Source organism: Paenibacillus sp. cl6col (assembly GCF_900102125.1).
Lineage (GTDB): Bacteria > Bacillota > Bacilli > Paenibacillales > Paenibacillaceae > Paenibacillus_B > Paenibacillus_B suaedae.
In genome coordinates this window covers 579,800-810,485 of record NZ_FNAZ01000003.1, presented here as the reverse complement: position 1 = coordinate 810,485, position 230,686 = coordinate 579,800, and the positions used below count along the sequence as shown (strand labels likewise).

The 230,686-nt window shown below is 48.6% G+C and carries 201 protein-coding genes, 1 pseudogene and 1 other annotated feature (2 of these 203 cut by a window edge); of the genes and pseudogenes, 172 read left to right on the top strand and 30 right to left on the bottom strand.

The window, feature by feature from the left end; translation table 11 throughout:
- Both recJ and BLS15_RS11665 read left to right on the top strand, forming a co-directional pair.
- Window positions 1–773 carry the final stretch of a single-stranded-DNA-specific exonuclease RecJ gene (gene recJ / locus BLS15_RS11670; protein ID WP_021257023.1) on the top strand. The gene continues 1,657 nt to the left of window position 1, outside the view, so only the last 773 of its 2,430 coding nucleotides appear in the window; its start codon lies off the left edge, out of view; its stop codon occupies window positions 771–773.
- A 39-nt stretch (window positions 774–812) separates the two neighbouring features.
- The gene (locus BLS15_RS11665) at window positions 813–1,328 is read left to right on the top strand and encodes an adenine phosphoribosyltransferase (RefSeq protein WP_021257022.1); all 516 of its coding nucleotides are present in this window, start codon (window positions 813–815) and stop codon (window positions 1,326–1,328) included.
- A 100-nt stretch (window positions 1,329–1,428) separates the two neighbouring features.
- On the opposite strand, the gene uraA is transcribed toward BLS15_RS11665, so the two are convergent.
- The gene (uraA, locus tag BLS15_RS11660; protein WP_028531401.1) at window positions 1,429–2,691 is read right to left on the bottom strand and encodes a uracil permease; all 1,263 of its coding nucleotides are present in this window, start codon (window positions 2,689–2,691) and stop codon (window positions 1,429–1,431) included.
- A gap of 342 nt (window positions 2,692–3,033) precedes the next feature.
- On the opposite strand from uraA, the gene BLS15_RS11655 reads away from it, so the two are divergent.
- From BLS15_RS11655 to BLS15_RS11610, 10 genes are all read left to right on the top strand, one after another.
- A complete protein-coding gene (locus tag BLS15_RS11655; protein ID WP_028531400.1) occupies window positions 3,034–5,214 on the top strand; it encodes a RelA/SpoT family protein in 2,181 nt (726 codons plus the stop codon).
- A gap of 131 nt (window positions 5,215–5,345) precedes the next feature.
- Window positions 5,346–5,792, top strand: coding sequence for a D-aminoacyl-tRNA deacylase (gene dtd / locus BLS15_RS11650; protein ID WP_021257020.1), 447 nt, complete (start codon window positions 5,346–5,348; stop codon window positions 5,790–5,792).
- 65 nt (window positions 5,793–5,857) lie between these two features.
- On the top strand, window positions 5,858–6,001 hold the full coding sequence (locus BLS15_RS28960; RefSeq protein ID WP_162833953.1) for a hypothetical protein: 144 nt from the start codon (window positions 5,858–5,860) through the stop codon (window positions 5,999–6,001).
- 682 nt (window positions 6,002–6,683) lie between these two features.
- Window positions 6,684–7,934, top strand: coding sequence for a histidine--tRNA ligase (gene hisS, locus BLS15_RS11640; RefSeq protein WP_021257018.1), 1,251 nt, complete (start codon window positions 6,684–6,686; stop codon window positions 7,932–7,934).
- Between the two features lie 59 nt (window positions 7,935–7,993).
- The gene (aspS, locus tag BLS15_RS11635; RefSeq protein WP_021257017.1) at window positions 7,994–9,802 is read left to right on the top strand and encodes an aspartate--tRNA ligase; all 1,809 of its coding nucleotides are present in this window, start codon (window positions 7,994–7,996) and stop codon (window positions 9,800–9,802) included.
- A 284-nt stretch (window positions 9,803–10,086) separates the two neighbouring features.
- Window positions 10,087–10,830, top strand: a complete 744-nt coding sequence (locus BLS15_RS11630; protein ID WP_021257016.1) for a tRNA threonylcarbamoyladenosine dehydratase — start codon at window positions 10,087–10,089, stop codon at window positions 10,828–10,830.
- A gap of 15 nt (window positions 10,831–10,845) precedes the next feature.
- Window positions 10,846–12,174 (top strand): replication-associated recombination protein A, encoded by a 1,329-nt coding sequence (locus BLS15_RS11625; protein WP_036666517.1) that lies wholly within the window; start codon window positions 10,846–10,848, stop codon window positions 12,172–12,174.
- Window positions 12,175–12,236: 62 nt separating this feature from the next.
- Entirely contained in the window at window positions 12,237–12,800 is a 564-nt protein-coding gene (locus BLS15_RS11620) for a PCYCGC motif-containing (lipo)protein (RefSeq protein ID WP_081819797.1), read from the top strand.
- A 178-nt stretch (window positions 12,801–12,978) separates the two neighbouring features.
- Window positions 12,979–13,287, top strand: a complete 309-nt coding sequence (locus BLS15_RS11615) for an ArsR/SmtB family transcription factor (protein ID WP_021257013.1) — start codon at window positions 12,979–12,981, stop codon at window positions 13,285–13,287.
- 238 nt (window positions 13,288–13,525) lie between these two features.
- Window positions 13,526–14,878, top strand: a complete 1,353-nt coding sequence (locus BLS15_RS11610) for a hemolysin family protein (RefSeq protein WP_090511497.1) — start codon at window positions 13,526–13,528, stop codon at window positions 14,876–14,878.
- A gap of 90 nt (window positions 14,879–14,968) precedes the next feature.
- Here the strand turns inward: BLS15_RS11610 and mnmA are convergent, their stop codons facing one another.
- On the bottom strand, window positions 14,969–16,075 hold the full coding sequence (gene mnmA / locus BLS15_RS11605; protein ID WP_090511493.1) for a tRNA 2-thiouridine(34) synthase MnmA: 1,107 nt from the start codon (window positions 16,073–16,075) through the stop codon (window positions 14,969–14,971).
- A 320-nt stretch (window positions 16,076–16,395) separates the two neighbouring features.
- On the opposite strand from mnmA, the gene BLS15_RS11600 reads away from it, so the two are divergent.
- The 17 genes from BLS15_RS11600 (at window position 16,396) to BLS15_RS11515 (ending at window position 36,669) form a co-directional block, all read left to right on the top strand.
- Window positions 16,396–16,815: a cysteine metabolism transcriptional regulator CymR gene (locus BLS15_RS11600; protein WP_021260656.1), complete on the top strand. Its 420-nt coding sequence runs from the start codon at window positions 16,396–16,398 to the stop codon at window positions 16,813–16,815.
- Window positions 16,816–16,918: 103 nt separating this feature from the next.
- A complete protein-coding gene (locus tag BLS15_RS11595) occupies window positions 16,919–18,121 on the top strand; it encodes a cysteine desulfurase family protein (protein WP_090511642.1) in 1,203 nt (400 codons plus the stop codon).
- Between the two features lie 149 nt (window positions 18,122–18,270).
- Window positions 18,271–18,753 carry a PRC-barrel domain-containing protein gene (locus tag BLS15_RS11590; protein WP_065292198.1) on the top strand — a complete coding sequence of 161 codons (483 nt, stop codon included), beginning with the start codon at window positions 18,271–18,273 and terminating at the stop codon, window positions 18,751–18,753.
- Between the two features lie 50 nt (window positions 18,754–18,803).
- Window positions 18,804–19,016, top strand: coding sequence for a hypothetical protein (locus BLS15_RS11585; protein ID WP_028531394.1), 213 nt, complete (start codon window positions 18,804–18,806; stop codon window positions 19,014–19,016).
- A 238-nt stretch (window positions 19,017–19,254) separates the two neighbouring features.
- Window positions 19,255–21,150 (top strand): anaerobic ribonucleoside triphosphate reductase, encoded by a 1,896-nt coding sequence (locus tag BLS15_RS11580; protein WP_081819796.1) that lies wholly within the window; start codon window positions 19,255–19,257, stop codon window positions 21,148–21,150.
- Window positions 21,151–21,152: 2 nt separating this feature from the next.
- Entirely contained in the window at window positions 21,153–21,632 is a 480-nt protein-coding gene (nrdG, locus tag BLS15_RS11575) for an anaerobic ribonucleoside-triphosphate reductase activating protein (protein ID WP_028531392.1), read from the top strand.
- A gap of 69 nt (window positions 21,633–21,701) precedes the next feature.
- Complete coding sequence (locus BLS15_RS11570) at window positions 21,702–22,766, top strand: AI-2E family transporter (RefSeq protein WP_021257004.1); 1,065 nt, start codon at window positions 21,702–21,704, stop codon at window positions 22,764–22,766.
- Window positions 22,767–22,987: 221 nt separating this feature from the next.
- A complete protein-coding gene (locus BLS15_RS11565; protein ID WP_090511489.1) occupies window positions 22,988–26,332 on the top strand; it encodes a SwmB domain-containing protein in 3,345 nt (1,114 codons plus the stop codon).
- Window positions 26,333–27,030: 698 nt separating this feature from the next.
- Entirely contained in the window at window positions 27,031–29,667 is a 2,637-nt protein-coding gene (gene alaS / locus BLS15_RS11555; protein WP_028531389.1) for an alanine--tRNA ligase, read from the top strand.
- A 156-nt stretch (window positions 29,668–29,823) separates the two neighbouring features.
- Window positions 29,824–30,084, top strand: coding sequence for an IreB family regulatory phosphoprotein (locus tag BLS15_RS11550; RefSeq protein WP_005547503.1), 261 nt, complete (start codon window positions 29,824–29,826; stop codon window positions 30,082–30,084).
- A 67-nt stretch (window positions 30,085–30,151) separates the two neighbouring features.
- Window positions 30,152–30,568 carry a Holliday junction resolvase RuvX gene (ruvX, locus tag BLS15_RS11545; RefSeq protein ID WP_021257001.1) on the top strand — a complete coding sequence of 139 codons (417 nt, stop codon included), beginning with the start codon at window positions 30,152–30,154 and terminating at the stop codon, window positions 30,566–30,568.
- 9 nt (window positions 30,569–30,577) lie between these two features.
- Window positions 30,578–30,877, top strand: a complete 300-nt coding sequence (locus BLS15_RS11540; protein WP_021257000.1) for a DUF1292 domain-containing protein — start codon at window positions 30,578–30,580, stop codon at window positions 30,875–30,877.
- The gene (locus tag BLS15_RS11535; RefSeq protein WP_028531388.1) at window positions 30,874–31,173 is read left to right on the top strand and encodes a DUF1292 domain-containing protein; all 300 of its coding nucleotides are present in this window, start codon (window positions 30,874–30,876) and stop codon (window positions 31,171–31,173) included. Before BLS15_RS11540 ends, BLS15_RS11535 begins: the two co-directional genes overlap by 4 nt.
- A 97-nt stretch (window positions 31,174–31,270) precedes the next feature.
- Window positions 31,271–32,332 (top strand): endolytic transglycosylase MltG, encoded by a 1,062-nt coding sequence (gene mltG, locus BLS15_RS11530; protein WP_028531387.1) that lies wholly within the window; start codon window positions 31,271–31,273, stop codon window positions 32,330–32,332.
- A 17-nt stretch (window positions 32,333–32,349) separates the two neighbouring features.
- Window positions 32,350–33,285: a peptidase U32 family protein gene (locus BLS15_RS11525; RefSeq protein ID WP_028531386.1), complete on the top strand. Its 936-nt coding sequence runs from the start codon at window positions 32,350–32,352 to the stop codon at window positions 33,283–33,285.
- A gap of 17 nt (window positions 33,286–33,302) precedes the next feature.
- Window positions 33,303–34,643 (top strand): peptidase U32 family protein, encoded by a 1,341-nt coding sequence (locus BLS15_RS11520; RefSeq protein WP_028531385.1) that lies wholly within the window; start codon window positions 33,303–33,305, stop codon window positions 34,641–34,643.
- 202 nt (window positions 34,644–34,845) lie between these two features.
- Entirely contained in the window at window positions 34,846–36,669 is a 1,824-nt protein-coding gene (locus BLS15_RS11515) for a peptidoglycan D,D-transpeptidase FtsI family protein (RefSeq protein ID WP_051613972.1), read from the top strand.
- Window positions 36,670–36,730: 61 nt separating this feature from the next.
- On the opposite strand, the gene ytvI is transcribed toward BLS15_RS11515, so the two are convergent.
- On the bottom strand, window positions 36,731–37,891 hold the full coding sequence (ytvI, locus tag BLS15_RS11510; protein WP_028531383.1) for a sporulation integral membrane protein YtvI: 1,161 nt from the start codon (window positions 37,889–37,891) through the stop codon (window positions 36,731–36,733).
- Window positions 37,892–38,082: 191 nt separating this feature from the next.
- Here ytvI and BLS15_RS11505 point away from each other — a divergent pair, with 191 nt between their 5' ends.
- The 7 genes from BLS15_RS11505 to BLS15_RS11475 all read left to right on the top strand — a co-directional run bounded on the left by BLS15_RS11505 (window position 38,083) and on the right by BLS15_RS11475 (window position 46,352).
- Entirely contained in the window at window positions 38,083–39,459 is a 1,377-nt protein-coding gene (locus BLS15_RS11505; RefSeq protein ID WP_028531382.1) for a polysaccharide deacetylase family protein, read from the top strand.
- Window positions 39,460–39,980: 521 nt separating this feature from the next.
- Complete coding sequence (locus tag BLS15_RS11500) at window positions 39,981–41,711, top strand: ABC transporter substrate-binding protein (RefSeq protein ID WP_028531381.1); 1,731 nt, start codon at window positions 39,981–39,983, stop codon at window positions 41,709–41,711.
- Between the two features lie 84 nt (window positions 41,712–41,795).
- Entirely contained in the window at window positions 41,796–42,752 is a 957-nt protein-coding gene (locus BLS15_RS11495) for an ABC transporter permease (protein WP_021256991.1), read from the top strand.
- Window positions 42,753–42,768: 16 nt separating this feature from the next.
- Entirely contained in the window at window positions 42,769–43,689 is a 921-nt protein-coding gene (gene opp4C, locus BLS15_RS11490; RefSeq protein WP_021256990.1) for an oligopeptide ABC transporter permease, read from the top strand.
- A 9-nt stretch (window positions 43,690–43,698) separates the two neighbouring features.
- Window positions 43,699–44,682 (top strand): ABC transporter ATP-binding protein, encoded by a 984-nt coding sequence (locus BLS15_RS11485; protein WP_090511484.1) that lies wholly within the window; start codon window positions 43,699–43,701, stop codon window positions 44,680–44,682.
- Complete coding sequence (locus BLS15_RS11480; protein WP_021256988.1) at window positions 44,679–45,647, top strand: ABC transporter ATP-binding protein; 969 nt, start codon at window positions 44,679–44,681, stop codon at window positions 45,645–45,647. Before BLS15_RS11485 ends, BLS15_RS11480 begins: the two co-directional genes overlap by 4 nt.
- Before the next feature lie 159 nt (window positions 45,648–45,806).
- Complete coding sequence (locus BLS15_RS11475; protein ID WP_021256987.1) at window positions 45,807–46,352, top strand: dihydrofolate reductase family protein; 546 nt, start codon at window positions 45,807–45,809, stop codon at window positions 46,350–46,352.
- A gap of 150 nt (window positions 46,353–46,502) precedes the next feature.
- Here BLS15_RS11475 and ilvD read toward each other — a convergent pair whose 3' ends face one another.
- Window positions 46,503–48,188 carry a dihydroxy-acid dehydratase gene (ilvD, locus tag BLS15_RS11470; RefSeq protein WP_028531379.1) on the bottom strand — a complete coding sequence of 562 codons (1,686 nt, stop codon included), beginning with the start codon at window positions 48,186–48,188 and terminating at the stop codon, window positions 46,503–46,505.
- A 289-nt stretch (window positions 48,189–48,477) separates the two neighbouring features.
- Window positions 48,478–49,569: an acyltransferase family protein gene (locus tag BLS15_RS11465; RefSeq protein WP_021256985.1), complete on the bottom strand. Its 1,092-nt coding sequence runs from the start codon at window positions 49,567–49,569 to the stop codon at window positions 48,478–48,480.
- 1,115 nt (window positions 49,570–50,684) lie between these two features.
- Here BLS15_RS11465 and BLS15_RS11460 point away from each other — a divergent pair.
- The 4 genes from BLS15_RS11460 (at window position 50,685) to BLS15_RS11445 (ending at window position 56,509) form a co-directional block, all read left to right on the top strand.
- Window positions 50,685–51,695, top strand: a complete 1,011-nt coding sequence (locus BLS15_RS11460) for a 2-oxoacid:acceptor oxidoreductase family protein (RefSeq protein WP_028531378.1) — start codon at window positions 50,685–50,687, stop codon at window positions 51,693–51,695.
- 29 nt (window positions 51,696–51,724) lie between these two features.
- A complete protein-coding gene (locus tag BLS15_RS11455) occupies window positions 51,725–54,031 on the top strand; it encodes a thiamine pyrophosphate-dependent enzyme (RefSeq protein ID WP_090511479.1) in 2,307 nt (768 codons plus the stop codon).
- A 209-nt stretch (window positions 54,032–54,240) separates the two neighbouring features.
- Complete coding sequence (locus BLS15_RS11450; protein ID WP_254777326.1) at window positions 54,241–55,020, top strand: NAD-dependent protein deacylase; 780 nt, start codon at window positions 54,241–54,243, stop codon at window positions 55,018–55,020.
- 4 nt (window positions 55,021–55,024) lie between these two features.
- On the top strand, window positions 55,025–56,509 hold the full coding sequence (locus BLS15_RS11445) for an FGGY-family carbohydrate kinase (RefSeq protein ID WP_028531376.1): 1,485 nt from the start codon (window positions 55,025–55,027) through the stop codon (window positions 56,507–56,509).
- A gap of 202 nt (window positions 56,510–56,711) precedes the next feature.
- Here BLS15_RS11445 and BLS15_RS11440 read toward each other — a convergent pair whose 3' ends face one another.
- Both BLS15_RS11440 and BLS15_RS11435 read right to left on the bottom strand, forming a co-directional pair.
- Window positions 56,712–56,924: a hypothetical protein gene (locus tag BLS15_RS11440; protein ID WP_028531375.1), complete on the bottom strand. Its 213-nt coding sequence runs from the start codon at window positions 56,922–56,924 to the stop codon at window positions 56,712–56,714.
- A gap of 35 nt (window positions 56,925–56,959) precedes the next feature.
- Window positions 56,960–57,913, bottom strand: a complete 954-nt coding sequence (locus BLS15_RS11435; RefSeq protein ID WP_021256979.1) for an AraC family transcriptional regulator — start codon at window positions 57,911–57,913, stop codon at window positions 56,960–56,962.
- A gap of 168 nt (window positions 57,914–58,081) precedes the next feature.
- Between BLS15_RS11435 and BLS15_RS11430 the strand changes: the two genes are divergently transcribed.
- The 5 genes from BLS15_RS11430 (at window position 58,082) to BLS15_RS11410 (ending at window position 65,034) form a co-directional block, all read left to right on the top strand.
- The gene (locus BLS15_RS11430; RefSeq protein WP_021256978.1) at window positions 58,082–59,287 is read left to right on the top strand and encodes a galactokinase; all 1,206 of its coding nucleotides are present in this window, start codon (window positions 58,082–58,084) and stop codon (window positions 59,285–59,287) included.
- A gap of 4 nt (window positions 59,288–59,291) precedes the next feature.
- Complete coding sequence (gene galE / locus BLS15_RS11425) at window positions 59,292–60,278, top strand: UDP-glucose 4-epimerase GalE (RefSeq protein ID WP_021256977.1); 987 nt, start codon at window positions 59,292–59,294, stop codon at window positions 60,276–60,278.
- Window positions 60,279–60,291: 13 nt separating this feature from the next.
- Window positions 60,292–61,902, top strand: a complete 1,611-nt coding sequence (locus BLS15_RS11420) for a UDP-glucose--hexose-1-phosphate uridylyltransferase (protein WP_090511475.1) — start codon at window positions 60,292–60,294, stop codon at window positions 61,900–61,902.
- Window positions 61,903–62,216: 314 nt separating this feature from the next.
- Entirely contained in the window at window positions 62,217–63,089 is an 873-nt protein-coding gene (locus BLS15_RS11415) for a hypothetical protein (RefSeq protein WP_028531373.1), read from the top strand.
- A gap of 412 nt (window positions 63,090–63,501) precedes the next feature.
- Window positions 63,502–65,034 (top strand): copper amine oxidase N-terminal domain-containing protein, encoded by a 1,533-nt coding sequence (locus tag BLS15_RS11410; protein ID WP_021256974.1) that lies wholly within the window; start codon window positions 63,502–63,504, stop codon window positions 65,032–65,034.
- 136 nt (window positions 65,035–65,170) lie between these two features.
- Here BLS15_RS11410 and BLS15_RS11405 read toward each other — a convergent pair whose 3' ends face one another.
- Complete coding sequence (locus tag BLS15_RS11405; protein ID WP_021256973.1) at window positions 65,171–65,923, bottom strand: IclR family transcriptional regulator; 753 nt, start codon at window positions 65,921–65,923, stop codon at window positions 65,171–65,173.
- 237 nt (window positions 65,924–66,160) lie between these two features.
- Here BLS15_RS11405 and BLS15_RS11400 point away from each other — a divergent pair, with 237 nt between their 5' ends.
- The 12 genes from BLS15_RS11400 to BLS15_RS11350 all read left to right on the top strand — a co-directional run bounded on the left by BLS15_RS11400 (window position 66,161) and on the right by BLS15_RS11350 (window position 77,012).
- Complete coding sequence (locus tag BLS15_RS11400) at window positions 66,161–67,258, top strand: ABC transporter substrate-binding protein (protein ID WP_021256972.1); 1,098 nt, start codon at window positions 66,161–66,163, stop codon at window positions 67,256–67,258.
- A gap of 30 nt (window positions 67,259–67,288) precedes the next feature.
- Window positions 67,289–68,398: an ABC transporter ATP-binding protein gene (locus tag BLS15_RS11395; protein WP_021256971.1), complete on the top strand. Its 1,110-nt coding sequence runs from the start codon at window positions 67,289–67,291 to the stop codon at window positions 68,396–68,398.
- A gap of 3 nt (window positions 68,399–68,401) precedes the next feature.
- Window positions 68,402–69,265 carry an ABC transporter permease gene (locus BLS15_RS11390; protein ID WP_021256970.1) on the top strand — a complete coding sequence of 288 codons (864 nt, stop codon included), beginning with the start codon at window positions 68,402–68,404 and terminating at the stop codon, window positions 69,263–69,265.
- Window positions 69,262–70,080 carry an ABC transporter permease gene (locus tag BLS15_RS11385; RefSeq protein WP_021256969.1) on the top strand — a complete coding sequence of 273 codons (819 nt, stop codon included), beginning with the start codon at window positions 69,262–69,264 and terminating at the stop codon, window positions 70,078–70,080. The genes BLS15_RS11390 and BLS15_RS11385 overlap by 4 nt, the downstream gene beginning before the upstream one ends.
- 16 nt (window positions 70,081–70,096) lie before the next feature.
- Window positions 70,097–71,233, top strand: coding sequence for a M20 family metallopeptidase (locus BLS15_RS11380; RefSeq protein ID WP_021256968.1), 1,137 nt, complete (start codon window positions 70,097–70,099; stop codon window positions 71,231–71,233).
- Window positions 71,234–71,271: 38 nt separating this feature from the next.
- A complete protein-coding gene (locus BLS15_RS11375; RefSeq protein WP_021256967.1) occupies window positions 71,272–72,705 on the top strand; it encodes an NAD-dependent malic enzyme in 1,434 nt (477 codons plus the stop codon).
- A 10-nt stretch (window positions 72,706–72,715) separates the two neighbouring features.
- Window positions 72,716–72,856, top strand: coding sequence for a sporulation histidine kinase inhibitor Sda (gene sda / locus BLS15_RS29805; RefSeq protein WP_081677094.1), 141 nt, complete (start codon window positions 72,716–72,718; stop codon window positions 72,854–72,856).
- Between the two features lie 394 nt (window positions 72,857–73,250).
- Window positions 73,251–74,300: an ABC transporter substrate-binding protein gene (locus BLS15_RS11365; RefSeq protein WP_321163099.1), complete on the top strand. Its 1,050-nt coding sequence runs from the start codon at window positions 73,251–73,253 to the stop codon at window positions 74,298–74,300.
- A gap of 231 nt (window positions 74,301–74,531) precedes the next feature.
- The gene (locus tag BLS15_RS11360) at window positions 74,532–75,443 is read left to right on the top strand and encodes an ABC transporter permease (RefSeq protein ID WP_090511471.1); all 912 of its coding nucleotides are present in this window, start codon (window positions 74,532–74,534) and stop codon (window positions 75,441–75,443) included.
- A gap of 2 nt (window positions 75,444–75,445) precedes the next feature.
- On the top strand, window positions 75,446–76,243 hold the full coding sequence (locus tag BLS15_RS11355; protein WP_028531370.1) for an ABC transporter ATP-binding protein: 798 nt from the start codon (window positions 75,446–75,448) through the stop codon (window positions 76,241–76,243).
- 108 nt (window positions 76,244–76,351) lie between these two features.
- Complete coding sequence (locus BLS15_RS28955; RefSeq protein WP_162833952.1) at window positions 76,352–76,489, top strand: hypothetical protein; 138 nt, start codon at window positions 76,352–76,354, stop codon at window positions 76,487–76,489.
- A gap of 334 nt (window positions 76,490–76,823) precedes the next feature.
- Window positions 76,824–77,012, top strand: coding sequence for a hypothetical protein (locus BLS15_RS11350; protein WP_021256963.1), 189 nt, complete (start codon window positions 76,824–76,826; stop codon window positions 77,010–77,012).
- A gap of 81 nt (window positions 77,013–77,093) precedes the next feature.
- Here the strand turns inward: BLS15_RS11350 and BLS15_RS11345 are convergent, their stop codons facing one another.
- The 3 genes from BLS15_RS11345 to BLS15_RS11335 form a co-directional block, all read right to left on the bottom strand.
- Entirely contained in the window at window positions 77,094–79,208 is a 2,115-nt protein-coding gene (locus BLS15_RS11345) for an ABC transporter ATP-binding protein (protein WP_090511632.1), read from the bottom strand.
- Between the two features lie 24 nt (window positions 79,209–79,232).
- Window positions 79,233–80,969 (bottom strand): ABC transporter ATP-binding protein, encoded by a 1,737-nt coding sequence (locus BLS15_RS11340; protein ID WP_028531369.1) that lies wholly within the window; start codon window positions 80,967–80,969, stop codon window positions 79,233–79,235.
- A gap of 607 nt (window positions 80,970–81,576) precedes the next feature.
- Window positions 81,577–82,029 carry a DUF441 domain-containing protein gene (locus tag BLS15_RS11335; protein WP_021260612.1) on the bottom strand — a complete coding sequence of 151 codons (453 nt, stop codon included), beginning with the start codon at window positions 82,027–82,029 and terminating at the stop codon, window positions 81,577–81,579.
- Window positions 82,030–82,113: 84 nt separating this feature from the next.
- On the opposite strand from BLS15_RS11335, the gene pcp reads away from it, so the two are divergent.
- Window positions 82,114–82,773, top strand: coding sequence for a pyroglutamyl-peptidase I (gene pcp, locus BLS15_RS11330; RefSeq protein ID WP_028531368.1), 660 nt, complete (start codon window positions 82,114–82,116; stop codon window positions 82,771–82,773).
- Between the two features lie 78 nt (window positions 82,774–82,851).
- Window positions 82,852–85,149 carry an RNA polymerase recycling motor HelD gene (gene helD / locus BLS15_RS11325; RefSeq protein WP_090511467.1) on the top strand — a complete coding sequence of 766 codons (2,298 nt, stop codon included), beginning with the start codon at window positions 82,852–82,854 and terminating at the stop codon, window positions 85,147–85,149.
- A 208-nt stretch (window positions 85,150–85,357) separates the two neighbouring features.
- On the opposite strand, the gene BLS15_RS11320 is transcribed toward helD, so the two are convergent.
- Genes BLS15_RS11320 through BLS15_RS11310 form a run of 3 tightly spaced genes read right to left on the bottom strand, consistent with a single transcriptional unit; the run spans window position 85,358 to window position 88,429 of the window.
- A complete protein-coding gene (locus tag BLS15_RS11320; RefSeq protein ID WP_028531366.1) occupies window positions 85,358–86,284 on the bottom strand; it encodes a glycine betaine ABC transporter substrate-binding protein in 927 nt (308 codons plus the stop codon).
- 5 nt (window positions 86,285–86,289) lie between these two features.
- Window positions 86,290–87,129, bottom strand: coding sequence for an ABC transporter permease (locus BLS15_RS11315; RefSeq protein ID WP_028531365.1), 840 nt, complete (start codon window positions 87,127–87,129; stop codon window positions 86,290–86,292).
- A complete protein-coding gene (locus tag BLS15_RS11310) occupies window positions 87,110–88,429 on the bottom strand; it encodes a quaternary amine ABC transporter ATP-binding protein (protein ID WP_081819795.1) in 1,320 nt (439 codons plus the stop codon). The genes BLS15_RS11315 and BLS15_RS11310 overlap by 20 nt, the downstream gene beginning before the upstream one ends.
- Before the next feature lie 323 nt (window positions 88,430–88,752).
- Between BLS15_RS11310 and BLS15_RS11305 the strand changes: the two genes are divergently transcribed.
- Together BLS15_RS11305 and BLS15_RS11300 are read left to right on the top strand one after the other, a co-directional pair.
- A complete protein-coding gene (locus BLS15_RS11305; protein ID WP_021256954.1) occupies window positions 88,753–89,310 on the top strand; it encodes a GbsR/MarR family transcriptional regulator in 558 nt (185 codons plus the stop codon).
- A gap of 143 nt (window positions 89,311–89,453) precedes the next feature.
- Complete coding sequence (locus tag BLS15_RS11300; RefSeq protein WP_028531363.1) at window positions 89,454–90,647, top strand: GntR family transcriptional regulator; 1,194 nt, start codon at window positions 89,454–89,456, stop codon at window positions 90,645–90,647.
- Between the two features lie 129 nt (window positions 90,648–90,776).
- Here BLS15_RS11300 and BLS15_RS11295 read toward each other — a convergent pair whose 3' ends face one another.
- Window positions 90,777–91,424, bottom strand: a complete 648-nt coding sequence (locus BLS15_RS11295; RefSeq protein WP_021256952.1) for a PAQR family membrane homeostasis protein TrhA — start codon at window positions 91,422–91,424, stop codon at window positions 90,777–90,779.
- 153 nt (window positions 91,425–91,577) lie between these two features.
- Window positions 91,578–91,754 carry a hypothetical protein gene (locus BLS15_RS28950; RefSeq protein WP_021256951.1) on the bottom strand — a complete coding sequence of 59 codons (177 nt, stop codon included), beginning with the start codon at window positions 91,752–91,754 and terminating at the stop codon, window positions 91,578–91,580.
- A 141-nt stretch (window positions 91,755–91,895) separates the two neighbouring features.
- Between BLS15_RS28950 and BLS15_RS11290 the strand changes: the two genes are divergently transcribed.
- The 28 genes from BLS15_RS11290 (at window position 91,896) to BLS15_RS11155 (ending at window position 117,966) form a co-directional block, all read left to right on the top strand.
- Window positions 91,896–92,657: a DUF3891 family protein gene (locus BLS15_RS11290; RefSeq protein WP_028531362.1), complete on the top strand. Its 762-nt coding sequence runs from the start codon at window positions 91,896–91,898 to the stop codon at window positions 92,655–92,657.
- A 113-nt stretch (window positions 92,658–92,770) separates the two neighbouring features.
- Window positions 92,771–93,295: a hypothetical protein gene (locus tag BLS15_RS11285; protein WP_065291960.1), complete on the top strand. Its 525-nt coding sequence runs from the start codon at window positions 92,771–92,773 to the stop codon at window positions 93,293–93,295.
- 684 nt (window positions 93,296–93,979) lie between these two features.
- Window positions 93,980–94,981 (top strand): ABC transporter substrate-binding protein, encoded by a 1,002-nt coding sequence (locus BLS15_RS11280; RefSeq protein WP_090511464.1) that lies wholly within the window; start codon window positions 93,980–93,982, stop codon window positions 94,979–94,981.
- A 27-nt stretch (window positions 94,982–95,008) separates the two neighbouring features.
- On the top strand, window positions 95,009–95,959 hold the full coding sequence (locus tag BLS15_RS11275) for an ABC transporter permease (RefSeq protein WP_021256947.1): 951 nt from the start codon (window positions 95,009–95,011) through the stop codon (window positions 95,957–95,959).
- Entirely contained in the window at window positions 95,946–96,734 is a 789-nt protein-coding gene (locus tag BLS15_RS11270) for an ABC transporter ATP-binding protein (protein WP_021256946.1), read from the top strand. The genes BLS15_RS11275 and BLS15_RS11270 overlap by 14 nt, the downstream gene beginning before the upstream one ends.
- Window positions 96,735–96,835: 101 nt before the next feature.
- A complete protein-coding gene (gene pdhA / locus BLS15_RS11265; protein WP_051613980.1) occupies window positions 96,836–97,927 on the top strand; it encodes a pyruvate dehydrogenase (acetyl-transferring) E1 component subunit alpha in 1,092 nt (363 codons plus the stop codon).
- The gene (locus BLS15_RS11260) at window positions 97,924–98,907 is read left to right on the top strand and encodes an alpha-ketoacid dehydrogenase subunit beta (protein ID WP_021256944.1); all 984 of its coding nucleotides are present in this window, start codon (window positions 97,924–97,926) and stop codon (window positions 98,905–98,907) included. The genes pdhA and BLS15_RS11260 overlap by 4 nt, the downstream gene beginning before the upstream one ends.
- A 22-nt stretch (window positions 98,908–98,929) precedes the next feature.
- Window positions 98,930–100,279: a dihydrolipoamide acetyltransferase family protein gene (locus tag BLS15_RS11255; RefSeq protein ID WP_021256943.1), complete on the top strand. Its 1,350-nt coding sequence runs from the start codon at window positions 98,930–98,932 to the stop codon at window positions 100,277–100,279.
- Window positions 100,280–101,722 (top strand): dihydrolipoyl dehydrogenase, encoded by a 1,443-nt coding sequence (gene lpdA / locus BLS15_RS11250; protein ID WP_021256942.1) that lies wholly within the window; start codon window positions 100,280–100,282, stop codon window positions 101,720–101,722.
- Window positions 101,715–102,707 (top strand): 1,2-phenylacetyl-CoA epoxidase subunit PaaA, encoded by a 993-nt coding sequence (paaA, locus tag BLS15_RS11245; protein ID WP_021256941.1) that lies wholly within the window; start codon window positions 101,715–101,717, stop codon window positions 102,705–102,707. Before lpdA ends, paaA begins: the two co-directional genes overlap by 8 nt.
- On the top strand, window positions 102,704–103,048 hold the full coding sequence (paaB, locus tag BLS15_RS11240) for a 1,2-phenylacetyl-CoA epoxidase subunit PaaB (RefSeq protein WP_021256940.1): 345 nt from the start codon (window positions 102,704–102,706) through the stop codon (window positions 103,046–103,048). Before paaA ends, paaB begins: the two co-directional genes overlap by 4 nt.
- A 1-nt stretch (window position 103,049) precedes the next feature.
- Window positions 103,050–103,883 carry a 1,2-phenylacetyl-CoA epoxidase subunit PaaC gene (gene paaC, locus BLS15_RS11235; RefSeq protein ID WP_090511461.1) on the top strand — a complete coding sequence of 278 codons (834 nt, stop codon included), beginning with the start codon at window positions 103,050–103,052 and terminating at the stop codon, window positions 103,881–103,883.
- A 36-nt stretch (window positions 103,884–103,919) separates the two neighbouring features.
- Window positions 103,920–104,399: a 1,2-phenylacetyl-CoA epoxidase subunit PaaD gene (gene paaD, locus BLS15_RS11230; protein WP_090511623.1), complete on the top strand. Its 480-nt coding sequence runs from the start codon at window positions 103,920–103,922 to the stop codon at window positions 104,397–104,399.
- Between the two features lie 352 nt (window positions 104,400–104,751).
- Window positions 104,752–106,212 (top strand): NAD-dependent succinate-semialdehyde dehydrogenase, encoded by a 1,461-nt coding sequence (locus tag BLS15_RS11225; RefSeq protein WP_021256937.1) that lies wholly within the window; start codon window positions 104,752–104,754, stop codon window positions 106,210–106,212.
- 56 nt (window positions 106,213–106,268) lie between these two features.
- On the top strand, window positions 106,269–106,571 hold the full coding sequence (locus BLS15_RS11220) for an EthD family reductase (protein WP_021256936.1): 303 nt from the start codon (window positions 106,269–106,271) through the stop codon (window positions 106,569–106,571).
- On the top strand, window positions 106,568–106,999 hold the full coding sequence (locus BLS15_RS11215; RefSeq protein ID WP_021256935.1) for a PaaI family thioesterase: 432 nt from the start codon (window positions 106,568–106,570) through the stop codon (window positions 106,997–106,999). The genes BLS15_RS11220 and BLS15_RS11215 overlap by 4 nt, the downstream gene beginning before the upstream one ends.
- A gap of 73 nt (window positions 107,000–107,072) precedes the next feature.
- Entirely contained in the window at window positions 107,073–108,035 is a 963-nt protein-coding gene (locus BLS15_RS11210; protein ID WP_021256934.1) for an enoyl-CoA hydratase-related protein, read from the top strand.
- Window positions 108,036–108,046: 11 nt separating this feature from the next.
- Complete coding sequence (locus BLS15_RS11205) at window positions 108,047–109,402, top strand: phenylacetate--CoA ligase family protein (protein WP_090511457.1); 1,356 nt, start codon at window positions 108,047–108,049, stop codon at window positions 109,400–109,402.
- Window positions 109,399–110,181, top strand: a complete 783-nt coding sequence (locus BLS15_RS11200; protein WP_021256932.1) for an enoyl-CoA hydratase-related protein — start codon at window positions 109,399–109,401, stop codon at window positions 110,179–110,181. Before BLS15_RS11205 ends, BLS15_RS11200 begins: the two co-directional genes overlap by 4 nt.
- Before the next feature lie 14 nt (window positions 110,182–110,195).
- Complete coding sequence (locus BLS15_RS11195) at window positions 110,196–110,996, top strand: enoyl-CoA hydratase-related protein (protein WP_036592569.1); 801 nt, start codon at window positions 110,196–110,198, stop codon at window positions 110,994–110,996.
- A 3-nt stretch (window positions 110,997–110,999) separates the two neighbouring features.
- Entirely contained in the window at window positions 111,000–111,878 is an 879-nt protein-coding gene (locus tag BLS15_RS11190; protein WP_021256930.1) for a 3-hydroxyacyl-CoA dehydrogenase family protein, read from the top strand.
- On the top strand, window positions 111,868–112,641 hold the full coding sequence (locus BLS15_RS11185) for a 3-hydroxyacyl-CoA dehydrogenase family protein (protein WP_175460754.1): 774 nt from the start codon (window positions 111,868–111,870) through the stop codon (window positions 112,639–112,641). Before BLS15_RS11190 ends, BLS15_RS11185 begins: the two co-directional genes overlap by 11 nt.
- The gene (locus BLS15_RS11180; RefSeq protein ID WP_090511448.1) at window positions 112,619–113,818 is read left to right on the top strand and encodes a thiolase family protein; all 1,200 of its coding nucleotides are present in this window, start codon (window positions 112,619–112,621) and stop codon (window positions 113,816–113,818) included. The genes BLS15_RS11185 and BLS15_RS11180 overlap by 23 nt, the downstream gene beginning before the upstream one ends.
- Before the next feature lie 55 nt (window positions 113,819–113,873).
- The gene (locus BLS15_RS11175; protein WP_090511444.1) at window positions 113,874–114,296 is read left to right on the top strand and encodes a thioesterase family protein; all 423 of its coding nucleotides are present in this window, start codon (window positions 113,874–113,876) and stop codon (window positions 114,294–114,296) included.
- Window positions 114,297–114,422: 126 nt separating this feature from the next.
- On the top strand, window positions 114,423–115,277 hold the full coding sequence (gene paaX / locus BLS15_RS11170) for a phenylacetic acid degradation operon negative regulatory protein PaaX (RefSeq protein ID WP_090511440.1): 855 nt from the start codon (window positions 114,423–114,425) through the stop codon (window positions 115,275–115,277).
- A gap of 572 nt (window positions 115,278–115,849) precedes the next feature.
- A complete protein-coding gene (locus BLS15_RS11165; RefSeq protein ID WP_021256925.1) occupies window positions 115,850–116,287 on the top strand; it encodes an Rrf2 family transcriptional regulator in 438 nt (145 codons plus the stop codon).
- 181 nt (window positions 116,288–116,468) lie between these two features.
- Window positions 116,469–117,104: an NAD(P)-dependent oxidoreductase gene (locus tag BLS15_RS11160; RefSeq protein WP_028531348.1), complete on the top strand. Its 636-nt coding sequence runs from the start codon at window positions 116,469–116,471 to the stop codon at window positions 117,102–117,104.
- 94 nt (window positions 117,105–117,198) lie between these two features.
- Window positions 117,199–117,966: a DODA-type extradiol aromatic ring-opening family dioxygenase gene (locus BLS15_RS11155; protein WP_021256923.1), complete on the top strand. Its 768-nt coding sequence runs from the start codon at window positions 117,199–117,201 to the stop codon at window positions 117,964–117,966.
- Window positions 117,967–118,156: 190 nt separating this feature from the next.
- On the opposite strand, the gene BLS15_RS11150 is transcribed toward BLS15_RS11155, so the two are convergent.
- Together BLS15_RS11150 and BLS15_RS11145 are read right to left on the bottom strand one after the other, a co-directional pair.
- Complete coding sequence (locus BLS15_RS11150) at window positions 118,157–119,389, bottom strand: hypothetical protein (protein WP_090511436.1); 1,233 nt, start codon at window positions 119,387–119,389, stop codon at window positions 118,157–118,159.
- Between the two features lie 201 nt (window positions 119,390–119,590).
- Complete coding sequence (locus BLS15_RS11145; protein ID WP_090511433.1) at window positions 119,591–120,175, bottom strand: TetR/AcrR family transcriptional regulator; 585 nt, start codon at window positions 120,173–120,175, stop codon at window positions 119,591–119,593.
- A gap of 177 nt (window positions 120,176–120,352) precedes the next feature.
- Here BLS15_RS11145 and BLS15_RS11140 point away from each other — a divergent pair, with 177 nt between their 5' ends.
- From BLS15_RS11140 to BLS15_RS11045, 20 genes are all read left to right on the top strand, one after another.
- Window positions 120,353–120,703 (top strand): YrdB family protein, encoded by a 351-nt coding sequence (locus tag BLS15_RS11140; RefSeq protein ID WP_021256920.1) that lies wholly within the window; start codon window positions 120,353–120,355, stop codon window positions 120,701–120,703.
- Between the two features lie 173 nt (window positions 120,704–120,876).
- Window positions 120,877–121,599 carry a 4'-phosphopantetheinyl transferase family protein gene (locus BLS15_RS11135; RefSeq protein ID WP_021256919.1) on the top strand — a complete coding sequence of 241 codons (723 nt, stop codon included), beginning with the start codon at window positions 120,877–120,879 and terminating at the stop codon, window positions 121,597–121,599.
- A gap of 181 nt (window positions 121,600–121,780) precedes the next feature.
- Window positions 121,781–122,626 (top strand): DUF4097 family beta strand repeat-containing protein, encoded by an 846-nt coding sequence (locus tag BLS15_RS11130; protein ID WP_021256918.1) that lies wholly within the window; start codon window positions 121,781–121,783, stop codon window positions 122,624–122,626.
- A 347-nt stretch (window positions 122,627–122,973) separates the two neighbouring features.
- Window positions 122,974–123,564, top strand: coding sequence for an RNA polymerase sigma factor (locus tag BLS15_RS11125; protein ID WP_021256917.1), 591 nt, complete (start codon window positions 122,974–122,976; stop codon window positions 123,562–123,564).
- On the top strand, window positions 123,524–124,477 hold the full coding sequence (locus BLS15_RS11120) for a DUF4367 domain-containing protein (protein ID WP_090511430.1): 954 nt from the start codon (window positions 123,524–123,526) through the stop codon (window positions 124,475–124,477). The genes BLS15_RS11125 and BLS15_RS11120 overlap by 41 nt, the downstream gene beginning before the upstream one ends.
- Before the next feature lie 504 nt (window positions 124,478–124,981).
- On the top strand, window positions 124,982–125,824 hold the full coding sequence (locus BLS15_RS11115) for a DUF4367 domain-containing protein (RefSeq protein WP_021256915.1): 843 nt from the start codon (window positions 124,982–124,984) through the stop codon (window positions 125,822–125,824).
- 272 nt (window positions 125,825–126,096) lie between these two features.
- The gene (locus BLS15_RS11110; protein WP_090511427.1) at window positions 126,097–127,632 is read left to right on the top strand and encodes an MDR family MFS transporter; all 1,536 of its coding nucleotides are present in this window, start codon (window positions 126,097–126,099) and stop codon (window positions 127,630–127,632) included.
- 92 nt (window positions 127,633–127,724) lie between these two features.
- Entirely contained in the window at window positions 127,725–128,324 is a 600-nt protein-coding gene (locus tag BLS15_RS11105) for a TetR/AcrR family transcriptional regulator (protein ID WP_021256913.1), read from the top strand.
- 256 nt (window positions 128,325–128,580) lie between these two features.
- Complete coding sequence (locus tag BLS15_RS11100; RefSeq protein ID WP_021256912.1) at window positions 128,581–129,516, top strand: sugar-binding transcriptional regulator; 936 nt, start codon at window positions 128,581–128,583, stop codon at window positions 129,514–129,516.
- A 248-nt stretch (window positions 129,517–129,764) separates the two neighbouring features.
- The gene (gene deoC, locus BLS15_RS11095) at window positions 129,765–130,430 is read left to right on the top strand and encodes a deoxyribose-phosphate aldolase (RefSeq protein WP_021256911.1); all 666 of its coding nucleotides are present in this window, start codon (window positions 129,765–129,767) and stop codon (window positions 130,428–130,430) included.
- 57 nt (window positions 130,431–130,487) lie between these two features.
- On the top strand, window positions 130,488–130,913 hold the full coding sequence (locus tag BLS15_RS11090; protein ID WP_260612227.1) for a cytidine deaminase: 426 nt from the start codon (window positions 130,488–130,490) through the stop codon (window positions 130,911–130,913).
- Window positions 130,914–131,012: 99 nt separating this feature from the next.
- Entirely contained in the window at window positions 131,013–132,191 is a 1,179-nt protein-coding gene (locus BLS15_RS11085) for a NupC/NupG family nucleoside CNT transporter (protein ID WP_021256909.1), read from the top strand.
- A 77-nt stretch (window positions 132,192–132,268) separates the two neighbouring features.
- Window positions 132,269–133,450, top strand: a complete 1,182-nt coding sequence (deoB, locus tag BLS15_RS11080) for a phosphopentomutase (protein ID WP_072730430.1) — start codon at window positions 132,269–132,271, stop codon at window positions 133,448–133,450.
- A gap of 41 nt (window positions 133,451–133,491) precedes the next feature.
- A complete protein-coding gene (deoD, locus tag BLS15_RS11075) occupies window positions 133,492–134,199 on the top strand; it encodes a purine-nucleoside phosphorylase (RefSeq protein ID WP_028531338.1) in 708 nt (235 codons plus the stop codon).
- Between the two features lie 130 nt (window positions 134,200–134,329).
- Entirely contained in the window at window positions 134,330–135,631 is a 1,302-nt protein-coding gene (locus tag BLS15_RS11070; RefSeq protein ID WP_028531337.1) for a pyrimidine-nucleoside phosphorylase, read from the top strand.
- Window positions 135,632–135,851: 220 nt separating this feature from the next.
- Window positions 135,852–136,547 carry a 5-oxoprolinase subunit PxpB gene (gene pxpB / locus BLS15_RS11065; protein WP_028531336.1) on the top strand — a complete coding sequence of 232 codons (696 nt, stop codon included), beginning with the start codon at window positions 135,852–135,854 and terminating at the stop codon, window positions 136,545–136,547.
- Window positions 136,532–137,509: a 5-oxoprolinase subunit C family protein gene (locus BLS15_RS11060; RefSeq protein ID WP_090511424.1), complete on the top strand. Its 978-nt coding sequence runs from the start codon at window positions 136,532–136,534 to the stop codon at window positions 137,507–137,509. Before pxpB ends, BLS15_RS11060 begins: the two co-directional genes overlap by 16 nt.
- A 13-nt stretch (window positions 137,510–137,522) precedes the next feature.
- Window positions 137,523–138,287: a LamB/YcsF family protein gene (gene pxpA, locus BLS15_RS11055; RefSeq protein WP_028531334.1), complete on the top strand. Its 765-nt coding sequence runs from the start codon at window positions 137,523–137,525 to the stop codon at window positions 138,285–138,287.
- Window positions 138,288–138,616: 329 nt separating this feature from the next.
- The gene (pckA, locus tag BLS15_RS11050) at window positions 138,617–140,200 is read left to right on the top strand and encodes a phosphoenolpyruvate carboxykinase (ATP) (protein ID WP_028531333.1); all 1,584 of its coding nucleotides are present in this window, start codon (window positions 138,617–138,619) and stop codon (window positions 140,198–140,200) included.
- Window positions 140,201–140,363: 163 nt separating this feature from the next.
- Window positions 140,364–140,906, top strand: coding sequence for a hypothetical protein (locus BLS15_RS11045; protein ID WP_021256901.1), 543 nt, complete (start codon window positions 140,364–140,366; stop codon window positions 140,904–140,906).
- Window positions 140,907–141,210: 304 nt separating this feature from the next.
- Here the strand turns inward: BLS15_RS11045 and BLS15_RS11040 are convergent, their stop codons facing one another.
- Entirely contained in the window at window positions 141,211–141,507 is a 297-nt protein-coding gene (locus tag BLS15_RS11040; RefSeq protein WP_021256900.1) for a YerC/YecD family TrpR-related protein, read from the bottom strand.
- Between the two features lie 322 nt (window positions 141,508–141,829).
- On the opposite strand from BLS15_RS11040, the gene hppD reads away from it, so the two are divergent.
- From hppD to BLS15_RS10990, 10 genes are all read left to right on the top strand, one after another.
- Window positions 141,830–142,942: a 4-hydroxyphenylpyruvate dioxygenase gene (gene hppD / locus BLS15_RS11035; protein ID WP_021256899.1), complete on the top strand. Its 1,113-nt coding sequence runs from the start codon at window positions 141,830–141,832 to the stop codon at window positions 142,940–142,942.
- A 30-nt stretch (window positions 142,943–142,972) separates the two neighbouring features.
- Entirely contained in the window at window positions 142,973–143,584 is a 612-nt protein-coding gene (locus BLS15_RS11030; protein WP_021256898.1) for a flavin reductase family protein, read from the top strand.
- Window positions 143,585–143,609: 25 nt separating this feature from the next.
- Entirely contained in the window at window positions 143,610–144,545 is a 936-nt protein-coding gene (locus tag BLS15_RS11025; RefSeq protein WP_021256897.1) for a fumarylacetoacetate hydrolase family protein, read from the top strand.
- 51 nt (window positions 144,546–144,596) lie between these two features.
- On the top strand, window positions 144,597–145,784 hold the full coding sequence (locus tag BLS15_RS11020) for a homogentisate 1,2-dioxygenase (protein ID WP_090511422.1): 1,188 nt from the start codon (window positions 144,597–144,599) through the stop codon (window positions 145,782–145,784).
- Between the two features lie 46 nt (window positions 145,785–145,830).
- Window positions 145,831–146,559, top strand: coding sequence for a CoA transferase subunit A (locus BLS15_RS11015; RefSeq protein WP_028531330.1), 729 nt, complete (start codon window positions 145,831–145,833; stop codon window positions 146,557–146,559).
- Complete coding sequence (locus BLS15_RS11010) at window positions 146,556–147,230, top strand: 3-oxoacid CoA-transferase subunit B (protein WP_021256894.1); 675 nt, start codon at window positions 146,556–146,558, stop codon at window positions 147,228–147,230. The genes BLS15_RS11015 and BLS15_RS11010 overlap by 4 nt, the downstream gene beginning before the upstream one ends.
- Before the next feature lie 20 nt (window positions 147,231–147,250).
- Window positions 147,251–148,369 (top strand): histidinol-phosphate transaminase, encoded by a 1,119-nt coding sequence (hisC, locus tag BLS15_RS11005; RefSeq protein WP_021256893.1) that lies wholly within the window; start codon window positions 147,251–147,253, stop codon window positions 148,367–148,369.
- 213 nt (window positions 148,370–148,582) lie between these two features.
- Window positions 148,583–149,761 carry an acetyl-CoA C-acetyltransferase gene (locus tag BLS15_RS11000; RefSeq protein WP_028531328.1) on the top strand — a complete coding sequence of 393 codons (1,179 nt, stop codon included), beginning with the start codon at window positions 148,583–148,585 and terminating at the stop codon, window positions 149,759–149,761.
- A gap of 241 nt (window positions 149,762–150,002) precedes the next feature.
- Entirely contained in the window at window positions 150,003–151,115 is a 1,113-nt protein-coding gene (locus tag BLS15_RS10995) for an NADH:flavin oxidoreductase (RefSeq protein WP_090511419.1), read from the top strand.
- Between the two features lie 35 nt (window positions 151,116–151,150).
- Window positions 151,151–151,282 carry a TetR family transcriptional regulator gene (locus BLS15_RS10990; RefSeq protein ID WP_254777325.1) on the top strand — a complete coding sequence of 44 codons (132 nt, stop codon included), beginning with the start codon at window positions 151,151–151,153 and terminating at the stop codon, window positions 151,280–151,282.
- Between the two features lie 221 nt (window positions 151,283–151,503).
- On the opposite strand, the gene BLS15_RS10985 is transcribed toward BLS15_RS10990, so the two are convergent.
- On the bottom strand, window positions 151,504–152,133 hold the full coding sequence (locus BLS15_RS10985; protein WP_028531326.1) for a pyridoxamine 5'-phosphate oxidase family protein: 630 nt from the start codon (window positions 152,131–152,133) through the stop codon (window positions 151,504–151,506).
- 131 nt (window positions 152,134–152,264) lie between these two features.
- Here BLS15_RS10985 and BLS15_RS10980 point away from each other — a divergent pair, with 131 nt between their 5' ends.
- The 3 genes from BLS15_RS10980 to BLS15_RS10970 all read left to right on the top strand — a co-directional run bounded on the left by BLS15_RS10980 (window position 152,265) and on the right by BLS15_RS10970 (window position 154,782).
- Window positions 152,265–153,749, top strand: a complete 1,485-nt coding sequence (locus tag BLS15_RS10980) for a MocR-like pyridoxine biosynthesis transcription factor PdxR (RefSeq protein ID WP_028531325.1) — start codon at window positions 152,265–152,267, stop codon at window positions 153,747–153,749.
- A gap of 161 nt (window positions 153,750–153,910) precedes the next feature.
- Entirely contained in the window at window positions 153,911–154,264 is a 354-nt protein-coding gene (locus BLS15_RS10975; RefSeq protein ID WP_021256887.1) for a hypothetical protein, read from the top strand.
- 287 nt (window positions 154,265–154,551) lie between these two features.
- Complete coding sequence (locus tag BLS15_RS10970; RefSeq protein ID WP_021256886.1) at window positions 154,552–154,782, top strand: aspartyl-phosphate phosphatase Spo0E family protein; 231 nt, start codon at window positions 154,552–154,554, stop codon at window positions 154,780–154,782.
- A gap of 86 nt (window positions 154,783–154,868) precedes the next feature.
- Here the strand turns inward: BLS15_RS10970 and BLS15_RS10965 are convergent, their stop codons facing one another.
- Both BLS15_RS10965 and BLS15_RS10960 read right to left on the bottom strand, forming a co-directional pair.
- On the bottom strand, window positions 154,869–155,696 hold the full coding sequence (locus tag BLS15_RS10965) for a hypothetical protein (RefSeq protein WP_028531324.1): 828 nt from the start codon (window positions 155,694–155,696) through the stop codon (window positions 154,869–154,871).
- 112 nt (window positions 155,697–155,808) lie between these two features.
- Entirely contained in the window at window positions 155,809–157,062 is a 1,254-nt protein-coding gene (locus BLS15_RS10960; RefSeq protein WP_028531323.1) for a M48 family metallopeptidase, read from the bottom strand.
- 361 nt (window positions 157,063–157,423) lie between these two features.
- Here BLS15_RS10960 and BLS15_RS10955 point away from each other — a divergent pair, with 361 nt between their 5' ends.
- Window positions 157,424–158,479: an LLM class flavin-dependent oxidoreductase gene (locus BLS15_RS10955; RefSeq protein ID WP_021256883.1), complete on the top strand. Its 1,056-nt coding sequence runs from the start codon at window positions 157,424–157,426 to the stop codon at window positions 158,477–158,479.
- Between the two features lie 152 nt (window positions 158,480–158,631).
- Here the strand turns inward: BLS15_RS10955 and BLS15_RS10950 are convergent, their stop codons facing one another.
- From BLS15_RS10950 to BLS15_RS10940, 3 genes are all read right to left on the bottom strand, one after another.
- Entirely contained in the window at window positions 158,632–160,095 is a 1,464-nt protein-coding gene (locus BLS15_RS10950) for a stalk domain-containing protein (RefSeq protein WP_090511413.1), read from the bottom strand.
- Window positions 160,096–160,246: 151 nt separating this feature from the next.
- The gene (locus tag BLS15_RS10945; RefSeq protein ID WP_028531321.1) at window positions 160,247–161,755 is read right to left on the bottom strand and encodes a response regulator; all 1,509 of its coding nucleotides are present in this window, start codon (window positions 161,753–161,755) and stop codon (window positions 160,247–160,249) included.
- Complete coding sequence (locus tag BLS15_RS10940) at window positions 161,752–163,488, bottom strand: cache domain-containing sensor histidine kinase (RefSeq protein WP_021256880.1); 1,737 nt, start codon at window positions 163,486–163,488, stop codon at window positions 161,752–161,754. Before BLS15_RS10940 ends, BLS15_RS10945 begins: the two co-directional genes overlap by 4 nt.
- A 187-nt stretch (window positions 163,489–163,675) precedes the next feature.
- Here BLS15_RS10940 and BLS15_RS10935 point away from each other — a divergent pair, with 187 nt between their 5' ends.
- The 4 genes from BLS15_RS10935 (at window position 163,676) to BLS15_RS10920 (ending at window position 170,903) form a co-directional block, all read left to right on the top strand.
- Complete coding sequence (locus BLS15_RS10935; RefSeq protein WP_028531319.1) at window positions 163,676–164,995, top strand: ABC transporter substrate-binding protein; 1,320 nt, start codon at window positions 163,676–163,678, stop codon at window positions 164,993–164,995.
- A gap of 140 nt (window positions 164,996–165,135) precedes the next feature.
- Window positions 165,136–166,014, top strand: coding sequence for a carbohydrate ABC transporter permease (locus BLS15_RS10930; protein ID WP_081677106.1), 879 nt, complete (start codon window positions 165,136–165,138; stop codon window positions 166,012–166,014).
- Window positions 166,011–166,817 carry a carbohydrate ABC transporter permease gene (locus BLS15_RS10925; RefSeq protein ID WP_021256877.1) on the top strand — a complete coding sequence of 269 codons (807 nt, stop codon included), beginning with the start codon at window positions 166,011–166,013 and terminating at the stop codon, window positions 166,815–166,817. The genes BLS15_RS10930 and BLS15_RS10925 overlap by 4 nt, the downstream gene beginning before the upstream one ends.
- Before the next feature lie 111 nt (window positions 166,818–166,928).
- The gene (locus BLS15_RS10920; RefSeq protein ID WP_175460753.1) at window positions 166,929–170,903 is read left to right on the top strand and encodes an S-layer homology domain-containing protein; all 3,975 of its coding nucleotides are present in this window, start codon (window positions 166,929–166,931) and stop codon (window positions 170,901–170,903) included.
- 229 nt (window positions 170,904–171,132) lie between these two features.
- Here the strand turns inward: BLS15_RS10920 and BLS15_RS10915 are convergent, their stop codons facing one another.
- The gene (locus tag BLS15_RS10915) at window positions 171,133–172,368 is read right to left on the bottom strand and encodes a chitinase (protein WP_090511408.1); all 1,236 of its coding nucleotides are present in this window, start codon (window positions 172,366–172,368) and stop codon (window positions 171,133–171,135) included.
- A 249-nt stretch (window positions 172,369–172,617) separates the two neighbouring features.
- On the opposite strand from BLS15_RS10915, the gene BLS15_RS10910 reads away from it, so the two are divergent.
- The 27 genes and pseudogenes from BLS15_RS10910 (at window position 172,618) to leuS (ending at window position 203,966) form a co-directional block, all read left to right on the top strand.
- On the top strand, window positions 172,618–173,685 hold the full coding sequence (locus BLS15_RS10910) for a methionine ABC transporter ATP-binding protein (RefSeq protein ID WP_028531314.1): 1,068 nt from the start codon (window positions 172,618–172,620) through the stop codon (window positions 173,683–173,685).
- Window positions 173,682–174,362 (top strand): methionine ABC transporter permease, encoded by a 681-nt coding sequence (locus BLS15_RS10905; RefSeq protein WP_021256873.1) that lies wholly within the window; start codon window positions 173,682–173,684, stop codon window positions 174,360–174,362. Before BLS15_RS10910 ends, BLS15_RS10905 begins: the two co-directional genes overlap by 4 nt.
- Window positions 174,363–174,455: 93 nt before the next feature.
- Window positions 174,456–174,917, top strand: a complete 462-nt coding sequence (locus BLS15_RS10900; RefSeq protein ID WP_021256872.1) for an S-ribosylhomocysteine lyase — start codon at window positions 174,456–174,458, stop codon at window positions 174,915–174,917.
- 5 nt (window positions 174,918–174,922) lie between these two features.
- Window positions 174,923–175,693, top strand: coding sequence for an SDR family NAD(P)-dependent oxidoreductase (locus BLS15_RS10895; RefSeq protein WP_021256871.1), 771 nt, complete (start codon window positions 174,923–174,925; stop codon window positions 175,691–175,693).
- A gap of 48 nt (window positions 175,694–175,741) precedes the next feature.
- Window positions 175,742–176,590 (top strand): MetQ/NlpA family ABC transporter substrate-binding protein, encoded by an 849-nt coding sequence (locus tag BLS15_RS10890; protein WP_021256870.1) that lies wholly within the window; start codon window positions 175,742–175,744, stop codon window positions 176,588–176,590.
- Window positions 176,591–176,603: 13 nt separating this feature from the next.
- Window positions 176,604–177,326 carry a 5'-methylthioadenosine/S-adenosylhomocysteine nucleosidase gene (gene mtnN, locus BLS15_RS10885; protein WP_090511405.1) on the top strand — a complete coding sequence of 241 codons (723 nt, stop codon included), beginning with the start codon at window positions 176,604–176,606 and terminating at the stop codon, window positions 177,324–177,326.
- Between the two features lie 1,564 nt (window positions 177,327–178,890).
- Window positions 178,891–181,944, top strand: a complete 3,054-nt coding sequence (locus BLS15_RS10880; protein WP_175460752.1) for an NPCBM/NEW2 domain-containing protein — start codon at window positions 178,891–178,893, stop codon at window positions 181,942–181,944.
- 622 nt (window positions 181,945–182,566) lie between these two features.
- Complete coding sequence (locus BLS15_RS10870) at window positions 182,567–184,588, top strand: DUF4855 domain-containing protein (protein WP_254777324.1); 2,022 nt, start codon at window positions 182,567–182,569, stop codon at window positions 184,586–184,588.
- Window positions 184,548–185,468: a discoidin domain-containing protein gene (locus BLS15_RS10865; RefSeq protein ID WP_175460751.1), complete on the top strand. Its 921-nt coding sequence runs from the start codon at window positions 184,548–184,550 to the stop codon at window positions 185,466–185,468. The genes BLS15_RS10870 and BLS15_RS10865 overlap by 41 nt, the downstream gene beginning before the upstream one ends.
- A 183-nt stretch (window positions 185,469–185,651) precedes the next feature.
- The gene (gene sigK, locus BLS15_RS10860; RefSeq protein ID WP_021256864.1) at window positions 185,652–186,356 is read left to right on the top strand and encodes an RNA polymerase sporulation sigma factor SigK; all 705 of its coding nucleotides are present in this window, start codon (window positions 185,652–185,654) and stop codon (window positions 186,354–186,356) included.
- A 232-nt stretch (window positions 186,357–186,588) separates the two neighbouring features.
- Window positions 186,589–187,248: a carbohydrate-binding family 9-like protein gene (locus tag BLS15_RS10855; protein ID WP_021256863.1), complete on the top strand. Its 660-nt coding sequence runs from the start codon at window positions 186,589–186,591 to the stop codon at window positions 187,246–187,248.
- Between the two features lie 447 nt (window positions 187,249–187,695).
- Entirely contained in the window at window positions 187,696–188,193 is a 498-nt protein-coding gene (spoVAC, locus tag BLS15_RS10850) for a stage V sporulation protein AC (RefSeq protein WP_021256862.1), read from the top strand.
- Between the two features lie 45 nt (window positions 188,194–188,238).
- The gene (gene spoVAD, locus BLS15_RS10845) at window positions 188,239–189,261 is read left to right on the top strand and encodes a stage V sporulation protein AD (protein ID WP_021256861.1); all 1,023 of its coding nucleotides are present in this window, start codon (window positions 188,239–188,241) and stop codon (window positions 189,259–189,261) included.
- 6 nt (window positions 189,262–189,267) lie between these two features.
- Entirely contained in the window at window positions 189,268–189,618 is a 351-nt protein-coding gene (spoVAE, locus tag BLS15_RS10840) for a stage V sporulation protein AE (RefSeq protein WP_021256860.1), read from the top strand.
- A gap of 275 nt (window positions 189,619–189,893) precedes the next feature.
- A pseudogene (locus BLS15_RS10835) lies at window positions 189,894–190,840 on the top strand (AAA family ATPase).
- A 3-nt stretch (window positions 190,841–190,843) separates the two neighbouring features.
- Complete coding sequence (locus BLS15_RS10830; RefSeq protein ID WP_028531310.1) at window positions 190,844–192,118, top strand: DUF58 domain-containing protein; 1,275 nt, start codon at window positions 190,844–190,846, stop codon at window positions 192,116–192,118.
- Window positions 192,115–194,382, top strand: a complete 2,268-nt coding sequence (locus BLS15_RS10825) for a transglutaminase TgpA family protein (RefSeq protein ID WP_090511392.1) — start codon at window positions 192,115–192,117, stop codon at window positions 194,380–194,382. Before BLS15_RS10830 ends, BLS15_RS10825 begins: the two co-directional genes overlap by 4 nt.
- 176 nt (window positions 194,383–194,558) lie before the next feature.
- Window positions 194,559–195,083: a YqeG family HAD IIIA-type phosphatase gene (locus tag BLS15_RS10820; RefSeq protein ID WP_175460750.1), complete on the top strand. Its 525-nt coding sequence runs from the start codon at window positions 194,559–194,561 to the stop codon at window positions 195,081–195,083.
- An 11-nt stretch (window positions 195,084–195,094) separates the two neighbouring features.
- Window positions 195,095–196,198, top strand: coding sequence for a ribosome biogenesis GTPase YqeH (yqeH, locus tag BLS15_RS10815; protein WP_090511614.1), 1,104 nt, complete (start codon window positions 195,095–195,097; stop codon window positions 196,196–196,198).
- A 46-nt stretch (window positions 196,199–196,244) separates the two neighbouring features.
- Window positions 196,245–197,135, top strand: a complete 891-nt coding sequence (aroE, locus tag BLS15_RS10810) for a shikimate dehydrogenase (RefSeq protein WP_021256854.1) — start codon at window positions 196,245–196,247, stop codon at window positions 197,133–197,135.
- Window positions 197,136–197,254: 119 nt separating this feature from the next.
- On the top strand, window positions 197,255–197,545 hold the full coding sequence (yhbY, locus tag BLS15_RS10805) for a ribosome assembly RNA-binding protein YhbY (protein WP_021256853.1): 291 nt from the start codon (window positions 197,255–197,257) through the stop codon (window positions 197,543–197,545).
- 21 nt (window positions 197,546–197,566) lie between these two features.
- Window positions 197,567–198,175, top strand: a complete 609-nt coding sequence (gene nadD, locus BLS15_RS10800) for a nicotinate-nucleotide adenylyltransferase (RefSeq protein WP_021256852.1) — start codon at window positions 197,567–197,569, stop codon at window positions 198,173–198,175.
- Entirely contained in the window at window positions 198,147–198,740 is a 594-nt protein-coding gene (gene yqeK / locus BLS15_RS10795) for a bis(5'-nucleosyl)-tetraphosphatase (symmetrical) YqeK (RefSeq protein WP_090511389.1), read from the top strand. The genes nadD and yqeK overlap by 29 nt, the downstream gene beginning before the upstream one ends.
- Window positions 198,741–198,803: 63 nt before the next feature.
- Window positions 198,804–199,151: a ribosome silencing factor gene (rsfS, locus tag BLS15_RS10790; RefSeq protein WP_021256850.1), complete on the top strand. Its 348-nt coding sequence runs from the start codon at window positions 198,804–198,806 to the stop codon at window positions 199,149–199,151.
- Window positions 199,148–200,131 (top strand): CvfB family protein, encoded by a 984-nt coding sequence (locus tag BLS15_RS10785; RefSeq protein ID WP_021256849.1) that lies wholly within the window; start codon window positions 199,148–199,150, stop codon window positions 200,129–200,131. The genes rsfS and BLS15_RS10785 overlap by 4 nt, the downstream gene beginning before the upstream one ends.
- Before the next feature lie 70 nt (window positions 200,132–200,201).
- A complete protein-coding gene (locus BLS15_RS10780) occupies window positions 200,202–200,963 on the top strand; it encodes a class I SAM-dependent DNA methyltransferase (protein WP_021256848.1) in 762 nt (253 codons plus the stop codon).
- Window positions 200,964–201,181: 218 nt separating this feature from the next.
- Window positions 201,182–201,411, top strand: a binding site (T-box leader).
- 104 nt (window positions 201,412–201,515) lie between these two features.
- Window positions 201,516–203,966, top strand: a complete 2,451-nt coding sequence (gene leuS / locus BLS15_RS10775) for a leucine--tRNA ligase (RefSeq protein ID WP_021256847.1) — start codon at window positions 201,516–201,518, stop codon at window positions 203,964–203,966.
- On the opposite strand, the gene comER is transcribed toward leuS, so the two are convergent.
- Window positions 203,947–204,792: a late competence protein ComER gene (comER, locus tag BLS15_RS10770; protein ID WP_021256846.1), complete on the bottom strand. Its 846-nt coding sequence runs from the start codon at window positions 204,790–204,792 to the stop codon at window positions 203,947–203,949. The genes leuS and comER overlap by 20 nt on opposite strands.
- A 201-nt stretch (window positions 204,793–204,993) precedes the next feature.
- Here comER and BLS15_RS10765 point away from each other — a divergent pair, with 201 nt between their 5' ends.
- The 6 genes from BLS15_RS10765 (at window position 204,994) to holA (ending at window position 212,374) form a co-directional block, all read left to right on the top strand.
- Window positions 204,994–205,572: a ComEA family DNA-binding protein gene (locus BLS15_RS10765; RefSeq protein WP_231515030.1), complete on the top strand. Its 579-nt coding sequence runs from the start codon at window positions 204,994–204,996 to the stop codon at window positions 205,570–205,572.
- Between the two features lie 115 nt (window positions 205,573–205,687).
- Complete coding sequence (locus BLS15_RS10760) at window positions 205,688–206,209, top strand: deoxycytidylate deaminase (protein WP_021256844.1); 522 nt, start codon at window positions 205,688–205,690, stop codon at window positions 206,207–206,209.
- Window positions 206,210–206,344: 135 nt separating this feature from the next.
- On the top strand, window positions 206,345–208,969 hold the full coding sequence (locus tag BLS15_RS10755; RefSeq protein ID WP_090511385.1) for a ComEC/Rec2 family competence protein: 2,625 nt from the start codon (window positions 206,345–206,347) through the stop codon (window positions 208,967–208,969).
- A gap of 228 nt (window positions 208,970–209,197) precedes the next feature.
- Window positions 209,198–209,746 carry an RNA polymerase sigma factor gene (locus BLS15_RS10750; protein ID WP_021256842.1) on the top strand — a complete coding sequence of 183 codons (549 nt, stop codon included), beginning with the start codon at window positions 209,198–209,200 and terminating at the stop codon, window positions 209,744–209,746.
- Window positions 209,743–211,065, top strand: coding sequence for an anti-sigma factor family protein (locus tag BLS15_RS10745; protein WP_021256841.1), 1,323 nt, complete (start codon window positions 209,743–209,745; stop codon window positions 211,063–211,065). The genes BLS15_RS10750 and BLS15_RS10745 overlap by 4 nt, the downstream gene beginning before the upstream one ends.
- A 256-nt stretch (window positions 211,066–211,321) precedes the next feature.
- Window positions 211,322–212,374: a DNA polymerase III subunit delta gene (holA, locus tag BLS15_RS10740; protein ID WP_021256840.1), complete on the top strand. Its 1,053-nt coding sequence runs from the start codon at window positions 211,322–211,324 to the stop codon at window positions 212,372–212,374.
- A gap of 60 nt (window positions 212,375–212,434) precedes the next feature.
- On the opposite strand, the gene rpsT is transcribed toward holA, so the two are convergent.
- Window positions 212,435–212,707 carry a 30S ribosomal protein S20 gene (gene rpsT, locus BLS15_RS10735; protein WP_021256839.1) on the bottom strand — a complete coding sequence of 91 codons (273 nt, stop codon included), beginning with the start codon at window positions 212,705–212,707 and terminating at the stop codon, window positions 212,435–212,437.
- 272 nt (window positions 212,708–212,979) lie between these two features.
- Here rpsT and gpr point away from each other — a divergent pair, with 272 nt between their 5' ends.
- Window positions 212,980–213,981 carry a GPR endopeptidase gene (gpr, locus tag BLS15_RS10730; protein ID WP_021256838.1) on the top strand — a complete coding sequence of 334 codons (1,002 nt, stop codon included), beginning with the start codon at window positions 212,980–212,982 and terminating at the stop codon, window positions 213,979–213,981.
- A gap of 211 nt (window positions 213,982–214,192) precedes the next feature.
- On the opposite strand, the gene BLS15_RS10725 is transcribed toward gpr, so the two are convergent.
- Window positions 214,193–215,224 carry a M23 family metallopeptidase gene (locus BLS15_RS10725; protein WP_090511382.1) on the bottom strand — a complete coding sequence of 344 codons (1,032 nt, stop codon included), beginning with the start codon at window positions 215,222–215,224 and terminating at the stop codon, window positions 214,193–214,195.
- 237 nt (window positions 215,225–215,461) lie between these two features.
- On the opposite strand from BLS15_RS10725, the gene BLS15_RS10720 reads away from it, so the two are divergent.
- The 7 genes from BLS15_RS10720 to BLS15_RS10690 all read left to right on the top strand — a co-directional run bounded on the left by BLS15_RS10720 (window position 215,462) and on the right by BLS15_RS10690 (window position 224,147).
- Window positions 215,462–216,247, top strand: a complete 786-nt coding sequence (locus tag BLS15_RS10720; protein WP_021256836.1) for a response regulator transcription factor — start codon at window positions 215,462–215,464, stop codon at window positions 216,245–216,247.
- Window positions 216,244–218,004 (top strand): sensor histidine kinase, encoded by a 1,761-nt coding sequence (locus tag BLS15_RS10715; protein ID WP_021256835.1) that lies wholly within the window; start codon window positions 216,244–216,246, stop codon window positions 218,002–218,004. Before BLS15_RS10720 ends, BLS15_RS10715 begins: the two co-directional genes overlap by 4 nt.
- 151 nt (window positions 218,005–218,155) lie before the next feature.
- Window positions 218,156–219,505: a stage II sporulation protein P gene (locus tag BLS15_RS10710; RefSeq protein ID WP_021256834.1), complete on the top strand. Its 1,350-nt coding sequence runs from the start codon at window positions 218,156–218,158 to the stop codon at window positions 219,503–219,505.
- Window positions 219,506–219,523: 18 nt separating this feature from the next.
- On the top strand, window positions 219,524–219,997 hold the full coding sequence (locus BLS15_RS10705; protein ID WP_021256833.1) for a DUF3679 domain-containing protein: 474 nt from the start codon (window positions 219,524–219,526) through the stop codon (window positions 219,995–219,997).
- A gap of 126 nt (window positions 219,998–220,123) precedes the next feature.
- Complete coding sequence (lepA, locus tag BLS15_RS10700; RefSeq protein WP_021256832.1) at window positions 220,124–221,941, top strand: translation elongation factor 4; 1,818 nt, start codon at window positions 220,124–220,126, stop codon at window positions 221,939–221,941.
- 91 nt (window positions 221,942–222,032) lie between these two features.
- Window positions 222,033–223,235, top strand: coding sequence for a radical SAM family heme chaperone HemW (gene hemW / locus BLS15_RS10695; RefSeq protein WP_021256831.1), 1,203 nt, complete (start codon window positions 222,033–222,035; stop codon window positions 223,233–223,235).
- Window positions 223,236–223,685: 450 nt separating this feature from the next.
- On the top strand, window positions 223,686–224,147 hold the full coding sequence (locus BLS15_RS10690; RefSeq protein ID WP_021256830.1) for an N-acetyltransferase: 462 nt from the start codon (window positions 223,686–223,688) through the stop codon (window positions 224,145–224,147).
- A 354-nt stretch (window positions 224,148–224,501) separates the two neighbouring features.
- On the opposite strand, the gene BLS15_RS10685 is transcribed toward BLS15_RS10690, so the two are convergent.
- Complete coding sequence (locus BLS15_RS10685) at window positions 224,502–225,761, bottom strand: helix-turn-helix domain-containing protein (protein ID WP_021256829.1); 1,260 nt, start codon at window positions 225,759–225,761, stop codon at window positions 224,502–224,504.
- A 312-nt stretch (window positions 225,762–226,073) separates the two neighbouring features.
- On the opposite strand from BLS15_RS10685, the gene hrcA reads away from it, so the two are divergent.
- The 4 genes from hrcA to dnaK form a co-directional block, all read left to right on the top strand.
- The gene (gene hrcA, locus BLS15_RS10680) at window positions 226,074–227,102 is read left to right on the top strand and encodes a heat-inducible transcriptional repressor HrcA (protein WP_021256828.1); all 1,029 of its coding nucleotides are present in this window, start codon (window positions 226,074–226,076) and stop codon (window positions 227,100–227,102) included.
- Between the two features lie 26 nt (window positions 227,103–227,128).
- A complete protein-coding gene (locus BLS15_RS10675; RefSeq protein WP_021256827.1) occupies window positions 227,129–228,724 on the top strand; it encodes a TCP-1/cpn60 chaperonin family protein in 1,596 nt (531 codons plus the stop codon).
- A 90-nt stretch (window positions 228,725–228,814) separates the two neighbouring features.
- On the top strand, window positions 228,815–229,420 hold the full coding sequence (gene grpE / locus BLS15_RS10670; RefSeq protein ID WP_021256826.1) for a nucleotide exchange factor GrpE: 606 nt from the start codon (window positions 228,815–228,817) through the stop codon (window positions 229,418–229,420).
- A 101-nt stretch (window positions 229,421–229,521) separates the two neighbouring features.
- A protein-coding gene (gene dnaK / locus BLS15_RS10665; protein WP_021256825.1) for a molecular chaperone DnaK crosses the window boundary here: on the top strand, window positions 229,522–230,686 show its 5' portion. 674 nt of this gene lie beyond the right edge of the window; 1,165 of the gene's 1,839 nt are visible here — the first part of the coding sequence; the start codon lies at window positions 229,522–229,524; the stop codon falls past the right edge of the window.

Sequence of the window (230,686 nt, the reverse complement as noted above, 5' to 3'; positions counted from 1 at the left end):
GACAGCGCAAGCCGCAGTTGATGATGCAGGATATCCAGATTACAGAACGACAGCTATTCGATCGTCGCGCAACTGCTCGTCCACTCGAATCAGCTATTGAGTTGGCAAGAACACTCGAGCAGGATGAACCGCTGACGAGCGCTCTACTTATGACACGAGAGCAAGCAGGAGTGTACGCCGCTGAACCGTTCGTCTGGTTGTATAGCGATGAGCTTGAAGGGCCTACCGTCATACCGAGCTCCTGGGCATGGGCAGCGGATGAGTCCATGCTTGGGAACGTGTCGAAGCATATCCATGAGCTCGTGCTGTGCAGTATCCCTCCATCGGAATGGGAGCTGAAGCGGTTGGCAGATCAGCTTCCGAATGTAGGAAGAATACATGCCATACTCCCGCGCCAGCCGGAAGGCGGGCGGCTGTTTACTCCTAGTCGTGATCGAATGGCCCATGCATATAGCGAACTAAAGCGAGTCGGCACTTGGGATATGGAAGTGTCAACGATGTCTTCGCTTGCGAAGAGATTGCGTATGAATGAACGAGAACTGCTGATGCTGATGGAAGTATTTAAGGAATTGGACTTTATTACTTGTACATCTTCTTCGAACAACAGCGTATACAGCATTGTACAGCAACCGAACAAAACATCACTTGAACAATCACAGCGCTATCAGGATTGGATGACCGCAGCAGCCTGGGAATCTCGCTGGTACGAACCAGTGACTGAGGAATTAGCGGCATGGATATGGTCATATTGGGATGAAGCGCGTTGCAAGTAAGCTATATTATATTTGGATAATTCCAAGGGAGGATTTTTGATGGATTTAAAACAGCATATTCGGGTGATTCCTGATTTCCCACAACCAGGCATCAGCTTCAAGGACATAACAACATTGTTGAAGGATGGCCAAGCCTACAAGGCGACCATTGAAGCGATGCATGAACTCGTAAAGGATAAGCAGATTGATCTCGTAGCAGGACCAGAAGCGCGCGGATTCGTAGTAGGTGCTCCATTGGCATTGTCTATCGGAGCTGGCTTCATTCCTGTCCGCAAGAGTGGTAAACTTCCAGGAGAGACGATTGAGGTCGGTTATGACTTGGAGTATGGCAAGGATAAGCTTGCTATGCACAAGGATGCCATTCAGCCTGGCCAAAAAGTGCTTATCGCAGATGACCTGCTCGCTACGGGCGGTACAATCAAGTCTACGATTGATCTCGTTCGTCAGTTGGGCGGCGAAGTCGTTGGTGCGGTATTCCTGATTGAGCTTAGTGAATTGAACGGCCGTGACAAATTGGGCGAAGGCATCGACGTTATTTCGCTCGTTCAATATTAATTCGTTCTCTTGTGAAGCAACGATAATAAAAATCCCCTGCCGCCTCTTCTTCCGTGATAGATGAAGATGCGTGCAAGGGATTTTTTTGTATGATTCAATATTATTCGTTAGACAAATGAAGCTTGTCCAAAATAATGAAGAACAGGTTCAGTACAATCGCAAGCACAGTTGCGAGCGCCATCCCTTTCAATTCAACAGCACCGAATTGGAGCTTGGCACCGCTGATCCCGATGACGATGACGAGGGTTGTCAGCAGCAGATTCTTCGGCTTGCTGAAGTCAACCTTGGAGTCCACAAGAACACGGAGACCAGATGCAGCAATGACCCCGAACAAGAGCAGGGATACGCCGCCCATAACGGGAACAGGAATGTTCGCAATCAATGCGGACACGTTGCCGAAGAACGACAGGATAACTGCGATTACAGCAGCGCCACCGACAACCCATACGGAGTATACGCGTGTCAGCGCCATAACGCCGATATTTTCACCATATGTTGTATTCGGTGTGGAACCCATGAAACCAGAAATGACAGTAGAAATACCATTACCAAGCAAGGAACGATGCAAGCCAGGTTCTTTGGATAAGTCTTTTCCTACAATGTTGCTCGTTACCATCAAGTGCCCGATATGCTCCACGACAACGACGAGCGCTGCGGGAATGATGGTAAGTATGGCAGTCATATTCCATTCTGGAGTTGTAACCGTAGGCAGTGAGATGAACGATGCCTCAACGACCTTATCCATATTCACATAGCCCATAAGGTAAGCCGACACATAACCAGTAATAATACCGATCAATATCGGGATAATCTTAAAGAATCCTCGGAACATAACATTACCGATTACGGTCACACCCAATGTGATCAATGCGAGCGTTACTGCTTTCCCATCCAATGGGGCATCTGGGCCAGCAGGAATGAAGCCAGACATGTTGGCAGCAACCGGTACAAGCTCCAAACCGATAACCGCAACAATGGCGCCCATTGCTGCAGGAGGGAATAATACGTCAAGCCAGCGAGTGCCTGCCATTTGGACAATGAGAGCCACTACGATAAATATAATACCTGATACGATAAAACCGCCAAGTGCTTGTGCATAATTCTCCGCATGACCAGAGAGAACGACCATAACCGGAGAAATGAAGGCGAAGCTCGATCCCAAATAAGCAGGAATCATACCGCGGCACAGAATGAGATAGAATAGTGTACCTAGTCCGTTCATCAGCAGTACAATCCCTGGATCGACTCCAAATAGGTTAGGTACAAGCACGGTAGAACCGAACATGGCGAACAAATGTTGAATGCTGAGCAGCAGCCCTGGAGCGAAGCCAGGTTTTTCATGCACTTGAATTTCGCGTTGCAAGCGAATGCACTCCTTTTTCAAATATGTAGTTGTATTCGGGCGTGTAGACAATCAATGTTCAAAAAGTTTGAGCTTCTTGAACTACCGCTAAGGCCCAACTATATAATTTACAGGTTAAGCCCCCTTCATTTCAACAACATTTTACTCGATTTGCATAAAAAAACGTCAAATGCCCATAAGAAACGAGATTATTCTGCAAATTTCGACATATATAAACACCACTCACGGATGATAAGGATCGGAAACCATTGACGAGTGACACCGAATAAAGGCATAATTATAGGATACTCTGTAATCTAGGGGAGGTGTCCCCGGATGAAGAAAGGAACCGAGTCGACTCCAATGGGTATCGAGCAATTAATTGAGAAAGCTGCGACCTATATGAAAGAACCGGATCTCGATCGCATCCGCGATGCATACGAATTTGCGGACAAAGCGCATACCGGACAAGTCCGGAAATCCGGTGAACCTTATATATTGCATCCGTTGGCCGTTGCAGACATCGTTGTTGGCATGCAGATGGATCCTACCTCTGTCGTTGCGGCCTTGCTGCACGACGTCGTAGAAGATACATCCGTATCCCTGGAGGAAGTGCGAGCTAAGTTCGGGGAGACTTGCGCGATGCTCGTTGACGGACTGACGAAGCTGGAACGCATCCAATTCCGCTCTAAAGAAGAGCAGCAAAATGAAAACTATCGCAAAATGTTCGTAGCTATGGCAAATGATATCCGAGTCATCGTCATTAAGCTGGCGGACAGACTGCATAATATGAGAACGCTCAAATTTCAGTCGGAGGAAAGCCAGCGCCGTATCGCGTATGAAACGCTGGAAATTTTCTGTCCGATTGCGCATCGTCTGGGTATTTCCGCGATCAAATGGGAGATGGAGGACATTGCGCTTCGGTATTTGAATCCGCAGCAGTATTATCGCATTGCGAATTTGATGCATAAGAAGCGGGCAGAACGTGAGCAGTACATTTCGGATGTCATTTCCCGGATCAAAGAAAAACTCGATGAGATGGGAATTACAGCTGATCTGTCAGGACGCCCAAAACATATTTATAGTGTGTACAAAAAAATGACGGCGAAGAGCAAGCAGTTCAACGAGATCTATGATTTGCTTGCCATTCGAATTATTGTCGACAATATTAAAGACTGTTACGCGACCTTAGGGATTATCCACACACTGTGGAAGCCGATGCCAGGTAGATTCAAAGACTATATTGCGATGCCGAAGACGAACATGTATCAGTCCTTGCATACAACGGTCATCGGGCCTACGGGCGAGCCTACGGAAGTTCAGATTCGCACTTGGGACATGCACCGTACGGCCGAGTACGGTATCGCGGCTCATTGGGCCTACAAAGAGGGGAATGGCACGATTGGCGGCAGCTTCGAAGAGAAGATGCACTTCTTGCGTGAAATCTTGGATTTGCAGCAGGAAACCAAGGATGCCCAGGAATTTGTTGAGTCGCTCAAAATGGATTTCTTCTCTGATCTCGTATTTGTATTTACGCCGAAGGGAGAAGTTATTGAGCTTCCATCCGGTTCAGTACCGCTCGACTTCGCCTTCCGCATCCATACGGAAGTTGGAAATCGGACGATCGGTGCGAAGGTGAATGGACGGATCGTACCGCTTGATCATCAGCTGAAGACCGGGGATATCGTTGAGATCTTAACTTCAAAGCATTCCTATGGTCCTAGCCCGGACTGGATTAAGATCGCACAATCTTCGCATGCGCGCTCCAAGATTAAGCAATGGTTCAAGAAGGAGAAGCGAGAAGAGAATGTGCAGAAGGGCCGGGAATCCATTGAACGTGAACTGAAGCGTCTTGGGCTCGAGACATCCGTATGGATGGCTGATGAGAAGCTGATGGAAGCAGCCAAGAAATTCAACTTCAACGATATAGAAGATATGATGTCTGCCGTAGGCTTCAGCGGGATCACTGCAGCGCAGGTATGCACTCGCATGACGGAGAAGATGCGCAAGGAAGCCGAGGAAGCAAGTCAGATTGAATTGACGCATGAAGTGAAGGAAGTCAAGAAGGAGCCTGTTCGCAAGCATCGTCCGACTCACGGCATTACCGTTAAGGGAATCGACAATCTCCTCGTTCGCTTTGCCCGGTGCTGCAATCCAGTGCCGGGGGACGATATTGTCGGGTATGTAACCCGCGGAAGAGGCGTATCTGTCCATCGGGCAGATTGCGTGAATGTCGTATCGACAACGGATGGCGAAGACGCTGCACGGATGATTGATGTGGAGTGGGGAGAGTCTGCTGAGGCGAATTATAGTGTCGATATCGAGATTACGGGGATGGATCGCCGTGGCTTCTTGAACGAAGTGCTGCAGGCTGTATCCGAGAGCAAGACCAATATAGCAGCAGTGTCTGGACGTTCTGACCGTAATAAGCTGGCCATGATTCATATGACGATTCTTATTCGAAATACGGATCATCTTCAGTCTGTAGTAGAGAAGATCAAACGAGTAAAAGACGTATACACAGTGCAGCGAATTATGCAATAATTCGCTGCCTTTTTACATGCAAGGACGTTGGTAATAGAAGGATAAAATGGCGGATGACAGGAACGCTTATCTAGCATGCCAGCCCCTCAAGGGTGTTGTAACCGCAATATGGGACTAAGGAGGATGACGACATGAAGGTAGTTGTACAGCGCTGCAAGGAGGCGCATGTGGACGTTGATGGAGTAATAGTTGGCGGGATTGGACAGGGTTTAATGCTTCTTGTGGGCATTACACACGAAGATACAGAGCGAGATATTGAATGGATGGCGGATAAACTTGCAGGTCTTCGTATTTTTGAAGATGAATCTGGTAAAATGAACAGCTCGGTGCAGGATGTAGGCGGCAGCATTTTATCGGTATCTCAGTTTACCTTATACGGGGATTGCCGGAAGGGAAGACGCCCGAACTTCATGGCAGCGGCTCGTCCTGAGCAGGCGGAACCATTATATGATTTATTCAATGAACGTCTTCGTACACTAGGTTTGGAAGTTGCGACTGGGAAGTTCGGAGCCATGATGGATGTGCATCTTATTAATGACGGACCGGTTACGCTAGTCGTCGATAGCCGTACCGAATAACAGCTTCCTGACTGGCTATACTAGAACTGGCACTTCTGTGACGCACAAGGCAAAGGAGCGATTCGATGCGCCAGTCCCTGCATCAGTTAGCAATCCAGTACAGCTGCTTGTCAGGAATGCAGTCGCTGCGTGAATCCGCTGCGGCATTGCAGCAAGAGGAAGAGCATAGGCAAGCGACACGTCGAAATGGCGAAGGCATGAAGCGGTAAACTAATCGAAGTCTGCATCATACCAGTGGATGCGCCCTTTTGGGGCGTATTTTTTTGCTTTGATGTTGGAGAGGAAGAGCCAGAAATAAAGCGCTTTATTTTTTGTAATCTTATTGTAATCTTTGTTTCATGTTTCCTTAACATTGGATACCTATAATAACAGACATGACCCCCTTTTAAAAATATATCTTATTGATAAACCTACAGTGATGTAGGTTTTTTTCTTGACTTTAGCGTGCTACATCCTTACAATGTTCTTTATATTCCGACTTTACATGTAAATGAAAATGATGATTTGATGACAGGAACAAGTAATTCGTACCCACATATGCAGAGAGAGGTTCCACGGCTGGAAGAACCTTGATGATGGACGGATGAATGACATCCTCGAGAACCTGCGGCGAAGCGAGAAGCATCGATCTTGGATAAAGCATTGAGCTCTCAAGGTAGGACACCTAATGTCCAAGTAGCCGTATGGCGTATGACGTACGTTACACGTGAATGAAGCGTAATCGGAGATTTCGATGTGCAGCCGATATAGGGCACAGTGCTTGCGATTGCGGAATGTGGGTGGCACCACGGGTGAATGGAACATACCATCTCTCGTCCCTTTGCAAATGAATCATTTGCGGGGCGGGAGATTTTTTATTTTATAGACAAAACGATTAGGAGGTTAGCGCTCATGGCATATCAAAAACCTACGGGTACGCAGGATTTGCTGCCTGGCACGGTTGAAATTTGGCAAACGGTTGAGCAAAAAGCTCGGGATATCTGCCGTCGTTTCAACTTTAAGGAAATCCGGACTCCAATCTTCGAACAGACTGAACTGTTCGAGCGCGGTGTTGGTGAAACAACGGATATCGTTGAGAAGGAAATGTATACGTTCCGGGATAAGGGCGACCGCAGCATGACACTGCGTCCAGAGAATACTGCAGGCGTAGTTCGCTCGTATGTAGAGAACAAGCTGTATGGTGAACCGGACTTGACGAAGCTGTATTACATGGGGCCGATGTTCCGGTATGAACGCCCGCAGGCGGGTCGCTATCGCCAGTTCCACCAATTCGGCGTGGAAGCCTTCGGGTCTGTTGATCCTAGCTTAGACGCTGAAATTGTTGCTCTTGGCTATCAGTTCATGAAGGATATTGGCTTGAGCGGTGTTCGTGTCGAGATTAACTCTGTCGGCAACGCACCGAGCCGTGCGGCTTACCGCGAGACTTTGCTTGGCTTCCTGATGCCGATGAAGGAGACACTGTGCAAGGATTGTCAATCCCGGATGGAGCGTAATCCGCTGCGTGTGCTCGACTGTAAGGTCGATCAGGACAAGTTCACGAATGCACCATCGATTCTGGACAGCTTGGATGAAGAATGTGCAACACACTTCGAGAAGGTGAAGCAGCACTTAACGGCGATGGGCGTCGAGTATGAAGTGAACCACCGTCTTGTGCGCGGCTTGGATTACTATACGCATACGGCATTCGAATATAAGGCCCAAGGGATTGGAGCCATTGATACCGTAGGGGGCGGAGGCCGCTACAATGGTCTAGTCGCTGATATCGGCGGTCCTGAGCAGACAGGTATTGGCTTCGGTATCGGGATGGAGCGAATTGTGCTTCTGCTTGATAAGCAAGGCATTGCCTGCAATGAGCAGCCGCCGCTTGATATTTATCTCGTAGGACTTGGTGAACAAGCAGAGAATGAGGTGACGAAGCTGTTGTACGCATTGCGTACAGCTGGCATCGCTGCCGAGAAGGACTACCAAGGACGCAAGATGAAGGCGCAAATGAAATCAGCCGATCGCATGAAGGCTCGGTATGCAGGGATTCTCGGCGATGACGAATTGGCACGTGGGGAGATCGCGTTGAAGCATCTGGAAACAGGAGAGCAGCAGTTCGTGAAGCTGGAGCAATTGGCTGAAGCAATCGAAAGAGCTTAACTAGGCTCAATTCCATTCGTAAATGGATGAACTATATTAATGTGAGGAGCGTGCATCCTATGATGTACAAAACGCATCAGTGCGGAAAAATTACAAAAGAACGAATTGGCGAAACGGTTACCCTGAATGGATGGGTACAGCGTCGTCGTGACTTGGGCGGGGTATTATTTATTGATTTGCGCGACAGAAGCGGTCTTGTACAGGTCGTATTCAACCCTGATTTCTCTCAAGAGGCTCACGACATTGCAGATCGTGCGCGTAACGAGTATGTGCTTGCTGTTCGCGGTACAGTCGTTGAACGCGATGCAGAAACGGTGAACCCGAATCTGCCAACAGGAGAGGTAGAAGTACGCGTAACGGAAATTGAAATCTTAAATGCAGCGAAGAACCCGCCATTCTTCATCGAAGACGGCATTGAAATTGATGAGTCCCTTCGTTTGAAATATCGTTACCTCGATCTTCGTCGTCCGGAAATGCAAAAGACACTGATGCTTCGTTCCAAAGCAACGAAAGTATTCCGTGATTTCTTGGAAGAGAATGAATTCATCGATGTAGAAACACCAATCTTGACAATGATTACGCCAGAAGGCGCACGTGACTACCTAGTACCAAGCCGTGTGCATCCAGGTGAATTCTATGCATTGCCGCAATCGCCGCAAATCTTCAAGCAGCTGCTTATGGTATCCGGCGTTGAGCGTTACTATCAGATTGCGCGCTGTTTCCGCGATGAAGACTTGCGTGCAGACCGTCAACCAGAATTCACTCAGGTGGACATCGAAACGTCCTTCATGTCTACAGAGCAATTGCATGAAATGATGGAGCAATTGATGGTTCGTTTGTTCAAGACAACATTAGGAGTAGATATTCCTACGCCATTCCAACGCATTACGTACCAAGATGCAATGGAGAAATACGGTTCCGATAAGCCGGATCTTCGCTTTGGCCTTGAGCTTGTGGATGTGTGCGATATCGTACAAAACAGCGGCGTGAAGGTGTTTGGGTCAGTAATCGAAAAGGGCGGCGTTGTTAAAGTCCTGAATGCAAAAGGCTGCGGAACATGGAGCCGTAAGGACATCGATGATTTGGCACCGTATGCAGCACGCTATGGTGCGAAAGGCTTGGCTTGGATTCAAGTGAAGGACGGCGAATTCCGCGGTCCAATCGTGAAGTTCATGAGCGAGGAAGAAATCGCATCCCTTCGTGAGCGTACAGGCGCAGAAGAGGGAGACTTGCTGCTCTTCTCTGCGGACAAGCGTAAAGTGGTATACGATGTGCTCGGCAACCTTCGTCTCTTGATCGGCCGCCGCTTGAACCTGATCGATGACAATGCGTTCAAGTTCGCATGGGTTGTTGACTTCCCATTGCTTGGCTACGACGAAGAAGCGAAGCGTTATGTAGCGGAACACCATCCGTTCACACGTCCGAAGGACGAAGACTTGGCATTGTTCGATACTGATCCTGGCCAAATCCGCGCTCAAGCTTATGACCTTGTCTTGAATGGTTATGAAATCGGCGGCGGTTCGATGCGTATTTACAACCGCGATGTACAAGAGAAGATGTTCGCGGCGCTTGGCTTCACACCAGAAGAAGCACAACAAAAATTCGGCTTCTTGATGAATGCCTTCGAATATGGTACGCCTCCACACGGCGGTATTGCATTCGGCTTGGATCGCCTCGTAATGCTGCTTGCAGGACGTACGAACTTGCGCGAGACGATCGCATTCCCGAAAACGGCAAGCGCAACAGACTTGATGACAGATGCGCCTAACGTAGTTGATAAGTCTCAGTTGGATGTTTTGCATATTAAGTCGACGTACAAGAAGAAAGAAAAAGAAGAAAAGACTCAAGAGAATAACGAAGAGCAATAAGCCGGACGGCTGAAAAGAAGCTGTTAGCATATAACGCCCCTCTCCCGAAATTCCTATCTAGCGGATGCTTGGGCAAGGGGCGTTCCGCTATGTTCTTGAGCCCGTCTATGGTACGATAGAAGGTAGTAGATTAAGCATCTAAGATGCGAACTTGATGCATGATGGCTTTTTGTGCAGAAGTGTTGCCATTTGTGCAGGCGTGTGCCAATTGACGTGCAAATATTGCACATCACACGATGCATAAACCATGCATGGATAATGAGACGCAGGAGGAAAAGGACGTTATGCTGCATCAATTTTCACGTACGGAACTCGCAATTGGACCTGAAGGATTAGAGAAGCTGAAAAACAGCACAGTTGCAGTTCTAGGAATCGGCGGTGTCGGCTCAATGGCTGCAGAAGCATTGGCACGCACCGGTGTAGGCCGAATTATTCTCATTGATAAAGATACAGTCGATATTACGAACATTAACCGGCAAATTCATGCCTTGACGACAACAGTAGGTCAGAAGAAGGCGGAGTTGATGCGTGAGCGGATTAAGCTAATTAATCCTGACTGCGACGCGATCGCGCTTAACATGTTCTATACAGAAGAAACCTATGAGGAACTGTTCAAGTATGAACTAGATTATGTTGTCGATGCATCAGATACGATTGTTTATAAAATTCACTTGATTAAAGAATGCTTGAAACGTAAAATACCTATCATTTCCAGCATGGGTGCGGCGAACAAGATGGATCCTTCGCGCTTCCAAGTGGCTGACATTTCGCAGACGTCTTACGACCCGATTGCCCGCGTCATTCGGCAAAAGCTGCGCAAGGATGGCATTCGCAAAGGGGTCAAGGTTGTGTTCTCTACAGAGGAGCCGATCAAGCCGCGTGAGGATGTTACGGAGCGCATCGTACCGGATACTGCCCCTGATATTCGCAAGGCGAAGCAGCCGCCATCCAGTAACGCATTCGTACCGCCGGTAGCCGGGCTTATTATGGTCAGTGTCGTGATTCGCGATATGCTGGCAGACTTGTAATTCGTGGTGACAGATATGGATCTATTCTCTTATGGGGAAGAACAGCAGCATCCGACGATGCGATTGCTGGCTGATCGAATCCGGCCAAGAACATTGGAAGAATATATCGGCCAAGAACATATTGTAGGGCCGGGGAGACTGCTGCGGAGAGCGATTGAAGCGGATCGGGTCTCCTCGATATTACTGTATGGCCCCCCAGGCTGCGGCAAGACAACGCTCGCGAATATCATCTCGGAGCAGACAAAGGGTGAATTTGTTCGTTTAAATGCTGTCGATGCATCAGTTAAGGATGTTCGAGCCGTAATTGAACAGGCGGATACGAACAAGAAGATGTACAACACCAAGACCATTCTGTTCTTGGATGAGGTTCATCGCTTCAATCGATCGCAGCAGGATGCCTTGCTGCCTGCCGTTGAGAAGGGGACGATTATATTCATCGGCGCAACAACGGAAAATCCATTCCATCATGTAAATGGAGCGTTGATCAGTCGTTCGACCTTGTTCCAATTAAAGCCGCTCACGAAGGAGCACTCGCTGATGGCGATGAAGCGTGCTTTGGTGGATAAGGAGCGTGGGCTTGGCTTCATGCCGATTCAGGCAGACCCGGATGCGCTTGAGCATATCGCTTCCATGGCGAATGGTGACATACGCCGTGCATTGAACGCGCTGGAGATGGCGGTAATGACGACGACACCGGAGGAAGACGGGACAGTCCACATTACGCTGGAAGTGGCGGAAGAATCCGTTCGGCGGCCGACTGTGCAGGCAGATGAATCTGTACAGTATGACGTCTTGTCCGCCTTCCACAAGAGTATTCGCGGCTCCAGTGATGCGGCATTGTACTGGTTCCTGTATGCGGTCGAGAAGCTGGGCATGGATCCAATGACGTTCATTCGCAGATTAACCGTTGCATGCAGCGAGGATATCGGATTGGCGAACCCGCAAGCAATGGTGCAGGCTGTGAGCGCATTGGAGGCCTATCATCGAATTGGCTGGCCGGAGTCGAAGTACATCGTGGCACAAGCTATCTTATTCGCGGTAGAAAGTCCGAAGTCCAACTCGATACCGCTTGCCATTGCTCGTGTCATGCAGGCGTTTGAAGATATTAAGACCGCTGAAGTGCCATTGCATTTGCGAGATACCCACTATAAAGGCGCGGACAAGCTCGGACACAAGGGCTATCAGTATCCACACGACTACCCAGGACACTATGTAGAGCAGCAATACCTGCCTGACCTGATCAAGAAGCGGGTATTCTTTATGGCGAATGATCAGGGGACAGAAGCGAAGATGCGCATCAACCAAGAGCGGAGAAGAGGCTCGCATGGGCGAGGCGACGTTTAGTATGTTTAATGTAGACAGACCTGTACTGAATTTGAAATGAATACTTTGATGGAGGTATTTTCATGTTCATTCGTAGGCACAGAGCTAACAGAAACAAAGGACATCGTCTGAATCGACTCGCACCATTCTCATTGGTTATTGGTCTTATCGCATTAACAATTGTCGCAGGCTGTGGCAGCTCTCCTGCGGGTAAAGAAGGCGCAGAACATGCCGGACAAGCATCAGGAGATCATGAACGTCTGATGAAGAATGGCGATCTGCGTCAAACGACGGCATCGGTTGCCAAACTTCCGCCTTTCTTGAATGACAAACAAAAGGAAATGCGACAAATTTATCAACTGGCTGCTACGAACAGTGAATTACTTCAATATATTCCTTGTTATTGCGGATGCGGAGAAGTAGCTGGCCACCAGAGCAATTTGAATTGCTTCGTCGCCTCGAAGAAAGAGGCGAAGATCGAATGGGATGATCACGGCACTCGCTGTGGTGTGTGCCTTGATATTGCCGTAGAGGCCTCTCTCATGCTGCGGGACGGGAAGTCGGTCAAAGACATCCGCCAAGCTATTGATACCAAATACAAAGAGGGATATGCAGAACCTACTCCTACACCACTTCCTGCTGTGTAGGAGCAGGCTTCATGCATGCTCTGAATCAATTGGCATGGATTCCTTCGGAATCCATGTTTATTTTTCTTCGCTTTGTCATAACCTACAGGCAACAGGGCCATACATATGTAGGTATGTTCATCTCGTTCCCACGCATTACAGCCAGATATAGATGAACAACACAAAGGAGAAGAAGAAGATGAATTATTTCCTGGGAAAAGATTTGGATGCAGATGTACTGGAGCGGGTATCGCAAACGTTCAAAGCGTTGGGTGATCCGACACGTATTCGAATTTTGTCACTTCTTGCGCGTGAGGAATGCGCCGTAAATCAAGTCGCTGACGCTCTGCAATTGTCACAATCGGCAGTATCTCATCAGTTGAAAACACTTCGTGCATATCGCTTCGTCAGATATCGCAGAGAAGGTCAAAATATTTTATATATTTGCGATGATGCTTATATACTTGAGCTGTTAAATGAAGCAGTTCGATACGCGATTGAGCAATAATTTCGCGAAAGCGCAGACTGATTGTTCCGATTCATATTCAACAAAAATGGTGATAGGACGATATAAAAAAAGAATATACATAAAGACAACAAATCCCGCTAATTCTCATATGTTCAACGATGAGGCGTATGGGAGTAGGATTCTTATGTATTTTCTTATATAATATATATATGTCTTTATTTTATTGTATGGGGAGGTGTTCCTGTCCGTTTCGAAGTGGGAGTGGGCAGGAGATCGGGTGAGTAGTGATCCGTTACCGATATTTTGGGGATTGTTGTTTGTACTGCTATTAGTATTTTTGAATGGCTTTTTCGTTGCGGCAGAGTTCGCGATGGTGAAGGTGCGCGGAAGTCGACTGGATACGCTCGTGCAGGAGGGAAATGCAAAAGCGAAGCTGACTCGGCATGTGACAGAGCATTTGGATGCTTACTTGTCTGCTTGCCAATTGGGAATTACGCTTGCTTCTCTTGGTCTCGGATGGATCGGGGAGAAGACTGTCGCACAGCTGCTGTATGAACCGTTGACGGCACTTGGTGCAAGTAATGCGGTGATTACATCGATATCTACTGCTATCGCCTTCATTATCATTACCGTGCTGCATATCGTTCTCGGCGAGCTTGCGCCTAAGACGCTTGCGATACGCAAATCGGAACGTGTAGCATTGTGGACTGCAGGACCATTAAGCTTATTCTACAAAGTGATGTATCCGTTCATCTGGCTATTAAATGGTACGGCTAATATGGTGCTGAAGGTATTCGGCATCGAGCCGGCTTCTGAGCATGAATCAGCTCATACGGAAGAAGAGATTCGTATCCTAGTGAAGGAAAGCCATAAGAGCGGTCTCATTGATAATACTGAATTGGCACTTGTAGACAACATTTTCGACTTTACGGAAACGCATGCACGGGAAATTATGATTCCAAGAACCGATATGGTCTGTTTGTATGCAGAGGATTCATTTGAAGTAAACAAGACCAAAGTGCTGACGGAAATGCATACTCGTTATCCGGTATGCGATAACGATAAGGATAATATTATCGGCTTTATCCATATTCGCGACATTGTGAAGGCTCCTGATGATTTGGAGAGCATTCATTCGATTGTTCGGCCAATGTTAAGTGTCCCAGAATCGATGTCAATTAGTGCCTTGTTGAAACTGATGCAGAAAAATAAGGTGCAAATCGCGCTGCTTATTGATGAATTCGGTGGGACAGCCGGTTTGGTCACATTAGAAGATATTATGGAAGAGATCGTTGGCGAGATTCAGGATGAATTTGATGAAGAGCGTCCGCAAATTGAGAAGAAAAATGAAACCAATTATTCGATTGATGGACGTTTGCTGATTGAAGAAGTGAATGCGTACTTCGGGACGAATATTTCTTCCGAGGATTATGATACAATTGGCGGCTGGATGTATGCCATGGTGGAGGTGCCTCCGAGAGTGGGGCTGCGAACTCGGGTGGAAGGCGCCTTTGAGTATGAAATCATCATTGAGGAAACGGATCATTTCCGGATTGCCCGACTTCATGTGAAGAAGCTGGGGGCGGCAACCAGCCATGATGCGATGCTGAATCCAGCATCAAGCATTTAGACCCAATGACGAAGGGGGTTATCCTGCACCGTGTGAAAATTCCACAGTGCGGGATAACCCCCTGTATTCGTTCAGCATTCCTGCTGAGTATTACGCCTTCAATTTACGGACGACATCAATCGTGCCACCGCCTAGGCAAATGTTGCCATCATAGAAGACGACTGCTTGCCCAGGTGTTACAGCGCGTTGGTTGACGTCGAATGTTACCTCAACTGTTCCGTCCGCATTCTTCTGGAGAGTAACTCCTTGGTCAGGCTGACGGTAACGGAATTTGGCTGTGCAGCGGATCGGTTCAGTTGGCATGTCGCCTTCGATCCAGTTGACCTGAGATGCAACGAGCCCTGTGGAATAGAGGCTTGGGTGATCATCGCCCTGTACCACATACAGAACATTGTTGGCCAAGTCCTTCTCAGCAACGAACCATGGCTCTCCGTTGCCTGAGCCGCCTATGCCCAAGCCTTGGCGTTGACCTAGCGTGTAATACATAAGCCCGTCATGGCGGCCCTTCACCTCGCCTGTACGGATGTCAATCATCTGTCCAGGCTGTGCAGGCAAGTACTGGCTCAGGAACTGCTTGAAGTTGCGTTCACCGATGAAGCATACGCCGGTGCTGTCCTTCTTCTTGGCAGTGGCTAGTCCTGCTTCTTCTGCAATGCGGCGAACCTCCGGCTTCGGCAGATGGCCGATCGGGAACATAGCCTTCGCTAGTTGTTCTTGATTCAGCGCATTAAGGAAATAAGTCTGATCCTTATTCCCGTCCACACCGCGCAGCAGCGTATGCTTGCCGTCTTCATGAAGGACACGCGCGTAATGGCCTGTCGCCAGATAGTCTGCACCCAGATCGAGTGCTTTCTGCAGGAATTCACCGAATTTGATCTCACGGTTGCACATTACATCTGGATTAGGCGTACGACCGTGACGATATTCGTCTAAGAAATAGGTGAAGACCTTATCGAAATATTCCTTTTCGAAGTTCACCGTATAATAAGGGATGCCGATTTGTTCGCATACACGGCGAACATCTTCCGCGTCGGTTTCGGCTGTACACTGTCCGAACTCGTCAGTGTCGTCCCAGTTTTTCATAAATATGCCGATGACATCGTAGCCTTGTTGCTTAAGCAGCAGTGCTGTCACCGAGGAATCTACGCCGCCTGACATGCCGACGACGACGCGAGTGTTCGCATTAGAGTTTGTCATGGTATCACCGTCTTTGCTGCGAGCTGTAAGAATGGCCTTGCGATAATGGCTATCGGCTCGCGATTTTATCATAATAGCTTGAAACTAATACAGGCTTGATACAAAAGTGAGTTTTATTCACTTCTTTTAGTATTGTACCATAAGGGCTTGTATACCGGAAATAAGAGATGATGTCAAGGAATTTTCAAGCAAATGGAAATAATTCGGGGATAGCACATCAGTTTATTGTCCATAAAGAGAAGAGTTATGTTACGATATACAGGGAACCTTAATCGGAATACATTGGATTTATACGATAATCAAACTATGAGGTGTATAATATGAAAATTTCAACGAAAGGCCGTTATGGCCTGACGATTATGATGGAGCTGGCAAAGAGCTGTGGAGAAGGTCCAACGTCGCTAAAGAGTATTGCAGAGAAGAACCAACTGTCCGAGCATTATTTGGAGCAGCTGATTGCGCCGCTGCGCAATGCTGGATTGGTTAAGAGTATTCGCGGCGCATACGGCGGCTATATACTGGCAGGCGTTCCTGAACATATTACAGCAGGTGAAATTATTCGCGTGCTGGAAGGGCCAATCTCCCCAGTCGACTTCACGGAAGAGGATGATCCGGCTAAGCGTGACTTGTGGCTGCGTATCCGGGACAGCATTGCGCAGGTGCTTGATTCCACGACTCTTGCCGATCTGGTTAACTTTAAGGACGTGGGAAGCCAGGACAGCTACATGTTCTATATTTAGACGATGGATGGACAGCAAGCTATAGGTTGACGACCACTTATCTTGAGAGAGAAGTTTGATATTGTTATTTGGACATACGGAATTGCAGAAACGAGGGAATACAATGGAACGCATCTATTTTGACCATGCAGCGACAACTCCGCTTCATCCGGACGTACTTCAAGCCATGACCGACAGTATGCATCAAGTGTTCGGAAACGCTTCCAGCGTTCATGCGTTCGGACGTGAAGCGAAGCTCGCCTTGAATCAAGCCCGCGATCGTATTGCCGCCCAGCTGGGCTGCCAGCCGCAGGAGCTTGTCTTTACGAGCGGAGGAACGGAAGGGGATAATGCTGCCATCTTCGGTGCAGCATGGTCTGCCTGGCTGAAGCAATCGTCAGAAACTGCTGCTCAGCAAGGAAGCAGTGGCGATGCATCCGCACGCAAGCCGCATATCGTGACGACTCAATTGGAGCATCATGCAGTGCTGCATGCGTGCGAGCGCTTGGAGCAGTTGGGCTTCGAGGTTACTTATGTTGCGCCGGATCAGATGGGTCGAGTATCGGTTGAGGCAATTGAAGCTGCACTGCGCCCGCATACTTGTCTTATTAGTGTCATGTATGGCAACAACGAGGTGGGCACACTTCAGCCGATAGAAGAAATTGGCCGCTTGGCACGTGAGCATGGCATTCTGATGCATACGGATGCCGTTCAGGTGCTCGGCCATTTGAAGCTCGAACTGTGCGCTTTGCCGGTTGACTTCGCCAGTTTCTCTGCCCATAAGATTAATGGCCCCAAGGGAATAGGCGTTCTCTATGCTCGCGCAGGTGTTCACTGGGATCCTCTGCTGTATGGTGGAAGCCAAGAACGCAAGCGCAGAGCAGGGACGGAGAATGCAGCAGGGATTGCCGGAATGGCGAAGGCAATGGAGATAGCGAATGGCTCACTTCCAGCGAAGCTGGAGGAACTAGCGCAGGTGCGCAGCACGCTGTGGACAGAGTTGTCAGCAGTTCTCGGCGATCGAGTGGTCATGAATGGCCATCCTACTGAGCATTTGCCTCATATATTGAATGTCAGTTTCTTGGATGTGCCTACGGAGACAATGCTGATGAATTTGGACTTGGCGGGAATTATGGCTTCGAGCGGATCTGCCTGCACATCAGGCTCGCTTGAATTGTCGCATGTGCTAGAGGCTATGGATTTACCAGATGAGCGCAAGAGAACGGCTGTACGATTCAGCTTCGGTTTGGGCAATACTAGGGAAGAGGCTGCTTGCGCTGCGCAACAAATTGCAACCATCGTATCACGTGTTCGTACTAGACAGTAAGGGAATTGTCACAGCGTGAAAGGAGGGGCGTTTGAAGATAACGCGGCATGTTGGCCGGGGACGTACGTGAAATGAGAATCTCCCTGATTCTGATGAGGAACGTCCTGCATTTGGAAGTGAATGCCGTTAGCTGAAGAGGGGGCCCCAATATGAAGCTGTTGGAACTAATCGGCCTTCCCGTATACGGAATCGAGACGGGGAAGCGGTTGACCAAGGTAAAGGATATCCGCATTTCGAATGATTGGACTATCACACATATAGAGCTTGAAGGTCGTTCCCGCAAGGGATCACCACCTCCTTCTGTGAGCTGGGAAGAGGTAACGGCTTGTGGTGAGGATGCAATAATGATCGCGAATGATACAGCCATCCGGCATACGGAGGCTATCCATATAGAGAGGGCTTTCTTGACAGGGAATGGAGCGTTGAAGGATTTGCCTGTCATGACAAGTGAAGGATCGCAATTAGGATGGGTCGCCGATGTTTATTTTCAGCCAAATATGGGTAACCAAGTAACAGGTCTGGAAATTTCAGACGGTTTGCTGTCTGACTTGTTGGAAGGCAGACGGCGGATAGATGGGACAAGCCGCTTGAAATGGGGATCAGATGTTATCATCTTCGAAGATGGCGGATAACCTGAACGGTACGAACAAATTAGTCAATGGACGGAATGGTGAATACGATGTTGCGATGCCCGAATTGCAATTCCAAAGATATCGGGAAAATTGGTTCCCACCAATTTTATTGCTGGGGATGTTATATAGAGCTGACGGTGAACGGTGACAAGATGTCAGTTTACCAGGTCGAAGAGGATGGCACATTAAGCTCTCTGGATGACTTATTTTTTGGTGATGAATTTGCTGCACCTTCGTTCCCAGAGGCGCAGGCTTCATCGTAAGGGTCAGGCAGAAATATCCACCATATGGAACATAAGCGCTCGTAATCGCCTTGTAGAGGCGATTACGAGCGCTTTTTGCATGGTCGGCCGTTTGTCCGTGATGAATCTCATATTGTGAGAAAAAGAGTTCGTTCATAATGCATATTGTGCTCATTTTCAAATAACAACACTAGATATAGTTAACATAGACAAATTTCACTGAAAATGATGGTACATAAAGAGAAAGGAATGAGTTGATATGACGATGGTATCCATGAAACGGACGAACGCAGTATGGGATCGGAGCAAACGGACCAGCACAGAGCGGCTGACGGCATCGCTGCATGAGATTGTTGACGGTGGCAATCAGGATCTGATGCAGGAAAATGCGAATGTAGATGGAAGATCGCCAATGGGTATGATGGGGAAGATCGCTAGCGAAAGCGCACGCTGGTATGCGGTTCAACATCTGCTGTCTGCAGACGTAAGAGATGCAGTGGAGCAGAACCTGATGTATCCACATGATCTTGATTTCTATGCCTCCGGTACGACAACGTGCTGCCAGATTCCTCTGGGCAAGATGTTGAAGCAGGGGTTCAACACAGGTCATGGATATATGCGCGAGCCGCAGGATATTAAGAGCGCGCTTGCGCTGGCATCGATTATATTACAGGCGAACCAGAACCAGCAGCATGGCGGACAGGCGTATCCGATGTTCGATTATGATGTGGCCCCTTATGTGCGCAAGACATTCAATCGCCATATTCGCTATATGGAATCACTGCCGCTGCAAGCAGACTTCAATCTAGAGACAGAGGCGTGGAGACTAACGGAGCGTGACGTATATCAGGCTTGCGAGGCATTCATTCATAATGCGAACTCGATGCATTCTAGAGGCGGCGGGCAGGTACCGTTCATTTCATTGAACTATGGAACGGACACCTCTGTGGAGGGGAGAATGCTGATTAAACAGTTTCTTCTCGCAACGCAGGCTGGTCTTGGCAGAGGAGAAACACCTATCTTCCCGATTCAAATATTCAAAGTGAAGAAAGGCGTCAACTTCGATCCTGCTGATCCGAATTATGATCTGTACCAGCTTGCCTTGCAAACGACAGCGCAGCGGCTGTTCCCTAACTTTGCCTTTCTCGATGCTCCGTTCAATGCGCAGTATGATAACGGCACACCCGAGAGCGAGGCATGCTACATGGGCTGCAGAACGCGCGTCATGGGCAATGTGAACGGGGACGAAACGGCGATCGGCAGAGGGAACTTGTCATTTACCTCTTTGAATCTTGTTCGCCTTGCTATGATGTCGTCCAGTGTGGATGATTTCTTTGGCCGATTGGACTCCCTTCTGTCCTTGACAGTGAAGCAGTTGAGGGAGCGATTCGACTATCAATCGAAGAAGCAGGTGCGTGACTTTGCTTTTCTTATGAAGCAAGGGGTATGGCGCGGAAGTGAGGACTTGCAACCCGAGGATGAGCTGGGAGGTATCCTGAAGCAGGGGACACTTAGTGTTGGCTTTATCGGACTTGCTGAGGCGCTTGTAGCGCTTGTTGGTTCCCATCATGGCCAGTCTGAGGATGCACGCAAGCTAGGCATGCGCATCGTGTCTCATATGCGTATGCGAATGGATGAGGCGATTGAAGCGACAGGTCTTAATTTCTCCTTAATCGCGACGCCGGCTGAAGGTCTATCGGGTAAATTTACGAGCCGGGATCGAGATGATTTTGGAGTGAGACAAGGAATTACGGATCGGAAATATTACACCAACTCGTTTCATGTACCCGTCTATTACTCGTTGAAAGCAATCGACAAGATTCAAATCGAAGGGCCGTTCCATGAGCTGTGCAATGCCGGGCATATCACGTATGTTGAGCTGGATGGAAGCGCGAAAGCCAACCCACAGGCACTTGACCGTATCGTGCGTGCAATGGCGATGAGCGGGATTGGGTATGGTTCTCTTAATCATCCTGTTGATCGCTGTCGTACATGCGGCCATCAAGATACGATTGAAGATAGCTGTCCGATGTGTGGAAGCTCAGGTTCGCAGATTGAGCGCATTCGCCGCATTACCGGTTATTTGGTAGGGGATATGGACAAGTGGAACTCTGCGAAGCGGAAGGAAGAGACGGAGCGGGTGAAGCATCGATGAGTATGCGTGTTCTATCTATTTTGCATGACAGTGTCGTTGACGGCGAAGGGCTGCGTACAGTTGTGTTCTTCAGCGGCTGCCCCCATCAGTGCGAGGGGTGTCATAACCCGCAATCGTGGAACATGATGAACGGCACGGAAATGAGTGTAGCGGAGGTGGCAGCCGAGTTGCTGTCCAATCCGCTTACGGATGTCACACTGTCCGGTGGAGAACCGTTCATGCAAGCAAAGGAAGTGAAGGAATTGACCCGGCTGCTGCGTCAGTCGGGTCGACATATATGGGTATATACGGGATATACGGTGGAGCAGCTGCTTGAAAGAGGAACAGCTGACCAGCAAGAGCTGCTTCGCTGTGTGGATGTATTGGTTGATGGTCCGTTCGTAGCGGAGCGCCGTTGTCCAGGACTTCCCTTCCGCGGCAGTGACAATCAGCGCATATGGCGGATGGAGGAAGGGATACCAGTTGGATTAATTTCTCTCTAGGCTACACATACTTTACTGTATTGCAAGCATTCTACATCACAAGCGTACATGAATGGAGTGTGTAATACAGTGGAGCGTTTTTGGAAGAACCGTCTTTTTGTAATGGCTATCTATTGTCTGCTTGGTCTTATCATCCTCTATTTTCTATTTATGATGAAACCTCTTATCGGGCATGTATACGGCTTCCTCAAGGCCGTGCTTGCCCCCTTCTTCGTGGCCATGATCATTGCCTATGTGTTAAATCCGATCGTAATCCTGCTCAATGAGCGGAAAGTGCCGCGAACGATGGCAGTGCTGCTTATTTATGCAGTGTTTATTGCGGTAGTTACCGTGATTTTAGTTAATATCATCCCCATGCTGGTGAAGCAGCTTGCTGAGCTTAACAATCAGATGCCCCACCTAAATGCGAAGGCGGAACAGATGATGGACGGGGTTAGCAAGACGATGCCGTCATCTGTACGTTCCGGATTAAATGACTCCATTTATGCTCTAGAGGAGCGGATAGGCAAAGCGATATCGGACTTTATGGAGAATATTGGGGCCGCCATTAATTTGCTCTTCATTGCGCTTATCGTACCATTCCTCATTTTCTACATATTGAAAGATTTTGACGTATTCGAGAGGGCGGTAATAGCTTATGTGCCGCGTTCGCATCGCAAGCATACGGTGATGCTATTTAGAGAAATTGATGCTGCACTAGGAAGCTACGTCCGGGGTCAATTTCTCGTATGCCTTATTATCGGTGTGCTTGCATATATCGGCTATTGGATAATCGGCATGCCCTATGCGCTTCTGCTTGCGTTATGTGTAGCCGTGTTCAATATTATTCCTTATCTCGGTCCATACTTCGGTGCTGCTCCCGCACTTATCTTCGCAGCGACGGTATCGCTCAAAATGATTATTTTGGTCATCGTTGTAAATACTATCTGCCAAATTGTAGAAGGGAATATTATTTCTCCACAGATCGTGGGCAAGACGCTTCATATGCATCCGCTGACGATCATTTTCGCCCTGCTTGTGGGCGGGGAGATTGCTGGAGTTGTGGGGCTAATCCTTGCGGTTCCTTTCTTTGCAGTCGTAAAAGTAATCTGTCAGCATATAGTAGCCTATCAAATCCGAAGAAAGACAGTGTGAGCATTTATCGGTAGTGGAGGAAAATCAAAGTAACGAAACATCCTACTTAAGACCTATTTTTCAGAAAGTTTCGCAATTATGAACAACAAATATGTTGTTCGGCGCGTTTAAAGAATTGGATACGGCGGTAATGAAGGATGGACGCCGTATATTTTATTCGTGAAACTATGCGAAGTTGCGTCCTGGGGAACGAACGGGAAATTAAGGGAGGAGAGTTCTACGTGAAACGAACACTTGCGATATTGCTCACCATTGCTTTAGCGATGGAACTTTCTGCGAATGCCGCCATGGCTTTGCCGCAGACAGACTCAAGCACAGCACTTAAAGACTCAGTGAAAGATAAAATAGAGGGCTTAAAAACAATTAAGGTGGCATCCATGTCTCCAGCTGCTGGAGCGACGGGTGTCAATGTCGGAACTGAACTTATTCTTACGTTTACAAGTGAAGTGGAAAAAGGAAGCGGGAACATCACCGTAAGAAAGAAAAATGGCGATAAGGTAGAGGATGTTGCAGTAGACGGCAGCCAAGTTCGGCTCGATGATACGAAGAAAAAAGCAACGATTACGCTATCCAAGCCGTTGGATTCTGGAACTTCCTATCGGGTTCAAGCAGATTTCGGTACGTTCAAGTCTGGCAGCTCTGAGTTCCTGGGTATTTATGACCCTACAGAATGGACGTTCACGACAGCAGCTGATACTGGAGCGCCTCAGCTGGATACGGTATCGCCAGCGATCGGGCAACGGGACGTCCGTGTGGATTCCAAGCTTGTGTTGACTTTCAAGGAGAAGGTATGGAAGCAATCTGGCGGGAGCGTCATTATGAAGCAGGCAAAAGACGGCAAAGTGCTTGAAGCGCTGCCGATGTCCTCTAACCGGGTTACGGGAGACGGAACAAATACAATTACGATTGACCCCGTTCAACAATTGAAGCCTAATATGGATTACACGATTGAGATTGCGGCAGATTCTCTGCGCAATGCAAGTGGGAAGTCTTATGCTGGATTGAATACATGGAAATTCACAACAGGCAATCCAGATACAGTGGCTCCATCGTTGAAGTCCGCTGTGCTGAGCAAGGTGGACACGATTCGCTTAACGTTCGACAAGGAATTGAAGAAGACCTCGGTTCCACCAGCTGCAAGCTTCGAAGTATGGGTAAATGGTGACACACGCCGTGTAACGGGAACGGCTATGGGCAGCGATTATGTGGATGTAAGCCTGGAGAACGGAGTCCCTGTGGGTCAGAGCATTTCCATTTCCTATCGTCCTGGCGCTGACCGCAAGTCTATTCAGGATACGGCAGGCAATGCGGCTGCTGCATTTGAGAAAGTATCGGTAAGCAATGAGGTTGACCGTACGCCTCCTGTTATGAAGCAAGCGAATGCGGAAGGCATGAAGGTAGTGTTGGATATGTCGGAGCCGCTGGATACAGTGTCGGCGCGTGCTTATGAGCAATTCAAAGTGACCGTGGATGGAAGCGAGAAGACAGTCAGCCGCATATCTGTTGACGGCTCGAAGGTAACGCTGTCGCTTATTTATGTAATCCGCGATAATCAAACGGTGCGAGTAAGTTACAAGCCAGATCGATATCCGTTGACGGATCGGAGCGGCAACAAGCTTGAAGCATTTACAGATGTGCTGGCGCGCAATGATGCGGATACGAAGGCGCCAGTGCTTCAACGGGCAGAAGTAAGCGGGAGCCTGCTGACGTTGACTTATAATGAGCAATTAGACACGGGCAAAGTACCTCCGCGCAGTCATTTCTCGGTGTATGTCAATCGCTCATCCCGAAGTGTCGATTCTGTTCAAGTGCGTGATAATGTGGTTAATCTGATCATGAGCTCCAGTGTTAGCGATGGTGATGATGTCACGGTATCCTATATGCCAGGTACGGGTGAGCCTCGTATTTCGGATCTGGCGGGGAACAAGGCTGCTGTATTTACCTTGAAGAAGGTAGACAATGGTTCTGACCGAACGGCTCCAACCTTGCGTTCAGCTTCTGTGAAGGGCAGCACGATGACACTTGTCTTCTCCGAGCGCTTGAAGGAATTGCCTTCGCCGGATGAATCTCAATTCGTGGTGCACTCGGACAATCGGGTGATTAAGGTAAAGCGTGCTTCGACACGCAATGAAGAAGTTACCTTGACGCTGGACGAAGCGGTCAATGCATACAGCGCGGTAACAGTTGCTTATTTGCAAGGGAAAAATCCGATTAAGGACTTGGCAGGGAATTCGCTGCAGTCGTTTGCTTCTACGACCGTTACGAATAAAACTGATGGTTCCACGACACGTCCCGGAGATTTGCAACCGGCTACGTTCCGCTGGTTCTTGGATGATGGATGGTATTTGCTCTCGAGTTCGGCAGCGGACACAAGCTCTGATCGTTCCTTGAGCGGAAGCACTGCGAAGCGTTATACAATACCGGCAACAAAGTTGAAATCATCTTTTGAATATGTACTCAAGAATGGCACACGTAATCATCTGGCATTTGATGTGCCGACATCCGAGCGCGGAGCAGTGGTTGCTGTTCCATTGCAAACGTTGAATGAAGTATACAATAAGGCGAATGACGCGATTTTCTCCATTCGTTATGGCGATATATTGATGTCGGTACCGCTTCGTGAGCTGGACTTCCGTGCGCTTGAACGCGAGTGGGGAAACAATCAGGCATACCTGCTGCTTCAAGCAGAATCGCAGTCGGGATCAGATTCCAATGCATTGCTGCGCAGCCTGAACGATACAGGTGCACGCGTGCGTGTCAACCCGATTGAATTCCGCTTGTCGGCATTTGCTGGCTCCGCCACGCCGCGTACAATTGAGGCTAACTTGAAATATAAAGTGCGCAACGCACAATTGATACAGCGTAGTAATGCATCAGCCGTTCGTTATGATTCCGTGCTGAACAAGGCGGGATATGTGCCTACAGTGACGAAGCAGGAGCTAGGCGTTGCGGTATACGCCTTCCAGTTCAAGGGCAATCGTTCCGTTGCCATGATGGATCGCTCGAAGGACTTCTCGGACATTAAAGACCACTGGGGACGAGACGCCATCCGCGAATTGGCATCAAAGTATATCATTGAGGGCGTCAGCAATAATGCATTTGCACCAAACGCCAACATTACGCGCGGGCAATTCGCGATTTTGCTGGCACGCTCGCTGGGGCTTCAAGCTGATGCATCCGGTGCTTCCGCTTATCGTGATGTGAATCAGACCAGCATGATGGCTCCCTATATTGGGGCTGCGACCAAGGCAGGAATTATTGGCGGTTATGAAAATGGCACATTCCGTCCGAACGAGTCGATCAACCGTGAACAAATGGCAATTATGCTCGTTCGAGCTATGGAATATACAGGACGCAATGTGGCTTCGAACCCAAGCGCACTCAACAAGTTCAATGATCGCGGACAAGTGAGCAGCTACGCTCGCGACGGCGTAGGCAAGGCAGTATCCGCAGGGATCGTGCAAGGGATGACCGCGAATACATTCCAGCCTAAGGCTACCGCGACACGTGCGCAGGCAGCAGTTATGCTGAAACGCATGCTCGAGCAAATTGAATATTTAGGATAGTCGCATTTCAGCGAAAATCCGTTGAGCAGGCAGATGGGATCAAACGAAAGAAGTTTGACAACCGTCTGCCTGCTGCTTATACTAAATTATTGGATAGGTATATGGAACAAAACGAAGACGAAAACGAGTAAGCTGAAGCCCTAGGAACAGAGAGAAGATTCCGGATCGGCATATGCCGGCTGGCTGCAAGAATCTTCACCTTGAAGAACAGCTGAACGCTAATTTCTGAGTGTGAATGGAACTTCACCGGGACGTACCCGTTATCAACGTCGAGGCGATCGCAGACGCTTTTCTTGCCCTTGCTTGCATGATAAGCAGGCTTGATAAAATGGGGTGTGATGTATGCGATAACCAGGGTGGTACCGCGATATATGAATCGTCCCTGATTTTCAGGGGCGATTTTTTTATTTTTTAATAGTTCAAGTTCAATTAGATGGCTTTTCAGCACCGAGAAGGTTGCATGAAGCTGAAGCATATGCTTCCTTGCAAGTTTTGCTCTGCAAAACTTGCAAGGAGTAGCGGAGTGTAGGCGAGACTACATGAGCAACTAAAAATGTTTCCGAAGGAAACATACTTCGAAAGCATATGCTGTTCAAGGGTGAATGCAAGATTCGATGCCGAATAACCTCATGGGATACATCGTGATCAAAAGTGAGCTAATTGAACTACCTTAAATAAACTGTTGGGGGCGTTTACTCATGAAAGCTAGTGAAATTCGCGAAAAATGGTTGAAATTCTTTGAAAGCAAAGGGCATCACATTGAGCCAAGCGCATCGCTTGTACCACACAATGACCCATCCTTGCTCTGGATTAATGCGGGTATGGCACCGCTCAAGCCTTATTTTGACGGACGCGTGAAGCCTGAGAACCCGCGTATCGCAAACTCGCAAAAATGTATTCGTACGAACGATATCGAGAATGTCGGCAAGACTCGCCGTCACCATACGTTCTTCGAAATGCTGGGGAACTTCTCCATCGGCGATTATTTCAAAGAGGAAGCTATTACATGGGCTTGGGAGTTCTTGACAAGCAAAGAATGGATTGGCTTCGATCCGAATCGTCTCTATGTTACTGTCCATAACGATGATGAAGAAGCGTACAAGCTGTGGAATGAGAAGATCGGCCTTCCTGCTGACCACATTGTGAAGACAGGCGACGACAACTTCTGGGATATCGGGGAAGGCCCTTGCGGTCCTTGTACAGAGATCTTCTACGATCGCGGAGAGAAGTACGGAACATTGGAAGAGGATCCAGAATGCTATCCAAGCGGAGAGAACGAGCGCTACTTGGAAGTATGGAACAATGTATTCTCACAATACAACCATAACAAGGACGGCAGCTACACGCCGCTTCCGAACAAAAATATTGATACAGGCGCCGGCTTGGAGCGCTTCGCTTCAATCTTGCAGGATGTCGACTCCAACTTCGATACAGACTTGTTCCAGCCGATCATTCAAGCAACATGCCGCATTGCAGGCGTGAAGTATAATGAGCGTCCAGAGTTCGACGTTGCCTTGAAAGTAATCGCAGACCATGTTCGTACCGTAACATTCGCTGTAGGCGATGGCGTTCTGCCATCGAATGAAGGCCGTGGTTATGTAATCCGCCGCTTGCTGCGTCGTGCAGTCCGTTACGGCAAGATCCTCGGTATCGACCGTCCATTCATGGTAGAGCTGGTACAGACGGTATGTGAAGTAATGGGCTCACATTACAACGAAATCGTTGAAAAACGCGAGTTCATTGAGAAGGTAATCAAAAACGAGGAAGAGCGATTCCATGAGACGCTTGTAGAAGGCTTGGCGATTCTGGAAAGCTTGGCATCTGCTGCGAAGCAGGAAGGACGCACGCAAATTGGCGGACAAGAAGCGTTCAAATTGTATGACACGTATGGATTCCCATTCGATTTGACAGAAGATTATGCTTCTGAACATGGATTGACGGTTGATCGTGAAGGTTTCGATCAGGCGATGCAAGAACAGCGTGATCGTGCCCGTGCAGCTCGTCAAGATACGGGAAGCATGAAGGTACAAGGCGGGCCACTTGCTGATTACACGACTAAAAGCGAGTTCGTTGGATATAATGAGTTGGTAACTGAATCCAGTGTACTGGCACTGATCGTGGATAACGAAATGGCAGAAGAAGCACAAGTAGGATCGACTTGCCAATTAGTGCTTGATCGCACGCCATTCTATGCGGAGAGCGGCGGTCAAGTAAGCGACAGCGGTGTCCTTACAGCAGCTGGATTCAAAGGAGCAGTTGAAGATGTATGGAAAGCTCCTCATGGTCAGCATATCGCAGTAGTGCGCGTGGAAGAAGGAACACTGCGTGTCGGCATGCAAGTACAAGCTGCAGTAGCTCGCGCGATTCGTGAGGATATTATTAAGAATCATACTGCGACACACTTGCTTCATAAGGCGCTCAAGCTTGTATTGGGTGAGCATGCGAACCAAGCAGGATCTCTCGTGCAGCCTGACCGTCTTCGCTTCGACTTCACACATTTGGGCAGCATTAGCGAAGAGGAGCTTGTGGACATTGAGCATCGTGTCAACGAGCAAATCTGGAAAGGCACACAGCTTGTTATCGAATCGAAATCGATCGATGAGGCCAAAGAAATGGGCGCAATGGCGTTGTTCGGCGAAAAGTACGGCGATGTTGTACGTGTCGTACAAGTTGGCGATTACAGCATTGAGCTATGCGGTGGCTGCCATGTTAGCAGCACCTCGGAAATCGGTCTCTTCAAGATCGTGAGCGAGAGCGGAATCGGCTCTGGTGTACGCCGTATTGAGGCTGTAACGGGTCGTCATGCGTATCAGTATATGGAGGCGCAATTGGAGCTGTTGAAGCAAGCAGGTTCCTTGCTTAAATCGAATGTAGCGGATGTACCGAAGCGTATTGAAGCTATGTTCTCACGTGAGAAGGAGCTGTCACGCGAGAATGAATCGCTTAAGAGCAAGCTGAGCAGCATTGAAGCAGGACAATTGACAGACCAAGTTAGAACCGTTGCTGGTGTTCAAGTGCTGGCTGCACAAGTCGATGCAGGCGGTATGGATGCACTTCGTACGACGGCAGACGAACTGAAGGCGAAGCTTCCAGAAGCGATTATCGCACTCGGTGCAGTAAATGAAGATAAAGTGAACTTCGTTGTTGCTGTTGCTCCAGAGCTTGTAAAGAAGGGGCTTCATGCCGGCAAGTTGATTAAAGAGCTCGCTTCTGTGTGCGGCGGTGGCGGTGGCGGCCGTCCTGACATGGCGCAAGCTGGAGGCAAAGACGCTTCCAAGCTGCCAGAGGCATTGGCTCTCGTGGATGAGCTTGTTGGGAAGCAGCTTGGCGTATAATATAAGAGAGGGGAGCCCTGCAGTAGGGGCTCCCTGATCCGATTCCATAGGGAGGTTATTGTCGTCAAATTTGTGAACAATGCCAAGCTTTGGATCGGAATATTTTCTAGTTTGTTCGGGTATGTGTTATGATAAGAGTAAAGCGAGGTGTTAGCGATGAATTCCATGGATAAGACGATGAAGTTCAATGTAAAAGCGGAGGAACAGCAAGCTTCCAACGAAGATATCCTGTTGTCTGTCTATGATGCGCTTCTCGAGAAGGAATACAATCCTATTAACCAAATCGTTGGTTATCTTCTATCCGGGGATCCCGCTTATATCCCGCGGCATAACAATGCTCGAAGTATCGTGAGGAAGAAAGAGCGGGACGAACTGATTGAAGAATTAGTTCGCTTCTACTTGAATCATCACCGATAAGTCGCGAGGATGAATGCAGCACGGATAGAGAAGTAAGCATCACTGGATGAATACTGGGAGAGACTGAATGAAGATTCTTGGCTTGGATTACGGAGATCGACGGATCGGTGTCGCGATAAGCGATGCTTTTGGTTGGACGGCACAAGGACTTGAAGTCATTGAGCGTCGCAAACCAGAGAATGATCTGAAGCGACTTGGTGACATTGTGAAGGAGCACGGCGTGGAAGCCTTCGTCCTTGGACTGCCGAAGAACATGAATGGCACAGTCGGACCTCGGGGCGAGCTAAGCATGTCATTTGCAGAACAGTTGAAGCAGTCGTTCGGATTGCCCGTTCACCTGTGGGATGAACGCTTGAGTACGGTGTCGGCAGAACGCGCATTGCTGGAAGCTGACGTCAGTCGCAAGAAGCGTCGACAAGTCATCGATAAGATGGCGGCAACCATTATATTACAAACATATCTTGACTATCAATCAAGAAGGTGAGGGGTTACTATGACACGAGATGAACATTTGCAAGAAGAACCGGAGATCATTTATATTCCGGACGACGAGGGCAACGAGGAAGAATTCGAAGTCATTATGAAGTTCGATGTAGATGGCACGGACAAAAAATATATGATGGTCGTACCTGTCGATTCTGATGATGAAGATGCGGATGAAGTGTATGCGTTCCGTTATGAAGAAGAGGACGACGATTTGAAGCTGTTTACCATTACGGACGAAGAAGAATGGAATATTGTCGAGGAAACGTTCAATACGTTATTTACAGCGGATGAGGAGAATGAAGGGTGACCGAACGACTTGAACTTCAATTGACAGAACAGCTAAAGAATGCCTTCGGTCAATTCGTTGAGATGACGGATGAGGCCGGTCACAGTCGTGTCCTATCGTTAATCGCTGAATTCCGGCTTGATGATCGAGCGTATGCAGTACTTCTTCCAGAAGGTGCTCAAGAACCGGAGCAGGAACTGTATCGCATTATCGGGAACGAAGCAGAAGGCTGGGAGCTCGAAACGATCGAAGATGATGACGAGTGGGAAGAAGTAGCTGAGCTGTATGATGAATTAACGTACCGAGACGAATTTTAATTTGTCGTTTGTAGAGTCGATGGATGGCATCGGCTAACTGATATTTTACGGAAAAAGGGCGGATTTCCGCTCTTTTTCCATGTAGGAGAGTGTGTGGATGAAGAAAGGCTCGAAGGTGCTGCTCACGATCAGCCTTGTGCTTCTACTCGTAGCTGGCGCTGGTGTTGGTTATATATGGAGCGGAATGCGTCCGCTCGCGCAAGAAGAACGGGAGATTCCCGTTTCGATCCAACAGGGCTCTGGAACAGCAGCAATCGCATCACAGCTGGAGGAGCAGGGAATTATTCGCAATGCACTCATTTTTAAAGTGTATTTGAAATGGAACGGGGAGGGAAGCCGCTTCCAAGCGGGGAAATACACGTTCCGTCCCGGTGTTACCTATGACGACATTATCGCGAAGCTCAACAGCGGGGAAGTCGTTCCGGAAGAAATGGTTCGCTTCACAATTCCAGAAGGTTATACCGTAGAACAAATTGCGGACAAACTAAGCAATGATGGCGTTGTGGATAAGAATCGCTTCTTGAAGCTGGCAAATGATACGGCTTGGCTTAAGGGACAGGCCCCGATCGCTGTGCATATTCCGACTGACGCCAAGTTGAAGCATCGTCTTGAAGGATACTTGTTCCCTGAGACCTATGAGTTGAAGAAGGGGAGTTCTGAGGAAGAGATCATTGCACGGATGGTGCAAGAGACAGAGAAGCGATTGTCGGAGGCTTCCGCAACTTGGGAATCCGATTTGAAGACACGTGGTCTGACGCTGCACGATATGCTGACCTTGGCTTCGCTTGTTGAGCGAGAAGCGGTTGTGGATGAAGAGCGTCCATTGATTGCGGGCGTCATCGATAATCGAATTGCAAAGGGGATGCGCCTGCAAATTGATGCCACCGTTCAATATGCACTGGACAAGCCGAAGGAACGTTTGTATTATAAGGACTTGGAAATCGACAGTCCTTACAATACGTATAAAATAGATAAATTGCCGCCAGGGCCTATTTCCAGTCCAAGTACGGCCTCCATTCAAGCAGTATTGAAGCCGGAGGCTTCAGAATATTTGTATTATGTGACGAAAAAAGACGGCACCCACACGCATCTGTTCGCCAAGACATTCCCAGAGCATCAGCGTAATATTGAACAGAGCAAGAAAACGGCAGCACAATAGAAAGCGGTGAAATGAACATGACTTATCAACCTGAATTGCTTGTTACCGCAGGCAGTGTTGAGGAATTGGAACGCTTGCTTCAAGCAGGCGCGAATGCAGTCCTCGTCGGGGAAGAAAAATATAGCATGCGCATGCCAGGCGAAATGACCATTGCAGATATCGAGGCAAGCCTGCCGATCGTCCGCAGCCATAACGCCAAGCTGTATGTTGCAGTAAATAATATTATGCATAATGAGCATCTGACAGATCTGTCGTCTTACTTGAAGCGACTTGAGGAACTGGGCGTTGATGCGATTGCCTATGGCGATCCAGCTGTAATTATGGTTGCACGAACAGCAGCGCCAACCCTTCGTCTGCAGTGGAATGCGGAGATGACATCGACGAACTATCGGACAGCTCAGTACTGGCAGAAGCGTGGCGCAAGCCGTATCGTTGCTGCCCGCGAGCTGAATCTGGAGCAAGTGGTAGAGATGAAGCGCGAGCTTCCGGATATGGAAGTTCAAGTTCAAATCCATGGGATGACGAATATTTATCATTCCAAGCGCCATTTAGTCCACCATTACATGCGTCATCTTGGCAAAGAAGAAGGCACATATGAGGTAGGGATGGAACAGAAGCTGTTCCTCGTAGAGCGTGAACGTCAGGATGAGAAGTTCCCGATGTATGAAGATGCGAATGGAACACATATCATGAGTTCAGACGATATGTGCATCATCGAAGATTTGAAGTTGCTGCTCGATGCGCACATCGACAGCTTTAAGATCGAAGGAATTTTAAAGTCTATTCATTACAATGAAACCATTGTTCGCGTGTATCGCGAAGCAATTGATAGCTATATCGCCGATCCTAAAGGGTATTCCATGAAGGAAGAATGGCTGGAACGCATTCGTGCGGTTCAAGATCCAGAGCGAGAGCTCTCATTCGGATTTTTCTATAAAGAACAAATGTATTAAGGAGGGGGCGTACAACGATGAGTACACAAACGAAACGTAAATATAACGGCAAGCGATATCGCTTGGATAAGCCGGAATTACTTGCTCCCGCCGGTAATTTGGAGAAGTTGAAGTTCGCCATTCACTACGGTGCGGATGCCGTATACATTGGCGGGCAAAAATACGGTCTGCGTTCCAATGCGGACAATTTCAGCTTTGAAGAAATGCGTGAAGGTGTGGAGTTTGCTAAAAAATATGGGGCGAAGGTGTTCGTGGCGACGAATATTTATGCGCATAATGAAGATGTCGAAGGCTTGGAAGAGTATCTTCGCAATCTGGAGAATGCGGGCATTAGTGCCATTATTGCTGCAGATCCATTTATCATTGATACTGCCATGCGCGTGGCGCCGAAGCTGGAGGTTCACGTAAGTACACAGCAGTCCATCGCGAACTGGCAGACGATTCAATACTGGAAAGATGAAGGCATGCCTCGCGTCGTCTTAGCTCGGGAGACGAGCATGGATGAGATTCAGGAAATGAAAAATCACGTTGACATCGAAATTGAGGCCTTTATTCATGGTGCGATGTGTTCTTCTTATTCTGGACGCTGCGTGTTGTCCAACCACTTCACAAACCGTGATTCCAACCGTGGCGGCTGCTGCCAATCATGCCGTTGGAAATACGATCTGTTCGAGGATGACCGTGCAGATGCCATGGATATGATCAGCGAAGAGGAAGCTTCCGGTTCTTCTGTATTGGAGCAGTTCCGTCTGGGCGTCAATCAAAAGGCGTTGTTCGATGAGAATGACAATGCGTTCGCCATGAGCGCGAAGGACTTGTGCATGATTGAGCATCTGCCGGATCTGATCGATGTTGGGGTGGACAGCTTCAAGATTGAAGGCCGGATGAAGTCGATTCACTATGTGGCTACGGTCGTTAATGTGTATCGGAAAGTCATTGATGCGTATATGGCCGATCCGGACAATTATGAGCTGAAGCAGGAATGGCTGGATGAGATTTACAAGGCGGCTAACCGTCCTGTCAATACAGGTTTCTTCTACGAAGAGCCGGATCATGAGGATCATATTTACGAGCCGGAAGACAAGCCTGCACCTTATGATTTCGCTGGATTGGTTATGGACTACGATGCTGAGACAGGCATCGCGACGGTTCAACAGCGCAATCACTTCAAGGTTGGAGCTGAGGTTGAGTTCTTCGGCCCGAACAATACGTTCTTCAAGCAGAAGGTAGAGAAGCTGTGGGATACAGAAGGCAATGAGCTGGATGCAGCTCGCCATCCGCTGCAACTTGTGCGTATGAAGGTCGATCAGCCGGTTACGTATTTCGATATGATGCGTAAGAAGAATGCCAAAGCGTAAGTGATTTAGAATAACGAGATAGAGTGAGCCCTTACCGAATGGTAGGGGCTTTTTTTTGTGCAGAAATAATGCCGAGTACGTGTGAACAAAAGGATAGGTTGGGGCACGATCCAACACTTGTGGTTATGCATAAGGAGAAGTGGGCAGTAATGGTACTGAAAAGAAGAAACGGACTTCGTTTGTGGAAAAGGAGGTGGATGAAGTGTTGTCGCGCCAGCGTTCGAAGCGGCAGAAGCTCATGTACAATCGGCTTGTTCTGCTCGCATGTGCCATTACCGTAATGATCGGAATCTATATTGTTAGATTAGGCTGGCTTCAGCTGTTGTTCGTGCACAGCAAGGTGGGTGATGGTGTCCATACTGTTCTGCAGCGCACCGTCATTCAACGGGCACGTGGTGTAGTGCTGGATGATGGACGCGGCTCGATCGTAGATCGGGCTGGGCGCCCGTATACGGGTCAGGTCGTGAAGGCCCTTGTCCTCTTCCCAGTGAATAAAAATGCTATTCGTACGGATGCAGTTCGGAGCATGGCGCTCTGGCTGCACGAGTCAGAACAAGAAGTCCGGCGTCGATGGGAGGAGCTTGTCGAACCTTACATTTGGCCGAATGAGAAGGATAAAAAATTGCCCTTCGAGCTGAGTACAGAGCAGGCCGAGCGAATTGGATTATCGGATTGGGAAGGGATTCGAGTACTTCCATATACGGTTCGATATCCGCTTCGTCAGCATACTCCGCAATGGGTAGGGGCTATTGCGGATATGACGGATACATCGAGCAATGAGTATTTCAAGAAGAGTGGCAACAATGCTGATTCAAGTATTGTTGGTGTATCGGGTTTGGAACGAACGTTTGAACCATTGCTCAAGGGATTGGGCGCCACGACAGTCGTCCATTATACAGATGCAAGTCAACTGCCGCTGCATGGACTCGATGTGCGCTTACGGCGTCCTGATAATCCATATTATCCATTAAGGCTTATTACGACAACGGATCAGACAATCGAAGCTGCTATTGAGCAAGTACTTGATCGGCATCATATTGAGAAGGGATCGGTAGTCGTCCTTGATGCAGCAACAAGGGATGTGGTGGCGATGGTGTCCCGCCCTGCCGCAGATCCTTATCATATAGAGCCGGAGAAGGCAGCTTGGAACAATCGAGCAACCAAGGCCCTCCCTCCGGGGTCTGTCTATAAGCTGTTCATTGCGGCTGCCGCAATGGAAGCGGGACTGACGCAATTGAATGAACGCTTTTCCTGCGATGGGCATTATGGGAAGTATGGTCTAGCGTGCTGGTTGCCGGAAGGGCATGGTACGTTGACATTGCGCGAGGCATTGGCAGAGTCATGCAATGAAGTGTTTGCTGAGCTGGGAGAACGATTGACAGGGCATCAGCTATTGAACTATGCCAAGACAATGGGGCTAAGCGGGCTTGTTGGTATGGTTTCGGATGATGAGATGGGCCACCGGAGTTTGCGGCATTTCGAAGCGGAGGAAGAGAGTCGAATATTTCCTGACGATGTACAGCCGGGGAATGTGTCGGGAGGAGAACGAGCTCAATCTGGTATCGGGCAGCGGAATGTGCGATTGACACCTTTGGCTGCAGCCAACTTCGTTGTAACGCTGCTTCAGAATGGAAACTTCGGATCACCACGATTAATTCAAGAAGTCCAGTATGCCACAGGAATGCCGATCGTTCGATTCCCTGTACAAGTCAAAAAGGAGCGAGTGATGAAGCTGGAGACAGCCCGCAACGTAATGAAAATGATGGTGGATGTCGTCCAGTACGGTACGGGGCAATCGCTTAAACAGACTTCCTGGAACGTTGCAGGCAAGAGTGGTACGGCCCAAGCAGAGGCATATGGGACGGCTAACGTACATACATGGTTTATAGGGTACGGCCCAATTGAGAAGCCAAAGTATGCAGTGAGTGTCGTCAGCGAAGATGACCAATCTGGCACTTCGCATAAGGCAACAGAGGTATTCCGAGCTGTAATGGATGTGCTGGCTGCACAGCCTCCACATAAATAGCAGGCCAATCTCCTCAAGGAAGATTGGCCTGCTATTTCATATCAACAAGGTATCATGGTTTCTACTTGTTCTTTGGTTCTCCGTTATCTTTATTGTCCTCACTTTGATCTGGAGAAGTATTGTCAAATGGATGTCCAGATACAAATTCTTCTTTAGGCATACGAATCCAACGTTTTAAATAACCTTGATCGTAAAGAGCTTTTATTAAGATCAAGAGGACGGTGGACATGACGATGCCGATAACCCCGAACAATGACATGGACACGATCATGAAGGACAGCATCGTAAATGCGGATACCCCAAGCGATGTCCCCGTAATCTTCGGATCAAGGATTTGCCGGATTAGAAGGGTGACGCCCATAACGACAGCAAGTCCAATGGCTAGCGATGTATTCCCGATAATGAGCAGGTAGGCGATCCAAGGGATAAAGATGAATGGAATCCCTAAGAGCGGCAGTAAATCAAAAATTGCCGACAATAAAGCGACTAAGAAGGAATTGCTCACGCCAAGTACAAGCAGACCGATAAACACAATGACGAAGGTAACGGAAATCAGCTTCAGTTGAGCCTTTAAGTAAGCAGATAACCCCTTCAGCACATTTTCCTTTAGAAATATGTAGGCTTTTAGAAACGTGCGCGGCGTTTTATTGCGGGCAACTCTTCGCCAAGTATCAATCTCGATGCTGAGGAAATAGCCAAGGATTATGGCGATGAAAAAGTTCAGCGTAAACGTCGAGAAGGACGTTATTTGCTTAATGAGCAGGCTGAGAAATCCGACGATAAATTCGGAAATATGCTGGGCGGCGTTGCCGGCATATTCATTGATGCGGCCAGATACATCAGGCGGCAGTGATTCATACCGGTTCTGCAAGTACGTGGCGATGTTCACCAATTCACTCTGAACTGCCTTAATATAGGTAGGCAGCTTGGCTTGCAGCTCGATTGCTTGATGCACGAGAATAAAACCGAGTCCAAACATAGCTCCTAGAATGACAAGTACGAACAATAAGACGGAGATGGCCGAAGCGATAGCTTTCCGCATACCCCGCCGGTGAAGAAATGCCGCCAGCGGTTCGATGAACATGAACACGATGAAGGCTAGAAAAATAGGGGCGGCTATCGAGTACAAGTAGCTAAACGTGTACATGATTAAATATGCAGTCAAAATCAACAAGGCGATATCAAATGCTGTCCGCCAATACTTACGGTAAAATGCAATCATAGAACAGACTCCTTTTCACCAAATAACAATATGATAATCATTGTACACGAAACGATTTCCCGTGCCTATTCTTTGTTCATTATGTTACAATAATAACAGTTCATACGTAGAGTAAGTATACGTATATGTTCAAGTCTGAAGAGCTTGAGAACGTTGCATTTTATTATGTATATAAGAAACGGGGAACTGGGATGGTAGAATTCATTTTATTATGGGGGTTTTACATCCTGACGTTTTATGCGTTTCTCCCTGGCTTAATCAGCCGCCTGTTTGGATTTCGTGTCTTCCAGAAGGGACGTGCAGAACGGGAACTGGCATTGACATTCGACGATGGTCCAGATCCGATCTATACACCTCAGCTGTTAGACCTATTGAAGAAATATAATGCCAAGGCAACATTCTTTGTGGTTGGCATCCACGCAGAGCAGCATCCAGACGTGCTGAAGCGAATGCACGATGAGGGTCATCTTATCGGTATTCACAATTATGTTCATAAGTCCAACTGGCTGATGCGTCCAAAAACGGTGAAACGTCAAATCCGTAAAACGTCAGACATTATTGAATCAGTAACTGGCAAACGATCGAATTACTATCGACCGCCTTGGGGGATTGTCAATCTATTCGATTATGGCAGATTGGGTCACTTGCAAATTATATTGTGGTCTGTTCTATTCGGGGATTGGCGGAAGAAGCTCGGCTCTGAACGCTTGTATCGGCGTATGATGAAGCGATGTCGGGGTGGGGAAGTTCTTCTGCTGCATGATTGCGGCCTTACACTTGGGGCAGATCGGGAAGCGCCAGCGAATATGCTGGCGGCATTGGAACGGTTTCTAGACGAAGCGGAGAAGCGTGAGCTGCGCTGTGTCCGTGTCGATGAGCTCATTCGATTGACCGATCAAGCCCGGATGAAGAATCCAAGCTTGCTTAGACGCATGGTCGTACGTCTCTGGTTTCTCTATGAGAAAGCCTTCCACTCCGTCTTTGCGTTGAAGACAACGAACCATGAACAGCCTGTGTTTCATTTCCGTGTTCGTCCGTATCATGGCAAGGCCGTAGTCTTAGATGACGGAGTAGAATTGAAGCATAATGACCTGGTACTGGAACTGCATTTCGACAATCGACTATTATATGATATTGGTCATCGGTCGAGGAGTGCGATGCAAATTGCAATTCAGATGATACGTTCCGTAGAACGTACGCTGCCAGAGCTTGCTGATTACTTGCTAAGCGATCAGAATTTACGGGCGAATGTGAAAGCATTGTACGGAGTAAGCATGATGCACCGGGGACCCGAGCAATTCGGATTTACGGTACGAGATTTGCCAAGAGGATTATTCTCCTGGGTGTCTCGGAGATACTTGCGGCTGCTGATGAGCATTATTCATCCACAGGGACAGAATCGATTGAGGCAGCAAGCGGAACAGATGATTCCGAAGTTGATTATTATGTCGACAGAAACCTTGTTATCGCGTTATGGAAGAGATAGAAATTATGCATATGATGCGAACGCTTCTGAGCGGCTTGTGCTCGTCGATAAGAAAGTAGAGAATGTGGCGCATCCGTTATAATTCGATATATTTACCAAATAATAACATTTGATTTAAAAGCTTTGAAAAATGACATTGTTCATTTTTCAGAGCTTTTTTTGTACTCCTTAACGGAATGAGTATTTATGCAACTTTTATGCAAGAAAATGAAAATGCAGAAATGCACATTCTGAGAGGAATAAGTAGACAGTTATCCACTGAGGGGATACAATATAGTGAAATAGGATCAGATTTCCGTTTTTAGTATAAAAATAGTTTGATTTTTTGAGACGATTTTCCTATGATTGATAAAAAAAAGTTATCGAACGAAAATTAAAATCTTTTAAGGTAAAGCTGACATAAGCATTTACAAATACGAAATTATCAAGTAGTATTATGAAAAAATATTCGTCTCTTGCTGAGGAATTGGTCATTCTTTCTTATTTTATTGACCAATGTTCTATAAAAGAGTATATAGCCGAACATTCGAAGCTAACTAGGTAATATGTATACAACTTTTATACTAATTATAAATGTCATCTAAGAAATAAGGGGAGAATGTTGTGAAAAAAAGTCTTAGCACTATGATTTGCTTATTGTTGTCATTGACACTTATTCTGTCTGCTTGCGGAGGCGGGAATTCCTCTAAGGGTACAGACAAGACTACTGGCCAAAATACAGAACAACCGGCTGAAGAATTGGTAACCGATGGCTTGATTAAAGCTTCGGATGTATCCTTGTCTCCAGAGCTTGCGAAGAATCGTAAGGACACGATGATTATCGGCATCACGTCACCAAGTGGTATTTTTAACCCACTCTTTGCAGACTCAACGTACGATAACTATATTAATACTTCCATATTCACCAGCATGATCGAAGTTAACAAAGACGGTACTTATAAAGAAGGCATTGCAGAGAAATGGGAAATTTCCCCTGATAACCTTGTTTATACGTTTACACTTCGTGATGGTTTGAAGTACAGTGATAATACTCCAGTAACTGCGGACGACGTAGCATTCAGCTTGACTGTTTTGCACGATAAATCCTATGACGGTCCTACTGATATTATCAAGGACGCTCATATTAAGGGCGGCAAAGAGTATAAAGAAGGAAAAGCGACATCCATTGAAGGTATTAAAGTGCTTGATGCACGCACGATTCAAGTAACAACGACAGAAGTGAATGCATTGGCATTTTCCGCTATCGGTTCCGTAGGCGTGCTTCCCAAAGCAATCTACGGAAAGGATTATAAGCAAGGCAGCCTTGGTTACATGAGAGATCTGTTCACGCATCCGGTCGGCAATGGGCCGTACAAGCTTGAAAAGTTCACTCCAGGTCAAGAGGCAGTATTGGTGGCAAACGAGCTGTTCTACCAAGGCAAGCCTAAAATCGAAAAATTGATCTACAAATTCACGACGTCGGAAACAAATGTGCAATTGATGCAGGCCGGCGAAACGGATATGGATTTCATTGATGTTAACAAAGATACGATCGAGCAATTGAAAGAATTCGGGTTCGTTGATATTAACCTGTTCCCAGCGAACAGCTATGGTTACATCGCATTCAACCACAAGCATGACCAATTTAAAGATAAGCGTGTACGCCAAGCATTGACTTACGGTCTGAACCGTAAGGAGATCGTTGATGCCGTATATCAAGGCTATGCAGACGTTCTGAACGTTCCGCAATCCAAAGTATCTTGGGCGTACACAGATGATGTGAATAAGTACGATTTCGATCTGGAAAAAGCAAAACAATTGCTGGATGAAGCAGGCTGGAAAGTTGGCGCAGACGGCATCCGTGAAAAAGACGGCAAGAAATTTAAGATTACGTTCACAGCTACAACTCCTAACCCTGTAAACGATGCAATTATTCCGCTTGCTCAAGCGAGCTACAAAGAGCTTGGCATTGAATTCGTTGCAGAGCAAATGGACTTCAATGCAGCTATAGACAAGCGTAAAAAAGGCGATTTCGACATGATGTTCTTGGCGTGGGCTTTAACACCAGACCCGCAATCCGGTGAAAATGTGTTCAAGTCTGGCGGTTCCCAGAATGATGTTGGATACTCCAATCCGAAGGTTGATGAGTTGTTCACGAAAGCTGGAGCAATGGTCGACACAGAAAAGCGCAAGGAAGTCTTTAAAGAGTTGTATAAAGAGTTGAATGAGGATCTTCCTTACATCTTCTTGTACCAGCGTCGTGATATGTGGGCGAACAACGCTCGCTTGCAAGGCTTCGATATGTCGCCATATCGCAACTTCACGTATAGCCTGCCACAATTGCAAATTCAATAGCCGCAAGGCATATGAATAATGCCTGCAAAATGCTCAGCCTCCGGGCTGGGCATTTAGGCTTATATAAAGCTAGGAGGAATAATTATGAAGCAATACGCCATTCGGCGGCTGTTACAATTGGTTCCTACGATAATAGGGGTATCCGTTATCCTGTTCGCCGTATTTGCATTGGCACCGGGTAACTTTATCGATTCGAACCCGACGATTTCCAAAGAGCGCGCTGCTGAACTTAAAGCGATTCATGGTTTGGACAAGCCGCTTACTGAGCGTTACTTCACTTGGGCGAGCAACACACTCAAGGGAGATCTGGGGATGTCGATACAGCATAAGCAACCGGTTACAACTGTACTTAATCGCTATATGTGGAATTCCTTTATGATCGCTGCAATCGTATTAGTTTTATCATGGGCAATAGCAATTCTTGTCGGTGTATTTTCTGCTATCAGGCAATATTCATTTTTTGATGGGGTAGTTACGTTTCTCGTATTTGCCTTAATGTCATTGCCATCGTTCTTTGTTGGCTTATATGCAATTAAAGCGTTAGCTGTCGACTTCAAAATATTCCCTGTTGGCGGAATGTACACCTCCGGAAGCAATGCTACCGGATTGGCCCACTTCTGGGATCTGATTCACCACTTAATGCTGCCAGTTATCGTATTGACTGCACTGAGTGTAGGATCGCTTACACGGTATTTCCGTACGAGCATGCTGGAAGTTATCCGTCAGGATTATATCCGTACTGCACGTGCAAAAGGCTTGAAAGAAAGAACAGTTATTTTCAAACACGCGCTTCGCAACGCAATGCTGCCTGCAATTACGTTGCTGGGTATCGAGCTTCCGGGATTGTTCGGTGGCGCAATGATTACAGAGAAAATCTTCAACTGGCCGGGTATCGGCCGCATCAACCTGGAAGCAATCACGTCGCGTGACTACTTCCTGTTGATGGGCTTCACGATGTTCTTGGCATTGCTCACTGTTGTAGGTAACTTCTTAGCTGACGTGCTGTACCGCGTGGCTGATCCACGTGTACGCATGAAATAGAAAGGGGAAAAAGCTCGTGTCTCAAACTGCTACTAATTCTGCGGCTGCAACAGCTGCATCGAAGACGAAGCCTGCTTCCCCGTGGAGGTTGGCATTTAAGCAACTTAGCAAGAACAAATTCGCAATGGGCGGAATTGTCGTTGTAGTCTTGATGTTCATCATTTGTTTTATTGGTCCGCTGTTCTCGCCATATACTTTGGATACGATGGGCCCAATGAAAAATAAAGGTCCTTCCGCTACGCATTGGCTTGGTACAGACAACCTTGGACGCGACATTCTGCTCCGCGTTATGCTTGCAGGTCGCGTATCCTTGATCGTCGGTCTCGTTGCGATGATTATCTCTGTCACAATCGGTAGTACACTAGGAGCACTTGCAGGTTACTATCGCGGGTGGGTTGATTCCATCATCATGCGTCTAGCAGATATTATGATGTCGATTCCTAGCTTGCCGCTCTTGATCATTCTTGGTGCGGTACTATCAGATATGAAGGTTCCGCCGGACAAGCGGATTTTCGTCGTTATGTTCTTGCTCGGATTCATGAGCTGGCCAAGCTTGTCCCGTCTCGTGCGCGGACAGATCTTGATGCTGCGTGAGCAAGAGTTCATGCAAGCGGCAGAAGTGCTCGGTCTGCGTGACCGCCGCAAAATCTTCCGTCATTTGCTCCCGAACACGATTCCGATCATCATCGTCGTAGCAACATTGACGGTTGCGGGTGCAATTCTGCAAGAGTCGGTATTGAGTTACTTGGGTCTAGGGGTTGTGCCGCCGACGCCATCATGGGGGAACATGATTACGGCAGCGAACAACTTGATTGATTTCCAGAAGCGTCCATGGTTGTGGATTCCGCCGGGCGTATGTATTTTCATGACAGTAATTGCGATTAACATCATTGGTGACGGCTTGCGGGACGTCCTCGATCCGAAAATGAAGAGGTAGGGATACGTTATGTCAAATAACTTGATCGAATTTCGCAATTTGCGGACGAATTTCTATACTAGCAGCGGCGTCGTAAGAGCGGTCAATGATGTCAGCTTCTCAATTAAAGAAGGAGAAACGCTGTGTGTCGTTGGTGAATCCGGATGCGGAAAAAGCGTAACAGCGATGTCTCTTATGCGTCTTGTCTCTCCTCCGGGTAAAGTGGAGGGTGGACAGATCTTATATAATGGCAAAGACTTGCTTGGAATTAAGGAACGTGAAATGCGCCAGATTCGCGGTAACGAAATCGCGATGATCTTCCAGGAGCCGATGACGTCTCTGAACCCGGTATTTACGATCGGGGAACAGCTGACAGAACCGATCCTGCTGCATAAAGGCGTTACGAAGAAGGAAGCAAAAAAACGTGCGATTGATCTGATCGAACTGGTCGGCATTCCACGTGCGGCACAAATCTTAGATGCATATCCGCATGAGCTTAGTGGTGGTATGCGTCAACGGATTATGATCGCGATTGCGCTTAGCTGTGATCCGAAGCTTCTCATTGCGGATGAGCCGACAACAGCGCTCGACGTAACGATTCAAGCACAGATCTTGGACTTGATGCGCAACATTAAGAAGGAATTCAATACGGCGATTATGATGATCACGCATGACCTTGGTGTCGTAGCGGAAATGGCTGACCATGTTGTCGTTATGTATGCAGGTAAAGTGATTGAAGAAGCTCCTGTGCTTGAGCTCTTCAAAAATCCGAAGCATCCATATACACAAGGTCTCTTGAAGGCAAAGCCGGTCATCAATGAGCGTATGGAGCGTCTATATACGATTCCGGGACAGGTTCCGAACCCTGTTGAACTCGGAGAGAACTGTTATTTCAATGATCGTTGCGAGCATTGCATGTCCATCTGTACGGATAAGCAGCCTCAGCTTAAGGTGTATGACAACAAACATAAGACAGCATGCTGGCTGTATGAAAAGGGAGGGGACGTACAATGAGTCAACAACCGTTGCTACAAGTAGACAATTTGAAAAAATACTTCCCCATCCAGGGCGGTATTTTATCTAAAACGGTAGGCCATGTTCGTGCGGTTGACGGCGTGTCCTTCAGCTTGAATAAAGGGGAAGCGCTTGGTCTCGTAGGGGAATCCGGATGCGGTAAGTCGACTACAGGTCGTACGATTCTTCGCCTGCTCGACAAGACGGAAGGACAAGTATTGTTCAACGGTGTAGAGATTCATGACTTGTCGAAAAAGGAATTGCGCAGTATGCGTCCCAAGATGCAGCTTGTGTTCCAGGATCCGTACAGCTCCTTGAACCCGCGTATTAAGATCGGCGATGCAATCGGTGAAGCCTTGATTGACCACGGCATTTCTTCGAAGAACGAAGTGCGTGATCGGGTCAAAGAAATTTTGACGATTTGCGGTCTTGCTCCTTACCATATCGATCGCTACCCTCATGAATTCTCTGGTGGTCAACGCCAGCGTATCGGGATTGCGCGCGCCTTGGTGCTGAACCCTGAATTTATCGTAGCGGATGAGCCGGTATCGGCGCTCGACGTATCGATTCAAGCACAGATCATCAACTTGCTGAGTGATCTGCAAGAGCAGAAGAACCTGACGTACTTGTTCATTTCTCACGACTTGTCGGTCGTTGAGCATTTGTGCAACCGTATCGGGGTTATGTACTTGGGCTCGCTCGTTGAGATGGCTCCTCGTGATGAGCTGTTCAGAAATCCGCTTCATCCGTACACGAAGGCATTGCTGTCTGCGGTGCCTGTACCAGATCCAACACGCAAGCCTGATCGGATCGTATTGCAAGGGGATATTCCAAGCCCGGCGAATCCGCCATCCGGCTGTAAGTTCCATACGCGCTGTCCGTTTGCGACAGACATCTGTAAGCAGGCGGTTCCGGAGTATCGTGATATGGGCGGCGGACATCAGGTTGCTTGCCATTTGGTCTAATTTGAATAATTCTCGTTATTTGCAGGCTGTCTCATCCAAGATGAGGCAGCCTGTTTTGCGTACGGTGGCAGAGAGAACATTCCTTTATTAATATGACAGAGGATGACATCATTAAGGTCTATAATGAGGGAAACAAATCAATGAAAGGGGAGGCCATTTATGGGGCGAACAATAATTCTTGATTTAGCCGTTACGATAGATGGTTTTATTGAAGGGAAGAATGGGGAAGTAGATTGGTGCATGATGGACGCTGAGATGGGATTTACTCATTTCTTACATCAAATTGATACGATTTTGTATGGAAGAAAAAGTTATGATTTATGGGGACAATTTACGCCAGGAAGCGAAAGTACGGAAGCTGAAAAAGAAATGTGGGAACTTGTTCACAGTAAAGAGAAGTATGTGTTCTCCAAGACGCAAAAAGGAACTGATAATCAAGCGATATTCATAAATGACAATATCCTTGAAGAAGTAAAGGCATTAAAGAATAAGCCTGGTAAAGACATCTGGCTGTATGGTGGAGCAAGCCTTATCACAACTTTTATCCGTTTAGGTCTTGTTGATGAATTCAGATTATCAGTTCACCCTGTTATTTTGGGTGAAGGGAAACCATTGTTTATGGATATAAAACAGAGGTTGAATGTAAAGTTGGTTCATACAAGAACATTCTCCTCTGGCGTTGTACAACTAATCTATAGAACATAATATTGCATGTCAATAATCAAAACGATCATCATGAAGATCGGGATTGGATCCAGCATTGTTTAGCCTACAATTTATTTTTGCAGAACAAGAAGCCCGCTCGGTATAGCAGAGCGGGCTTCCTTATTGCAACAATACGTATTAAAAATAGAATTAGATCTTTAAAATACCGCCTTGGCTTGCATTCGTAACGAGCTTGGAGTAGCGGGCGAGATATCCGGACTTCACCTTCGGCTCGAAGCCTTTCCAACCAGCACGACGTCGTTCAAGCTCTTCATCGGATACTTGGAGCTCGATCTTGCGGTTGTTAAGGTCGAGTTCAATAATATCCCCATCTTCAACGAAGGCGATTGGGCCGCCTTCTGCTGCTTCAGGCGAGATGTGACCAATGCTGATGCCGCGGGAAGCGCCAGAGAAGCGTCCGTCTGTAATCAGACCTACCTTAGCGCCCAAGCCCATGCCGACAATTTGCGAGGTTGGAGCAAGCATCTCAGGCATGCCTGGACCGCCCTTAGGGCCTTCATAGCGGATGACTACTACATGGCCTTCCTTGACTTTGCCGTTCGCGATACCAGCCAATGCATCGTCCTGGGAGTCGAAGCAGATTGCAGGGCCCATGTGATGCCCGCCAACGGACGGATCAACCGCGCCGACCTTAACAATCGCGCCTTCTGGAGCCAGATTGCCGAATAGAACGGCCAAGCCGCCCCGTTCGCTGTGCGGGTTATCCAAGGTGTGAATCACATCGGTATCGAGAATTGGGCTGTCCGCCACATTCTCACGCAATGTATTGCCTGTTACGGTAATGCACTCGCCGTGGAGGGCGCCTTCCTTCTTGAACAGCTCGTTCAGAACCGCGCTGACGCCGCCAGCGTTGTGCACATCTTCAATATGATAATCGGAAGCAGGCGCAATCTTGGCCAAGTGAGGCACACGCGCTGCTACTTCGTTAATACGTTCAATTGGATATTCAAAGCCAGCTTCTCTTGCAATAGCAAGCGTATGAAGCACCGTATTCGTGGAACCGCCCATCGCCATATCAACGGCAAAGGCATTGTCGATAGCTTCCATTGTTACGATGTCGCGCGGCTTAATGTCCTTCTCAATGAGACTCATCAGCTGCTTCGCGGATTTCTTGACGAATTCACGTCGCTCAGGCGCTACAGCAAGGATCGTTCCGTTGCCCGGAAGCGCAATTCCGAGTGCTTCTGCCAAGCAGTTCATGGAGTTGGCTGTGAACATGCCGGAACAGGATCCGCATGTTGGGCAACCATACTGCTCCAATTCTTGAAGTCCTTTATCGTCAATCTTGCCGGCTTGATAAGCACCAACACCTTCGAACACGCTGGAGAGGGAGATGGAGCGACCGTTGGAATCCTTACCAGCCTTCATTGGCCCGCCGCTGACGAATACAGTCGGGATGTTGACGCGCAATGCGCCCATAATCATACCTGGTGTGATCTTGTCACAGTTCGGAATACATACCATACCGTCGAACCAGTGTGCGGATACAACGGTTTCAAGGGAATCCGCGATAATCTCACGGCTTGGCAGCGAGTAGCGCATGCCGATATGGCCCATGGCAATCCCATCATCGACGCCAATGGTATTGAATTCAAATGGAACGCCGCCGGCTTCGCGAATGGCTTCCTTTACAATTTTACCGAATTCCTGCAAATGTACATGACCGGGAACGATATCGATATACGAGTTGCATACTGCAATGAACGGCTTGTCGAAATCTTCTTCCTTAACGCCTGCGGCACGCAGCAAACTGCGGTGAGGCGCACGATCAAAGCCCTTTTTAATCATGTCTGAGCGCATCTTTTTGGCTGTCATATGGTAAACCTCCATCTCATGTCCTTCCCGTCGCGCGGGACGAGTCCTATTTTTCTACTTCTTACATAAAATCGAACTTTTGAATGGCTTTTTCTAGTGCTTGCCAATGGGTTTCTTAGTAGTCTATCACAACTGTTGGGGTTTATCTACCAATCCATTCTAGGCGAACACGCTGTTGCACACACAAAAACACCGCAAGAAAACAGCATGCAAAAATGCAGATTCTCGCGGTGTTTGGACAATGATTGTGAGCCGAAACCAGCTCGTATGTGACAACAAGAATAATCGATTAGCTGTGCTTGATTTTCGCGCGGAACAGCTTATGGCGTATCCATCCTGCAATCGGATCCCACTTCGGCTCAATAATCGGATGGAGCCATGCCGTAACCTGTGGCTGCGCCAGCAGAACAGCACCGGCAATAGACGCTGCGATCAGCAGTGCTGCGCTCCAGCCTGACGTAATATGAGCATATACACCTGTCAGCACGACGGAGCGAATGATTAGCCCATGAAGGAGAAACACGTACAAAGTTCGCTTGCCTAAGCTCGTTAAATGAGTTTCCCGTATTGGCACCCAAGCCAAGAAGGCAGCGGAAGCAACTATTTGCGTCAAGTAGATGACGGTACGGTTGAATAGGGCAAGCCAACCGGACTGTGTCCATCCAAGTTCATGGAAGGTCATATGATTCATGAACCAGATAGGATTGATAGGCTCAGACATCATATAGAGCACGACAAGCAGCGCCATGGATATGGCAACCCCTATATACCGCACGAACGGTGTCAGCCATGCCCGAAATCTCTCATAAGAGAATGTGTACCCAATAACGAAGAACGGCAAATAGACGACCGAACGAGAAATGCCGAGCCACGCGCCCTGGAGCGGCAGAAAGCCGACTAGAAATCCTAATACAATGGAGATAAGCAGTGGATGACATATCGAAAAACGCGTGAACATTTTCATCATAAGTCTCCAGAATAGATGGCCGACTAAGAACCAGAGCAGCAAATATGGAATGAAAAAGGAATGACTAATGCCTGGTACGCGAAACACAAGATAATCAAGCAGCGAGTAGATCGTTTGAAAAATAATATATTGAAGTGCGATTTGCTTCAGGATACGAATACCTACCGCACCGTTTAGATTGCTGCGTGCAAAATAACCTGTGATGAACACGAATAAAGGCATGTGGAATGTAAAAATCCAAAGGAAAATAGCTTTCATCTCAGGCATGCGCATGATGAGTGGTTCAATCGCATTGCCGACAAAGACGCATACAATTAGTAGAAATCGCAAATTTAAGCCGAACGTCTCTCCACTTTTCGTTAACGTTGACGGCCCGCATCCGGGGGCAGTGGGGATACTAAGGTGCTCCCGCATGATGATTCCCTCCTTACCTAGGTGTAGTCGGTTTACGGATCTCTATTTGAATGTGGCACCGTAAGCCGGCGAGCTCATTAGCTGTCATTTATAAATTCAAAGTAACATAGAAGGTAAGCATACATTGTGATGTTAATCACAAATAACGCTTTCAATTGTGCCCATTGTTTGCAGCCAGTTAAGACTGCTTAATTCAGTTGACTATTTGGCAAATATAGGGGTATGATAAGCCGTAATAGAGCACATTTCTACAAGAAAAGAAGGGAGATGACAATTGCAACCGCTACCATTTTGTGGTGCGTAATTTGATTCGTAATAACCGTGACAACCGTACTCCTTCTGAATCTGGGGCTGCGGATATTTGCTAGCATTGGTATATTCCTTTTATGGATAGAAACATAGCATTTCCCCATCATTGAGAGAGCTGCTTATCATCGGCTCGCGCGCTTGCAATGGATTCAATTAGGCATGATTGAGCCCTGACAGTCATAACATAATAGACCTCTAGCATATATGTTACGAACTATGACACATGCCTTTATTTGAGACAGATTATAACTTTTTGAAATCAAATCTTACTTCGGCACACGGTATCTAATCCGTATGCGTGCATGATCATGCATGTCATTGCTCGACATTTCACCTCAACCTTCAAGGATCTATTGGATTCTCATTCTCACATTACCACGCATCTGGGCTGTCTAGTCTTTTCTTTCTATTAGATAGCAGTCATTCATTATTCACATTTCATCGATTGGTCAATTTACCCTTAGTCATTAGTGACATAAATCATACTTTGTACCATTCCATCAGACTTACCATTTTGTCATACCGTAACAAGTGCGAGTTCCCAATGTTTCATTTGTGGTGCATTCGTGGTGCAGCGCAGATCACTTAGAACTGGTTCGTCACATTTAGTGCGGGTAAAGTGGTGTATTTTGCTGCCCGAATTCAGTCTGAGTTAACCTGCATCCTGCAAATCAATGCGGACGATGCGAACAACCTCCACCATTTTCGGTTCTATCTGTCTAGGAGACAGCTGCATATAACGACAAAGGTTCTGCTTCCAGCGTTGTAAGCAACGTAGGGGGAGCAGTTAGGAAAGGAGTGCCTACATGGTTACACTGCCTAAAGTAAATGATCTAGGTTTTTTTGAAATCCGATTGGAATCAATCGGGGGGCTTGGAGCGAATTTGGCCGGCAAAATGCTGGCGGAAGCTGGAGTTACCGGCAGCGATTTGAACGGCGTCAGCTTTTCCTCATATGGATCAGAGAAAAAGGGTTCTCCAGTTAAGGCGCACATTCGGTTCTGTATGCCAGAAACGCTAATCCGGGATACGACACCAGTGGAACGTCCTCATATCGTGGGTGTTTTTCATGAGTCTTTATACAAGACAGTCAATGTAACGAGCGGCATATATGAGGACAGCCTCATACTCGTCAACTCTGCCAAATCTCCTGAGGAACTGAAGGAGAAGCTGAAGCTGCCGGGTGGAACCATCGCGGTGGTCGATGCAATTGGAATTGCGTTGGAAGAGAAAAATCGCGTGAATATGGCGATGCTCGGTGCGCTGTTCCGCTTATGCGACTTCTTGGATGCAGAGCAAATGAAGGGCGTTATTCGCAAATCACTGGAGAAAAAATATCCGGGGGCGGTTCAGCCGGCGCTGAATACGTTCCAACGTGGATATGATGAAGTGAAATTCCAGTCATTTTCCTTCCCTGAGGGAGTCCTGCTGCCGAAGCCAATTCGTTGGGATACGCCAGCGCTTGGCTATGAGACGCAGCCTATCGGCGGTACCGTCGTGAATCCAGGCAACTCCATCTTGAAGGATCTAAGCATCTCTCGTGCCGGTATGATGCCGCACTTTGCCTCAGATAAATGTATTCATTGCGCGGCCTGTGATAATGTGTGCCCTGATTTTTGCTTTGTGTGGGAAGAACAGCCGGACAAGAAGGGTCGACCGCAAATGTTCCTCCAAGGCATTGATTATCAATATTGCAAAGGCTGCTTGAAATGTGTATATGCATGTCCTACAGAAGCATTGACCGATGAGCGGGAAGAGGACGGATATGCGGATGAACATCGTGTTCCGCATATGTTCGAGCTGGCTGAACGCCATTGATAGATAGAAGGTAAGGAGGATGAGTAGCTATGGCAATTGAGTATGAAAAAGAAGTGACCGGCGGTACGGTTGAGCAGCGGATGGTGTATGAGTCAGGCAATGAAATGGCTGCATATGCCGCACATCAAATTAATTATCATGTTATGGGCTATTTTCCGATATCGCCATCAACAGAAGTGGCACAATTCCTTGATCTGATGAAGGCGAACGGACAGCATGACATTAAGCTAATTCCAGCAGACGGTGAGCATGGATCGGCAGGAATATGCTATGGAGCCTCGACTGCAGGTGGACGGGTATTCAATGCGACGAGTGCGAACGGATACATGTATATGCTTGAACAAATGCCTGTCCAATCAGGTACGCGATTCCCGATGGTCATGAATTTAGTGTGCCGCTCCGTATCGGGTCCGTTGAACATCCATGGGGATCATTCGGATTTGTACTTTGCACTGAATACAGGCTGGCCGATTCTGCTCTGCCGAGATCCACAAGCGGTGTACGATATGAACATTATGGCGCTTAAGCTTGCAGAGGATCCAGAGGTTCGGCTTCCAGTGCTAGTTGCATTCGATGGCTACTTCACCTCGCACCAGAAGCGGCGTGTTCAGACCTTCGCCAAGCGAGAAGACGTACATCGCTTCGTTGGCGAACAGCCTGTGCGCGGATTCGCTGATACACTGGATCGCAATAATCCAATCACGGTAGGGCCTTATATGAACGAGCCGGATTATATTAATAACTGTTATCAGCAGTCCATGGCTATGTATAAGGCAGAAGAGGTGTTCGATCGCATCCGCACCGAATATGCTGCGCTGACGGGACGAGATTATCCGATTCTGGATTTATATCGGATGGAGGATGCAGAAGTAGCTGTATTCCTGCTTAATTCCGCGGCGGAAATTATTAAGGATGTCGTCGATCAGCTTCGGGAGCAGGGAATTAAAGCCGGTTCCATATCGCCGAACATCATTCGCCCATTCCCAGCGAAGGAGATAGCGGATGCGCTGGCTCATATTAAAGTCGTGACAGTGGGAGACCGTGCTGATTCTTATGGCGGTCACGGCGGCAATATGGTCAATGAGGTGAAGTCAGCACTGTTCACGCATGGTAACCGTGATACGATGATAATCAGCCGTATTTACGGGCTTGGCGGTAAGGATTTCTATGCTGAGGATGGCCATGCACTGTTCGAGTGTGCCATTGAGGCAGCACAGAAGGGCTATGTCGAGAAGCCATTCGATTACCATGGACATACGCCTGGTGACCCAACCAAGGCCCCGCAGCGTGTCATTGAACCGATGAAATATGAAGATTTGAAGACAGGGCTAATTACGGTGAAGCAGGATGAGGAGTCCGGCAAGCTAAGCGTTCGCGTTCCGCCGCTGCGCCAATTGACGAAGAAGCCGAAGCGAATTGCTCCAGGCCACGGCGCGTGTCCAGGCTGCGGCATCTTTTCCGGTCTTGAGCTGTTCTTCAAGGGGATCGAGGGAGATATTGTAGCACTGTTCCATACGGGCTGCGCAATGGTTGTCACAACCGGGTATCCTTACTCTGCCCACAAGGCGACATATATTCACAACCTGTTCCAGAATGGGGCAGCAACGCTGTCCGGAGTCGTCGAAATGTTCTGGGAACGGAAGCGGCGCGGTGAGCTGGATCACCTGAACCTGCCAGATGATTTCACGTTTGTGATGATTACAGGCGATGGTGGGATGGATATCGGTATGGGGCCGGCGATTGGAGCGGCTCTGCGCAATCATAAGATGATTATTTTGGAATACGATAATGAAGGCTACATGAACACGGGTGCGCAATTGTCATATTCGACTCCGCTTGGCCACCGCACTTCGACCTCTAACGTAGGCAAGGTGCAGGCGGGCAAGATGTTCCATCATAAGGATACCGCGCAAATTATGGCGGCAACGAACATTCCATATGTCTTCACAGGTAGTGAAGCATTCCCACAGGATTTGCTTAAGAAGGCGGCTAAAGCACAATGGTATGCTCAGAATGAGGGGCTTGTATACGGCAAAATTTTAATTACCTGTCCTCTTAACTGGCTGTCCGAAGACAAGCTGGGCACACAGATTGTCAATGCAGCCGTAGATTCCTGCTTCTTCCCGTTGTATGAAGTGGAACAAGGGGTTACAACAATTACGTACAATCCGGAGGATAAGAATAAGAAAGTTCCGTTACTCGAATGGCTGGTTATGATGGGCAAGACGAAGCATATGAGCAAGCCGGAGAATGCGGAGGCGCTGCAGTCGTTCGAGCAAGAAGTAGAGCGGCGCTGGAATGTGCTCAAGGCGAAGAGCGAGAACCCGTATCTATAATAGGCTAGGTTAAATATATTTTACTCAATCCATATAGGCCTGAGAACGCATCTGTACTTGATGCCTTCTCAGGCCTTCTTCGTAGGAGCAGAAGAATAGCTTGTCAGTGTGGGATCGCGCATGCCGCCCTTGAAATCTTTCCCTAGATGAATAGGTACGGTATACTTAAAATTGAACTATTTAGGTGGAAAAGGGAGGAAGCGACGACGATGACAGAACAAATGAATCCTATTCTTCATGCTCATGCAGAGGAGCTGGCAGATTTATTGCGCAGCAGCAGGCATGTTGTTTTTTTTGGCGGAGCAGGAACATCGACAGAGAGCGGGATTCCCGATTTCCGATCGGACAATGGGGTATTTGCGGATGATGAGGCATTCCGATATCCTCCGGAAGTCATGCTGAGCCGCTCCTTCTATGATCGTGATCCGGCGACGTTCTATCGTTTCTATCGCGCGAAGATGCTGCATCCCTCTGCGAAGCCGAATGGAGCACATCGTGCATTGGCCCGGCTAGAAGAGGATGGTATCGTGTCGGCAGTCGTCACACAAAATATTGATGGACTGCACCAAGCAGCAGGCAGCAAGGAAGTATGGGGGCTTCATGGCTCGGTGCACCGGAACCGCTGCACCGCTTGCGGAGCGGAATATGGACTGGATGCAGTGTTGAACAGTGAACAGGCTATCCCTTCCTGCATGCAATGCGGAGGGACATTGAAGCCTGATGTTGTACTGTATGAAGAGCAATTGAATGATGCGGTTATTTCAAGAGCGATTGAACGGATCCGGGAGTCGGATCTGTTAATCGTGGGCGGTACTTCGCTTACTGTGCAGCCAGCGGCCAGCTTTGTTCGATTAGCAACGAAGGCGAAGCTGGTGCTGATGAATCGGACGGCGACGAGCATGGATGGACATGCGGATGCGGTATATCGTGAACCGATGGGGGAATTGTTCGCACTCGCATATTACAAGATGACAGGGAAAGAGGTATAGCCCTATGCGCATGATCGGGGTTGACCTCGGGACGACCAATCGCAAGGTCGGACTATTCGATGAGTCAGGCAGACTTCTAGGACAAGCAAGTCGTCCAACCGTTACCGTAGATACGAATGAAGGCTACGTTGTATATGATCCAGATGCGATGTGGAATGACGTATCCGAAATGGTTCGCGAGCTAATGGATGCTCACGGTGAAGTTCCTGTTGATTATATCGGGATTACGAGCATGGCGGAGAGTGGACTGCTCGTGAACCGTCACACAGGCAAGGTGCAATCTCCGCTCCTGCCGTGGTTCGACACATGCTCTTCCGAGCAAGCGGAGCGGGTTCGTCAAGAAGGAACGCCGTTGGAGCTGTTCCAGCGTACAGGACTGCACCTGTCGTTCAAGCATGGATTGCCGAAGCTGCTCTGGCTGAAGGATCGAGATGCGAGTATGTTCAAGCAGGCTGTGTGGCTGTCCGTATCGGGATATATTGCATACCGATTAACTGGTGCAATGGCCTTCGACCCATCGCTTGCGACGCGAACATTTGCATACAGTATGGAGACGGACAGCTGGGATGTCCCGTGGATTCGGCATTTCGGATTGGATGAGCAGATTTTCCCGGAAGTTCTGCAAAGCGGCATACCCCTAGGAACTGTAGCGCCAGAGGTAGCGGGAGCCCTTGGTCTGTCTGCCCATACACGAGTTGCAATTGGCGGGCATGATCATGTCTGTGCAGCACTTGCAGTTGGGGCTGTGCAGCCGGGTGACGTATATGTTTCTATGGGAACAGCAGAGACGCTCGTTGGCACAATCGCGAAGCGTCCACTCGGACAAGCAGAGTTTGATACCGGATTATCCTACGGCTATCATGTTGTGCCGGGTTATCACTTCTGGATGGGTGGCAATGCTTCTTCAGGCGGTGCAGTGGAATGGATTCGGAGACAGCTTGCCGATGAGACATTGTCCTACGAAGAGATTAAGCAGCTCATGAACGATGTGAACGATGGCCCAGGGGAAGCTCTGTTCTTCCCGTATTTGTCGGGAAGCGGCGCCCCGTATCCAAATTCGAAGACGCGTGCTGCCTTTATCGGTCTGTCCAAGTCGCACGGCAAGAAGGAGCTATTGCGGGCAGTATTTGAAGGTACGGCTTATCAGCTGGAGATGATTCGTCAAAGTGCGGAACGCAATTCGGAGCATGAGATTCGCAATATGTGCGCAGTTGGAGGCGGAACAAGGCTTCCTGCATGGTTGCAAATGAAGGCGGATATATCGAATGCAACGCTCGTCGTGCCGCCTATTGAGGAGGCGACGATGCTTGGCGCTGCATGCGCAGCTGCACTTGGGGGCGGGTATTATGCCCATGCAGAGGAAGTGCGTCAGGCGATGCAAAGTCGAGGCGTAGACACCTATCATCCTCATGCAGAGCGTCACCTTCGTTATCAACAGGTATACGACTCACGCTATATGCCTGTTGCAGAAGCGTTGTGCGGGATGTAGCGATCCATTAAGAGAAATGAAAGTTCCATCGGCGTGGAACGAGAGAGCTGGATTCATAACATAACTTGGAAGAAATAACGATAAGAGTCCATATCGAAAGCATTGAAACAACTACAGCATTAGAGTGGATATGTCATTCACATAATAAGGAGCGTTGCTATTTTCTGTTTATCAGGGCAACGCTCCTTTTCATTTAGCTAAATTAGGATTTGTGAAATGGATTCAGCTTATCTACCGCGCGGCGGAACAGCTCGCCAACTGCGCTAGTCTGCTTGTGATCCTGTACGTAGACTCCACCAGTATTCGTAAGGTCTTGAATAAGCTCTGAAATGGATTTGGATGCAGCTTCCTTACGACTGGATTCCGCTAATCGCGCCTGCTGCTCCCACTCTTCCTTGATGCTCAGTCTTTTCATAGGTGTTCCCTCCTAATTCTTGGTGTACATCCATACTAAGATTTACGCTGATAAGTGCTGTCGGGTTGCATAACTTGATTGCGATAGGTTGTAGGAGGCTGCCCATAGAACCGCCGGAATTGTCTCGAAAAATAGAGCGCATCAGGGATGCCGACCGAGGCGGCTATATGCTCAACCGTTAGATCAGGACGTTCTCGAAGCAATTGGCGGCCCTTATCGATTCGCAGCTTCAACAGGAAGGTAACAGGTGTCATGTCCGTTATCCGCTTAAATATGCGAGAAAAATAGGCCCTGCTGTACCCTAAACTCTCCGCGATATGCTCGATGGATAATGGGTGCGCATATTGAGTAGACATCATCTGGATAGCCTGCCGTACGGTCTGCTGCATTTCAGACTCGGGACGCAGTCGATTCGTGTCATCCAATTGCCGCTGCATGCCTGCATATTTCGCCATAATGAGATGGAGACAGCCGTGTGCAATCAGATCGGCTGCTACACTTCGCTCTTGAAAGGCCGTAGTAATGTGCTTCATCTGATAGGGAACATCCATGTGATCGTCTGCACGAATAATGGGGGTTTGTTCCGAGAACCCAGCACGGCCTACGAGGTCATCAGCAGAACTGCCTTGAAAGGCAATCCAGCAGTATTTCCATGGCTTAGCTGCATCGGATTCATAGCTGACGAGGCGTCCGGGTGCGATGAGGAACGCATCCCCCGCCTGAAGCTCGTAAGTTTTCGTTTCCGTTGAAAATTTCCCTTGTCCATCCATAATATGATGGAGCAAATAGTAGTCGTAAAGTTTAGGGCCGACCTTATGAGAGGGGACGGTCTGGCTTTCCCCTGCAAATAGGACGCGTAATCCTTCTTGTTCGACGTAGGTTGGATTTGAAGCAACCGTATAGGTCTCTAGAGCGCTGACGACACTAGCCTCTGCATCGCTAGTTGCAGTTGCTGCCTCTGCCGCTTCATAATTAAGGGAGTCAGTCATAATGAGATCCTCCTTGCGTGTACAATAATAGTATTGTAGCATGAAAATGATGGTAGAGTCACATAAGTCCATATGTAGCGCACATCGATATATTACGAAATCCAGCGGATATTCGTATGATAAATGTAACGGTATCGTATTCACGTGAGACAACGGGAGGTCATTGTAATGGATGCAAGCAAACTACTGGCAGGTTTTGAACAACGATATGGAACGAGTTCTGCACCGGTTCGTTTTTTCCATGCTCCAGGACGAGTGAATTTGATTGGAGAGCATATTGACTATAATGGAGGATATGTGCTCCCTGCCGCATTGGAATTCGGGACGACTCTAATAATCCGTGAACGTGAGGATCAATGCATACGACTGGCGACGACGAATTTTGAATACCAGCTGGATATTGAACTGGATGCACTTGCAGAAGCGAAGCAGGATCAATGGACAGATTATCCAATCGGAGTCATGAATCAGCTCGAGCAATCGGCTCGTGGCTTGACTAGAGGATATGAGCTGCTATTCCACGGAGATATTCCGAATGGGGCAGGATTGTCTTCTTCTGCATCGCTGGAAGTGGTAACCGCTTATGCGCTGCTTACGATGGAAGGGCACAGCATTGATCGAACAGACATCGCTGTATTGTCCCAGCGAGCAGAGAATCAATTCGTGGGCGTGAATTGTGGCATCATGGATCAATTCGCAGTATCGCAAGGCAAGCTGGATCACGCCATTCTATTAATGTGCGATACGTTGGAATATACGCATGTACCTTTCCAGACAGAGGGGTATTGTCTTATTATCGGCAATACGAATAAGCGCCGCGGGCTAGTCGATTCGAAGTATAATGAGCGCAGAGCACAGTGTGATGAGGCGGTACGGGCGCTGCAAGCTACATATCCGCATATGACGCTGCTGGCGCAGCTTACCGCGGAGCAATTCGAAGCTGCGGCCGATACGATTGCAGATGATATCGTGCGTGCACGTGCGGCGCATGTCATTGCAGAGCATGATCGCGTGAAGCAGTCGGTTGAGGCGCTGAAGAACAATGACCTGATTCGTTTCGGCGAATTGATGAATGCATCGCATGACTCCTTGCGTGATTTGTATGAAGTCAGCTGCAACGAGTTGGATATTATGGTAGAGGAAGCACGACATATCGAAGGGACACTTGGTTCTCGAATGACGGGAGCGGGATTTGGTGGCTGCACGGTATCGCTCGTACGTGAAGGGGATGCTGAACAATTTGTCGCGCAAGTAGGTTCCGCATATGAACAGCAGACCGGATTACATCCGGAATTTTATATCTGTCGCGTAGGAGATGGAGTAAGAGAGATCAAGCCTTCTATACAGACAGCAACAATTGGTGAGGAGTGGTAATAGCATGGCAGTATTAGTTACAGGTGGAGCAGGGTATATTGGTTCGCATACGGTTGCGGAATTATTGGCGCGCGGTGAAGAGGTCGTGATTGTAGATTCGTTAGAGACTGGACATAAAGATGCGGTTCTAGGCGGTACGCTTCATATTGGTGATGTTCGCGATAGTGCATTTCTCGATTCTGTATTTGCGCAACATTCTATTGATGCAGTCATTCATTTTGCTGCCTACTCACTTGTAGGCGAGAGCATGAGCAATCCTGCGAAATATTACGATAACAATGTCCACGGCACGCTTGTTCTGCTTGAAGCGATGCGCAAGCATCAAGTGTCCCGGATTGTATTCTCATCAACTGCAGCAACTTATGGGGAGCCGGAGCGCACACCGATCGAAGAGACAGAAGCGACGAACCCGACGAATGTATACGGGGAGACGAAGCTGACGATGGAGCGGATGATGCGCTGGTTCGATCAAGCACATGATATTCGCTACGTTTCGCTGCGTTACTTCAATGCGGCTGGCGCTCATGAGAATGGCAAGATCGGCGAAGATCATAGACCTGAGACGCACCTCATTCCACTTGTATTGCAGACAGCACTTGGCCAGCGGAAGGAAATGAAGGTGTTCGGCAACGACTATCCTACAGCTGACGGCACATGCATTCGTGATTATATCCATGTCAGCGACTTGGCTGATGCCCATGTGCTGGCAGTTGAATACTTGCGCGGCGGCGGTCAGAGCGATGTGTTCAATCTGGGCAGCGGCAACGGGTTTTCGGTTCTGGAAGTGATCCAGACTGCAGAACGGGTTACGGGAAGAAGTGTACCAACTGTGGTGGAAGAGCGCCGAGCCGGAGACCCTGCTGTGCTTATCGCATCCGCTAACAAAGCGAAGTCTGTTCTGGGCTGGAATCCGAAGCGGGATGATCTGAATGTGTTGATCGAGAGTGCTTGGAAATGGCATCAAGCACGTCCACACGGATACGATAGCTGAGGAGGAATGCGAGATGACACAAGGTGTGGAAGGATTAGTTCTGTCGCGAGCATCTGCCCAGCGGGCAAGCTTCGCGATTGAGACCTTGATTCGATATGCAGTACATCATGATCTGATGAATCGGCTTGATATGCCCTATGTTCGCAATCAGCTATTAGCTTTATTCCAATTGCCAGAGCCTTGTTCAAGCTTCCGAGATGAGCAATGGGAAGCAATTCCGGATGAACCGCATCCTATACTCGATGAGCTGCTGGATTATGCCTATAAGAGCGGCATTCTTCCAGATAACACTATGACGCAGCGCGATCTACTTGATGCTCGGATTATGGGGCTTCTCATGGCGCGTCCTTCTGAGATGCAGGACCGTTTCCAACGGATACGGATGACGGATGGAATGGAGCGGGCAACCGATGATTTCTATCGTCTCAATCAAAAGTGCAATTATATTCGGACTGATCGTGTCCGCAACAATGAATACTGGCTTCATATGAGTGAGTTCGGTGAAATGGAAATGACGATCAACTTGTCGAAGCCGGAGAAGAGTCCGCAGGAAATTGCGCTTGCTGCACAGTTGTCCGCATCTCACTATCCCGAATGTCTGCTCTGCGCGGATAATGTAGGGTATGCAGGAAGACTGGATCATCCTGCCCGGCAAAATTTGCGCATTCTCCCAGTGGAGTTGAACGGAGAATCCTGGTATTTCCAATACTCGCCGTATGTGTATTATAACGAGCACAGCATTATTTTCAACAGTGAGCATATTCCGATGAAGCTAACGCGTAATACGTTTGCACGTTTGCTGCACTTTACGGAGCAATTCCCGCATTATTTCATTGGTTCTAATGCTGACCTGCCCATTGTAGGCGGATCGATCCTCAGTCATGATCATTTCCAAGCGGGCAGACATACGTTCCCAATTGAACGAGCGCCGATCGAGACTCGGTTCACGCATTCGGCATACCCTGGCGTAACCGCAGGGATTGTTCGCTGGCAGATGTCAGTGCTGCGGCTGCAAGGTGAGCAGCCGGATGTCCTGCTTCAATGTGCGGATGAAATCTATGAGCAGTGGAAGCTGTACAGTGATGACAGCGTAGGGATTGCAGCGAGTACGACTCGTGACGGGGAATCGATTCGTCACAATACGATCACGCCAATTGTAAGGCGCCGGGGTTCGTTATTCGAGATGGACTTGGTGCTTCGCAACAATCGCACAGATGAGGTTCACCCTGAGGGCATATTCCATCCACACCGAGAGCATCACCATATTAAGAGAGAAAATATCGGCTTAATTGAAGTGATGGGGCTTGCGATTCTCCCAGGGCGTCTGAAGCAAGATATTGAGCGGATTACGACTCTGTTGTCCGAACAAGGACAATGGATGGAGGCAAGGGATCAACTGAAAGAAACCGATAGCCTATATCCTCATCGTGTTTGGGTGGATCAATTACTGGATCAATACGGGATTATGGCAGTTGATAAGGCTAGACAGGTCATTTTGCATGAGATCGGCAATAAGTTTGTGACCATACTGGGTCAAGCGGGCGTATTCAAGCATGATGAGTTGGGACGCGAGGCCTTCTGCCGTTTCGCCATGGCATGTGGGTATGAGCAAGTAAAGCCATGAGCGAATTTTGGAAGACATCGTAATATTAACAATTGAATCCTATTAATACTTAAATATAAGTGATGCTGAATTCTATTAATACTGAGATATAAGAGATACTGAATTCTATTAATAATGAGACATAAGAGATACTGAATTCTGTTAATACTGAGATGTAAGTGATAGTGGAACATAAGGATTAACGAGTGTTGCTGAATGTTATTGATTGTTAGTATAAACGATTGAATCGCATAGATAGTAAAGTACGTAATAGTGCCATTAAAGCAGTATAGAGAGAAGATCAAAAGGGAATGAGGACGGAAGGGGGAGCGGCAGTGGCTGCTTTACAGATGAATACCATTCAGCATGAACGCTGGGGCGAGAGTTTGCACCTAGAGAATGGAACCTATGAGGTAATTGTGCCGCTAACATTTGGCATCCGAATTATGCATTTCAGCTTATGCGGTCAAGAAAATATGCTGTTCGAGGATCGTGAAGGAGCAATCCGCCAGGAGGGAGAAGCGTTCCATGCCTTAGGCAGCGACGGTTGGCTGCTTCGCGGCGGGCATCGGTTATGGGCAAGTCCAGAAGCTTATCCACGGACGTACACGCCGGATGATCGGCCTATTGAATACGTACGAACAGCGTCAGGCGTGAGATTGATTGCTCCGGTAGAACCATGGACGCAATGCGCCAAGGAGATCGAGCTGATTTTTCAGCAAGACGACGTCGTTGTCATCCACCGTATTGCCAATAAGGGAGCATGGCCGATTCAGCTGGCACCGTGGGCGATCACGGTTATGGCACCGGGTGGTACAGCTGTTGTTCCGCAGATTACAAGAGATACCGGCCTGCTCCCAAACCGCTCCATTTCGCTGTGGCCATATGCTGCTATGAATGATGAACGGGTGACATGGGGAGAACGACACATCGAAGTGAAGCAAGTTGCTCACCTGAAGCAAGCGTTCAAGTTCGGTATGCTTCAAGAGGAGGGCAAGGCGTCTTATACAAGAAATGGAATCGTTTTTGAGAAGCGCTATGAACCGATTTCTGGTGCGAGTTATCCGGACGGGGGTTGCTCCTTTGAATTGTATACGAACGAGCATATATTGGAACTAGAGTCACTCGGGCCGCTTGTTACCTTGGAACCAGAAGCTGTAGCAACCCATCAGGAAGTGTGGAGCTTGGCTCCAATCAAGGTTCTGTAATTTGCAATGTGGAATGAAGCGGAGTTCAGTGATTTTCCACAATGAACGAATAGCTAATTAGATGTCTAGTACTTCCATATGAATGATTGAATAGGCATTGCTACAATTGGCGCTGTTCGCTGTATTCTTAGAATATAGCTGTCAGCGCTTTTTCTAATCAGGCAGTGAGACGGTTGGAGGACTGCTGATATAGATGCAGATGAATTGCAAGAACAACTACAAGAACAACCACTAGAGTAATTGCAGGAGTAACTGCAGCCAACAGGGGATCTCCGATATATTGTTGGAATTATTTCTTTACACGGTATTCCGATGTCCTTCATAATGGTCATGAGATACATACAGCTTACGTATCAGATCGGAATTGTAAAGGCAGGTATTCGATATGAAATGGAAAGAGGGGAAACGGGACATGAAAACATGCAAGTGGTTAGCAATGTGCATGGCGGCAGTGCTTGTGCTGCTAACAGGCTGTCAATCAATTGGCGGACTTGATGTGACGAAGGTCATGAAGAAGCAGCTGGACATCAACTCGTATGAAGCACAGCAGACGATGAGCATTCATTTTGAGCCGGCATCTGGCAAGCTGCAAGATGATGATACTGCAATGATAAAAGCATTCAACGATGCGCAATTGACAATTCAAGTGAAGGCGCAGGATGCCCAGCGTTTTTCGATGAGTGGCAAGCTGAAGGTGGCAAGCGACGAGGTTCCGTTCACAATTGGCAGGAAAGACAATCGCATGGCGCTTAAGCTGGAGGGAGCTAAATCCCCTATTGTAATGAGCAATGATATGAATACTCAACTTTTATCTACGGTTCAACCTGCTTCAAAGCAATTGAAGGCTTTTACTGAATCTACGATAACGCTATTTGGCAAGCATGCACCGAATCCTCAAAATGCATCTGTAAAGCAAGTCACAGAGCAAATAATGGGACAATCGCTGCCATTATCGCAGCTCCATATTGAATTCGGAGGCAATGAACTGGTGCCATGGGTGAAGCAACTGCTTCAATCTGCTTTGAAGGACGAAGAGGGCATGAAGGCTTGGTTTCTGGAAATGGGCAAGTGGTACGTACCGATGCTAACGGCTGCGCTTTCGCAAGCAGCTCCTGAGATGGAGGGAGAGGTTCCAGATATGCTGAAGGATGGCGAGGCATTTGGATTATCGGCGTACAAAATGTTCAAAGAACAGCTGCCATCCATCATTTCACAGCTCGATCAAGGTTATGAGGCTTGGGTGAAGAGCAATCCGGACGCGGCCGTTCTGCTCGGGCCAGATACGAAGCTCGTCTTGGATCTGTATGCAGATCAGGAATCGAATATTCGCAAGCTGAATGCATCGCTGGCGATCGCTGTTCCGGCTTCTGCTGGAGCTCCGTTCAAGAAGGTTACCATTAACCAATCAACCGAATACAGCAATCTGAATGGAAATGTGAAGGTGGATGACGTGGATTTCTCCTCTTCCGTATCCCTAACAGATCCAGAGATGACGCCTGGCAAGTGGCTCAGACACTTCGACCCTTCATCTGTAGCGCACAAATGGCTGAAGCAAGTGGGAGTAACGAAGAAGTGGACGACAATCCCAGTCTCAACAACGAACTATGACGACTGGTTCTATGATGATATGGCGCTGCCGTATACGAAGAGTGGAACGATGATGGTTCCGCTGCGCTTTATTACGGAGGAATTCGATGCGAAGCTGAAATGGGAAGGCAAGACGAAGCTAACCATAACTGATGATATTACGGGAGCAGTAGCGGAACTAACGATGAATAGCAAGCAGGCGAAGGTTGGTGGGCAGACGCTTGTCATGCCGCTAGCACCAGAAGTGAAGGATGGGCAATTATATGTTCCGCTCCGCTCACTGTCGCAAATGCTAGGCTTCACGTTTACGATCAATAAACATGACGGGTCGCAGTGGCTCGAACTGAACCGTGAGTAACGGTTACGGTATGCTAATCGTGCTCATCTAATAGCAAGAACAACAATAAGGGAAGCTGATTAAGGGGAAGGTTCCTCTTCAATCCAGCTTCCCTTATGTATGATGAGGGCGATGCATTGCTTGCAAGGATACGCGTCTAACTAAAGCCGTGCAGGCGCGACATCTCTTGGGTCACCTGCAGCAGCATGCTGATCCAGCGATCGACATGAGGCTCCATTCGATCACTCGGGCCGATTAAGCTAATAGATGCATGTACAGAGCCATCACCATGGAAGATCGGTGCAGCAATGCCCGTTACGCCAATATTGCGCATGTTCGAGCTCATCTCATAGCCCTGTTCACGGATATTTGCAAGACGCTCGCTCATTTGCTCGCGCTCCGTGATGGAGTAGTTCGTAAAAGCAATCATTGGTTCTTCAAGCAAGGCCTGCTGCAGCGACTCCGGACTATAGGCCAGAATAACGCGCGAGGCACTTGTCGCATAGAGCGGAAACCGCCGATAGGCATCAATGATGAAGCGGATTGGCAGCGGGGAGTCGAGCTTGTCGACATAGATCGCGTCCTGCTGATCGCGAATACATAAGCATACCGACTCCTTCGTCAATTCTGCGAGCTGCTGCAAGTAAGGTCTTGCAAAGCTGACCATATCATCATCGTTTTTTACCTTATTTCCTAATTCCAGCAGTGTATACCCTAATGAATACAGCTTCGTCCGTGGATGCTGCTTGATCAGTCCTTCGCTCTCCAAGGTGGTCAGCATTTTATGGACAGCCCCCTTAGACCACTGCAATTCGCGGCTTAAATCCGTGACTCCCCATTCCTTCGATCCGTGAAGAAACAGCTTCAGCAGTGTACAGCATTTCTGAACGGATGACAGATAGTGCTCCATATTCTCTCTCCTATGATCGTACTAGCCGATATTTTCAATTGGTGGCATGATGCTGACAAATGGAAATATGGCGTTGTTCAAGTAATTGTGCGAGTGCTGGGTACAAATTGTGTTAAAATGTGACAAATTTCATGGTTCTATATTGAACATACCATGCCCCTATGCTAAAATCAAACCAAGATTCACCAATTATAAACACTGTTCACGAATAGTGAACAAATTTGGGGGAGGAATACAATGAAAGCACGTCGCTGGGCATCATTGATATTAACTTTAACCTTGATCGGCTCTTTGTTGGCTGCTTGCGGATCTTCAAATTCCAGCAGCAAAGATGGAAGCGGTTCCAATGGTTCGTCTGTGGAAGGTGAATTGGTTATCGCCGGGAATGGAGCTACGGTGGAGACCTTGATGAAGGACGAAATTTTCAAAAAGTTCAATGAAAAATACCCAGACGTAAAGCTGTCCTATGTATCGGGCGTATCGACAGATATTGTGGCCAAGGTCACGGCGCAGCAGGGATCTCCGCAAATTGATGTAGCCGTCATTGAAGGTGGCGAGCAGGAGGCAGGCCGAGAGAAGGGACTATGGGAAGCACTAGATCCTGCACAGATTCCGAATATGTCCAAAGTTGACGAACAACTGAAGATCAATGAAAACAGCGGCGTAACGGTCAACTATACCCCAATGGGCATCTCATACAATGTCAAGCTGGTGAAGGAGAAGGGACTGCCTGTACCGGAGTCTTGGAATGATCTTGCTCTTCCTGCCATGAAGGGAAATATTACGCTGACAGAAATGTCGAGCAACTTCGGCCGTTCAGCCACCATTATGCTTGCTTATGCCAATGGCGGTTCTGAGAAGGACATGGCTGCAGGCTTCGATAAGCTGAAGACGATTGCAGGTTATATGCCGACATTCGCGAAGACCGCGGCTCAGCTGCAGCAGAATTTGCAAAATAATACGGCAGCCTATACAGCTTGGACGATGGCAAGAAGTATCGTACAGAAGGATCAAGGCGTGGACTTGCAGTTCGTCATTCCGAAAGAAGGCGCCAACATCGTGCCGAACGTCGCTTCCCTAATCAAGGGTGCGAAGCATCCTAATGCGGCCAAAGCATTCATCGATTTCCTTCTGACGGATGAAGTTCAGACGCTGTATGCGACGAAATTGTATTACAACACGGCTGTTGATGTGAAGCTGCCTGAGGATACAGCGAAGCTGCTTGATTTTGATAAAAGTAAAATTGTGAAATTTGACTATGGTGTCATTAGTGACAATACGAAGCAATGGCTCGATCAGTTCAATAAGGAAGTAGCGCCTCTCGTAGGTAAATAACTTATAGATAATTAGGATGGAGGATAGCTCATGACGATCACGTACGACGTAGAATTGCAGGGCGTTCATAAGCGCTTCGGTGGAACGGTCGTCGTTGACAATTTCAACTTGGGAGTGGAACGGGGAGAGTGTGTTACTTTCCTCGGGCCTTCGGGTTGTGGGAAGACGACGACATTAAATATGATCGCCGGCTTCTTAGAACCGGATGGAGGAGAACTGCGAATTAAAGGCAAACCCATGCATGGTGTCCCAGCGAATAAACGAGACCTCGGCATGGTATTTCAGACGTACTCGTTATTTCCGCATATGACAGTGGGGGAAAATGTTGCATACGGCTTGAAGCTGAGAAAGACATCGAAATCGGAGATGGCGGATCGCGTGAAGAAGGTGCTTGATCTCGTGAAGCTTCCGCATGTCATTGATCGATATCCGAAGCAATTGTCAGGAGGACAGCGGCAGCGGATCGCTATCGCACGGGCACTTGTGACGGAGCCGTCACTGCTGCTGCTGGATGAACCGCTTAGTAATCTCGATGCGAAGCTAAGAGAGGAATTGCGGGAGGAAATGAAGCGTCTGCAGCAGGAAATCGGCGTAACGACGATATTTGTTACACATGATCAAGAAGAAGCAATGTATCTCTCGGATCGAATTGTCGTGCTCGATCACGGAGCCGTAGAGCAGATTGGGACTCCCGAGCAAATCTATCATGAGCCGGCCTCAGCGTTCGTGCATGAGTTTATTGGCAAATCCAATCGCTTCGAAGCTACTGTCGTTGCTGTAAACGATCATTGGGGGGAGCTGCGTACAGCAGGAGGAATAAGGCTAAAGGCTGAACGGAATGGATACTCGTTCAAGGAAGGAGAGCAGGTGCTCGCTTATGTCCGGCCTGAACATATTCGAATGGAAGCAGCACGATCGGAAGCTGGAGATTCCTCGAATGAATCCAATTGCTCACATGGAGCTGTTTCGCTGGTGTCCTTCCTTGGTTCGTATGGAGAGATGGTTGTACGAACAGCCGATGGTTTGATCAGTGTGCGAACTCATTCCCAGCGTCGTCATCAGCATGTGTCAGACGAACAGCTGGTGAAGCTTACATGGGATGAGCAAGATGTCATCGTCTTCCCGCGGAAGGAGGGCTAGCATATGGCGAAGCCCGCAGGAAGTAAGTCTTGGGCAGCTCTACTGCTGCTTGTTCCCAGCCTGATCGTGATATTGGGTGTATTTGTACTGCCGATGCTGTACATGTTCGTAATTAGCATTCGTGAAGATGGAGGAACCGGTGCATTTACACTGGAGCAATATGCATTATTTTTTCAAGATCCATACTATGTAGAGGTGCTGTGGCGGACAATCAAGCTTAGTCTGTACACAGTTATCGTGTGCCTGCTACTTGGCTATCCCGTAGCCATGTATATGGCGCAGGCAACGCCCAAAATGCGGGGATTCATTACGTTTCTCATTATTTCTCCTCATCTTATTAGCGTCGTCATCCGGAATTTCGGCTGGGTGGTCATCTTAGGCGACGATGGCTTCATTAATAACACCCTTATCTCGCTAGGAGTAATTGAGAAACCGCTGCGTCTGTTGTACAACGAACTTGGCGTCGTTATCGGTCTTGCAGATTCATTAATTGTCTATATGGTACTTGCGATTGCAACGAGCCTATATGCAGTAGATGCTTCCCTGTATAAGGCCGCAGGGATACTAGGTGCTTCCCGTTCGCGGATGTTCTTCAGTGTGACGCTGCCGCTAAGCATGCCTGGCATATTTGCCGGCACGACGCTTGTGTTCAGCTTGGCGATGAGTGCCTTTGTCACGCCTGCACTTATGGGGGGGACATCTGTGAAGGTAATGCCGGTTATCGCCTACGAGAAGATGATGGCTGCCTATGATTGGTCGCTTGGCGCAGCGCTTGCCTTTTTGCTTCTTGGCTCGACGCTTGGCCTCGTGGCTCTATTTACACGATTGGTTGAGACGAAACGATATAAGGAGGTGTTCTCGTCATGATGAACGAATCGAAACGATTTCGAATTTCGCCGCTTGGCATCATTACGTTTCTCGTCGTTCTAATGGTCATATCGCCGCTCCTTATTATCGTGCCCACCTCATTTACTTCGACGGGGGTACTTCGCTTTCCACCAGAGGGCTTTTCGCTGCAGTGGTATGTGAAAATTTTTGACCGTCCAGAGTTCATTGAGTCATTTTGGGTAAGTGTGAAGCTGGCATCCATTACAGCTGTAATCGCGACAATCATTGGTACACTGGCTGCATTCGCACTGCACAAATATAAGCCCAAGGGGAGTGGAGCGATCAACGCGCTGCTCTTGTCCCCATTGACAGTACCTTCCTTGATTATAGGGATATCTGCACTTCTATTTTTTACGAGAATTGGACTTGCTGGTACCTTTACGGGGTTGCTGCTCTCTCATATCTTGATCTCGGTACCATACGTCGTACGGCTTGTGCTGACCGGGCTCAGTTCCTTCGATTATACATTGGAGCGGGCGGCGGCTATTCTAGGTGCGAATCCGATTCGCACGTTTTGGGACATTACCCTGCCAGTTATTCGGCCTGCTATTTTCTCAGGAATGGTGTTTGCGTTTCTGACGTCATTCGATAATGTCACGGTATCCTTATTCTTAATATCTCCATCAACGACAACACTTCCGATGGCTATCTTCAATTATATGCAGGAATCGTTAACACCGCTTGTCGCGTCTATTTCTTCCATCATGATATTGCTAAGTCTCGTATTTATCTTCATCTTAGAACGGGTGTACGGGTTGGATCGATTGTTCGGCTCCAATTCGCAATCCCATTAAGGCAGGTAAAGTAGATATGAAATTCATAGAGCAATTGGAACGGTGGCTGCCCGAAATGCTTGCCCTGCTGGAGCAGAGTGTGAATATGGATTCTCCATCAACGAATAAAGTGTTAACCGACCGGATGATAGATTGGTATGAGGATTGCTTCAAGAAGGAACTTGGTGCAGTAGTAGAACGAGTTCCGAATGATAGATATGGAGATAGGCTCGTCGTTCGTGTAGGCAGCGGTCCGAGGAACATATTGCTCGTGGGCCATGCGGATACTGTATGGCCTGCGGGAGAGACGAAGAGAAGGCCATTCCGCGTAGACAGCAAACGGGCTTACGGGCCTGGTGTATATGATATGAAGGCGAGCTTGATCCAAGCATTATTTGCGATAAAAATTCTACAATTTACAAACAGACTTCCCGAACAGCTATCAATTGTGTTATTAATTAATAGTGATGAAGAAATTGGAAGTCCAACTTCGCGACAATGGATTGAATTCTATGCGAGAGACTGCGAGGCGGCCTTCGTGCTAGAGCCACCGATGGAGCCTACTGGAGCATTGAAGACAGCTCGCAAGGGTAGTGGTCGATTCTATCTATCTGTTGAGGGACAAGCAGCACATGCGGGTGTCAATCCCGAATCGGGCGTATCTGCTGTCGAAGAGTTAGCACATCAAATTATTCAACTTCACCGTATGTCGGACCCAGAACGCGGCATACATGTGAACGTTGGTAAAATAAGCGGTGGAATTGGAGCCAATGTGGTAGCAGATTATGCCGAAGCAGACATTGATGTGCGCGTCCGGACGATGGAAGATTTCAATCAATTTGTAGAGAGGATTCATGGACTTGCTTCAATTCATCCCGATGTTCGTCTCCGATTGACTGGAGACATGAATCGTCCCCCTATGGAGCGGACAGATTCGATTGCGAAGCTGTATCAGATAGCTAGAGAAGCAGCGAAAGAACAATTGAACTTGGAGTTGGAGGAGACAAGCACGGGCGGTGTAAGCGACGGGAATTTCATAGCAGCATGTGGAGCACCAACGCTCGATGGATTAGGTGTGCGCGGAGATGGCGCACATTCACCGTCGGAATTTATTTGGCTGCATGAGCTGCCGCGTCGAACTGCATTGTTGGCTAGTATACTGGAACGTCTGTAACGTTAAGGAAGCAGTTGATTCAGGGGAGAGTGCAAGCCATGGCCAAGTCACTAGGTTCAAGCACGAATATTATTATTCGAATGGAAATTGACAAGCATGTATGTACATTTGCTCAGATTGCAGCAGCAATCGGCGAGAGCGGCGGGGATATTGTTGCGATAGACGTCATTCGCGGCACACCGGCATTTACAGTACGAGACGTTACGGTCAATGTGTATGATGGCAGTGTAGGTGATCGCATTGTACAGCGGTTGAAGCAGCTGAAGGGTGTTACGATCGTGAACGTCTCGGATCAGACATTCCTGATGCACCTCGGCGGCAAGATTGAAATGACCCCGAAAGTACCGATTCGTAACCGTGACGATCTGTCACGCGTGTATACGCCAGGTGTTGCCCGTGTATGTATGGCCATCCACGAAGATCCTAACCGCGCCTATACGTTGACGATTAAGCGGGATACGGTTGCCGTCATCTCGGATGGAACGGCAGTGCTGGGGCTTGGCAATATTGGAGCACTGGCAGCAATGCCAGTTATGGAAGGGAAGGCAATGCTGTTCAAGCAGTTTGCCAATGTAGATGCTTTCCCGATCTGTCTGGATACGCAGGACACGGAAGAAATCATACGAACGATTGAAGCGATTGCGCCGGCATTTGGCGGCATTAACTTGGAAGACATATCGGCACCGCGCTGCTTTGAAATTGAGCAGAGATTAAGCGAGAAATTGGATATTCCTATTTTCCACGATGATCAGCATGGTACATCTGTAGTCATGCTGGCGGGAATTCTCAATGCGTTGCGCATCGTTGGCAAGTCGATCGAGGATTGCAAGATTGTGCTGTGCGGCGTAGGTGCAGCCGGAATGGCATGCACGGAGATGCTGCTCACAGCAGGAGTTGTGAATATCATTGGTGTCGATCGTCAGGGTGCGCTAGTACGCGATACCGTGTATGAAAATGAAGCATGGAATCGGTACGCATCGAAGACAAATCCGAACTTAGAGAGCGGTTCTCTGAGTGATGTTATCCGAGGTGCGGATGTATTTATCGGCGTATCCGGGCCAGGTGTATTGAAGAGAGAGGATGTCATGACAATGGCTTCCGACCCAATCGTATTTGCTATGGCCAATCCGACTCCAGAAATCGATCCGGACGAAATCGAAGATATTGCTCGCATTATTGCAACAGGCCGTTCGGATTACCCGAACCAAATCAATAATGTTCTCTGTTTCCCAGGGCTGTTCCGCGGCGTGCTGGATTGCCGTGCGTCCAAGGTGACAGAACGTATGAAGCTGGCAGCGGCACATGCAATTGCTGAAGTTGTACCTGCCGATGAGCTGAATGAACTCTATATCATTCCGAGCGTCTTTAATGCACAAGTTGTGCCGAAGGTTCGTGATGCGGTCGTAGATGCGGCCTATGCGGATGGCGTGGCACGCAGACGTGATTACAGAGACGTGAACAAAGGGGTATAATCTACACGTTATGTACACGTTATTGACCGACGAATCACTACAAGAAGCTTATCAGGAAGCTGTTCGTATGCAATTGGAGGCTACATTTGTCGATATGCTTCTTGCTGAAATTGAATATCGTAGGAAGCGGATAAGTCTCGAGGCTTCCTGATGCACCTTGTTCTGCTTGCGTTTCATGCTTAGAAATACATTTGAAAACAATCATACATGACAGCCACTCTTTCAAACTACGATGTCTGAAGGGGTGGCTGTTTTATATGTAGGACAGCGATTATTTAAAAAGTAGAGAAAAACACAAAAAAATGAAATAAAATACTAGAAAATGCCATATTTATCAAACGTTATTATTGACGAGTTGGAATATGTAGGTACAATATGCCTATAACGCGTTACTTGGATCATGCTTTTAAGCTTTTGTGGTTTTATGCTTTTATGTGGTAAATCATTTTTGTTGAAATTGACCACTGCTAACAACATTAGTGTTGTGGTGAACCAAGAAAAAATGATAGTTTACAAGAATTTATGATGTGAAAGGGAGAATGGTCATGATGAAATCTCGTCTTCATCTTGTTATGGCTGCAATTATGTCGCTTCTGATGCTGTTTGCAGCTGCATGTGGGAATGGTGGATCTGCCAATAATGCCACTAGTGAAGGGAGCGGAGGAGCTAAGGGCTCTGCTGAAGGCAAGAAAGTCAAAATTGGCATTACCCAGATTGTCAATCATGCATCCCTCGATGAGGCCTATAAAGGCTTCGTTCAAGCATTAAAGGATAATGGTTATGTCGAAGGAGAGAACTTAGTACTGGATTATCAGAATGCTCAGGGTGATCAGACAAATGCAGCTACGATCGCGCAGAAATTCGCGACGGGCGGAGTGGATCTCATTTTAGGGATTGGCACATCGGTTTCTCAAGCTGCAGCGAAGGAGACGAAGGATATTCCTGTGCTGTTTACGGCGGTTACGGATCCTGTAGGAGCGGGTCTTGTGCAGAGCATGGAGAGCCCTGGCGGCAATGTGACGGGAACGACAGATCTGCATCCAGAAGCGATCTCCAAGTTGATGGAGTTCATTAAGGACAATGTCAAAGATATTGCATCAGTAGGCATCATCGCGAATGAAGGCGAGCAAAACACCGTAGTCAATGTCCAGAAAGCTGAGGAAGCTCTAACAAAGCTCGGGTTGTCGGTTGTCAAAGCCCCTGTAACGAATAGCTCGGAAGTGAAGCAAGCTGCGGAATCGCTTATTGGCAAGGTGCAGGCCATTTATGTTCCTTCTGATAATACAGTCGTAAGTGCGTTGAACTCGGTTATTGGTGTGGGCAATGACAATAAGATTCCGGTGTTCGTTGCAGAGAAAGACTCAGTAAAGAACGGCGGTGTTGCTTCCTTCGGCTTCGAATATTTCGATCTAGGTTATACGACCGGCAAGATGGCTGTTGAAATCCTCAAGGACGGCAAGAAACCGGCTGATGTTTCCGCTCGTATTCCTGAATCTCTCGATTTGGCGTTGAACCTGAAGGCTGCAGCTGCTCAAGGATTCGATGTATCGGATGCGATGAAGCAGCAGGTCAAGCCGGAGAACTTGTTCCAATAAAGACGGAATGCATTGCTTCGCTGCACATGCGGAAGACGAAAGAGAGCAGAATCATGCTTTACCGAACCGTTCTATGAGGCATTAATCGCGCATCAAGTGTAAGCAGGCAGCCGCACTACATACGGCCTGTACGATAACGGCTTGGCGACCGCGATCATAAGTGGTCGTTCGGGTTGATTTCGATACGGGCCGTTCGTTCATTTATACGAATCGAGGAAGGAGCGATGGCTCGTGGATGGATTTGGATTAGCGATGCTGAAATCGGCCGAGTTAGGTGTGTTATATGCTGTAATGGCGTTAGGGGTATACTTAACATTTCGCATACTTGATTTCCCGGATTTAACGGTAGACGGAAGCTTTACGACGGGTGCAGCGATCGCTGCATTATCAATAACTTCGGGCATATCGCCTTGGATTGGTACGCTGCTTGCATTTCTCGGTGGTGGAATTGCAGGCATGATTACGGGTCTTATTCATACGAAGGGGAAAATCAACGCACTTCTATCTGGCATATTGATGATGATTGCTTTGCATTCCATTAATTTGCGGATTATGGGCAAGGCCAATATTGGCCTGATGCAGAATGAAACGCTGCTGACGCCTCTATCGCATGGATTTACGCTGCTTTTGGTAATGGGAGCATTTGCGCTGCTTATTAAATTTGGTCTGGACTGGTTTTTGCGTACGGAAATTGGTTTGTCACTGCGCGCGACGGGGAACAACCCGCGGATGATTCGCAGCTTCGGTGTGCATACCGACAATACGATTATTCTTGGCGTCAGTCTCTCGAATGCACTTGTTGCTCTATCAGGCGCACTTGTTGCGCAATCCCAAGGGTTCGCGGATATCCAATCCGGGGTAGGCATGATTGTTGTGGGGCTGGCCTCTGTCATTATCGGTGAGGCGATATTTGGCCATCGCACGATCATGCGTGCTACGCTAGCTGTGGTGCTAGGTGCTGTTCTGTATCGGGTCATTATCGCAATTGCTTTGCGAATGCAAATGAATGCAACCGATTTGAAGCTGCTCACATCAATTATCGTTATTATTGCCTTAACGATACCGATGATTCGCAAGTCATGGAATCAACGTCGTGCAAGCAAGCTTCGTGCTATCCAGATGATTCAAAAGGGTGGTGAATAGAGATGCTGCATGTCAATCAAGTAAGTAAGTTTTTTAATGCGAATACGGCTGATGAGAAGATGGCATTGTCTCATATTCAACTGCATTTACAACCTGGCGACTTCGTTACGGTTATTGGCAGCAATGGTGCAGGCAAATCGACCCTAATGAATATTATTTCCGGAGTGATCGCGCCTGATGTAGGTAGCGTCTCGTTAGATGGTCATGAGGTAACATCCATGTCAGAACATCGCCGGAGTCGCTGGATCGGTCGTGTGTTCCAAGACCCGATGGCTGGAACGGCACCGGATATGACGATTGAGGAGAATATGTCCATTGCCCTGCGCCGTGCAACGAGACGGGGGCTGGGATTCGGTGTTACGCGCGCTCGCCGAACCTTGTTCAAAGAGGAATTGTCCAGACTTAAGCTTGGTTTGGAGAATCGCTTGAACGCTAAGGTGGGATTATTATCTGGCGGTGAGCGCCAAGCCTTAAGCTTATTGATGGCCACGTTCACGCAGCCTAGTATCTTGCTGCTTGATGAGCATACGGCAGCCCTTGATCCCGGCCGAGCTGAGCTTATTACTCGACTAACAGAAGAGATTGTGCGAGCATCAGCGCTTACTACACTCATGGTAACACACAACATGGAGCAGGCCATACGGCTAGGCAATCGCCTTATCATGATGGATAAGGGGAAAATCGTGCTTGATATTCCAGCGAAGTCGAAGCAGACATTAACGGTAGATTCCTTGCTTCGCGAGTTCGAGCGTGTTCGTGGGGAGAAATTCGTGGATGATCGGGTTGTGCTCGGAGGATAGTCCCAAGATATGTTTGAAGATACTTGAAGAAATCCTACAGGAATTAGATCGGCATAAGACGTTATAAATGTGAGGTAAGCGGGAAGTCTATAAGTGGAGGTGAGTAATATGCCGCATAACAAAGCGCAGCGAATTCATCAACAACAGAATCAGGCCAGCGTCATGGAGGAGCAGGTAACTCCGAAGCTAGGCAAGATTGCCCACCGGGCAGCAAGCTTGAACCAGATTCCGAAGCAGCAAGGCTAGACGGATACTCATTCATTATATGATGCCTGATGCCTCGTACTTCCGGAAGAAGGAATAAACTTGCGTGCAATGCTGACCTTCCCAACTCATGGATGACAGACGACAAAGCACAAGACAAAGGAGTGTAAACAAATGGCACATAAACAACAAGGACATTCCCGTCAAAATACGACGACGCGTACTTCAGATGCCAATAATGCAAAAGGCAAACACAAGTAACTGCAATAACAATTAAGCATGTATACAGGAATCATGTTGGCTTATCCTCGATATTGCAGTTATGAAGTATTGCCGTTCCTGTTGTCTAACGCCTTTCAAGGAGGATGCCAAATCGATGGATCATCTGAATCTGGAGAGCGACTACTCCTGCTCTCAGGCAAGTACCGATTTGCCGCAGCTTAAGGCAGAACTTGAATCGCTTCGTTCAAAGGCGATTGGAGGCATGTCTTATGATCTGGAGCAGGAACTCAATCGAGTAGAGAATCAAATCCACTTTATTAAAAATAAGTGTTCCCTGCGTTAATTGATTGTACGTTCAGAAAGAGCGTTCACCATGTCTGCTTATGCAGACGTAGTGAACGCTCTTCTTATTGATTATGATCGATTAGGTCGTAGGGACAGCAGAAGCCGAACTCGTGCCAAGCTTCGTACTGGATAAAACTGCTGCGGTATGCTCTATAGGTGCAGCGACTGAACCTTGCTGGAGCTGGTACATCTTATAGTAACGTCCTTGCAGTTCCATAAGCTCATCATGGGAGCCTTGTTCTACAATCTCACCACGATGGAGCACAAGAATCACATCCGCACTGCGAATCGTCGATAAGCGGTGGGCGATGATGAATGTGGTACGTCCACGCTTCAATACATCGAGTGCCTCTTGAATCAGAGCCTCTGTTTCCGTATCAATGTTCGCAGTTGCCTCATCCAAGATTAAGATGGAAGGCTGGAACGCTAGAGCACGGGCGAAGGAAATCAACTGACGCTGTCCGGCTGAGAGTGTGCTTCCCTTCTCGATAACGGTCTCATCAATACCGTTCGGAAGCTGCTTCAATATTCGATCTGCGCCGACGGCCTTCAAGGCGTCCTCCACCTGTTGGCGCGAAATGCGCGGATCGCCGAGACTGACATTACTGGCGATTGTTCCGGTGAAGAGGAACGGATCTTGCAGCACGATTCCCATATGCTCGCGAATCCATTGCTTCGGAACGCTCGTGATAGGCGTACCGTCAATGCGGATTTCCCCTTTTTGCGGGTCGTAGAAACGGAAGAGCAAGTTCATTATTGAGCTCTTTCCGGAACCAGTATGGCCGACGAGAGCAACCGTCTGTCCTGGCTTCGCCTCGAAATTGATGTTCTTCAAGACGTAATCTTCCTTATAAGCGAAGGAGACGCTGTCAAACTCAACATGCCCCTTATAGCGCGGCATGGAGCCTTCGTCGAGCTCTTCACCATATTCATCCATGAGCTCGAAGACGCGCCCAGCCGAGACGATGGATGAATCGAGATTGGCCAGTTGGTTCACCATTCCGATAATTGGATGGAACAAGCGGTTCAACAGATCGGTGAATGCATACAGCACGCCGAGCGTGATGATCCCGGAGCCGTTCAAGGAAGCGCCGGCGAAATACCAGAGCACAACCGCAAATGCGATGTTGCGCAGTACATTAACCAAGTTGTGCGAGGTGAATGCATTCAAGTTCAGCATCTTATTCTGGTACGTAAAGTACTCGTCGTTCATGGCATTGAATTCATCCATTGTGTGACGCTGACGGCGGAATGCACGAATGACAGGCATCCCTTGGATCGATTCGTTGATCATGGCGTTAATGGAGCTCAGTCGCGAACGAATGATCTTGTTGTAGCGAGTAGCGAACTTACGGTACAGAATAACCCACAATACGATAAGTGGCAGCACGAACATGCAGACGAGCGCCAACTTTACATCCAAGATGAACAGTGCGACATAAATACCGGATATCGTAATGATCCCAGATGTGAAATTCGCTAGTACGGAGACGAACAAGTCTTTCACTGCTTCGGTATCATTAGTTACACGTGAGACAACCTTCCCTGCGGGCAGGTTATCGAAGTACGGGATTGGCAGACGCTGCACATGGGCATAGACATCGCCGCGAAGTGTTCGAATAACTCGGTTCGCAGCCGTCTGTAAGCCAAGTGTCTTGCCGAAGCTCATGAAGATACTCACGACAAGCAATCCAAAATAGAGAGCCATCAACTTCACGATGCTTGCAATCTCCGGCTCGTAGAAATGCAATATCTCTTGCAGAGACATGACGATAGCAGGGGAGCTATAAGCCTTATCGCCCGTTCCGATCGTCAAGGTTCCATCCTTGAATATCCGATCACCCGTTGCTTGTTCAGGAATGTGTCCATTCACGAATAGGAATTGGGAGCCGACTTGCAGAATGCGTGCTTCGGCGCCTTTCTCCTCGCCAGGCTCAAAACGATCCTCGCGCTTTAAGGTACGTCCTTCGTATGTGATGGCACCCTCTGCTAGCGAATTAACTTCATAATAGGGCTTCTCAATCCCCAAGATATGCTTATCGATAATCGTCTTGGCGATGAATGGGCCGGACAGCTCTGCCGCCACGGCCAGCGCCAACATGAGTAGTGCAAGTATGAACGTACCTTTATATTTCAACGCATAGCGCCATAATCGTCTGCCTACATGACGAGGCGCTTCTTTTTGTTGTTCCATTTCCACGGTGTATTTCCTCCCTTCTTACAATCCAGACTCCAATTGCTGGCGGTCATACTGTTCCTTATACCAGCCGCCTTGCTGGAGCAGTTGCTCGTGCGTGCCTTGCTCGACGATGCGTCCGTCATCCATGACAATAATCATATCTGCATGCTCGATGGCAGACAGACGGTGTGTGGTAATGAGTGTCGTCTTGCCGGCACGCTGCTCACGAATATTCTTAATAATATTCGCTTCTGTCCGTGCATCTACCGCAGAGAGGGCATCATCCAAAATAAGCACTTCTGGGTCTTTAATGAAGGCACGTGCCAGAGATACACGCTGCTTCTGACCGCCAGACAGCGCCACACCTTTCTCACCAACGATCGTGTCGATACCGTTGACCAGGGTTGGAAGGTCATGTGTGAAGGAGGCCGTATCGATGGCATTCATCACATCTTGTTCCGTACCATGTTCTGAACCGTGTAGAATATTTTCTTTCACGGTCTTTGAGAATAGAATTTGCTCCTGCGGCACATAACCGATCCAGCTGTGGAGTTGATCCATTGGAATTTGATCGAGCGGCACATCATTAATTAAGAACTGACCATTTCCAATCGGGTATTCCCGCAGCAATTGTTTAATGAACGTTGACTTGCCGCTGCCGGTACGCCCGACAATGCCCAACGTCTGACCTTTGCGCAGCGTAAGTGAAATGTCCTCCAGATTAGGCACCGTCGACGATGGATACTGGAATTTGTAATGCTTCCAAGTAAAAGTCGCTGGAACATCGACTTCCTTCGGTTGCGCTGCATCCTGTACATCTGGGGTGTAATGAAGAACTTCGTTTACCCGATCCATTGCGGCATTCCCGCGCTGCATAACATTGATAAGTTCTCCTATGGCAAACATTGGCCAGATCATAAATCCAAGGTACATATTGAATGTCAGCAATTCACCTAGTGTCATCTCATTATGAATAATCAGATAAGCACCGAATCCAAGCCCGATCATATAGCTAAGTCCGATAAACAAGCGAATAACCGGATCGAACAACGCGTCAATTTTGGCAACAGCGACATTCTTCTCATACACGTCCTGTACGATGTTGCGGAAGTGCTGTTCATCTGATTTCTCTTGTACATAGGCGCGAAGTACGCGCACACCGCCAACTGATTCGAGCACCTGATCATTCATTTTGCCGAACGCATCCTGTGCAATGGTGTAGCGCTCATGAATCTTCTTGCCGAATATCTTCATTGCGATGGCGATGAAGGGCAGCGGGAGCAGCACCGCAAGTGTCAGCTTCCACTGCATAATAAGCATTGCGACAAGCACGGTCGCGAGAAATGCAGTCGAGTCGGTTAAGGTAAGCATGCCGAAGCCAGTTGTCATGGCAACGGAACGCAGGTCATTCGTTGATCGAGCCATTAAGTCGCCTGTACGATTCTTCTCGAAGAACGGAGGCGTCATCTTCAAGAACTGGCGCATCAGCTTGGAGCGCAGCTTGCGCTCCACAAGGTTGGCTCCGCCGAAGATTTGATACATCCATACATACGTAATTCCATAAATGATAACCATGGAACCGAGAATGTAAAATAGGTACTTCGTAAGAGATTGCCACGTGATCGCACCTGTTACGATCTCATCGATAGCATTACCAAGCAGTCGGGGAGGCAGAAGTTCAAGTATGCCTACTGCGATGAGCAGGGTTACCCCGATTAAGTATCTCGTTTTGTGTTCTTTAAAGAACCAGCCGAGCTTTCCTAGTACGGAAAACATACATTCACATCCTTTGTCATTTGTTGCAGATTGATCGTCAGACAATAAAAAAAGGGCATACCGTTCGTAAACGATATCCCTTGTTGAATAAGGTCATATGTACGAGCGGTGAGCGCCCGTTGTCCAATCCTGATTCCACGATCCGAAATCCATCATGGCACTTGATTGGCGATTACCCAATCAGTACCTCATGATCTATCGAAATGGATTCATTCTTCCGTTCGATCTAATGGTTAGAAACCAGTCAGATCGCTCGGTTCAGCAGGGCTCCACTGATATGAAATTGCTTGTGCTGCGTTATCAATGTGTTGATTTAGCAATTGTACTGTCAACATGGAGTTTACCTGCCTTTCTGCATCAATTTAGTTGGACGATTCATTGTTATCGTCCTGTCTGCTTGTTGATTCTAGCACTGTGGATGAAATATTGTCAATCATTTTGTTGCACAAATTTAACATTTGACGTGCCTAATCCCATCGATCATATATGCTGCTGAACTGCTAATATGCGGCAGCTAAAACAGCTGCTATGCGAGAAAAATAGCCCTAATAGGTGATTTGCCGTATATCAGGAATCATCGTATGATGAAGATGATTCGAGGTCATCGTTATGATTTCCCGAGCAGCAATGACAATATGCCTGCTGCAATGAGAGGGCCGACCGGAACACCGCGGAACAAGGCCACGCCAAGGACGGTGCCTACGAGCAGACCAGCGACCACAGTTGGAGATTGAGTCATTAATTGGGCACCACGGCCTCCCAAATACGCAACGAGGATTCCGACGGCGATAGCTAACAGCGACTTCCAATTCATGAAGGATTGCGCGATCGTATCGATGGACATCTTGCCGCTTGCAATCGGTGCCATGACTCCGATCGTCAAGATAATGATGCCAACGGTTAGTCCGTACTTCTCAATCCAAGGGAATAGGCTCTGCATGTTCGTCACGCGGAGCAGCAGAAGAACGACCATTGCGATCGTAACGGTAGAATTGCCGCTTACAATGCCGAGTCCTGCAAATCCGAGCAGGATGAGGGATGAAATATCTAGTTGTGACATGGTATGTATCTCCTTTCACATTCGTTGACAAGAATAGCATATTTCCTACGTATTGAAAATAAAACAGAGCGGGGTGCTGTATCGATGAGCAACACAGTAATCATCACAGGGTTTGACCCATTCGGCAATGAAACGATTAATCCTTCTTGGGAGGCAGTTAAGCTGTTTCATGGTCGCAGTATCGGACGTTACGACGTTCATGCCATCCAGCTTCCAACCTCATTCGAGCGGGCGGGAACCGTGCTGGCGGAAGTAATGGAGCAAGTGAAGCCGGAAGCCGTGATCTGTGTCGGTCAAGCCGGAGGCAGACCGGATATTACGCTGGAACGTGTAGCCATTAATTTGAAGGATGCACGCATACCTGATAATGATGGGGCGCAGCCAACTGATGGAGCCATTGTCGAGAATGGGCCAGTTGCCTATTGGGCCCGTATGCCTTTGAAGGCAATTCGCGCGGCTGTACAAGAAGAGGGCATCCCATGCTCGATTTCCTATACAGCGGGAACGTTCGTGTGTAATGCGATATTTTACCAGCTGATGCACCTTCTTAATGAGCAGCAAGATCCAAATTATAAGCGTGGCGGATTTATTCATATCCCTTTTTTGCCCGTACAGGCAGCTCGTTATTCCAACATGCCGAGTATGTCGCAGGATGATGTGGTGAAGGCGCTTGAAACGGTCATTCTTCACTTAGATGATGCGGAGAATGCAAATGAAAGTGCAGGGACGTTACATGGGGCCTAAGTTTAGGATATAATAGTACTTTTCGATACAGATCCTAAGAGGATTCGAATCGGCCAGCAGGCAGAAAGGAGTTGCAAGGTGAACGAACAACCATCCATGAGGGATGAGGAAGAATTATATCTAACAAGCGTGCTTCGCTTAATGGATCGCCAGATCGCTGCATTAGAAGCGACCGCTGAGGAACGTCAAGCAGAAATTGTGGAGATGAAGCGCCAATTCTGGGACGAGGTATCGGTCGATAATGACGAGATGTTCGAGACGTATGTGAGCATCATGCAGCAGGCGAAGGACTTGGCAAGTCACGAACGCGTACAGAAGCATGCAGCCAAATGGCTGAACAAGCTGCGCAAGCATATTCAGGCGCCTTACTTCGGGCGCGTTGACTTTATAGAAGATGGAGACATGGAGATACTACCAGTCTATATCGGGCTCATGTCCGTGTCGGATGAAGAGAGCGGAGAACATCTTGTTTACGATTGGCGTACGCCGATAGCCGGGTTGTTCTATGATTATGCGCCAGGTCCGGTGCAATATCGGACTCCAGCAGGAGTTATTGAAGGAGAGATGACGCTCAAGCGTCAGTTCCTTATTCGAAATGGCCGCTTGGAGGCTGTCTTCGATACCGGTATTCAGATCGGCGACGACATGCTGAAGGAGATGCTGAAGCGGAGCGCTGACACGAAGATGAAGAGTATCGTCAGCACGATACAGCGCGAGCAGAATGCGATTATCCGGGATGACCTGCATGATGTGCTTATTGTGCAGGGAGCGGCAGGAAGCGGCAAGACGTCAGCAGCTATGCAGCGAATTGCGTACCTGCTGTACAAATATCGCAGCAGCATGCGCTCCGAGCAAATTATCTTATTCTCACCGAATGATCTATTCAATGATTACGTGTCCAGCATATTGCCTGAGCTTGGTGAGGAGAATATGACGCAGACGACGTTCCAATCTTATATCGAGCATCGCCTCGTCACCGAGCGTAATATTGAGGACATTTATGACCAGACGGAACGCCTCATGCAGGGCATGGAACGCTGGACAGCTTCTAGAGGGGCAAGAGTCGAAGCGGCTGCGGCAAGATGGAAAGCTTCGGCGGGTTATCAGCAGATCCTCGATCGCTATATTGAATCCTTGCAGCGGGAAGGCATGCGCTTCATTCGCTTCGGAACGCCGAAGCGGACGATTATTAGCACCGAACAGCTTGCGGAGCAATTCTATGGCCAGCTTGCGGATTGGTCATTGCCTGCTCGGATGGACAAGCTGAGAGATTGGCTGCTGGAACAGCTTCGTGCTTGGGCAGTGAAGGAACAGAAGCGTGTCTATCGCAAGCTGCAGCAGCAGCCGAATTATTTAGGGACGGAAGAAGAGCTTCGCGACTTGAGCCGCAAGCAGGTGAACAAGTGGTTGAAGCGGTTCCGCAAGCAGGCGAAGGAGCTTCGCTTCGTCGATTGGGAAGAGATGTATTGTGACTGCATGCGCAAGCTTGAGCATTGGGCACGTCAGACGGATGGTATCGCGAGCGGCAATGAAACCATTGACGTGGAGACAATACGGGCAATTGGCCAGCGGGCAGTAAAGCAGTTCGAATCGGGGATGATTCCGTTTGAAGATGCTTCCCCATTGCTGTATTTGATTGAAAGTGTAGAAGGATTCGACACCTTCAACCATATTCGTCATGTAGTGATCGATGAGGCGCAGGACTATTCGCCATTCCAATATGCGCTGCTGACACGGTTATTCCCACGCAGCCGCTTCACGATATTGGGCGATTGGAATCAAGCGATCTACGAATCGAATCGTATGGGGTCGGCGTCCGCGCTGCAAGCTGTATTCTCAGAGAAGAAGTCCGGTGTTATTACGCTACGCAAGAGCTATCGCTCCACCCGAAATATTATGGAGCTCGCGAGCAGTGTGCTGCCAAATGGCGAGAAGGTAGAGCCTTTCAGTAGAGAGGGTGAAGAGCCTATTCTCATTCGCTGCGAGGACGAGGAGGAGCAGCTGGATCAAGCTAGTAAGCAGCTATCGGCATGGACTGAGGCAGGGGAGCTTGCTTCCATCGCAATTATTACGAAGGATGAAGCGACAGCGGCGCAGGTTCACGAACGCTTGCAGCACAGCTTCCCGCAATTGAAGCGGGTATCGAAGCATACGAAGCAGTTCGTATCTGGACTATGGGTTGTCCCATCCTACTTGGCGAAGGGTCTTGAATTCGATGGAGTTATTGTATTTGACGCGCAAGAGCAGGCTTATGGGAATGAAGCAGATCGCAAGCTGTTCTACACGGTGTGTACGCGAGCGATGCATCGCCTTGCCTTGTTGGCAGTTGGATCAGTGACACCGTTCCTTGATTCATGGAACCAAGGAAGAAGCTAACGGATAACAACTTATATGTACGCAATTGAAGAAGCGCCATGTGACATTGAATCGGGAATCCGATCCTTGCCACAGGCGCTTTTTTTAAATGGATGATAGTATCGTGTATTCGCTATTACGATGCGCATAATCATCTGTGATGGCTTGGATATCACGGTACGATGCTTCCGCTCTATCTATCAGACAAGGACTGCCCATAATGTGGGGTCTATTTCTTCATATCCTCAATCGATTGAATATTAACATAAGAAGGGACGACGAGACCGATTTTGGTACCGTTCAAATTCGGGCCAAGATCGTCCACATTATTTTGGAAGCGCTCATAATAGTCCTTATGGGTAGTAGGCAGCCAAGCTGCTACAATTGCGTCAACGTCGCCATTGGCAACACCTGTCCACATTGGGCCAGCCTCTACCTGAATCAGATCGACCTTATACCCGACTTCATTTTCTAATACGGAAGCAATGATATTTGTACTCGCTATTTCGGAATCCCAAGCCACATATCCAAGCTTGAGCTTCTTCCCCTCAACCTTATCGACTCCGCTCGTCCAGGCCTGGACTTTGTCTGTATTCGCTTCGATCCAAGCCTTAGCTGCATCCTTCGGCTCCTGACCATCATGAATGTCCACCATTACCTTGGCCATGTCTGCAGCCGTCCATTCGAATCTATCCAATGTCTTGTACGCACTTGGCTCATCTTCCTTCAATCCGTTGCGAGCAATCGTATGAATCTCTTCATCGCCGCCGTAGATTCCCTTTGGATCCTCTAAGTATTTCAATTCATACTTCGCGAACATCCAATGTGGCGTCCAACCCGTAATAATGATAGGCTCCTGCTTCTTGATCGCTTTATCGAGAGCGGCAGTCATCGCCGCCCCGGAGCCTTCGATCAACTTCCAATCGGTCAGATCATATTCCTTAAGAGCTGCTTCTGTTGATTGCATAATGCCTGCACCGGCATCAATTCCGATAATCTTATAATCAACCTGCTTCCCGATGCTGTCACCTGTTGAACTCGCGGTTCCATCATTGCCAGCCGTGCTGCTTGATGAGTCAGTGCATCCGGCCAAAGTCCAGCCTAACATAGCAACAAGTCCAACCAGCACCCAATACTTTGTACGACGCTGTTTCATTTCCATCACGCTCCTTGTTTATTCGTTCTCCGTTTTTTCAGCCATTGTTGAGAGAAACGATCCAAGATGATGGCTAACAGTACAACAGACAGTCCTGCCTCGAATCCCTTGCCGATTTTAAGCATGGTGACAGCCCGATAGACTTCGGTGCCAATCCCTTGTGCCCCGATCATGGATGCGATCACGACCATGGATAGCGTTAGCATGATGGTCTGATTCACGCCGGCCATTAGTGTCGGCATGGCTACGGGAAGCTGTACCTTCCATAAGGTCTGCATGGATGTAGAGCCGAACGCCGAAGCTGCTTCGATCATATCGTGCGGCACTTGACGTATGCCGAGTTCCGTTAGACGAATGGTAGGAGGAACGGCAAAAATAATAGAGGCGATCACGCCAGGAACGATTCCTAGGCCGAATAGAAATACGGCGGGAAGCAGGTAGACAAATGCCGGCATCGTCTGCATGAAGTCCAGTATTGGCTTGACAATTCGGGACAATCGGTCTATTTTTCCACAAGCGATGCCTAGCGGGACGCCGATGATGATTGATAGGATTGTGGCGACAATTACGAGTGCAAGTGTATTCATTGTGGGTTCCCAGTATCCAAGCCAGTCAATGATAAAGAGCCCGATAAGCGTAAGCAGCGATAGTGACCACCGGCCGATGACAAAGGCAAGCAGTGCGGCCATGAAGATGAACACATAAGACGGCGGCAGCAAAAAGAGATCCGAGATGCCCTCAACGATTCGCTCAATCCATTTGGAGAGCAGTCGGAACCATCCATCTGCGTTCGTGCTTAGCCAATTGACGGCGTGCTCGACCCAATCACCGATTCTCAGCTGCATCGATTGTCACTCCTTCCGTAGAGCGACTGCTGTTGTCAGCGTTAGCTAAGGGCTCTAGGCGTTCGAGTCCTAATGAGGCAGTTGGCATAGATTTCGTAGAATCATCCATCTCATCCGCTGAGTCAATTAGATTGCCTGCCAGCGCTCCGAGTACGGCACCGCGTACGATTGCGCCCATTAGCTTGCCATCCGGATCGACAACAGCAATAGGAAGCTTCGCTTCGCCAGATAGAGCGAGCAGTTCATGAAGAACAATAGAGGGAGGTACGATGGGAACGTCGATGTGCATGACTTGTTGCAAGGATAGGCCTGTGCGTGCTGCCTCGCTAGCCTGTTCGGCTGTAACGACTCCTTGAAGGGACTTATCCTTTCCGACGACGAACAGTGTGGAAATACCGATATCCCTCATTAATTGCAGTGCCACTCGCGGCCCGCGATCTAAGGATATCGTCTCTGGCCTGCGCATAATATGCGAGGCGGTAAGGACTTTGGATAAGTCTACGCCTTCAACGAATCGCTCTACATATTCGTCAGCTGGCTGCATCAACATTTGCTCAGGGGTTCCAATCTGAATAAGCTTGCCGTCTTTCAGCAAGGCGATGCGATCGCCGATGCGCAGCGCTTCATCCAAGTCATGGGTAATGAAAATGATGGTTTTGTGCATTTTCTGCTGCAGGGCAAGCAGTTCATCCTGCATGTCGCGGCGGATTAACGGATCTAGTGCACTGAATGCTTCATCCATAAGGAGGATATCTGGATTATTAGCTAAGGCACGTGCCAATCCAACTCGCTGCTGCATGCCGCCGCTCAGTTCTTCCGGGTATTTGTCTTCCCAGCCACCTAGACCGACGAGCTCTAGCGCTTCAGTCGCCTTGCGGTAGCGATGTTCCTTGGAGAGACCTTGTATTTCGAGGCCATAAGCGGCATTGTCAAGCACAGTACGATGGGGGAAAAGTGCGAACTTCTGAAATACCATCCCAATTGTCCTTCGCCTCACCTCTCGCAAATCGCCTGCATTCAGTCTCGAAATATTGCGATCCTTCAGCCAGATTTCACCTGAGGTTGGCTCAATGAGTCGGTTTAGCATGCGCACGAGTGTGGATTTGCCACTGCCGGACAAGCCCATAATAACGAAGATTTCTCCTTTTTCCACGGCAAAGGATACCTGGTTCACAGCTACGGTCGCTTGTTTTTCTGTGGCGAGCCGCTCTCTTGACCACCCTTGTTGCAGTAGAGTGAGTGCTTTTTGTTCGTGCTGTCCAAATATTTTAGTCACTTGGTTGACCTTGATCATGGACAATCCTGTCACCTCTCTTGCGTATGGAATTGAGCGTTGTTTACGCTATATCCATTTTAACCCTTGGAAAAAACAGAGAACAACCATGAAAACAGTTTGTAAGATACGTTCAGAAAAAACTTTATAAACTTATTCTTTCGAATTCTCCAATATGCTAAATATTGCTATCCCATTTGCTTCTTTACAATTTGTTCCTATTCTCTTACAATGTTCGTGGAACATAGAGAATGAGCTTTTACAGCAATGTTCGACAAATATATATAGGGCGGTTTCGAATCGGTCTGCCATTGCTGCAGGGATAGGATTCGGCACAGGAGGAATGACTCATGACTACGTTCGCACAGTTGACACAGGAGCAGAAGAGCGCCGTGGAGAAGGCTCGCAATCGTGTCATTGAAGCGATCGGACAAAATATGGACTTGTACGGCATGACCCATTCTACTGGGCATTTGTACGGCCTGCTGTTCTTCAGTGATCATCCGATGACGTTGGATGACATGAAGCAGGAGATGGAGATGAGCAAGACAAGCATGAGTACGGGCGTGCGCACACTTGTAGACATGAAGATGGTGCATAAAGTGTGGGAGAAGGGGACGCGCAAGGATTTATATGAGGCAGAACAGGACTGGCATCAGACATTTGCTGATTACTTCGGTCTGAAATGGAGAAAAGCTGTAGAGATGAACTTGTCTGCGATTCGGCGTTCAGTCAAAGAGCTGGAGCTGCTGCGCGGCAGCTCGGAGGATGAACAGCTTGCAGCAGTCATTGCGAAGGATATCGCCAAGATGGAGCAGGCGGAAGCGTATTATGGATGGCTTAATCAATTGATAGATGCGTTTGAATCCGGTGATATCTTTACGTATATCCCGAAGCACGAGCGATAGTCGTCCGTTTAGATATGAATCTGGGAAAGAGCGGTGGAGAGTGGTGCATCGCTCTTTTTTGCTTCCGAATTTTCCCTAATCATTGTCTCTTCTACCTAAATGCTATATTATATATATTAAATTAATAATTAAGGATGATCTAAATGAGCTATGATTCTCGATCGCCGCTATATTTGCAAGTTCAGCGATATATTGAGGATATGATTCATACGAAACAATTGAAGACGAATGACCGAATTCCGACAGAGAAGGAACTGATGGAGCAGTTCCAAGTTAGCCGCATTACAGTTGTGAATGCGCTTGCAGCTCTTGTGAAGGAAGGGTTGATTTATCGAGTCCCCGGAAGAGGCAGCTTCGTAGCGGAGCCGAAATCAATTGGCTCCAGCTCGGTACGTGATGAGCAAGCTGGAGGTACAGAAGGATTGGATGTCAATGGAGCAGGCTCTGGAAATCAGGAACGAAGAAGAAATGTAGTCGGATTCATGATGCCAACATTAGATGATTATTTTGCGATGCGGCTTATTAATTCGATTCAGCAGACGTTGAACGAGCGTGGATACTCTCTAATCGTGGCCTTTAGCGGAGGCTCGAAGGAGCGGGAAGAGCAGCAAATTCGGGAGATGCTGGACATGGGCATATCAGGCTTGCTGTTATTCCCTGTGGATGAAGATATCTACAATGAAGAAATATTGTCATTGAAGGTAAATGGTTTCCCATTCGTGCTTATCGATCGATATTTGCCTGGAGTGGACACCCATTATGTATGCTCGGACAACCGCAAAGGCGCGGAGATGGCGGTAGCTCATTTATGGGAACTCGGTCACCGGAATATTGCGATCTGCACAGATGCGTTCCGAGATTGTGTGAGTGTGCAGGATCGCATAGCAGGGTATATGAATGAATATCAGAGACGGGGGGCCATGATCAATCCGGCACTCATTCTAACTGATTTTACGCTTCCTGTCGGAGAGGAAGCCGATGATTCTGTACTTGCTCGGTATATGAAGAGTGAGATGGCCACTGCGTATATTGCGCTGCATGGCAAGCTTGGTATGCGCATGCATCAGATCGCGAAGCGGGCGGGACTGAGAGTGCCAGAGGATATCTCGATCGTGACGTTTGATGATCCAGAGCACTTGGAGGAGCGAGAGACATTCTTTAGTCATATTTATCAGAATGAAGCACAGATTGGACGCCGTGCCGCTACGATATTAGCGGATATTATGGAGCGTTCCGACCAGGAAGGGCAAGCCGGCAAAGAAGCGTACCACAAGGTTATCCTCGAGCCTCAATTCGTAAATAGACGTTCAACTGGCCCATGCCAGAGCGAACAATAAACTTCTGCATCAACCTACACAAAACCGCCAATCTCTGCGGCAAGCGGAGATTGGCGGCTTCATCAATCGGGTAAATCCTACATAGTGCGTGATCAAAAGCGGACTTTGTGAACAACCTCTACTTACGAGCTATACATGAATTTGGACTAAGGTCAGTACGGAGAAGAAGTGAGCAACGGAACCTGCTAGCACAAATAGATGCCATATCATATGATGGAAGGGGAAACCTCTCCATACGTAGAATATAGTGCCTAGTGTATATAGGATACCGCCAATGATCAGCATCGTCAGTCCGAAGGATGGCATAGCCTCTGTCAATGGATGCCACGCCCACACGATCAACCACCCCATAGCAATATAGAGCAGCGTGGACATGAAGAGGAATCGCTTCGTGAAGAAGGCTTTGAATACAACGCCTCCGACAGCAATGGTCCATACGATGGCGAACAGTGTCCAGCCGATAAGCTTAGGCAATGCGATTAAGACAAGCGGTGTATAAGTGCCTGCGATGAATAAATAGATGGATGCGTGATCGAAGGTCTCGAACAAGTCCTTTACTTTTCCTTCAGGGAAGCTGTGCACCAATGTCGACGAGGTATACAAGAGAAGCATCGATATCCCATAAATCGTAAAGCTGACGACATGAATGGGTTGTCCATACAATGAGGCGAATACGATAAGCAGCGTCAGGGCAGCTATGCTCATAACGACTCCAATGCCATGCGTAATCGCGTTAGCGATTTCTTCGCCGCGCGAATAGGTGTGAGTGTTAGCCATACGGCGGCACCTTCCTTTCTGTGGGATCCGTCCAATCGGATCTGCTTACTCATATTGTATCGAAGCAGGGAAGAAGCTGCAAATGTTCAATGGCACTTTTCGAAAAGATAACAAATTCGAGGAGATGAGGAGATACAAAAAGATTAGATGTTGTTAAATAGCAACAGCGCCGTCATCTACCCGTTTCCGGCATAGGCTTCGGCGCTGCTCTGCTTTCTTATTCGGCACGACTTGTGTATACGGCTTCCGTGTCCAGCTTCCCCGCAGTAAGCTCGGGTCTAAATGTCCTGCGCGCTCTGACTTGCGGCGCTTGTTGGATGTCTTACTCATAATATCCCTCCTAAATGTTCATCTCACACAGCATAACTGCTGCCAATGGAAAAATCAATAACCGTGAGTCCTAAGTAAGGATCAAAAATGGCACTTCCTTGCCTTATATGGACAGTACGACGATAAAGGAGCTGTATGAAAATGATTATTCGGACGAGGAAAGATGAAATCGTATGCATTGCACAGCACGACCATGGATATCTATCCGGCGAAATCGCTTCGAAGTTCCGCACGGAATTGCTTGGTACTTGTGACAGATATAAGGATGCCGTATATGCTGCCTACGAGCATGATTGCAGCTGGATCGGACTTGACGATACACCAATTTGGAATGACGCACAACAGGAGCCGTATACATTCATGGATTATCCGATGGCCTTAAAGCTTGTGTTCTATCGTAAGGGGCTGGACGATATCGAGACAGCCAATCCATATGCCAGCCTATTGTGCAGCAAGCATTTCGCCTCTTTCTTTCATGTAGAAGAGCAGCAGGACGTAATCGAATTTCTCCAGCATGAACGGCAGCGTCAACAGCGAATTAGGGAACAAGTTGTGGATTTGTCGGATTCGACGATAGCCAATCATTTTCGAATGCTTCAATTTTGCGATGATCTGTCCCTGTATGTGTGCTTGAATGAGCCAGGAGTACAAAAAGCAGAAGAGTTCCCTTGGTACCAGGACGGCTTCGAGCGCACAGAGCCTTTTAATATGGAATCAGGTGAGCAATTGCAAGCCGAGTGGCTGGATGACAGGACGATTCGGGTAACTCCAACTCCATTTACGGAACCGTTTACCGCCGTGTTATCTTATAAAGTTGTAGCCAAGGAGCAAATACACAAGTCAGGGATTGCCAGCGCCTATAAGGAGGCTGAACGGAGAGAGCAGGTCATTCATGTCACATAAATTTTTTTCATAAAGGGAATGAAGGGATTAGCGAGGGGAATGTCGTCTTATGAAGCGGCGTATGGATAACGAAATAGGGGTAACATTGGGAAAGTAAAGGGAGGTAGAGGAGTTTGAATAGTAGAAGTATTAAGGCGCTCTCATTAATCGGCTTCGGTATTTTGCTGATGCTGGTTACATGGAGCGGATGGGGCGCTGAGAAGTTTGCAACTGCGGGGAGCATATTCGGTTATTTTTGGCCAACATTGTTTGTCATCCCACTCGGTTTGTTTTTTCATTTTATGTTCTTCTTTGTTACCAAGGGGCGCGCAGCGGGGCTGCTTATACCTGGCGGGATCTTGATCGTTAGCGGTGTGGTATGTCAAATCGGGATGCTGTTCGATGCATTCGGTACGGTATGGCCTGGATTTCCGCTTGCGGTGGCCTTCGGATTATTTGAATTTTATATCATGGGGAACCGTAATAAATGGCTCTTGATTCCGATATGTATTCTGACCTGTGTTTCGCTTTTGTTCTTTGCCGTCTTTTCATTAAGCGCGTTTGCAAGCTCTTCCCTAATCGGGATTACATTAGCAGCGCTCCTTATTGTGGGTGGATCAGCGATGCTGTGGAAAAAACCGGAGATTTCGGATTTTTAAGCCTATACATACGGAATTTTTTGAGCAAAAGGAATAGGGATTATTGCTCTAAATACGGGATAGCGGTGTACGCTGACGATCTGATGATCGCGGTGTCACCGCTTTATTTTTTGACCAGTCAACAAATTTATACAAGCTTGCATAAGTGCTCAATCGACCTTGAATGGCCTGTACCTTTCAGGTTTTTTTGTTTTCACGGCATGGGATATAACATAAATCACACATTTCATATAAAAATTTGTCCAAATATTGACATTAGTTATGACGGCATGATAATATAACGTTAAAATAACGCACCATAGAAAAAACGTATTACAAATGCTCGATTATGTTGAGCAACTCAACGATTTCGAAATGAAAAAACTCCAGCATTTAGCACGGATCTGTGCATCTACGCGATCTTTACAACGCATACATACGCGACATCTCCACATCTAAGCCATCAGGCAGCAGCGCTCAGCCACGAGGGCAAGCGCATTCACGTTTATCCTTCCAGATGAAACACAGCAACAGACTAGGAACGAATTTTCTGCGAAGCAGCAGAGCGAATCCCTAACATGTCTTGATACCACTAGAGAGCCTTGAAAGCCTTATATCTAAACAACTCGCCAATACGCTTTTTATCTAATTATTATATTGAAAGCGCAATCAATACCAATTATTGTTGCAAAGGAGCGAGGTTGGATGAAACTGTTATTCCCGATTTTTATGGTTTGCTCACTGTTGCTGACAGCATGTGGGAACTCAGACGAACCGAAGGACATGGGTAAGGATGCAGACGGCAAAAAGATGATCAAAATCGGCATTGCGCAGTTCGCGGATCATCCTTCGCTGGATGGGGCGAGAGAAGGCTTTTTGCAGGCGCTGAAGGACGCTGGGTACGAGGACAATGTTAATTTGCAAGTTGATTTCCACAATGCGCAGGGGGATATGAACAACAATCTCACGATCGCTCAAAAGCTGGTGGGCGATAAAAATGACCTCATTTTGGCAATCGCTACACCGACCGCACAGGCGGTTGTGAAGGCGACGAAAGACATTCCCGTGCTGTTCACGGCTGTGACGGATCCGGTTGCATCGAAGCTGGTCAACAGTCTTGAAAAGCCAGGAGGCAATGTGACAGGCACGCGCGACACGAATCCAGACTCGATCAAGAAGACGATGGAGACGATGAAGAAGTTTTTCCCTGAGGCCCGCAAGGTAGGCGTTATCTACAATTCCGGGGAGCAGAACTCTGTTGTCAACATCGCCAATGTGAAGCAGGTGCTGCAGGAAGGCGGATTGGAGACGGTCGAGGCCACCGTGACGAACAGTTCGGAGGTGAAGCAGGCTGCCGATTCGCTGGTAGGCCGCGCGGACATCATCTATCTCCCGTCTGATAATACGGTCATTTCGGCGCTAAGCTCAGTCGTTTCGGTCGCTAATGACAAGGACATTCCGCTCTTCTGCGAGAGCAGTGAATCGGTTGGGGAAGGCGCGTTCGCATCAATCGGATTCAAATATTATGATCTCGGCTACGCGACAGGTGAGATGGCTGTGAAGGTTCTGAAGGGCACATCGCCGGCAGATATCCCCGTTGAGGTCTCCAAGAAGTTGGATCTGATGATTAACCCGAAGGCGGCGGAGGCGCAAGGAATCAAATTGACGGAAGAGATGACACAAGGCGCAATCCTGATAGAGAAATAAGTCGTTCCAAATTAGGAGGATGCTATCGTGCTATATGCGCTGACAGGTTCTTTGGAAGCAGGGGTCATTTACGCGTTAATGGCTCTGGGCGTTTACGTAACGTTTCGAATTCTCGACTTTCCCGATTTGACCGTAGATGGCAGCTTTGCCACCGGCGGGGCCGTTGCGGCTGTCATGATTACATCCGGCTATTCCCCGCTGCTCGCTACATTGGGGGCGCTGCTGGCGGGATGTGTGGCAGGAACCGTGACCGGACTGCTCCATACGAAAGGGAAAATCAATACGCTGCTGTCCGGTATTATTTCGATGATTGCTTTATATTCGATCAATTTGCGGATTATGGGTAAGGCGAATACACCGCTGCTGGGGGAAAGCACTCTATTCACACAGCTCAAATCCTTCTTGTCCAGTCTGCAGCCGCTTGCGATTTTGGCAGCCGTAGGGATATTCGTTCTGCTCATCAAATGGGCCATTGACTGGTTTTTGGATACAGAGATTGGCCTCGCGATTCGGGCCACCGGCGACAATACGAAAATGATCCGCAGCCTCTCTGCGAACACCGACAATATGAAAATTATCGGGCTGAGCCTGTCTAATGGCTTGGTAGCGCTATCCGGCGCGCTTTTCGCCCAATATCAGGAGTTTGCGGATGTCTCAATGGGAATCGGCATTATCATCATCGGTTTGGCCTCCGTCATTATGGGGGAAGCCGTGTTCGGTCGTGCTTCCATTCGGCGGGCAACCTTCGCCGTAATCGGAGGAGCTATAGTCTATCGCCTCATTATTATGCTTGCACTCCGCATCGGGTTGAATCCGAATGACCTGAAGCTGCTAACCGCCGTCATTGTGGTCGCTGCCCTTGTCATGTCACGGGTTCTAACAACATGGAAAGAAAGGCGAATGAGATCCTTTCAAGAAGATGCTCCACACCTGTCCATCGACCACGGAGCAAGGGGGGAAAGCCATGCTGAAACTTGAGGGGATTCGAAAAGTGTTCAACCGCAGGACGGCGAGCGAGAAAATTGCTCTGCAACATATAAACTTGACGCTTCGTGAGGGTGAATTCGTAACGATTATCGGCTCCAATGGGGCGGGCAAGTCCACGCTGATGAATATGATCTCGGGCGGGATGACTCCAGATAGCGGAGCCATTGAAATCGACGGCGAGAACGTGACCAGCCTCTCTGAATTCGAGCGTTCGCGCAAGATCGGGCGCGTGTTCCAAGACCCGATGGCTGGCACGGCGCCGACGATGACGATTGAGGAGAATCTCGCGGTTGCTTACTCGCGTGACAAAGGACGTACCCTGTACCGGGGTGTGAACAAGAAGCGGAAGGATCTGTTCCGCGAGAGCCTTGCCTCACTGCACCTAGGGCTCGAGAATCGGCTGTCAGCTAAGGCCGGACTGCTGTCAGGCGGAGAGCGGCAGGCGCTTAGCCTGCTGATGGCGACCTTCACGCAGCCGAAGGTGTTGCTGCTGGATGAGCATACGGCTGCGCTTGACCCGGCGCGGGCGCAATTGATTACAGCGCTGACAAAGGAAGTCGTCGAGCGTTCCAACTTCACGACGCTGATGGTGACGCACAATATGCAGCAAGCCATCGAGCTCGGCAACCGCCTGATTATGATGGATGCAGGCGAGATTATTTTGGATGTGCCGGAGGAGGAAAAGAAGCATTTGACGATTGAGGTATTGTTGAAAAAATTCTCCCAGTTGAAGGGAGTCGCGGATGACCGCTTGCTGTTGGGATAGCAAAAAAGGGAAAGGGAGCGGTATTGATGATTCAAAGTCAGGGGCATCCGTCTGCCTCGCCAGTTATAGAGAAGGCAGGAAAGAGAATGCGGCATGAAGATATGCGCGGGCTGCTTGAGCCGTATCAAGTGCTTGAACCCTATCAGGTGCTGGCGCCGGACGGAGAGCTTCGCCACCCTACCGAGGGAGCCATTGACGAGGATCTGGCAATAAAAATGTACGAGAACATGATGCTGACAAGAATGTTCGATCGGAAGGCGGTCAACCTGCAAAGGCAGGGCCGAATGGGCACGTACGCCCCTTATGAGGGGCAGGAAGCCTCGCAGGTCGGGAGTGCACTGGCACTGTCCCCCAATGATTGGTTGTTTCCCAGCTATCGCGATCATGCTGCTGCAATTACGCATGGGCAGGCGCTCAGCAGGGTGCTGCTTTATTGGATGGGCCATATGGAAGGCTCGATCAGTCCGGAAGGCCGCCATATTATGCCGCCATGCGTGCCGATAGCCACGCATTTGACGCATGCCGTAGGCACATCGTGGGCCGCTAAGCTAAAGGGTGAGAAGCAGGCGAGCATCGTGTACTTCGGCGAAGGGGCAACCTCGGAGGGAGATTTCCATGAGGCCTTGAATTTTGCCGGGGTATATCAGACGGCTACTGTATTCTTCTGCCAGAATAACGGCTACGCCATCAGCGTGCCGTTCCATGCGCAGTCCGCTTCCCGAACGATCGCCCAGCGCGCGGCTGCTTACGATATGCCGGGTGTTCGAGTGGATGGTAACGATGTGTTCGCCGTCTGGCTGACCGTACGCGAAGCGATTGAACGCGGCTTGAACGGCGGCGGACCGACGCTTATCGAGGCAGTCACGTTCCGTTACGGGCCGCATACGACCAGCGACGATCCGCGCAAATATCGGGATCAAGCCCGGCTCTCTGCCGAGTGGAGGGAGCAGCGCGATCCAATAGAGCGCTTGAAGCGGTATCTCGTGAAGAGGGGAATTTGGGGCCAGGAGCATGAGGAGCGTCTTGTGGATCGGATCAGCGGCCTTATCGAGGCCGCGGTTGCAGAGGCGGAGAGCTATCCGAATTCCCAGCCTGAGGATATGTTCATGCACGTAAACGCTGACATGCTGTGGCCTGTGGCTGAGCAGCGGGAACAGAGCGGCCTGTGTGCGGAAAGGCAGGGTGAAGCATGAGCCGGAACGTAACGATCTTGCAAGCGATTAATGAAGCACTTGATCAGAAGCTGGCGGACGATCAGCGCGTCATGCTGACAGGGGAAGACATTGGCGTCAACGGCGGTGTGTTTCGAGCAACGGAAGGACTATTCGAGAAGTACGGCCAGGAGCGGGTTGTGGATACGCCGCTGGCTGAAGCCGGCATTATTGGCTCGGCAATCGGGCTGGCGCTGAATGGCTTCATTCCAGTCGTTGAAATTCAGTTTTTGGCCTTCATTTATCCCGGCTTCGAGCAGATCGTCACACATGCGGCCCGCATGCGGTATCGGACGCGGGGACAGTACAATGTCCCTATTGTTATCCGCACGCCATACGGCGCGGGAATTAGAGGGCCAGAGCTTCATTCGGAGAGTGTGGAAGCATTCTTCGTTCATACGCCCGGGCTTAAGGTGGTCGTACCGAGCAATCCTTACGATGCCAAGGGTTTGCTTGTTAGCGCCATTGAGGATCCCGATCCGGTCGTATTTTTGGAACCGGCAAGGATTTACCGAGCCTTCAAGGCAGAAGTGCCGGAAGAGATGTACCGCATTCCGCTAGGGAAGGCGAACATTGTCCGGGAAGGCACAGATGTGACGCTGATTTCATGGGGGGCCATGATGCGGGTGGCGCTTGAAGCGGCGCGGCAGCTGGAGCAGGAGAAGGGCTGGTCTTGTGAGGTCATCGATCTCCGCTCGTTGTATCCGCTTGATCGGGATGCAATTGCCGCATCCGTGAAGAAAACAGGCCGCGCGATAATTGTTCATGAGGCGCAGAAGACGGCCGGCGTCGGAGCAGAAATTGTTTCGCTGATCAATGATGAAGCGCTGATGTATTTGCGGGCTCCGATTCAGCGAATTACTGGCTTTGATGTGCCAGTTCCGCAGTTCTCGCTCGAGGATGTCTATGTTCCGACGGTCGGGCGGGTAAGAGAAGGAATCGCTGCAGCGATACAGTTCTGACCGTTCAGGAGGAGGAACGCGAATGATAGAGTTCAAGCTTCCCGACGTAGGAGAAGGCATCCACGAAGGGGAGATCGGGAAATGGCTCATTAAGGAAGGGGAATGGGTGGCCTGCGATCAGCCGATCGTCGAGGTGCAGACGGACAAAGTGAACGCCGAGCTGACCTCTCCGGCGGCCGGCGTAGTGCGCAAGCTGATGTTCGCCGAGGGTGCTGGAGTTCGAGTAGGCGAGGTATTGTTCCTTCTCGAAGCGGAGGGGCGCATCCCTGCGATGGAAGCGGGCAAGGCGGAACAGGCGGCTTCAGTGGCAGCGGTTGTCAACGCTCCTTCGCCATCACCAGCAGTGGCCTTGCCATTGTCTGCAGCGACATCGCCGTCGGTGTCTGCTGAATTACCTGTGGGAAGAGTGCGCGCAGCTCCCTATGTTCGCCAGCTTGCGAGGCAGTTGAATGTCGACATCGAGCAAGTGAAGGGGAGCGGAGCCGCCGGGCGGATATCGGAAGAGGACGTACGGCGCTATGCTGCTGCGGGCACGACTAAGGAAGCGGAAGGGGCAGGGGCAGACCTAACATGGGAAAATGCGGTTCAGCCTGCGCTGGAGCGGACGGCTTCCGCTGTCCGGCCGCAGAATGCCGCTGCCGGGTTGCATGGGGCCGCACCGACTTCTTGCGCCGAGGAGCGGCTTCCGCTGCGCGGCATTCGCTTGAAGATCGCCGAGAGGCTGGTTAAGGCAGTGACCATCATCCCGCATGTCACGCAGGTGGATGAACTGGAAGCCGATGCCCTGCAGGCGCTGCGTGAGCGGCTTCGGCCGCTGGCGGCCGAACGGCAGGTGAAGTTGACATACTTGCCGTTTTTCATCAAGGCAATTGTCATCGCGCTTAAGGAGTTCCCATTCTTCAACGCTTCGCTTGATGACGAGACGAAGGAAATTGTGTTGAAGCGCTATTATCACATCGGGATTGCGACCGATACACCGGACGGTCTTATTGTTCCGGTTATCCGGGACGCCGACCGGAAGACAGTATTTGAGATGGCGGAAGAAATTGGGCGGTTGTCGGAGCGGGCGCGGGAAGGAAAGCTGAAGCTTGCGGACATTACCGGCGGTACCTTCACGATCAGCAACGTCGGCCCGATCGGCAGCCTGCTCGCAACGCCGATCATTAACCATCCGGAAGCGGCCATTCTGGCGCTGCACAAAATGGAGCCGCGCATGGTCGTTCGCAATGGGGAAGGTGTCATACGCCTCATGATGAATATGGCGCTTTCCTTCGACCATCGACTTATCGATGGGGCGGAGGCGATTCGATTCACGAATCGGATCAAGCGGCTGCTAGAGCAGCCCGACTTATTATGGGCGGAGATGGTATAGATGGTCGTCGGTGAAATTGCAGTAGAAACGGATGTTGTTGTCATTGGCGGCGGGCCTGGCGGCTATACGTCAGCGATCCGGCTGGGCCAGTTAGGCAAATCGGTCGTGTTGGTGGAAAAAGAGGAGCTCGGCGGTGTTTGTCTTCATTCGGGCTGCATTCCGTCCAAGGCGCTGATTCATGCGGCCGGATTGTATGACGAAGCCAGATCGGCTTCCAAGCTGGGACTGCGGATGGAGCCTGGGGCTCTTTCCTTCAATATGTCCGATTGGCAGTTGTGGAAGTCCGGAATTGTCGGCAGGCTGGGAAGCGGAGTGGCGCAGCTCTGCGCCGCTAACGGGGTTACGGTCGTGAAAGGGAGCGCACTCTTCCTGTCCGATGACCGCGTCGGGGTAGAGACGGAATCCGGCTTCGAGACCTACAAGTTCAAGCAGGCGGTTATCGCGACAGGATCGCGGCCGCATCTCCCAGCATTCGCTGCGGCAGGTGGTTCCCGCATCCTCACTTCCACGGGGGCGCTGGAATCGGACAGTATACCGGAGCATTTAGTCATTATCGGGAGCGGCTATATTGGCATCGAATTGGGCATGGCATTCGCCAAACTTGGATGCCGCGTCACACTTATTGAGCGCGAGGAGCGAATTCTCCCGCTTGTGGAAGGCAGCCTCGCTGCGGTAGTGAAGCGGCGCGCCGGCAAGCTAGGGATGGTCATCAAGATGGGTACGGAAGTGCGCGCGGTTATGGAGCATGATGATCATGTTGAGCTGCGACTCGAATCGAGGCAGCAAGGGGAGGAGAGCGTCCTCTGCGACAAGGTGCTTGTGACAGTCGGACGCATGCCGAACACAGAAGGACTCGGTCTCAGTCAGGCCGGGGTACGAATGGATGAGCGCGGCTATGTTCCGGTCGATGCGGAATGTCGAACCAATGTGCGCCACATTTTCGCCATTGGTGATATTACGCCGGGGCCTGCTCTTGCTCATCGCGCCGCGAGGCAGGGCACGGTCGCCGCGGAGGTGATCGGCGGATTGCCGAGTGCTTTCGACTCGCCGTATGTGCCGTACGTTATTTTTTCTGACCCGCAAATTGCCGGAGTGGGACTGACGCGGGCGGAAGCCGAGCGGCAGGGCATTAAGGTAAAAACGGGCCGCTTTCCTTTCCGTGCTAACGGATACGCATTGGCGGCTGGGAAGATAGACGGTTTTGCGGAAGTAGTCATCGAAGAGGATACCGGCTTGCTGTTGGGCATGCATGTGGTTGGGGCGGATGCCGGCAGCTTGATTGGCCAGGGGGTCCTCGCCCTCGAAATGGCTGCGAGAGCGGAGGATGTGGCTATGACGGTGCATCCGCATCCGACGCTTAGTGAAGGCTGGCTGGAAGCCGCCGCCGCCGCTTTGGGGCATGCCATACACATTGTGAACGAGAGGAGGCTGGAAGATGAGTAATCGGAAGGGCCAGGATGGATCGCTGGACGACGAGCGTTTGGCGCATTTTCTGAACCGAATTGACCGGGGAGACAAGATTGAAGCGGACGATTGGATGCCAGACGATTACCGCAACCAGTTAATTAAGCTGATATCGATGCATGGCGTTAGTGAAATAATGGGGGCGCTTCCGGAGAAGGAATGGGTTCCGAAGGCGCCGACGCTGCGCCGCAAACTGGCGATTATGGCTAAGGTGCAGGATGAGATGGGACATGGACAGCTGCTGCTGCGGGTCGCGGAGGATCTAATGGCGCCGCTTGGCCAGACTCGTGAGGACCTGCTGCGCAATCTGTTCTCAGGAAAGCTGAAATTCCACAACGTGTTCCATATGGAGGCGCCCACATGGGCAGATGCCGGCGTCATCGCCTGGCTCGTCGACGGCGCCGCGATCATTACCCAGTCTATGTCGCTCGAGACATCCTACGCGCCATATGCCCGCGCGCTCCAGCGCATATGCGCGGAAGAGAAATTCCATGCCCAGCACGGTGAAAGCATTGTATTGGGGCTGGCCGAAGGAACGCCGGCGCAGCGCCGGATGCTGCAGGAGGCCGTAAACCGCTGGTGGCCTTCCTTGCTGATGTTCTTTGGCCCGCCAGAAGGCGGAACCGTGTCCAGCAACCAGCAGATGAACATGCGTTACAAGATTCGCACGCAGACGAACGAGGAGCTGCGGCAGGCCTTTTTCCATAAATATGTGAACCGGATTTATCATTTGGGTTTGACGCTTCCGGACGACACGATTCGTTACGACGAAGCGGAGGGCGTCTGGCATTACCAGCAGCCCGATTGGGATCTCTTTGTACAAATTGTGCGTGGAAACGGGCCTTGCTCAGTACAGCGGCTGCGGCTGCGGAAAACGTCCTACGAAGAGGCGGAATGGGTGCGGGAAGCGATGGTGGCGCCTCCGCCCCGTACATCCTATGCGGCTGGAGGAGAGGCGATATGAGCAGCGAACGGAAAGAGAAATTTGCCGTCTATGAGGTATTCAGCCAAAAGAGCCCGTCTGCCGGCTTCGTGCACCAGTTCAGCTTGTTGGCGCCTAACCCGGAAGCCGCGCTCCTGATGGCGCGGGAGAACTTCATGCGCCGCGAGCCCTGCATCAACATCTGGGTTGTGAACCGCGATGATATTCACGGACTGACACCGGAGGAACGCGAGAGCCTCGAACGGCTGGACAACAAAAGCTACCGCGAAACAAAGGGATATGGCGACATCCAATCGAGGTGGCGGCGCCACAAGGAAGAGTATGAGAGCATGGTGGATATCGCAGCACAGAAGGAGGGGTGAAATGTCGGAGCATATCGAAGTAGCGGCGGCGGAAGAGGCCAAGCGCCGCCCGGATTATACTCGGGCGCTGCAGGAGCTTTTGCTGCAGATTGCAGACGATGACTATATTTTGGCATACCGGGGATCGGAATGGCTTGGGCTGGCGCCTCACATCGAAGAAGATGTCGCTTTCTCCTCGATGGCGCAGGACATGATGGGGCATGCAGCGATGCTATACGAGATGCTGGAGGAGTTGGGAGCTGGCAAGGCGGATGACCTGGCGCATTTGCGCAGCCCGGAGGCGTTCCGCAATGCCATACTGCTCGAGCGACCGAACGGACCAGGCGAATATGCGAATGAGCCGCATTACGACTGGGCGTTCGCGATTGCCCGCTGCAGCCTATACGGCCTATTCAAGGAAATCCGGCTGGAAGTGCTGACCTATTCCTCGTATGTGCCGCTAAGGCAGGAGGCCAGCAAAATGCTGCGCGAGCATCAGTATCACAGCCGGTATTGGCGCTCCTGGTTCACGCGGCTGGCAGGCGGCACGAACGAGGCGCGTTCCCGATTGATTGCGGCTGTAGCCCAGGTGTGGAGCGATATTGGAAGCCTGTTCCCGCTAGGCAGCGAGGAGGAGGCGATCGTACGCTTCGGTCTGAGCATAGGTGGCGATGAATTGGCACGGCGCTGGAAGACATCGGCGCAGAGCTTGTTCGAAGCGAGTGGGCTCGCATGGCCAGGAGACTGGAGTACTCCTGTCAGGACTGGACGCGACGGGCAGCATACCGACGATTTGACGCAAGTCGTCGGCATCTTGTCGGAGGTGTACCGGATTGACCCGGCGGCCAGCTGGTAAAGGAGGCGGTTCATCGTGACGCAGATTATGCGGCAGATGCCAACGGGGCTTGAGGAACGAATTTGGGCACTGCTGCAGGAGGTCAAGGATCCAGAAATCCCCGTCATCAGCATGATCGAGATGGGGATGATTCACAGCGTAGTTGTAGACGAGAGCGTGGTTGAGGTGGAGGTGCTGCCGACCTTCATTGGCTGTCCTGCTCTGGAATTGATGAGGAGCGAAATTCAGGAGAAGCTGCTTTCCATCGAGGAAGTGCGCGAGGCGAACGTCCACTTCCTGCGGGAACCAGCCTGGATCTCGGATCGGATTAGCGACGAAGGCCGGGAGAAGCTGCGTTCATTCGGCATTGTTGCACCGCCGCGCGGTTGTACGCCGGGCGAGGAGTGGAAGGTGCGGTGCCCCTATTGCGATTCTCCGTACACTCGCATGGACAATATGTTCGGCCCGGCGGCTTGCCGCAGCATTTTATATTGCAGGCACTGCAAAAATCCGTTCGAAGCCTTGAAAGTGTTGTGAGGCTAGGCTTGGGCTTGTATGGTTCGTAATGCCTTTAATGCTCTAGTGCTTAGTATTTAATGCTTAATGCTTAATGCTTAATGCTTAATGCTTAATGCTTAATGCTTAATCTCTAGTGCTCTAAGGCTTCAAGATTTTAAGGATTGATGCCTGTAGTTTAGCGGGAATGTGATGTTGTTAGACGTTTGGTTTGTTGCACTGCGTTTTTTGTGTGGTATTACAAGGTTCTGTAAGGGTTGATCAAGTTATTTTAAAGGCAACGTCATGAAAGGCAAGAAACACTATTGCGCACATTTGCGCTGCCTTTGGAGCGGAATAAGCTGCAGAGGAAGAGGGAGGGTATCCGATAACGATGGAAAAAAGCATGCAAACTGTTGAATTGAAGTCGATGTTTATCAACGGAGAATGGACGCAAGCGCAAGGCGGCGGTACGCTCCGCGTTGTTAATCCGGCAACCGGTGAAGAGGTAGGGACGGTAAGCTACGGTGACCATTTGGACGCCAGAGCGGCCATCGATGCGGCCCATCTGGCATTTCCAAGCTGGTCCCGCTTGACTGCCCGTGAGCGCTCAAAATATTTGTACCAATTATATGAATTGGTGCGCAGCCATCGTGATGAATTGGCGAGCATCATCTCGGCCGAGATGGGCAAGCCGCTGCGTGAGGCCAAGGGCGAGGTGCTGGGAGCTGCCGACAACTTCATGTGGTATGCAGAGGAAGCGAAGCGGGTGTATGGCGAGACGGTTCCGTCCTCTGTGCCGAACAAGCGAATTATGGTCAGCCGCCATCCGGTCGGCGTCGTCGGAGCGATCACACCATGGAACTTCCCGGTTAATATGGTCGCGCGGAAGATTGCGCCCGCACTCGCCGCAGGGTGCACGGTTGTTTTGAAGCCAGCCGAGAGCACGCCGCTAAGCGCAATTAAGTTATTCGAGCTGATCGCACAAGCAGGGTTCCCAGCCGGTGTCGCTAATCTGGTCATCGGCCAGCCGGAGACGGTGGGCCAGGAACTTCTCGACAATCCAAAGGTTCGCAAAATTGCCTTCACTGGCTCGACGCGCGTCGGCAAGCTATTGATGGAAGGGGCGGCCAAGCACGTGAAGCGGGTCAGTCTGGAATTGGGCGGGCATGCGCCGTTTATTGTGTTCGAGGATGCAGACTTGGACGCGGCGGTTGCAGGGCTGTTCGAGAGCAAGTTCCGCAATTCGGGTCAAATGTGCATCTGTACGAACCGCCTGTATGTGCATGAGTCTGTGGCGGAGGAATTCAGCGCCAAGCTGATCGAGCGGCTGAGCAAGGCAAAGGTCGGCGACGGACGCAGCAAAGAGACGGAAATTGGCCCGCTCGTCAACCAACGGGCGCTTGATAAAGTGCTGCGCCATATTCAGGATGCACAAGACAAAGGCGGGAAAATTGTTTTCGGCGGCAAGCGCTTGATGGAGGGGGAATACGGCAAAGGCTTCTATTGCGAGCCGACCGTCATTACGGGCGTAACTAAGGAAATGGAGATTGCTGCCGAGGAAACATTCGGCCCAGTTGTGCCGATGATGACCTTCACGGATGAAACGGACGTTATCCAAATGGCGAACGACACATCATATGGCTTGGCTGCCTATGCCTATACGCGCGACAGCAGCCGCTGTTTCCGTCTGGCAGAGGCTTTGGAATACGGCATCGTAGGTATTAATGATGGTTCACCAACACAGACTCAGGCGCCATTCGGAGGCTGGAAGGAAAGCGGACTTGGCCTGGAGGGCGGACGCTACGGAATGGATGCATTTTTGGAAACGAAATTTGTTTCGTTCGGGTTGTAATCATCGTTTTGATAGATGTAATGAATGAATATTGAGAGATAAGGGAGGATTTATTCATGGTCAAATTAATCGCGATCTACCGCAAGCCTGAGGATGTCGAGGCGTTCAACGAGCATTATTTTAATACCCATTCTCCATTGGCAGCAAAAATGCCTGGACTCGTGAAGATGGAAGTGGGAACGATTTATGGAACGCCAATGGGGGATAGCGATCTGCACCTGATTTGCGAGATGTATTTTGAATCGAAAGAGGCCTTGAAGGCAGCCCTGTCATCCGCTGAGGGCAAGGCGTCCGGCAAGGATTTGATGGGATTTGCCGGCAAAGTGGTATCCATGCATATGGCGGAGGTTCATGAGTGAGCAAGCCGACGCATCGCAACCGGTTTAATGATTTGCTTGGAATCGAGATCGTTCGGCTGGATGAAGATGGCTGTGTTATGCAATTGCATACCCATCCTGATCTTCATAACAGCATCGAAGGCTTTGTACATGGCGGCGTGACGAACACGTTGGCTGACGCCGCCATGGGCCATGCGGCTGCACCCCCGATTGACGGGGTGCAGCAGTGTGTAACCGTGGAGAGCAAGATCAATTATTTGTCTCCGGCCATCGGCGAACTTCTCGTTGCGGAGTCTCGGGTGCTGAAGCGGGGGCGCAATTTAATTGTGACGGACGCTCGCATTACCTGCGATGGGAAGCTTGTCGCTGTCGCTTTGGGGACATACGCGCGCGTCAGTCCAAAACGAGGGGAACAAGGCGCGGAATTGCCGTCCACGAAGCAGGAATAAGGCGATGGAGTAAAAGCAATGGGAGGTTGTCGAGCAGACGGATCAGCGGAAAAGAGGGGGCTTGAACGAATCGATGGAGATGCAGGAGCAGAGGCTGAGCAGGGCGTCGGTGCAAAGTGAGGTGCCGGTGCAGGATCAAGAACAGGGTCAATATCAGAAAAATCTGAAACAGGGACATGAACAGGTACAAGACCAGGTAAAAGACCAGGTACAAGTTCAGGTACAAGTTCAGGGTACGCTCCAGGAGCAAGGGACGGTACAGTCAGTGAAGCTGGATCGCCACGGTCATGTTGCCGTCATTACGCTGAATCGGCCTGCCGACTTAAATGCCCTCAATTATGAAACGCTGGTGCGCCTGGGAGAAATCGTTGTGGAAATCCGGGAGGATCGTCATCAGATTCGTGCCGTCATCGTGACGGGCACGGGCCGAGCCTTCAGCGCAGGGGCTGATCTAAAGGAACGGCGCACGCTGAATGAACAACAGGTGAGACGCAACGTGCGTGCGATCCGGGATGTATTCACCGCCGTGGAGGAGCTTCCGCAGCCGACGATTGCAGCGGTGAATGGATATGCGTTCGGCGGCGGTTTCGAATTAATGCTGGCCTGCGATTTGCGCTTAGCTGTCCGGGATGCCCGTATGGGACTTACCGAGGTGAGTCTGGGCATCATTCCCGGTGCAGGTGGAACGCAGCGGCTGCCGCGGCTTATCGGGCCAGCGCGGGCGAAGGAGCTCATCCTGACTGCGCGGAAAATGAACGCCCAAGATGCGCTGCAATACGGATTGCTGAACGGAATAGCCGATGACGCAGAGCAGCTCCACACAATGACGCTTGATTTGGCAAATGAGATTGCATCTAATGCGCCGCTCGCGGTCTATCAGGCCAAATACGCCATAAACCGGGGCAGCCATGTTGGTCTGTATTCCGGACTAGAGGTTGAGGCACAAGCCTATGAGATGATTATCCCGACGAAGGATCGGGCGGAGGCATTAGAAGCCTTTGCGGATAAACGAAAGCCTGTCTTCCGTGGGGAGTAGGAGGGTAGCGCGTGATATTCAATGTCGAAATGGAAACGATGCCGCATGAACGGATGCGAGCGCTCCAACTGGAGAGACTCCGCCACGCCGTCAAGCGGGCATATGACCGAGTACCTTTTCATCGTGCCGCGTTGGATCGGGCGGGCCTTGATCCGGAGGACATTCGCAGTTTGGATGATATCCGCCGCCTGCCGTTCATGAAGAAATCCGATCTGCGCGATTATTATCCGTTCGGATTGTTCGCGACCGAGATGAGCGAAGTTGTACGTATCCATGGTTCATCCGGCACGAGAGGCAAGCCGATCGTTGTGGGGTACACGAAGCAGGATATTGAAGCTTGGGCGGAAATTGTTGCGCGCGCCATTTGCTGCGCAGGCGGTCGACCCGGGGATATTTTCCACAACGCGTATGGGTATGGCTTGTTCACGGGCGGATTGGGCCTGCATTATGGCATCGAGTGTCTGGGCGCAGTCGCTGTGCCCGTGTCGGGAGGGAATACACCGCGCCAGATTACGCTTATTCAGGATTTCAAGCCGCGCGGGTTGTCAGGTACACCGTCTTATATTTTGAATCTGGTGGAGGAAATGCGAAAGCAGGGCATTGATACCCGTTCAACGAGCATCGAGTACGGCATTTTTGGCGCGGAGCCTTGGTCGGAGGAAATGCGCCGCCATCTAGAGGATGCTCTTGGCATTAAGGCGATTGATATTTATGGATTGAGTGAGGTGCTTGGGCCAGGTATCGCTATCGAGTGCCAGGAAGCGCAGGATGGTCTGCATATTGCCGAAGATCATTTTCTGGCGGAGGTGGTCGATCGCGAGACGGGTGAACCGCTGCCGTACGGGCAGGAAGGCGAGCTGGTGTTTACTTCACTGACCAAGGAAGCATTCCCAGTCATCCGCTACCGGACGGGCGATATTGCGTCGCTTCACCCGGGTACCTGCAAATGCGGCCGCACGACGATGCGGATGTCCCGGATTAAAGGAAGAGTAGATGACATGCTGATTATACGCGGCGTCAACGTTTACCCAACCGAGCTCGAGGCTGTGCTGCTTAACTTCTCCCAACTTGCGCCCCATTATCAAGTCGTCATTGAGCGGGACAATGCACTTGACCGCTTCGAGATTCATTGCGAGATTACGCCGGAATTCTGGAATCGGGTAGGCAGCGCTCTGGAAAGCCAGGAGGTTGCCGAGCTGGTAAAGGAGATCGGCAAGGCGATCAAATGCTCGCTCGGTGTCTCTGTTTTACTGCATGTGAATGAGCCGGATTCGATTGCGCGCAGCGAGGGAAAAGCAGTACGCATTGTTGATAACCGCAAGCGAGCGGCAGACGTTCAAGAAAGTGAAGGAGTGGGGGCGGGATGACGAAGATGGGCAGTAGGAATGTGACCGTGTCGGTGGACGGCGCTGTAGGTGTGCTTACCCTGAATCGGCCTGACGTGTTGAATGCTTTGAATCGCGAGCTGATGCAGGAACTGGTGGTCGAGCTGGAACGAATGGATCGGGACGATGCTGTGAAGGTGCTAGTTATTACAGGAAATGATAAGGCCTTCGCCGCCGGAGCGGATATTAGGGAAATGGCGGATGAATCCGCTGTATCGCTGCTATTGAAGCGGCAGTTCGATGTCTGGGATCGCATCGGCGGCATCGCTAAACCGATCATCGCCGCTGTGAGCGGATATGTGCTCGGTGGAGGCTGTGAGCTGATGATGAACTGTGATCTCGTTGTTGCCTCGGATACGGCGCGCTTCGGGCAGCCGGAAATTCGTATTGGCGTTATGCCTGGTGCTGGAGGAACGCAGCGGTTGACCAGGGCAGTGGGGCAGCGCAAGGCGATGGAACTGCTGCTGACCGGGGATACGATGCTCGCGGAAGAGGCTCTACGCTGTGGTCTAATTAACAAGGTAGCTCCAGTTGAGCTTTATTTGGAGGAAGCGCTGAAGCTTGCGCGGCGCATTGCCAACCAGCCGCCACTGGCTGTTTCCCTTATTAAGCAGGCCGTTCGCAAGGCGCAGGATCTTTCGCTGGCCGAAGGTCTTGATTTTGAGCGGCAATGTTTCCATCTGTTGTTCGCGAGCGAGGATCAGAAGGAAGGCATGCTTGCTTTTCAAGAGAAGCGAAGTCCCCAATTCAAGGGCAGATAGGAGGAATCATGGCTGTGTATGAGACGATTCTGTACGAAGTATCAGCAGGCGTAGCCCGGATCACGATGAATCGGCCGGATAAGTACAACGCCTTCACCGGGAAGATGATCGCCGAGATCATTGATGCGTTCCGTCAAGCAGGCAAAGATGCTGCGGCGCGCTGTATTGTCCTGACCGGAGCGGGCAAAGCATTCAACGCAGGGCAGGATCTGGGCGATGTGCCGGGTGCCGGCAGTGCGGTCGGGCAGGACGGAGCTGCAAACCACGGCGACATGCTGCGTTCGCGCTACAATCCGCTCATTATGCAAATTCGCAACACGGAGCTGCCGGTTATCGCGGCTGTGAACGGCGTAGCGGCAGGAGCAGGGATGAGCCTCGCTCTTGCTTGTGATATGCGTGTGATGTCTGAGCGGGCTTATTTTGTCAGTGCATTCATTAATATAGGGCTTGTTCCCGATTCAGGGGGATGCTACTTCCTGCCGCGCCTTGTCGGCTTGGCCAAGGCGATAGAAATTGCCACGATTCGGGATCGCGTTACGGCGAAGGAGGCGCATCGGATTGGCTTGGTCAATCGCGTATGCTCTGCCGAACGGCTGGACGAGGAAGCAGATGAGCTTGCAGCCAAGCTAGCTCAGCTTCCAACGCGGGCGATCTGGTTGATGAAGCAGACAATGAACCGGGGACTGGAAAAGGGGCTGGCGGAGACACTGGAGCAGGAGGCATATGCCCAGGAGATTGCCGGACGCACGCAGGATCACCGGGAAGGCATGCAGGCTTTTCTAGAGAAGCGGCCGCCTATGTTCAAGGGGGTATAGCCGATGGAAGACTATGTTTCCGGAGGAAGCCTCGGCATGGTCGGTATTATCGGTGCTGGCACGATGGGAGCGGGGATTGCGCTCGTATGCGCTCGGCGGGGTCGCCGTGTTCGATTGCAGGATATTAAGCCAGAGGTGCTGGAAGCTGCGCAAACCTATATTGGTACGGTTCTGTCGAAGGATGTTGCGAAGGGGAAAATCTCGGCGGAGGAGAAACGGTCGACACATAATCTTATTGAGTTAGTGCAGGACATGGCAGCATTAAGCTCATGCTCGATCGTCATCGAGGCGATCCCCGAGAATCTGGAGTTGAAGCGCTCTGTGTTCGCCCGCTTAACAGAGCTTTGCAGCAGTGATGCTCTGCTGCTGAGCAATACGTCTTCCCTTTCCATTACGGAACTTGCAGCAGGCTTGCCTCATCCGGAGCGCATCATAGGCTTTCATTTCTTCAACCCTGCGCCGGTGATGCCGCTCGTGGAAGTCATCCGCGGCCACAAGTCGGCAGATGCCTGCGTCGCTGCAGCTCGCAGGTTTGCGGAGGAACTTGGCAAGGTGCCTGTGTTGGCGGAGGACTCGCCCGGATTTATCGTCAACCGCGTCGCCCGACCTTATTATAATGAAGCGCTGCGCATCATAAGCGACCGAGTGGCTAAACCGGAGCAGATTGATCGCATTATGAAGCAGGCTGGCGGTTTCAAAATGGGGCCGTTCGAGCTGCAGGATCTAATTGGTCTCGACGTGAACCTGGCGACAACGGAATCGGTTTATACCCGGTTCAATCATGAGAGCCGCTTCAAGCCGAGCCGGATACAGCAGCGCATGGTGCAGGCAGGAAGCTTAGGCAGGAAGACAGGAGAGGGGTTTTATTCATATGACCAATAACACGATCCTGTTGGATGGGAACGGCCCGCTGCGCGAAGGCCTTCATGTGCTGCTAGAACGAAGCGGATATCAGATTATTTCCTTGGCAGAGTCGGAGGAGTGCAGGGATGCCCTCTCCTCGGTTCGATACGGTATGGAAGTAACCAATGATGATGTGCTTGAAAAGCAGGCCAACATCGTGAAAATGGATCGGCTATTACCGCCAGAAATACCAATCGCGGCTACCTCGTTAGCTCTCTCTGCCACTGAGATCGCATCATGGGCATCTCAACCGAAGCGAATATGCGGATTCGGAACGCTCGCACCCCTGGAAGAACGCGAGTTGATTGAAGTGGCTCCTGCCTTGCAGACATCAAAGGAAACCCTTCATCGTCTGGAGGAACTGTTCCGCTCTTTGGGTAAACAGGTAGACATTGTGCAGGATGAGGCGGGGCTCGTCTTCCCGCGCATTCTCGCCTTAATCGTAAATGAAGCTGCCTTCGCTCTAATGGAAGGGACGGCTTCCGCTGCGGATATCGATACGGCTATGAAGCTGGGAACCGGTTATCCGTACGGTCCGCTTGAATGGGCAGACAGAATCGGGCTGGATGATGTGCTGGCGGTTCTGAGCGGGCTCCACCGCGATCTGGGTGAAGAGCGGTACCGCCCAGCTCCGCTACTGCGCAAGCTCGTGCTAGCAGGCCGGTTTGGCTCCCGCCGCGGCCAAGGCTTCTATTCCTATGATATTGGGGGGGAACAAGATGGCAACACCCGTAATTATTGATGCGATACGTACGCCGATCGGACGCTACGGCGGAGCGCTCAAGGGTGTGCGCTCCGATGATCTGGGCGCGATCGTTATTCGCAGCCTGTTGGAGCGGAATCCAGTCGCCCCGGAGCGGGTAGACGGCGTTATTGTTGGCTGTGCAAATCAAGCGGGGGAGGATTGCCGCAATGTGGCGCGCATGTCGCTGCTGCTGGCTGGAATGCCGGTCGAGGTGCCGGGCGTGACGGTAAATCGCCTATGTGGATCTGGCATGGAGGCCGTTCAGCAAAGCGCCTATGCCATTATGGCAGGGGCGGGACATATGTATATTGCTGCCGGAACGGAGAGCATGACGCGGGCACCTTATGTGATGATGAAGCCGGAGGCCGCTTTTCAGCGTGGGCACCAGCAGATCTACGATACGACTTTGGGCTGGAGGATGACCAATGACAAGCTGGCCACTCTCTATCCTCCCATCAGTCTAGGGGAGACGGCGGAGAACGTGGCGGAGCAATACGGCGTCAGTCGGGAGGCGCAGGATGAGTTTGCGCTATCCAGCCAACGGAAGTATGCTGAAGCCCAAGCAGCGGGGAAGTTTGCAGCCGAGCTTGTTCCGGTGGAGGTGACTGGGCGCAAGGGCCAGATCATGAAGATCGAGCAGGATGAACATCCTCGTCCTGAGACGACGCTAGAGCAGTTGCAGAAGTTGAAGCCGGCCTTCAAGCAAGGGGGAACTGTGACGGCCGGGAACTCGTCGGGACTGAACGACGGGGCAGCGGCGCTGCTCATTATGGAACAGGAGGCCGCCCATTCGCTTGGACTTCGCCCACGCGCCCGCGTAGTTGCTGCTGCATCTGCTGGCGTCGATCCGTCCGTGATGGGAATCGGCCCCGTGCCGGCCGCGCGCAAAGCACTTCAGCAGGCTGGACTGAGTATCGAGGACATTGATCTGTTCGAGCTGAATGAAGCATTTGCTGCACAGGCAATTGCCAGCATGCGGGAGTTGAATATCGACCCGGTACGGGTGAATGTGAACGGCGGGGCGATTGCGATTGGGCATCCGCTCGGGTGCAGCGGGGCTCGGATATTAACGACACTGCTCAATGAGATGGAGCGCCGAGAGGTTCGTTACGGCTTGGCTGCGATGTGCATCGGTGTCGGTCAAGGCATCGCCACTATAATTGAGCGAATATGACCAGGCCGGCAGCCTGAATGGGCAGGGTTGATTTTTTTGGCGAGGAGGAATCGACGTGAAGCAAGGATTGGTTCCAGGCGCTAAAATAGCTTTTGCTGTGACTGTTACACCGGATATGTATCCTGCTTTTGACGGCACGGCCATTCACGAAGTTATGTCTACCGTCACCATGATTTACTATATGGAGAAGGCTGGTCGAGAGATGATCGTTCCTTTTTTGGACGAAGAGGAAGAAGCTTCGGGGCTCGCTCTTGATATCAAGCATATAGGGCCTGCGGTCGCCGGACAGGAGGTAACGTTTCGAGCTGTATGTGTCGAGGTGGGAGCGAAGCGCATGGTGTGCGAGGTGACAGCAGAGACGCGAATCAATCTAGTCGGGAAAGGAACGTTTACGCAGGCGATTTTCTATAAAAATACGATGGCAGAGCGGCTCACGGCTTTGCGCCGCAAGGCGGAAGAAGAGCAGAAGCTATCTTGACAAGCTGAGCGGTGGTTCCTCCACTCCGACATGCCCTCCATTTTGCTTGAGCTATGGAGAATCAAGTGATACAATTTGACGAGATACAACATTTGGAAATCACGTGATTGACTAGGAGTGGTGAACATGAGGCCGCAATCGATGCTGTTTACCATATACGGCGAGTATGTACGTCATTATGGTAGCGAAATCTGGGTTGGGAGCCTGACCGCCCTGATGGGGGAATTCGGTTTGACCGAACAGGCCGTACGGGCCGCTATCTCGCGCATGCTGCGCCAAGGGTGGCTGGAGTCGCGCAAGGTGGGAAATCGCAGCTATTATTCAATGTCCCCGCGCGGCAAGCGGCGCTTGGATGAGGCGGCGGCCCGCATTTATAAGCAAGAGACAGATGTGTGGGATGGCAAATGGCGCATTGCGAGCTACAACATTCCCGAAAAGGATCGGGGCATACGGGATCAATTGCGCAAGGAACTGGCATGGCTCGGCTTCGGCATGTTGACGACGAGCACCTGGATCAGCCCTAACGATCTGACTGACAAGGTGAGGGACATCGTGGAATCACGAGGGATATCCGGATATGTGGAAATTTTTAAGGCGGATCATATCGCTTGGAGCAAATCTAGGCAGTTGGTGCAGAAGTGCTGGAACATCGATGAGATTAATGCGGCTTATGCTGAATTTATTGAGGTATACCGCCCAAGTTATGAAAAATTGCTCACGATGATGCAGCAGGGGGATACCATACCTGACGGCTACTGCTTCGTAGAGAAGAGCAAACTGGTTCACTGGTACCGGAAGTTCTTATTCATTGATCCGGACTTCCCTGAAGAGCTGTTGCCAGATGTGTGGTTAGGCAAGGAAGCGGATCAATTGTTCCATAACTACTATGATTTGCTTCATACAGGGGCCAGTCGTTTTTTTGAACAAGTATATGAACCTTCTCCTGATGCGCTTCCGCTTCGCAATATCGAGCATGCATAACATTTGGAACATTTGCATAGGTACATATCTCGGGAAAATGAATCTCTATGAATTTTGATTTATAAGGGCTCTTTGCAGCCTTTTTGCTTCCGTGCTTTAACGTAGGGTCGTATTACCGTTGCTTTTAATGGAAGCTTGTGCAAGGTCATAAGACATCGAGTAAACAGCTTTTAATTGATTCCAATAGTGCGTTTTGCGGTTTATTACGTGTCTCCTCCTTTATGAATACTTGTCCTCATTCTGTATGTTTGTGTATAATATAGCTTTCCTGTTTGTGGAATCATTTGGTTGAATCCGAATTTAGTTACTAGGGAAACGTACAAATAAATGTCCTACATTTCAATTTGCACATAAAGATAAGCGCTTTGCTTCTGTAATTTGTGCCAAAATTCAAAATAGGCAGCTTGACATATAGGGAATTGCGAGGATTACAGTGTGTTATCACTAAGTGAGATAGCGGTGTGCGCCAATATATCGAACGGCGTGGCCGCTATTCATTTGTAGGTGGAAAAAGGAAGCTTGACAATTCAAACTGGTTGTAACTATAATGGTTACACGAAAGGGTGAGCAGCATGAAGATAAGCAGCCGCTTTAGTGTAGCCGTCCACATTCTATCCTTGCTGGCGCTTGAACCGAACGCCCATCATACGTCGGAGTGGATGGCGGGCAGCGTCAACACGAATCCTGTTGTTATCCGGCGGGTAACGTCTCAATTGAAAAAGGCTGGACTCGTCGATGTACGACCTGGAACTGGTGGGGCAACGTTAAGCAAGCTGGCAGGCGATATTACGCTTCTTGATGTATATCGTGCTGTAGAGGCTGTTGAAGAGGGAGAGTTGTTCGGGTTCCATGATCATCCGAATCCGAAGTGTCCAATCGGAGCCAATATAGAATCGGTGTTACAACTGGTTATGCTGCGTGCGCAATCCGCCATGGAGCAGGTGCTGGCAGAAATGACCTTGGATCATCTGGCAGTTGACCTGAAGGATCGAATGGAAGAGAATGAGTAAATCGTTCTAGGATGCAGGCGGTTATCAATCCGAATTAGAAATACTCCAGTGACTAATGGAGTTTTTCGCGGGTTAGTTGTAACTTCCTTTATTACATTAAAGTTTTATTGTGGTTGTGAGCGTGCACTGCTTACTTGAAGGCAATAACGAATATTGAATATAGAAGGGAAGATCGATGATTATGAAAATTGCAGTATATGGTGCTACAGGTACAATTGGACAACGTATTGTGAACGAGGCTTTGACTAGAGGACATGAGGTAACGGCAGTTGTTCGTGATGCTTCACGTGTTGCACAGTCGCATGCGAACTTGACAGTGGTAACCGGAGATATTCTGAATTCTGCAAGTGTTGCGGAGCGTACAGCAGGCCATGATGTTGTGATTAGTTCCATCGGTCCTAAGATGGGTGAAGAATCTGCGCTTGTCGAAGCTACTCGCGCCTTGATTAACGGGGTGAAACAGGCAGGTGTTGAGCGCTTGATTTCCGTTGGCGGAGCGGGCAGTCTTGAAGTGGCTCCAGGCGTTCAAGTGGTGGATACTCCGGACTTCCCAGATGCATGGAAGCCAATTGCACTCGCTCACCGTGACGCGCTTGATGTATATCGTCATGAATCCACATTGGCATGGACGAATGTAAGTCCTGCTGCCATGATCGAGCCAGGAGAGCGTACTGGACAATATCGTACTGGTACTGACCAATTGGTTGTAGACGCAGAAGGCAACAGCCGCATCTCAGCAGAAGATTTCTCCGTGGCCATCTTGGATGAAGTGGAGAACCCGCAATTTACAGGCCGTCGCTTCACAGCAGCTTATTAATCGTTGCGATTTACAATTCAAACGTTATGAATGGATGCCTAGCTGCGGCTAGGCTCCAGGATACAGCATAGTTGAACAATAAAGGAGAATCGAGATGCCAAAATCAATCTTTCTTAGTCACGGTTCGCCGATGATTGCCATATTGGATAATGAATATACTCGTTTTCTAACTGAGCTCGGAGCAAGCATGCAGCCGAAGGCGATTGTTCTGTTCAGTGCCCATTGGGAAACCGAAGAGACTACAATATCGTTCCAAACTGGAACGTATGAGACGATCTATGATTTCTATGGTTTTCCAGATGAATTGTTTCAGGTGAAGTATCCGGCTACAGGTTCCATCGAAATTGCCACTGAAGTAGAACGCTGCTTGTCAGCACGTGGGATTGCCGTAAACCGTGATGAATCACGCGGTCTAGATCATGGTTCATGGTCGTTGTTGAAGCATTTGTATCCGAATGCGAATATTCCGGTCGTACAAATCTCGGTAAACCCATTCCTTCCCGCAGAGCAGCAGCTGCTAATCGGTGAGGCACTAAGTGAGTTGGATGAGGATATTCTTCTCATAGGCAGCGGAGCGACCGTGCATAATTTGCGCATGTTGAAGTGGGAGCAGACAGAGCCGGAAGCTTGGGCAGTTCAGTTCGATGACTGGCTCATTGAGAAGCTGGAGAAGAAGCAATGGAGTGAACTGGCAGCTTATCGGGAGCATGCTCCGCATGCTGCATTAGCAGTACCGCGGGCAGAACATTTTGTCCCATTCTTCATTGCGCTTGGAAGTGCAGGAGCTGCCTATGATCCGAAGGTCATTCATCGCAGCTATGAGATGGGGACACTCAGCTATATGTGCATGTCCTTTACGTAATGCTTCTACAATCGAAAGAGAGCTATCCTTACACTGGAATACTGTGACTGGGATAGCTCTCTTCTTGCTATGCAGCACTTGCGAGGTAGCAATGGTTACCCTGTTATAACCTAAGATAACCTAAGGTAACTAGATGAGCAAAGTTACCTACAGTTGTGTTATCCAATTGTGTTATCCTTCAACATGTTGCTTACCAGCTTGATCCGCCTGAGGAATTAGAATTATTGTTGTTGCCCCAGCTTGATCCTCCAGATGAGTTGCCGCTCGTATTGCGATTAGCTGCTTGCCGTGCGGCCGCTTCCTCTTGCTGTCTTTCTTGTCTTATGATCGATTCGTAAGCTTGCTCCATTGCTGTAAGGATGCCTGATTTGCGTGCGGCCTCGTCATAAGCACCATTATGCATTAACCGATCAACGTCAGTGCTAATGGATGAGAACTGTGAGCCATATTGGTGAACATTCAGCCTGCTGCCATATTTGGCGCTGGATGAACGATATGGCTGCTCCATTCTAGCCAGTTCCTGTTCCACATTTTGTTTTTGAATCGCGGCACGTTCGACTGCACTCAAGAATTGATTTGCTTCATTCATGAATCGTGTTCCCGTATCTGTAAGTAAATCCATATCATACGGCTGCTGTGCCAGGAGCTGGCGTATGCTGGATTGCATGGCTGCCAAGCTCTTCTCCTGCTGCAGCCAGTTGGAGCAGATACGATGGCGATCGATCGTATGCAAGCCTTGAGCGAAGCTGTCTTCAGCAGATGCTTGCATCTGCTTCGCTTCCTCCAGCTTGTGATCGAGCTTGCGAATTAAGTCGCTGTAATGCTCAGCCGCTTGATCGAGCTTCTGAAGGAGTGCAAGGATGTGATCGAGTTCGCTTCTTGCTTGTTCATATTCCTGCACGTCCTCATTGCACCATTGAGTCACTCGACGAAGTGCGGATTGTACGGTATCTACAGCCTGAAGCTCCTCACGATACTGCCTCCAAGCCTGTTCCCAGTACTTGCCTCGATATTGCGTCTGTGCACGTGCAGTCAATGCAGACAGTTCCCTATCCTGGGCTGCATATTGGGACAGCTTCGTCACTATCGACTGGATATCACGAGCATTCTTCAACTTCAAGTCCGCTAGACGCTGCGTGATCTGGACAGCTTCAGCGAGCAGTAGGCTTGCGCGCTCGGCATGCTGTGCCGTGACAGGAACTTCTCCAAGCTTCAGGCGATCAAGCATCTGCTCATTACTCTGCTGTGCTTCTTCAATCTTGCCGTATGGATCGATACGCACGAGCTTCAAGCGATGCTCCTCGACAATCTGGGAGACGGAATTTCTAGACTGATTCATCTGCTCGGGAAAGCGCTGATACTGCTCTGCGTACTTAGATACCGATTGCTGATCCTGTTCCAATCGTTGAATTTCTTCATCCACATGAATCACCCGCTGCTCGGATTAGAATGGAACAGGCGGATATGTGCGTAGGGGGAATGTTCAAAATTTCGTCAGCAGCATACACGGATGAACAAATGCCGATCATTCGACCGGCATTTACGCGTCCTACTGGTATCGAATAATAAGTTGCTAGTCTAAACGATGTTTCAATTCTTGATTTTGGTTGAGTGGGATTGCTGTCTATTGCGGCCCTGCAGATTCCTTGATCGTGTGAATGCCGGCAATAAAAGCATCGATTAGCAGTTCTAGGCTGACATCGAGGTCGAGGGGAATGCCGAAGCCTCCCTTTTGCTCCAATGATGCGAACCCGTGCAGTAAGCTGCGAAGACCGCGTGCAGCATGAATCGCAGCATCGCCAGTAAGTTCATATGCATGCAGGACTTGAACGACCAGTTCAACAATTTCCGTACTGACACGCTGCACATCCGCGTTTTGTGGATCAGGGGCTAGGAGTGTTGCATCATAGAGTCCAGGGTGATTGCGGACGAAGGCAACATATGCTTTGCCTATCGAGCAAACAGCCTCATCGCCTGAACGTCCAATAGCTGCACGTGTCAAGGCGTGGTTTAATTGCTCCAGGCCATGAATAGACAACAAAAGTCGTATTCCCTGCAAACCGTCAACGTGATTATATAGGGACGGGGGGCGTACCTTCAGCTGCTGTGCTAATGAAGCCAGCGTAACTGCTTCGATCCCCTGTTTGTCCGCAATTAGGGTAGCTGCTTCTAGTATCATTGCGGGAGTCAAACCAACTCTTGGTGACATGTTCATTTCTCCTCTGTTGTTAAGTCATTCAGTTCATTCACTGTTAGTTAATTGTAAATAGCCAATGCCCAATAGACAATTGACCCCATCTAGATATATTATAACTAATGTAATTAGTTAATTCAATAACATCGTTTGTTTTTTGGTGTGGATTCCTATCAGATGGAGGGAGAGAGCATGGATACGTTCATCTACGTGTTGCAAATATGTAATTTAGGATTGCGGTTCGTGTTGGAGCTTTGTACATTGGCAGCTTTTGCGTATTGGGGAATACAGAGGGGCAACAGTACTCTAACGAAGGTTTTGCTCGGTGGTGGTTCCGTTATCGTGGCGATGTTGATATGGGGGACATTTGGCTCTCCCAAGGCAATGATACCGCTTGAAGGCTGGATCCGAGCGCTGTTCGAGGCCGCTTTTTTTGGTCTGGCTGCATTATCGCTGCACGTGGTAGGAAAGCATGTGTGGGCTGCTATCTTTCTCATTGTTCTGGTGGGGAATTGGTTGTTGATGTATATGTGGAATCAGTGAAACCAGTCATCTAGTAACCGTTACTCAGTGGCACTCAACTCGTGCAGTTGGGTGTTTTTTATTTTATTCACGTGGATCGTATGTAGAGGAAATAAAGGGAAATATTGTAGTATGATTGGGGTGGGTGTATAATTTTTGTCATATATCAGGAATGTATGGCAGAAGGAGGCATCATGAAAGTAATTGCCGTTCGAATTGACAGCATGATCAGGCTGAACGACTGGCTGCCTTTTCTATCGCCAGAGCGAAGAGAGAGGGTAGGCCGTTTCTATCGAGAGATGGACTCTATTCGTTGTGTGCTAAGTGAGCTCGTTGCCAAGAGCTTAATAATAGAGATGACAGGCTGTTCATCTGATCAAATTGCGATTCAAGCGGATCAGTTCGGCAAGCCTTATATGAGTGGGCCTTACCATCACATTCAATTCAATATCTCGCATTCAGGAACATGGGTTGTCGGCATTGCGAACGATCAGGATCACCCAGTAGGGATTGATATAGAACAGATTGATGAAGATATGGAGCTAGGGAGCTTTGCAAGCATTTTGTCAATCGATGAGAAGCGGGTGCTTGACTCTGTACCAGTAAACGAACGGATGGAGCACTTTATCGAGCTGTGGACCTATAAGGAAAGTTATGTGAAGGCTGATGGCAAAGGGTTATCCATGCCTATTGACTTGTGTTCGTTCACCCCTAGTCTGACTGGCGAAGCTGCATGGCAATTAGCGTCACCTAGCGACATCCCGTATTATTGGAAGTCTTATTCCGTTCATCCTGATTATAAGATGACTGCTTGCTCGGCGTATAAGCGGCTGCCAGAGACCTGTGCCGTTAGTAAAGCCTCAGAATTTTTGCAGCGATATGTAGATCTGCGAGCCCATGCTGCGTCTGCGACCTGACAGATAAGACTATTGCAGTTTGTACGATTGGACGCATTACAAATGATGATTCATGGATGAGGTAATGAGGCTTCGAGGAATTCACAAGTTGAAGTAGCGGTGATCCTAATCAGCGTCATACGGATAAATCATTCCAATATCATGTAATTATCTTGTAATTTCATAAAGGAGATTAATCAAATTGAATAACAAAAGATGGATAACTGCTATGTTGATGATCCCTATTCTACTCGGCCTAAGCGCATGTAAGCAAGGAATATCAAATGTGCTTTCTACGAAAGATATCCCTGTTCATGTAGAGCGATCTTTGGACGCTGGGAATGTATCTCGCATCTCGATTCAGACAAAGAGCTCCAACATCCAATATAAGATTGGAACTAGCGATTCGATTCAAGTTCAATTAAAAGGTACATTCGATGGCAGCGAAGAAGAGAAAGAACAACTCCTGTCCACGGAAATGGATCAAGATCAGCTAGCGATCAAGGTGGGGCCAATAATGGGAAAGTTATATTCCAACATATCTCTATCGCTAGAGGTTGAAGTTCCCGCGAAGGTCTATGAGGAATTGAAGATAGAAGCTTCGAGCGGTAATATTACGACAGGTGAGATTGAAGCTGGCCAATTGTCTGTCGAAGCTTCGTCCGGAAACATATCCGTTGAAGGATATGCGGGGAAGGAATATAAAGTGGAAGCTAGTTCGGGCAACATTGAACTCGGAAGAATGGCGGGAAAAGGAAGTGTAGAGGCTTCCTCTGGCAACGTAGATGTGGCTATTGATCCATTCCATGAATCGGTTCGCGTTCATACAAGTTCGGGCAATGCGACCATTCGAGTCCAGCCGGACGCGGTATTTCGAATTGTAGGCGATACGAAGCTGGAACGTGCCGATTTGAAAATTCCGGTAACGCTCGAGCATAAGGAAAGCAAGAGAAATTTCGAGGCAAGTGTCAATCAGGCCACATCGGAGTCGCCTGTTCTGGATGTAACGACTTCGTCTGGGAAAATGATATTGGAAAAAATCAAATAATGTCGGAAAGGGGCCGTTTCAACGCTACGAGAAACCCGGCCTCTTTTTCTATCGAGATTTGCGTATATAGTTTTTTTTTGAAATGCTGGCGGCCTCCCATTCTTCAGTTTCCTTTTTAGAAACAAGGAAAGGTTAAACCCTACATATGGACAGATTATGTCCCCATTTACATCCCCTCATAAGTGCTGGGAACGAATTGGTCGTTGCGTGCCCTTTTATCCTCAATTTACCTTAATCCGCAGGTCGTTTTATTGTCGTCATATCCTATAGTTACCGAAATTATTTTTCATGTTGTCACATTCTTAGCCCAGTTGTTCGTTGTATAGAGTGGAAGGGGGGAGTAGGGCTTGGATGACGCGGAGTTAAGTCAGATCATCGCAGAGGTTCTGGATGGGAACACAGCAAAATTTGAAATGATTATGGAGAAATACCAAAAACCGATTTTTCTCTATTGTTATCACATGCTCGGCAATTATACCGAAGCGGAGGATAACGCACAGGAAGTATTTTTAAAGACATTTCGCAATTTGCGGAAATATCAGAGTGAGGTCCCCTTTCGAGCCTGGTTGTACAAGATTGCTTATCATCAATGCATTGATATGATCCGCAAGCGGAAGCTGGTGAAATATTTGCCGTTTTTTTACCGGGACGAGAAGGAAAATAAAGATGTCGATTTGCAGATTGAAGCTAACTATTTTGATGAATCCGTTCATCGAGCCTTGTCAAAATTAACGGCCGAAGAGCGGAACTTATTAATTTTACGTTGCGTCGAGGATAAGAGCTACCAGGAGATCGGTTTGATTTTGGGTAAAAGCAGCGCAAGCCTGCGTAAAAAATACGAACGTACGGCTGCAAAATTCCGAGAGCATTATGCTCATGTAAAGGGGCTGGGAGTGTATGAATATGGACAAGGATCGGGATTTAAAAAAATTATTTAATGACCCGCGCATTCCCGACGCCGACTTGACAGGAAAGATCATGAGTATTTTGCATGCCGAACCCCCAAAAAAAGAGAGGTTTTTTGTGAAATATAAAGTTTCTTTGACTGTGATTGTAGGGACGATGTTAATGGCTTCCACGGGTTACGCGGCCGTTCAGTATAATTCATTGTCGAATAAGGATGGCGAAGTCGTATATGAGACTAAATCGGCGAAAGAGATGGGACCAGCAGAAACGAAAGATGTACAAGAGCATTTCAAGGCATTTCATGAACTTAAGGAGAAGATGTTAAAGAGCGGTGAAGCTGGACTGTTCTATCTGGTTGCCAATAACCCGGATCATCAAACAAATCTTGGAACGAAGGCGATGCCATTCCAAAATCTCTCTCAATTACGCGAAAAGATTACGGATAAGTCCATCAAGATTCCAGACAGTGTCAATGGAAATTATAAATTCAAAGAAGCGGATGTGCTCTTTAGAAATGCTCAGGAAGTAAACCCACCTTCTCTGAAAGAACAAAAGGCGCTGGCGGAAAAACTGAGAAAGCAGGCGGAAGAATCCAATCAGGGATATGCCATGATGCCGGTTGAAATGACAAATCAGTTTTTCATTCTCAATGCTACGTATCAAAATGGAGAGGATAAAATCGGGGTTAATGTCACTAATCTGAGTGGAAAGAGCATGAACGCTGGATTGTATATTGACGAGAAAGTAGAGTTTAAGCAGGAGAAGGTTCAAGTGAAGGGAGTAGAAATGCTGTATACAGATTGGGGTCGTTCAAAGTGGCATGAGTTGAGATGGGTATACGAGAGCCCTGACAAAAAGGTAAGATACGTCTATACGATAGATGGAGATATAAATAAGGTAAGTAAAGAAGCTTTGATGAAAATTGCTGAAAGTTATTTGGAATAATAAACGACTAAAAAATGGGGGCTGCTCCAAAGCGAATTGGAGCGGGTTCCCGTTTTCTTTTACATATCAAAAACTTCCGGGGTCCCCGCAAAGTAATCGGAATAAGCTTCAAAGGCTACACGTCACTTTGTGGGGTTATTTTAACCGGTCAGATCAGGCTGCACGCCTTATGATTGAATCGGTTCAAGAACAAGGCCAGCCATATTACGGCGGATGATCCAGGTTTTTTGTCGTCAGATCCGGTGGTTACCGGAATGATTTTTTTATGTTGTCACATTTTTAGCCCAGCTGTTCGTTGTATAGAGTGAAAGGGGGGGAGGGCTTGAATGACGCGGAGTTAAGTCAATCATCGCAGAGGTGCCGGATGGAATACGGCAAAATTCGAGGTTGACTTGTAGATTGAAACGGGCTAATTTGATGAATCCGTGCATTCCCGACTCCGACTTAACAGGATAGGTTATGCAAATTTTGTGTGCTGAGCAAAAAGAAAAGGAGAGGTTTTTCGTGAAATATAAAGTTGCTTTGACTGCGGTTGTAGGGATGATGTTGACGGTCTCTACGAGTTACGCGGCCGTACAGTATCATTCTTTGAAGAATAAGGATGGCGAAGTTGTATATGAGACGAAATCGACGAAGACGCAACAGTCCGGAAAAACAGAATCGGAAGATGAAAGAAAGCGGTTCAATGCATTTTTTGAACTTAAGGAGAAGGTGCTAAAGAACGGGGAAGCTGGGCTGTTCTATATGGTTGCCAATAACCCGGATCATCAAACAAATCTTGGAACTAAGTTGACTCCATTCCAAAATCTCGCTCAATTGCGCGATAAGATTACGGATAAATCCGTTAAGATTGCAGACAGTGTCAATGGTAATTATAAATTCAAAGAAGCGGAAGTGCTCTTTAAAAATGTTCAGGAAGTAAATCCGCCTTCTCCGGAAGAAAAAAAGGCGATGGCGGAAAAGCTGAGAAAACAGGCAGAAAAGTCCAAAAAGGGATATGCCATGATGCCAATTAAAATGACAGATCAATTTTCCAACATTTGGGTCACTTATCGAAATGGAGAGGATACAATCCAGGTTACGATCACTAATCTGAACAAAAAGAATGGAGGAATGTATATTGACGAGCAAAGTGAGTTTGAACAGGAAAAGGTTCAAGTGAAGGGGGTAGAAATGCTGCATACAGAATTTGGTCCTTCGCATGTGCACAATCTGACATGGGTATACGAGAGCCCGGACAAAAAGAAAAGATACGCCTATAATGTCCAAGGAAACAGCGATAAAATCAGCAAAGAAAGCTTGATGAAAATTGCTGAAAGCTATTTGGAACTTATAAATAGTAAATAACAAAAACGGGAATCCCCTCCAAAGCGAATTGGAGCGGGTTCTCGTTTTTGTTATTTAGGCTTTAGCCAGTTGAGAGCGTGAAACGCGAGAAACAAAAAACCACCTTTGAGGCGGTTATTTGATGATCTTGTTCATGAATACAAAAAAGAGAGGGTGAATTCTGAATATTAACTTGATTATTTGTGAGGGTGGTTCTACAATATTTTTGATTGAATAATTAGTCAATATAAAAACCCGCCGCAAATTACCGTATTGCAGAAAGGAACATTCGTATGGAAATGAACCGTAACAAACTAAATTGGACGATAGCAGCCCTGCTGTTAAGTATTTTCCTGTCGTCCTTGGATCAAACAATTGTATCTACTGCACTGCCCTCCATTGTTCAGAAAATTGGTGGGCTAGATGTTGTATCGTGGGTATTCACGATTTACATGCTGGCATCAACAGCGATCATACCGGTAGTGGGGAAGCTGTCCGATATGTATGGGCGCAAGCGATTTTATATTGCAGGATTGGCCCTCTTCACGGGAGGCTCCCTGCTATGTGGGCTCGCAACTTCAATGACTCAGCTTATTGCCTTTCGAGGAATTCAAGGACTTGGAGCTGGTTTCCTCATGCCGATTACGTTCACGCTTATTTTTACGATTATTCCGCAGGAACGTGCAGGCAAATTCCAAGCTCTCTTTATGGGGGTATATGCACTCTCTTCTGTCGTTGGGCCGACAATCGGCGCTTTTATTACGGAACAGCTCAACTGGCATTGGAACTTCTTCGTGAATATTCCGTTTGGTATCGCAGCAATCCTCATCATGTGCTGGTCATTGGTTGAATCACGCGCTGATACAGGCAAGCCGAAGGTAGATTATGCCGGTGCGCTGCTTCTTATTGTGACAACTGTTATTCTCTTGTTGGCATTCAAGCTGGCGGGTGAGGACTATGCTTGGGGATCGTGGGAAGTGCTGCTTATGTTGCTAGGTGGGGCACTGGCACTGGTTCTATTTATCGGGATCGAGCTGCGGGCATCTGAGGCCATTATCCCTCTTCACTTATTCCGCAATCGGACGATTGCTGGCGTTTCGCTAGCTTCCTTTGTTCAAGGGATGATTATGTATGGTGCTTTGCTCTACATTCCATTTTTCATTCAGGCGGGGCTTGGGGGAAACGTGAAGGATGCGGGGAACGCGCTAACGCCGATGATGTTCTCGGTTATGGTTGGTACTGTACTGGGAACAATGCTGATGAAGCGGCTCAGTTGGAGGGGATCGGTGCTGCTCGCGTCAAGTCTTATGGGAATGAGTGCATTCTTATTTACGACTCTGCCGCTTGACGTAAATATGTGGTATGTTAGGGGAAATACAGCCTTAATAGGTGTCGGGATTGGAATCCTTATGCCGAATGCGCAGACGGCTGCAACACTTACTGCACCTGAACGATACAGAGGAGTCGCCACCTCGATGGTTACCTTCTTTCGTACGATTGGCGGCGTGCTTGGAGCATCCATTATGGCGGCCATTGTAAATCAGCATCTGGCAACAGAAATTCAGCGTCAGGCTTCGGTTTTGCAGCTGGATTCGGCAGTACTGGATAAGTTGAGCAATGCGCAAATGCTGATTGGGTCCACATCGCTGTTACCAGACCATGCAGCCGCAGCATTAAGAGCGTCGCTCGTCGCATCTATTCATTCCGGCTTCTGGCTGCTGGTTATAGCTGCGGCCCTGGTTCTGCCGATGGGTGTCTTGATGGGGAATGAGCGGTTTCATGCGTCAAATGCTGTACAGTCGAAGCATTCGGATCATACATCTGTATAGGCATTCGTAGAATGATTCATTGTGTAAAGGAGGGGGCTCAGCCATGCGGTTGCTAGTTCCATTAGCTGCTGTTCGTGCAGAGCTGTATGTATATGTCACCTAGAAATGCGGATCAAAATAAGTTGATTCGGGACGAGCGTAAGGAACAGATTTTAAGCAGCGCTTTAAAGGTATTTTCCAATAGAGGATTCGTAGCTACCAAGATTAGCGACATTGCGAAGGAAGCTTCTTTGAGTCATGGTCTTGTCTATCATTATTTTGAGTCGAAGGATGAGATATTCGCAACCTTAGTGGAACGGGCACTGCAATCTTCCGATCAATTGATGCTGATGACGGTGTCGGTTCAAGGGAACAGCTTGGATCAGATTGCATGGATGACGCAGCAAATTTTAAGTGCGTTCGCGGAGCGCGAAGAGGCCGTGTATTATCATCACATTATGCTGCAAGCCTCTACGTATCAATCGATGCCGGATTCCGTGAAGTCACAGATGCAGCAATTAACCAGTCCAATGAAGCATATGGTAGGGATAATAGAGGAAGGTCAGCGCAGGGGTGAGATTCACGGCGGGGATGCCAAGCGGCTGGCTACGCTGTATTGGTCCATGATTCAAGGTCTGGCGCTTATGAAGATTGAAGCGGGAGAATATTTCAGCATGCCTGATTGTGACATGATTGTTCGCATGTTTAAATAATTTCCCCGCTTGGGATTGGTAATTACTGAATTATTGAATAATAGAATAAGGCTTCATAAAGTGATGGAAATCTAGGGTTTGGAACTAATGTTTCACGATTGTCCACAATTGGGCAGAAGTCTCTGATTCGTTCGTGAGCGTTTACATATCTGCAGATTATGATAGTATAGGTTCAATGAAGTAAGGTTGCGGCTGTCTTGCCTATGCGTGTTGACGGCATATTCATAGAATCATTTCACAAAAGTGGGTTGTAGACATGGATCATGACAAACAGCGATTGAGTATTGAAGCGGCAAGATTATATTATTTATCGGATTATAGTCAGATGGACATTGCAGCCAAGTTAGGGGTATCCCGTCCGACTGTATCCCGGCTGCTGCAATATGCAAAGGAGCAAGGGTTCGTACGGATCGATATTGTCGATCCGCTTGAGGATCTGGACGCATTGGGAGCACGACTTAGACATCGGTATGGACTGGATACGGCACTCGTCTGCTATTCGCCGGCGAACGAATACAAGGAAATTCAGAAACATATTAGCAAGCGAGCAGCTGAGTATTTAGCCGAAACGGTTCAAGATACAGATATTATCGGTGTAACATGGGGACGTACGATGCATGCAGTTGCACAGCAGCTTCAACAGAAGCAGGTTCGAGGCGTTGAGGTCGTACAGCTCAAGGGAGGCATTAGCCACTCGCATGTGAATACTTATGCGGCGGAGACGGTGAATCTGTTTGCATCAGCCTTTCATACGATTGCCCGTTATTTGCCGCTGCCCGTTATATTTGACAGCGTCGCCTTGAAGCAAATGGTGGAGGAGGATCGGCATATCCGCCGAATCATTCAGCTTGGCAAGCAGGCCAATATTGCGGTGTTCACCGTGGGTACGGTGAATGATGATGCATTGTTGTTCCAGCTTGGCTACTTCAGCAGTGAAGAGAAGAAGCTGCTGCAGAGCAGAGGTGTTGGTGATATATGCTCGCGATTCTTCGATGCGGAGGGCCGCATTTGCAGTGAAGGAATTAATGATCGAACCGTAGGAATTGATTTGTCGGATTTGCGAGAGAAGGACAAGTCGATACTTGTAGCAGGGGGACAGCGCAAGATTGATGCGATCCGTGCAGCGCTTGTTGGTAAATATGCCAATATACTCGTAACCGATCAATTTACGGCGCAAGCATTATTGCAATAATTACCGCTATGCAGCGACAATGGAAGCCCTTAGAGTAGGTACGTGGAGGCGAAGCCCCATATTCTATTCTGAGGGATTTTTTATGCGCTTTTTGTTCAAAATATTGTAAGAAAGCTGTTCATAATATTGTAATGAACAAAATTTCTGAGCAAGCTTTACATCTGTTCAGACCGCATGATATGATACCCATGAAATCAATATTACAACTGTTAAATGGATATGACACAAGAATATAAGGGGTGTGCAGCATGAGCATAGCACGTATGATTGACCATACGATGTTGAAGGCAGACGCTGTTCAAGCGGATATTGCCAAGCTGGTTGAGGAAGCGAAGCAGTATCAATTCGCTTCGGTGTGCGTTAACCCGACTTGGGTGGCTTACTGTGCAGAGCAGCTTGCTGGTACAGAAGTTAAGGTATGTACGGTTATTGGATTCCCACTCGGTGCATCTACATCTGCTGTTAAGGCATTGGAGACACAAGATGCGATTGCAGGTGGTGCAACCGAAGTTGATATGGTTATTAATATTGGAGAGCTGAAGGCCGGCAACGATGAATTCGTACTGAAGGACATCGAGGCGGTTGTGAAAGCGGCTTCAGGCAAAGCGCTCGTCAAGGTCATTATTGAGACTTGCCTGCTTACTGATGAGCAGAAGGTTCGCGCTTGTGAACTGGCTGTGAAGGCAGGAGCTGACTTCGTGAAGACATCTACAGGCTTCTCGACAGGCGGTGCGACTCGTGAAGATGTAGCACTTATGCGCAAGACGGTTGGCCAGCAGACAGGTGTGAAGGCTTCTGGCGGTGTTCGCAGCTTGGAAGATGTGAACAACATGATTGAAGCGGGAGCAACTCGAATTGGAGCAAGCTCTGGCGTCAGCATCATGAATGGCATTACATCGACATCTTCTTATTAAAATAGAGACGTGAATCATTCCTTCGGTAGGCGAGTCGCTTATGGAAGGGATGATTCACTGTCCAATGAGGAGGATCAGCCCATGAAAGAACAGTTGATTCAAGAAGCGCTGGAGGCGCGCAAGCAGGCTTACGCACCATATTCTCATTTCCAGGTTGGGGCGGCTATTTTAGCGGATGGAACCATTTATCGTGGCTGCAACGTAGAGAATGCATCCTATGGCTTGACGAACTGTGCGGAACGAACGGCTGTATTCAAGGCTGTATCGGAAGGCAAACGTAAGGTAGAAGCTGTTGCTGTAGTTGCGGATACGGAAGGGCCTGTATCTCCGTGTGGAGCTTGTCGCCAAGTGTTGGCAGAGTTCTGCGATGGTGATACGAAGATTTACTTGACGAATCTTAAGGGTGACACAGAGGAATGGACAATGTCCCAACTGCTTCCTGGCGCGTTTTCAGGTGCCGATATGGAAAAGGATAGCGAGTAAAACAAAGATAGAAATTACGTTCGATTTGAAAGCGGTAACAAGGTGCTCTAAATCATTTTTAAGAAATCGATGCATGCTCTAGCATGGGGGGAACTTTACATGAAATTTGTAATTGCGATCATTGGTCTGCTGGCTGTATTCGGACTCACATATATCGCAAGTAAGGATCGACGCAACATTCGCTATCGTCCATTGGCCATAATGGTCGTGTTGCAGGCAATTCTGGCATTTGTGTTGTTGAATACAAGTGTCGGGGAAGTGATAATCGGCAAATTTGCTAAAGTTTTTGAATCATTGCTCGGTTATGCAGCCGAAGGCATTAACTTTGTGTTTGGCGGAATCGTGAATGATATTCAAGGAACTCAATTTTTCTTAAACGTTTTGCTGCCGATTGTTTTTATTTCCGCCTTGATTGGTATTTTGCAATACACGAAAATCTTGCCGTTCATTATTAAGTACATCGGTCTTGGATTGAGCAAGGTTAACGGTATGGGTAAGCTGGAATCATACAACGCAGTAGCATCTGCAATTCTGGGTCAGTCCGAAGTATTTATTTCGGTGAAAAAGCAAATTGGATTGCTGCCGGAGCGCCGCTTATATACACTTTGTGCTTCTGCGATGTCGACAGTATCGATGTCCATTGTCGGTGCTTATATGACAATGATTCAGCCTAAATATGTAGTAACTGCGCTTGTATTGAATCTGTTTGGCGGATTTATAATCGCTTCGATTTTGAATCCGTATAAAGTATCAAAGGAAGAAGATATTCTGGAAGTGCAGGAAGAGCATAAGCAATCGTTCTTCGAAATGCTGGGCGAATACATTATGGACGGCTTCAAGGTCGCGATTACTGTTGCTGCGATGCTGATCGGTTTTGTTGCCTTGATTGCACTTATCAACGGAATCTTCGGCAGTATCTTCGGAATTTCATTCCAAGAAGTGCTTGGCTATGTGTTCGCACCATTCGCATTCCTGATGGGGGTACCTTGGAAGGAAGCGGTCGATGCGGGAAGCATTATGGCAACGAAGATGGTAGCGAACGAATTCGTCGCGATGCTGGATCTTGGCAAGCTAGCTCTGTCTGAGCGTACTACAGGTATCGTATCTGTATTCTTGGTATCGTTCGCGAACTTCTCCTCGATCGGCATCATTTCTGGTGCAGTGAAGGGACTTCATGAGAAGCAAGGCAACGTAGTGGCACGCTTCGGTCTTCGCTTGCTGTACGGCGCTACGATGGTAAGCGTATTGTCTGCGATTGTTGCAGGTATTTTCCTATAACTATATTCACAACGTCCACTTCTGGTTAAGTGGACGTTGTAAGCATCTAAATCAGCTTGGGAAAGGGGAACGACATGATGACAACATTCAAAAGGATTCATCTTATCGTTATGGACTCGGTAGGCATCGGTGAAGCACCTGATGCGGCACAATTCGATGATGTAGGCTCAGATACACTCGGGCATATCGCACAGGAATGCGGAGGGCTGAACATGCCTAATATGGCTGCACTCGGCTTGTCCAATATTCGCTCGATTCCTGGCATAGAGGTGGCCGAACGTCCCCTAGGCTATTATGGCAAAATGCAAGAAACCTCCCGCGGCAAAGATACAATGACTGGACATTGGGAGATCATGGGGCTGTATATTGATACTCCATTCCGCGTGTTTCCGGATGGATTCCCAGCGGAACTGATTGAACGCATTGAGGCGAAGACAGGTCGCAAGGTAATCGGCAACAAGCCGGCAAGCGGAACCGAAATTATCGATGAGCTCGGTGAAGAGCATGTGAAGACAGGCGCTCTCATTATTTATACTTCTGCGGATTCTGTACTACAAATTGCAGCGCATGAAGAGGTAGTTCCATTGAAGGAGCTGTACGAGATTTGTGAGTTCTGTCGCGAAATTACTCGAGATGACCCTTACATGCTTGGACGAATTATTGCTCGTCCATTTGTAGGGGAGCCTGGGAACTTCACGCGTACGTCGAACAGACATGATTATGCCTTGAAGCCATTTGGCCGCACAACAATGAATGAGCTGCAGGATCAAGGCTACGATGTGATCGCATTAGGCAAAATTTCAGATATTTATGATGGCGAAGGAATTACACAAGCAATTCGAACAAAGTCTAATATGGACGGCATGGATAAATTTATCGCGACACTGGATGAGCCATTCAAGGGATTAAGTTTCATAAATCTCGTTGACTTCGATGCATTGTACGGACATCGCCGCGATCCAGCGGGTTATGGACGTGCGCTAGAGGAATATGATGCTCGGCTGCCTGAAGTATTTGCGAAGATGACGGATGAGGATCTGCTCCTCATTACAGCAGACCATGGCAATGATCCAACGTACAAAGGCACTGACCATACGAGGGAGTACGTTCCACTGATTGCATATTCTCCGCGCTTTGTAGATGGAGGCAAGGAGCTTCCACTTCGTGGAACATTTGCAGATATCGCGGCAACGGTTGCCGAGAACTTTGCAGTTGCGGCACCAGCGTATGGCAAGAGCTTTTTATCTGATTTGAAATAATTCGGATTTGAAATAATTCATCATACTGGAGGAACATAACTATGAGTGTACACATTGGAGCGAAACAAGGCGACGTTGCAGAAACGATATTGTTGCCAGGAGATCCATTGCGTGCGAAATATATCGCAGAAACGTACTTGGAGGATATTACTTGCTATAACGAGGTTCGCGGGATGCTCGGCTTCACGGGAACTTACAAAGGCAAGCGCATCTCCGTACAAGGTACGGGCATGGGGGTTCCGACAACAAGCATTTATGTAAATGAGCTGATCAATGAGTACGGTGTGAAGAACTTGTTCCGTGTAGGTACTTGCGGTGCGATGCAGAAGGACGTTCATGTGCGTGATGTCGTGCTTGCTCAAGCAACTTGTACAGATTCCAGCATGAACCGTCATGTCTTCGGCGGATATGACTACTCTCCAATCGCCAGTTTCTCCTTGCTGAAGGGGGCTTATGAGAATGCGGTTGCGAAGGGAATGAACGTTCATGTCGGCAACATCTTCACTTCCGACATGTTCTACCGCGATGACAAGTCTGTTGTTCAGAAGCTGATGGATTATGGCGTATTGGCCGTGGAAATGGAAACAACGGCTCTGTACACACTGGCTGCGAAATATGGTGTGAATGCATTGACAATCTTAACAGTTAGTGACCACTTGCTGACAGGTGAGGAAACGACATCGCAAGAGCGTCAAACAACGTTCAATGACATGATGGAAGTGGCGTTGGAGACAGCTATTTCGCTGTAAGTAGTTTTGTCATTAGCAACAAGCAAAGGCGTTTATAGGGTTGGCATTATAGTGAATTCGTTTTTGGTTAAGAATGATGAACGAACCTGCGTTCAAGCACATATCCAATGGAGAGCGAGGAGAATCAACGATGAGAATGGTGGATCTGATTGCGAAGAAGCGTGACGGCAAGGAACTGACGACAGAGGAAATTAACTTTGTTATTGATGGCTATACCAAAGGTGATATCCCGGATTATCAAGTCAGTGCATTTGCGATGGCCATTTATTTTCAAGATATGACGGAGCGGGAGCGGGCTGATTTGACGATGGCCATGGTCAACTCCGGTGAAACGATTGATCTCTCAGCAATTGAGGGCGTTAAGGTCGATAAGCATTCAACTGGCGGTGTTGGCGATACGACGACGCTTGTACTCGCCCCTCTAGTTGCGGCATTGGATATTCCAGTAGCCAAGATGTCAGGCCGTGGGCTTGGTCATACAGGCGGTACGATTGATAAGCTCGAGGCAATCGAAGGGTTCCATGTGGAAATTACGAAGGACGAGTTCGTAAACCTAGTCAATAACCATAAGATTGCGGTAATCGGTCAGACAGGCAACTTAACGCCTGCGGACAAGAAGTTGTATGCCCTGCGTGACGTTACAGCAACTGTCAATTCCATTCCGCTTATTGCAAGCTCCATTATGAGCAAGAAGATTGCGGCAGGTTCCGATGCCATCGTACTCGATGTGAAGACTGGAGCAGGGGCCTTTATGAAGACGGCTGAGGATGCGAAGGAATTGGCGCATGCGATGGTCAGCATCGGCAACAATGTTGGTCGCAAGACGATGGCTGTTATATCCGATATGAGCCAACCCCTTGGACGTGCAATCGGCAACTCGCTTGAAGTACAGGAAGCGATTGATACACTGCGTGGACATGGCCCTGAGGATCTGGAAGAGCTGTGCTTCGCGCTTGGCAGACAGATGGTATTCCTTGCTGGCAAGGCGTCCTCCTTGGAAGAGGCGGAAGAGAAGCTGAAGGAAGTCATCACGAACGGCAAGGCGTTGGAGAAGTTCAAGGAATTCATCGCGAACCAAGGCGGCAATCCAGAGGTCGTCGACGATCCGAACAAGCTGCCGCAGGCTGCTTATAAGATCGAAGTTCCTGCTAAGGAAGACGGCGTAGTGGCAGAAATCGTCGCTGACGAGATTGGTACAGCAGCGATGCTGCTTGGCGCTGGCCGCGCAACGAAGGAGTCCGAAATCGATCTTGCTGTAGGCTTGATGCTGAACAAGAAGATTGGAGATGCGGTTAAGGCAGGCGAGTCCTTGGTAACGATTCATGCAAATCGTGAGAACGTGGATGACGTCATTGCTAAGATTTATGAGAACATTCGGATTAGCGACCATGCAGAGGCACCAGTGCTTGTCCATGATATCGTAACGGAATAAATTTAGGTTCAGTGGAGAGCAGGATGCAGGCGGATGCCTTGCAGCTTGCTCTTTTTCCTTTTCATGCAGATTTTCCTATATGGATGATCAGAAATAACGGGGGTGTACATCTTATCAAATAACGTTAACGCCTATCAATTTGCGTATTGCGAACCTGGCATGGATAGAGGAATTGAAATCATGCTATCATGAACTCAACAATATCGTAAGGGGGAGCTGCATGAGATATTTTCCGCTCGGAGATTCGGCGGTTGTCGTGGAATTTGGTACCCTCATCGGGCAGGCTGCACATGAGCAAGTTCGGTTGTTGTCACTCTACCTTGACGAACATCCGATGCAAGGGATGATTGAATACGTCCCTTCTTATACGACTGTAACTGTATTTTATAATCCGGGTCAGTTGCGGTATGATGAGGCACAAGCGCGACTGGAAATTGCTGTTGCCCAATCGTTACATATGAAGCTTGAATGCAATATTCGAACTGTCGATATACCGGTATGCTATGGTGGGAGCTTCGGTCCTGATTTGAATGAAGTCGCCGCGATTAACCAGCTGTCACCGGATGAAGTTGTTCACATTCATAGCAGCGGGGAATATGTAGTCTATTTGCTTGGGTTTGCGCCAGGTTTTCCGTTTCTGGGAGGAATGTCGAAGCGGATTGCCGCACCAAGGCGTTCCACTCCACGGCTTGCGATTCCATCAGGGACAGTAGGAATTGCCGGCATGCAAACGGGAGTGTATCCAATCGTCACGCCCGGCGGCTGGCAGTTGATCGGTCGGACACCCGTACCGTTATTTCGTCCGGATATGAATCCTCCAACTTTGCTAAGAGCAGGGGATAGAATACGCTTTTTGCCTATTACAGAAGAGGAATACACGAAATGGGAGGAGCGCGGGTCATGTGTATCCGGGTAAAATCGGCGGGCATGCTGACAACGGTTCAGGATCTCGGCCGCTTTGGGTTGCAAAAGTACGGTGTACTAACAAGTGGCGCAATGGATGGGGTCGCACTCAGGCTGGCAAACTTGCTGGCAGGCAATGAAGAGGGCGCGGCAGCTTTAGAGATTACGTTGCTTGGGCCGCAGCTTATATTTGAAAAGGGCGCCGTAATCGCTCTAGCGGGGGGCAACTTGTCTCCTAGCATTGATGGAATGAGCATTCCGCTATGGCGTCCCGTGTATGTTCCTGCAGGAAGCACATTACAATTCGGGAGAACTGTATCGGGCTGCAGAACCTATTTGGCAATAAGCGGCGGGCTATCCGTCCCGGAAGCGATGGGTAGTCGCAGCACTTATTTGCGAGCAGGAATAGGTGGATTGCATGGTCGAGCGCTTGAAGCTGGAGATGTGCTGGAGATGGGAGAAGCTGCCGAACCGTTCAATTTATGTTCCCTTGAAACGATTGTCATGCCATGGGGGGCCAGCTTTGCGATTCGTCCTGCTTACAAAGAAAATCCGGTGCTTCGCGTCGTCCGTGGTCCTGAATTCGATACATTCAGTGAAGAAAGCAAGCATCGATTATGGACGGAGCCATTCCGCGTCACGACGCAGTCGGACAGAATGGGCTACCGGCTCGCAGATGTGCCGTTGACAGTGGCAGAACCTGTTGACATGATCTCGTCTGCCGTTAGCACAGGCACGATTCAAGTACCGCCGGAAGGCAATCCGATCGTGTTGTTGGCGGATCGACAAACGGTCGGTGGATATCCGCGAATCGCTCATGTAATTAGTGTGGATTTGCCGCTCATCGCCCAAGTGAGACCAGGCGGGTATATTCGATTTGCAGAGGTTACACAAGAAGAAGCACAGGATCTGTATGTGAAGCGGGAACAAGAGATTGCCCAATTCCGGCAGGGACTAGCCCTGCGGATTCGTTAGGAGGGAAAGTACTATGCATCAAATCGATATAAACTGTGATATGGGAGAGAGCTTTGGCGCATATCGGCTCGGCTCGGATGAAGCAATTTTGCCGTTCGTAACATCCGTGAATATTGCTTGTGGTTTCCATGCTGGCGATCCTTCCGTCATGAAGCGGACTGTAGCAGCAGCACTTGAGCGTGGGGCAGCAATTGGGGCTCATCCCGGACTACCAGATCTAGCTGGATTCGGACGGCGCAACCTCGACATCACTCCTGAGGAAGCCTATGATTTGGTCGTCTATCAAGTGGGGGCGCTATACGGATTTGTTACAGCGGCTGGCGGCAAGATGCAGCATGTGAAGCCGCATGGCGCCTTGTACAACATGGCTGCAAGCAACTGCGCGCTGGCTGAGGCGATTGCCCGAGCTGTCCATGATATGAATCCAGAGCTGGTGTTATTCGGACTATCGGGAAGTGAACTGGTAAAGGCGGGTCAAGCCGTTGGACTTCGCTGTGCGCATGAAGTATTCGCAGACCGGACGTACCAAGCGGATGGTTCTTTGACGCCGCGTCGGGAGTCCAATGCGCTGATCACGGATACTGAAGAAGCGGTACAGCAGGTCATTCGCATGGTAAAAGAAGGGGTTGTCCACGCTGTCCAGGGTGATGATGTAGCGATTCAAGCCGATACGGTATGCATTCATGGTGATGGCACACATGCGCTTGCCTTTGCCCAAAGCTTGCGGCAACGGTTGAGTGATGAAGGAATTGTTGTGCGATCCGTTTGGGCGAAGTAGAAGTTGATCCTATTTTTTGACTTATATATAGAAGGGATAGCGTCAAGGAAGCTGAGGGAAGTAAGCCAGAAATGGGGAAAAAGGTGTTATGCTTTTTTAAAAGAGAGTTCATCTCTTAGAGAAGCATGGACACCTTTTTTATTTGTCTATTGTGAAAACATTTTCAAAATGACGTAATAAATAATTGGATTCACCCAATTCGCTTTTATATATTGCGTATTATTTATTTATAGTATACATTAATGAAAAAGGATAAAATATACATTTTCTTAGTTGTTGGAGACGGGATGAAACAAGAACTCGGTAACAGTGGAATAGGGAGGATAACCGTGATCGCGAAAAATAAGGAAAGCACTCAATTGGCTGGTCTGTATGTAGATGAATCTCAGAGGAACCTGGCGGTTGCCAAGCTGGTGGAATCCGCTCTCTGCAACGGAGAAGGTCATCTGACTTCGACTGGCGCTTTGCAAGTCACAACGGGCAAATATACGGGACGTTCCCCGAAGGATAAGTTCATCGTCAGAGAGTCGGACACAGCAGACCATGTCGCTTGGGGCGAGGTGAATCAGGCTATCACCTCTGAGCAATTCGACTCGTTGTATAACAAAACGATCAACTATATGAAGAACCGCAAGCTCTTTGTATTCGACGGTTATGCAGGGGCAGACCTGGCTTATCGTTTGCCTGTCCGCTTTATTAATGAATACGCGTGGCAAAATTTATTCGTTCAGCAATTGTTTATACGTCCAACAACGAATGAGCTGTTAACTCATGAACCTGATTTTACTGTGATTGCAATGCCTGGCATGAAGGCGGATCCCGCTGTCGACGGGACGAATTCCGAGACGTTCATTGCGATCTCATTCGAGAGAAAGACTGTGCTCATCGGCGGTACCCATTACGCAGGCGAGATAAAGAAATCGATTTTCAGCGTGCTGAACTATTTGCTTCCCTTCCGTGGCGTCATGCCGATGCACTGCTCGGCGAATGTCGGGGAGGATGGAGACACGGCATTGTTTTTTGGATTATCGGGAACAGGGAAGACGACTTTGTCGGCTGATCCGGATCGCGGCTTAGTCGGCGATGATGAGCATGGCTGGTCCGATGCGGGCGTATTCAATTTCGAAGGCGGCTGCTATGCCAAATGCATCGGGCTGTCGCAGGAGAAAGAGCCGCAAATCTGGAATGCAATCCGGTTCGGCTCTGTCCTGGAAAATGTGTGGATTGACACCGTAACCGGTGAGGCAGATTACCATAGTAATACACTAACGGAGAACACGCGGGCCGCTTATCCGATTGATTATATTCATAACTCGATCATTCCCGGTACCGCAGGCCATCCGAATGTCATTATCTTTTTGACCGCCGATGCCTTTGGCGTCCTGCCTCCCGTATCCAAGCTGACGAAGGAGCAGGCGATGTATCACTTCCTGTCCGGCTATACATCCAAAATGGTAGGTACGGAACGCGGCGTAGTCGAACCAGAAGCGACATTCTCGGCATGCTTTGGAGCTCCATTTCTCCCCTTGAGACCGGATGTATACGCAGAAATGCTCGGCGACAAAATCACGAAATACGGTGTGAAGGTTTATTTGGTCAATACAGGATGGAGCGGCGGTCCTTACGGGATTGGCGAGCGGATGAATCTGTCGTACACAAGGGCGATGGTCAAGGCGATTATGAATGGAAGTATCGAGAAAGCAGCCTTCACTTCTCATCCTGTATTCGGCATGCTTATCCCTGATGCAGTACCATTCATTCCCCATGAACTGCTTGATCCGAGGAACATGTGGGCGGATAAATCGGCTTATGATCGTAAGGCGAAGCAGCTGGCGGAGATCTTTGCTCGCAATTTCGAAATAAAATTCAGCGATGTAGCGGAATCAATCAAGCTTGCCGGTCCGCAGGTATAATTGCTGTGAGGAGAGGGGCTGCCTCTGCGTTGTGTTCATAACGCAGAGGCAGCCCTGATTCATTTTGTGCGGGGAGACAGGGAGACATGCAGCGAAGGAAGATTGTAGGGGGGAGGGCGGCGAAATCTCTTATTTAGATAAATTAGGAGGCGTGAAGGAACTAATGGCGAGCATCATGGAGATTGAGCAAAGGCTTTCGCAAATAAAAAGCATTTTAAATAAAAAGAGAAACAAAATAGATCAAGAAATGTATGACCTAATTGATGAGCGCAGAATATTGAACAGGAAAGTATCCTTACTGAAGGGTGAAGAAACAGCTATACCCATTAAAACAACATTTCCGCAGGATGTTGGAGCTCCGCTTCCTCATGTTGTGTCAAATGGATACAAAACCTATTTATTATACTATATAGGCACTAGTAACCCCGATTGGGATGAAAGTACAAACATCATTCACGTACTTGATCCACAATCGAAAGATTATGTTGCACTTATCCAATTTGAAAGGTGTTACAGCATTAGATTCGGTGGAGTTAATGATGAAGTGTTGCATGGACATCCGCTCTATGAGCATGGGCTTGAAGGTTATGAGATGCACGAAATCAAAAATTCTTCCTGGGTAAAGGAACAAAAGAAAATCAATTCAGTACACTCTAATTTTAAGCAAGAGTTATGGGACGCGACACTATATTTTTACTTTTCATGATGATATTTTCGAGTGTATAGCCAATGAATATGTTGTTCAGGTTTTTAGAGGGAAATTAAGCAGCGTAATGCTGCTTGCAAATGAAATGTTGTTTTCTGGCTGATGCGGAAAATAAGCATACTGTCATATTCAGCATTTGTCCCCCACGCTGAAAAAAATGCGGGGCGCGACAGTTGCACCGCACTTCGGCCAATTTGGATCGAAAAGTCAAGCAAGACGGGTAGAGAGGCCGACATGTGCTAACTCCCCCGCTTAACATGTGTCGGCTTTGACGAGCCCGTAACACTGTAAGCACCGAATTATATTACGATTGCTGCTCAAGTCTGCTGAGCATGAGCCGGTAACTTCCGTTGCCATTGTGCAGGATACGCTTGACGCGCGAAATAATGGCCGTGCTTGCGCCAGTCTCCGCTTCGATTTCCATATACGTGTTGCCGTTCAACAGCAATTTGGCGACTTCCAACCGTTGGGACAGTGCCTGCAATTCTTTGGGTGTCGTCAATTCCTCAAAAAAATCATAACATTCCTCAATGCTTTGCAGCTTCATTATGGCCTCCAGCAATTGCTCAATCGCCGGGTCGCCGGAACGCTTGGCACACATATCGTCGATCAACTCCAATTCGAAATGAATACCACGAATGCGCTTACGCTTTACTTTTTGACAAGAAGACGTCTATTTCCTTCTATTTGTTCAAAAAACTTTCACATTCAATTCAATAAAGATACGCTCCACTTGTTTGCTTCCTCACTGCGATAGTGCGTCGATGCGGTTTATCCCCGCCGAATTCATGCGTATCAGTTCAGCCGCGGTTCTTCCGCCGTGCGTTGGAGCATGGGCGCGTTCGAGTACACTTTTGCTAGATATTGGTATCCATCATATACTCTCAGTGGAAGCAATCCATGTGAGTGTAGGAGGATGTTGAATGAAGAGACAAGAGGTTTTCGAATTAACGGAGAAAGAGATTTTCCCAATTCAAGAAATCGACTACATTGAACTTTATACAGGGAACGCAAAGCAAGCGATGCACTATTTCGTAAAAGGGTATGGATTCCGCCCTATTGCCTACTCTGGACTGGAAACCGGAAACCGGGAGCAAGTATCGTATGTAATCGAGCAGAATAAAATTCGGTTCGTACTCTCCGGCGCTCTCTCTGACGACCATCCAATTGCCGAGTTCGTCAAATTGCACGGGGACGGGGTCAAAGATGTTGCATTGCGGGTTAGTAATGTTGAAAAGGCTTACAAGGATGCGGTCTCACGCGGCGGAATTCCCATTATGGAGCCGGTCGAATATTCGGATGAGCACGGCAAGGTCAAAAAAGCGATTATAGGCACATATGGAGATACGATTCATACGCTGATCGAGCGGGATAATTACGAAGGATTGTTCCTTCCTGGCTATCAATCCATCGAAGATACCCTTCCACATCAATCGTCCGGACTGATCGGCATCGATCATGTCGTCGGCAACGTGGAACAAATGGAAGAATGGGTAGCTTACTATGAAAATGTGATGGGCTTCAAGCAAATGATTCATTTCGATGACAAGGACATCAGCACGGAATATTCGGCCTTGATGTCTAAAGTGATGCATAATGGCGGCAGAATTAAATTCCCGATCAACGAGCCAGCGACTGCCAAGCGCAAATCGCAGATTCAGGAGTATCTGGAATATTACAAAGGAGCGGGTGTACAGCATCTAGCCCTGCTGACGAACGATATTGTCTCTACGGTTACGGCGCTTCGCGAGAACGGGGTCGAGTTCCTGAACACGCCCGATTCCTACTATGAAATGCTGACGGAACGGGTTGGAAGCATCGACGAAGATATTGCCAAGCTTCAGGAATTGAAAATTTTGGTGGATCGCGATGATGAAGGCTATTTGCTGCAAATCTTCACGAAGCCACTTGTCGATAGACCGACGTTGTTTTTCGAGATTATTCAACGCAAAGGAGCTATTGGCTTCGGCGAAGGCAATTTCAAGGCCTTGTTCGAATCGATCGAACGGGAGCAGGAGCGCCGCGGCAACTTGTAGCCCAGCGCCGCAGGAAGGAGTAGAAGCCGCATGAATATTACACCGCATGATCTGCATTGGAGAGACGCTTATAAGCTGATGATAGGCTCCATCCTGCCGCGACCGATTGCTTTTGTGTCCACGATCGATTCGAACGGTATGGCGAACCTGGCGCCGTTCAGTTTTTTCACAGCAATCTGCGCGGATCCGCTTATGATCTGCTTCGCCCCGATGCGCCGAGGGACGGACGGATGCAAGAAGGACACGCTCGTCAATATTGAAGCAACCGGCGAATTCGTGGTCAACATTGTTGGGGAACAGATTGTCGAGCCGATGAATGAGACAGCTGCTGAATTCGATCCTGAGGTGGATGAATTTCAAGTCACGGGCTTGACCCCGATCCCTAGCGAGCTCATTCGCCCCTACCGGGTTCAGGAAAGTGCCATTCACATGGAGTGCGTTCTCCATGATATCCTGCATTTCGGCGATCAGCCGGGCGCTGGCAGCCTTGTTATCGGCAAGGTCGTAATGATGCATATCAGCGACGAGCTGTATGCCGATGGTAAAATCGACATGGAGAAGCTGCTTCCGATTGGACGCATGGCCGGCCAAGTTTACACCCGTGCCGCTTCTGACACCTTCATATTGGAAAGAAAAAAGTAGTGGTATACGGAAAGCGGGAGGTTCTATGAAGTTCGTGACATTTGACACTGGAACCGGCTCGCCGCGTTCCGGTTGGCTGCGGGAAGGCTGCGTCGTCGATATGCATGAGGTCAGTGCAGGGCGGCTGCCGAGCGAATTGCTGGAATTTGTGCGCCGCCATGAGGATTATATGGAGGAGGCCGAGCGAATCGACAGCCGCCTTGGCTCAGATGCGAAGGCGATGCACTCGCTTAAGGGCATCTATCCGGCATCCGATGTCTCCTTGCTCGCGCCGCTTCCGAAGCCGCCGAGTGTCCGCGATTTCTACGCCTTCGAAGCACATGTGATCGGGGCGAGGCGGAGACGGGGACTTGATATCATGCCGGAATGGTACCAGTTCCCGGTGTTTTATTTTAGCAACCATCAGGCCATTGTAGGCCCGAACGCGCTTATCCGCAAACCGACCGCCACCTCCGCTCTGGATTACGAGCTGGAGGTGGCCTGCGTCATCGGCAAGGAAGGACGCGATATTACTGCCGAAGAGGCTGATTCCTATATATTCGGCTATTGTATCATGAACGACTGGAGTGCGCGCGATATCCAACGGGAGGAAGTGAAGGTTGGCCTAGGTCCGGCCAAGGGCAAGGATTTTGCCACCTCGCTCGGACCCTATCTAGTCACCAAGGACGAGCTCGAACGGTATCGTACAGGCGAGCGCCATGACTTGGAGATGACGGCTCGCGTTAATGGTGCCGAGTTGTCACGAGGTAATATGCGCGACCTCCACTATACGTTCGGGAACATGCTAGCGCGGGCATCGTCAGACGTCACATTGTATCCTGGGGATATTATTGGATCGGGTACGGTCGGAACCGGCTGCCTTCTCGAACTGGGGCCGGAGGTTCACCGCTGGCTGGAGCCCGGCGATGTCGTCGAATTAGAGGTCACGGGACTTGGCTTGCTGCGTAATACCATCGGTTAGGCGAAGAAGCCGCTCAACCGGTATTGAATTGGAAAGAGGAGGATTCGTGTTATGGCCTATTACCGCCGCATGGGAGACATCCCTGGAAAGAGGCATACGATGTTCCGCAAGCCGGACGGCACCCTGTACCGTGAGCAAGTGATGGGAACGAAAGGGTTCTCCGGCATTCAGTCGATCTTGTATCACCATTATCCGCCGACGGCTATCAGCAAGGCGGAAGTGCATGCCGCCTTCGATATTGAGTTCGAAGAGCAGGGAGCGCTTCGCCACCGACATCTATTGACTGGCGATTGCATGGATGCGGACGACGCCGTCGCTGGCAGACGCTATATGCTTGGCAATGAGGATCTGCTTATCGCGACTGCGAATGTCAATCAGCCGATGGATTATTTCTACCGGAACGGGGACGGGGATGAACTGTTGTTCGTACATGAAGGAGAGGGTGCCGTGGAGACGATGTTCGGCACGCTCCATTACCGTCCAGGGGATTATATCAACATACCGATCGGCACGATCTATCGCGTCATACCGGAGCTGGGGGGCGGACGTACAAAGCTCCTGGTCGTGGAAACGAACAGTTGGATTACAACGCCGAAGCGCTATCGCAACCCGCATGGCCAGCTTTTGGAGCATAGTCCGTTCTGCGAACGGGATTTCCGCGGGCCGGATAAGCTGGAGACTTACGCTCAGCTTGGTGAATTCGAAGTAAGAACGAAGTCTAGAGGATATATCCATCTGCATATATTCAACCATCATCCTTTTGATGTTGTAGGCTGGGATGGGTATTTGTACCCGTGGATTTTCAATATTGCCGATTTCGAGCCAATAACGGGCCGCATTCATATGCCGCCGCCGATTCACCAGACCTTCGAGGGGAATAACTTTGTCATTTGCTCCTTCGTGCCTCGATTATACGATTATCATCCCGATGGAATTCCTGCCCCCTATTTCCACAGCAATGTAGACAGCGACGAGGTGCTCTATTATGTCAGGGGCAACTTCATGAGCCGCAAGGGAGTGAAGGAAGGCTCCATTACCTTGCATCCATCAGGCATCCCGCACGGACCGCATCCTGGCAAGATCGAAGACAGCATCGGCAAAAAGGAAACGACAGAGCTTGCGGTCATGATCGACACGTTCTGTCCGCTGCGCGTTGTCAAGCAAGCGCTGTCCTACGAGGATAGTCAATACATGTACAGCTGGTGCGCGGGTTCGCCGGAAGCGTCGCGAACCGTGTAGGTGTGAGCATGAGGTGTAAGATACGCTGATGAAAGGAGCGCATGGCATGAAGGATAGGAAAGTCGTGCATTCCGCCGCTGAGGCGATAAAGGGAATTCAGGACGGCGCTACCTTGATCGTGGGTGGATTCGGCCTATGCGGGATCCCCGAGCTGGCTATTGCGGCGCTGAGAGACAGCGGTGTAAAAAATCTGACCGTTGTGAGCAACAATTGTGGCGTGGATGATTGGGGGCTCGGTCTCCTGCTCGCGAACCGCCAGATTAAGAAGATGATCTCCTCATATGTTGGGGAGAACAAAATATTCGAACGCCAGCTTCTGAACGGTGAGCTGGAGGTTGAGCTCGTTCCGCAGGGCACACTGGCTGAGCGCATTCGCGCGGGCGGAGCCGGTATCCCGGCCTTCTATACGGCTACCGGCGTCGGCACGCCGATAGCGGAAGGCAAGGAGCTTAAAGAGTTCAACGGCCGAACATACCTGATGGAAGAGGCGATTGTCGGCGATTTTGCGTTCGTGAAGGCGTGGAAGGGGGATACGCTCGGAAATCTGATCTACCGGAAGACAGCCCAGAATTTCAATCCACTGGCAGCAGCAGCAGGGAAAATTACAATTGCCGAGGTGGAGGAGCTGGTCGAGCCGGGACAATTGGATCCGAATCATATTCATACGCCCGGTATCTATGTGCAGCGGGTACTTCACGGAACCGGATATGAAAAGCGGGTGGAACGGCGCGTTGTCCAGTCGGCGACGCAGCAAGGAACGGAGGGATTCGCATGAGTGATGCACGTCAAGCCATCGTGCGGCGAGCAGTGCTGGAGATTGCGGATGGGATGACAGTCAATCTCGGCATCGGCATGCCGACCCTCATTGCAGGCATCATTCCGCCAGAGTTCGATGTGATGCTCCATTCGGAGAACGGCCTGCTCGGCATCGGGCCATACCCATTGGAGGGGAGCGAGGATCCGGATCTGATTAACGCAGGCAAGGAGACGGTAAGCGCTGTGGAAGGGGCGTCCTACTTCGACAGTGCCGAATCGTTCGCCATGATCCGCGGTGGTCATATCGATCTTGCCATTCTGGGCGGGATGGAAGTATCGGAGCAGGGTGATCTGGCGAATTGGATGATTCCTGGCAAAATGATTAAAGGCATGGGAGGCGCCATGGATCTAGTGAACGGCGCCCGGCGCATCGTCGTCATAATGGAGCATGTGAATAAGCATGGTGAATCTAAAATCAAGCGCGAGTGCAGTTTGCCGCTGACGGGAAAACGAGTCGTCGACAGGTTAATTACCGACTTGGCCGTATTTGATTTTACCGAAGAAGGCATGGTCTTGATCGAGACACAGCAAGGAGCTGACGTAGAAGAGATTCGTCACAAAACCGAGGCGACGTTCCGAATAAGCCCAGCATTGAACGCGGCGAACGCAACGCCTCGGGCATCGGAGTAAAGGGCTAAGGAGGAGCGTGTATGCAAGTGTCTGTCAAGATCCCGACAAGAAAAGAAATCGAGCCGCTCGGCGTGTACGTGCCGGGAAAACCGATTGAAGAGGTAAAAAGGGAGTTCGGCCTTACGGATATCATCAAGCTCGCATCTAATGAAAATCCATACGGCTGTTCGGAATTGGCCGCCCAGGCTATTGTACGCGAAATGGAGAAGTGCGCCTTGTATCCGGAAGGAACCGCTCCCGAATTGGCGGAGAAGCTGTCAGCTCATCTGGGCGTGGAGCCTGAATATTTCATTGTCGGCAATGGTTCCGACGAAATTATCCGTTTACTGACGCGGAGCTATATCGCCGCCGGGGACGAGGCGATAATGGCCGATGTCACATTCCCTCGTTACGATACGAACGTTCGTATTGAGGGCGGCATTCCCATTGCGGTGCCGCTCATCGAGGGCGTTCATGATCTGGACGGCATGTTGAAGGCGATCGGCAGAAGGACGAAGATGATCTTCATATGCAACCCGAACAATCCAACAGGGACAATTGTGAGGCGAAGCGAGCTGCTTGCATTCATCGAACAGGTACCACGACATATTTTGCTGGTCATCGACGAGGCATATTACGAGTATGTGTCCGACCCGGACAACTTACAGACCATACCTCTGCTTGCCAGCTATCCCAATCTGGTCATCTTGCGCACGTTCTCTAAGATTTATGGCTTGGCTGCGCTGCGAGCAGGCTACGGTATGATGCATCCGAGCATCGTGCAGGAGCTGATCAAGGTAAAGGAGCCGTTCAATTCGAATCGAATGGCGCAAGCTGCGGCTCTTGCCTCACTGGACGATACGACGTTCGCCGAAGACTGTGCCCGGCGGAATGAGGCGGAGAGAACCAAGCTGGTTGCGGAATTGAAGCAGTTGGGTCTGTCCTGCTACCCATCGCACGCCAACTTCCTGATGGTGAAGCTGAATTGTTCTGGTGACGACGTATTCCGCTCGTTACTGGAGCGGGGCGTGGTGGTGCGCGCGGGCAGTTTGCTTGGCTATCCGGATACGATTCGTGTATCCATAGGAACGGAGCAGGAAAATCAAGTGTTCATCGAGGCGCTGCGGCATATTCTCGGTCCTTGCGTCAAATCGGTTTGAACCAATCGGGCGCTTCTTTATTGCTGACCTATGTTCGTAAAGTTGTATTGAGATATAACGAGCTATGTTTGCATAGCGATGACTTGAATGATTATCTATTGCACTTAGTAACTATCGATGGTTATCAGTAAATATCAATGTCTATCAGTTACTATCGGTGACTATTAGTCACTATCAGTGACTAAATAATGCATTGCAGATGGGGGTGGCGATCTGTCTGACGTTGTAATTGCAAGCGCTGTACGAACGCCGATCGGTGCGTTCATGGGCGGATTGAGCGAAGTACCGGCTGTTGAACTGGGAGCGCGGGTTATCACAGAAGCACTGGTGCGAGCCGGGGTGCAGCCGGGATCGGTGCATGAAGTGATCATGGGCAATGTGCTGCAGGCGGGCAGCGGCCAAGGGCCAGCACGTCTGGCCGCAATGAAGGCAGGGCTTCCCTGCGAGGTTCCGGCCGTTACGATTAACAAAATATGCGGCTCAGGTTTGAAGGCGGTCATCATGGCTGCGCAGGCTATCAAGGCTGATGATGCAGATCTCATTGTTGCGGGCGGCATGGAAAATATGTCGCTTGCGCCCTATGTATTGGCGCAAGGCAGAACGGGATACCGGCTTGGGAATGGGGTAATTGAGGACAGCATCCTCAAAGACGGACTTACCTGCTCAATATGTGACATTCATATGGGCAAAACTGCGGAAAATATTGCGGCGAAATATGGCATTGCGCGAGAAGAGCAAGATGCCTTCGCTCTGACGAGTCAACAGCGGGCTCGCGAGGCATGGGAGCGCAGTGAGTTCTCCGCTGAAATCGTGCCAGTGGAGATTCGAACCAAGAAGGGGCTGGCGACGATTGAAGCCGATGAGCATTTCCGTCCTGATGTGACGGCTGCTGCCCTGGCCCGACTCAAGCCTGCATTCCAGCCAGACGGCACGGTAACAGCCGGAAATGCTTCCGGCATTAACGATGGGGCGGCAGCGCTAGTGGTCTGCTCTGGGCGTATGGCGAAGCAGCTTGGGCTGTCCGTGCTGGCGCGCGTCCGCGGCTATGCCTGCACCGGCGTGGATCCAGCCTATATGGGCATGGGCCCTGTATCAGCCGCGCAGGCGGCGGTAAAGAAGGCGGGCATGTCGCTGGCGGATATTGACCTGGCGGAAATAAATGAAGCTTTCGCCGCCCAATCGATTGCCGTCATCAATGAGCTTGGGATCGATCCAGCAATCGTCAATGTGAACGGCGGTGCCATTGCACTCGGGCATCCGATTGGCGCCAGCGGTGCGCGTATCCTCGTGACGCTGTTGCATGCCATGAAGCGCAGGCAAGCAGCCACTGGGCTCGCCACCTTGTGTGTCGGCGGCGGCCACGGCGTCGCTGTCATCGTCGAGCAAGTGTAACCTTTCCATTACGTAGCACCTCCGATTCCCATTGAGTCGGAGGTGTTGTCGTCTGATAGAGCTAAGGAAGAATAAACATGAATGAAGTCGTGAAGGGTCTAAGATGATATGGCTTTATTCTGTATCCGATGATGTGGACAAAATGGCTCCATCGTGGTCAAGTTTAAATGTGAAATATTGTATAATGATAAAAGGCAGTATATCTCAAGCAGTATATTTTAAAGAAAAAAGGAGGAAAAGCATGAAGCAAACCCCATCAGTTGAAGCTTTGTTTAAACCTTTCTCGATTGGCCCACTAACGCTGAGCAATCGCATTGTCATGGCGCCTATGACGCGCATGTTCTCTCCAGAGGGTATTCCAGGGGAGGATGTGGAGGCGTACTATAGACGTCGTGCAGAGAATGGTGTTGGGCTTATTATAACGGAAGGTACAGTCATTAATCATCCTGCAGCAGCGTCACACCCGAATATTCCGAGATTTTATGGAGAAGACGCCCTAGATGGTTGGTCTAGGATCGTTCAGTCGGTACATAAGGCGGGGGAAAGAATTATTCCACAGCTATGGCATGTCGGAACCCAGCGCGCAGTTGGGCAAGCGCCGAATCCAGAGGCTTTGCCTATTGGCCCATCGGGTATAACAGCTGATGGCTTGAAGGTGAATGAACCGATGACGAAGAACGAAATTGACATGGTAGTGGATGCATTTGCTCAAGGTGCAGCAGATGCGCAAAGAATTGGCTTTGACGGTATTGAGCTCCATGGGGCACATGGCTATCTTATCGACCAATTTTTCTGGGAACAAACGAATCAACGAAAGGACGAGTATGGAGGCGGGATCGTAGAACGGACGCGTTTTGCAGTTGAGATTGTGAAAGCTTGCAGAGATGCTGTTGGCCCAGACTTCCCGATCATTTTCCGTTTCTCTCAATGGAAAATAAGACCCTTTACGGCTAAATTGGCCTATACACCAGATGAGCTGGCTCAATTTTTATCTCCGTTGGTAGATGCAGGGGTAGATGTATTTCATTGCTCGACTCGACGTTTTTGGGAACCTGAATTCGAAGGTTCTTCTCTTAATTTAGCTGGATGGACGAAGAAGATTACAGGAAAACCTGTAATAACTGTAGGCTCTGTGGGATTAGACAGTGAATTTTTAAGTTTCTTTGCGGAGGGTAAAGGGGCTCAGAATGTAAACATTGACGGCTTGATCGAGAGACTTGAGCAAGATGAATTTGATTTGGTAGCGATAGGCCGGGCTTTGCTCGTCGATCCCGCATGGGCTGCAAAAATACGTGATGGAAGTGTGGATGAGCTGCTTCCTTTTACCAAGGAAGCGTCAAAGGTATTATTCTAATATGTTCGTTTCCTACGTCTAGAGCAGCCATACTTGTGTATGCAGATAAAGGATATTCAGCTGCCGAGGTTGGTGATATCGCTGCAAAGGCCGGACTGGCGCGCGGTTTGATGTACCATTATGTTGATTTTCCACTTCTAGATACGACCGTATCGAGTTCCCAATAGACAAAACTACTACATATCTATCTCTTCTAGTCGTTGGCTGTTTGCAAGACACTATACACTCCTGATAAATCGTCTTAAAGCTGTGCACTCTAATAATGAAAAATTGTGAATAGCCCTGTTGGTTTATTCTGTACAAATGGTGTCGCGAAGATTTCCATTTTACATAAAATCCAACAGGGCTTTATTTCTAGTGTCTTATTTCATCTGAGAATTCGTCATTTCTAATCGCCGTCATTCATCCGATGATACGGACAGAGTGCTTCCATCATGGCTACGGTTTCCTTGTCTAAGTCTTTATCTCGTTCCAGCAGACCATTCGTCACGATTTCAAATTTCTCTTCTTTCATATTTTGTCCGAATTTATACTTGGCTGATAACTCATGCACGTTGATGCGGACAACGGAGGTGCTTTTGATCTGACCCGTATAGTCTGGATCCTCCGGATCAATCGGAGCATAGCCTCCCTCTGGCTGAAGCTTCTGCATAAAGGCGGTCAATGCTTTCGCTTTCTCTGTTAGATCCGACACCTTTTCCGCATGGCCTTTGATCAGAACCGATTTGAAGAAGGCTGTTGCAGGGCAGGCCAGCTTCGCTTCAGTGAAATAGGAGGGAATGATTGCGTACTCCTTCGCCACAGAGAATGTAACACGTTGATCTGCCTTGATGTTCTTCATCTTGCGTCCTGATACGCTGCCGTGAAAATAAATAAAGCCGTTGTGATATACAAAATTAAGCGGGGTAAGCTCTGGCCATCCATCCTCATTGATCGTCCCGAGAATGCCAAAGCTCATTTCTTGCATAAATTGCTCGGTTTCCACTGTGTCCATGACTTCGAATTCTTTTCTTCGCATTAACAAAGACCTCCTCCGATTACTCCATTCGATCTTGTTTGTGTAGTATTTAGCTTACCTCACGAATTGACAATGAAAAAGATCCAATTTAGATTAGTTTTACTAGACCATTGGTGACGGAGGATAAGTCTATGCAATTCCACATTCCTTACCATTCCTATCTGGATCAATATCCATCCAAACGCCTCGCACTGTATCATGCCATCCGAGATTCCATTGCCGCACAAGTATTTGTAAAGGATACAAGACTGCCATCGAGCCGGGAAATGGCTGCCCTGTTCGGGCTATCTCGGGGAACTGTCAATGAGGTGTACGATATGTTGTCTGCTGAAGGTTATATTTCAAGCGGGGTGGGAAAGGGAACCTTTGTTGCGTTCCAGCCCTCAACCAAGAGAGGAATTGATACTCCCTGTCAAGAGCTGAACGTATTGTCCGACTGGGGGATGCGTCTGAAGGAGATCGAGGAACGGCGGGATGAAAATAGCGGAATACGCATCAAGGCCGGCTTGAGAGTAGCGAATTTCAAAGAGTTCGGTCCTGGTACACAATGGTTTCCGGATAAAGAGTGGAATCGCAGCTTGTATGCGCAGGCCAGATTGCTGCACAGCAGTGACCGAATGAACCGATTGGTGTCCACATTAGGCGATGATAGGCTTAGAGACAGTATTGCCCAATATATAAGACGAGCACGGGGCATAGCTGCTGATCCGAGTCAGGTGATTGTGTTCAATGGTTCGAAGCAGGCACTCGCTTTGACGGCACAGTTGTTCATTAGTCCTGGGGATCGCGTAGTTGTTGAGAATCCGGGATATACGGGAGCCATACATATCTTTCAGACGCTAGGGGCGAGCTGTGTTCATGCACCTATTGATGGACAGGGGATAATACCGTATGATTGGCAGGCTAAGCTGCTTCTTGTGACGCCTAACCGCCAGTTTCCGACAGGGGCTGTGTTGACAATGGAGCGCCGTCAGCAACTGCTCGCTTGGGCTTCGGAGAACAATGCGCTCATTTTGGAAGACGATTATGACAGCGTGTTCCGTCATCGGGGCAAATCGCTGGAGCCGTTGAAAGTGTTAGATAGTGAGGGTCGAGTCATCTATATCGGAAGCTTCAGCAACACGCTGCTCCCACATATACGCATCGGTTATGCGGTTGTGCCGACATCGCTCGTCGCCGTGTTCGTTAAAGCGAAGGGGGTATTCGAGCCGAATCCGAGCAACTTGCTGGAGCAGCGCACGTTGGCTTCTTGGATGCACAATGGCCAATATGAACGGCATCTACGAAGAATGAAGCGGGTGTATGGGAAGAAGTTCAAGCTGCTGCAGGATCTGTTGACGGCACATGTATCGCACTTGTTCCATTGGATCGAAGCGGATGCCGGATTAAGCATTTTCGGATGGTGGCGAGGCAGCATAGAGCAATATGTCACGTTTCGTACAAAGTGCTCGGAAGAAGGCATTTACTGGTCTGATACCTGCATTCAGGAAGAAACTGGTGAAGGTATGAATCAGTATGGTGCGTACTTTTATTTCCCTCGAATGTCTGAAGAGGACATGATTTATGGGGTTATGAAGATGAAGGAGATTTGGGCGAGTCTGGTGGTGGAAGGATGAAGGCAAGTGTCAGTTTAGCAGACAGAATAGATAGCGCGAAGTGTTGAGGAGAACGAACAGATTGTCTTCCCTTGTGTGCGAATCGAATTTTACGCTTTCCGGGTTACACGGTCTTAGATCGGCTTCACCCTGCATACAGTGCAAGGAGGGAGCGTGATCCAATGATCGAGAATGAGAAGATAAAGAGATATTATAAGCTGAAGCAGCAGCAAAAGGAAATTGAGGATGAGCTGTCGGCGCTGCGAAACGATATTATTCAATACTGTGAAGAGCAGGGAGAGTCAGAGATAGACGTGGGCAATTTGCATGTGAAGCTGGTTCAGCAACAGTATAGACAATATGATGATGCCAAGCTGTATGCGGCTCTGCCTGACCCGGAAGTATGGCGCTTGCTGTCCAAGCCGGATACTGCGAAGATAAAGAGCTTGATACAACTAGGTGTCATTTCAGATGAGAGCATTTCAGACACGTACAGCGTGCATCCGAAGGTATTGCTTCATGTGGATAAAAAGTAATTGATTTCGGGAAAATCGAAGTAGAGGGCATCGGCAATGCAAGGATACTGTCGATGTCTTTTTGCTGTATGGAGCAAACGATGCTCATGGAGGGAATGTATCTGAAAATCGAAATTCATTTATTTTTCAGGAAACATTTTACATATATTCAACGTATAAGAAGAAACGAAATATATGAGCGTCATCGATAGAGTAGACAACATGGAGAAGGCTAGTAGGTTGCTAGATTTGCAATCAGCATTCGGGATGTTCTTCATTTACACACCGATTATGCGAGGTGATTCATAATGTGTTATCTTCACTGCCCCCATGATCTTCAAATGCTTGAGAAAATCGAACGACTTAAAAAGCAACTTATTTCGATTGTCAATGAAAAGAACGATTTCAAAGATGATGAGGTTGTGAGGATTAGTCAGGAATTAGATGTGTATTTGCTGGATTATCAAAAAAAACGATTGTTCGCTTCTACCTCTACAGTACCTACTCAGAAGCAGAGGAAAGAGTCGATGGCGGAGTAGTACGTACATCCTCAAACTGCTGTCGACTCTTTAGACTCTGTAGACATCAATACAACAACTGGGTATACCACTTGGTAAGGTACAAACTACCCATATAAGTACCATTCGTCAATCCATGGATAATCCCCATAGTGCTCGCGGATAAAACGAATCACGGAGTCAATCATCTCCCATGCTCGCTGATAGCATGGATATTCATTCAGCTCCATATGAGGAGTAATCGACCCTCCAGTTGGTATCACGCTTAAATAGGATACAATCCGTTCTTCCTGCAAGCTGCCGAAGCGGGTAGTAGATAAAAAAGTAGACAGCCACTTGTCATGTGGATAGCTCTTTCCATCCAAAATATAGGACAGCTGACATAGCTCCCTTACAATCTTGGAGCAGTGCAGACTAGTGGAAATCGCATCGCCGCGCTTCAGCGGATGCCGCATCCAATCGAGCGTAAACTGCAAGCTGAGGTATAGAGGCTTGATAACCTTGATCGGATTGGACAAGAAGTGAGCAGATTGCTGCGCAATTGTATGCTTGAATCGTGACTCAGGATCATGAATAGGGATCGCCTGCTGGAATTCCCACACCTGCGGATAGTTATTTTCCCCGTAATATCCTTCTAACATAGTGAACGACTCAAAGTGATAATGGCCCTCCCAATCTCCAATCGGTTGGAATGCGTTATCTTTTGTCGTGCTTAAACCTGCTTCCCGATATCCGCTGATAATCGCTTGTCGAATATCTTCGTCACAGAAGAACACAAAATCAATATCCGAATACTGATCGCAATTGCCGCGGGATACACTGCCCTTCACGACAAGTGAACATTGATCCCAGTAGTGAGAGAGGACAGGGTGTCTGGATAGATCATTGGCATGTACATAGGCTTGCTGCAATAGCTCTTTGCTCTTGTCATTCATAGATGGACCTTCTCTCAATCTAGTAGTGTAAAGAGTACGGATGCTCTTTCGATTGTAGTTCGAAGGAGAGATCAGTGCAAGGACGTTGATAACGGGTGCATAGCGAGCTCCATCATAACGCCGCCCGAATATCATTCAGCAAGTAGCGCTGACTTATTTCCTCCAGGCGTGCGAACTCTTCTTCCAGCTGATTTTTCAGGTTGCTGTCAGGCACATATCGCGGTGTCAGTACTTGATGATGCTGTAGACTCTGTAATCTGTACGGTGTCGGCGGATGAGTGGAATCCAATTGTACAGTGATGGAATCGCGAATCCGTTGGATTCGTTTCTGCTCGCTTGTGGGGACATGCTCCATCTTTTGGCGGAATTCCCCGAACAAATCCGAATTAAAGCGGTAGCGTGCGATTTGTTCAGCCGTCAGCCAGAATACGGGAGCGAAGTGAGATTTGCTTAAGGCCGAGCATGCGGCATCTGTTCCTGCAATCTCGCCCGCGACTCGGTCGGCCAAATACTCGGCGCGCTGGCTCTCATCCCAGACCGTAATACCAAGGCCGTAATACAGGATGAAAATCAGATTGGCCAGCTGCAACTGGGCATATCGCATCGGTGTGGAGATAGGCCTGAGCACTTCTCCTTCTTCGCAGTATGGATATACGAACTCGTACCACGAAGCCATAATTCGCCTCGCTGACACGATAAACCAGGAACGGGTCACATCCTTATGCGCATGATGCGCGGTCTCGTGGGCGAGGATTGCGATCTTCTCCGATAGACTCAATGCCGAAAATAGAGGTACTCCAATCCCGATGATCTTGGTTCGGCGCCGGCCGAACTTGGTAAAGTACGCATTGTATGAATTCGTCATCCGAATCTCGTCGATCGGCGGTGCTTGAACGGCTGCGGCAATGTCATCGGCGAGACGATACAATCCGGGATATTCCTCCCGCCGCAGAGGCTGGCCCGACAGTCTCCACCTGGAGGGCAGCATTAAGCCGATGAATAGTAGAAACGGGACAATGGCAAGCATAGTAAGCAATAACGAATTGCTATAAAAAAACCAATACACCGCAATAATCGGTAGACTGAAGGTACCTGCAAGGATACTTCCGGCTAACAAATAAGCGAGCGCTTTACGCCAGGTTAAGGGATACGTAATCCGATCAGTATGCAGATTCTCCTCAAGCAATAGCTGTGATTTTTTGACTCCCATGCGGTAATTGAGCCGTTCCACAAGGCCTAGTGAAGAGATGGGGCGCCAGTCCGGATCGATGTTCCAATTGCATTCCTCGCACCAGGTAACATACCCCGGCACGGATTCCATTTTGTGCCCGCATTCCGGGCAGTATTCCGTCGTTTGATTGGTCATTTTCTCACTCCAACATGAAGGATTCATAAAAGCTTCCTTATCATGTATCGGTAAATGACACCAAAACGTGAATCGCATGGGAAATTAGGGAGGGGCAATCTGACGTCTGATCAACATTATAGTTCTGTCATAATAAAAATTAACGATGCTGCGTTTCTTCATGAATATAGTGCCGCTGCCATTCGGGGTTCCATGTACGATGGAACTCGATTTCTTTTTTATATACAGAGAATAAATGGAAATCCCATTTCCAACCTATGAAATCATGAAAATAAGTGATAAATTAATATACCGTCTACTATGTGCGTAAATATGAACATGAACATCGACATGAACATCAATGGAAAAGAGGAAATGGATAGTGGAACTAGGTATAAGCACGTTTGTTGAGACTACGCCTGATGTGAATACCGGAATCACGATTAGCCACGCAGAGCGGCTGCGGCAAGTGGTCGAGGAGATGATCCTCGCAGATCGGGTAGGGCTGGATGTATATGGGATAGGGGAGCATCATCGTCCGGACTTTGCGGCATCCTCTCCTGCGGTTGTATTAGCTGCAGCAGCAACTCAGACGACAAGAATTCGGCTGACAAGCGCAGTGACGATCCTGTCGTCTACCGATCCTGTGCGTGTATTTCAAGACTTTGCAACTGTGGATGGCCTCTCTAATGGTCGTGCAGAAATTATGGTTGGTCGTGGTTCGTTTCTGGAATCATTCCCTTTGTTCGGTTGTGATCTGAACGATTATGAAGAGCTGTTCGATGAGAAGCTGGATTTGCTGCTGCAGATTCAGAAGTCGGAGAAGGTGAACTGGAGCGGGAAGCATCGCCCTGCGATTCATGAACTAGGCATCTATCCGCGTCCTGTGCAGGAGCAATTGCCAGTGTGGATTGGAAGCGCCGGAAGTCCGGAATCCGCGGTCAGAGCAGGGAAGATGGGACTTCCATTCGTTTTGGCGATCATCGGACCAGTGAAGCCGCTTGATTATGCATCTCAGGCTGAACTATACAAGAAAGCTGCTGCGGAAGCAGGCCACGATGTAAGCCGTCTAACGATTGCATCGCATTCTCATGGATTTGTCGCGAAGGAGCAGAAGCAAGCAATCGAGACGTTCTTCCCGTCCACATTTGCAAGAACGAATGTGAGAGCGAAGGAAAAAGGAGCGCCTCCTTATACGAGAGCGAATTACGACGCGGCTTGCAGCCCTGAGGGTGCTCTCTATGTTGGCGATCCCGAGACGGTAGCCCAAAAAATTATCGAGCTCCGCAAGCACGTAGGGGTTACGCGATTCATGCTGCATATGCCGCATGGCACTATGCCTCACGAAGAGGTTATGGAAGCGATACGGCTGTTCGGAACGGAAGTTGCGCCGCGTGTCAGAGAAGAAGTAGCACGCTGGGAACAAAATCAAGGTTGAGCTGGATGCGAAAAGACGCTGCCTGAATGAGGCAGCGTCTTTTTTATCGTTTCTAACCGTAGTTTCCCGTAACCCAGCCAATACATATGTAGGTTTATGGAAATGCATGCTTGTTCATTTGAATCAGCCATCGATATCCTCAGTTTTGGTAATCATTTGTCCGATGCTTTATCGTCGATATGAATTTGCTGCAGTTTGGGATTCCAGGTCACGTGAAGACCAAGTCCTTTTTCTAACAACTGATAAGGTATGGAGGTAGTACCAGTTGCACCAACTAACGGTTTCTCACGATCAATGAACCCACCGTCATAAACAATACGATCTTGTTCATATCCGAAGGACAACGTTTGGCTCTTATACGTTATGGAGTAAGGCATTGCAACACCGTATTCCGCATTGAACTGCAGCTTCGTACCGAGTGCCGCCGCGACTGTCGCTGCGGGGAGAAGCACGGTATTGGTTTGAATGAAAGAAGGATACCTGGAGTTGATGAGCTTGCCATTGACGTAAATGTCTGCCGTACGTTCTACAGGAACAGGGCTATAGACCATATTGTCTTTAAAGTTCTTCGTTGTCCCGATCGAAGAAAACATATTTCCACCCCAGCCCCATACGTTCCCATCTTCCGCTATAGCTTGACTGTGGAATGCTCCTGCGGCTATCGCCGTAACTTTAGGCAAACCGTTTACTTTTCCCTGCTTTCCAGTCGGTGTTCGTCCTCCATTGCTGTACACTTCACCGGAAGTCGTTAATAATAGTTCGTAATCGTCATAAGCGCGAATGGACTTTATTGTCAGCTTGGGCTGAACGGCGACAGGCTTCCCTTGTTCCTTCACTCTCCAGACCTTTCCCTTCTTGTTGAGAGCAAGCAGGGAATGACCGGAAGAGATCATGCGAATATCAGAAAGTCCTTGGATTTTTGTTGGTTTTGCTGCATCTGACCAACTCCACACCGTACCATCTTTTTTTACTGCATACATTTTATTTGTGGAGGATTCAATTTGGATGACTTCGGATAGGCCTTTCACTTGCACGGGCTTCACAGGAGCTGTCTCTGTTCCTTTTGCACGCGGCCAGTACCACACCGTCCCGTCATTGAGAACTGCTGCACCCCTATTGGATGTTGCGGTTGTGGAAACGGCATGCTTTATTCCTTGAATCTGATGTGGCAGAATGGAATGCTGGCGGCCGTCTTTAGAGTCTCCTGAGGCACCCCATGTCCATACGGTTCCATCGGCTTTTGTGGCCAAGTGATAACCTTCTCCGCTTGTTGAGATATGACGGATGTCTGTCAGTTCAAATAGTCGAATCGGATAGGAGTCGTATATGGTCACTGTTTCTTGGATGCCCATTTCCCCATTGAGATTGCGTCCCCAAGCCCATACAGAGCCGTCACTGCGCAGCGCGATGGAATAATAATATCCTCCCTCGACTTGTATGAATTTTGGCAGCGATTCTTTTGTGGAATTGGCTGCTGAGGCAGCACTAGCAGTCGATGATAACGATGCGGTGAAGAGAATCATAAATGTGAGAACGACAGACAGCAATCGAAAGGTATGTATGTGTCGTGATGAGGTCGTGTGAGTAAGAGAGTCGCGTGTAATGGATGGTTGCATACGTTTTCTCCTTCCTAGTAAGAGGGATTTAGTAATATAGTAGATCAATATATTAACGATCCAAATTCGTATAAAGTTGCCAATTTGTTATTGTTAACATGGAATTTTTTCTCCGTCAGTTTTATTTTCATAAACTTAACTCGTCTCTTCTTCATTTTCCCTGTTCTTTAAGCTCTGATGGATAGCACTCATAATAGTCCCGGAACAGCTTTGCAAAATGGCGTGCACTGTAATAACCGACGGCTTCGGCAACCTCCTGCACTTTAAGATGAGGCTCCTTGAGCAGCAGATCCTTCGCTTTCAACATTCTTGTTTCCGTTACATATTTCAGAAATGGTGTGCCATGCTTCTTATGGAATAAGCTGCTTAAATAATTCGGCGTCACATGGAACATATCCGCGATTTGCTTCATTCCAATGTTATGCATATAGTGCTCGTCAACAAAAGCAACGACTTGCTGCACGATATCTTTGTTCATGCTTTCATGACGTGGAGGCTGGATTATCATCTGATCCCCGAGACTTTTCAATTGCACAAACCAGCATTCTTGATCTTCTATCTTGTCTATCGATATTCCAATCGAATAGGATATGGATTCTTGAATCCGATGAACAAGGGCTAGATCTGCCAAGTGTGTTCCACACAATCTGCGAAGTTCTTTTTCCATGCACACGATGGCTTTAGAATAACCGTGATAGTCTTGCTGACGGAATGATCGGCATACCCTCTCCCCGAGATGACTTATAGAGAGCCATTCATGCTGCTGATCCAATTCGAGTAGGGCGTGAAGTGCCAACGTGTGCTCCATCGGGAACAGCATGCGAAGGGGAGCGATTCGCTGAAGTTCTTCCACCTTCTGTGCTACTTCTTGGAGGCTCACGCATTCTTCGATCTGAACGGTAGTAATGATAGGAGTGGGATCGGAAGTAGGCTCATGTTGTAACATTTGCTGCATAGCATCCTCCATCTCCTTTTGAAACTCCGCCGCATGTTGCTGGTGTGCAACTGGCCATGACCATACGATTGCAGGATTTCCGTCAGTGAAAGGTAATGCGACGGCATGGAGACTGGTGGTTAGAGATTGATTACGGATCAGCAATTGCAATTGCTCATGGAACTGCTGCTGCCGCAAAAGCGTCTCTTGCTCTGAGAGACAGCCGTCGAAATAGAACACGTTGACTTTGTATCGCCGTGCCCCAAGCTGACATAGGTTTGCTTGATTGCCGCTGCTGCCATGCATACAAGAAAGAATGGCATGTTCAAGCTGGCGATTGAGATCCAAGATATGTGCATCATGGATTTCCTGCGCACGGATTAGGCTATCCTGAAGCTCATCGAGACTGAATGGCTTCAATAAATAATTGCATGCGCCAAGACGCAGCGCTTCCTTCGCATATTGGAATTCCGAATGGCCGCTTACAATAATCCACTTCGTATGAGGGGAGTTATCCCGACTCTGCGCGATGACCTCCAGACCATTCAACTTCGGCATCCGAATATCGACGAACACAAGGTCTGGCTGCCGCTCTGCCACATACCGAAGGGCTTCTTCTCCGTTACGGGCTTCTCCGATGACGTGGACAGGCAAGTTCAATTCAGCCAGCATACTTCGCAAACTGGCTCTTACCAAGGCCTCGTCGTCTGCCACTAAAATCCTCATGATAAGCTGTCCTCCTTCGAAATCTGAATCGTTACGCAAGTACCGATATGAGGCTCGCTTACAATGCTCAGTTGTGCGTTCGGGTAGACGAGCTTCAATCGCGAATTTACATTGGCAAGACCAACATGTGCTTGAGATTGCATCGCCTTCGCATCGAATCCAACACCGTCGTCACGCACTTCGATACAGATAAGCGGGTCGTTGTCTTGCTGCTTGATGGAAGCGGACACGTGAATGGTGTGATCTTGATCATCGGGTTCAATGCCATGGATGACGGCGTTCTCCAATAGAGGCTGGATGAGCAGTTTTGGAATACGGCACTCAGCAGCTTCATCATCATAGTGAATATGAATCGTCAGCCTGTCTTGGAAGCGAAGCTGCTGCAGCAGCGCATATTTGGTTAGAAACTTGAATTCGTGTTCGACCGTTGTCCATTGATTATCCTCTAGAATGTAGCGCAGCATGCCGCTCAGTGAAAGAATGGCCGTTTCCAGACTCTTCGTATCGCCGATGCGGTTCAACCCGATGAATCCAGACAGCACGTTGTATAGAAAATGGGGCTGAATTTGCGATTGCAAGGCTCGATATTCTGCATGCTGCTGTGCCAGAACCGCTTTATACTCGCGATTAATGAGCTCATCGAGCTGGATGACCATTTTATTTAACGAATGCCCAAGGTAAGACAGCTCGTCTGATCCTGCCCCTTCATAACGTGCCTGCAAATTTCCATTGCGCACTTTTATCATCACTTCTTTCATCTGCGTGATCGGTTTAACGATCCATTGCGATGAGTAGCGGAATACGAAAAAAGTGACAATGAGGCCGCCAATCGAAATGAGTGCTGCCGTAATGTAAATCCAATGCACCTTCTGCTTAAGCTCGTCATTGGATAAGAATACGGTGATTTCCCAATTTGCTGGCTTGATAGTCTGGGTTACGGTCACGAATCCGGTGTTCCGTACGTCTTCATTCCCTCGAGTCTGAAGTTGTTTGAGCATTTCCTCGGTCAGCGGCTTGCCTGAATAGATTACATTTCCCATGTCATCCGTAATTGCGACGACAGAACTAACGTTAAATGGAATGTCCTTCGTGATCTGATCGAGTACATTCGTATCTGCATCGGCAGATATGACCGCGAGCGGCTGGCCGGATTCTGGATTTTTAATTAATCGGGATACGGAGAATACCTGAATGTTGGACGGGTTCGTTAAGTAGGTCTGCGAATGAGAACTGATGAATGCAGCTTTCCCATCTCTTTTCACTGCTTTTTGATACCATAATTCGTACTGGAACGGAAAGTCGGGAACGAGGTCAATGCTGCTGTTCTTGGTTGTGAGGTAGGCTTTCCCGTTCATCGTAATGATGAGCGTGCTGAGAATATCTTTGCGGGTATTGATTAAGTAATTGGGCAATGTGCCTGTTAAGGCGCGATCCGTCTGAAGCTTCGTGTATGCGCTTGCATGTTCATATACATTGTCGGCAATAATTTTCAGCGCCTGTATGACATTGTCATTCAGATAAGGGGAAGCCGTCAGCCGTTCCAAATCATCCAGATAGGTCTCGATATTGCCGGCCATAGCGCGCAGAGTTCCTGCCGTCAGCTTCTCCGTCTCTCTGATGAGCACGTGCTGGGCGTAGATGGGAAGAACAAATGCCAATATGACAAATGGAGTGACAATGGTCAGGCCATATACGAGCGTCAGCTTGGATCGTAGTGACTTGAATGCAGCCATAATCGCCAGCCTCCTTCACTTAAGTTAAAGGATAGGTACTCCTTGCAGGTTCGTCAATACGAAAATCGACAGTGTAGAAATGAGCGGAGCAATTGTAGGTTTATAGCATATGAAAGCGCAATCATAAATGGTATCTTCTATACAGAAAACGGAATCAACGACCATATCGTCGGCAAGGGGGATACAGATGAAACGGGACAATTGGTTCAAGATGCTCACACTGCTTGTTATCGCAGCATGTCTGCTTGCGGCATGCGGAACAGCAAGTACGGGCGGGGATGCAGCTGGAGGGAAGGCATCAAGCAGCGCCCCCGGTCAGAGTGCAGGAAGCAAGGGAGGAACCGGGGTCAATCTTACGGTTATGACGAACGTGGTTGGCGAGCCAGCGAAGGTGCTCCAGGAGATCGCCAATCAATTTATGAAAGACAATCCAGACATTAAAGTGGATTTCAGTGCTCCAGGAGCGGAGTATGAGAACATTATGAAAATGAAAATGGCATCCAATGAACTGCCAGATGTATTCGCGACTCACGGATGGGCCAAGGTACGTTACGGAGCGTACTTAGCTGACCTGAAGGACGAAGAATGGGCAAGCAAGCTTAACGCCTCCATCAAACCTGCTGTAACCGACGATCAGGGGAAAGTGTTCGTGCTCCCTATGGATCAAGATAAAGGCGGGCCTGTGTACAATTCATCAGTGCTGGAGAAGTATGGCATACAGGTTCCGATGACATGGGATGAATTGATGAAGGCCGCGGAAGAAATCAAGACGAAGAGTAATGGAGAAGTCGTGCCAATTCATATCGGAGGCGCGGATTCATGGCCGATCGGACAATTTTTCGATTTCTATGCGACGTCCGTCTTTATAAGCCCTGAGAAGAATGATGGAGCACAACTGCTCGACGGAACCTTTGATTGGAACCGATTCGACGCACTGCCGCAAATGTTCCTATCCTTGCAAGAGAAAGGATATTTGAACAAGGATGTGTTGACTGCGAAATATAGCGATTCCGCTAAAGCCTTCGCAGAAGGAAAAGCTGCATTCGGGATATATGGTCCGTTCCTTATCGAAGAAGCAAAGAAGTTGAATCCTGATCTGAAAGCAGGCTTGATGCCGATTCATTCGGTAGCAGCTGGCGATGCGCCAACGCTTGTAGGTGGAGAGAAGACGACATGGGGCGTGTGGAAGGATTCCCCGAACAGCGAGGCGGCTCGTAAATTCGTGGCCTATTACGCCAAGCCGGAGAATATAGCCTTGGTCGCCGCTGCAAATGTACTCCCTCCTGGACTTGATGGAGTAGCCACCAACGCGGGCAGCTTGACTGCTGACTTTGAGAAGTTCAAAGATTTGCGCGTGTTCCCGTACTTTGACAGAGTGTATTTGCCGAACGGGATGTGGGACGTCATGTGCAAGAACGGCCAGGATCTGCTGGCTGGCGGCATTACGCCTCGAGAATTCTCGGAAAATATGAAAAAGGAATATGAAAGATTACGTGCTGCTAAATAACAGATAGGCAATTCATCGACCCGCGGCTGCATCTGTCTTGCTGCGGGTCTATTTTCACATCTAGGGGGATGCATATGGCTAGAAGTCCGTCGAAGATGGAAGCCACGCATGAAGGACGAGTGCAGCTGCATTCGGGCTTCATGGTCAGATGGGTTCATTCTGCTGGAATACTCAATCTGATGTACGTCCCGGCGCTAGTGCTGTTTGCCGTGTTCATTTTCTATCCTCTAATCCAGGGAGTTAAAATCTCCTTCACCAATTGGGACGGCTATTCGCAGCAATACGCATGGGTAGGCTTCGACAAATATCGGCTAATGCTGTCGGACAAGAAGATTGTCCAGACGATTCTGAACACGTTTATTTACGGCTTCGGAAGCACGGTATTTCAAAATGTGATGGGTCTTGCTTACGCCTTGTTTCTGGATCAGAAGCTAAGAGGGAAAGGGATCGTCCGAATGATCGTGTACCTTCCCGTAATCATCAGCCCATTAATAATGGGTTATATCAGCTACTTCTTCTTTCAGTACGACGGCGGGGCGCTGAACGATGCAATCCGTTTATTTGGCGGAGAGGCCGTGGATTGGCTGTCGAACGGCTCACGTGCGGTATGGATGATTGTCCTGGTTAACACGTATCAGTATATGGGCATTGCGATGATTATTTTTTTGGCAGGCTTACAGTCTGTTTCGAAAGAGTATCACGAAGCGGCCAATATCGATGGCGCTGGCTGGTGGAGCCGATTCATGCGGATTACGCTTCCGCTGCTTATGCCGGCAATTACGATCAATATTGTGCTTAATCTCATTGGGGGCTTGAAGCTGTTTGACGTCATAGTAGCGATGACGAACGGCGGACCAGGCTATGCGACGCAGTCTTTGTCCACGATGATGTACAATCTGTATTTCGCCCGTCAGGATGCGGGATACGCGGCAGCGCTCGGGAATCTGATGTTCATCATCATCGCGGTCATCAGTATTTCATCACTTGTACTGCTTCGTCGGAAGGAAGTGGATGTGTGAAGATTGCTAAATATATTGCGCTAGTACTCATCGTGCTGATTCACAGCATCCCTTTTTACATTTTAGTCAATCTGTCCTTCAAACCAATAGAAGATACAAGCAGCAAATGGATGCCTTTGCAGCAGCTCCAAGTGGATAATTTCATTCATGCATGGCAGGATGCTCAGCTAGGAAGAGCTGTTATGAACAATGGGATTATCACGGTTACTGCGGTTATTCTCGTCGTGTTCATCGGTGCGTGTGCTTCGTATCCGCTTGCTCGCCATCAGACCAAGTGGAATCAATTCGTGTACACGCTGTGCATCTCATGCTTAATTGTCCCAGCATTGACGATTCTCGTACCTTTGTACAAATTCATCGTAGACGTAGGCGGAATCAATACATACTGGGCGATTATTCTGACACAAGTCACTTTTGCGCTGCCGATGACGATATTTTTGTTTACCGGGTTTATCAGTACGGTTCCGCGAGAGATGGACGAGGCGGGGCTGATCGACGGCTGCAGCCGGTACGGAATTTTTCTGCGAATTATTTTCCCTTTGCTGAAGCCAATCACGGCTACAGTGGTCATTTTGATCGGTGTGCAGGTGTGGAATGACTATCAATTCTCCGTATTCTTCTTGCAGAAGAAAGAGATGATGACGATTCCGGTTGCCCTGTCGGGCTTCGTCTCGCAGTTCCATAGCAATATTAGTTGGGTCGCTGCGGGCTGCTTTATTGGGATGCTGCCGCTCACGGTCGTGTATTTGTTTCTGCAAAAATATTTCGTGAAAGGGATGGTAGACGGGGCGATTAAAGGGTAGCAGCAACAGCAAGGAAAAGTGGTATGGTCAAGGTAAACAAGTTACAAAGAAACCAAGATCAAGGCAACAAGGACGGGGCTACAACAACTAGGAATGCGAAGGGGGTTAATCATGTTCAGGAAGAAATCGAGTGCAAGGATCACTTCATTAGCGCTTGTTCTTGCTATGGTGTTCGGCTTATTCACTAGCGGCGGTACGATTCAAGCCCAAGGGGCAGCCGATAATGACAATCCACTTGTATCGGTTAAGCTGTCCGCCGACGATATGGCAGTGCCTTTGGACGGTGTGACGCAGCTGCAGGTGACGGGTTGGTTGAAGGATGGCAGTGAGATTGACTTGCGGCATGATGCAAAGACGACAATTGCATATAGCGCTCCTATCGACATGTTTACCATTGGGGATGATGGACTAGCAAGGGCAGGGACACAGGATGTTGGTGAAGTCCAGATCGGCGTGGAAGTAGTTAGAGACGGTATTCGCTTGACAGATACATTGAAGCTGACGATCAAGCCTGAGCCTGCGCGGCCATTTTTGCGAGATTACACTGGCACTTCAACGATGAAGCTATATTTGGGAGACAACGGGAAAATAGAATTAACGCTGGATGAAGCGCTGGAAGCGATCAAGAAGGTGGATCACATGACGCGCGGCATGCCGAAAATCATCTATTTGGTTGGCTGGCAGCATGATGGCCACGATTCGAAATATCCAGATTGGAATGTCGTCAATCCGAAGCTGAAGCGACCAGGTGATGCTACGGCGCTGGACAGCCTGAAATGGTTCATGGATGAGGCGGAGAAGTACAATACGACGATCAGCTTCCACATCAATATGACGGACGCCTATCAAGATAGCCCGCAATGGGAGGAATTCGTCAATAAGGATCTCATTCGCAAGGAAGAGAACGGTGAGCTTATAAAGGGAGGCCATTGGGTAAGTGGCCAGAGTTATAAAATTAATCTAACACGTGCTTGGGGAGCAGGAGTATTCCAACGCAATATCGATGACTTGCTTGTCAAGATCCCTCAGCTGCTTCGAGGGAAGACGATCCATATCGATGCATTCGTAACGAGTCCAACGGAATGGGTGCCTTCCGTCGGATATGCGGATCCGTATCATAAGACAACGTATCGTCAGGAGAGCGACACGCAGAAAAAGATTATGCGATACTGGCGTGATAAAGGAATGGACGTTACGAGCGAGTATTTCCATGGCTACCGCGGTGATCCGTTATTCGGTCTGCAGCCGATGGCGTGGTGGGCGGATTGGCGTTCGTTCGACAGTCAGATGAAGCTGCCAGCAGCGCTTGCTGTCGGTGGAAAGGGTGGCAATGAGTTGTTCGGCACGAGCATGCATGGCGAAGACATTGTCAAAAAAGACAAGGTGAGGCTGACGGGATTTTTGCAGGAATTCAGTACGACAACATTGCTCTGGCAGTATCTCAATCAGTACGAACGCCTAAGTTACGATGGCGCAACGGACACTGTGCAATTTTCAGATGGAGTGACGAGCTCTAAGCAGAACGGCAAACGCGTCGTGAAGCACGGTGATGTAACGATTGCAGATGGTACAGAGATGTTCGTACCTGCCTTATGGCGTAAGGATAAGCTGGAGATTATCGCATTCAGCCAGGATGGCTACAAGGATAGAAGCTGGAAGCTGCCTGCTGGATGGGCGGGCGTGCAGGCGGTTGACGTATTCGAGATCGGCTTGGGACTGCCGAGATCGATTGAGCGAGGACTGCCGACTGCTGGGGACACCGTCACTTTATCGATAGCTGCGGGGTCAGCGGTTTCCATTACGCCAGCGAATCAGGAACCATTGGATCCGATACAGACAATCGCTGCGGGATTGAAGTCAGTTCCAGCGCCTGCGAAGAATGCGACTCGTTTAACGCTGCCACCAGTGCCGGAGGGCTATGAGATCGAGCTGCTTGAATCCAAGCGTCCGGATATCATTGACCACACGGGGCTCATATCGCCAACGAGCCAAGAGGAAGAAGTTCTTCTTATTTTCCAAGTAAAGCGGAGGGTTGACGGTGTGAGTACCCATACGACTGCAATCCCTGTTATCGTGCCGCCAGGAAGCGTTGTGAATATCAACGATGTGTATGATGCGAAGAATGCCGTATTGACAGGAAATGCGGTACTGCGAAGCAATGGCGCGTTTATGACCGGGAGTGTGGTTGGATTTGTCGGCGGGCCTGTTGGAAACTACAACACCGTTACCTTTCAACAAGTCACCGTGCCTGGGGATGGCATCTATGAATTGCAGATCGAGTATGCAACCGCCGTGCCTCGTTCGGTGTTCGTGCGGGCGAATGAGGAGCAAGGGATCGAAGTGCCACTGACGGGGACGGATTGGAATAAAGCACAGCTCAAAACCATTCAGATTATGCTGAAGAAAGGCTCGAACTCCATTACCTTATATAATCCGACGGAATATGCCCCTGATATGGGATCGATTATTGTGAAGTCCATCACTCCAAATTCGATTGCAGACTGGATTACTTCTATTCAACCACCTGGGAAAAACGACAAGTACGTAACGCTTCCTTCTGTACCGCAGGGCTTCACAGTCTCGATCAAATCGTCGGACAACGAGACGGTTATTCGGCCGGATGGTACGATTGTTCGTCCAGCTGCGGATCAGATCGTTCATCTTATTTTGCAAGTGACACGAAATTATGATGGCGTAACGGCCGAGACTGCAGCAATCCCTGTCGTTATAGCTGGAGAGCCTCACATTATCAGTGTTGCTCCGGTAGTTGTGAATACGGAAGTCGGGAAGCCTCCATTGCTGCCGACAGTCGTGACAGCGACGTATTCGGATTTAACGGTAGCGGAGATATCTGTCAAATGGAATCCAATTGAGGCTGAACAGTATGCGAAGGTTGGAACATTTACGGTGACGGGATCAGTTGCAGGTACGGATCTTCAAGCGATCGCGACGGTTCATGTCAAGGAGTCACCTGCACAGACACCATATATTACGAGTCTATCACCAGTATTCGTAGAGACAGTAGTCGGAACACCGCCAGCGATGCCTTCTGTCGTAACGGCGACGTATTCAGACTTATCGATAGCGCAGGTGTCAGTTGTGTGGGATCAGATTGATGCTAGTCTTTACAGCAAGGTTGGCAGCAATACGGTGAAGGGAGCTGTTGAAGGGACGCTATTAAAGGCAGAGGCCACGGTTACGGTGAAGGTGGATCAGGGGTCAGACAAAGTAAATGGAAATGGAAAGGGCTCAGGAAGCGGAAACAGTTCCAACAGTAATTCCTCATCACCGCCATCAGTGATAGAACCGGAGAAGCCTAAGCCTGACAAGGAGCACGGAGAGATACAACTTATGGAGCTGCCATATGAACCGACAACTGAACAACTGCAGCATCCACACTATTTAACTGTCGTCCGGGTGAATGGAGATGGGAGCACCACACCGGTTGTATTCAGCTACTATGATCCTTCAGTACTTAAAGTGAAGTTCCTTGGTTACGACGACGAGGACTACAAAGTTGTATACAAGTTAGCAAAGTTCACGGATTTGCAGAAGCAGGCTTGGGCGAAAGAGGCTATTGAAGCACTTGCCTCACGCGGTGTGCTGGATGGCGTATCGTCCTATCGATTTGCGCCAGAACAAGAGATAACACGTGCTGAGCTCGTTGTCATGCTCGTTCGTATGCTCGGCCTTACTGCGGAAGCGGATTCGAATTTTGCTGACGTTGATCCATCCGCATCCTACTACCATGACATCGCGATAGCCAAAAAAGCTGGGCTTATTCAGGGGGTTACGGATAAAGAGTTTCAGCCTGAGGCAAAAGTGACGCGGGAGCAGTGGATGACCATCATCGAGCGTGCGCTGCTGCAAATGAAGGTCATTAATGGGTCGGAAAATGAAGATGCATTGAATACATTTACGGATCGTGAGCAAATTGCAGATTATTCGCGGCGGAGTGCAGCAGCACTTGTGAAGCTGAAATTGATCGAAGGATCCAATCAGCAGCTTTTGCCGAAAAAAACAACGAGTCGTGCCGAAGCCGCGTTAGTTTTGTATCGCATGATTCCGATGGTATTGCAGAAGTAAGTACAGAAGATGATCATGACAACAGCCTTCTCCTCTTAATAGGGAAGGCTGTTCATGCTTTACATGGTAGCTGAACTGATAGTTTCTGATCTATATGTTGCTTTTTGGTAAAATGGATGTCGATTAAATGATTGAATTGATTTGATGTTTGAATGATTATATGCCTGAATGTGAATGCTCCTCGATCTTGTTGTTGGTAAGTTGGCTATTATCTTGCTTCTCCATACGATCAAAAAGGCTGCATCCCAAGCGTGTTGAGCTTCTCGCCTGTAACATCCACACCCATTTTACTTGTAATGTCCAAATAATGACCTGTGCGGCGCTTGATGGCGCCGTTCGATTCATCCAGATTAGCTTCCAGTCCATTCAGTACCATGATGCTAACCCCGAATCCTGCAGAACCTAATCCTTTTTCTTTTTCCTCCGTAGCGGGCTTCCATCTGCCAATCATAACATCATGGGCGGAAGGTTTCGGGGCTTGCGGCGTCATCCAGAATAAGATAGCGGTTGCAAAACCAAGCTTGCCGTCGGCCGCAATCCATTCCGGATTTCGAAGCAGCACATGTTTATCTCCGTATATAATGGCACTCATTAACCCGTAATTGAAATTCCAGCTCAGCATGATTGGCCCACGGCCATAGTATCTCTTGCCTGGAACACCCGGATATTCCTTGCTGCTGGCAGGGTCCACGAACTCCGATTTATTCTGCCCCGTTCTGCCAGCGATGTTCTCATTCCAATAGAGCCCCCAGCGCAGCATACCTCCCGGAGCGGTGTCCCAACCTCCGCCAGTCTCATGAGACAGATTGGCAAGCAGCGCCGCGAGATCGCGTTTGCGATCCTTCTCCAATCCTTCATTCAAGAAGGCGCCGTAATCGACGATTTGCGTGATGATGCGCTTAGTCTTGTTTTCTGGTGTATTGAAGTCATCGGAGCGTACAATGAGCGTTTCGGTTTTGCCCTTTTTCTCTAAACGATAAATTTCTTGAGCAGAATAGTTGCCTTCCCGATACGAAACTTTGTATTTCACATTGGCTACAAGGCTGACGGCATTGATGAGATTTTGATAGGAGTAATAGTCGGTCTGATTGGGATTATAGTCTTTCTTATCTTTGTTGAAGGCATGCCATTCTTTCGAACCAAGGCGCATTGGGAATAACGCTTCGTATTCCTTCTCAGAGAGTGCGGATCGGACGGCCTCAACCGCCTTGTCTGCGGTATAGTCAGGATCGATTCCATCCCACTGGGATTCAATCTGTTGTCTGGTCAGAATGCGGCTGTCGCCAACGGACAAGCTGTCATCAAGCAGGTATACAATATCAGCTTTGCCTGAAATGGAAGTAACGTCAGCAGCCGAGGCAGAGGCAGTTGTGCCGAGTGAGGTGAGAAGCAGCGTGGAGCAGAGCGTCAGCAGCAGTGTGCACCGAATCCATTTCTTTGAAAGCGGATACGAAACGTTGGACATCAATACATCCCCTTTATAATCGAATACGTGCAAGTTTTATTGATACATATTTATATCGCTTTCATTTTGGAATATGACAAGTAAAAGAGACGAAATTGGAAGACCGACCTCAACAAGCAGCGAAAAAATATAGTTGAAGGTATGATGATACTTACATATAGTAATTCCGACTATTCTGGTGTATAATTACGGAAATAAAATTTTCGGTAATTCGGCAGTACATAGAACGACCAGGAAGGGTTGGACATCATGATCTCATTATCGAATATTTGGGTGACGTTTGACACGGGCCCTCAATCGGTTACTGCTGTACAGGATGTTAGTCTGCACGTAAACGCAAGTGACGTGTACGGCATTGTTGGATACAGCGGAGCGGGGAAGAGTACCTTGGTGCGTGTCATTAACCTGCTGCAGCGGCCTGCATCAGGGAGTGTAGAGGTGAACGGTCAGGACTTGCTGGCTCTGAGCCCCAAGGAACTGCGGGCAGCTAGGAGGAAGATCGGAATGATCTTTCAGCACTTCAACCTGATGAATTCCAGAACGATCTATGACAATGTAGATTATCCCTTAAAGAGCTCCAAGCTTTCGAAGCGTGAACGCTCGCAAAAGGTTAAGGATTTGCTCGAATTAGTAGGCTTGTCAGATAAATTGGACGCGTATCCCTCTCAATTGTCAGGGGGACAGAAGCAGAGGGTGGCGATTGCCAGAGCGCTGGCGAATGATCCGGAAATCCTATTATGCGATGAAGCGACGAGCGCCTTAGACCCTAAAACCACACTATCCATATTGGAATTATTGAAGAAATTGAACCAAACTTTAGGGTTAACGATCGTGCTCATTACGCATGAAATGCAAGTGGTCAAAGAAATTTGCAATAAGGTTGCCGTAATGGAAGACGGTCGGATTATTGAGCAGGGAGATATCGTGTCAATCTTTAGCCGTCCGCAAAATGCGTTAACTCAGGATTTTATTAACACGGCTACTCATATTGAACAAACGTTGGAGAAGCTCTCCCAGCATCCGTCATTGGTACAGCTGAAAGGCAACGATATTTTGTGCAAGATATCCTACATTGGCGATAGCACAAGCGAGCCGATTATCTCCGCGCTTACCGCTCGCTACAGGGTGACGACCAATATCTTATATGCGAATGTGGAGATATTGCAGCAAACGCCTATCGGCAATTTGATTGTGGTCATGTCGGGATCAACTAGCGATCTAGAAGCGGCGCTCGAATATTTACAGTCGATTCAAGTTGCGGTGGAAATGATTGATTCCCGTCTTGTGCAGAACGTTAAGGTAGGTGAAACGGTATGAGTGAGTTTTTGATGAATAACTTTCCAAACATTTGGAACTTAAGAGAAGAGATTCTGATCAGCATCTATGAAACGATTTACATGGTGTTCGTAACCTCCTTATTCTCGGTACTTTTCGGCCTTTTGCTAGGTGTAGCCTTGATTGTAGTTGATAAGGGCGGGATTTTAGAAAACAAGCTCGTTTACAGTGTCTTGGACAAAGTCATTAATCTATTTCGCTCTATTCCGTTTATTATTCTTATCGCGGTTGTCGTTCCGCTTACCCGCCTTATTGCGGGGACATCGATCGGCATGCAAGCAGCAATTGTGCCGTTAGTTATCGGGATCGTTCCTTTTTATGCGAGACAAATTCAAAATGCGCTGGTAGAGGTAGATCCTGGGATCGTGGAAGCAGCTCAGTCAATGGGATCAGGGCCGATTGAGATCGTGTTCCGTGTCTATTTGAAGGAAGGTTTGAATGCGATTATCCGGGCTTCCTCCGTGACGGTTATTAACTTGATCGGGCTGACGACGATGGCGGGTGCGATTGGCTCGGGTGGTTTGGGCAGTCTGGCAATTAGCAAGGGGTATAATCGGTTCCAAAATGATATCACCATAGTTGCTACCATTTTGATCTTAATTCTGGTGTTTGTGTGCCAATTCATTGGCGACTATTTTACGAAGAAGACGATGCATTAGCAACGGATTAGTGAACTTGATTTATGCAGTATGCTCCTTAGGTGCGTACTGGATTAAATAGAATACAAACTACAGACAAAGGACTGAAGAACAATGGCAAAAGTAGAAAGCTTCCAACTGGATCACACAATCGTAAAGGCTCCTTATGTAAGAGCAGCAGGAGTTGAACATGATGAGAAAGGCAGCACCGTGCAAAAATACGATCTGCGCTTTTTGCAGCCAAATAAAGACGCAATTCCAACGGCAGCGCTTCATACGCTTGAGCATCTGCTCGCTACATATATGAGAGACGAGATTAAAGGGATTATCGATATTTCTCCGATGGGATGCAGAACGGGATACTATCTGATTCTGTGGAACGAGCACAGTCCGGAAGAGATTGCTTCCGCTTTGGAGAGAACGCTGAAGCGTGTATTGGAGACAACAGAGGTTCCGGCTGTATCGGCTCTGGAATGCGGCAACTACAAGGATCATTCTCTCTTCTCTGCGCAAGAATATGCGAAGATTGTGCTGGAAGCGGGAATTAGCAGAGATCCGTTTGAAAGAGTGCTGTAATCGCGATGATTACGCTCAATCTATCGCATCAGACAGCGATTGTCACAGGCGGGAAGTCAGGCATAGGGCAGGGGATCGTGCAAATCTTGCTGCAAAGCGGAGCTACGGTCATCTCTGCTGATCTGGCGTACGAAGCTGATTATCGAGAGGCTGATGGTCAGCTTATCGAGACGAAATTGGACTTGTCCAAGTCCAAGGATATTGATCGCTGGTCCAAATTGGTTGTAGAGAATGCAGGGGTTCCCGATATCGTCGTGAACTGTGCGGGGACATCCACAATGGATTATGTGATTGACAGCAAGCTGGAGGATTGGGAGAAGGTGTTCTCCATTAATGCTACGGGGCTGTACCTAGTCTCCAAAATATTTGCCAAAGCAATGGTCGATGCCGGGAAGCCGGGCAGAATCATTCAAATTGCTTCCCAAGCAGGAAAGAACGGCTACCGGGCTATGGGTGGGTATTGCGCATCCAAGCATGCTGTTCTTGGCTTGACGAAGGTGATGGCGATCGAGCTGGCGCGGCATAACATTCTCGTGAATGCGGTATGTCCGGGAATTGTAGAAACACCGATGAAGCATCGGGAGCGGATTGAAGGTGGAGTCATCCGCGGCATGACCGCAGAGGAAATCTATGCGGAGGATTGTTCCCAGATTCCGCTCGGAAGAACCGCTGAAGTTCAGGATGTGGCCAATGTCGTGCTGTTCCTGGCAAGTCCGTTGTCTTCGTATATGACCGGCCAGGCGATTAATGTAACAGGCGGGATGACGATGCATTAAGCAAGAAAGCTCTTATCTTTATTTTACATATAGGGGGGAGTAAATCGAATGACTAAAAAGAGAGTATGGGGCGGATTAGCGGTTGGGTTGGCTTTGACACTGGTGCTGGCCGGCTGCGGAGGCAAATCATCAGGCGATGCTGGGAAAATCGTGATCGGTTCTCAGGGATCGGACGCTCAGATTTGGAAGCATATCGCGCAATCTCAGGCGGCGAAGGACGCCAAGCTCAATATCGAAGTCAAGGAGATCAATGGCGGAGTAGAGCTGAATAACGCAACCAAAGACGGGGAAGTAGACGTCAACGCATTTCAATCTTGGGCGTACTTGGTCAGCTACAATAAAGACAGCAAAGCTGATCTTGCAGCAGTAGCGACAACCTATCTAGAGCCGATGGGAATCTATTCGCAGAAGATCAAGGATATTAAGGACGTTCCAGATGGTGCTCTTGTTGCTCTGGCGGATAACCCAGCCAACACGGCAAGAGGATTAAGCTTGCTGCAGGCAGCAGGGCTCATCAAGTTGAAGGATGGGTTCGACATTGGAACGGGTTCGGAAAGTGATGTTGTAGAAAATCCGAAGCATCTGAAATTCAAGCTAATTGACGATACGACAGGTCCGCGGGTCATTCAAGATGTGGATTTGGTATTGATCGGGAATACGGTTGCGATGGAAGGCGGATTGAACGTATTGAAGGATTCGTTGTTCCATGAGGAGATCTCTGTGGATACCAAGCATAATATCAACGTGCTCGTGACGACCTCTGATAAGCAGAACGAGCCAGGCATTTTGAAATTAGGTGAATTATACCACAACGAAGATACGCAAAAATATATTGAGAAAGAGTTCGGAGGCACAAAAGTGCCTGTAGAAAAACCGATCTCCTATCTGAAAGAATAGTGAGGCTGGCTTCATGCGGATTGCGATTATAACAGCGATGGAAGAAGAAATGGCTCCTTTTCGAAGCCAGTCACAAATTATAGCAAGAATACAGGTAGGCAAAGTCATTATCGAAGAAGCGATGTACCAAGGTCAATCCTTGATTCTAGTGGAGAGCGGGATTGGCAAGGTCAATGCAGCAGTGGCGGCTACCCTTGTAATTGAGCGTTATAAGCCGGATGTCATCATCAATTCCGGGTCGTCAGGTGCATTTGGCGCTGGATTGGACGTAGGCGACGTCATAATTGCTACCCAGTTCGTGTATGGTGACGTCGATGCCACCTGTTTTGGGTATGAACTCGGCCAGGTTCCGCAAATGCCGGCCAAGTACGAGGCGGATGCGGAGTGGCTGAAAGTGGCGCGGCAAACTGCGGCATCAGCAGAGCTTCCATACACTCTTGATTTTGGATTAGTGCTGACATTGGATTCATTCATGAGCAAGGCTGAGCGTGTAGAGGGGATTAAATCCACTTTCCCTCTCGTGAAGGTATCTGATATGGAAGTGCTGGCAATCGTACAGTCAGCAGCGCAATACGGGATACCGGTATTATCCGTCAAGGCTGTATCGGACATTGCTGGGTATGGCGATGTCACGGCGAACAGCTTCGATGATAATCTGGATGTTGCTGCTGATCATGCTGCGCACTTCACTGATTTGCTAGTTCAGCGTCTTCGATCCATTGGGGTTGCGAGCTGAGCAAGGAATAAAGATAAGATAGACCCGCTAACGGTACGTACGAAAGTACGCATAGTTGGCGGGTTTTTCTTTGTGTTTTGTCTATGGCTCATAGCTTATGTGAAATAATTGATCATTCATAGTTTACATTGGTTGTTTTGTATAGCAGTGTATTTATATGGGTAATATTGAAAGGATCTTTTGATAGATTATAGAAACTAGTGGAAAGCGATTGTAATTCCTCAATGCTTCTCTTTTCGATTAAGATTAAGAAATTTGTAAAGTAATTATTCAAGTGTTTGGTATACATGGAAAGTGAATTGCGGTTGTTGTTATAGGATGTATACGTTCCAAGAACATCGAGTTGGCTGTTGAACTTTAATAACTCCAGAATAAGCAATTCTTTGTCGTTATTATTATCGATAGTCGTGTGCATTTGAAATAGGATACGTTTGTAGTCATTGTCTAACTCATTTCTTAGTGTGCTAGCAACATGTTGACTATAAATCCCGAAAATAACGGATAAGAGGAGGAGTGAAGAAAGTAGAGCAATTAAAACATTTTTTGTCTGGGTTATTAGAATCACCTCAGTATATATGTTTTAATGAAGAACACTGATAGTGAAAGGTGTGTTTGAAGAAGAACGAAGAACAATACTATTTCTGCATTACTTATTTTTGTGTTGTTGTTTCTTATTATGGCATAATTTTTATTTTCGCGACAATAACTGACCAGGAAAAACTCAGCGTTGCTGACCATGCCGCCATTTTACGATCTGATGGTTCAGTAGCTTCGATTCATGGGGGGCGGCCTAAACAAGGAATAAAGATAAAACTGACCCGTTAACGGTACGTACGAAAGTACGCATTGTTTGCGGTTTTTTTAGTTTGCATGATTTGTTTTATACAGCAAAGTATTTATATGGGTAATATCGGAGGGGCTTTTGTTGTGGCCCAATCCGGTAGAGTATTGGTTTAACCTTGTTCATGATGAGATTCGTTCTACAGCAGCCATCGTAACTTAATCCTCTTTAAAATAATGGCGCATGTTGTGTTCTAATAATAACGGAAAATAAGCTGAATTAAACGAACGATATTACCAGATTATTAATTATACAATCGTATAGGATATACAGTAGTTACCAGATTACCACGAGTGTAATTCCGATGCTCGATATTTGTATCATCGTTTCTTTCCTCCCTGTGTATTTTCTGACTTTTCACTTCATGCTTCTTCTTACTTATATTTCGTTTACATATGAACCCACAATTTTATTAAGTGAAAGCACATCGTTTTTCAAAATTATTGTCTAGGAAAACCTTTATTTTCTTTTGGAAGCGAACACTGACTGGTTTGCAGTATCGACTTGCCTCACTTGATCTCTAACTTTCGTCTTTATGAAATTGTTGAAATCGCTTACAAGTGGGTTTATACATAATTTCGCGAAAGGGGGGATCAAAATCGAGCATTCACCCGGGACAGGGAAAATCATAGAAAGAACAAAGGAGGCTAGCACTGTACTTATACCGACTGTTGCATTTGACAATCCGGACGAGAATAAATAAAAGAAAGGATGATAGGTTCAATGAACAACCCTTGTTTTCAAAAGTCGTTGGCAAAGCTTTTGTTTTTGTTTGCGCTGTGCATTGGTTTGTTAGGGTTCAATTACTCGCAAGCCTATGCGCTTGACAATGGTCTTGCGCAAACGCCTCCGATGGGCTGGAATGGTTGGAACGCCTTTCATTGTGACGTGAATGCCGTTCTCGTAAAGGAAACAGCTAAAAAGATGGTTGAATCCGGGATGAAAGAAGCGGGCTATCAATACGTTAACCTCGATGATTGTTGGATGCTTAGTGAGCGGGATGAAAACGGCAATTTGGTTCCCGATCCGGCAAAGTTTCCAGACGGGATTAAGGAAGTCGCCGATTATGTTCACTCTCTCGGTCTGAAAATGGGCATTTATGCAAGCGCAGGTAACAGGACTTGTGCGTGGTATCCGGGGAGTCTCAATTATGAAGAGAAAGATGCCCAGCTTTTTGCCGAATGGGGAATCGACTATGTAAAGTATGATAATTGTGGCGACCCACTGGGTCAACCGCTGCAGGAACGCTATGTGAAGATGCGCGATGCGCTTGCAGCTACAGGACGGGACATTGTTTTCAGTATGAGCGTTGGAGGAAACGAAAATCCGTGGGAATGGGGCAAGCAAGTAGGCAACCTGTGGCGGGTTACTGGTGATATCAGTGATTCGTATGAAAGAATGTTAGTCCATGTCCTTCGAAATATGGAACTGTATCCGTATGCCGGTCCGGGCTATTGGAATGATCCCGATATGTTGGAAATCGGCAACGGGGGCAAGAATCTAGAAGAATATCGAACCGAATTTGGTCTTTGGTCCATAATGGCTGCGCCATTGCTCTCGGGCACCGATTTACTGAATGCCCCCCAAGAAATTTTAGATATTTACGCCAATGGTGAAGTGACTGCGGTGAATCAGGATCCAATCGGATTACAGGGACGTCCCATCAAGCAGCAAAACGACGGTACTTATGTATTGTTGAAACCGATGGCCAATGGGGACAAAGCCGTATTGTTCTTCAACGCGAACGGTGCTCCGACAAATATGGAGATAAGTTTGAGCCAATTGGGCATAACCCCGTCTGTAGACAATCAAACCTATACGGTTCGAGATCTTTGGGCACATGAAACAACAACGACCACTGACAAAATCAATGCTTCTGTCCCGGCTCGCGGGATTATGATGTATCGCATCAGTCCTGAAACGAGCAATGTGATTTCAACGGACGGATTTGAGCGTGTTGTCAATAATGACGGCAAGGAAGTTTGGGTGAAATCGTTATCTAATGGAAACAAAATGATTACATTGGTCAACCGGACTACTACAGCGACAACAATCACTGCTGAACCTGAAAAATTAGGTTTCAAACATGCTCCGGTTTACTTGGCTGAAGACGATTGGACGGGTCAAAAAATGAGTTATGCCAGCAAAATTGTCTCCGACGTTGCACCATTTTCAGCGGTTACCTACCGTGTTGCAACGGGAACACCGAACCAGGCGCCTTCCGCTGTTGGTATATCGTTTGACGGACCTTCTATTATTGCCCCAGGTGAGACCAAAACGATCACAACAACGATAACCAATTATGGAAGAGTCGCTGTCCATGACCTGAATCTCAATCTGCATGTACCGGCAGGATGGGAAGCAATCCCCAGTTCGGCCACCATGGTTAATAACATGCCACCGCAAGGCAATAACAGTTCCGTTACGGTGAGTTGGGCGGTGACGGCTCCTCAAGACGCTGTGGTTGGCTGGAACCATCTTTCAGCGGATTCCGTGTTCAATTCTGGTGGCGGAAATCAGGGGCATGTACGCTCAGGATTTTCCGTGCAAGTTCCATCCTCTCCTCCGACGGACGATGCGTTTATTAGCGACATGCCGTTTTACGGCAATGTTACAAACGGTTGGGGTCCGGTTGAAAAGGATACAAGTGTTGGCGGGAGTGGTCAAGGAGACGGCAATATGATTACGCTGAACGGTAAAGGGTATGAAAAAGGTTTAGGTGTCCATGCTTACTCTAAAGTTTCCTATTATATTGGCAAACACTTTGCAAGGTTTATCTCTGATATTGGCCTAGACAGTGAAACTCAAGGGAGCTCTGTCATCTTTCGAGTGTGGGGAGACGGGCAAAAGCTCTATGATAGTGGTGTAATAAAAGATAATGCGGAGCCCCAGCATATCAATATTGATGTTTCTACTGTTGATGTTCTTACGTTGGAAGTAATAGACGGTGCTGTCGGCAATAGTGCAACACATGCGGATTGGGCGGGAGCTAAGTTGTTGAAAGAGGTGTTGGTAGATGACATCAGGATCAACGGGGAATCCTTCTCAAGCTTTGATCAGGTAACGCAAGATTACTACATGACATTTTTGGAAGGCACGATAACGGATGTGCCTACGGTGGAAGTCATTCCGGCCAATAGCGATGTTCAGGTAAATATTTCACCAGCTGATCAACTTCCGGGTACCACCGTGATTACGGTAAACTCGGCAGATGGATCAGTGACGAAAACGTATAAGATTCATTTTAAAATCACTCCACAATTGTATGTAAGCGACCTCCCGTGGATTTATGCGACGACTGGCTGGGGAACGATTCATCGAGATGCTAGTGTCGGAGGGAACCCGATTAAATTATTAACTGATTCGGGCATTGTCACCTATGATAAAGGAATTGGAACGCATGCGAATTCAGAAATCATTTACGACATTGCCGGAAAAGGGTATGATCGCTTTCAAAGCTACGTAGGCCTTGATCACGAATCACACAATAACGATAGCGGATCCATAGTTTTTCAAGTATGGGCCGATGGTGAAAAATTGTTTGACAGCGGGACGATGAGACGAGACACTCCAGCCAAATTTGTTGATGTTGATATTAGTGGGAAGAAACAAGTAAAGTTAATCGTTACCGATGCTGGCGATGGAATTGGCAATGATCACGGAGATTGGGCGGACGCCCAATTTATTGCTGACAACAACACTGCTCCCGAAATTCATACAAAGATAAACGATGAGGATCTTCAAACAGAAGTGACTGTGCCTGAGTCAAATCAATGAGTTCACGTGGAATGATATAGGTTCTTATAGGCCGTGTCCAGTTCGGACTTGGCCTTTTTTTAAATATCAGTTTTCGTATTTTTACAGACAGTAGTTCTCGTATGGCGTATGAAAAAAATTTCGGTAGTGTATCAAATTATGTTGCTTGTTCTCCTGCAAGTCCCCCTCTATCATGAACGCATGCGGAAGCAATTTTCAGCCATATTCCAATGTATAGGGCCATGATCGCGCTCAAAATGATCAACAGGCGAAACACTCTTTCTATTTTGAAAGCGCTAACTAAATACTGTTTTTGGAGGCTGATACGCAGGCACATCTTTACTCAGCTACCGCTCACTCGTTTTCGGGCTTTTAGGAGCTTTTTTCTGAAAGTGCTCCCAAATGGTTTATGCCGGATGCTGCGAAAGGAGGGATCAAAAATCGAGAGTTCATCCAGAACAGAGAAAGAGGTGTACAGGTTTCTTGTATTTCTAAAATGCCCGACAAAGAGTATCGGAAAGAAGTCCTACGCCTCTCGAAGAGGGCGCTTTTGCGGAGCAAAAGTACGGAGTGGAGCCTATGCTTCGATGCGTATTCCAAATATTTTGTGGGGATCCAAAAAAACTTATAAGGAGCTGGATTAATGAATTCGAACAAAAAATGGGGATCGATCCTGATTGCAGCTGTTTTGTTGATGACTTCAGTTTCTGTGGCACAGGCGAAGTCAACTGTTCCGACAGTGACCATCACAGAGACGGAAGATGCGATCCAGACAGAAGGGAATGACGCGGGAAATCCACAATTATTGGAACAACCAACGGATGACGGAGGGCCGGAAATGGATCAGGCAAAGCAAACACCGGATGTAAATCGCCAAGCAGTATCATCATCAGAGGATCAGACGAAATTCCGCAATCTTGCGCTAGGTCTTCCCTATGAATGGTCTGAACAGCCGGACGCATCGCATCCGGACGACGGCTATAAGCTTACAGATGGGAAATATGGAAAGTTGGATAGGAATGACCCGGCGTGGGTAGGACATGTGCGCGGAAAAGCACGTGAAGTCGTGTTCGATTTGGGCGAGGCAAAGTCGATCGGCAAAATATCAGCCCGCTTTTTTCAGGATTTCCCCACAAACTCTATCCTCGTACCGCTAGAGGTATCGATGTATGTCTCCGACGATAAGGAGAATTGGGGATTACTTTCTCATAACGCTACCCAACTGCTATGGGGGTCAGGGCCACCTCGACAGGAGACCTTCACATGGGATGGAAGCCGGGACGGAATCAATGGCGGGAAAACGGATGGCAAGCTGGCTTATGCCCGGTACGTGAAAGTCATCTTTACGATGCATCCCTCACAATGGGAATACATTGACGAAGTTGAAATAATGGGTACGGACGGCAAGGTAGACGGGGCAGTAACCGTTCTTACTGAGCAGCCTCATTTTTTAGAGCCGGGTGAAGCGACAGCTGGGATTCGGAATCTGAATTTGCTGTACAACGGACAGTATGCAAATGGTTTGGGTGATTGGAGCAAGGAGCGGATTATTCCTAACATCAGTTATGTGAATAAGGATGGCGAGCCTACTGATTGGCTTTTTGATGGTATTTTGTATCTAGGGCTTGCTTCACCTGCTGGCCGTGATTACGGCCTAGGGCAAACGAACTTAGAAGACTGGAAATGGTATTTGGATAAAACTTTTGCGGACACGGGGGATATGCAGAACTTGAATGAGGCTACCAAGGAAGTCGGAGCCAAGCTGAACCAGCCTGATCATAAAGAGAAGGTTGTGTTAATGATTCCGGATCCAGGGGGATCCTTAACCGATTTTGGCGACGTTGACGGTACTGGTTCCTTGAATTTTAACGAATCCGTTGTCGGCAGAGATAAAGCGCTTGAAAACAGGGGGAAAGCGATACAGTGGTGGCTCGATCAGGTTCAGCAAAGATGGGATGCTGCGAACTATTCAAATCTTGAGCTTGTCGGTATGTACTGGCTGCCAGAACAAATCGATATAGGTGAAACGGGACCAGACGTGGCTCGAATGATGAGTGAAAAAGTGCATGCCATGAATTTGAAGGTGTTCTGGATTCCTCACTCTTTGGCATACAAAATGTATATGTGGAAAGACGTTGGAATAGATGCTGCTGCTTATCAGCCGAATTACTTCTTCGGTGGAATGGATGTTGACCGTCTGGAGGATGCTGCGAATAATGCAAAGCGGTACGGGATGGGGAATGAAGTCGAGTTTGATGACGGTATGCTGACGGACGCCGTACTCCGCGAGCGTTTTATCGAATACTTGAACAGCGGCGTTGAAACGGGATTGATGCAAAATGGCTTTAGGGCTTATTACCAAGGAAATAATGCCGTTTACAACTTGGGAGTCAGCAAGGATCCAAGCTTGCGTTTAATGTATGACTGGCTGTATCAATATTTGAACGGAACATACGTCGTCCACAATAGCCCGGCGCCGGAGGCGGACATATTCATTAACGGACAAATTTTAAATGGTGATATGAACATACCGGACTCGGAAACTCTTCAAATTACGTGGAAAATCCAAGACGACGACTTACATCATCAGAGCGGTAGCGACCGCCGATACGATGAAAACACATGTGGATCGATTCGCAGAACAGAATCAGTTTACGACAGCTGAAGCCCCTCGTTCGCTGAACAATAATCTAGAACTGATGAAACGTTTTGAAGGAACAGATGCGGGCCAGTTTGACAAGTACTTGAAAGGCTTCAATGTGAAACTAGATCAATTGTCGGCAGACCAAATCATTTCGGATACGGCTTACGCCGCGTTGAAAGAAGAGGTTTATAGTCTCATTGGCAATCTGGCCGAAAATAAACCAGCGACTGCTTCTTCCGTAGAAGGCTCCCTTGCGAGATTGGCACCGGAAAATGCGGTAGACGGATTCTCTTCGACAAGATGGTCGAGCGCCTATGTGGATGATACCTGGTTCCAAGTCGATCTTGGTGAATCCAAGGAGTTCGATACGGTTAGCATCGACTGGGAGAATGCCCGGGCTAAAACCTACAAACTCCTTGTCTCCGATGATAATCAGAATTGGACCAGTGTGATCAAGGACAATGACGGAATCATTACTGCGCATGCCGGAAAAGAAACCGTTCATTTTGATCCAGTCACAGCTAGGTACGTCAAATTCCAAGGCGTTCAAAAAAATACGGAATACGGATATTCCTTCTATGAATTTGGTGTATATAATCTTGCGGGAAGCAATGCGGTCACACCGATTGATGGCGCAAGAGCTCTGATAGATGTGGATGCAGGGAAATTAACGATCGATGGTCTGGTGATGAGTGGAAGCCAGTCCAAAGTGAATTTGAAAGTGCTCGATTCGAAAGGGAAAGTCCGGTACGAAGGCCAGACGACGAGCTCAGAAACGGGAAGATTCCAATTCACGATCAAGCTTGTTGGGAATCTAAAGGGAACGAACGACGCCTATCTCTGGATAGAGGGAATGTCGACGCCCGTGAAGTTTACATTCGACTACAGCAAAAAGAACTGATACTTCGCAAATATATAGCCATGGACGCAGCATTATTTCCACGCTGTGATCCGTGGCTTTACCTTTTGAATTGCGCCATATTCTTTTCCCCCGTACAGGCACGCATAGGCGGCTGCCCACATAGAATGTAACGTTCTCAATCGGAAAAATCATGAGGGTGTTTACGTCTTAGGAGGTGGAGTAATGCTTGGGTTTTTGTCGTCGATCGCCATGTTCATTAAGCAGATTTCCTTATTGGTATCCTATGTTAAAAATAATGCGTTCCCCCAGCCATTAGCGGAGGAAGAAGAAATGAAGCATTTGCGCTTGATGGCAGAAGGGAATGCACATTCGAGAAATATGTTAGTTGAACATAACTTAAGGCTTGTTGCCCACATCGTGAAGAAGTTCGATAATACCGGCGAGGATCTTGAGGATCTGATCTCGATCGGCACGATTGGATTGATTAAAGCGATCGAGAGCTTTCAGCCGAATAAGGGGACGAAGCTGGCAACTTTCGCAGCTCGCTGTATAGAAAATGAAATTTTGATGCATCTTCGTTCGCTGAAGAAGACACGCAAGGATGTATCGCTGCATGATCCAATTGGGACTGACAAGGAAGGTAATGAAATCACTCTTATAGATATCCTTGGTACGGAAAGCGATGAGGTCGTCGAGAAGGTGCAGCTTAAGATCGAGAAGAGCAAAATATATCGCAATCTGGATATATTGGATGAACGGGAGCAGGAAGTTATCCGGGGGCGGTTCGGATTAGATGGGGGCGGCGATGAGCGCACACAGCGGGAGATTGCGAAGGAATTAGGCATCTCGCGTTCGTATGTGTCACGGATAGAGAAGCGGGCGCTTATGAAGCTGTATCATGAGTTCTACAAAGTGAAGCGAGATTGAACTGTTACGAATAAGCTGAGCCTGGTCATGAAGAAATCGAAAAACCGAACAGAGCAGCGAGGATTGCCTTGCGGCTCTTTTTGGTGTGAGCGGATGGAGCACGATGTCGCAATCTCTTATTTACATACGACATTTTCTATTGCTTGTTGGCTAACACGTGATACCTATTTAACTCGAAATCGATTACACTTGTGCTAGGACAACAATGATAGAGCATAAGGAGAGAGAGTGAATGACATCGGCTAAGCATCAAGGAATACAACATACGGGGAATGATTTGCATAGACCGCTGGACTATCCATGTACCTATATGCCAAGCGGCACGCCAGATTGGAGCTTGACAGATTCGGTAGAGCTAGTAGATGTAGTAACGGGGGCAGCTCCACGCCAACAGACGAAGGTGAGGGCTTGCTGGACAGATACGACGTTCCATATGCAATTTGAATGCGAGGATGATTACATCGTCAGCCCATATACGGACCGGGATGACCCTTTGTACGAGGCGGATGTAGTAGAGTGCTTCATTGATCCTGACGGGGATGGCCGTGCTTATTTTGAATTTAATGTAAGTCCGCATAATGTGATATTCGATGCTTACATTACGAACAATCCTGGCGAACCGAAGGGCTTCCATCCGGAATGGAATGCCGAGCATTTGCTATCCTCTGTGTCGTATGTCAATGTTCCAGTACGCAGAGTGATATATGAATTGGCGATTCGCTTTGAGGACTTGGAATGTACTACACCAGAAGTGGGCTCTCATTTCCGTCTTAACTGGTTCCGAATTGATCAAGATAAGCTTGGTGCTCGCACTTATGATGCTTGGGCTCCGACAGGTGCAGTTAATTTCCACATGCCAGAATGCTTCGGAACCATTCGATTTACGAAATAGAATAGTGGTTGATACGAGTAAGCGCCTTTCAGGCCCATAAACTCAGCTTCTGTGCTGAGGGGGACTGGGGCGCTTATTTGTATAGCGAATAAACGAATCCTCCGAATATGGACATCCTGAAGGCTATTCTTCCTTAGCTTGTAGCGGATTATCAGGAACTGCATACACTAATGTATCGCATAGGGCCGTATCCAGTAATGCAGAGAGGAAGAGTGAATTTGGATAACAGGGTCATGGTACCGTTGTTCAGCTGTATTGTGCTTGTTCTGTTCGTCCTGCTCGCTATTTGCTTGCTTCTGCTGCACCTGCAGCGACTGCTGTAGGCTGTGCATGAAGGCAGTATGAGATACATGACATATTCCATCTCCAAAAGACAAATACTGTGTAGGAATGATGATGCATGTGAAATGATGAATGCTACACAAGTATGTTGCAGGAGGTGGAGATATGGCGTCATCAACGAAATCCGGAACACCGAAATGGAAATCAGGAAATTGGACGCTTTCTGAGCAAGAGTACAAGCAAATCGCCAGTCGACGGGAGCCCGCACGGACGGTAGGCAAAAATTGCATTCGTGCGTTCCTCGTTGGCGGGACGATTTGTTTGATTGGACAAGTTATCCAGCAGCTATATATGACGTATTTAGGAATGAGCGAGAAGGAGGCAGGCAACCCGACAGTCGTCACCTTAATTTTACTGTCCGTCATTCTTACATGCTTCGGCGTATACGACAAAATCGCACAGTGGGCAGGCGCGGGTACGGCCGTCCCGGTTACTGGCTTCGCCAATTCCATGTGTTCGGCGGCATTGGAGCATCGCAGTGAGGGCTTAGTGCTTGGGGTAGGAGCGAACATATTCAAATTGGCTGGGTCAGTCGTTGTGTTCGGAACCGTAGCGGCGTTCTTCGTTGCGTTGATTTATTTGATCTTTGGACTCCAGCATTGACCTGCTGCTGCATTATGAACGCATGCATGAGGAAGGGGGATTTGGATGCAAATCGGACGTCATACATGGCGATTCCAGAGTGAGCCAGCGATCATTGGCACGGCAACAGTTGTGGGTCCTGATGAAGGAGAAGGGCCGCTGGCTGCTGACTTTGATTATATACATGATACGCTTGATATGCAGGAGAAAAGCTGGGAGAAAGCCGAACGTAAACTATTGGAGCAGGCGACGCAGCTTGCAATTGTAAATTCCCATATTACGCAGGACGATCTGAACTTTTTTGTCGGCGGGGATTTGCTTAATCAGATTATTAGCAATTCCTTCGCAGCGCGTACCCTGGGAGTTCCTTATATTGGCGTGTTTGGTGCTTGTTCGACATCGATGGAATCGCTTGCGATTGCCTCTCTGCTTGTAGATTCGGGCAATGCGAACAAGGTGATGGCAGCTACTTGCAGCCATAACTGCACAGCGGAGAAGCAGTTCCGCTATCCGACCGAATATGGTTCCCAGAAGCCGCCTACGGCGCAATATACAGTAACAGGTGCTGGAGCAGCTGTAGTTGCCAAGGCAGAGAAGCAATACTCATCCATGCCTCGTGTGATTGCAGCTACGATCGGCAAGATTGTCGATCTCGGAATTAAGGATCCATTCAATATGGGGGCGGCAATGGCTCCAGCCGCAGTCGATACGATCCAGACTCACTTAAGCGATCTGGATCGCAAGCCTCAGGATTATGACTTGATTGTCACAGGCGACTTGGCATCCATCGGTCTGTCGATCGCCAATGATCTGTTCCAACAGAACGGACTGCATATGGAGCGGACAACTTTCAATGATTGCGGCCTTATGGTCTATGACTTGAACAAGCAGGCCGTACAAGCAGGGGGCAGTGGCTGCGGATGCTCGGCAGTCGTTACATACGGCCACATTCTGAAGCGTTTGCGTGAACGGAAGCTGAGACGTGTGCTTGTAGCTGCTACGGGAGCGCTGCTCTCGCCGCTATCCTTCCAGCAAGGGGAGACGATTCCTTGCATTGCGCACGCAGTAACGATTGAAATGAAGGGATGAAGCAGGATGATATATGTATGGGCATTTGTCATAGGCGGGTTAATCTGTGTAATCGGTCAGCTCATGTTCGATGTTGCCAAGCTGACTCCGGCGCACACGATGACGATCCTTGTTGTCGCAGGAGCGATTATCGACGGACTTGGCTGGTATGAGCCGCTTATTAAATTTGCAGGAGCAGGGGTAACCGTTCCGATTACGAGCTTCGGCAACTCTCTTGTACATGGAGCCTTGACCGAGATTAAAGCTTCCGGGTGGGTAGCACCTGTCAGCGGTATGTTCAAGACAACAAGTGCAGGCATTTCCGCTGCGATTGTGTTTTCTTTTTTAGCTGCTCTTGTCATTCGGCCTAAGGGATGAGTGGAAGTTCTATTCAGATCTCGTCAATCGAATAAGGATACATGTAAAGTTCTGACGCTATTTCGATGGTGTCAGAGCTTTTTTTGTTGGTGATCACAATCCATTGTTTAGCGATAAAACGAAGATATTTGACAAGATTCACCATGAATGGACATGTACGTTATTCCTTGAATGGTGTAAAATGAAAAAATGCATGTATTTTTAAAACGTTATCACGTGGAAAGTTACTAATTCTTCTACAAAATAATGAATGAACCCAATAGGAGGTCGTTGCCATGTCATCCTACCAATCATTGCATGCCCTAATGCGAAAGATGCAATCGACATTGGAACGATGTATTTTAGGTAAATCCCAAGAAATTGAACTTCTGCTGACAGCGATGCTGGCCGGAGGGCACGTTCTTATTGAAGATGTTCCCGGGACAGGCAAGACGCAACTCGTCAAATCGTTAGCTCGTACGATGAATGGTTTATTTCGGCGAGTGCAGTGCAACCCGGATTTGCTTCCAACTGATATTACAGGTGTATTCATATTCCATCCTAAGGATCAGCAATTTGTCTATCGTCCGGGCCCAATCATGGCGAATGTCCTGCTGGTAGACGAAATTAACCGTGCTACTACAAAGACACAATCTGCATTGCTGGAAGCAATGGAGGTACGGTAGATGGGGAGAATTTCTCTCTTCCTTCACCTTTCGTTATGTTTGCTACACAAAATCCGATTGAATTCGAGGGTACTTATGTACTTCCGGAAGCACAGCTGGATCGTTTCATGTTCAAGCTTAAGCTGGGGTATCCGGATGAGCAGACAGAGCGTACGATGCTGATTCGCCATGCGGAAGGTCTGCCATCGGAGAGAGCAGAGACCGTGACGGATATTGCCTCCATTAAGCTGATGCAGGAGGAAGTTCGCAATGTATATGTGGATGATGCAGTCGCGGCCTATATGATTGAGATCGTACGGGCTACACGTGAACAAGCACATGTCCTGCTCGGAGCGAGCCCGCGCGCTTCCGTTGCATTGATGCAGGCTGCGAAGGCGAGAGCATGGATGCATGAGCGGAATTTCGTTACGCCTGATGATGTGAAGGAACTGCTTCCTTTTGTATTGACGCACCGGATTGTACTGCGCATGGAGGCGAAAATGGAGGGCATTTCAGCCCAGCATATTGTAAGCGATATTACGGAACGTGTTCGTGTACCAATCCGATTGGGGACGTAGCATATGAGTCATTCGCAACGTATGTGGCAGCGCAAAGGGGCTCGCAAGCGAACGATTATATCGGTTGCCAGCATGTATATCTCGTGTTTGTTCTATTTCTTATTTCAAGGCGGCAAGACGTCAGTCATGCTGCTAGCTATGGCGACTGTGCTGCTCGTATATTGGGGTGTAGTGTTAATTGGCGGCATTCGCAACGTACGGGGAACAAGAATGCTTGGCGACGGATCAGGGGTCTTCTTTCCCGCCAATTCGCAATTATACGTTAACATCCGAGTCACTGTACCAGGTTGGCTGCCCATTCCTTACCTCGTTGTCCGTGATGAGCTCTGCCGTTTCGGCAACCGCTGTAATACGATGGAGTCTGCAGTTGCCTTAGGCGCTGGCCGTTCGGCTGCAGTCACTTACCGGACTCCGTCTTTGGCAAGAGGATATTATGAATTTGCTCCAGCGTTATGCAGCTCCAAGGATCTGTTCGGGTTGTTTGAGCAGAGTGGAAGCTTTAATGCGCCATCCGTCTTCTATGTGATGCCAACTGTCATTCCTATTCCGAGGTGGACACATGCGGAGCGACAGGTAGGTCACGGTGTACATGCAGCATCTTCTGTCCGTCATCACAGAGAATCTTCACAACAGAACGGTGTGCGTGAGTATGTGTACGGAGATAAATTATCTCGCATTCACTGGAATGCAACTGCAAAGACGGGGATGTTGAAGACAAGACAGTTCGATCCAGAGTCCCAATCGCCTATCATTGTTGTGTTGGATTGCCGTTCACTTTCCTATGAGGGAAATAAAGCAGTGGCGGATGAGAAATTTGAAGCTGCTGTATCTACGATGGCATCCCTTGTACAATACGGTGCTCAGTGTCAACGCCCAACCTATGTGGCGACTATCGGGGAGCGATTGAATTGGTGGACGGCTGATCAGGCCAAACCAGATATTGCTGTATTTCGACAATGGATGTCTACTGTGCAGCTGGAATCATCAGATGAGCAAGAACAACAGCTTGCAGCACTTACTGAGCATGCATCGATGCTTCAAGGAGCCTCACTTGCGTTCATTAGCGGACATGCCTCTTCAGATGTGTTGATTTACACACGGACATTATCGAAGCTGGGGTGTTCCGGGAGCTTTATTCATGTGAAGGAAGAGGTGTCAGCCCCGCATAACGAGAGGAGTCAATCTCTTGTACGCTTGCTGGCCTCTCAGCGCTTGCACTACATTTCCTTGTCTCAAGTACAGGATCTGCCGAAGCTTCTAGGAGGTGGGGCCGCATGAAGACGGAACAGCCGTACTCCGCTCCTTCACGTACCTCAACCGTACAGAAGGCTGCAGATGATCGAATACAAGTGTGGTTATCCTCCTATTGGACAGAGAGGATGATCTGGACCTGTATGATTGTGATGGTCTGGCAATGGCTTGTCATGCTGGAACCGTATTGGTACGACGAGACGCTAGCCATGTCGCGCATGTTCATGATTGGATTATGGGGTGCAGTTATGCTCTTCCCATGCCAATTCATAGGCAGACTGATCATTGCCCTCCCAGCTTTATGCTATATCGTGTATCGGAATCTCGTACAATTTGATATATGGATAGATGGTGGTGAACGGTGGGACAAGCTCCTTCAATTTCACCCTTACATCTGGTTTCTGCTAGGACTATGGTTATGCTGCGAATCTCTTGTAGTGCTCGTGCAAGGCAAGGCGCGTGTTCTCCTATGGCTGCTTGTCCAAATTATGATCTTCGGCATACTGGATTCATTTACCGACGAAATATTGTGGATGCAGGTGGCGTGGATTGTTGGCGCGTCATTGATTTGGCTCATTTGTATTCACTATAAACAAATGAACACGGACTATCCGAACATATGGCGCGGATCCGTACGTTACCCGCTGCAAATGGGGCTGCTCGCTGTGTTCGTGATTTCTCTCATTATTTCTGTAGGGGTTAATGTACCAGAAGTCAAGCCAATCTTGACTGACCCGTATACCGCTTGGAGCAATCGCTATGGCGATGGGAATAACCCGATGTCGGATCTCGTATCGAAGGTGACGGGTAGCGGGAGCGGATCTCGTACGAGTACATCCGGTTACAGCCATTCGGATGCAGAGCTGGGCAATGGCTTTAACATGGACTATATGCCTGTTATGTCCGTAACAACGGAAATGCGCGGCTACTGGAGAGGGGAATCAAAGGACTGGTACACTGGACAGGGATGGGATAAAACACCAAGACGCAATCCCATTTTTAGTCTTCGACAACAGCTCACAGCAGCGGATCAGCCTGCTCGAAACATTCCTACAAGAATGATTCAACAAACAATTACGATGCAAAATAAAGACTCGTATCCCGTGTTATTCGGTTTAGGAATGATCGAGTCGGTAGAGTCAATTAGTAATTCTCTTGAGGCGGTTCTGCGTTGGAACGAGCAGGAAGGGGAAGTCAGGTATGAAGATCCGAAGACAGATAAATATCCGACTAGCTACACTCTAACTTCGCGAGTCCCGATTTTTACCGAGGAAGATTTGCGCAAATCATCACAAACAATATCTACAGACGCGGATCGATTCCAGAGATATTTGCAGATCCCAAACACGCTTCCACAGCGAGTCAAGGATTTGGCGCAGGAATTAACACATGACGAAACTAACTATTACGACAAGGTAAAAAAGGTAGAAAATTATTTGCGTACGCAGTATCGATATACAAATGCGCCGAATTTATCCTTGCGCAAGAGCGAGGATTTCGTCGATGCCTTTTTGTTCGAAATCAAGGAAGGGTATTGCGATCACTTCTCAACATCGATGGCCATTCTTCTTCGTTCTGCTGGCATCCCAACACGCTGGGTGAAGGGATACGCACCAGGAACGCGTCAGAACGGGGACGTTCCCACTCATGAGCTGGCCGAGCAATCGCAGGACAGTGGAGCTGGCACGTATCAGGTGACTAATGCAGAGGCTCATTCCTGGGTCGAAGTATACATGGGTGACTATGGCTGGGTTGCATTTGAGCCGACGCCTGGCTTCACCTATCCGCGTCTGCAACAGGAAGAGAAGAAGCCGGAGCCTGAGAAGAAGGAAGAACAGAAGCCGGAAGAGAAGCAAGAGGAGAAAAAGGCAGAACCGAAGCAGGAGCGGCATGATGCGTCACTTCCAGCTTGGCTCGTTCAGGGGGCGAAGTGGATTGTTATCGTGATGGCGGCCGTATGTTTCCTACTATTATTGTGGAAGTGGAGAACGATCGGGTTCTCCCTGCGGTTCTTCTGGCTGTTGAAGCGTAATTTAACCTACAAGGAACAGATCATTCTGCATACAGACTTGTGGCTAAGCTATTGCAGATGGAAGGGCATGCGCAAGGGAGCGCATGAGACTGTGCGTGAAGCTGCCAAGAGATGGTCGGATCAGCGAGAGGGCAGAAGCGATCCAGCGGCAGTGATCGTCAATAAGTTCGAGCAGGCGAAGTATGGCGGGCATCCTATAATGGAATCAGATGTGAAGCAACTGAAAGAAGCAATTCGGGCGTACAAACACATCGGATAACAGGTTATATAGCATGTGACCATTTTCCAATAAGTAGTTGTTTTTGTGAATCCAATGCGAGGAAGATGTATCCGTAAATGTGGCAAATGAAAGTCGTTCCGCATAGGAACGGCTTTTTTTTGCACGAAAAACAAAGAATATGGTATAGTTTTTCGTATGAAAACGAGGTGACCGCTTTGTTGGAAAGGCTTATTCCCCGTCTTCGGGTTCGTACGGTGTACGATATTAACCTTGCGGAGCTGATGGACAAAGGATACAAGGGAATTATTACGGATTTGGATAATACGCTTGTAGGCGCGAAGGAACCTTTGGCAACGCCCGAATTAACGGCTTGGCTTGAACAAGCTCAGCAAATGGGGTTTCAAGTGGTGATTGTGTCGAATAACGATCATCCGCGAGTATCCCGGTTTGCGACGCCGCTTAATATTCCGTTTGTGAATTCAGCACGGAAGCCTTCGCAACGGGCCTTTCATCAAGCATTGAAGCTGATGGGGCTGACACCTGAGCAAGCGGTGGTAGTTGGAGATCAAATGTTGACCGATGTGCTCGGAGGCAACCGCATCGGGATGTATACGATATTAGTTGATCCAATCGCAATCCAAGATGAGGGTTGGATGACACGCATTAATCGGCGAGTCGAACGCATCGTAACGAAACGTTTTCGTAAAAAAGGAATGTGGCACGAGGAGGAACAACATTGACAGAAGAACAAATGGCACGGAAATGCAGCGGCTGCGGTACAGCTCTGCAAACGGAGAGTACGGAAGCATCCGGGTACGTGCCGGCAAAAGCGTTGGAACGGACGCCAGTAATTTGCCAGCGCTGCTTTCGGATAAAAAATTATAATGAAGCAATATCCGTCGCATTCGATCAGGACGAGTTTCTTCGCCTATTGGGACGTATCGGCGAGGAAGACGCGCTCGTCATACACATTGTCGATCTATTCGACTTTGACGGCAGTATTATTTCCGGCTTGCAGCGATTTGTGGGGAGTAATCCAGTACTGCTCGTCGTGAACAAGATCGATTTGCTGCCGAAGGTAACGAATTGGAACCGCATCATCAATTGGGTACAGCGCCAAGCGAAGGAACACGGCATTCGGATTGTAGACATTGCGCTCGTGAGCGCGAAGCGCAATCTTGGCTTCGATCGGTTGATCGATCAGGTTTCCGAGTGGCGCGGCAATCGCGATGTCTATGTCGTTGGTGCAACGAATGTAGGCAAGTCAACATTGATTAATCGCTTGATTCGGGACTATAGCGATTTGGATGGCGAGCTTACCACTTCTCGCTACCCGGGAACGACGCTTGATATGATCCATATCCCGCTTGACGACGGGAAGCATATCATTGATACACCGGGGATTGTGTACAAGAGCCGCTTGACTGAGCTTGCGAGCCGGGAGGACTTATCTTCCCTGCTGCCGGACAAATCATTGAAGCCACTGGTATACCAATTAAATGAAGGGCAAACGTTGTTCTTTGGCGCGTTCGCTCGATTTGATTTCGTGGAAGGCGAGCGTCAATCCTTCACTTGCTACTTGTCGAACGATCTTCCGATCCATCGGACGAAGCTGGAACGTGCGGACGAGCTCTATCGTGATCACCGCGGCGAACTGCTTGCTCCACCGACTCGGGAACGAATTGACGAGCTTCCAGCATGGACGAAGCACCAGCTTCGCATTGGGCGTGGAGGAGAGACAGACGTGTTCATTTCCGGCTTGGGCTGGATCAAGTGCAACGGTACAACTGGCGCGCTGGTTGAGATCCATGCGCCTAAGGGAGTTAAGGTGCTGGCACGCCACTCCTTAATTTAAGTTTTCGAAAGAGAAGAGACAGTCAATAAGCAGGGGGATGGGGTTCATGCCGGATAAGGATGCATCATATTCGAACAATCTTGTAAAGAACATGAATAGCAGTTCCAAGGTGTATGCGGTAATCGGGGATCCGATTGCACATTCCAAGTCGCCGCTCATGCACAATGCAGCCTTGCAGGCGATGGAAGTGAACGGGATATATACTGCATTTCATGTAAGGCCAGAACAGCTTGAATATGCCGTAGCAGGCATTCGCGCACTTGGTCTCGGAGGGGTGAACGTCACCATTCCGCATAAGGAGCGGGTGATGGCTTATTTGGACGAGATTGATGGCAGCGCTCAGGTGATTGGTGCGGTCAATACGATTGTCCAACGTGACGGCAAGCTGCATGGTTACAACACGGATGGTCTTGGATATGTTCGTTCTTTGAAGGAAGAGATGCAAGCAGATATCCCATCCTCCCGCATTGTAATTATAGGGGCTGGCGGTGCGGCTCGGGGGATTGCGCACGCTCTTCTTACAGAGGGCTGCAAGGAGCTCGTCATTGCAAATCGTACGGTGGAGCGAGCGCAGTCACTTGCAGACGATTTGTCGGGATTCGGCAACGTAAGAGCAGTTATGTTGGGCGATGCGCCTGCAATTGCGCCGAACGATGTTGATATCGTCATTCAGACGACTTCCGTCGGTATGCATCCCCATATAGAGGCGTCACCCGTGTCCGCGGAATGGCTGCAAGCCCATATGCTTGTAAGTGACATCATCTATAATCCACTAGAGACAGCCTTGCTGCAGGCAGCAAAGGCGAAGGGGTGCCGGATTCATAATGGGCTCGGCATGTTCGTTCATCAAGGGGCAATCGCATTTGAATTGTGGACAGGCTTGAAGGCGCCGACAGCGCTTATGCGGCAGCGCGTACTTGAGACGCTGCAATCCTAATTTCAAGATGTGGATACTCTAATACAGAAGACATTTAGGCACGAAGGAGTCGCACGTTCCAGACATGGAAAGAGGCTCAATACTATCACTCATGAATAGATAAGGCAGGTTAAACTTATATGCTAACGGGTAAACAAAAACGCTATCTTCGCTCTCTTGCACATCATCTGCAGCCTATTTTCCAAGTAGGCAAGGGCGGTATGAATGATCAACTCGTACGTCACGTTGAGGATGCAATCGAGAAACGCGAATTGATGAAAGTATCGGTATTGAACAATTGTTTGGAAGATCCGCGCGAAATCGCAGAGGAGCTTGCTTCACGCTCCGGATCCGAACTTGTTCAAGTCATTGGTAAAACGATCGTGCTGTACAAGGAATCGACGGATAACAAGCAGATTGAACTGCCATAACGATCACTGGAGGGCTACCGAATGAAGTTCGTAGGGATCATGGGCGGGACTTTTGACCCTATTCATCTCGGGCATCTAGTGGCAGCGGAATGCGCTAGGGAGACAGCTTCCTTAGATGAGGTATGGTTCATGCCAGCGCATGTGCCGCCGCATAAAGCGCATCGACCAGCTGCTTCTGCGGAGCAGCGCTTGGAAATGGCGAGGCTGGCGGTGCAAAGTAATCCGCATTTTCGAGTGTGCGACTGGGAGATTAAGCATGGCGGTGTATCCTACACGCTAGACACTGTCCATGGGCTGCGCCGGGAGTATCCCGACGTCAAGTGGGCGTGGATTATCGGCGGCGATATGGTCGCTTACCTGCCCCAGTGGCATCACATCGATGAGCTGATGGAGCAGATTCAATTTGTTGGATTGCATCGTCCTGGATCAAGCTGGGATGCTGCCAAGCTGCCTGCTGCGTGGTCTTCTCGGCTCATCGAGAGCGAGATGCCGCAGATGGATATCTCATCGACCGATATTCGGCAGCGATTGGCCGAAGGGCGATCGATCAAGTATATTGTGCCGGACGAGGTTCAACAGTATATAGCAAGGTGGGGTCTATATGAATCGGACGCGCGAACAACTGATTGAGGCTGTACAATCCCAGATGCCAGCTGTAAGGTGGCAGCATACGCAAGGGGTTATGACAACAGCCGTTCAACTGGCCAAGAAGTATGGAGCAGACCCGAATAAGGCGGATATCGCGGCCATACTGCACGATGTAGCAAAGTACTGGCAGACAGATCGAATGGAACAGATGATTCGGGAACATAACATGCCATCCGAATTGCTGGAGTATGACAAGCAATTATGGCATGCGCCTGTGGGCGCACATGTGGCGCAGCATGAATATGGAATTGAAGATGTAGAAATACTGGATGCAATCAAGTACCATACTTCCGGCAGAGAGAAGATGACCTTGCTGGATAAGGTCGTGTGTCTGGCAGATTACATCGAGCCGGGGCGGGATTTCCCTGGAGTTGATCATATACGTGAACTGGCGGAGCAGAATCTAAATGCGGCGTTAATTGCCGGATTTGACTCGACCATTCGATTCTTGATTGAGCGCCGCCGCCGGGTATTCCCGCTGACGATCCATGCTCGCAATGGGCTGATCCTCGAACTGGAGGCAGAACTTGAAAAGTCAGCAACTTAATCACGATATGGGCTTAGAAATACAAAAATAAGAATGGCTCAAACACAATGTGGAGGTAATTGAATGGCAGACAACATTAAACAATTGCTCGAAATCGCCGTAAGTGCGGCTGAAGATAAGAAAGCGATGGATCTTATTGCGCTTGACCTGCAAGGCATTTCCCTCATCGCAGATTATTTCGTAATCTGCCACGGGAACTCGGATACACAAGTTCAAGCGATTACGAATGAAATTCGCAAGCGTGTGCATGAAGTAGGCGGACACGTGCGCGGTACAGAAGGATTTGACTCCGCACGCTGGGTTCTCATTGATTTGGGCGACGTAATCGTGCACGTGTTCCACCGCGAAGAACGCGAGTACTACAACATTGAGAAGCTGTGGTCCGATGCGAAAGTTGTGGAGTTTGCATGATTTGGGAAGCAGGAACGATTCAACGATTAATAATCGACCGTGAAGTATCTCCGTACGGATATTTCTTGACGAACGGAGAGCAGGACGTGTTGCTGCATTATACAGAGCTTACGGGCAAAGTAGAGCCTGGCGATTACGTGGAAGTGTTTTTATACTATGACACGGAAGATCGCATTGCTGCGACAATGAAGCGTCCTTTGTTGACACTCGGAGAGATTGCTAAGCTTACGGTAGCGGATATTCATCCGAAGTACGGCTGCTTCCTGGAGATGGGGATTGGGCGTCAACTGCTGCTTCCGAAGGGAGAGCTTCCCGAGTTCGAACCGCTTCACCCGAAGGTTGGCGATGAGGTATACGTCCGGATGGAACAGGATCGCTACGGACGACTTATTGCACTGCCAGCTCGTGAAGATGATTTGGTACCTTATATGTTCGCAGCTCCTGAGTCTTGGAACAACACATGGCGCGATGCGGTCGTGTACCGTGCTCTCAAGATGGGAACGTTCGTTGTCGTAGATGGCGCGCCTGTTGGAGAAGGTGTTATTGGATTCATTCATGAATCACTCCGTCCGCGCCTGCTTCGTCTTGGTGAGTCTGTCCGTGTTCGCATTACGCATGTCCGTGAGGATGGGCGCGTGAATGTAACGATGGCAGAGCGCAAAGAAGTCGGCATGGATCAAGATGCTGAACGCTTGTTCACCTTCTTGAAGGAGCGCCCAAACGGCACAATGCCATATTCCGATGAGACGCCTGCCGATATTGTGAAGCAGCGCTTCGGCATTAGCAAGTCAGCATTCAAGCGTGCTATCGGCCGCTTGATGAAGGCAGGTCTCATTCGTCAAAATGGAAATTGGACCGAATTGACGGAAACGGCTGCTGCAATGGATACGGCACAGCTTCACAAGGCACTGTCGGCGGCACAAGCCGAAGCGCGTGAAGCACATAAGGCTCGCTCGTACGGCAACGACAATGCACGCTAAGTCGTTCGTTCAACATGCATTACGAATGATGGAATGAGGGAACAACCTCCGGCAGGGGAAGTGAAGATAGATGATTTCATATGGGCGTGTAGCGGAGGTTTATGACCGCTTAATGGAGGACATGCCATACGACCAGTGGGTGTCATTTGCTCGGCAGGCTTGGGAACGATTTGGAAGCGGCCAGGTTCGTTCCATCGTTGACCTTGGCTGTGGAACCGGGAGTACGGCATTGCCACTGGCGAAGCTCGGTTATGATGTAATCGGCATCGATATTTCAGAATCGATGCTGTCAATTGCGAGCAGCAAGGGAATAGAGGCTGGACCGCTGAAGGGCGACGTGCGTTGGGTGAATCAAGATATGTGCGATTGGGCCATGCCTGGAGAAGCGGATGCCGTCGTTTCGTTCTGTGACAGCTTGAACTATGTGACAGAAGAGGGCGACGTGAAGCGTGCTTTTCAAGCTACCTATAACAACTTGAGATCTGGCGGCGTTTTCTTGTTCGATGTGCTTCATGTCCGTCAATTCGAACATTATGCGGAGACCCAGCCTTTTGCCTATGATGATGAAGATATCTCTTACATTTGGTTTTCGGATTATGATGAAGAACGCCAGGAGATTGAGCACCAGCTGACCTTGTTCGTTCGTCAGCAGTCTGGAGGCTTGTACGAGCGTATTGACGAGGAGCATGTTGAACGCGCCTATGATCCAGACTGGTTAGAACGTATGCTGAAAGAAGCTGGTTTCGATCATGTCGAGCAATTTGCGGACTTTGAATGGCAGTCGCCGGACGAAGAGTCGCGCCGAATCTTTTTTGTTGCAGTGAAGCCATAAAGATAGATGTGCATAGTTTCTGAAGATGCATGTGATATGCACATTGATCCGTCGTGAGATGTAGAATTCGGTGTTACTTTCTCAATTCAAGGCGAATGAACAAGAAAGATTTGGAGTTGCATGGCGATCATTGACAATAAGAAAATTTTTCATTATGATATAGCTACTTGCATCTATTTGGATGCATCATAATCATATTCAAGCTGAATAGGTAGAATGGAAAGACTTCGAAGAGGAATAGTACCTTAGGTCCCATCTTCAGAGAGCCGGCGGTTGGTGCAAGCCGGTGATGGTGCAGAAGCGAACTCACCTCAGAGTCGCGCAGCAGAATCAGGAGCGGTAAGCTGCGACGTATTGCCAGCGTTAATGGTGTAAAGGGAGTGGATAGCAAAGCATGCTGTCCGCTAACTAGGGTGGTACCACGGGAATAATGCCTCTCGTCCCTAGCGATTATCGCTAAGGATGGGAGGCTTTTTTAATCACATTTATTCATTGCCACAAGTATGACGGACATGCGCGAGCAGCCGTCTGGGCATCGTAGGAGGAGTAAGCATGAGTCAAGAAGCGAAGCAGCCGCACGGTTACGTGCCGCAGCAGATCGAGCCGAAATGGCAATCCTATTGGGATGAACATAAGACATTTGCAACGACAGAAGATGAGAACAAGCCAAATTTCTATGCACTGGATATGTTCCCATATCCATCTGGCGCCGGACTTCATGTAGGACACCCGGAAGGATATACGGCTACAGATATCATGTCTCGTTACAAGCGCATGCAAGGATACAATGTCCTTCATCCGATGGCATGGGACGCATTCGGCCTTCCAGCTGAGCAATATGCGATCGATACGGGACAGCATCCGCGTGAATTCACGGTGAAGAATATCGACAACTTCCGTCGTCAGATCAAGTCCTTGGGCTTCTCTTATGATTGGGATCGTGAGTTCAGCACAACTGATCCGGAATATTACAAGTGGACGCAGTGGATCTTTATTCAGTTGTACAAGAGAGGACTCGCTTACGTTGCAGAAGTTCCTGTTAACTGGTGTCCAGCCCTCGGTACAGTACTTGCGAATGAGGAAGTCATCGATGGCCGTTCGGAGCGTGGTAACCACCCAGTTATTCGTAAGCCAATGCGTCAGTGGGTATTGAAGATTACGGAGTATGCAGAGCGTTTGCTGCAAGATCTGGATGAGCTTGACTGGCCGGAGAGCTTGAAAGACATGCAGCGCAATTGGATTGGGAAGTCCAAGGGAGCTGAAGTTCGCTTTGTAATCGACGGTCACGAAGAGGAACTGGTTGTTTTTACAACTCGTCCAGATACGCTGTTCGGTGCAACTTACTGTGTCATGGCTCCTGAGCATGAGCTTGTCGAACGCATCACGACGGCTGAACAGCAAGCTGCTGTGAAGGCATATCAAGAGCAGGCGGCACGCAAGAGCGATCTGGAGCGTACGGATTTGGCGAAGGATAAGACGGGTGTATTCACAGGCAGCTATGCGGTGAACCCGGCGAATGGAGCGAAGCTTCCAATCTGGATTGCGGATTATGTGCTTGCTGGATACGGTACAGGTGCAATTATGGCTGTTCCTGGACATGATCAGCGCGACTGGGAATTCGCGAAGCAATTTGACCTGCCGATCATCGAAGTTATTGAAGGCGGCAATGTACAGGAAGAAGTATATTCCGGCGATGGAGCTCATGTGAATTCAGAATTCCTGAACGGAATGGACAATGCGGCTGCAATGGCGCGCATGATTGAATGGCTTGAAGCTGAAGGCAAGGGCGAAGGCAAGGTAACGTATCGCCTGCGCGACTGGTTGTTCAGCCGTCAACGCTACTGGGGAGAGCCGATTCCAATTCTTCATCTGGAAGACGGAACAATGAAGCCTGTACCGGAATCCGAACTTCCGCTTACACTGCCGGATGTCGATCAGATTCGTCCATCAGGAACTGGAGAATCTCCGCTTGCGAATGTAGACGAATGGGTGAACACAGTTGATCCAGAGACGGGCATGAAAGCTCGCCGTGAAACGAATACAATGCCGCAATGGGCGGGAAGCAGCTGGTACTACCTGCGATACATCGATCCGCACAATAACGATGAAATCTGCTCCAAAGAGAAGCAAAAGAAATGGCTTCCAGTTGATTTGTACATTGGCGGCGTTGAGCATGCGGTTCTTCACTTGCTGTATGCGCGCTTCTGGCACAAGGTATTGTTCGACCTTGGTGTCGTAGATACGAAGGAGCCATTCCAGAAGCTTGTTAACCAAGGGATGATTCTTGGTACAAATGGCGAGAAAATGTCTAAGTCCCGCGGCAATGTCATCAATCCAGATGATATTGTGAACGAGTTCGGCGGAGATACGCTGCGCATCTATGAAATGTTCATGGGTCCACTGGAAGCGACGAAGCCATGGAACACGAATGGTGTAGAAGGAAGCTACCGATTCTTGAGCCGCATCTGGCGCTTGTTCATTAACGAGGAGACAGGAGCCCTGAACAGCAAGATTGCTGACGGAACGGATGGAGCAGATCCGGCCTTCGTTCGTACATGGCACAAGACCATCAAGAAGGTGACGGAAGACATAGAAGGATTCCGCTTCAATACAGCAATCAGTCAATTGATGATCTTCATCAATGAGGCGTATAAGACAGAGGTTCTTCCACGCCAAGCAATGGAGAACTTCGTTCAATTGCTGGCACCGCTCGCGCCACATATCGCGGAAGAATTGTGGCAGCGTCTTGGCTACCAAGAGTCGATTACGTACGCTGCGTGGCCGACTTATGATGAGTCGCTTACAGTTGATGCGGAAGCAGAAATTGTTATTCAAGTGAATGGCAAGATTGTATGCCGTGCAAATGTAGCAGCAGATGCTGACGAAGAAGCAATGCAGCAAAAAGCGATGTCCCTCGCGAACGTTCAGGATGCCATCGCTGGCAAGACGGTTCGCAAAGTCATCGCAGTAAAAGGCAGACTTGTTAACATTGTGGTCGGTTAAGTTCTTCGCCAAATAGTTGGGATTCGACCTTGTGTAGATCCTCCTCATATTTGGCATGGGTGACTTGAATGAGCTGCTGGAATACCCCATCCAGCTCACCATCCAACAGACGGAGCGCCTCGGCGGTAATGCCGCCGGGGACTGCTACCCGCTGTCTCAAGTGCTCCAGGCTGAATCCTCCCTCCGTTAGCAGCTTGCCAGTACCAAGCAGCATCTCACTGGCCAGGCGCTCTGCCTCATTCCTTTCGATTCCTGTAACTTCAACTGCAGCCTCTATCCATTTCTGCACGAAAAAGGCGATAAATGCCGGCCCACAGCTTGAGATATCCGAAGTGATGCGCGTATACTGCTCGGATACCTGAACTGGACGACTTATGGACATCATCAACTGTTCCAATAGTAGCCTGTCTTCTGTTTGAATTCTGCTTCCATACATACATAAGGATGCTCCACTCCATACATAATTCGTAACACTTGGTATAATTTTTGCTATCTTGCAGGACAGCTGCCGCTCCAAATGGCTAATGAGCACTGGACTCGTTATCGATACAACGATGAGAGAAGGCTTTACATATTGTGCGATTTCGTTCAGAACGGCTTTGAATTCTGAAGGCTTCACACATAAAAAGACGATATCGCTTTCTTGTACAGTTTCTACATTGCTGCTGGCCAATTGCAGCCCAGGATATTGCGCAGCCAGCTGTTGAACCTTATTCCTCGTGCGATTGCTCGCGATAAGCTGAGATGGTTCCAATGCACCTGATTGAATAAGTGCTTCAATGATTGTAGACCCCATGCTTCCCGTACCTATAAACCCGACTTTCAAGTACGTTCCCTCCCTTTGCTTCTGCCTATTCCGCTGTTGTCGTAGGACGTGATTATGTTCACTTCGTATTCATTTGTGATGAACACAAGTTTATCAAGCTTATTGATCCATATGATGACATGGTTGACCATTATGCCGTCATTCGCTGACGAAGGGTGTGGTGACATGAGAGAAGGAATGAGGAAGACCAGAGCATTGCCAATGCGATGGCTAATTGCAATGAGTCTAGCAGTAATCGGTGTTGCAATCTGTATGTGGATATGGGTGAAGCCGCAAGGGTCACTGCAAGCAGGGACTTGGACGGATTTGAATGATGAGATTGATTCGATAATGACTGCTGAAGGGAAGGAAGCCCAGATCACGGAATCGAAGATGTCTTCGAAGTCGACTCCCGCCGCGGAACAACATGCACAGAACAAGCAGCAGTCTTCCGTATCGACAGTAGCCCATAAGGATGATGGTGCTGATGCGGGAAAGGGAGGACAATCGGAGGCCGCTAGTTTACTTCCTTCAACGGATGTCCTTAAGACGGAGAAGGAGCATTCCAGTGCGTCTGGGAACAAGGGAGCTAAGGGAGCTGTATCCCAACTTCTTAACATTAATGAAGCTGATGCATCTGCACTGGTGACACTTCCAGGTATTGGCCCGAGTAAAGCGAAAGCAATCATTGAATATCGCGAGAAGAAGGGGGCCTTCCGCCACGTTGACGATCTCATGAAGGTGAAGGGAATCGGCAAGAAGATGATGGCCAAGATCCGGGATCAGGTACGTGTGGAATAAAATGCGTGAAATGTGCAACATTGTGATGTCTTTAGTTGCATGAATGCGCAGGCCTGCTTACAATAAGGATAACATACACAACATAGACAAAGGCAGAAGAATGGGGATTGGAGTTATGACAACGACTATGCGCAAAGACTGGGATACGTATTTTATGGATATTGCCTATATGGTGTCTACTCGCTCGCGCTGTCCAAGGCGGCATGTGGGCGCTGTGCTCGTACAGGGCAAGAAGCTGCTTGGTACCGCTTATAATGGCGCTCCGATGGGGATTCCTGACTGCAGTGAGGCTGGCTGCATGATCGCAGAACAATATGAGAAAGTTGTCGTAGACGGCGAAGCGCAGATGGTTAAGAAGCAGCGCTGCATTCGCACGATCCATGCAGAACAGAATTTGCTGCTATTCACGGATCGGAATGATAGAGAGGGATCTACGGTATACGTGACGGATCAGCCTTGCTGGACATGTGCCAATATGCTCGCCAACAGTGGTGTTGTCGAGATCGTATATCACCGTCCTTATTTGAAGGACAGCGATAAAGTGGCTGCGATGATGGAGCATAAAGGAATTGTGTTCCGTCAACTTGATCATTATCATCCGCCGGCAGAGTCGGTAATGGATGAAGTTAGCGAATAAATGATAAATGTATCGTTGTGAATAGGGATGAGGAAGAACCTCTGTGCTCAAGCAGCACTGTTCGTTTCGTATTTAAATGCGAAGAGCAGTGCTTGCGAGTATAGAGGTTTTTTGTATATGGGCAGGGGGGATGATATGCTGGCACGTCGACCGTTGGTTGTGGCTGCCTGTATGATTGCCGGAGGCTTCCATCTAAGCGCAGTCCTCCCGAATGGAGAAGCTTGGATTGCAGCTCTCGGGATTGTGCTGGTATTGCCGCTTTGTGTCTTAGGAGGCTGGTGCAGACGTATGCAAGCAGTCTTGTATGCGCTGCTGCTGCTTATGGCTCTACTCTACTATCAATTGACGGTGAAGAGTGGAGATAGTGTCTGGTCGGATGAGGGGGTTAGTTCTTATGTAGAGCAGGTACAAGAATTGAACGGAGAATGGGAAGGGGTGATCCTAACCTCGCCGGAGTTGGACGGAGATCGGATGCAGTTCCAATTCGGAGTTACAGGCTGGAGAACTCCAGAAATGAAGCAAATGGAAAGTGTACGGGAGACGCTGTTAGTTCAAATCAAGCTATCTAGTAAGCAGGAACTGCAACAGGTGCATCAATGGAACCGAGGGCAATTGGTGCGTATACAAGGTAAGCTTGAGATCCCCGGTGATGCGGGGAACTTTGGCGGATTCAGCTACAGAGAATATTTACATAATTTACAAATCGACTGGTTGTTAAGGGTGTCGGGTTTACAGCATATGACCTCGCAAATAGCACTTGAGACGACCTCTTCCTATGCACCTACTATCATGTGGAATCGAATGCTGGCATATGTGGATCAAGGCAGGGAGCGTCTGGCGGCGATATTGGAGCATATGTACAAGCAGCCCCATAGCGGCTATATGCAAGGGCTTATCCTGGGAACACGGGGAGATATGGATCCGGATATTTATCAACAGTTCTCGCAGTTGGGACTTACCCATATACTCGCCATATCTGGATTGCACGTAGGTGTACTTATCGGAGCTCTATTGTATCTCTTCCGATTGCTGCGCATGACGAAGGAGACGGGCATATCGATCACGATGGGGTTCATCCCGATGTATGTATTGTTGACGGGGGCGTCGCCATCGGTTATTCGTGCAGGTATGATGGCTTTCCTAGCCCTTTATGGGGCAAAGAGAGGCTGGTTGAAGGATGGGCTGCATCTTCTGGCAGCTGCCTTCATTTTCATGGCGGTATGGCAGCCTCGTTATGTACTGCAGGTCGGATTTCAATTGTCTTTTATTGTCACGGCTGGGCTGATTTTATTTGTTCCCCTCGCTATGAGGCTAATGGCTTCTTTGCCGCGGACATTGGCCAGTTCGCTCTCGGTTACACTGGTTGCACAAGCTGTTTCGCTGCCTCTTACTGTCTATTACTTTAATCAATTTTCGCTGTTGTCCTTTTTGGCTAATTTTGTTATTGTGCCCCTCGTCAGCGTTGTTGTGCTGCCAATTGGCTCAGTATCGTTGATTGTCGGTTCACTATATGAACCTGCGGCAGTACCGATCGTTTGGCTTGTTGAACGGTTGAATGAGGTTACGTTCCAACTAGTGTATTGGCTGGCACAAATGGAAGGTGCTACGATCATATGGCCGACCCCTCCATTATGGTGGATCGCTCTTTACTATCTCGGATTCGCCTTGGCGCTGACTTCTGTTCGGCGTTGGTGGGATGCGAGGCAGATTAACCGCAGAGAAAGAGATCGAGGGCATAATTTGAACCATGCTGATGATACACAACCGCTCGATTTTATCCAGATCCCGGCAGGCGGATATCGATATAGAGGAGCAATTGCGCTTGCAGCCGCTTGCTTGCTTGGGTTCATCGTGCTGCAAGGATATTCCATGGGGCGTTCGAATGATGCAGTTGTTAGTTTTATCGACGTCGGTCAGGGTGACAGCATCTTAATCTCAACGGCTTCGGGCAAACACATGCTTATTGATGGCGGGGGTACTGTGAATTTTCGCAAGCCAGAAGATCGCTGGAGGGAACGCAGAGTGCCCTTTGAGGTAGGGGAGAAGGTAGTTGTTCCGTTGTTGAAGCAGAGAGGCATCAGAGAATTGGATGCTGTTCTGTTAACGCATGCCGATCAAGACCATGCTGGGGGATTGCAAGCTGTACTGAAGCATATCCCGGTGAAGCAGTTCATTATGAACGGGACATGGAAGTATTCCGCCTCGATGAACAGTCTATACCGCACTGCGATTGATCAAGGGATCCCTATTCGCAAATGGGAAGCAGGCCAGCGATGGGAGCTAGATTCGTGGAGCTCCTTAGAGGTGATGTATCCTTATCCTTCGACGGATGGTTCTACCCTCGACTTTCAAGACAATCAGAACGAGGCCTCCCTTGTCGTCCAATTGACACTTACCCATCCAACAAGTAGGAAGCAGGCGGTATTCATGCTTACAGGAGATCTGGAAGCCGATGGCGAGAGGCAGATGCTCGAGCGTGTTGCATTGCAGCAATCGAAGTCTATCGACGTCTTGAAGGTGGCTCACCACGGAAGCAAAACCTCTACTACACCTGAATGGCTTGAGCAATGGAAGCCCCAGATAGGGGTCATATCGGCAGGGCGCAATAATCGATATGGACACCCTCATCCGAAGGTGCTGGATACACTGCATGATGCGAAGGTTCCTGTGAAACGAACAGATATGGAAGGGGAGATCCAATTCAAGCTGACGCCTAGTGGTTTGAAGGTGAGGGCGAAGCGTGATAGGATACATTTATAGAATGGAGCAGACAGCACGTCATGCGACGTGCTCTTTTCCTGTTTCTTTCTTCTATTTTTTAAGTTTCGTGACAATTTGATATGCTTTTCAGGGTGTTTTTTGCTATGCTAATGTTGAATTATTGATGGGAATTTCAAGTATTAAAATTAATCTACAAATTGGTAACGATCATCTGCAACCATTTCAGACGTTCTCACGTCAATGGATATGCAAGAGAGGGGGATCAAGGTGGTAGAGCCAGGACTCATTCGATCCGCTCAGTCTGGCGATAGAGACGCGCTTATCACTCTTTTGCGGGAAATCGAACAATATGTGTATCGAACTGCTTATTACATACTGAATAATGAGCAGGATGCACTGGACGCGTCCCAAGAGGCCTTAATCCGGATATATACTAAAATTCAATCGTATGAGGAGAAAGCACAGTTCAAGACTTGGGTACAGCGCATCGTGACGAATATTTGCATCGACAAATTCCGCCGCACGAAGCCGACTGTATCGATAGAGGAGCATAATCTCACATTCCTTGGCAATGAAAGCGTAGAGAGGGATGTCCTATCCTCCCATGCAGCGCAGGATATACGAGAAGCGATTGATCAACTGCCGGAACATCACCGTGCTGTCGTTGTTCTTCGCTACTTGCAAGATTTCTCGTATAACGAAATTGCTGATAGCTTGAACTTGCCTCTCAATACGGTGAAATCATATCTATTCCGCGCCAGACAACAGCTGCAGACTATGCTGCAAGATTACGAGAAAGGTGGTGTGCGAGGATGAACTGTTCAGAGGTGATGGAACTTATGCAGCGGAAATTGGATGGAGACTTGAATGATTCGGAACAGCACCTTCTGACTGAGCATATTAACCATTGCCCCGCCTGCAGTGAGATGGCTAGGCGATTGGAACGACTCCATACGGAATTAGTTCAGCTGCCTAAGGTCGAGCCGAAATTCAGCCTAGTTGATGCGATTATGCCAGCGCTGGATATCATTGATCGAGATGAGCAGCTAGCTGCGGTCGAACCAAATGCAGAAGCATATCCGCAAGAGGCTGTGTCAGCAGGCCATGCAGCGACTGGATCGCCTATCGAGCCGCGTATCGTCAAGGGAACTGCGACGCCTCAATCAACTCAGCAACGTTGGTTCGAACGAATCCGCTGGCGTGCGACCAGCGCTGTCATCGCAGCAGGGCTTGTGCTTGGTCTATTTATTGTCAACTTCAAGCCGCCTACAGAGGAACAGGCTGGCGAGTTTAGTGAGCTTAGGAACGAGCAGCTCATGAAGACCGAGACTGCAGACAAATCCGATAGTTCTCAAGTTACGAAATCCGAATCTAGCTCTCCGATGAAGGAAAAACCGTCGAATAACGATCCACAGAACAATTCAACCGAACCTTCTTCATATGCGACAACAGAGGAAACGGGAGAAGCGGATAAGGAGAAGTCTACTCAAGATAGACAGAAGGAAATGAAAGACTCATCCCAACAGAAGATCGGCATTCCGACACCGAAGGATGTGGAGAAGAAAGAAAGCACTTCTCATCCTAAGAAGGATCAGGAGACAGTTTCAGCAGATCGTTCTGTGGCAGGTGGACAGACGCGAACAAGACCGGATGCAGACAAACAGCCGCCAAATCAAGATGGGCAGAAACAAGATGCGAAGAAGGATCCACAGCAGAAGGATACAGAACAGGTTCTGGCAGAAGAGCCGCCGAAAGAGCCTCAGAAGGATGGAAGCGATAAGATGCCAGAACAGAAGGAAATTAATTCCTTTGTCGGCCCTTCTATTACATCTGTAGCCGAAGCGACGGCACCGAACGGTAGCCTTATGGCGACATGGGACAATGGACAGCTGCTGCTCTATAAGCTAAATGGTCAGGAGCGAACGAAGCTGCAGACGATTGCTGTAGCAGAGAAGCCATCTGAGCTGATTTGGTCGGCAGACAGCTCGAAGCTGACAGTTGTCGCATCCGGAGAGGATGGGAAGTCGAGTAAGCTCCAGTATGAACTGAAGAATGATGCGCTCGAGCCGATTGTGGACGCAGGCAATCCAGCGGAGAAAGAAGTCATTCAAGGAACAATTCAACAATCGAAATAAAAAGGGCTTACATGCAGGGCTATCATGCACACATTGTTACGTCCTTGCGTATAGTATGGTATCAAGAAGACAGAATGCTTTCCCGTACGTCGAATGACCATTTGTGCGGAGTTTCTAGAGCTTCGTGGCAAATGTTTATTATAGATGTTAGGGGACAAAGGGACTCGCGCAACAGTGATGTTGTGCCAGTCCCTTTGTTTTTGTGTCAAAGTCTGCTATGATGAGGTTCGTTATATCGTAAGGGGAGGCTAGCAATTTGGTAGATATTAAAGCAGCCGTCAAGGAAATTAAGCGCGGCTTTCCGCGCCCTATCTATATTCTGTACGGTACTGAAAAATATCGGATTCAGGAGTTCGTACAATTCTTAATAGAGCATGCAGTCGGTGAAGATAATCGTGAATTAGCAATTATGAAGATGGATACTTCGGAACACCCGGTTGAGGCAGTCGTTGCAGAGGCGGAGACGATGCCGTTTCTAGTTCCACGCAAATGTATTCTGGTGAAGGATTCGACAGTATTCGCATCTGGGAAGGATGGCAAGATTGAGCATCAGACGGAGCGATTGCTTGAGTATATGGATAATCCAATGGACACGAGCATTGTTGTATTTCTCGTGCAGGCGGACAAGCTGGATGAACGGAAGAAGACGGTTAAGAAAGCCAAGACAGCTGGAGCAGTGCTTCCTTTCCTGCCGCTTAGCGCAGACGAGCTGACGATGTGGGTTCGCAAGGAAGCGGAGAAGCATGAGTGCTCGATCGAGGATGAGGCTATCCGTGCAATTCTGAACAGTGCAGGGACGAATTTGCAGACATTGTCGGCTGAAATTGAGAAGTGCTGTCTGTTCACAGGGAGAGGCGGAACGGTTGTGGTAGAGACCATCCACTCCTTGATTGCCAAGAACACAGAACAGAATGTATTTCAGCTTGTTGAAGATATTATCAAACGGCGAGCGGATCAGGCGCTCGATACTCTGCACGAATTGTTGAAGCAGAAAGAAGAGCCTATTAAGATTATGGCGCTTATCGTACGGCAATTGCGGATTATGGTACAGGTGAAGGAATTGACGAGCCGCAGCTTCAGTCAGCAGCAAGCAGCTTCCCAACTTGGGCTGCATCCATACGCCGTCAAAATGGCTTACGAGCAAGCGCGTGACTATGATGGAAATAAGCTGACGCAATGGATAGCGGAGGCGGCAGAACTCGACTATGAAATGAAGTCAGGCCGAGTAGAGAAGGTACTAGGCTTGGAGCTCTTCATTATGCGGATGTCTAAAGGAATAGCAAGAATACAAAAAGAAACCAGAAGATGAACGCCGAGGCGTTCATCTTCTGGTTTCTTCGCTTCTAGCTAAGTATGAAAAGGCTCCAGCTTACGCTTGTGCAAGCAGAGCGTTCAATTTCGTCGCCAAGCGAGACTTTTTGCGGGCAGCCGCGTTTTTGTGTACCAAGCCTTTTGTCACTGCTTTGTCCAATTTCTTGGAAGCCAAAGCGACAGCAGATTTAGCTGTTTCTGCTTCGTTGTTCGCCAAAGCAGTGTCAGCAGCTTTAACAGCTGTGCGAAGTGCTGATTTTTGGGAAGCGTTCAACAGACGGCGCTTGTCGTTTGTTTTAACGCGTTTAACAGCGGATTTAATGTTTGGCATTGATTTCACCTCCGTTGCATCGTAGTGCGACAACAGAATCCAATTCCCTCGTTCTTAAGAAAAATAGATTCACAACTTAAAGTATTCTATCACGCCACAACTTAAAAAGCAATACATTTACCATGTTGGTATCGGAATACACGAACGATGGATAAGGAACGTTCAAAGCTCTGTCACGGTTGGCTTTAGCTTACATCATGATTCGTATAAGAAATGCGTCTGTGCGCAAAATATACGTTAGAAAATGATGTGCGTAGCGGGAGGCGTTTACCATGACAGCAGATTTGAAATCTTATTCAGTTCGAACCGACTTAGCATTAGAATCGAGAGAAATTGCTCAGCCGGACAGTGCAATTCCAATACCTGGGGTATCCGAAGAAGTGGAGGATGTTCGCGGGATTAAAGTAACGAAGATTCATGTTCAGACCGAGGAAGGATCACGAGCCATTGGCCGTCTCCCAGGACGATATATTACGATTGAAGTACCGGGTTTGCGGCGCAAGGATAGTCAGCTGCAGGATCGAGTGGCAACCAAATTCGCACAGTTGTTCGAAGGGTTCTTGGCAGAGGTCGGGGTGAATCAAGACTCCAAGGCGCTCATTGTTGGTCTAGGCAACTGGAATGTCACGCCGGATGCGCTTGGCCCTCTTGTCGTTGAGAACGTACTTGTTACTCGGCATTACTTCGAAATTATGCCGGATCAAGTAAGTCCCGGATACCGAGAGGTAAGTGCAGTTGCACCTGGAGTACTTGGAGTAACAGGGATTGAATCAAGCGAAATTGTACAGGGAATTGTAGAACGGACGAAGCCTGATGTTATCATTGCGATAGATGCATTGGCGTCCAAGGCGCTCGAGCGAGTGAACACGACCATCCAAATTGCAGATATCGGTATCCATCCAGGTTCCGGTGTAGGTAATAAGCGCCGTGGATTGACGAAGGACATTCTTGGCATACCGTGTATAGCAATAGGGGTGCCAACGGTCTGCTATGCATCCACGATTGTGAATAATGCAATTGATTATATGAAGGAGCATTTCAAGCAGGAAACGAATCAGACGAGAGAAATCCTTGGCATGCTGGACGATATTAACGAACAGGAACGGTTAATGCTTGTCAAGGAAGTACTGGAGCCGCTAGGCCATGATTTGGTCGTTACGCCGAAGGAAGTGGACGAATTCATGGAGGATATGGCGAATATTATTGCGAGTGGGTTGAATGCTGCACTGCATGATGCAGTCGATACGGAGAATGTGAATGCGTATACGCATTAAGTCGTCGATACAAGTATGACGTGGTTATGCAATGGAATAACGCCACGACTATAACGAAAAAGATCGAGTTCTGGCCTGTTCAGTGTGCCTGCACTCGATCTTTTCGCTTGTTCTCTGACGATCCTATTCGTTGTTCTCTTTCTATGAAGAAACGATATCTCATTTCATAGAAGTTGCCTATATAAGGGAATAAGTGATCATTCGTAAGTGCTTACTTCGTTGCGACGGCGCTTTGGCCTGTAATCGTTTGTCCGTACACAGGGTCAATCCCGCCTTCAAAACGAATGCGGATCGACATGCCCTCTTCAAATTGTGGTGTATCAGACACTTGGAAATGAATGTGCGGTTCGCTTGAATTGCCTGAATTGCCGCACTCTCCTAGCAGCTGGCCTTGCTTGACAACGTCGCCCTTTTTGACAACAACACTGCCTTTTTTGAAATGAGCAAGCATGCTGTATTCCCCGTTTCCATGATCAATGACCACGTAATTCCCCGCCATTTCTTTCTCATTCATGACGCCAACAGGACTATTGTCTGCAACATTGTTCTCAACCCGGACGACTGTTCCGTCTCGCGGAGCTACGACTGGTTGGCCAAATGCGTAGTAGCTTTCATTTTTCGTCGGATCGCCTTTGTAGCTGAATCCATCACGCTCCATAATCAGATCATAGGCATACCGCTGTACTAATGATTCGTAATGATAGTTCAAGAACTCGTTATTGCCGCCCCAGAATACAAACCATTGTCCCACAAATGGTGGCTTATAAGCTTGTTTGGTTGGATGAAGATCAGACTCCCATTTGTGAAGCGGGTACATCTGTAATGTTACGATCTGATTGCCCGCTATTCCTGTTTGAACTCCTCGCAGTCCAGTTGCATCTGTCCACACATAGGATTCAATACCGATGAAGCTCTTGTGGGCGACAAGGGTTGGACGCTCGCCCTCTTTCCATAGTGCTTGAAGCAGCTTTGGTAGGTAACCTTCCGGTATTGCTTCTTTCAGTTCCTTGGACAAATAGCGGTACAATTGCGAGCCATTTCGTTCTTGGATCCATGTTGAGACCAGTTCAGGTGTTAGTTTATTAGCTGTTTCTGGTTGTACGGATACGATCTGTCCAGTTACGGACTTCTCAATCTCGGCTGTACCTCCTGTTTTTTGTTCAGCTTGTGCAGGCAATGCTACAATCAGGCTCGTTGCGATGCAGGCGGTCAATAAAGCAATTTTTCGTTGAGGTACTCTCATCGTTTTCATCCTCCCTATTTTAAAAAAATTAAGCTCGCCTTTTATTGCTATTGTAAAATGCAAAGCTGAACAGAAAGAAAACAGGAGCTCATTAGTTTCTTAATTTTAAAGCCATTCTGCCTAAAGAGTTAAGGTTGCGTTAAGAAAGCGGTGCTAAAGGGGACAGAACGGTGTGATACAATGGGCACAAAAGTAGGATAGAAATATAAATCTCACAGTGAATGGGAGATGGAGGATATGAATTTGCAAGAGGCACGCATTCTCATCGTTGAGGATGAACTCGCGCTAAGCAAGATGGTTCAAGCAGTGCTGCAAAAGGAAGGCATGGAATACATAACTTGTGTCTCGACCGGGGAAGAGGCAATCCGTTGTATCGATAATTCACAAATGGATCTGATCATCTTGGATGTGATGCTGCCGGGGAAGAGCGGTTTTGATATCGCTCCTTTTATCCGCCAGAAATGTGATGCCCCAATTATTTTTGTGACAGCAAGAGTGACGGATTTGGATAAGTTAACGGGGTTTGCGCTTGGTGGCGATGACTATGTCACGAAGCCGTTCAATCCATTGGAGCTGGCTGCTCGAGCCAAAGCATTGTTGAAGCGTTATATGACGAATAAGATGAAGTCAGAGCCTTCAATTGCTACTGCTTTCCCGGAGGTGAAGCGGATATACCGCTATGGTGACTTCCAGCTTGATGCGGCTGCAGGAGAGCTTCGTGTTCGGGGGAAAGTTACGGAGTGTCCGGCAATGGTATTTCAATTGCTGTTGTTTTTTTGCGAACACCCGAATCGGATTTTCTCGAAATCTGAATTGTATGAGCGAGTATGGGGGTATAATTCGCTCAGCGATGATAACACGGTCATGGTTCACATTCACCGAATACGGGAGCGAATTGAGGATCAACCGAGCAATCCGCGTCTGCTGGTCACGGTTCGAGGACTAGGATACAAGCTTGTCCCGCCTGAGAAGGAAGAGGCCGATCAATCAGAGCCAATATACGCGCAGGGAGACAACAGATGAAGACGGGGAAGCGGTTGGCGTGGCATTATGGTGGTCAATGGATATTGATTGGGGCAATTTTGCTATTCTTCGTGTTGATTACCTTCGGCTGGATGGTCGATCGGATGAACGAGCTTGAACTTAATCGCAATTTTATGCGTAATGGGTGGGGGTTCATCTCAGAATCAATTTCAATTGATGATGAAGGTAGAGTTACATGGGATGATGAATTGTTGAATCGTGTCAATACAAGCGGAGGATGGCTGCAAATTGTGAATGAGAAGGGAGATGTAATCAAGTCATATCATGTACCGCCGGATGTTCCGAATCATTATGCGATTGGAGAGATTACTGCCTACTCGGAGAAGAATGCTCCTTTTCCTTATCATTTAGGCGTCTATGTAACAACTATTAATAACCATATGATCACCGTATTATTTGGTGTCGATTCCTCCAAAGACATATTGCTTGAACGATGGCTGGCTGCGCGAGCGAAGGGGACGGAAGACGCTTTTACGGAAGCTGATAAGATGCTGCGTGATGAGAATGGCTGGATCCAACATATTAATGCGGATGGAAGAGAACTGCAATCGTGGCGCAAGCCGGGAGAATGGATCACACAGTATGCCGCATATGATATCGCCCTTCGTAGTGCGTATCCTGAACGATACGGCTGGAGTCTATCCTACCGCTATGAACCTCAGACGAAGGAAACATGGCTGCTGTACCGCCCTCACATTTCAACAGAGTCATCAATCCATGTGGCAGGATTTGCAGTAAGCAGCAACATCCAGTTAATCTGGATAGCCGTATCAGCTGTCATTGTCTTAATGATCCTTGTTTTTATTGGAATGGCATGGTGGCAGAGCGCCCGGCTTGCGAGACCGCTTCAGCATATTATGAATTGGACGGGGCAGATTCAGATCGGGAATTATAAGGAGCCAGTAAACGCGCGTGGAATCCCTCGTTCGCAGAAATCCAATGGCAAATGGAAACGGAACTATCGAATTTACGGGGATGTAATTCATGCGTTAGAGCGCATGGCCCAGCGCTTGCAGGAAGCGGATGAAGCGCGGAAGGGGAATGAGAGACTGAGGGAAGAATGGCTCGCAGGCATCTCGCACGATATGAAAACACCGCTTGCATCCATTATTGGATATGCGCATCTCTTAAACGCCCCTCAATATCGGTGGTCAGAGCAAGAAATCGCCGAATTCGCAAATATGATGAAGCAGAAGGCAGAGGTAATGGATGAGCTCATTCAAGAATTGAATTTAACCTATCGACTTCAAAGCGGGAGTCTTCCCTTGCAGTTGGAAATCGTGGATTTGCGGGATTGGCTCCGAGAAGAATTGAGACATTTGCAGCCGCTGCCCGAAAATGCGACCGACCGTATCGTCTGTTCGATGCCAGAAGAAGAGGTCCTATTCTCGCTAGATCCGCGTTATTTCCGGAGAATGATCGATAATGTATGTGCAAACGTCTTCTTGCATAATCCGCCGGAGACGAAGCTGCATGTACAGGTAACCCGTAAGGAGCAAGAACTAGAGGTAATGTTTTTTGATGATGGGAATGGGATGGACGAGCAGACTTTATCAAACCTTTTCAATCGTTATTATCGAGGGACTTCTACGGATGAATCTGTACGCGGGTCGGGATTGGGGATGGCGATTGCTAAACAATTGGCAGAATTGCATGGGGGTACGGTGATAGCCAGAAGCATACTTGGCGAGGGAACATCTATCATTTTCACCTTCCCAGCTTCGGTAGACTCATAGAGTCTATTGTTATAGTGCTTATGTTGCTTATTTTACATTTATTAATTGTTCTATTTCATAGATTGTCCTCATAGATTCTAGTAAACGTACTCTCTTAGATGAATCATCCTTAGCTGAGCTGAGAGGGAATACGGATGAAGGAGGACAGCACATGTTTCGGACATTTAATGTAGGAAAGTGGAAGCGGAAATGGCTGCAGGCGCTTGTCATGGGGCGGACGTTTGCATTGTTGTCTATCGGAACGGCCATGTTTTTTATCGTATTAGGTCTAGGAGGAATGGCGGAGAATAAGCTGAATTCCTCTCCATTGTCTTCCATGAAGGGTGTTGCAGCACAGCTCTCGACACGATTCTTCGTAGACATGATGGCCTTGGAGATGCCGAGTCTTCCACAAGGGGAGGGGGAGGCCACACTCACACGCAATCAAGTGGCTCAGTTCCTTGTAAGACTTGCAACGAACGTGAATCCGCTTGACCCAAAAACGCTGCTAGCTGGTGAAGTGCCAGGGATTAATAGAGATGCCGCAATTCCACTTCGTCTAAGTATTGGCAATCAGACAGGCATCGAACCGCAGGATTATCCAACGTCCTTAGACAAAGGTGGGAATGCACAGGGTGAGCATGGCGGAGAGCCTCCACAAGATGTGACGCATGGTGAAGTTATAGAAGAGAACGATAATGGGACAGAAGAACCGCCTAAGTCCACAGATCCACCAACAAAACCAGGAACAGATAAAGGGGATTCTCCCACGCAAACAGAAGGAGACTCGAAATTACGCAAGGTTGTGTTCATCTATCATTCTCATAACCGTGAATCCTTCAATCCTTTATTAAAAAAAGAAAGCAGCAATCCGAATGATCCCAAGAAGAATATTACGCTTGTTGGCAAGCGTCTGCAGGAGCAACTGGAGAAGAGAGGAATTGGAGCTTCCCATTCCAACAAAGACTATTCTTCCAGTGTAGAGGGCTACAACTGGAACATGTCCTATAAGTATTCGAAGCAGACGGTGAAGCAGGCAATGAGCGCGAATCAGGAACTGCAATTTTTCTTCGACATTCATCGGGATTCGAATAGACGCAAGGAATCCACTGTAACAGTTAATGGGAAGGATTATGCAAGGGTTTATTTTATAATCGGACACTTAAATCCAAATTGGAAGAAGAATGAGCAGTTTGCAAATGAGATCCATGAACGTCTCGAGAAGAACTACCCAGGGATTTCCCGGGGAATATTCGGCAAGACTGCATTACAAGGCAATGGAGAGTATAATCAATCGCTTTCACCAAATAGTGTCGTTATTGAAGTTGGCGGTGTGGATAACACAATGGAGGAATTATACCGTACTGCTGACATATTAGCTGATTATATCGCAGACATTGTCCAGAAGAAAAAGGATGCCAAACCAGTCAATAAGCCAATTCCAAATCCAACGAACGGGAAAGATGTCGGCAAAACAGTGATGGGTAAAACGCAGTCGAAATCTGTGGGGACGAAGGGATAACCCAAGGGGGGCGCTTGCATGACACGGTTTATGAGACAACTGATCGGCATCGTGGTATTGCTAACGCTTGGTGTATTTATCGGCATGGAAATCACTACTTCGGGGATTGAGCGCATATATGGCCCGATCGATCCATCTCGCATAACAAGCGCCCCAGAGTCGATTGAACGATATTCCAGGGCTAATTCGAATCGAGACAATCTGCCGACGGATAACCGTCAGATGAACGAAGACGCTGCCGCTCAAGACAACTCTCGTTTGACAGTTAACGAGTCCACTCCTATAGAAAAGTATCGTAATACATCAGTAGATACCGAGCGTAATACGGCGAATAATCATGAAAATGATATCAACAATACGAATGTAGCGCCTCTTCCTCCGGTAAAAGATGCTACTGTGAATCAATTGGCGGACAAGACGGCGGGTATGCTGCAGCGTGCATCGCAAGCTGGTATTCAAGCGGTTGTTGGCTTGTTCAATGGACTATTCTAAGCGACATGTGTGTGCCTTAAAGGTTACCAGGATGAGAGGATTGCATGCCCCCATTGCTGTTAGAGGGTCATTCCGGTATAATAAATAAATTGAATCTTGGCATAGTGGTGGGGGTATTGAAATCGAATGACGGAATTGCTGTCACGACAAAAGAAAATTCGGAATTTTTGCATCATAGCACATATTGACCATGGTAAATCAACACTCGCCGACCGGATATTAGAATATACCGGGGCGTTAACGTCCCGTGAAATGCAAGCTCAAGTACTCGATCAGATGGATCTGGAGCGTGAGCGTGGGATAACCATTAAATTGCAGGCTGTGCGTTTGAACTACACAGCAGATGACGGTGAAGAGTATATCCTGAACCTGATTGATACACCGGGACACGTCGACTTCACGTACGAAGTATCCCGCAGCTTGGCTGCTTGTGAAGGCGCCTTGCTCGTTGTAGACGCTGCGCAAGGGATTGAGGCTCAGACGCTGGCGAACGTATATTTGGCGCTAGATAATGATTTGGAGATCATCCCGGTTATTAATAAGATTGACCTTCCAAGTGCGGAGCCTGACCGTGTGAAGCAGGAGATCGAAGAAGTTATCGGTCTGGATTGCTCTGAGGCGGTTCATGCTTCTGCCAAAGCAGGTATCGGAATTAAGGAAATTTTGGAGCAAGTGGTGCAGAAGGTGCCTGCTCCAACAGGGGATCCAGAAGAGCCGCTTAAGGCGCTTATCTTCGACTCCCATTATGACCCGTATAAAGGCGTAATCGTGTACGTTCGCGTTATCGACGGTGCAATTCGCGCGGGCAGCAAAATTAAAATGATGGCAACGGATAAGACATTTGAAGTTATCGAGGTTGGTGCGTTCAAGCCGCGTATGTCAATTGTCGATGAACTTAATGTTGGCGATGTTGGCTTTGTTGTAGCCGGTATTAAAAATGTAGGGGATACTCGTGTCGGTGATACGATCACGGATGCGAAGAAGCCGACTCTGGAGCCGCTTCCAGGTTACCGTCGGATCAATCCAATGGTATTCTGCGGCTTGTATCCGATCGAAACATCGGATTATAACGATCTGCGGGATGCGTTGGAGAAGCTGCAATTGAACGATGCGTCTCTTACATTCGAACCGGAAACTTCCTCAGCGCTTGGCTTTGGTTTCCGCTGTGGCTTCCTTGGTCTTTTGCATATGGAGATTATCCAGGAGAGAATTGAGCGTGAATTCAATATTCCGCTCATTACGACAGCACCAAGCGTTATCTATCGCGTTACGTTGACGAATGGCACTTCTCTAGACATCGATAACCCGTCGAATTATCCAGAGCAGGGAAAGATCGATTTTGTAGAAGAGCCTTATGTCAAAGCATCTATTATCGTTCCTAACGATTTCGTCGGAGCGATTATGGAACTGTGCCAAGGCAAACGCGGTGATTTCGTGGATATGCAGTATCTGGATACGACTCGGGTAACGATTACGTATCAAATTCCATTGTCGGAGATCGTATATGACTTCTTCGATCAATTGAAATCAAGCACAAAAGGATATGCATCCTTCGACTATGAATTGTCCGGTTACCGCAGGTCTAATCTTGTGAAGATGGACATCATGCTTAACAACGAGCAAGTCGATGCGCTGTCTGTTATCGTGCACAAGGATCGTGCCTACCATCGTGGTAAACTCATTTGTGAGAAACTGCGTGGACTGATTCCGCGTCAAATGTTCGAGGTACCGGTTCAGGCATCTATCGGAACGAAGATCATTGCGCGTGAAACGGTTAAGGCAATGCGTAAAAACGTACTCGCGAAATGTTACGGCGGCGATATTTCCCGTAAGCGGAAGCTTCTTGAGAAGCAGAAGGAAGGGAAGAAGCGCATGAAGCAGGTCGGCAGCGTTGAGGTGCCGCAGGAAGCGTTCATGGCCGTATTGAAAATCGACGATAACTAATTCGGAGGAGGGGGCGGAACGCCTCCTCTTTTTTAGAAAGATCATTATTAGATAGGCTGGTGTCATACAGCCATGAAAGGAGGGTCTCGCCATGCCGGCGAATCAACCTTCACCAAAGCAAGCATCAATACCGGCACGTGCTCCACGCGCGGTATATATTCATATTCCATTTTGTACGAACAAATGCCATTACTGTGATTTTAACTCCTACGTACTGAAAGGACAGCCTGTTATGGATTATTTGCGGGCGATGGAGCAGGAGATGGCATATACAGTGGAGCAGTATCCTCCAGGCGTCATTGATACGATATTTGTAGGCGGCGGTACCCCAACGGTCTTGACGCCAGATCAAATGTCTTACTTCCTGGAGTCCGTTCGTAAGGCATTTCCGAACTGGAGTCCCTCGATTGAGTTCAGTATGGAATCGAACCCGGGTACGACGGATTTAGACAAGCTGCGGGCGATGCGAGACGGAGGAGTGAACCGGATCAGCTTCGGAGTTCAGTCGTTTAATAACGACCTTCTTCATGGCATTGGCCGCATCCATAATACGGATGATGTGTATCGCAGTATTGAGAACGCACATAAGGCGGGCTTCAGCAATATGTCCATCGACTTGATGTTCGGCTTGCCGAATCAGACGGTCGAAATGCTCGATCATAGTGTGACGAAGGCATTGGAGCTGAATTTGCCTCATTTGTCGATATACAGCCTGAAGGTAGAAGAGAATACGTTGTTCCATGCCATGTACCATCGCAATGAGCTTCCGCTGCCTAGCGAAGAGGATGAGCTGGATATGTATATGCTCATTATGGATCGGATGAAGGCAGCTGGATATGAGCAATATGAGATCAGTAATTTTGCGAAGCCTGGCTATGAGAGCCGTCATAACACCGTCTACTGGCGCAATGAGGATTACTATGGCATTGGTGCAGGTGCGCACGGTTATGTGAATCGGGGGCGCCATCTGAACATTAAAGGCGTTAATCCCTATGTGGAGGCCTGCAAGCAGAGCTTGCCGAGACTCGATTCGTTCACCATTGAAGAGAGTGAGGCGATGGAGGACTTCATGATGGTTGGTCTTCGCTTGCTGGAGGGTGTGAGCAGCACACGCTTCGCGTCGCAGTTCAATGGGGCGCTGCTGGATAAAGTATTCTCTGATCCGATTCGCCGACTGTTGAAACAGGGATTAATCGAAGCTACAGATGACGGATACCGTTTGACGGAGCAAGGACTGCTGTTTGGCAATAATGTGTTCGGAGAGTTTGTGGGTACACTCACTGCGAAGGAATAACAGTTGCACGATACGATAGGAATGGCTAGTCTCTAAACGGGCAACGGCATCGTAACCGTATATGTATTGTAGCAGGTACAGTAATAGAAGATACAATGATAGATAAAACGAGCTTGAGAACATGGATTTGTTTCTCTTGCTCGTTTTTTTATTTGTTGTAAAAAGAGAAGGAATGATTTCGATACGGTGCCTGCCTGTAATAGTAGCCATGTCTGTAGAGGTTTCATCAGAATCTGCTCAGGCCTCTCTTTGTTTACGTATTTTACATAATGAATAATGGACATGATGTTGCTTGAAGGAGTCGCTAATACGACGTTTACACATAAGGAGAAGCAGGTAAAAATAGTCTTGATAATATATGCAGTTGGATGTATATTAATACGTACATATTTTGGAGTTGATCAGGGATGTACATCCATAGATAGAGATTGTGTTGGAGGGACTATACTTATGGTAGCAACGATTCGCAAGGCAGATGAGAACGATATTGAATCACTGGCAGAGCTTATTCAATTTTATGCACAGCAAGGAATTATGCTTCCTCGTTCCAGAGAGGTGCTGGCGAAGCAGATTGAACATTTTGTCGTTGCTGAATGGGAAGGAGAACTGATTGGCTGTGGCTCGCTCTGCCAGCTTGGAGCTGACTTGGTTGAAATTCGCTCATTGGGCATATCGCCTGACTATAAAGGGAGAGGCATCGGAACAATGCTAGTGGATGAATTGCTTATAGAAGCAAAGGCGCGAGCTATCCCCAAAGTTATGGCCTTAACCTATGAATCGAAGTTTTTTCAGAAAAATGGCTTTGATATTGTAGAAAAAGAGATCTTCCCAGAGAAGGTATGGACGGATTGCATTCATTGCAGCAAGCTCCATTGCTGTGATGAGATCGCAGTGATGAAGGTGTTGGACTGACTTGGTGAAGATCCAGAAGATTGCACTTGGTGCCCTATATCAGGTACAAAAGGAGCTGCTGACTATTCGGCGGCTTTTTTAATGATTTTGAATAAAGAATTCTATAAATCATAACCCAAAAAAGGTTACAGCTGAACTTGAGTGCTGATTCTGCGGAGATTTGGACTAGCATTTATGAAAAAGCCATAGATATAGTAAATTAGTAATCCTGACCTTATTAAGTCAGGATTACTAAAAGAATCTACCAAGGATGAATTCCACCCTGACCGCCTGACAAAACTACCACAGTAGATGTAATAAATACGAGAGTGCAAAGAAAAGACTGGGAATAGAGCTTCTTAAAAAACTTCATACTTACTCCTCCGTTTTCTTATAGTATGTACTCAACTTTTCGAACGTATCCTGCGTAGGGATGTCATAATCCAAGTGGATACGCATTACAGTATTAAGACAATCTTTCTCCTTGAATGTATCATCGACTTTAGCATAATACAAGGCTGCTTGAATCAAGGAGTTAATAGATTTTGCATAATCACCAATAGACAGGTAATACTGTCCGCGAAGATGAAGATGATCTGCATACTTTTGATAAACAAAAGGATTATCCTCACTTATGGGGCTAATCTCATTATTGTTAATAAGTACCTCAGCCATTTTGTGATTGTTTTGTTTTATGTGTATTTGCAGCAGTTGATTAATAGCTAGAATTGCTGCATCACTTTTACAGGTTTCTAGGAACGAAGTGAGCATGAATTGTGCTTTCTCAAATTCTCCTCTATGTGAAGCGAACATCGCGTCCATTAGGATGATGTTATCTTGAACATACGGGTAGTTAAATTGTTTGTATTGAAGAGCGTAAAATTCCGATTCTTCGTATTCCTCTAATGCAAAGTAAGCATCTCTAAGGATACCTAGTGCATTTACCTTATGTTCGATGATGTTCTCAGTCAAAATTTCCTTACAGTGCTCGATGCTTTCTGAATATAGTCTAATGTTATATGCATGAACCCCTAATTTGTAATAGAGCTCAATACGCTCTGATAGCGATAGGAAATCCGAATAGAGAAGTATATATTTCCCATCGTGATAGGTTTCCTTCAGTTTGCTGAAGTCATTTCTTTCAATAAGGTAGCGCTGATACATTCCTTTAGCAATGTAAGGCATGATTCCATGTGAACGTGAATATCCAATGATGAGGTTATATAATGTCAACTGAATAGTAGAATCTTCGATAGAGTTGATGATGGTGTACAGTTTGTTAGTTAAATCATAACTATCTTCGTTGGCAGATTCGAGATACTTGGATGCCACTTTACAAACCGTTTCTTTGCTGCTCTGGTGTTGTATCGTGAATTGGAGAATGTGCAGCAACGAATCTGGCCTCTTTTCAATCTCTACATAATAATCTATCAATGTATCTAAAGAGATGTTCAATGCAGCAGCCAAAGGTTGAACGGTTGAAAACTCAGGTCTCTTTACTTCGTCATTCTCGATTTTGGATACTGTACCTTTTTGAATACCTGATCGTTCAGATAGTTCAGTCTGTGTCATACCAGTGGCTCGTCTAGTTTGTTTAAACAACTCACCTAATGACATAACGAGAGTTGTACTCAAATAGATACCTCCCTTCTCACTACAAAACTATCACCTATATTTTACCATATAGGAAAGGTCATGTGAATTGGTATGATTAGATTTAAGTTAGAGTCAGTCTGTGAGAGATGGAGTGGTCTGACAACAAACATAATATGCATTCGATCAATAATACTGCTGAATACGGCTCTACATATAAAATAGGCACGCCCAAAGTACCGAACTGACTTGACAATGGTCTCGTCCGTTTGGTATTTTTGTATTAACGGTTAGCACTCGACGTTGATGAGTGCTAACGACTACAGCTAGAACATTCACGAGGAGGGAATGCGCATGTTGACGGAACGACAACGTATGATTTTGAATGCCATCATTGATGATTACATCCGTTTTGCGGAACCGGTAGGTTCTCGCAGCATCTCCAAGCGCGGCGATGTCGGATTTAGTCCGGCGACCATTCGCAATGAAATGGCCGATCTGGAAGAGCTCGGCTTTTTGGAGCAGCCGCATACGTCTGCAGGTCGCATTCCTTCCCAAAAGGGATATCGCTACTATGTTGATAACTTAGTCCAGTTGGATAAGTTGTCGAGTGAAGAGGTTGGCCGATTGAAATCCGCGTTCGCGGAAAAAATAACGGCAATGGAAGAAATCGTGCAGCATACGGCTTCGATATTGTCGCAGATGACGAACTATACGTCGATTGCGCTCGGCCCAGAAGTATTTGAAGCTTCCTTCCGCCATTTTCAGCTGCTTCCGCTGAACGAGGATACTGCAGTAGCTATTGTTGTTACCAATACGGGGCATGTTGAGAATAAGACAGTACCGATCCCTCCGGGGATCTCGGTGTCGGAGCTTGAGCAGGTTGTGAACTTGCTCAACGCGAAGCTCGTCGGTGTTCCATTATATAAGCTTCGTTCTCAATTATATACCGAGGTCGGCAATGAGATGGGTAGATACGTCTCTCATGTGCAAGAACTGATGACACTGGTTGAGAGTGTGCTCATCGGGGATGACAACCATCGTGAAGTATTCTTGAGCGGAACAACCAATATGTTGGCGCAGCCTGAGTTCAAGGACGTTGATAAGATTAAGACGATCTGGGAGCTGCTTGAGGAAACACCGACGCTTATCAAGGTCGTAGGCAGTGCGCCCACCGGTATCCAAGTCCGTATCGGGCAGGAAAATCCACATGAGGCGATTGCCAATTGCAGCTTGATTACGGCGACATATACGATAGATGGCCAGACGTTGGGTACGATAGGCGTATTGGGGCCGACACGCATGGAGTATGCGAAGGTCATCAATTTGATGAATCATTTAACGAGTCAATTTGCGTTGCTGCCGCAGCGCTGGAATAAATAACCAATCAAGGTAAAGGAGGCGTCGTCATGACTCAAGCAAGCGGACATGTGCAGGAGACCGATGAGCGTTATGCGACGCTTCTCAATAATGCAGGGGCTGTTCGTGCCTTGTGCGCAGCAGTAGAAGGAACGCTAGGTCCCAAGGGTCTTGATGTCATGCTCGTTGGGGGTGACGGCGAGGTCATAATTACGAATGATGGGGTTACGATTCTAGAGAAGATGGACGTATCCCACCCGGCTGCCAAGCTGCTCATTCAAGTGGCGCGTGCACAGCAGCATGAAGTTGGCGATGGCACGACTACGGCTACCGTCCTTGCAGGTGCATTGGTACAAGAGGGAGTAGCCCAAGTCACACGCGGTGTTCCAGCCGCTAAGGTGGTTACAGGACTTATGCATGGGGTTGCGGCCGCATGCGAGGAACTTCGCCATCGCGCGGTGCCGCTCAGCGGATGGAGTGATGATCGGCTCCATCGCGCTGTACATATAGCAGGACGAGAGCAAAAGGATATTGTGCAGCTCGTGCTTGAAGCCGGACAGGCGGTAGGCTGGGAACAGCTAGGACAAACGAATTATCGGTATGCAGACAGTATTGTCGCGCATGAGAAGGCAGAGAATGAATGGTTCCACGGTGTAATGCTCAAGCAGAAGCCGCTGCAGCGGGATTGGCTGCCAGAGCGATTGAACTGCCGGGTACTCGTATTGCAGGACAGCTTGGAGCCAGTGGCGCTTGATGAGCAGCTGCTGACGACGGAAGCTGGCTTCCAGCAGTATATGGCGGAACAGGCTCGTTTCATGCATATGCTGGAACAACTGCACGAGCTTGGTGTAGGATTTATCGTGCTGGAGCGCGGCATTCATTCCGATGCGGAACAATATTGTCTGGATCACGATATGATGGTCGTGCAGCGCGTAAGCCGCGAGGATATTATGCGCGTCTGCCGGCTAAGCGGTGCCAAGCCGCTGAAGCGCACAGCGCTTGCGAAGCAGCGCAGCGAGCTGGAGCCGCTGCTCGGGCGCACCGCCTGCGCTCGCTACGATGAGCGCCTGGAGCGCGTACGGCTGTATGCCCCGGCACCGCCGGGCCACACAGCCCGGAACGCCGAAGCCGGCTCCGTCCCGGATCCAGCTTCGGCGCCGCAGCGCCCGCAGGTGACGCTCATCGTCGGCGCAAGCACGCGCGAGGTGGTGGGCGAGCGAGCACGCATCGCCCAAGATGCCGCCTCCGCGCTGCAGGCCGCCATTCAAGGCGGCGTGCTTCCTGGCGGAGGCACGACAGAGGTAGCGCTCGCCTATCGGCTGGAGCGCTACCGCGAGAGTGTGCGCGGCATGGAGGCATTCGGCATCGCCGCCGTCGCACAGGCACTGCGCAAGCCGATGGCACAGATCGTGCTCAATGCCGGATTCAATCCGCTCGAGAAGCTGGAGGAGGCGCGCGCTGCGCAGCTTGCCTCGAACAATGATGCAATTGGCATTGACTGCGATTCAGGAGCATTGCTCGATTATGCACAGGCGGGCATTTATGACCCGGCAGCCGTGAAGCTGCATGCTTTGCGTGCTGCAGGAGAAGTAGCCGCAGCGGTGCTTCGCATCCATACGGTAATTAAGATGAGAGCACAATCCTGATTGGAGAACGCTCGCCTGAGCTAAAACTAGGTAACAATGTATATGCAACTATAGATAAAAGTATTGAACTACGAAGGGGAGGTGAAGGGGTTGAACCCAGAAAAAGAAGAGAACATCGCAACTGAAACGATGAATGAAGAGGCGGCACAAGCTGCCCATAATCATACAGAAGACATTCCTGCTGCTGATAACGCGACAGCGGAGTCCAGCGAAGGGAATACTTCTTCGAGCGAAGGTGCAGTGGAGGATGCTGAGCTTGCCAAAGCAAAAGCAGAAGCAGAGGAATACCAGCAGCGCTTCTTGCGTGCGCAGGCAGACTTCGATAACTTCCGCCGCCGCACACTGAAGGAGAAGGAAGATCTCGCGAAGTATGCTTCTGCGAAGCTCGTTACTGAGCTGCTTCCTGTGCTCGACAACTTCGAGCGCGCACTTGCAACTGAGCAAGCGGCGAGCGAAGCTGAATCATTCATCAAAGGGGTAGACATGATCTTCCGCCAGTTGGGCCAAGTGCTGGAGCAGGAAGGTGTGAAGCCGATGGAAGCTGTCGGCCAGCCTTTCAATCCAGAATTCCATCAAGCGGTAATGACAGTCGAAACTGATGAATTTGAAGAAGGCACTGTAGTTGAAGAACTGCAGAAGGGCTACTTGCTGAAGGACAAAGTATTGCGTCCGGCAATGGTCAAAGTTAGCGGATAACGTGAACGTACAAGCCGGATTACACGGCCAATGTATGAGCACATCACATTAAGAAATTCATGGTAAATGAGAATCGAAGTTAGTTAGAGGAGGATATATTCATGAGTAAAGTAATTGGTATTGACTTAGGTACAACAAACTCTTGCGTTGCGGTTATGGAAGGCGGCGAAGCTGTCGTTATCCCGAACCCAGAAGGTGCGCGCACAACCCCTTCCGTATTAGGTTTCAAGAAGGATGGAGAGCGCGTTGTTGGTGAAACAGCGAAGCGTCAAGCGATCACAAATCCTGATCGTACCGTGATCTCCATTAAGCGTCATATGGGAACAAACCATAAAACATCAATTGATGGCAAAGACTTCACACCGCAAGAGCTTTCCGCAATCATTTTGCAAAAATTGAAATCCGATGCAGAAGCTTATTTGGGTCAACCGGTTACTCAAGCCGTAATCACAGTTCCTGCATACTTCAACGATTCCCAACGTCAAGCAACGAAGGACGCTGGTAAAATCGCAGGTCTTGAAGTTCTTCGTATCGTCAACGAGCCTACAGCGGCAGCGCTTGCTTACGGCGCAGACAAAGAAAACGATCAAACGATCCTCGTATACGACTTGGGCGGCGGTACATTCGACGTATCGATCCTTGAGCTCGGCGACGGCTTCTTCGAAGTTAAAGCGACAAGCGGCGACAACCAATTGGGCGGCGACGACTTCGACCAAGTTATCATCGATTACTTGGCTGCAGAATTCAAGAAAGAGCATGGCATTGACTTGGCTAAAGACAAAGCAGCTGTGCAACGCTTGAAAGATGCTGCTGAAAAAGCGAAAAAAGAATTGTCTGGCGTAATGACAACAACAATCAGCTTGCCGTTCATCACGGTTGTTGATGGAGTGCCTCAGCACTTGGAAGTAAACTTGACTCGTGCGAAGTTCGAAGAATTGTCTGAGAACTTGGTTGAGCGTACACTTGGCCCAACTCGCCAAGCGATGCAGGATGCAGGCATGACTCCTGCTGACATCGACAAGATCGTTCTTGTCGGCGGTTCTACTCGTATCCCAGCGGTACAAGAAGCAATCAAGAAGCTTACAGGCAAAGAGCCTCACAAAGGCGTTAACCCGGATGAAGTGGTTGCACTTGGTGCAGCCGTTCAAGCTGGCGTATTGACTGGCGACGTGAAGGACGTTGTACTGCTCGACGTAACTCCATTGTCCCTCGGTATCGAAACAGCAGGCGGCGTATTCACGAAAATGATCGAGCGCAATACTACGA

Coding starts and splice junctions, on each gene's coding strand:
- BLS15_RS11335 (WP_021260612.1), bottom strand. CDS start 82,029: ATGTCACAACTAGATATTTCATCCCTCATCCTGCTCGGATTTGCAGGA.
- pxpB (WP_028531336.1), top strand. CDS start 135,852: ATGAGATATTTTCCGCTCGGAGATTCGGCGGTTGTCGTGGAATTTGGT.
- BLS15_RS11225 (WP_021256937.1), top strand. CDS start 104,752: ATGGAAAAAAGCATGCAAACTGTTGAATTGAAGTCGATGTTTATCAAC.
- BLS15_RS10755 (WP_090511385.1), top strand. CDS start 206,345: ATGCTGGCACGTCGACCGTTGGTTGTGGCTGCCTGTATGATTGCCGGA.
- BLS15_RS11085 (WP_021256909.1), top strand. CDS start 131,013: ATGAAATTTGTAATTGCGATCATTGGTCTGCTGGCTGTATTCGGACTC.
- BLS15_RS11505 (WP_028531382.1), top strand. CDS start 38,083: ATGGTAGAATTCATTTTATTATGGGGGTTTTACATCCTGACGTTTTAT.
- BLS15_RS11320 (WP_028531366.1), bottom strand. CDS start 86,284: ATGAAACAGCGTCGTACAAAGTATTGGGTGCTGGTTGGACTTGTTGCT.
- BLS15_RS11580 (WP_081819796.1), top strand. CDS start 19,255: ATGACGATGGTATCCATGAAACGGACGAACGCAGTATGGGATCGGAGC.
- deoC (WP_021256911.1), top strand. CDS start 129,765: ATGAGCATAGCACGTATGATTGACCATACGATGTTGAAGGCAGACGCT.
- BLS15_RS11435 (WP_021256979.1), bottom strand. CDS start 57,913: ATGACTGACTCCCTTAATTATGAAGCGGCAGAGGCAGCAACTGCAACT.
- BLS15_RS10720 (WP_021256836.1), top strand. CDS start 215,462: ATGAATTTGCAAGAGGCACGCATTCTCATCGTTGAGGATGAACTCGCG.
- BLS15_RS10715 (WP_021256835.1), top strand. CDS start 216,244: ATGAAGACGGGGAAGCGGTTGGCGTGGCATTATGGTGGTCAATGGATA.
- BLS15_RS11190 (WP_021256930.1), top strand. CDS start 111,000: ATGGAAGACTATGTTTCCGGAGGAAGCCTCGGCATGGTCGGTATTATC.
- nadD (WP_021256852.1), top strand. CDS start 197,567: ATGAAGTTCGTAGGGATCATGGGCGGGACTTTTGACCCTATTCATCTC.
- BLS15_RS11550 (WP_005547503.1), top strand. CDS start 29,824: ATGAATTCCATGGATAAGACGATGAAGTTCAATGTAAAAGCGGAGGAA.
- mnmA (WP_090511493.1), bottom strand. CDS start 16,075: ATGACAAACTCTAATGCGAACACTCGCGTCGTCGTCGGCATGTCAGGC.
- BLS15_RS11110 (WP_090511427.1), top strand. CDS start 126,097: ATGGAAATGAACCGTAACAAACTAAATTGGACGATAGCAGCCCTGCTG.
- BLS15_RS11305 (WP_021256954.1), top strand. CDS start 88,753: ATGACTACGTTCGCACAGTTGACACAGGAGCAGAAGAGCGCCGTGGAG.
- BLS15_RS11655 (WP_028531400.1), top strand. CDS start 3,034: ATGGGTATCGAGCAATTAATTGAGAAAGCTGCGACCTATATGAAAGAA.
- BLS15_RS11450 (WP_254777326.1), top strand. CDS start 54,241: ATGACAGAACAAATGAATCCTATTCTTCATGCTCATGCAGAGGAGCTG.
- BLS15_RS10985 (WP_028531326.1), bottom strand. CDS start 152,133: ATGCGAAGAAAAGAATTCGAAGTCATGGACACAGTGGAAACCGAGCAA.
- nrdG (WP_028531392.1), top strand. CDS start 21,153: ATGCGTGTTCTATCTATTTTGCATGACAGTGTCGTTGACGGCGAAGGG.
- BLS15_RS11300 (WP_028531363.1), top strand. CDS start 89,454: ATGAGCTATGATTCTCGATCGCCGCTATATTTGCAAGTTCAGCGATAT.
- BLS15_RS10825 (WP_090511392.1), top strand. CDS start 192,115: ATGAAGACGGAACAGCCGTACTCCGCTCCTTCACGTACCTCAACCGTA.
- BLS15_RS10920 (WP_175460753.1), top strand. CDS start 166,929: ATGTTCAGGAAGAAATCGAGTGCAAGGATCACTTCATTAGCGCTTGTT.
- BLS15_RS11260 (WP_021256944.1), top strand. CDS start 97,924: ATGAGCCGGAACGTAACGATCTTGCAAGCGATTAATGAAGCACTTGAT.
- BLS15_RS11185 (WP_175460754.1), top strand. CDS start 111,868: ATGACCAATAACACGATCCTGTTGGATGGGAACGGCCCGCTGCGCGAA.
- BLS15_RS11440 (WP_028531375.1), bottom strand. CDS start 56,924: ATGAAAAGACTGAGCATCAAGGAAGAGTGGGAGCAGCAGGCGCGATTA.
- BLS15_RS11020 (WP_090511422.1), top strand. CDS start 144,597: ATGGCCTATTACCGCCGCATGGGAGACATCCCTGGAAAGAGGCATACG.
- BLS15_RS10910 (WP_028531314.1), top strand. CDS start 172,618: ATGATCTCATTATCGAATATTTGGGTGACGTTTGACACGGGCCCTCAA.
- BLS15_RS11625 (WP_036666517.1), top strand. CDS start 10,846: ATGGATCTATTCTCTTATGGGGAAGAACAGCAGCATCCGACGATGCGA.
- hisS (WP_021257018.1), top strand. CDS start 6,684: ATGGCATATCAAAAACCTACGGGTACGCAGGATTTGCTGCCTGGCACG.
- BLS15_RS11630 (WP_021257016.1), top strand. CDS start 10,087: ATGCTGCATCAATTTTCACGTACGGAACTCGCAATTGGACCTGAAGGA.
- pdhA (WP_051613980.1), top strand. CDS start 96,836: ATGCGCGGGCTGCTTGAGCCGTATCAAGTGCTTGAACCCTATCAGGTG.
- alaS (WP_028531389.1), top strand. CDS start 27,031: ATGAAAGCTAGTGAAATTCGCGAAAAATGGTTGAAATTCTTTGAAAGC.
- BLS15_RS10900 (WP_021256872.1), top strand. CDS start 174,456: ATGGCAAAAGTAGAAAGCTTCCAACTGGATCACACAATCGTAAAGGCT.
- BLS15_RS11525 (WP_028531386.1), top strand. CDS start 32,350: ATGACTTATCAACCTGAATTGCTTGTTACCGCAGGCAGTGTTGAGGAA.
- BLS15_RS11615 (WP_021257013.1), top strand. CDS start 12,979: ATGAATTATTTCCTGGGAAAAGATTTGGATGCAGATGTACTGGAGCGG.
- BLS15_RS11015 (WP_028531330.1), top strand. CDS start 145,831: ATGAAGGATAGGAAAGTCGTGCATTCCGCCGCTGAGGCGATAAAGGGA.
- BLS15_RS11380 (WP_021256968.1), top strand. CDS start 70,097: ATGAAATTCATAGAGCAATTGGAACGGTGGCTGCCCGAAATGCTTGCC.
- BLS15_RS10935 (WP_028531319.1), top strand. CDS start 163,676: ATGAAACGGGACAATTGGTTCAAGATGCTCACACTGCTTGTTATCGCA.
- galE (WP_021256977.1), top strand. CDS start 59,292: ATGGCAGTATTAGTTACAGGTGGAGCAGGGTATATTGGTTCGCATACG.
- BLS15_RS11140 (WP_021256920.1), top strand. CDS start 120,353: ATGGATACGTTCATCTACGTGTTGCAAATATGTAATTTAGGATTGCGG.
- BLS15_RS10905 (WP_021256873.1), top strand. CDS start 173,682: ATGAGTGAGTTTTTGATGAATAACTTTCCAAACATTTGGAACTTAAGA.
- BLS15_RS10725 (WP_090511382.1), bottom strand. CDS start 215,224: ATGAGAGTACCTCAACGAAAAATTGCTTTATTGACCGCCTGCATCGCA.
- gpr (WP_021256838.1), top strand. CDS start 212,980: ATGACAGCAGATTTGAAATCTTATTCAGTTCGAACCGACTTAGCATTA.
- BLS15_RS11100 (WP_021256912.1), top strand. CDS start 128,581: ATGGATCATGACAAACAGCGATTGAGTATTGAAGCGGCAAGATTATAT.
- BLS15_RS10780 (WP_021256848.1), top strand. CDS start 200,202: ATGATTTCATATGGGCGTGTAGCGGAGGTTTATGACCGCTTAATGGAG.
- BLS15_RS10880 (WP_175460752.1), top strand. CDS start 178,891: ATGAACAACCCTTGTTTTCAAAAGTCGTTGGCAAAGCTTTTGTTTTTG.
- paaB (WP_021256940.1), top strand. CDS start 102,704: ATGAGCAGCGAACGGAAAGAGAAATTTGCCGTCTATGAGGTATTCAGC.
- paaC (WP_090511461.1), top strand. CDS start 103,050: ATGTCGGAGCATATCGAAGTAGCGGCGGCGGAAGAGGCCAAGCGCCGC.
- spoVAE (WP_021256860.1), top strand. CDS start 189,268: ATGATATATGTATGGGCATTTGTCATAGGCGGGTTAATCTGTGTAATC.
- hisC (WP_021256893.1), top strand. CDS start 147,251: ATGCAAGTGTCTGTCAAGATCCCGACAAGAAAAGAAATCGAGCCGCTC.
- BLS15_RS11315 (WP_028531365.1), bottom strand. CDS start 87,129: ATGCAGCTGAGAATCGGTGATTGGGTCGAGCACGCCGTCAATTGGCTA.
- yhbY (WP_021256853.1), top strand. CDS start 197,255: ATGCTAACGGGTAAACAAAAACGCTATCTTCGCTCTCTTGCACATCAT.
- rsfS (WP_021256850.1), top strand. CDS start 198,804: ATGGCAGACAACATTAAACAATTGCTCGAAATCGCCGTAAGTGCGGCT.
- BLS15_RS11010 (WP_021256894.1), top strand. CDS start 146,556: ATGAGTGATGCACGTCAAGCCATCGTGCGGCGAGCAGTGCTGGAGATT.
- BLS15_RS11465 (WP_021256985.1), bottom strand. CDS start 49,569: ATGCGGGAGCACCTTAGTATCCCCACTGCCCCCGGATGCGGGCCGTCA.
- BLS15_RS11295 (WP_021256952.1), bottom strand. CDS start 91,424: ATGGCTAACACTCACACCTATTCGCGCGGCGAAGAAATCGCTAACGCG.
- sda (WP_081677094.1), top strand. CDS start 72,716: ATGTACACGTTATTGACCGACGAATCACTACAAGAAGCTTATCAGGAA.
- deoB (WP_072730430.1), top strand. CDS start 132,269: ATGACAACATTCAAAAGGATTCATCTTATCGTTATGGACTCGGTAGGC.
- BLS15_RS11345 (WP_090511632.1), bottom strand. CDS start 79,208: ATGGAACAACAAAAAGAAGCGCCTCGTCATGTAGGCAGACGATTATGG.
- BLS15_RS11405 (WP_021256973.1), bottom strand. CDS start 65,923: ATGGAGCACTATCTGTCATCCGTTCAGAAATGCTGTACACTGCTGAAG.
- pcp (WP_028531368.1), top strand. CDS start 82,114: ATGAGCAACACAGTAATCATCACAGGGTTTGACCCATTCGGCAATGAA.
- BLS15_RS11280 (WP_090511464.1), top strand. CDS start 93,980: ATGAAACTGTTATTCCCGATTTTTATGGTTTGCTCACTGTTGCTGACA.
- leuS (WP_021256847.1), top strand. CDS start 201,516: ATGAGTCAAGAAGCGAAGCAGCCGCACGGTTACGTGCCGCAGCAGATC.
- BLS15_RS10995 (WP_090511419.1), top strand. CDS start 150,003: ATGAAGCAAACCCCATCAGTTGAAGCTTTGTTTAAACCTTTCTCGATT.
- BLS15_RS10785 (WP_021256849.1), top strand. CDS start 199,148: ATGATTTGGGAAGCAGGAACGATTCAACGATTAATAATCGACCGTGAA.
- BLS15_RS10855 (WP_021256863.1), top strand. CDS start 186,589: ATGACATCGGCTAAGCATCAAGGAATACAACATACGGGGAATGATTTG.
- BLS15_RS11385 (WP_021256969.1), top strand. CDS start 69,262: ATGATGAACGAATCGAAACGATTTCGAATTTCGCCGCTTGGCATCATT.
- BLS15_RS28960 (WP_162833953.1), top strand. CDS start 5,858: ATGCGCCAGTCCCTGCATCAGTTAGCAATCCAGTACAGCTGCTTGTCA.
- BLS15_RS11105 (WP_021256913.1), top strand. CDS start 127,725: ATGTCACCTAGAAATGCGGATCAAAATAAGTTGATTCGGGACGAGCGT.
- BLS15_RS10895 (WP_021256871.1), top strand. CDS start 174,923: ATGATTACGCTCAATCTATCGCATCAGACAGCGATTGTCACAGGCGGG.
- BLS15_RS11390 (WP_021256970.1), top strand. CDS start 68,402: ATGGCGAAGCCCGCAGGAAGTAAGTCTTGGGCAGCTCTACTGCTGCTT.
- ilvD (WP_028531379.1), bottom strand. CDS start 48,188: ATGACAGCCAAAAAGATGCGCTCAGACATGATTAAAAAGGGCTTTGAT.
- rpsT (WP_021256839.1), bottom strand. CDS start 212,707: ATGCCAAACATTAAATCCGCTGTTAAACGCGTTAAAACAAACGACAAG.
- hrcA (WP_021256828.1), top strand. CDS start 226,074: ATGTTGACGGAACGACAACGTATGATTTTGAATGCCATCATTGATGAT.
- BLS15_RS10765 (WP_231515030.1), top strand. CDS start 204,994: ATGCGATGGCTAATTGCAATGAGTCTAGCAGTAATCGGTGTTGCAATC.
- BLS15_RS10945 (WP_028531321.1), bottom strand. CDS start 161,755: ATGAGGATTTTAGTGGCAGACGACGAGGCCTTGGTAAGAGCCAGTTTG.
- BLS15_RS11475 (WP_021256987.1), top strand. CDS start 45,807: ATGGGGCGAACAATAATTCTTGATTTAGCCGTTACGATAGATGGTTTT.
- BLS15_RS11495 (WP_021256991.1), top strand. CDS start 41,796: ATGAAGCAATACGCCATTCGGCGGCTGTTACAATTGGTTCCTACGATA.
- hemW (WP_021256831.1), top strand. CDS start 222,033: ATGCCGGCGAATCAACCTTCACCAAAGCAAGCATCAATACCGGCACGT.
- BLS15_RS10830 (WP_028531310.1), top strand. CDS start 190,844: ATGAGTCATTCGCAACGTATGTGGCAGCGCAAAGGGGCTCGCAAGCGA.
- BLS15_RS11485 (WP_090511484.1), top strand. CDS start 43,699: ATGTCAAATAACTTGATCGAATTTCGCAATTTGCGGACGAATTTCTAT.
- lepA (WP_021256832.1), top strand. CDS start 220,124: ATGACGGAATTGCTGTCACGACAAAAGAAAATTCGGAATTTTTGCATC.
- BLS15_RS10975 (WP_021256887.1), top strand. CDS start 153,911: ATGATCGAGAATGAGAAGATAAAGAGATATTATAAGCTGAAGCAGCAG.
- hppD (WP_021256899.1), top strand. CDS start 141,830: ATGAAGAGACAAGAGGTTTTCGAATTAACGGAGAAAGAGATTTTCCCA.
- BLS15_RS10915 (WP_090511408.1), bottom strand. CDS start 172,368: ATGTCCAACGTTTCGTATCCGCTTTCAAAGAAATGGATTCGGTGCACA.
- BLS15_RS11070 (WP_028531337.1), top strand. CDS start 134,330: ATGAGAATGGTGGATCTGATTGCGAAGAAGCGTGACGGCAAGGAACTG.
- ytvI (WP_028531383.1), bottom strand. CDS start 37,891: ATGATTGCATTTTACCGTAAGTATTGGCGGACAGCATTTGATATCGCC.
- BLS15_RS11120 (WP_090511430.1), top strand. CDS start 123,524: ATGAATATGGACAAGGATCGGGATTTAAAAAAATTATTTAATGACCCG.
- BLS15_RS11025 (WP_021256897.1), top strand. CDS start 143,610: ATGAAGTTCGTGACATTTGACACTGGAACCGGCTCGCCGCGTTCCGGT.
- BLS15_RS11595 (WP_090511642.1), top strand. CDS start 16,919: ATGGAACGCATCTATTTTGACCATGCAGCGACAACTCCGCTTCATCCG.
- spoVAD (WP_021256861.1), top strand. CDS start 188,239: ATGCAAATCGGACGTCATACATGGCGATTCCAGAGTGAGCCAGCGATC.
- BLS15_RS11060 (WP_090511424.1), top strand. CDS start 136,532: ATGTGTATCCGGGTAAAATCGGCGGGCATGCTGACAACGGTTCAGGAT.
- dtd (WP_021257020.1), top strand. CDS start 5,346: ATGAAGGTAGTTGTACAGCGCTGCAAGGAGGCGCATGTGGACGTTGAT.
- BLS15_RS11665 (WP_021257022.1), top strand. CDS start 813: ATGGATTTAAAACAGCATATTCGGGTGATTCCTGATTTCCCACAACCA.
- BLS15_RS10675 (WP_021256827.1), top strand. CDS start 227,129: ATGACTCAAGCAAGCGGACATGTGCAGGAGACCGATGAGCGTTATGCG.
- BLS15_RS10890 (WP_021256870.1), top strand. CDS start 175,742: ATGACTAAAAAGAGAGTATGGGGCGGATTAGCGGTTGGGTTGGCTTTG.
- spoVAC (WP_021256862.1), top strand. CDS start 187,696: ATGGCGTCATCAACGAAATCCGGAACACCGAAATGGAAATCAGGAAAT.
- BLS15_RS11600 (WP_021260656.1), top strand. CDS start 16,396: ATGAAAATTTCAACGAAAGGCCGTTATGGCCTGACGATTATGATGGAG.
- BLS15_RS11145 (WP_090511433.1), bottom strand. CDS start 120,175: ATGTCACCAAGAGTTGGTTTGACTCCCGCAATGATACTAGAAGCAGCT.
- BLS15_RS10965 (WP_028531324.1), bottom strand. CDS start 155,696: ATGAATGACAAGAGCAAAGAGCTATTGCAGCAAGCCTATGTACATGCC.
- BLS15_RS10960 (WP_028531323.1), bottom strand. CDS start 157,062: ATGACCAATCAAACGACGGAATACTGCCCGGAATGCGGGCACAAAATG.
- lpdA (WP_021256942.1), top strand. CDS start 100,280: ATGGTCGTCGGTGAAATTGCAGTAGAAACGGATGTTGTTGTCATTGGC.
- deoD (WP_028531338.1), top strand. CDS start 133,492: ATGAGTGTACACATTGGAGCGAAACAAGGCGACGTTGCAGAAACGATA.
- BLS15_RS10710 (WP_021256834.1), top strand. CDS start 218,156: ATGTTTCGGACATTTAATGTAGGAAAGTGGAAGCGGAAATGGCTGCAG.
- BLS15_RS11040 (WP_021256900.1), bottom strand. CDS start 141,507: ATGTGTGCCAAGCGTTCCGGCGACCCGGCGATTGAGCAATTGCTGGAG.
- BLS15_RS10970 (WP_021256886.1), top strand. CDS start 154,552: ATGTGTTATCTTCACTGCCCCCATGATCTTCAAATGCTTGAGAAAATC.
- BLS15_RS11590 (WP_065292198.1), top strand. CDS start 18,271: ATGAAGCTGTTGGAACTAATCGGCCTTCCCGTATACGGAATCGAGACG.
- BLS15_RS11445 (WP_028531376.1), top strand. CDS start 55,025: ATGCGCATGATCGGGGTTGACCTCGGGACGACCAATCGCAAGGTCGGA.
- BLS15_RS11155 (WP_021256923.1), top strand. CDS start 117,199: ATGCCAAAATCAATCTTTCTTAGTCACGGTTCGCCGATGATTGCCATA.
- BLS15_RS11480 (WP_021256988.1), top strand. CDS start 44,679: ATGAGTCAACAACCGTTGCTACAAGTAGACAATTTGAAAAAATACTTC.
- BLS15_RS11540 (WP_021257000.1), top strand. CDS start 30,578: ATGACACGAGATGAACATTTGCAAGAAGAACCGGAGATCATTTATATT.
- sigK (WP_021256864.1), top strand. CDS start 185,652: ATGCTTGGGTTTTTGTCGTCGATCGCCATGTTCATTAAGCAGATTTCC.
- BLS15_RS10705 (WP_021256833.1), top strand. CDS start 219,524: ATGACACGGTTTATGAGACAACTGATCGGCATCGTGGTATTGCTAACG.
- BLS15_RS10950 (WP_090511413.1), bottom strand. CDS start 160,095: ATGCAACCATCCATTACACGCGACTCTCTTACTCACACGACCTCATCA.
- BLS15_RS11135 (WP_021256919.1), top strand. CDS start 120,877: ATGAAAGTAATTGCCGTTCGAATTGACAGCATGATCAGGCTGAACGAC.
- BLS15_RS11460 (WP_028531378.1), top strand. CDS start 50,685: ATGGTTACACTGCCTAAAGTAAATGATCTAGGTTTTTTTGAAATCCGA.
- BLS15_RS11220 (WP_021256936.1), top strand. CDS start 106,269: ATGGTCAAATTAATCGCGATCTACCGCAAGCCTGAGGATGTCGAGGCG.
- BLS15_RS11165 (WP_021256925.1), top strand. CDS start 115,850: ATGAAGATAAGCAGCCGCTTTAGTGTAGCCGTCCACATTCTATCCTTG.
- BLS15_RS10760 (WP_021256844.1), top strand. CDS start 205,688: ATGACAACGACTATGCGCAAAGACTGGGATACGTATTTTATGGATATT.
- aroE (WP_021256854.1), top strand. CDS start 196,245: ATGCCGGATAAGGATGCATCATATTCGAACAATCTTGTAAAGAACATG.
- pxpA (WP_028531334.1), top strand. CDS start 137,523: ATGCATCAAATCGATATAAACTGTGATATGGGAGAGAGCTTTGGCGCA.
- BLS15_RS10870 (WP_254777324.1), top strand. CDS start 182,567: ATGAATTCGAACAAAAAATGGGGATCGATCCTGATTGCAGCTGTTTTG.
- BLS15_RS11520 (WP_028531385.1), top strand. CDS start 33,303: ATGAGTACACAAACGAAACGTAAATATAACGGCAAGCGATATCGCTTG.
- BLS15_RS11400 (WP_021256972.1), top strand. CDS start 66,161: ATGAAAGCACGTCGCTGGGCATCATTGATATTAACTTTAACCTTGATC.
- BLS15_RS11455 (WP_090511479.1), top strand. CDS start 51,725: ATGGCAATTGAGTATGAAAAAGAAGTGACCGGCGGTACGGTTGAGCAG.
- BLS15_RS11030 (WP_021256898.1), top strand. CDS start 142,973: ATGAATATTACACCGCATGATCTGCATTGGAGAGACGCTTATAAGCTG.
- BLS15_RS11365 (WP_321163099.1), top strand. CDS start 73,251: ATGATGAAATCTCGTCTTCATCTTGTTATGGCTGCAATTATGTCGCTT.
- paaX (WP_090511440.1), top strand. CDS start 114,423: ATGAGGCCGCAATCGATGCTGTTTACCATATACGGCGAGTATGTACGT.
- BLS15_RS10745 (WP_021256841.1), top strand. CDS start 209,743: ATGAACTGTTCAGAGGTGATGGAACTTATGCAGCGGAAATTGGATGGA.
- BLS15_RS11160 (WP_028531348.1), top strand. CDS start 116,469: ATGAAAATTGCAGTATATGGTGCTACAGGTACAATTGGACAACGTATT.
- BLS15_RS11410 (WP_021256974.1), top strand. CDS start 63,502: ATGAAAACATGCAAGTGGTTAGCAATGTGCATGGCGGCAGTGCTTGTG.
- BLS15_RS11270 (WP_021256946.1), top strand. CDS start 95,946: ATGCTGAAACTTGAGGGGATTCGAAAAGTGTTCAACCGCAGGACGGCG.
- BLS15_RS11355 (WP_028531370.1), top strand. CDS start 75,446: ATGCTGCATGTCAATCAAGTAAGTAAGTTTTTTAATGCGAATACGGCT.
- BLS15_RS10930 (WP_081677106.1), top strand. CDS start 165,136: ATGGTCAGATGGGTTCATTCTGCTGGAATACTCAATCTGATGTACGTC.
- BLS15_RS28950 (WP_021256951.1), bottom strand. CDS start 91,754: ATGAGTAAGACATCCAACAAGCGCCGCAAGTCAGAGCGCGCAGGACAT.
- yqeK (WP_090511389.1), top strand. CDS start 198,147: ATGAATCGGACGCGCGAACAACTGATTGAGGCTGTACAATCCCAGATG.
- BLS15_RS11210 (WP_021256934.1), top strand. CDS start 107,073: ATGGAGATGCAGGAGCAGAGGCTGAGCAGGGCGTCGGTGCAAAGTGAG.
- BLS15_RS11200 (WP_021256932.1), top strand. CDS start 109,399: ATGACGAAGATGGGCAGTAGGAATGTGACCGTGTCGGTGGACGGCGCT.
- paaA (WP_021256941.1), top strand. CDS start 101,715: ATGAGTAATCGGAAGGGCCAGGATGGATCGCTGGACGACGAGCGTTTG.
- BLS15_RS10980 (WP_028531325.1), top strand. CDS start 152,265: ATGCAATTCCACATTCCTTACCATTCCTATCTGGATCAATATCCATCC.
- BLS15_RS10690 (WP_021256830.1), top strand. CDS start 223,686: ATGGTAGCAACGATTCGCAAGGCAGATGAGAACGATATTGAATCACTG.
- BLS15_RS11340 (WP_028531369.1), bottom strand. CDS start 80,969: ATGTTTTCCGTACTAGGAAAGCTCGGCTGGTTCTTTAAAGAACACAAA.
- BLS15_RS11430 (WP_021256978.1), top strand. CDS start 58,082: ATGGATGCAAGCAAACTACTGGCAGGTTTTGAACAACGATATGGAACG.
- BLS15_RS11180 (WP_090511448.1), top strand. CDS start 112,619: ATGGCAACACCCGTAATTATTGATGCGATACGTACGCCGATCGGACGC.
- BLS15_RS11420 (WP_090511475.1), top strand. CDS start 60,292: ATGACACAAGGTGTGGAAGGATTAGTTCTGTCGCGAGCATCTGCCCAG.
- BLS15_RS11375 (WP_021256967.1), top strand. CDS start 71,272: ATGGCCAAGTCACTAGGTTCAAGCACGAATATTATTATTCGAATGGAA.
- paaD (WP_090511623.1), top strand. CDS start 103,920: ATGCCAACGGGGCTTGAGGAACGAATTTGGGCACTGCTGCAGGAGGTC.
- ruvX (WP_021257001.1), top strand. CDS start 30,152: ATGAAGATTCTTGGCTTGGATTACGGAGATCGACGGATCGGTGTCGCG.
- BLS15_RS11350 (WP_021256963.1), top strand. CDS start 76,824: ATGGATCATCTGAATCTGGAGAGCGACTACTCCTGCTCTCAGGCAAGT.
- BLS15_RS28955 (WP_162833952.1), top strand. CDS start 76,352: ATGCCGCATAACAAAGCGCAGCGAATTCATCAACAACAGAATCAGGCC.
- BLS15_RS11620 (WP_081819797.1), top strand. CDS start 12,237: ATGTTCATTCGTAGGCACAGAGCTAACAGAAACAAAGGACATCGTCTG.
- BLS15_RS11395 (WP_021256971.1), top strand. CDS start 67,289: ATGACGATCACGTACGACGTAGAATTGCAGGGCGTTCATAAGCGCTTC.
- mltG (WP_028531387.1), top strand. CDS start 31,271: ATGAAGAAAGGCTCGAAGGTGCTGCTCACGATCAGCCTTGTGCTTCTA.
- aspS (WP_021257017.1), top strand. CDS start 7,994: ATGATGTACAAAACGCATCAGTGCGGAAAAATTACAAAAGAACGAATT.
- mtnN (WP_090511405.1), top strand. CDS start 176,604: ATGCGGATTGCGATTATAACAGCGATGGAAGAAGAAATGGCTCCTTTT.
- BLS15_RS11290 (WP_028531362.1), top strand. CDS start 91,896: ATGATTATTCGGACGAGGAAAGATGAAATCGTATGCATTGCACAGCAC.
- BLS15_RS10940 (WP_021256880.1), bottom strand. CDS start 163,488: ATGGCTGCATTCAAGTCACTACGATCCAAGCTGACGCTCGTATATGGC.
- yqeH (WP_090511614.1), top strand. CDS start 195,095: ATGGCACGGAAATGCAGCGGCTGCGGTACAGCTCTGCAAACGGAGAGT.
- BLS15_RS11255 (WP_021256943.1), top strand. CDS start 98,930: ATGATAGAGTTCAAGCTTCCCGACGTAGGAGAAGGCATCCACGAAGGG.
- BLS15_RS11045 (WP_021256901.1), top strand. CDS start 140,364: ATGGCGAGCATCATGGAGATTGAGCAAAGGCTTTCGCAAATAAAAAGC.